Origin of the sequence: Oxalobacteraceae sp. CFBP 8761, from assembly GCA_014841595.1 — a bacterium.
In the GTDB taxonomy this organism is placed as follows: domain Bacteria; phylum Pseudomonadota; class Gammaproteobacteria; order Burkholderiales; family Burkholderiaceae_D; genus Telluria.
In genome coordinates, this window is record JACYUE010000005.1 from 1 (window position 1) to 230,686 (window position 230,686).

Genomic DNA, 230,686 nt, shown 5'->3' on the forward strand with positions numbered 1-230,686 from the left:
GACCGAAGTCTTTGGCACCTTCATCAAACGCCCACACTTATCGACTGTTAATTTTTAAAGAACTTTATTCGGTGCTTCATCTGCCGTTTGCTTCGAATCGTTTTGTTCGCTGCAGCAGAGGAATGAGATTATGCTCGACCTGCTGAGCTTCGTCAACAGCTTATTTTTCAGTTGTGTGACAAATTTGGCGCCATGTCTGCACGAAACTGCTTCGCTACTCCCGCAGCGTGACGGTGGTGTAGTTCGGGTCAGCTTTGATCTTCTCTTGTGTAAAGGGAAGGCTTGGCCAGCTCTTGCGCGAATACAGCAGCGTCTGGTCGGTATACCACGGCGACGTGGGATCGACTGACTGCCCATACGTCAGCATCGCCTGCGCCACAGGCCCCTGCTCGTCGAACGTCACGGTCTGCAAATAGCTCTGACCCCAGTGCGCGCCGACATAGCCTTGTGCCGTCAAGACACTGCGCATCGTCAGTGACCCATACGTACCTTCCTGGTTCCCATTGCCGCCATGCAGTGGAATACGCACGCCATTGCGTGGCTCGACCTGATAGTCACCCAAACGGCCATCAAGTGGCACGCCGAGCGACTGCAGCTTGTCCGCCGCCGTCCTGAGCGCTACCAGCATGGCGGGCATGGCCGCCGGCGCCACGCCGGCCGGCGTATTGACCGGATCCGCCGGATCGAACGGCCGTGCCCATTTGTTCGGGATCGCTGTTGCCAGCGCCCAGAATTCGCGGAACAGCACCGCGCCCCGGCTATCGAGATCGGCGCGCCGGTCCCACGCTTGCAGCGTCGTGCAGGCTTGATGCATCAGCGTGCTGCTCGCGCTGCTGCAGGCCGTCAACAACTCGGGCAACACCAGCTCAGCCGCATAGACGCGGTTCGAGAACGCCAGCGCCTGCATGTCAGCGAGGTTCAGCTTGTTGCGCTGGGCCAGCAGATCCTCGACCTGGCGGAACCCGATCCGCGTGCGCAGGCTTTGCTCGGCATTCACGCGCCCGTACAGCGGCGAATAGCCCAGCGGCGCCGGGCCAGTCAGCAGCGCCTTCGGATTGGTCAGCCAGTAACTATCGTTCGAATTGCCGACGTAATCGGTGCGCATCATCCACGGCGCCGTGGCCGGTGCGCAAATGCCGGCCGGCGCGCCCACATCCTGCCCCCAGCCGCAGCTGCTCTTTGATCCGTCGAACAGCAGCGCCGCCTGCAGCAACAGGCAACCGTTGACGAACTTGTCCGCATTCATGTGCGGCACGACACTGGCGTCCGCATACAGCGTATTGCCGTCACGGTCGGCCGCCACCGTGTTCACCCATGGCAATCCCACCACGTTGTCGAGCGAATCCTTCAGCGTGCGCACACTGGTGGCGGTGCCAATGCCCAGCCATTGCTCGAGCATCCGGGTATTGCTGCGATTAGGGTCTGCCAGCACATAGGCAGCCTGAGCAGTCCACGTCAGGCCCGCAGCCGGCCGGCTGATGACGGCACCCTGGTGGCTGAAATAAAAGGTTTTGGTACGCCGGCCGATCAGGCCATCGGGCAGCAGCGCCTCGACCGTCACCGTTTTCGACGTCATCGTGCGCCGCGCCCCGTCATACAGATAGGTGGTGCCGCTGGCGTCGCCGGGGTCCAGCGCCAGCCGGAACGTGGTGAAGTGATTGGCGAACGTAACCGTGTGACTCCAGGCGACGTCACGGTTGAAGCCGATGACGACGGCTGGCACGCCGCCGATGATCACACCCATCGCGTCGTAACGCCCCGGCACGGTCAGATGGGCCTGATAGAAGCGGTCGGTCGTGGTCCACGGATAGTGCGGGTTGCCAAGCAATAGCCCGCGCCCATTGGCGGACAAGTCCTTGCCCACCGCCAGCGCATTGCTGCCGAAGCCTTGCCGGTTGAGCAGATCGAGCTGCGCGACCAGCGACGACGCGTCGATCTTTCGCGGCGCCAGTTTGGCCAGCGTCACAGGTACGCCGGGAACCCGGCCAGCCGCAACGAAGTCGCGGGCAAAGGCCTGGCCCGATGCGTGCAGCGCCTTTTCCGCCACCACCAGCATCATGTCGTCGAGTGAAATCGGGCGCACCCATTTCGTGTTGGCACAGGCCGCCGGCAACTTGCTTCCCGCATCCTTCAGGTACCGGTTATAGCCTTCGACATAGCCTTCAAGCAGGTCGCGTGGCTCACGGGTGCCGCTGGCATACCCCGCGCGCAATTGCTCGATGTCGAGGTAACCCTTGAAGAAGAAGTCGCTGTCCTCGTTGTTCAGGTCCATGAACCCGCTGCCGCCGCCATACTCGTCCCCGGTACGCTGGCGTGGCCGTGCGTCGCCGCCAAAGAACAGCGAGCGCTCACCGCGCACGGTCAGCACCGCATCGGCGAACATACAGACATTGTCCTGGGCATAGGCATACGCCAGGCCATAGCCGAGGCTGCGGAAGTCGTCGGCCCGGACATGTGGCACGCCATACGTGGTGCGGGCGACGTCGACGTTGATGCGGGCGGCGGTGGCTGGGGGCGGCGGCTGAACGGCGGGGTCGTCATCATGATCCCGACCACAGGCGCCCAGCGCCAGCACGAGTGACATTGCAAGGAGGCGACGGGGCGCAGCAGGATGACGACGTTGCATGAGAGACGCTTTCTGCGGCAGGCGCCGCGCGATCGAACCATGACGAAGTAAAACTAATGCAATACTTTAATCCTAAAATAGTGCCGATGTGCTATTTCTCTCGCATGGACGCGGCATCAACGCGACAAAGCGGCACGCCAAAGCAAAAAAGCCCACCAGACACCTGGTGGGCTTTCTCTATATAACTAGCCTGACGATAAACTACTTTCACACTGGTTGCAGCACTATCATCGTCGCAAAATCGTTTCACGGTCCTGTTCGGGATGGGAAGGGGTGGGACCGATTTGCTATGGTCATCAGGCATAACTTGCTGGAAAACTGTTCCTCTACTGGGCAACAGGCTTCCTGAATTCCGGCTCGCATTCTAACAAGCAATTTCCAATACCGCCAGCTTTATCGCACACCCCATCAAAAACGCGGCAACGGCTGCACCGCACCAGCCTGCAAGCCGGCCTGGCGCATCGCCACCTGCACGGCCTCGATGCGCGCGGCCATCGACGGATGCGACGCCAGGTAATGCACCACGGCCGGCGTTGCCCCCTCCTCGCGCTGCAAGGTGGCAAACAATTCGGTGGCGCCGCCAGCATGCCCGTAGCGACATTGCAGGATAGCCAGTGCCTTTGCATCCGCAGCGGCTTCGCGGCCCCGCGAATACCCCGACTCACCCAGATGCTGCGCTGGGGCCAGCACGCCTGCCGTCCCGCTGCCGTCACCCGTGAGCACGGTGGCAGCAGCAATCAGCACCACGCGCCGGCCGACTGCGCGCAGGTGATCGCGGTTGGCCATGTGTGACAGCTCATGGGCCAGCACGAACGCCATGCCGTTTTCGGACTGCACACTGTCGAACAGCGCCGAGAACACGACCACCACGCCGCTCGGCGCGACCATCGCATTGGGCGTGTCCGAGCGGTTCACCCGCACCGTGACCGGCCCGCTGACGCCGGCGCATTGGCGCATGCCATCAACCAGGCCCTGGGCCCAGGCTTCGCGCGTGCGCATCGCCGGCTCGCTCGCGGGCGGTGTCCATGCCACCATCTGCGTCAGCTGTGCCTCGGTCTCTGGTCCCATCCGGTCCACCACCACATCGACCAGCCAGCCCAGCACCAGATAGCCCACCACCACCGCCGCCGACAGCCCGGCCAGAATCAACAGGAAATCCTTGAGCGGATGGCCGGGTGTGACGTTGTCGTTGTGCTCGGGCAGCGAAGCCTGGTATTTCATGGTGCGGCGCTCTGTTCTGCGTAATAGATGGCGGTGCCGTAGGCCAGGACCTCGACACCATTGATCTGCCGCTGGTTGCCCGTCAGCGGCATCGTTTCAAGGCGCACGTTGACGATCTCATGGGCGCCCGGACAGCTTTCCTTCAGCCGCAGCACCGCTTCACGCTTGGCGCGATCGAGCAGCGTTTCATACGACTGCACCGGCCCGCCCACCAGCGAGCGCAGCGCCGACGCCGCCTTCTTGAAGTGGTCGACTGCCACCACCACGCTACCCGTGACCAGTTCAGTGCGCGCCACCGGCCCAGACCCAAGCAGGGTTTTCAGCGACGTGGCCGGCAAGTGCAGCCACGTTTTTTCCCTGGCGATGATGGAGCGGTAATGCCTGGCTTCGGCCATGCGTCCGAAGACGTAGCCCAACCCGATCGGCACCGACCAGAAGACAATCAGGAAAATTAAGTCCATCAGCCCACCGTCACTGCAGTGCCGTAGACATAGATCTCGGCGGCGCCGGCTGCCACCGACGAGGTCGAGAAGCGCACATTGACGACGGCGTTCGCTCCCATCTGCGTGGCTTGCGCCTGCATGCGCTCGGTGGCCTGCACGCGCGATTCTTCCAGCAACTCGGTGTAGCCCTTGAGCTCGCCGCCAACCATGTTCTTCAGTCCCGCCATGATGTCGCGGCCCACGTGCTTGGAGCGCACCGAGCTGCCGGAGACAACGCCGTGGCACGCCGTGATGATCTTGCCCGGAACGGTTTCGATATTGGTCATGAACATGGAAGGCACTTTCTGAATAAGGGGTCGCCGATTGTAGGCGCCAATCTTTATTAGAAGCAATGCCGAATGCATAGTCACGCGATTGACTGCAGCATCACAGTAAAATACCGCCTTCAAACACCCTCAGCCTGCCGCCACCATGTCGATCCTGCTTACCACCCTGAACGCCCGCTACACGCACGCCTCGCTCGGACTGCGGTACCTGCTGGCCAATATGGGGCCACTGCAGGACCAGACCCGCATCCAGGAATTCGTCACCGGCGCCAAGACCGCCGATCTCGTCGAGCGCATCCTGGCGCATGCGCCGCGCATCGTCGGCTTTGGCGTGTATATCTGGAACGTCGAAGAAACCACGCGCCTGGTGGCAATGCTCAAGCGCGTTGCGCCTGCCGTCAAGATCATCCTGGGCGGCCCGGAAGTCTCGCACGAGACCGGCGAGCAGGAAATCGTCGGGTTGGCCGACTATGTCATTACCGGTTGGGGCGACGTCACGTTCCCCAAGCTGTGCGGCGAGATCCTCAACGGCCCGAAGCCTTTGATGAAGATCCACGCCGGCGTGCAGCCGCCAATGGACGCGATCGTCCTGCCCTATGCGCTGTACAACGACGACGACATCGCCAACCGCACCCTGTACGTGGAAGCCTCGCGCGGCTGCCCGTTCAAGTGCGAGTTCTGCCTGTCGTCGCTCGACAAGACAGCCTGGCCATTCCCGCTCGACGCGTTCCTGGCCGAGATGGAAGCGATGTACGTACGCGGCGCGCGCCTTTTCAAATTCGTCGACCGGACGTTCAACCTGAACGTCAAGACGAGCCTGCGCATCATGGATTTCTTCCTCGATAAAATCGCGCAGTATCCGGACGACCCGATCTACGCCCACTTCGAGCTGGTCCCCGACCACCTGCCCGATGCACTGAAGGACACCATCGCCAAGTTCCCGGCCGGCGCGCTGCAGTTCGAGATCGGCATCCAGAGCTTCAACCCCGAGGTGCAGGCGCTCGTGAGCCGCCGCCAGAACAACGAGAAGGCGGCCGAGAACATTCGTTGGCTCACGCAGCATGCCACCGCCCACCTGCACGTCGACCTGATTGCCGGCCTGCCCGGCGAAGACGTGGCCAGCTTCGCGCGCGGCTTCGACCAGCTGGTGGGCCTGGGCGCCGAGGAAATCCAGTTTGGCATCCTCAAGCGCCTGCGCGGTACGCCGATCATCCGCCACACCGAAGCCTTCGGCATGGTCTACGACCCGTACCCGCCGTACACCGTGCTGGCGACGGACAAGATCGACTTTGCGACCATGCAGCGACTGGTGCGCTTTGCGCGCTACTGGGATCTGGTGGCCAACTCCGGGCGCTTCGCCAACACCACGCCGGTGCTGCTGGGCGAGGCGCCGTTCGACAACTTCATGGCGTTCTCGGACTGGATCTACACGCGCACCGATGCGACGCACCGCATCGCGCTCGATCGCCTGGCCAAGCTGGTGGCCGAGTACTTACAGCTGCGCGGCATGGCGGCGCATGACGCGGCCAGCCTGCTCGCCAGCGACTACGCCGGCAAGGTCGACGCGCCGGCGCGCACGCCGCAACCAGTGGCGGATGCAGCACGCGCGGTGGCCCCGTCGCGACAGGCGCGCCACCTCGCGGCCTGATCGCGAAACCAACAATGTGGCAGCGGGCGCGATTCTCTTTTACACTGCCGCAATGCAGATTGAAAATGCGCCAACATTAACCATTCAACAGGCCGGCCAGGGGGCGGGCCAATCTGTCGTCGCCAGCGGGGTCTGGCAAGTCCACGGCCTGTCGCAGCACGGTGTATTGAAGGGCATCACGCGCCAGCTCGCGAGCCTCAAGGACAAATCAGCCTGCACCTGGGACCTGTCCGGCGTCGACAGCCTCGATCACATCGGCGCCCAGATGTTCTGGAATACCTGGAACAAACAGCGCCCGCCACGCCTCACGCTCGACCCGCGCCAGGAAGACCTGTTCAAGCGCATCGAAGCAGCCAGCAAGATCACGCTGCCGCGCCAGCGCGTCAGTCCCTTCGACTGGCTGATCAGGCTTGGCGCCGGCATGCTTGATTTCTTTGCGCACCTGCGCAGCTTCATTGGCCTGATCGGCATCGTGATCCAGGACCTGTGGCGCTTCGTGCGCCGCCCCGCTACCGGCCCGTGGCGCGAAATCTCGGCCAATATCTACCACTCGGGTTTCCAGGCGCTGGGCATCACGGCGATCGTGGGCTTCCTGATCGGGATCGTGCTGTCGTACCTGTCATCACAGCAGCTGCGCATGTTCGGCGGCGACGCCTATCTGGTCAACATTCTCGGCATGGCGGTGATCCGCGAACTGGGCCCGCTGCTGGCCGCAATCCTGGTCGCCGGCCGCTCCGGCTCGTCGATCACGGCGCAACTGGGCGTCATGCGCGTGACCGAGGAACTCGATGCGATGCTGGTGATGGGCGTCTCGCACGGCTACCGCCTGATCCTGCCGAAGGTGATCGCGCTGGCGATCTCGATGCCGCTGCTGGTGGTCTGGACCGATGCGATGGCCCTGCTGGGCGGCATGGTGTCGGCAAAAATCGAAATGGGCATGTCCTTCCGCTACTTCCTGCAAAAGCTGCCCGATGCGGTGCCGTTCGTGAACTACACCATTGGCTTGCTCAAGGGCGCGACCTTCGGCGTGCTGATCGCGCTGATCGCGTGCCACTTTGGCCTGCGCATCAAGGCCAATACCGAAAGCCTGGGCCGCGGCACCACGACCTCGGTCGTCACCGCGATCACGGTGGTGATCCTGGCCGACGCGGTCTACGCAATCATCTTCAGCAGCACGGGATTCTGATGGCCGACACCCAATCGCAATCTCCCCAGCGCCTGAACCTGCGGCCCGACGAAGACGTCGGCAAACCCGTCGTCGAGATCCGCAACCTGTGGACCCGCTTCGGCCGCACCGTCGTGCACCAGGACCTGAACCTCGAGATCTACGATGGCGAGATCCTTTCGATCGTCGGCGGCTCGGGCACCGGCAAGACCGTGCTGCTGCGCCAGATGCTGGGCCTGGAGCGCCCGTCACAGGGCAGCGTGCACGTATTCGGCGAAGACATCAGCGCGGCCAAGCCCGAGCAGCTGCAACGCATGCGCAACCATTGGGGTATGCTGTTCCAGCAGGGCGCGCTGTATTCGGCGCTGAACGTGTTCGACAATATCGCCCTGCCGATGCGCGAGCTGCATGCGCTGCCCGAAGACGTGATCCGCGACGCGGTGCTGCTCAAGATGGACATGGTGGGCCTGGGGCCGGAGCACGCGGCCAAGATGCCGGCCGACCTGTCCGGCGGCATGGTCAAGCGCGCAGCGCTGGCACGGGCACTGGCGCTCGAACCGCAGCTGCTGTTTCTCGACGAACCGACCGCAGGCCTGGACCCCGACCTGTCGGACGCCTTCGTCACGCTGATCCAGACGCTGCACCGCGAACTGAAACTCACGGTGGTGATGGTCACGCACGACCTGGACACGCTGTTCGCGCTGTCCTCGCGCATCGCGGTGCTGGCCGAAAAACACGTGCTGGCGGTGGGACCGTCGTGCGACGTGCTCAAGGTCGAGCACCCGTTCATCAAACACTTTTTCCTGGGCCCGCGCGGCCAGCGGGCACTGGAAGTGCTCGACGAGCGCCGGGCCCAGAACGAATCGGAGACACACTAGTATGGAAAACAGGTCACATGCGCTGATGACCGGCATCTTCACGATCGCCCTCTTGGTGGCGACGGTGCTGATCGGCCTCTGGTTCAACCGCGACAAGACCGAGCTGGTGCCGTACGAGATCGTCACCACCCAGTCGATTCCCGGCCTGAACCCGCAAGCGACGGTGCGCTATCGCGGCCTGGAAATCGGCCGCGTCGACACGATCATCTTCGATCCGCGCGTCACCGGCCAGATCCTGATTCGCCTGTCGGTCGATGAGGCCTCGCCCATCACCAGCACCACCTACGCCTCGCTGGGCTACCAGGGCGTGACGGGCATCGCGTTCATCCAGCTCAACGACGAGCGCACCGGGTCGCCGCGCCTGAAGACAGGCTCGGACGCGATCGCCCGCATCCCGCTGCGTCCGGGCCTGCTCGACCAGCTCGAGGACCGCGGCCTGGCCATCCTCGTCAAGGCCGAGCAGATCACGACCAGCCTCGACGAGCTGCTCAGCCCGGAAAACCGCGCCACGATGCTCGGTGCGTTCGAGAGCGTGGACCGCGCCGCCGACGCTTACGCAGCGATTCCGCAGCGGCTCGACCCGGTGCTCGACCGCTTGCCGTCACTGATCACCAAGGTCGACCGCAGCATGGACTCGATCGACACACTGGCCACCAGCGCCACCTCGATGACGCGCAACTACGACAACCTGGCCACGCGCCTGCAAGCGCCGGACGGCCCGATCGAACGCCTGAACAGCACCATCGGCGCGCTCGGCGCAGCCACCAGCGAGCTGGAACTGGAAACGCTGCCGCACGTGGTGCAGATGACCGACGAAGCACGCGCCTCGCTGCGCGCCGTGCGCCGTACCGCGAACTCGTTCTCCGACCGCCCGCAAAGCATCCTGTTCGGCACACCGGGCGACGCGCCCGGGCCGGGCGAGCCAGGCTTCGCGCCCCCGACCAAATGAGGACCACCGTGAATCTCCGCCCCTACCGCCTCGCCATTGCAGTTACCGTTGCTGGCGCCGCGCTGCTGGCCGGCTGCGCCAGCAACAAGGGCGCGCCCAATACCATCTATGACTTCGGCGCGCCGTCGGCCCAGGTGTCCACGCCCGTGCAACCGGCGTCGCTGCCCCCGATCGTGGTGATGGACGCCACCGGCGGCGCCGTCCTCGACAATGAGCGCATGGTGTACCGGCTGAATTACGCCGACCCATTGCAGGCCCGTACCTACGCCGGCAGCCGCTGGAGCGGCACGCCGCTCGACCTGGTCACGCGGCGCCTGAAGGTGCGCCTGGCGCAGGCTGGTGTCACGGTGCTGTCGGCCACCGACGCGGCCAACCGCGTGCCGATCCTGCGCATCGAAGTCGACGACTTCGTGCACGCGTTTTCCAGCACCAGCGCAAGCGAAGGGCAGATCCTGCTGCGCGCGTCGGTCCTGGCCGACCATCGCCTGGTGGCCCAGAAAAGCTTCGCGCACAATGCCCCTGCCCCGAGCCAGGACGCCGCCGGCGGCGTAGCCGCGCTGGCCGCCGGCACCGACCGGATCGCGCTCGATCTCAAGAACTGGCTGTCGACCCTCGACCTGCAGGGCAAATGAGCGACGGGGCCATCTCCGCCGAAGTCGCGGCCGGCCGCTCGCGCGGCTCGCCGATCGTGCGCGCCGCGCTGATGGCGTATCTGCTGCTGATCATCTACGCCAGCTGGTTTCCGTTCACCGGCTGGCGCGATACGGGCGTGGCGCCGCTGGCGTTCCTGAACCTGGTCAAGCAGCGCTACTTCACGGGCTTCGACGTCGGCGTCAATATCGCCGGCTACATCCCGTTCGGGATGCTGCTGGTGCTGTCGTTCTATCCCCGCGTGCGCGGCATCTGGGCGGTGCTGCTGGCCGCCCTGATCGGCATCTTCACCACGGGCGTCATGGAAACGGTGCAGAACTTCCTGCCCAGCCGCGTGCCGTCGAACCTCGACTTCGTCACCAATGCGGGCGGCGCGCTGCTCGGCGCCGTGCTGGGCGCCTTGTGGGCACCTGGCCTGCTCGATCGCAGCCGCCTGTTCAAGCTGCGCCAGCGCTGGTTCGCGCCCCATGCGAGCCAGGGGCTGGTGCTGGTGGCCATGTGGCCGCTGGCGCAGATCTACCCGCAAAGCTACCTGTTCGGCCATGGCCAGGTGCTGCCGATCGTCTCCGGCTGGCTGTCTTCGTGGTTCGATACCGACATTGACCTGGTGGCCATGCTGCGCCCCGGCGTGACGATGAGTGTCGAGCAGTACTGGCTGTCCGAGACCATCATCACCGCCTGCGGCATGACCGGCGCGGCGCTCACGCTGATGTGCCTCGTGCGGCGCGGCGCCCCGCGCTTCTGGCTGATGATTGCCCTGCTGGCGGCGGCGCTGGTGCTCAAGGCATTTGCCAGTTCGCTGCTGTTCCGGCCCGATAACGCGTTCGTCTGGGTCACGCCGGGCGCCGAAGGGGGCTTTTTGATCGGCATGATCATGCTCTCGGGCCTGGTCTTCGCGCCGCAGGTGGCGCAGCGGCGCCTGGCGGTGGTGACACTGGTGCTGGCGCTGGTGGTCGTCAACACGATTCCGGTGAACCCGTATTTCTCGTCGACGCTGCAAGGCTGGGTGCAGGGCAAATTCCTGAACTTCAATGGCGCGGCGTGGTTCCTGTCACTGAGCTGGCCCTTCTTCGCGCTCTGGTTCCTGGTGCTGCCGTCACATAAACTCAATCGCCAGTAAGATAATACTTCTGCCTTTTTCGACGAGAACGCCATGACCGACCAACCGTTTTACCAGCACCACGTCTTTTTCTGCATGAACGAGCGCGAAGGCAAGGATGCGCGCCAGAGCTGCGGCAAGTGCGGCTCTGAAAAAGCCCAGAAACACGCCAAGAAGCGCATCAAGGAACTGGGCCTGAGCGGCGAAGGCAAGGTCCGCATCAACCAGGCCGGTTGCCTCGACCGCTGCGAAGAAGGCCCCGTGCTCGTGGTGTACCCGGAAGGCGTCTGGTACACCTATGTCGATAACGAAGACATCGACGACATCATCGATACCCACCTGGTCGGCGGCAAGGTCGTCGACCGTCTCAAGATCTGACCATGAACATCCACTCGCAAAAATTCTATCTGGACGGCGACGCCGGCAAGATGCAATGCCTGCTTGACCTGCCCGATGCCGCTCCGCGCGGCATCGCGCTGGTCGCGCACCCGCACCCGCTGTACGGCGGCACCATGGAAAACAAGGTCGCGCAGACGCTGGCGCGCACCTTCGTCACGCTGGGCTACGCCGTGGCGCGCTTCAATTTCCGCGGTGTCGGTGAATCCGAAGGCGTGTACGACGACGGCAAGGGCGAAGTGGACGACATGGCCATCATGTACGAGCACATGCGTGCGCGCTACCCCGACCTGCCGGTCACGCTGGCCGGCTTTTCGTTCGGCACCTTCGTGCAGGCGCAGTTCGCGCTGCGCCTGGAAGCCGAAGGTCGCGCGCCCGAGCGCCTGGTGCTGGTGGGCACCGCGGCCGGCAAATGGCCGATGCCGCCTGTGCCGCAACACACGATCCTGATCCACGGCGAGCAGGACGACACGATCACGATGCAGCAGGTATTCGACTGGGCGCGCCCGCTCGATGTCCCGGTAATCATCATTCCGGGGGCCGATCACTTCTTCCATCGCAGGCTCGGCCATATTAAAAATCTGGTCGTTCAACTGTGGCGCCGTGACATTTAACGGTCACAGTCCCCTATAATCATTCCCTTCTCTTGAGGCAGTGCCCCCGGGCATTGCCTTGCGCTCTACCACCGCTCCACCTTTACAATGACGAACGTTTCCATGAAAAAACTGTTAGCGGCCTTTGCCGCCAGCCTGGTAATGATCTCGGCCAGTGCGCAAACCGTGCCGGCTCCATCCATCGCAGCCAAGTCGTGGTTGCTGCTCGACACCACGAGCGGCCAGGTCATCGCGTCGCAAGACCAGAACATGCGCATCGAACCGGCATCGCTGGCCAAGATCATGACCGCGTATGTCGCGTTTTCGGCAATCCGCGACAAGCGCCTGTCGATGAACCAGATGGTCAATGTGTCCGAGCGTGCCTGGAAAGTCGACAGCAGCAGCTCGAAAATGTTCATCGACCCGCGCGTGCCAGTCTCGATCAGCGACCTGCTGCATGGCCTGATGATTCAGTCGGGCAATGACGCCGCCGTCGCGATCGCGGAAGCCGTCGCCGGCGACGAAGCCACCTTCGTCACGCTGATGAACCGCGAAGCGCAGCGCCTGGGCCTGAAAAGCACACGGTTTGCCAATCCGCACGGCCTGCCGGACGCGAACAACTATTCGACCGCCGCCGACCTGGCCAACCTGGCCTCGCACGTGATTCGCGACTTCCCCGAGTTCTACAAGATCGACTCGATCAAGCAGTTCACGTACAACAAGATCACGCAGCAGAACCGCAACCGCCTGCTGTGGCTCGATCCGACCGTCGACGGCATGAAGACCGGCCACACCGATTCGTCGGGCTACAGCATGATCTCGTCGGCGCGCCGGCCGAACGGCAGCACGGGCGAACGTCGCCTGGTCGCCGTCGTGCTGGGCACCAGCTCAACCGAAGTGCGCACGCAAGAAAGCCAGAAGCTGCTGAACTGGGGCTTCCAGAACTTCGACACCGTCAAGCTGTACTCGAAAGGCCAGGCGATCCAGACCCCGCAGATCTGGAAGGGTTCGCAGCCGACCGTGAAGATCGGCTTCACGCGCGATATTCTGGTGACCGTGCCGAAGGGCGTCGCAGGTAAACTCAAGCCGGTGCTGGAGCGCCGCGATCCGCTGGTCGCGCCGCTGGCGCGCAATGGCGCGGTCGGCACGCTCAAGATGACGGTCGACGGCAAGCCGCTGCTGGTGCTGCCGGTGGTCGCGCTGGAAGAAGTCCAGGAAGCGAGCATCTTTGGCCGCGCCTGGGATTCGATGCGTCTCTGGATGCAGTAATCCTGTCATCAATGTCTGAAAAGCCCGCCCGCGCATCTGCGCCGGCGGGCTTTTTTCATGGGAGCCAGGCAAGGGGTTGGCGGTGGCAGGGCTATAATCGTGTAATCCTGTCATGACGAAAGAAACACGATGTCGCCTGCCCTGCCTGCCGATCTGCGCTGCCCCCGCACCCTCACGCGCGAAGGCGGCCCGACGCTCTCGCGCATCGTCGCCGGCATGTGGCGCATGACCGACTGGGCGATGCCGGTCGCGGCGCGCGTCGAGTTCATCGAACAATGCATCGCGCTGGGCGTGACCTCGTTCGACCATGCCGATATCTATGGCGACTACGGTGTCGAGATGCTGTTCGGCGAGGCGCTGCGCGCCCAGCCGTCGCTGCGCGCCCGCATCGAACTGGTGAGCAAGTGCGGCATCCGGCTCATGTCGGCCAAACATCCCGGGCACACGATCCAGCACTACGACACCGATGCGGCGCACATCATCGCATCGGCCGAAGAATCGCTGCGCCGCCTGCACACCGATCACCTCGACCTGCTGCTGATCCATCGGCCCGACCCGCTGATGAACTTCGACGAGATTGCCGAAGCGTTTACGCGGTTGCAGGCAGCCGGCAAGGTGCGGCACGTGGGCGTGTCGAATTTCACGCGCCACCAGTTCGAGTCGCTCAATCGCCGCGTGGCGCTGAGCACCAACCAGGTCGAGTTCTCGCCGCTCGTGACCACGCCACTGTTCGACGAAACCTTCGACGGCCTGCAAGACCTGGGCATCGCGCCGATGGTCTGGTCGCCGCTCGGTGGCGGGCGCCTGTTCGACCCGGCCAACGAGCGCGCCGCCGTGCTGCGCCAGACGATCCAGCATATTGCCGAGCGTTTGAACCAGCCGTTTGCCAGCGTGGTGTTCGCGTGGATCATGCGCCTGCCAAGCCGCCCGATTCCTCTGACCGGCACCGGCCGCATCGCGGCGATTGCCGACGCGGTGGCCGGCACCACGATTGAACTTACGCGCGAGGACTGGTTCCAGATCCTGCGCGCCGCGCGCGGCCACGAGGTCGCCTGATGCTCGAGGCCCACGTCAAGATCGTCGAAGGCAAGGCGCTGACGGCGCCGCAAAAGAAGGATCTGCTGAACCGGCTGGCGCGGATCGAGGGCCAACTGCGCGGCGTGCAGAAACTGATCGCGCTGGCCGACACGCCACTGGACTGCGACGCAGTGGCGCAGCAGATGGCGGCAGCGCGCAAGGCGCTCGACCGCTCGTTCGTGCAGTTGCTGACCGCATCGATCGTGACCCAGACCAGCGGCGCGGCCGACCTGCCCGAGGCCCGCGAACGGGCCGCACACCTGGCGGCGATGCTCGACAAGTTCGCCTGAACGAAAAAACGGCCCTTGTCAGGGCCGCCGGTTCATTCTTCGTCGTAGACTTTCGGCTGCGCCACCCCGCGCCAGCCCATCTTCCAGCCGATATTGAGCAGCAAGGTCAGGCTGATGTATACCAGGAAGAACAGCACGAAGAAGCGCGTCTGCAGCACGGCCAGCAAGGCCGCGCAGACGGCGACGATGATGATCATCAGCTTGCCGCTCGGGTGCTTGGAGCTGGGGAAGCGGATGGTCGAGACCATCAGCGCGCCAACCACCACCATCAGGCCAGCCACCATGAATGCCTGGGCCATCTGGGTGACCGGGTCGGGCCAGGCCACGACCACGGCCGACACGCAGGCCGCGCCGGCGGTGATCGGCATGCCGACGAAGTAGCGCGGGTCAGTGCGGCCCTGGCTGATATTGAAGCGCGCCAGGCGCAGCGCGCCGCAGGTGACGAACACGAAGCAGGCCAGGCCGCCCATGCGCACCAGCGTCGGATGCACATCGGTCAGTTGCGTGAAGCCGTAGCAGTACAGCAGCAGGCCCGGGGCACAGCCAAAGTTCATCACGTCGGCGATCGAGTCGAGCTGCATGCCGAAGCTGGACTGGGTATTGGTAGCGCGTGCCACGAAGCCATCGAGCGCATCGAACACGCCGGCCAGCACCAGCAGGATGGCGGCCAGGCGGAAGTCGCCCGGGTCGCCCACGCGCGCATTGTCGACCGAGATCACGATACTGGCGAAGCCGCAGGCAATCGACAGCAACGTGACGGAACTCGGCAGGGCGAACTTGGCGCGTGCGAGGCGTTGTTGGTTAATAGGCTTCAATGGACGACTCGACAAGATAAATGATGGCTTATTCTACAGCCTGCAAAACAAGGTGGTTGCGCGTTGACGTCACCACCCGCCATGACGTCAAAATTTGCCCTAGAATATCGAATTGAGCCCGTATTGACAGGAGTTGTAAAATGAGCTATGCGCTCCGTTGGCAGCTGATGGTCCCAGCCCTGGCCGCCGCCCTGGGCTTGGCTGGCTGCGGCAGCAGCGATAGCGACAGCCTGTCCGGCCAGGTCACTGGCGGCACCGCCGTCAATCCCGATTCGTCCGTGGCCCCCGACCCCACCGGTGCCACAGCGCCCACGCAAACCGGCAATATCGCCGTCGACGGGCGCAACTGGATCAACTACCGGCGCAGCCAGATCAAGGTGCCACAGGTACCCGAGAACGCGCAGATCAACAACGCCGCGCTCGGGCATTCCGAGTACCTGCGCGTCAATAACCTCATGAGCCACGACCAGGTCGCCGGGCGCCAGGGCTTTACCGGCGCCGACCTGGGCGCGCGCCTGAACGCGGCCGGCTACACGTTGCGCGCCGATCGTGGCTATGCCTACGGCGAAGTCATCGCGGGCAGCCGCAACGGCTCCGGCTTCTACATGGCCGAAGAACTGATCACCGCGATCTACCACCGCTTCGTGATCTTCGAGCCGATGTTCCGCGAAATCGGCACCGGCGCAGCCATCGCCAGCAGCGGCTACCGCTACTTCACGGCCGATTTCGCCAGCCGCGACGGCTACGGCCCCGGCATCGCACGCGGCACGCTCGTTACCTGGCCGTTCAATGGACAGACCCAGGTCGTGCCGAACTTCTTCAGCAATACCGAGCAGCCCGACCCAGTCCCCGACGCCAACGAAGTGGGCTATCCGATCAGCGTGCACACCAACCTCGATACCAACGTCACGGTCACCAGCTTTAGCGTACGCCCGCGCGGCGGCAGCGACCTGACCGTGCTGCGCATCGCGCCGCTGTCCGACAACAAGCCTGCTGCCGCCATCATCCCGCTGCAGCCGCTGCGCGAGGCCACCATCTACGACGTCAGCTTCGCTGGCACGGTCAATGGTGCGGCCGTCACGCGCACCTGGTCGTTCACTACACGGTGACGGGCGCCCCGAGCGGCGATGCCGCAGCTGTCATCAACCTGGAAACCGCCCTGGACCGGGTCATGGGCGACCGTGCGATGTTCCTGCGCCTGCTGGCGCGCTTTGCCGGCGACTACCGCGACCTGATCGCACGCCTGCAAGCGGCCATCGATGCCGGCGACGCCGTGCTGGCGCAGCGCATCGCCCACACGCTCAAGGGCGCGGCCGGCATGATGGAGGCACTCCCGCTGCGCTACCTGGCGCTCGACGTCGAACTGGCGCTCAAGAAGGACGGCGCGGCGCCGGCTGCGCTGATCGACGCGCTGGACGTTGCGCTGACACGGGTGCTGATGGAAGTGGATGCGCTGCTGGTGGCGCCGGATGCTGCGGCTTTGCCGGTGGTGTCGTCAACGGCATCGCCCGCGCTATCGGTCGATGCGCGCGACCTGACGCGGCTGCGCGCGATGCTCGACATCGGCGATGGCCGCGCGCCCGAGCTGGTGGCGCTGCTGCGGCCACGCCTGCTGGTCACGCTGGGCGCCGACCGCATGGCGGCGCTGGAGAAGTCCATCGAGCGTTTCGATTTCGAGCATGCGTTGCTGCTGCTGGCGCAGGCAGGCGCCGCAGCGCCGCCAGACCTCAACGCGTAAATTCGGCTTCTTCGTCGAAGGCGTCGGCGCAGGGCTTGCCACAGAACCGCCGCACGCTGTCGAGCGGCTTTTCGCAATACCAGCACGAGCCCTTGGCGGGCAGGTTGGCGCGGGTAGGCGCGGCGCTCACGGCAGCGGCAACCGAGACGGGCGGCGCCTGAAGCGGCCTGCTACCGGTCGGAAAACTTTCATAAGTCGTTTCCAAGATCCACCCCCTGATACGGCAACCTGAAGTCAGAGAAAGATTACTTCAGTGGAACTCCATGCCCATGAGAAAGCGCAAGCGGGAGCCCAACTGGCGAACCCATCACTGCGGTTCTTTGCGTATCAGTGTGCTCCCAATGCAATGTGGGTGCAATCCCTGACCTGCCATGCCGATGCAATTTGACGTAACTGCAACATGCGGATCGGGTTGCGTTACTTCGCCGGTTCGAGCGTGACGACAAGGCCCGTGCGGGTGGTCTGGATGCGCGTCGGAACGAACTGCACGCCGGCATAACGCAAGTCGCTCTGGTCGAACGCATACACCGGCATGTCGCGCGCGACAGTGTCGATCAGCGTATTGGCCACGCGCGCCAGCCGGCGCTCGGCCTCGGGATTGCCAAGCTGCAGACGGTCGACGCGCGGCTCGGCCATCATGACGGCGGCGCGCCCCGGATCGATGTACAGGCGGCCCGAGAACGCAACGTTGCCGGCCCAGGCGCGCGCAAATGGTGGCGCAACCGACGCATCGACGGCAAGCGCGACCCGGTCTTGGTCCGGCACCAGCGACAATTGCGGACGCGTGAGCTGGACGTCAAAAATGTCGAGCAGGCGTTCGTTGATCGGGAAGCGCTTGTCGAGGCTGGATTGCAGCTTGTGCAGCGGCAGCTCGACCTGGCGCGGGCCGAGGACGCTGGCGCAGGATGAGAGTAAGCAGGCGCCAACGAATGCGGCAGTCAGGCGCAGCGCCGTGCGGCGCGCGGGATGAAGCTTGGAAGAGGTAATGTGCTGGTCCATGTTCCAAGCCTAGCATGCCGGGCCGCGGCGCACGCGATGCTTACTTTCCGATACAGAATCGCCCGAAAATCACCCCCAGCAAATCATCCGGCGTGAACTGCCCGGTGATGCTGGACAGCTGATCCTGCGCCAGCCGCAGCTCTTCGGCAAACAGGTCCAGCGACTGGTCATCCTGCATTGCATGCTGGCGTGCCAGTTCCAGGTGCTCGCTTGCCGCGCGCAGTGCAATCAAATGCCGCTCGCGCGCCAGGAACAGCGACTCGCCCGTCTGCTGCCAGCCGGCGATGCGCAGCAGTTCGGCGCGCAGCAGGTCGATGCCGAGCTTTTCGTGCGCCGACAGATACAGGTGCACGGCGTCCGTGCTTTCATCTTTTGACGGCTTGTGGCCCGACAGGTCGATCTTGTTCCAGATGCGCACCACCGGCACATTGGCCGGGAAGGCCGCGACGATGGCTTCGTCGGCCGCGCTCGGGCCAAGGTTCGCGTCCAGCAGATGCAGGATCACGTCGGCCTTGCCCACTTCGCCCCAGGTGCGCTCGATGCCGATGCGCTCGACCACGTCGATCTCGTCACTGATCGCGCGGATGCCGGCGGTGTCGATGATGTTCAGCGGGATGCCCTCGATCTGGATCGTCTCGCTGACCTTGTCGCGCGTGGTGCCGGCAATCGGCGTGACGATCGCGACGTCGGCGCCGGCCAGTGCGTTCAGCAGTGACGACTTGCCCACGTTCGGCTGCCCGACCAGCACCACATTCAACCCTTCGCGCAGCAGCGCGCCTTGCGCCGCCTGACGGAACACGTGTTCCAGCGCCGTGATGATCCCGGCCAGCTGGCCGCGCGCGTTCGATTTTTCGAGGAAGTCGATTTCTTCTTCCGGGAAGTCGAGCGTGGCCTCGACCAGCATGCGCAGATTGGTCGTCTGATCCACCAGCGTGTGCACCACCTGCGAAAACGCGCCCGACAGCGACTGCGACGCCGACTTGGCGGCAGCTTCAGTGGAAGCGTCGATCAGGTCGGCCACCGCCTCGGCCTGGGCCAGGTCGAGCTTGTCGTTGAGGAACGCGCGGCGCGTGAATTCGCCCGGTTCTGCCAGGCGCAAATCCATGCTGCTGCCCGCCTCGAGCACGCGTCCCAGCAGCATCTGCAGCACGATCGGGCCGCCGTGACCCTGCAGCTCCAGCACGTCTTCGCCGGTGTACGAGTGCGGTCCCGGGAAGTACAGGGCCAGGCCTTCGTCGATGATGTCGCCGTTGGCGGCCTTGAACGGAATATAGGTTGCGTGGCGCGGCGCGAGCGTCGCACCGGGGAACAGCGCGGCGATCAGCGCGCCCAGTTCCTTGCCGGAGGCGCGCACGACGCCAATGCCGCCGCGGCCAGGGGCAGTGGCGATGGCGGCGATGGGTGAGGTATCGAGTTTCATGGGGCGATTGTAAGGGATGCGCGCGGCCGGGCCTATCGGCGGACCGCGAAAAACAAAAAAGCCCGCGCACAAGGCGCGGGCTTTTCTCGATGACGCCGGCAGCTTACTTCGCGGCGGCCGTCTCGAACTTGCGCGTGATGACCCACTGCTGCGCGATCGACAGGATGTTGTTGACCACCCAGTACAGCACGAGGCCGGACGGGAAGAAGAAGAACACCACCGAGAACGCGATCGGCATGAACAGCATCATCTTGGCCTGCACCGGATCGGTCGGCTGCGGATTGAGCTTGGTCGTGATGAACATCGACACCGCGTAGATGACCGGCAGGATGTAGAACGGGTCAGGCTGCGTCAGATCCTGGATCCAGCCGATCCATGGCGCGCCGCGCATCTCGACCGACGCCTGCAGCACCCAGTACAGGGCGAAGAACACCGGCATCTGCACCAGGATCGGCAGGCAGCCGCCCAGCGGATTGATTTTCTCGGTCTTGTACAGCTCCATCGTGGCTTGCTGCATCTTGACCGGATCGCTCTTGAAGCGTTCGCGGATCGCCTGCATTTTTGGCGTGACCACACGCATCTTGGCCATGCTGCGATAACCTGCCGCCGACAGCGGGAAGAACGCCAGCTTGATCAGGATGGTCAGGGCGACGATGGTCCAGCCCCAGTTGCCCAGCATCGCGTGCAGCTGCGTCATGACCCAGAAGATCGGCTTGGCGATCACGGTCAGCATGCCGTAGTCCTTCACCAGCTCCAGGCCCGGGGTGATGGTTTCCAGCGTGCGCTCGTCCTGCGGCCCCGAATACAGGCGCGAATCGACTGACACGGTGGCGCCAGGCGCCACGGTGCCCATCGACTGCACGGTACCGATCGCATACAGGTTGGTGGCGATCTTCTTGGTGAAGATGTCGCGCGGCGCCCGGTCGGCCGGAATGAAGGCCGAGACGAAGAAGTGCTGCGAGATCGCGACCCAGCCGTTGTCGGCTTTCAGCGCGTGATCCGCACTGCCCTTTTCGATCTGCTCGAAGGTCAGCTTCTGGTACTTGTCGGTGCTCGTGTACAGCGTCGGGCCGGTGTAGCTTGGCATGAACCACGAATCGGTGGCCGGCTTGGTGCCGTCATGCTGCAGCTGCAGGTACAGCGATGGCTGGACCGGCGCGGTGCCGATATTGGTCACGTCGTGACGCACGCCGATCAGGTAGTCGCCCTTGCGGAACGTCAGTGTCTTGGTCAGGCGCACGCCGGCCTGCTCTGCATCCATCACGACCTGCACCTGGCCATTCGCGCCCAGCGTACGCACGCCAGGACGCACGGTGAACGGCGTGGTGTGGTTCGGCAGCACGCCGGTGGCGGTGGTGCCGATCAGGCCAGTCTGGCCCAGATACACGTTCGGACCGTTCACGCTGAACAGGACCTGGTTCTTGGTCTTGTCGAAGTGATCGCGGTACTTCAGCATCTCGAGGCGCTTGATCACGCCGCCGACCGGGTCGATGTCGACCTTGACGACGTCGGTGGTGACGGTGACGAGCGGGCTCGCCACGGCCGCCACTGGCGCGCCGCCAGGAACAGCAGCTGCACCTGGCGTGGCCGGCACACCGGGCACGGCATTGCTGCCCGCTTGCGGTGCAGCCGGCACATCGGATGGCTTTTGCTGGGCAACCTGCGCCGGACGCGCCGGTGAGAACATCGACTGTTTGCCGTTAGCCACCATCCAATTGTTCCAAAGAACAATCAGGGAAATGGCGAACACGATCCACAGGACAGTACGTTTATTGAATTCCATTGGAGTCTTCAGGAGTGGTTGCAACCGCAAGCGGCTGAATGGGATTCCTTGGTGCCTGCAGGCGGCACCGGGTCGAGGCCGCCCGCATGCCACGGATGGCAGCGGCCCACGCGGCGCGCGGCCAGCCATGAGCCGCGTGCAGCGCCGTGGACGCGCAACGCTTCGATCGCATAATTGGAACAACTGGGATAGAAACGGCAGCGCGGCCCGAGCATCGGCGAGATCAGCAGTTGATAACCGCGCAAGATCCCGACAAACAGCGAGACGAGCAGCGTTTTCATGCCGCGTCCACCGGCGCCGGGCGCCGCAGCTGCGGCGCGAACAGGCGCGTCAGTTCCACCTTCAATGCGGCCTTCAGGGCCCGGTTCGTGGCCGGGCCATCCTTGCCGTTGACCGGCCGCGACAAGCGGACGATGCAATCGACAGGCGGCAGGCCGGTGGTGCGGAACAGTTCGCGCGTGATGCGCTTGATCGTGTTGCGCGTGACCGCGCGCGGCGCAAAGCGCTTGGCCGCAACGACGCCCAGCCGCGCATGCGGCAGTGCGTTCGGTCGCGTATAGAGCACGAAATGCGCCGTTTTTTGCGCTGGCCGCAAACGAAAAACGGATGAAAATTCATCCGTTTTAACGATGCGCCGAACGCGCGCGAAGTCGTGCGAACCTTCGCCTGTCATCACTGACCGCAACGTGCGGTGTGTGACTTAGACAGCCAGACGCTTGCGGCCTTTGGCGCGGCGAGCGTTCAGGACTTGACGGCCACCACGGGTAGCCATACGTGCGCGGAAGCCGTGCGTGCGCTTGCGACGGACGACGGAAGGTTGGTAAGTACGTTTCATGGTGGTCTCGCTTAAAGCAAAATAAGATGCAAAATCGGGTCTGACTTGAGTCAGATTCGGCGCCGATGACAATTTCGCAGATTAAGCTCGCGTCATGCCACAGGTCTCTCTTCGCCCGACTACCAGCCGCTGAAATTATCAGCCTGACACGGTGCACGGACGGGGAACCCTGAATTAGACTCTAATTCGCGCATCAGTGTCAAGGTTGATGTTGTTTCGCAGGCCGCCTCCACCGCCCTTCCCGGCCCGCCTGCCGGGCACCCCGACAGGCCGTTTCGGTGGAAAATATGTGTAGCGCCTGTGGATAACTTTGTCCGGTGCGGGTAAAATAGCGTGTTACGTATCAACAAGCGAAGTAATGGAAAATTTTTGGCAGACCTGTTCCGCGCAGCTAGAGCTCGAGCTCACGCCACAGCAATATAGCGCGTGGATCAAACCGCTGGTCGCCCTCGACTACGAAGACGGCAAGCTGCGCGTGGCCGCACCGAATCGCTTCAAGCTCGACTGGGTCAAGACACAGTTTGCCACCCGCATCACGGAGTTGGCAGCCCAGTACTGGGAAGCGCCGGTCGAGGTGCAGTTTGTGCTCGACCCCAAAACGCACCCATCGCGCAACACGGTCAGCGCCGGTGCGTCCGGTTCGACCGCAACCGTCGACTTCAACGCCCCGCGCCCGGCGCCCGGCGCTGAGCACCCGAGCCCGAACAGCGGCAACGGCCCGAGCCACAACCAGAACCTGAACATCGCCAACTCGCCGAAACGCGAGCAAAGCCGCATCAACACCGAGCTGACCTTCGACAGCTTCGTGACCGGTAAGGCCAACCAACTGGCGCGCGCCGCCGCGATCCAGGTGGCGAACAACCCGGGCGTGTCGTACAACCCGCTGTTCTTCTACGGCGGCGTGGGCCTGGGTAAGACTCACCTGATCCATGCGATCGGCAACCAGGTCATGGCCGACCAGCCGAACGCGCGCATCCGCTACATCCACGCCGAGCAGTACGTGCGCGACGTCGTCACCGCCTATCAACGCAAGGGCTTCGACGATTTCAAGCACTACTATCACTCGCTCGACATGCTGCTGATCGATGATATTCAGTTCTTCGGCGGCAAAAGCCGCACGCAGGAAGAGTTCTTCTATGCATTCGAGGCGCTGATCGCCGCGAAGAAACAGATCATCATCACGTCGGATACCTATCCGAAAGAGATCACGGGCATGGATGACCGCCTGATCTCGCGTTTCGATTCCGGCCTGACGGTGGCGATCGAGCCGCCGGAGCTGGAAATGCGCGTCGCGATTCTGCTGAAAAAAGCGCAATCCGAAGACGTGACGCTGTCGGACGACGTCGCCTTCTTCGTGGCAAAACACCTGCGCTCGAACGTGCGCGAACTCGAAGGTGCACTGCGCAAGATCCTGGCGTACTCGCGCTTCCACGGCAAGGACATCACGATCGACGTCGTCAAAGAAGCGCTGAAGGATCTGCTGTCGGTGCAGAACCGCCAGATCTCGGTGGAAAACATCCAGAAGACGGTGGCGGATTTCTTCAATATCAAGGTCGCGGACATGTACTCGAAGCGCCGGCCGGCCAACATCGCCCGCCCGCGCCAGATCGCCATGTACCTGGCCAAGGAACTGACGCAAAAGAGCTTGCCGGAAATCGGCGAACTGTTCGGCGGACGCGACCACACGACTGTGTTGCACGCGGTGCGCAAGATCGCGGGCGACCGCCAGAAGAATCCCGAATGCAATCACGAGTTGCACGTGCTGGAACAGACCCTGAAAGGGTAATCCGGCAGCAGCCGGGCAGACGCCTTGTGTTTGCCGCAGGCAATGGCACAATATCGTTTTAGTAATAATTAACCAATCAAACGTACTGAGGATAAAATGCAACTGGTCAAATCCACCCGAGATACGCTTCTCCGGCCACTGCAGATCGTGAGTGGTATTGTCGAGCGTCGGCACACTATGCCGATTCTGGCCAATATCCTCATTCGCAAAGATGGCCAGAACGTGTCGTTCCTGTCGACCGACACCGAAGTACAGATCACCACGCACGCCAATATCGGCGCTGGCGACGAAGTTGCCGGCACGACGGTCGCCGCGCGCAAGCTGCTCGACATCCTGCGCGCGCTGCCGGAATCGGGCGACGTCACGATGACGCTGCAAAACAAACGCCTGGCCGTGCAGAGCGGCAAGTCGCGCTTCGCGCTGCAGACGCTCGCGGCCGAAGAGTTCCCGACCGTCTCGATCGCCGACACCTACAACGCATCGGTCACGCTGCCGCAAAAGACACTCAAGCACCTGTTCAACATGGTGTACTTCTCGATGGCGCAGCAGGACATCCGCTACTACCTGAACGGTCTGCTGCTGGTGCTCGACGGCAGCAACATCATTGCCGTGGCGACTGACGGTCACCGCCTGGCCTTCTGCTCGGTGGAAACCGAACAGCAGTTCGAGCGTCAGGAAGTGATCATCCCGCGCAAGACCATCATCGAACTGCAGCGCCTGCTGGAAGAAAGCGATGAAACGGTCCGCCTGGACATCGCCGCGTCGCAAGTGAAACTGACCTTCGCCGACATCGAGCTGGTCTCGAAACTGGTTGAAGGCAAGTTCCCTGACTACACGCGCGTGATTCCAAAAGGTTACAAGAACGACTTCACGATCAGCCGCGATGAACTGCTGCGCTCGCTGCAGCGTGCCGCGATCATGACCAGTGACAAGTTCAAGGGCGTGCGCTGCATCATCGAGCCGGGCGTCATGAAGATCAGCTCGACCAATGCCGACCAGGAAGAAGCAGTCGAAGAACTCGAGATCGACTACGGTGGCGATTCGATCGACATCGGCTTTAACGTGACTTACCTGCTCGACGTGCTCAACAACCTGAAGTGCGACCAGGTCAACATCGCCCTGGGCGACTCGAACTCGTCGGCGCTGATCTCGATTCCCGAGGTCGGCGACTTCAAGTATGTCGTCATGCCGATGCGTATTTGATGCCTCGAACGGGCCGCTCCGGCGGCCCGGATGCAGCGTACCGCACGCTTCGCGTGCCGGTCTGAAATACTCAGTTTTAAAGAAAGTAGTCCATGTCCGAGAATACCCCAGCAGAAAATATCCCCGCCATCCCGGTGGATGATTATGGCGCCTCCTCGATCCAGATCCTGGAAGGCCTGGAAGCGGTGCGCAAGCGCCCGGGCATGTACATTGGCGACACGTCCGACGGCACCGGCCTGCACCACCTGGTCTTCGAAGTGCTGGACAACTCGATCGACGAATCGCTGGCCGGCCACTGCACCGAAATCCACGTCACGATCCACTCGGACAATTCGATCTCGATCACCGACAACGGCCGCGGCATCCCGGTCGGCCTGAAAATGGACGACAAGCACGAGCCGAAACGCTCGGCAGCCGAGATCGTCCTGACCGAATTGCACGCTGGCGGCAAGTTCGACCAGAACTCGTACAAAGTTTCCGGCGGCCTGCACGGCGTGGGTGTGTCGTGCGTGAATGCACTGTCAAAACTGCTGCGCGTGACGATCCGCCGCGACGGCAAAGTGCACCAGATGGAATTCGTGCGCGGCGTGCCGCAAAACCGCGAACTGGCGATGGTCAACGGCATCGAAGTCTCGCCCATCAAGGTCATCGGCGAAACCGACAAGCGCGGCACCGACGTGCACTTCTGGGCCGACGAGACCATCTTCAACCACGTCGAGTTCCACTACGAAATCCTGTCCAAGCGCATCCGCGAACTGTCGTTCCTGAACAATGGCGTGAGCATCAAGCTGACCGACCAGCGCTCGGGCAAGGAAGAAATTTATGCATTCGAGGGCGGCACGCGCGGCTTCGTCGAATACATCAACAAGACCAAGAACGTGCTGCACCCGACCGTCTTCCAGGCGACCGGCGAGCGCATGTCGGACCAGAACACGAACATCTCGGTCGACGTCTCGATGCAGTGGAACGACGCCTTCAACGAACAGGTCCTGTGCTTCACGAACAACATCCCGCAGCGCGACGGCGGCAGCCACCTGACGGGCCTGCGCGCTGCCATGACGCGCGTGATCAACAAGTACATCGACGAGCACGAGTTCGCCAAGAAGGCCAAGGTCGAAATCTCTGGCGACGACATGCGCGAAGGCTTGACCTGCGTGCTGTCAGTGAAAGTGCCGGAACCAAAATTCTCGTCGCAGACCAAGGATAAACTGGTGTCGTCCGAAGTGCGCGGCCCGGTCGAAGAGATCGTCGCCAAAACCCTGACCGACTTCCTGGCCGAAAAGCCGAACGACGCCAAGATCATCTGCGGCAAGATCGTCGAAGCCGCCCGCGCCCGCGAAGCCGCGCGCAAGGCACGCGACCTGACGCGCCGCAAAGGCGTCATGGACGGCCTGGGCCTGTCGTCGAAACTGGCCGACTGCCAGGAACGCGACCCGGCGCTGGCCGAACTGTACATCGTCGAGGGTGACTCGGCAGGCGGCTCGGCCAAGCAAGGCCGCGACCGCAAGTTCCAGGCCATCCTGCCGCTGCGCGGCAAGGTGCTGAACGTGGAAAAGGCGCGCTTCGAAAAGATGCTGTCGTCGGAGCAGATCACGACCCTGATCGCCACGCTCGGTACCTCGATCGGCCCGGACGAATTCAACGTCGAAAAACTGCGCTACCACCGCATCATCATCATGACCGATGCGGACGTCGACGGCGCCCACATCCGTACCCTGCTGCTGACGCTGTTCTATCGCCAGATGCCGCAACTGGTCGAGCGCGGCCACATCTACATCGCACAACCGCCGCTGTACAAGGTCAAGGCCGGCCGCGACGAACGCTATCTGAAGGACGACATCGAAGAAGCCAGCTACATGATGACGTTCGCGCTCAATACCGCGTCGCTCATCCCGCGCGATGGCGCCGAGCCGATCAGCGGCGAAGCGCTGGGCGAACTGGCACGCCAGTACAACCTGGCCAACACCATCATGATGCGCCTGACGCGCGTGATCGACCGGGCCGCACTGACCGCGATCTTCAGCGGCGGCGTGGCACTGGACCTGACCACGCTCGACAACGCCGAAGCATCGGCGCAGGCGATGGAAAAATCGATCAACGACCCAGCCGTCAAGGTCAAGGTGCGCTCAGACGACCTGTCCGAGAAGCACGCACTGCGCATCGAACGCATCTACCACGGCAACGTGCAGGTGACGTCGATCGACGCCGACTTCGTGGCGGGCGCCGATTACGCGGTGCTGGCCAACTCGGCAGCAACGTTCCAGGGCCTGATGGGCGAAGGCGCGATCGTGCGCCGCGGCGAAGGCGAGCGCATGAAGGAATTCGCCGTGCGCGACTTCCACGCAGCGATGCTGTGGCTGCGTGAAGAAGCCGAACGCGGCGTGTCGAAGCAGCGTTACAAAGGTCTGGGCGAGATGAACCCGTCGCAGCTGTGGGAAACCACGATGGATCCGACTGTGCGTCGTCTGCTGAAGGTGCAGATCGATGATGCAATCGCGGCGGATCAGATCTTTACGACGTTGATGGGGGATGACGTGGAGCCACGTCGGAACTTTATTGAGGCGAATGCGTTGAGGGCTGGCAATATTGACGTTTAAGATGTTTGTGTAGGATCTCAAAATTCATGAAATAAATCTCATAATTTGAAATGGCGGCGGCCCTAGAAAAAGGGCCGCTTTTTATTTTAAGATCCCTCGCCATTTAACGAATTTTATTTAATTATCTTTGGGAAATTTGGAATTTAAATTTACTCTCACCTCTCGCCTGTTCGTCTGCTCCAGGGGGCTGCCTGTTCGCAACTTCCACACATCCAAAAGGCAGGAACCGATTAATGACAACAAAAGAACACCAGATCGAACGGAACTTCATCGATAAACTCGGCGAGCTGAAATATGCCACCCGTCCAGACATCCGTGACCGGGCTACGCTCGAAGCCAACTTCCGTGATAAGTTCCAGCAGCTCAACCGTGTAAAGCTTACAGATGAGGAATTCGCGCGCCTACTCGAAGAGATTGTCACGCCCGACGTCTTCACCGCCGCTCAAACCCTGCGCACCCGTAACAGTTTCATTCGTGAAGACGGCACGCCACTAAATTACACACTAGTTAACATCGACGACTGGTGCAAAAACAGCTTTGAGGTAATTAATCAACTGCGCATCAGCAGCGACTACAGCCACCACCGTTTCGACGTCATCTTGCTTATCAATGGCGTGCCGGTGGTGCAAATCGAGCTAAAGACACTTGGCATCAATCCGCGCCGTGCCATCGAGCAGATCGTCGAATACAAGAACGACCCGGGCAATGGCTTCACGCGCACGCTGCTGTGCTTCATACAAGTGTTCATTGTTAGTAACCGCAATTCCACTTACTACTTCGCCAATAATAACGCGCGGCACTTTAGCTTCAACGCCGACGAGCGCTTCCTGCCCATCTATCAGTTTGCGGCACCGGACAATACGAAGATAAATGGGCTTGATGAATTTGCCGAATCATTTTTACCAAAGTGCACGCTGGGCCAGATAATCAGCCGCTATATGGTGCTTGTGGCCAGCGAGCAGAAGCTTCTCATGATGCGGCCTTATCAGATTTATGCCGTCAAGAACATCGTCAAATGCATTGAAGAACACAGCGGCAACGGCTTTATCTGGCACACCACAGGCAGTGGCAAGACACTGACGAGCTTCAAAGCCTCGACACTGTTGAAGGCCAACCCGGTCATCGAGAAATGCCTGTTCGTGGTCGACCGTAAAGACCTCGACCGCCAGACTCGCGAGGAATTCAACCGCTTCCAGGAAGGCTGCGTAGAGAGCAACACCAATACCGCCGAACTTGTTCGTCGCTTGCGTTCTGACGATGCTGCCGACAAGGTCATCGTCTGCACCATCCAGAAGCTGGGAATCGCGCTGAACGAGAACAGCAAGCGTAACAAGAGCCGTGAAAAGCGTGGCCTTGCCACCTATGCCAATCAGCTCGAAGCCTTGCGTGATAAGCGGGTCGTTTTCATCTTCGACGAATGCCATCGCTCGCAGTTCGGCGAGAACCACCAGACCATCAAGGAGTTCTTCCCCAAGGCCCAGCTCTTCGGCTTTACCGGCACACCCATCTTTCCGGAGAACGCGAGTTTTAAGCAGATCACGGGTGAAGAACAGACGATGAAGACCACAGAAGATCTCTTCCAGCAGTCCTTACACGAATACACCATTACCCATGCGATTGAAGACCGCAATGTCTTGAAGTTTCACGTCGACTACTTCATGCCAGACGGCAAGAACTCACTTAAACAAGGCGAGAAGATTGCTAAGCGCGCCATCATCGAAGCTATTCTTGCCAAACACAACGCTGCAACGGGCGAGCGCAAGTTCAACGCCATCTTCGCCACAGCGTCAATCAATGAGGCGATCGAATATCACCGCTTGTTTAAAGAGATACAAGCTGAGAAGCTGCGGGCAGATTCTGGTTTCCTGCCGCTCAACATCGCCGCTGTATTCTCACCGCCAGGCGACGTTAGTGCCGACGTGCGCCAGCTCCAGGAAGACCTGCCCAACGAGTTGGCGGATAACCAACAAGAGCCGGACGCCAAGAAGATAGCGCTGGCTGACATCATCGCCTGCTACAACGTGCGCTTCGGCACCAATCATCGCATTGAAGAGTTTGACCTCTACTACCAGGACGTGCAACAACGTATCAAAGACCAACAGTGGCCGGACGAAGACCTGCGCAAGGGCAATCCCGGCATCGAACAGCACAAGATCGACATCACCATCGTCGTTGATATGCTGCTCACCGGCTTCGACAGCAAGTACCTCAACACCCTCTACGTCGACAAAAATCTAAAGCAGCATGGCCTCATCCAAGCCTTCAGCCGCACCAACCGCGTGCTGAACGACACCAAGCCCTACGGCCACATCCTGGATTTCCGTGGTCAGCAGGATGCGGTAGACGCGGCCATAGCCCTTTTCTCCGGCGCGAAGGCAGACAAAGCTCGCGAAATCTGGCTGGTCGACAAGGCGCCTATTGTTATCGACAAGCTCAAGGAAGCGAAGCATGCCTTGCAGGACTTCATGCAATCACAAGGCCTTGCCGGAAAACCAGAAGACGTCGCAAAACTAATGGGCAACGAAGCACGTGTCGAATTCGTGCGGCAGTTCAAGGAAGTACAGAAACTGCAAACCCAGCTCGACCAGTACACAGACCTCACGTCCGAGCAGGCAGAGGCCATCCAAACCATCTTACCCGGCGACGAACTTAACGCCTTCCGCAGTCAGTACCTGGAAACCGCAAAGCGCCTACGCGATGAACGCGCGAGCCCTGGTAACCGATCCGTTGGCGATAAGCTCGAAGCGATGGAGCTGCTCGATTTCGAGTTCGTTCTGTTCGCGTCCGCGACGATTGATTACGACTACATCATGAAGCTCATTGCCGACTTCTCTACCAAGAAGCCCGGCAAGGCGAGGATGAGTCGCGAACAACTGGTCGGCCTGATCGGAGTCGATGCCAAGTTCCTCGATGAGCGCGAGGACATCACCGAATACGTGATGAGCCTCAAGGCGGGTGAGGGCCTGGACGAGCGCGCTATCCGTACGGGCTACGAAGAATTCAAGGCGGTGAAAGCCGCCCGCGAGCTGGCAGAGTTGGCAACCAAACATGGCGTGCCCACGGCAGACCTGCAAGGCTTTGTGGATGCGGTGCTGGAGCGCCGTATCTTCGATGGCGAGCAACTAACCGAACTCCTCGCCCCGTTGGAGCTGGGATGGAAGGCGCGCACACAGAAAGAGCTGGCCCTAATGGACGATCTGGTGCTGCTGTTAAAGCGGCGCGCTGGCGACCGCGATATTTCGGGCCTTCAGGCTTACGAGGATTGAATGATGATGAAGGACTTTAAGACCGGGCTGGTGCCTCAGCTTCGCTTTCCGGAGTTTAGAGATGCGCAAGCATGGGAAAAAACCACAATTGGCGAGATCGGTAATTTCCATTACGGAAAAAGTGCCCCTAAATGGTCTTTAGCGGCAGATGCACCTACGCCTTGTGTTCGATACGGCGAGCTATATACCAAATTCGGAGCAGTTATTACGGAAACTGCGTCACGAACTAACATCGACCCAAGCAATCTTCGATTTAGCAAAGGCGGAGAAATTCTCGTTCCTCGCGTTGGAGAGAAACCCGAAGACTTCGGAAAGTGCTGTTCCTATTTGCCTTTAGCAAATGTTGCAATCGGTGAAATGATCAGCGTGTTTCAAACCAAAGAAATACCGCTTTTCTATACCTACTATTTTCGGCATTTGTACAAGCAGTTTGCAAAGGTTGTTGAGGGCCAGAATGTCAAGAACCTCTACTACGCTGAACTAGAGCCTCTTACTATTTTCCGCCCGTCGCGCGCCGAGCAACAGAAGATTGCTGACTGCCTGGGCTCGCTAGACGAGCTGATCACCGTACAGCGGCATAAAGTTGATGCCTTGAAGACTTACAAACGTGGCCTAATGCAGCAGCTTCTTCCCCACGAAGGCGAGACTGTTCCTCGCCTCCGCTTCCCCGAGTTCACTGGTCTCAGCTCTTGGCATTCCAAGAAGATCGGCAGCTTAATGAGTAAAGCCTCATTCGCTGTAAGTGTCGAACCGGAAAAAATGTATCGAGAGATCGGCATCCGGTCTCATGGAAAGGGCATCTTCCACAAAGTGCCTGTTCTCGGGAAAGTCATTGGTGAAAAACGGGTGTTCAAGGTGGTGCAAGACGCGCTAGTATTAAACATTGTTTTCGCTTGGGAGCAAGCCGTGGCGACGACTTCTGAAAAGGAAACCGAAATGATCGCGTCTCATCGATTTCCCATGTATGTGGCAAAACCGGGGAAATGCGATGTCGAATACATCAAAAATTTTTTCGTCACCAAAGAAGGCAAGCGCCTTTTGGGCATGGCCTCACCCGGCGGCGCGGGTAGAAACAAGACGTTGGGTCAGAAGGAATTTGAGAAACTGGAGGTAGTCTTGCCCGTCTCAGTCAACGAGCAGGTCCAAATTGCGAACTGTCTGTCGTCACTTGACACCAAGATAACCTTCGAGGCTGATCAACTCGAAGCTCTGAAGGCTCACAGAATGGGCATTATGCAGCAACTCTTCCCTGCACCTGAAGAGGGCGAAGCGTGAGTGGCATCCGTAAATTTACTAGTCTGCGCAGATTGGTTCATCGTTTACGCGACGACTTAAACAATCCAACGAAGCCCACGCAACTAATACTAGTCTATGCATATAACCGAACTGGCAAGACACGCCTTTCGATGGAGTTTAAGGACGCAGGGAAGCGGAAAAACGGCGGGAACTCAGATACACTTTACTTCAACGCTTTTACGGAAGATTTGTTTACCTGGGAAAATGATCTTGATGAAGATACGTCCCGTTACCTACAGCTAAACCCAGACTCCAACTTTTTCAATGGGCTAAAAGACCTTTCGTTGGATGAAACCATCGCCGGCTACCTCAACCGATATGCAGACTTTGATTTTGATATTGACTATGATTCGTGGAAAGTCTCCTTCCGCAAAGACACTGCGGAGAACATCAAAATATCGCGCGGTGAGCAGAATATTTTCATCTGGTGCCTGTTTATGGCCATCTGTGAGCGCATGCTTGATGGCCACGTCTCCTATCAATCAAAGAAATATCTCTATATAGACGACCCGATTTCTTCGCTCGACGACAACAGTGCTATTTCTGTCGCTTGTGACTTGGCAAAGCTCCTTCGTCGCGCCGCGAGTAGAAAAGCCCAAAACGGAGAGGCGAATCCTATAAAAATCGTTTTTTCGTCGCACCATGCACTTTTTTTTAACGTGATGTGTAATGAGATCGGCAGATCTAAAGAGGCTCAGCCTAAGGTAGCCCTTAAACGGTATTTTCTTCATCGTCCTAATGGCGACGGTGTTTATACCCTTCGAGCGACCGACGACACGCCTTTTTATCATCACGTTGCAACCCTTGCTGAGCTTCAACTGGCTTCAGATCCGGCTAAAGGTAAGTTGTATACCTATCACTTTAATGCATTGCGTAGCATTATGGAAAAAACCGCGTCCTTCTTTGGTCATTCAGACATTTCTTTTTGCCTAAAGAAAATCAATAACGAAGAAGACAGAGCCCTCTACAACCGCGTAATCAATCTACTCAGCCACGGTGCATATGCCATCTACGATCCTACGGAAATGGGTGACGATAATAAGGAGCTGTTCCGCCGTATTCTCAAAGACTTCATAAATGAGTTTAAATTCAATCTACCGGGCATTTTGTAAGCACCGTGATAATTGAGGGTGCTTATACTACTACCAATATCATGAGCAAACCAAGCCGCGAGGCAACTATCGAGGAATTCTCGATGGCAACCATAAGACGGTGACGAGCTCAAGGTACTAGAAAACACAACATCAAGAACCGACCAAAAATATGACCGAACAAGATCAGAAACAACTGGGTAAGACCCTCTGGAACATCGCTGACCAGCTACGCGGCTCGATGAATGCGGACGACTTCCGCGACTATATGCTCTCTTTCCTGTTCCTGCGCTACCTTTCTGACAACTACGAGCAGGCGGCTAAAAAGGAATTAGGAGCGGACTATCCGAAGCGGGAATCGGACGAGGGAAGTAGCGATAACAAGATTCCTTCACGCCCGCCGCTAGCCCATTGGTACGAAGAAAACGCCGTCGACGTTAAAGATTTCGAAAAACAGATGCGCCGCAAGGTGCATTACGTCATTGAGCCAGATTTTCTTTGGGGTAGCATCGTTCGCCTCGCTAAGAAGCAGGACGACCGGCTCCTCGATACGCTGCAAAAAGGCTTTAAGTACATCGAGGAGAAATCCTTTCAAAGCAACTTCCAGGGGTTATTCTCGGAGATCAACCTTGCTTCGGACAAGCTGGGTCGCCAATACTCGGAACGCAATGCCAAGCTGTGCTCGGTTATCTCTGAGCTAGCACGTGGCATGTCATTGTTTTCGAGTGACACTGACACATTAGGCGATGCTTACGAGTACCTGATTGGGCAATTCGCAGCAGGTTCGGGCAAAAAGGCCGGCGAGTTTTACACTCCGCAACAGATATCGAACATTCTCTCGACCATCGTCACGCTCGATAGTCAGGAGCCCAAGGAAGGGCCGCGTAAGAAACTGGAGAGCGTATTCGACCTCGCCTGCGGGTCCGGCTCACTTTTGCTGAACATACGTCATCGCATGAAAGATGCTGGCGGCAGCATTGGCAAGATTTATGGCCAAGAATACAACGTCACCACTTACAACCTAGCACGTATGAATATGCTGCTGCATGGAGTGAAAGACACTGAGTTCGAGATTTACCACGGCGACACGCTGACCAATGCATGGGATTTCCTGCGCGAAACGAATCCAGCGAAGAAGCCGCAGTTCGACGCAGTGGTAGCGAATCCACCGTTCAGCTATCGTTGGGATCCAACCGATACGATCAGCGAAGATATGCGCTTCAAGAACCATGGTGTGGCACCCAGGAGCGCCGCTGACTTTGCTTTTCTGCTGCACGGGCTGCACTACCTGAAAGAGGATGGCGTCATGGCAATCATTTTGCCGCACGGCGTATTGTTCCGTGGCGGTGCGGAAGAACGTATCCGCCGCAAGCTGCTGCAGGATGGACATATCGATACCGTGATCGGGTTACCTGCGAACTTATTCTACTCGACAGGTATCCCAGTTTGCATTCTTGTATTAAAAAAATGCAAGAAAGCAGATGACGTGCTCTTTATCAACGCGGCCGAGCACTTTGATAAAGGCAAACGCCAAAACCAACTTGCCGAAACGCATATTGCGCGTATTGTAGAGACTTATAAATACCGCAACGAAGAAACGCGTTACTCTCGACGTGTCCGCATGGATGAAATCGAGAAGAACGATTTTAACCTCAACATCTCCCGCTATGTCAGTATAGCGGAAGCGGAGGAGGGAGTAGACCTCGAAGCGGTGCATGACCAACTCGTAAGTCTCGATCAAAAGATCAAGACCGCCACCGATCATCACAATAAATTTCTTAGCGAACTTGGGCTACCACTGCTTCCATATGGAAACGGGGTCGAAATGTAAGACATAGGGTAATCCCCCCACAAAAAGAGCACGATCAGAAGTAGAATTTTCTACTTAAGAAACAGAAACCTCGGCGTGAAGACCTCCCGCTTTACCGACAGCCAGATCATCGCCATTCTCAAGCAAGCCGAAGCCGGCAGCCTTGTATCAGAGCTGTGCCGCGAGCAGGGCATCAGCAACGCTAAGTTCTACAAGTGGAGCTCCAAGTTCGGCGGCATGGATGCCTCGCTGATGGCACGCATGAAGGAGCTAGAAGAGGAAAACCGTCGCCTCAAGAAGATGTATGTCGAGGAGCGCCTCAAGGCCGAGATTGTCGCGGAGGCACTGACAAAAAAATGATAGCACCATCTCAGCGGCGAGAGATGGCGCAATAGGCCGTGTTGGAGCGGTCCGCCACGGTCAGGCTGGCGTGCCAGGCATTTGGCATTAGCCAGACCTGCTACCGATACAAAGCGAAGCTAGACGTGGAAAACAACCTCATTGCCGACTGGCTGGTACGGCTGACGAACAACGAGCGCAACTGGGGCTTTGGCTTGTGCTTCCTGTACCTGCGCAACGTGAAAGGCTTCACATGGAACCACAAGCGCGTCTATAGAATCTACCGCGAACTCGAGCTGAACCTGCGGATCAAACCGCGTCATCGTCTGGTGCGGGAGAAACCGCTGCCGTTGGCAATGCCGAGTGCGATCAATCCAGAGCTGGTCGATGGACTTCATGCATGACCAGCTTGCCGATGGGCGCAGCATCCGTTTGTTCAATGTAATAGATGACTTCAACCGCGAGGGCTTGTGGATCGAGGTCGATTTCTTACCGCCGTCCGAGCGGATTTTACAGCCTTAGTGCGCAGCTACGTCTGTCAGGAATTCACACTGCCCACAATAAAAATGGAATGGTGGAGCGAAGGATCCGCACTTTGAAGGGGCAGTGTACGCATCGGCACCGCTTTGTGACATTGCAACATGCCAGCCGCGGATGGGCGACTGGAATCAGTTTACAACCACAAGCGCCCTCATCAGGAATTTTCTGAGCCAATACATGCACTGCTCATATCAGCGTTTTGCCCAACAAAGCCGTCTGACGTCCCAATTATTTTTAAATAGTTTTAAACAACTAGAATTTTGTTAAAATTCAGTATTGGCCGAACTGTTGCCAATTCAAATGGGAAGACAGATGAAAATTGCTTGGAGAAAATTGTTGGGCCGGCTAAAAATTTCGACTGGAGACGATTTTGAACGTACAGTGCTTCCATACCTGCGCGTGCTGTGGCCTGCCATTATTGCTTCTCCACGATTAATGCAGATGGATCGAAAAGGCATCGATCTTCTAGTTGAAACAGGGTCTACGAAGCACTTTGAAGTGGTCGTACAGGCGAAGGGATTTACAATTGAAGAAGAAATCCAGGAACAACAAGTAAGAAAACAGATCATTCCCTCCATAAGAAAATTCGCCAAATCAGGATTAACATGCGATACATATGTTTTATTGCACAACAGAAATGAAGCTAAAAAAGCCGAGGCTGATCTAATTCAAGTGGAGCTTGATCTTCTCATCGCGAACGGAAAAGCAAAGAATTTTAAAGTTTTTGGCAGGGAAGTTTTTGTCAGTGCCGTTGAGACTCACTTAACAGAAAAAATCAGGAATAAATTAAATGAACGCTCATTAGTTCTTTTGAAAAATCATTTAGATTATTTTCATTTTGGCAATCTTCTTGTGTCTGAAGTCCCTGTTACCCATAGTAGATGGGCGCCTTCAGCATTTACTGGCCCTTCTATATCGGTTGAAAGTTCTAAGACATGTAACGCAGCGGAGTTTGTTGCCCCGAATGCAAAATCAAGATACTCTTTGTTAATTGGAAGTTTCGGCATTGGAAAAACCACCACTGCCTTGCAATTGGCAAGTGCAGTTGGTTTTTCTGTGGTGTACATTCCAGCGGCTGCCATAACGGCCCACTTAGACGGACTGAATACGAATTTGCTTTTGCGACGGATTATTTCGGCTATTGAAGTTTTAGAAGACTTCGATGAGCAAGACGCTATTGTATTAACGAATGTTGCAGCAGTGGTCCTCAATAAATTGTTGACGCAACAGAATCATAGATTTCTTTTGGTAATTGATGGGTTAGATGAGCATAGATCTTACGGAACCGCAGCGGGTCTTAATGCATTAACAAAAGAGTTAACGGACATTCAATGTCCAATAATTTTGACTACTCGCAAAGAACATTTTGAAGCGTTAAGTGGAAATTACGCCTCGATCTTTGATGGGGTAAGTAAAATAAAAGACCCCAAGCGCCATATCGATGTTTTTGAGTTGGGCAATTGGACAACTGAGCAGGGGTTAAATTTATTGACTGCGGCTTTGTCTAGAGTGTCAGAGCAGAGCCAGAAGCATGCAATTAATGAGTTGATACTTAGCGTAAAAAGTTCTGATAGGGCTTTGTCTCGCGATCTGTTGAGCCATCCATTATTCATGCAAATGACATTGGACTTAATATTTGAAAATCAAGAATGGGATTTAGCCAATCAAAATATACTTATTGAGCATTGGTGCCGATCGAAGATCAATCGTGACCTCATGTTGCCTAGAGTGCCAATTGAGGGTGATTTTGACCGGAATGAATATGTTAGCAACATGCTTTCTGCTATGGCGCAAGTATCAAATTTTATGAAAGATGTCGAGTCAGGAGAAATGTTAGAATCTATCGATGTTAATTGTATTCTTCCAATCGTGACTGAGACTTTGAGAATGAATATAAATTCCAGCACTCTGGTTTTGACTTCATTACTTGTACCTTCACAGATGAGGCGTGGATCCATTATGAAGGTAAAATTCTTCCATCGGTCTATCCAGGAATATTTCCGTGATTATAAACCAATCGAAATATAATTTTTCCTAATGAGAGCCAAAGTCGACCGACTGAATTTCTTGATGCCTGCATCCTGCTTTTAAAGTACATCTTGAAATTTCCGCGGCTCAACGGTCGTTTCCCAGATGACCGCGTACGGTCTGAATATTTTTTCTGGGTTTATGACACGGCCGGGCGTCAATGTGCCCCGGGTATCCATGCGATTGTTTCTTGTTGTCGGCACTTGCCACTTTATCCCACGTAACGTAGCGCTGAAGCACCTTGACCGCTGCCTGCGGTTGTCGAGGGCGTTGGCGTACTCGACGCAAATCGCGCTGGCGCCGGCCAATGGGTTGGAACTGGATCTGACCGGTAGGAAAATTTCACCTATTGTGAGATTTCTTTAGGGAATTTTCACGTATTTTGAGACAGCCTTTGCCGCCAGTCTCAAATTACATGACTTAGCCCTGAATTTGTATAGGAACCGATTTCATTTATTTTGAGATCCTACAGTTTACTTGAACGATCGGCCAGAATGGCCAACCATTCGGTTGGCCCTTTTTCATTGGATACGCGCCAGGCACCGTTACATGGCGTGCAACTCGTGCTAGTATTGACGCTGGGCAGTGCAGGCGGCCCAGCTCTCGCGAAAGCCAACGCACCTGCTCAGGAAAATCCGTTTCAGGAGTCGTACCTGTTCAATCACAGTCGCCGTAGCGAGAGCGGCAACATCATGTGAATAGGATCAGGTATGCGCCCCCAAACTCAGCAACAAATCCCGCTCGACACAAACACCGACTTTTTGCGCCGCCACGCCCGTGGCATGTTGCGCAGCGCGCACTCGGACCAACCCAGCAAGGCGCTCCCTATCGTCCGCCGTGTCCACGCGGCGCGCGCGTTTTCGATGCCACGCCTGACCGAGCTTTACCATGCTCGCGCCAAACTACAACTCAAGCATATGTTTCGCACGCTGGCAGCGGAACTCGGCTATGCGAGTTGGGATGCCTGCAAACGCGACATCGATCGTCGCCCGAGCGAGATTCTGGATCGGTTCCGGCTCGACCTCGGCGCGTTCGGCGACCATGAGCATGTCTGGTTTGCAGACCAGCCTACCGCCGCTGCGTGGCAGCGCCAGCACGGCGGCCGGATGGTTGTGTATGGAAGTCAGGCTGTCATGATGCCGGCTTGAACGGTCAGTATTGGGATGGCCGGCCGTCTGAGCGGCCATCCTGGTTGGTTTTCTTTTAACGACCACGACGAGAATTCGCAAATGTTGTTGCTGAGATATTGAACAGTCGATAGACTGGGGAGAACGTTATGTTCTTCCCGTCATGTCCGAATCCGTCCACGAGTCACCCGTTATCAGTAACAGTCCATGGACGGACGATGAGTTGTTGCGTGCTATCGAAGCATACCTCGACATGCTGCGGGCCGAATTGAATGGCCAGCCATACAGCAAGGCCCAGATAAACCGTGATTTAAGGGCCGGTCCACTTGCGACGCGGACCAAGGGCTCCATTGAGTTCCGCATGCAGAATATATCGGCAGCGCTGTATGAGCTGAAAATGCCCTGGATCGTGGGCTATCTGCCTGCGAAAAATATTGGCACCACCGTCAAGGAAAAGATGATCACGCTGCTGCATACGAGCGGCGTCGAATTTCTTGAACCGTTCGTTGCAACAGCCGATCCGGCAAGATTGGCCAGGAACGTGACGGCATTGCGGCAGCAAAAGCTTGCTACGCGTCCACTCGGCAGCTTTCAACCAGCCATGGTATCGACGATTGCGACCTCTTACGTGCGAGACCCGGCGGTTAAAGCATGGGTGCTGCAAGTCGCAAACGGTCGCTGCGAAGGTTGTGATGCTCCCGCACCGTTCATGGGCGGAGACGGCCTGCCCTACCTCGAAGTCCATCACGTCATGCCACTGTCGAGCCACGGTTCCGACACTACAGCAAACGCGGCCGCCCTCTGTCCGAATTGCCATCGCCGATGTCACTCGTCGATCGACCGCGATGAATTCAAGCTCGCCTTGTATCAAAAAATTGCTCGGCTGATCGTCGAGGTGCCAGCGTTGGATTAACGTGCCCGCTAACGCTGATTGGTTCGCGGCTCGATCTGTTCGTCATACACGTTCAGCCGCTTTTTCACGTTGGCATCGCTGCCATATTTCTTTTTGAGCAAGCGAAGTCGCCGATCGGTACCGCGACAGCGTTTCTCGATCTGGCCAGTGACTTCTCGCATCCGCTCCGCCTCTTCAGGCTCGGGTAGCTCGCCACGAAAGTGATCGCACGCGTCGCGTTGCGCAATGAACTGTCTGACATCGTTTGGCAGTTTTTCCGCTGCGAAAACGGGCGAGAAGGAAAACAGAAGAAGAGCAGGAACGAGGGCAAGCGTCTTCATAAAATCTCCCTATCGCTGACGCCCCGCTTACCGCAGCCGAATCTTGACCACCGCATTTCCCGATGTCGCGTACAGCAACCCTTTTCCATCCGTAACGATGCCGCGAATGTCACCCAAGCTCCCCGGCAAATCACCAACCCGCAACGTCGTCGCCCGCGTCGTCCCCGCTACCGTCGTCACCACACCCGCCGGCGTAATCTTGCGCACCAGGTTATTCACCGCATCCGCTGCATACACATTGCCCTGCGGGTCCACCGTCAGCGCCACCACCTGCTCGAAGCGCGCCGCATTGCCAGTACCGTTGACCGCGCCGCGCACGTTCGGTGCACCAGCAATCGTGAACAGATTGTCCGACCCAAAATTGGCCGTCGGATTCCAGCGACTGATCTCGCGCTCGAGATCGAACAAGTACACGACATTGCTGCTATCGACCGCCACCCCGCGCGGTGCCAGCGTGCGCGTTCCGAACAGGTCGCCCACCGTGTTCTGCCCTTCCAGAATCCCCGTCCCGCCCGCGCCAATGGCGAACCGGCGCGTGCCGTAGTTATTAGTGATGTAGAGATTGTTATTGGCGTCGACGGCAATCGCCCCTGGCGTGACGTCAGGCCGGCTCGCTGTCGCGATGTTGCTGCCAACCGGGATCGTCGTCACCGTCGCGACCTGGCCACCGGTTGTGATGCTGCGGATGTTCACATCGTCCGCCACATACACCGTGCCGCCGCTCCCCACCGTCAACGCGACCGGATTGACGAAGCGCGCATTGGCGGCAGCGCCATTGGTCAGCCGGCTCTGCCCTGCGCCGCCGGCCAGCGTTGTCACCACACCGTCCGGCGTGATCTTGCGGATGACGTAGTTGCCGCGATCTGCCACGTAGACGTTGCCGCTGCTGTCGATCGCCAGCCCGTGCGGATTGTTGAAGCGCGCCGCCGTGCCGGTGCCGTCCATGGTCCCATCGGCAGTCGGATCGCCCGCGAACACCGACAGCGCCGCCGTTGGTGCCGGTGGCGGCTTGTCATCGTCCTTGTCCTTGTCCTTCGGGATGCCGTCGCCGCAACCGGCCAGCAGCGCCATCAAACCAAGGGCGCCAAGCAGATTCAAGCGCGAACGGGACACATAGTTAACAGGGCGGCGCATTGGCAAAACCTCCAGAAAGTATCGCCGTCGATGCTATCACGCGCCATCCTGCAAGCAGGTGCTCTCTTCCATGGCACCTGCATAAACGACAGCCTGAAAGCCGTATGCACCGCTCAGACTGCGGCAGAGAACCGGTCCGAATTCCCGTACTTTCTTTTCCACACGCGCCTATTGTCCGCTTGACATACGGCGCCGAGTTCCTTAAAGTCGAAATTATGTCTTTCACCCTGCATCTGTCGAACACTCTCCCAGCCGCTGGCGCGCTATCGCTAGCTGCACTGCTACTACGCGCCTGATCGTTCGGCCGTACGCCCGGCACACGCCGGTCTCCACAGCAGCAGGAAAGTCGCAGATGTCTACCACGCCAATTTTCGCTTCATCGTTTTTCCTCACCGGGTCCATCCTGGCGGCGAGCGCTTGCGTTCCATCCGCAGCGCTAAACCTACCGACCGGTTGCCGGGCCTCGCGTTTCGTGGCCCGTCCGGCAGCCTCCGCCACCCAAGGTTTCACCGCCGCCCAGTGACCAAACCAATCAGGAGCACCCGATCATGTTGACCAATCCCGCCGCCAAGTACCGTCCCTTCCCTGCCATCGACCTGGCAGACCGCCAGTGGCCAAGCCGCACCATCACCACACCGCCGATCTGGATGAGCACCGACCTGCGCGACGGTAACCAGGCATTGATCGAGCCGATGAGCCCGGAGAAGAAGCTGCGCTTCTTCAAGATGCTGGTCAAGATCGGCATCAAGGAGATCGAGGTGGGCTTCCCGTCCGCCTCGCAGACCGACTTCGATTTCGTGCGCATGCTGGTCGACGACAAGCATATCCCGGACGACGTCACGATCATCGTGCTGACCCAGTCGCGCGATGAGCTGATTCGCCGCACCGTCGAATCGGCCGTTGGCGCCAAGCGCGCGATCGTCCACGTCTACAACTCGGTCGCCCCGGTGTTCCGCCGCGTGGTGTTCAATATGGAGCGTGACGAGATCGTGCAGATCGCCGTCAAGGGTACGCAGCTGATCAAGGACCTGACGTCCCAGCATCCGCAGACCCAGTGGGGCCTCGAGTATTCGCCGGAATCGTTCTCGACGACCGAGCTGGACTTCTCGAAGCAGATCACCGATGCGGTCAGCGCCGTCTGGCAGCCCACTCCGCAGAACAAGATGATCGTCAACCTGCCATCGACCGTCGAAGCGGCCACGCCCAACGTCTACGCCGACCAGATCGAGTGGATGTGCCGTAACCTGAACAACCGCGAATCGCTCGTCATCAGCGTCCACCCGCACAACGACCGCGGCACCGCAGTTGCTGCCGCCGAACTGGCCGTGATGGCCGGTGCGGACCGCGTCGAGGGCTGCCTGTTTGGTAACGGCGAGCGCACCGGTAACGTCGATCTGGTCACGCTGGCGATGAACCTGTACACGCAGGGCGTGCACCCGGGCCTGGACTTCTCGGACATCGACGCCGTGCGCCAGCTGGTCGAGGATTGCAACCAGCTGCCGGTGCACCCGCGCCATCCGTATGCGGGCGATCTGGTGTTCACGGCGTTCTCGGGTTCGCACCAGGATGCGATCAAGAAGGGTTTTGCCAAGCAGCAGGCCGACGCGATCTGGGAAGTGCCCTACCTGCCGATCGATCCGGCCGACCTGGGGCGCAGCTACGATGCGGTCATCCGCGTCAACAGCCAGTCGGGCAAGGGCGGCATGGCCTACCTGCTCGAGCAGGAATACGGCCTGCAACTGCCGCGTCGTTTGCAGATCGAGTTCTCGCGCGTCGTGCAGCGCCAGGCCGACGAGAGCGGCCGCGAAATCAACCCGGCCGACTTGCACGCGCTGTTTGCGCGCGAGTACCTGGACCAGCAAGAGCCGTATCACTACATCGCGCACCGCATGACCGAAGACAGCGCGCATGACGTGCAGCTCGAAGTCGACGTGGCGCGCCACCATGCGCCGCAAGTGTTTTCCGGGCGCGGCAACGGCCCGATCGATGCGTTCGTCACGGCGATGGGCCTCGAGATTCGCCTGATGGATTACCACGAGCATGCGATCGGCTCGGGCGCCGATGCCCGTGCGGCGTGCTATGTCGAGCTGCGGGTGGGGAACGGCCCGACGTTGTTCGGTGTCGGCATCGACAGCAATATCGTGACGGCGTCGTTCAAGTCAGTGCTGTCGGCAGTGAACCGCCATGTGGTGAGTGCCGAGCCGAATTCGGACGCTCTGGCGGCATAACGACATCGCGTGGACGGGGCAATCCCGTCCATGTCACCGCCCGCTCATCCGATCCACGATCTGCAACGACGCGCGCTCGCTCATCACCAGCACGAGCTTGAGCCGCGCGCGCGTCATCCCCACGAACAGCTTGCGCAGCGTCTGCTCATCGAGCTCTTCGAAATCGATCTCCGTAAAAATCAGCGCCGGCGCTGACTGCCCCTTGAAGCGGTACACCGATTCGGCCAGCAGCCCGCCTTCGCGGAACACCGGCGTGCCGAACAAGTCATATGCCCCCGTGAACGAGCGCAGCGAGTGCGCGTCGCTCAGGCGATCGAGCTGCAAAATCGCCGACTTTTCGCGGCCGCGAAACGCGCAGATCGCGATGTCCTGGCGCCCGAAGCCGGCCGCCAGGCACGACGTCACGGCGCGCCGCGTCTGCGCCAGCATCGCTTCGACGTCGCCTTCGGGATAGGTCAGCTCTTCGATGTCGGCGCCCTTGAACGGACTGCCCGCCTCCACCGGCTGGTGCGATGCGCCGATGGACGTGAGCATGTCGACGATCTGGCGCGGGCTGCGATAGTTCACATGCGAATGCAGCGTCACCCAGCCCGGCAGCGGCACCATCCCGCGGCCGTACAGGTTCTGGTCCGGGTCTTCCATCCAGATCGCGCGCCCGCCTTCTTTCAGCATGCGCAGCACGATGTCGCGCCACGCCACCGAAAAATCCTGCCCTTCGTCGACGATGACGACGTCGAATTGCCAGGTTTCGGGCAACGTGGCGTCGGCCATCGATGCTTCGATCTTTTCCCACACATCCGCCGCCGCGTAATCGGGCGTGATGTCCTGCGCGCGCAGCCAGGCGTCCGACAGCATGTGAAAGGTCGCCACCCGCCCGCCGGCCGGCACCAGCCGTTCGATGTGGTCGGCCAGCGGCCGGTTGAAGCAGACGTACAGCGGACGCAGGCCAGCGTCGATGGCAGCGCTGTATTCGGCCAGCGCCAGCTGGGTCTTGCCGCTGCCGGCGGTGCCGATGACGTGCAGCCGGAATGGCGAGAAATCGAGCCGCCGCGCCCAGGTCGCCAGGCCGCCTGAGAGTTTGGTGACCATCGCCTCGGCATTGCCGATCATGGCGCTTGGATCGGGCCGCAGGTTCAGCGTGTCGCCCAGGAAGCGTGTGACCTTGTCGAAGTCGTCGGTGCGCTCGGTGATGGGCAGCGCCTCGCGGATCACGCGCGCCAGCTTGGGTTTGTTCGATGCGTCGATGATGTGGTCGGCGTCGATGCCGGCCAGCGGCTGATCGCGCACGATGTAATCGGGGCAGTACAGCAGATAGTCGATCGACAGCGTGCCCTGGAAACGCTTGGCCAGGCCCTCGATCGTGGCCAGGATCTGCGTGCGGACCTTGCGCGGCTTGCCCTGGTAGCTTTTGACCAGGCCGTCCGGCGTCTCGTTCAAAAAGCCGGCGACCTGCTCGATGACTACCATGCGGCCATTCGGCGCGAGCACGATGAAGTCGACGTCGCCATACACCGAATATCCCTGCTCGACATTCGTCCAGTGCACGCCGTGGTAGATCACGTAGGGCGTGTCGGCCAGGCGCTGCTCCAGGTAGGCGAGCGTCTCGATTTCGCGGGCGGCGGCGCCCGTGACGGACAGTTCGCGCCAGCCGCTTGGTTGGATATGGGCCATGGTGTCCGCTAACGTTAATAAGGTGGAAACTATTGTAAGACTGTTTGCATGATAGTCACACACCGTTGTCCATAGCACGCACTGGACGTGTGGAAAGCTGTCGAATGGTTGCCTGAGTGAAAAATCTATTGTGGCCGTACGGCAATCCAGTGCACACTTTCGTTCATCCCGTTTCGTGCAGGTTTCCTCGTGTATTTCACTTCCCCGTTCTCGCTGATCCTGCGCACGGCGCTGGTCCTGATCGGCCTGCTGCTCGCGGCCGGCGCCGCCCAAGCCGGCGCGACGTACCGCTTCGGCGGCGCGGCAGTACCGGGCTGCTCGCTGTCGGGCAAGGTGTACACCTGCCCCAGCAGTGCAGGTATCGCAGCGGACGACAAGATCGTCATCGAGACGGGCTACACCGTCAGCGTGCGGTCCGATTTCACGTTCGGCTACAACCAGGGCCTGACGATGTCAGGTACCGCGCGCCTGACCAGTACGGGCAATCTGAGCATTGCCGATCTTCCGCCCAGCAACCTCAATGTGTCCGGTGGTTCCTTCAGCTCAGCCAAAACCTTCACCGCAGGCAACCAGGTGCAGACCTTCAAGGCCGACATCAGCGCCGCGTCGCTGGTGCTGGGCAGTGGGTCAACCTTGCAGATCACCGGCACGCTGTTGTCCACCGGGCCAGTCACCATCGGATCGAAAACGACGATCACTGGCCCCGTCACCGGCACCACGGTCTCCATCGGCACACCGGTGAGCATTACGGGCGACGTCAAGGCGTCCACGAGCCTGTTCCTGGGCTCGGGCAGCACGATCGACGGCAACGTCGACACCGGTCAGATGACGCTGCAAGCCTCGGAGGCGCTCATCACGGGCAACGCAGCGGTCGACTTTGCAAAGCTGGACTGGCACGGCCGCGTGGCCAAGAAAATCATCTGCAAATCGGGCACGAGCCCTGGCGAGTGCGACTGCGTGAATAACCAGAGCGGCTATCCGGTCAACACCCCCGAAGGCCCGACCTGTGAGTCGGCCAAGCCGGCCACGGCCCCCTTGCACCATTTTCAGATCACCCATGACGGCAGCGGCCGCACCTGCGCGCCGGAAAGCGTGACCGTGACGGCCTGCGCCAACGAGTCTTGCAGCGCCTTGTACAAGGGCGGCGCACAAATCACGTTGTCGCCGGGTGCAGTGGCGGCCACCATCGACAGCTCCGGCACCACGCTGGCGCAGGTGTCGCGCAACACGGCCGGCGCGGACACCCTGCAACTGACGCAAAGTGGCGCCAAACCGGCCACCACCTGCTACAACAGCACGAGCAAGACCACCAGCTGCGCGATGACGTTCGCCAGCGGCGTGAGCTTCCGGATCGATGCGAACCACCACAAGGCTGGTCTCAGCGCAGGCGCAATCGTCACGGCACTCGCGCCCGACCCTGCCACCGGCCAGTGCGTGGCGGCCTTCAAGAAAACCAGCAAGGATATCGCGTACGCCTGCCAGCATGTCACGACCAGTGTCGACACCAAGGGTTTGCTGCTGACCGATACCACGACCAAACGCGCCGCCACGCTGGTGTGTTCCAACGGTGCGGCGCAAGCCGTCAGCAGCTATTTCGATGACTACGGCAAGGCAGCGCTGACGCTGGCCTACCAGGATGTGGGCACGCTCAAGCTTCTGGCGTCGTTCGACGACGCCCAGGGCGACACCACGGTGACCGTTGTGCCCAACAAATTCATCTTTTCAGCATTGCCTTCCTCACCCGTTCGCGCGGGCGACAATTTCCAGGTCACCGTCACGGCGGTCAACGAGGCCGGCGCCACCACGCCAAGTTTCAACCGCAGCACCCTGGCAGCTGGCGCCACCCTCACCGACATTGCGGTGTCCTGCGTGGGCAAGGGAAGCGCGAACCTGTTCACCGGCGCCAAAATGGAATTCAATAGCGGCGTCGGTGTGGCGACCCTGGCGTGGGGCGACGTCGGCATGCTGGACCTGAAAGCGACGTTGAGCGATTTTTTGGGTAGCAAGGTAGAAGTGCTGAGCACCAGTGGCAAGTCAGCGACATGCACGCCGACCGTCGGCCCCTTCATCCCCAAGTATTTCAAGGTCGATTATCCGACTGCAAGCACGACACGCACGTTCTACTATGCCGGCGAGCCCATCCCTGTCGAGGTGGCGGCGATGAATGCGCAAGGCGCCATGACCACGAACTATTCGGGCGACCTGGGCCTGAGCGAAACGGTGACGCTGACTGCGCTCAATCCGGCCGACTATGCTGCAATCAAGGACACCAGTGCCGAACTGAAGGACTTCACCGTGCCGGCGAGCGCCTTCAAGGCCGGGCTCGCACAGGCCAGGCCGGCCTATGGGCCGACAACCGCGGCGCCGATCGCTGCCAGCATTTTGCTCAGGGCCAGCAACAGCGGGGGTGTGGTGACATCGGGCGACGGCAAAGGTACTTATGAAAAAGCCCGGCCTGCAGTCCATAGTGGCCGCCTGCGTATCGCCAATGCATTCGGTCGCACCAACACGCCACTGCCGATGCGCATTGAAGCCTATTACTGGACCGGCAAAAGCTGGCTGTTCAATCAGAAGGATGACTTCACCGTGATTCCGGCCAGCGCGTTCGTGCAAGCGGCCCGGCCCAAAGTGACGGGCGGCGTGGCGCCGACAATTGGCGCCGTCAAGAGTGCCGTGGTACTGGCCAGCGGCCGCGGGCAAGTCGATCTGACGGGTGACCGGCCCGGCTGGATCGACCTGGCGATCAATCTGGGCAATGATACGCAGCCCCAGCCGTGCAACAAGGCCGTGTATCCCACGAACACCGGCGCCCGGCTGGCCTGGCTGCGCCTGCCCACGGGCTGCGCCGATCCATCGGCGCGCGCCACCTTTGGCGAGCAGTCGGCCGAAGAGCGTCGCATCATCCATGTGCGCCAGGTGTTCAATTGAGCCGCCAGCAGGGTTTCACGATGGTTGAACTGATCACGGTGATGGTGCTGATCGGCGTGCTGGCAGCCTTCGCTGTCCCGCGCCTGATGGGAGACAGCGCGACCGGCGCGGCCCTGTTTGGCGACCAGGTGGCCAGTGGACTGCGCATGGCCCAGAAAAGCGCGGTCGCGCGGCGCCGCACGGTATGCGTGACCATGACGGCAACCACGCTGACGCTGCGCGTGCGTACCGCTGTCGGCAACGGACTCTGCGGCAACGTGCAGCTGCAGGGCATCACCGATGGTCTGTACGACAGCAAGGAAGCAGGTATCGTCATGAGCGGCGCGCCCACGCTGCTGCTGTTCCGGCCCGACGGCACCATCGATGACGGCAACGGCGTACGCCTGGGCAGGGTCGACATCGCCATCAACGGTGCTGACGCCATCCGGCGCACCATCACGCTCGACGGAGGCACTGGCTATGTCCATTAAGCGCATGGCAGGCACCACGCTGATCGAACTGATCGTCGCAATCGTGATCGTGGGCACCGCCCTGGCAGGACTCGTGGCTGCCTACAACCGCGCCAATATCGCCTCGACCGATCCCTTGGTTACCCAGCAAATGCTGGCGATCGCCGAATCGATGATGGAAGAGGTCATGCAAAAGCCGTTCGTCGCCCAGCCGAATCAGGCGGGCCGCCTGTTTTTCAATGACCTCATGGACTACAACGGCTACGGGCCTGTCGCCGTCAGCAATGTCAACGGCGGCGCTGTCCCGGGCCTGGGCCGCTATACCGTGCAGGTGCAGGTCAACCAGCAGGGCATCACCGGCGTGGCCGCTGCCGACGCCATGCGCGTTCAGGTCATCGTGCGCGCGCCTGGCGCCCAGGATCTGCGTCTGGTCGGCTGGAGGACGCGTCCATGAGCCTTTCCATGCGCCATTCCATGCGCCGGGGCGTGCAGCGCGATGGCGGCTTCTCGCTGGTCGAGCTGATCCTGGTCATCGTCCTGATCGGCATCATCGGCGGCGTGCTCACGATGCAGCTGGCCCCGGCGATTCAGAGTTACCTCTTGATCAGCCAGCGCGCAGGCCTGACGAGTCAGGCTGACACCGCGCTGCGCAGGATCACCACCGAGGTGCGCGCCGCCGTGCCCAATTCGCTGCGCCTGAATAATCCGCAATGCCTGGACCTGGTGCCGACCCGCGATGGCGGCCGTTATCGAATGGGCCCTGACACGGTCAATCCCGACGACGCCCATATCAACGATGCCGAAACCGGTACCGCGTTCGATGTGCTCACGCCGCTCAACGCGATGCCGACGCCAGGCGATGCGATCGTGATCGGCAACCGCAGTCCGGACGATGTGTATAACGACTCAAATGTCGGCACGGTCAGCGCGCTGGCCGGGCCATCGCCGAATGCGCAGGCCGGCATCAGCCGCATCATGCTGAACGCGCCGATCCAGATTCCCCAAGGGTACGATGGCGGCCGCTTCCTGGTCGTGCCAGGAGGCGAGCGCGTCGTTACTTACGTCTGTACGCAGGGCGTCGACAAAGCAACCGGCAACGGCACAGGCTTCCTGACACGGTTTTCCCGCACCACGTCTGGCGCAACGACGTGCAATGCGCCGGCCGGCACACCGGCCATCGTGGCCACCCGGGTGTCGGCCTGCAGCTTCGTCGTCTACACCAACCAGGGCGCGACCCAGGACAGCGGCTTCGTACAACTCCAGCTCACGCTGACCGAGCGCGGTGAATCGGTCCCGCTCACGATCGGCACCCACGTCGACAACCTGCCATGAGCCGCTTCCCCATCCTTTCCCGGCGCCAGTCGGGCTTCGCCTATATTGCTGCCGTGATCTTCCTGGTGGTGATTGCCGGCATTGCGGTCGTGCTGTTGCGCCTGACCGAGACGCAGCAGAGCACCGTCAACCAGGCCTTGCTGGCTTCGCGTGCCAGCCTGGCGGCGCGCGGTGGCCTTGAATGGGTTTTCAACAACCCGGCGCAGCGCTGCTCCCAGGCCCCTCTGTCGACCAGCAATGCAGCGCCAGCGGGAACGGTCAACCATCTCAATGACTTCCGTGCCGAGTCCGGATTTCTGGTCAGTGTCAGCTGTTCGTTCCGCGCCTATAACGAGGGCGAAGCGATCGATGACAGCGGTAACTCGTCGCCGGTTGTCAAACGCATCTACCGGATCGAGGCCGTGGCCTGCAATGGCACTGCCACAACCTGCCCGGACCCCGGCAGCGTGCCACGGGCCGATTACGTCGAGCGCGCGCAAGTGGCCACCATCTGCCTGCTGACCAACGGCGCGCCTTGCGTGTGAGTGTTATCGTCGGAAGCGGAGGCCTTGCCGGAGGATCGTGCAATCTTCCCGGACCATCGCACGCCGCGCCGGTGGTCTAATGGCATGTTGTTCACCGACCCGAGAAACTGCCCATGCAAGCGATCCGCGACCTCGCCACCCAGATTGCGCAGCACGCCCCCGGCGACGGCATGCACCGGAGCCCGATCCCCGGCGTGTGGCTGATCCGCAGCGGCCAGACCACCGAACCGCTGCGTGTCGTGCACACGCCGGCGGTGTGCATCATCGCGCAGGGCGCCAAGCTGGTCTCGCTGGGCGGCACTGACTACCGGTACGATACGGCCAAGTTCCTGGTAGTGTCGGTCGATTTGCCGGTGACCGGCTGCGTGACGCTGGCGACCGAGGATGAACCCTATCTGTGCCTGCGGGTCGATCTCGACGCGCAGTTGCTCGCCGCGCTCGACCTCGAACTGCCAGCCCGGCCGGCCGCCCGCGGCACGCCCCCTGCGCGCGGGCTGTTCCTGAGCGAGACCACGCCCGCGCTGCTCGAGGTCGCCAACCGCCTCGTGCGCCTGCTCGATGCGCCCCACGACATCGCGGTGCTCGCGCCGCTGCTGCTGAAGGAATTTCATTATCGCCTGCTCACCGGCGAGCATGCCGACACCGTGCGCCATTGCGCGCGCGGCGATGGCCGCATCGCGCAGGTCACGCGGGCCATCTGCTGGATCAAGGATCATTACAACCGGCCACTGAGCGTCGAGCGCCTGGCTGGCGAGGTGGGCATGAGTTCGTCGACGCTGCACGAGCACTTCAAGACCGTGACCTCGATGAGTCCGCTGCAGTACCAGAAGCAGCTACGCCTGCAAGAAGCGCGGCGGCTGATGCTGGCCGGGTCGATCGACGCGGCGCGCGCAGGCCATGCGGTGGGCTACGAAAGCAGCTCGCAGTTTTCGCGCGAATACGCGCGCTTCTTCGGCCTGTCGCCAGGGCGCGATGCGACGCGGCTGCGCCAGTCGCTCCAGGCGGGCGGCCTGCAGGCGATGCGCTGACAGGGGCGTGCCGGCGACGTGCCGGCGCGGCGGTCTCTATAATCGTCGCATGACTTCGACTCCACTGACCCGCGCATGAGCTATCGCCTGGCGATCTTCGACTTCGACGGCACGCTGGCCGACTCGTGGCCTTTCTTCATGAGCGTGTTCAACGAGATCGCCGATCAGCACGGTTTTCGGCGCGTCGACGCGGCGCAGGCCGAGCAGCTGCGCCACTACGGCCCGCGCGACATCATGCGCCATGTCGGGATGCCGGCCTGGAAGCTGCCGATTGCCTCGCGCTCGTTCATCGACCGCATGCGCGGCGCCACCGGCCGCATCGCACTGTTCGACGGCATCGCCCACACGCTGCGCGAGCTCGACCGTAATGGCGTGCGGCTGGCGGTGGTCTCGTCCAATGCCGAAGACAATGTGCGCGACGTGCTGGGGCCGGAACTGGCAAGCCTGGTGGGGCAGTATGAATGCGGCATGTCGATCTTCGGCAAGGCGGCGCGCATCCGCAAGGTCGTGCGCCGTGCCACGGTGCCGGCGATCCAGGCGTTGTATGTCGGCGACCAGACGACCGATGGCGACGCCGCTCGCCGGGCCGGGATCGCGTTCGGGGCGGTCGGCTGGGGCTATGCGTCGATGGAAGCGCTGCGCCGGGTGGCGCCGGAGCGCGAGTTCGGGACGCCGGCGGATCTGCTGTCGCTCACAGGCCAGGCGTGCCCGCCACGGAATTGCCCGGACGCATAGGCCAGTTGCTATACTCGGCAGCAACTGCATCAATGAACAACGGACCTTTCATGCGCCTTCCACTCATCTTCCTGGCTCCGCTGCTGCTGAGCGGCTGCTTCATCGAGACGTCGACGTACGTGATCGACCTGAATACCGATCATGCGATCACGCTGAAGGTGGAAAAGGACAATTTCTGGACGAAAGAAGGCACGCTGCGCGTCGTCATGTCGCGCCTGCCGGATTGCCAGCGCCAGTATGAGCTGGGCTCGGTGTGGCTGGCCGACTTGCAGGTTGAGCTGTTCGGCAACGGCAACAACGTCTACACGCTGCGCGCAGACGACCAGGCATGGCAGATCGACACCACGACCTGTAGTGAACTGAAGGCGCCCGACCCCGACGCCGTCACCGGCCTGCCACTGGGGATCTTTACGCTGGACAGCGACAACAAGCTCAACTTCGAGAAGCCGGAAGCGGCCAGCGAATAATGCTCAGTAGCGCTGCGTCAGCGCGCGCAATCGGGTGAGCTCGACGTCACGACCTGATTTCTCGAGCACGCTTTCGAGCAGCGACTGGCCGTTTTCGCGTTGCATGGTCCACTGCGTGAAATACTCGTGCACCGTGCGCCACGGTGGAAAATCGGGTGGCATCGCGCGCCAGGTGGCGCCAGTGTGCAAAAAATACAACACGGCGCAAAACACGTCGTATAAATCGTGCTTGCGCGGGCGCGTCTTGCGGCGCGCCGCTTCAAGCATGGCGCGCACGACCTCGAAGTGTTCGCGGGGTATATCGCTGGGGTAGACAGCTCGGTCCATGGGTGACCTCCAAAACAGCTTGGAGGCCCGGATCTGGAACAGGTTCCCTAGCTGTATTTACAGTCTACCCAAAATAATTGAACCTAGCTAGTCCCGCGCTAGCGCCAGGAACTCGGTTCGCAGTGCCAGGTTCGGCTGCAGCTCGCCCAGCAGGGTCGAGGTAATGGTTTCTTCGCCAATGGCGCGGATGCCGCGGCTTTCCATGCACAGGTGGCGGCACTTGATGACCACGCCCACTGCTTTCGGTTCCAGCACTTCCATCAGCGCATTGGCGATCTGCATCGTCATGCGTTCCTGCACCTGCAGGCGCTTGGAAAAGATATCGACCAGGCGGGTCAGCTTCGACAGGCCGACGATTTTGCCGTTCGGCAGGTACCCAACGGTGGCTTTACCAAAGAACGGCGCCAGGTGGTGCTCGCAATGGCTGTAGACCGGGATGCCACGCACGACGATCAGCTCGTTGTATTCCTCGGCGCCGTCTTCGAACGCCTTGAGCACTTCCACCGGATTCTGGTCGTAACCCGAAGTCCAGTGCTTCCAGGCCTTGGTCACGCGCGCAGGCGTTTCGATCAGGCCGGGACGGTCCGGATTTTCGCCCAGCGTTTTCAATAGACGACGCCAGTCGTGTTCGGTGAAAGCTTCTTTGTCAGACATGGTGCACCCTAAAATAACGATTGCCGCCAGTATATAGAAAACGTCTGGCCCCGGTCGGGTGGCCTTATTCTTGCGCTAAATCATCCCCTGCATGCGACATATCTCATAACGTTGAGCACTGTCATGATTCAGGGAGAGCGTCATGTTCGGCAGCACGGTCATGGAAGTCGTCATCGGCATGGCATTCTGCTACGGCTCCCTGGCACTGACGGTCACTACCTTGCAAGAGGCGTTGTCAGCCGCGTTCAGCCTGCGCGCCGGCATGCTGCGCGCCGGCATCCAGCGCATGCTGCGCGACCCGCAGTTCACCGGCACTGCGCGCGCGGTCTACGCACACCTTTTGATCAGTGCGCATGACGACCTTACCGACCCGCACGCACCGCCGCATCCCGGCCCATCCTACATCGAACCGGCCAACTTCGCGATTGCCCTGATCGACGCCATCAGCGGGGGCGGCATAGCGCTCGACAGCGCCATCGCCGCCGTGCCCGATCCGCAATTGCGGCGCGTGCTGAACACGCTGTACGTGCAAACGGGCGGCGACGTGCAGCGCTTTCAGGCGGCGCTCGGCGGCTGGTTCGACAGCACTATGGCGCGCCTGTCAGGCGCCTATAAACGGCGCCAGTTGCTGGTGTCGTTCCTGCTGGCGCTGCTGCTGGCAATCCTGCTCAACATCGACAGTATCAATCTGTTCCAGACACTGTGGCGGCATCCGGCCCTGGCTGCCGGCATCGGCGCCGTGCCTGCCGCGCTCGACGCGAATCTGGTGAGCGATCTGGCGACGCTGCCGCTCGGCTGGGCCAGCTTTCCGCCGGTGCTCGACGCCGCGTTTGTGCTGCAGGTCGCCGGCTGGCTGATCACTGCCAGCACGACGCTGTTCGGCGCGCCGTTCTGGTTCGACATCCTGCAACGCGCGATCAACCTGCGCAGCACGGGCGCCAAGCCGGCCCGGGTACAGGTCGGGCAAACCATGGCGCACCACGCCGGTCCGGCAGCGCCGTAGCGCCACGTCAGGTATTACGTGCCGGGTGGCCGGTGCGCGTCGATCAGTACGCTCGAGATCGACATCTGCGGTATCCGCTCCGGCCACGCGTCATCCGGGCCGAACCAGCGCGCCTCGGCGATTTCGGCCGGGTCCACGCGGATCTCGCCGTCGAGATAATCGGCCGTGAAGGCCAGCATCAGCGAGTGCGGGAACGGCCACGACTGGCTGGCGAAATAGCGTGGATTGTGCACGCGCAGCCCTACTTCTTCGAACACTTCGCGCGTGATGCATTCTTCGATCGACTCGCCCGCTTCCAGGAAGCCCGCCAGCGGCACGAAGCGCTGCGTGGCATGCAGCACGTGTTTGGCCAGCAGTACCTGATCGCCCTTGCGGATCAACACCATCATGGCCGGCGAGATGCGCGGATAGGCCATGTGACCGCACTGCGGACACTTGAAGCAACGCTCGCCGGTGGCCAGCACCGTGCCGCTGCCGCACACGCCGCAGAAGCGATGGGTGCGTGCCCATTCCGCGACCTGGGCGGCGCGACCGGCCAGGCCCACCAGGGACTCGTCCATCACACCAAACAGCGCGCGCAGGCCACGCCAGGCATAGCCTGCCGGTAGCGCGGGTTCGGCATCGAGCCAGCCGGTCTGGCAATACCGGCCATCGAGCAAGCCAAGTGGCTGCAGGTGTTCGCGCACCGCGCCGACCTGTTCAAGCACGGCGACATCGGGCAGCGCAGGCCCGTCTTCACGCACCAGCAATTGGCCCTTGTGGAACAGGAAGTTCAGCGGCGCCGGATCGGGATGCGGCGCAAACAGTGGCGTGAAGGAAGCAGGCGTATGCAGCATGGTCGATGGGTGGTCAATGAGATCGTGAAATGATACTGCCTTTCACGGTTCGGGATTGGGTGTGGCTCCCGCCGCTTGCCGACGCCGCCAACGTGGTAGCCGCCGGCAAGCGCGCCTTTGAGGACGCGCCTTTCACGCTGAAGAAAGCGTGTAACCGGCATTGCCTGCATGCGACGGGCAAGTGTATTGAACTGCTCTTGAACCGATATTGATAATGAAATCGCCGTGCAAGTTGTCTAGTCAGGTTGTGTTGCAATTTGCCTACCCACGTACCGATATCTGACGGCTTGACTATTCCGTAAGTCATTAATTTATTAGGGAAAATAGTTGGGCGCTGGTATCCAGAAAGCGTTGTATTCGCGCTGAAATGTCACCAATTTCCACACAGAAATATCGCTTTTCGTCCAGAATAGGTGGCTATCTATCTAAATCGTACTGTCATGGACAAACTGTCATCGCTGGTCGGTCGCCATTCATTCAACGCCCGTATTTTCTATAACGGCGCGTTTTGCGACGCCAATCAATTCACCGAAAACGGTGTCTCCGGTCAGCTGCACGTGGTGCGCGAAGGGCCGGTCGATTTCATCCATGACGATGGCGAGGTCATCACCGTCACCGAACCGACGCTGCTGTTTTACCCACGCGGCGCCAGCCACCGTCTGCAGGTGCATCCCGGTCACACGGCCAACCTGCTGTGCGCCCATATCCAGTTCCAGGACGAGATGAGCAATCCGCTGTCGCGCGTGCTGCCCAATTGCCTCGTCATGCCGCTGAGCGAAATTGCCGGACTGCGCTCGACGCTCGACCTGCTGTTCAGCGAAGCCAGCCAGGCCGAGCCGGGCCGCGAAGTGATCCTGGATCGCCTGTGCGACGTGTTGCTGATCCAGGTGATCCGGCGCGAATTCGACAGCGGGCGCCTGTCGCTGGGCCTGCTGGCCGGCCTGTCGGACCGTCAGTTGTCGCTGGCACTCACAGCCATCCACGAGCGCCCGCATGAGCCGTGGAGCCTGCAATCGCTGGCCAAGGTGGCCTGCATGTCGCGCGCCGCATTCACCGAACGCTTTCGCGACGTGATGGGCATGCCGCCGGGCGAATACCTGACGCGCTGGCGCATCGGCGTCGGCAGCCGCCTGCTGCGCCAGGGCATGCCGGTCAAGCAGGTCAGCAGCCGCGCCGGCTATACCAGCCCGTCCACGTTCACGCGCGCCTTCACGACCATGATGGGCGCCTCACCGCGCGAGTGGCTCAAGCAAGCCGCCGGCTGATTTAGAAACGACAACGCAGACGGGCCTTGCGGCGCCGTCTGCGTTGTCGTTTGTATTTTTAGGTCAGGCATGCGGCCATCCAGGCCGCAGCGCACTCAACTCACTTCAGCATGCGGGTACGGCACGCCACCATCGCGATCACGATCGACAGGCCGCCGATGTAGGCAATGGCTGCCTGCATGCCGATGAAGTGCGCGACGGCGCCGATGGCTGGCGGGCCCATCAGGCTGCCGCTGTACGCCATGCTGGCCACCGCGGCCAGGGCTGCCGGGCCTTGCGCGCCGGCCGCGCTGAACACAAACGGGAACACCAGCGCCAGACCAACACCGGCAACAGCGAAACCGATCAGCGCCACATAGGCATTCGGGGCCAGCACAGCGAAGAACAGGCCGGCCGCTGCGATCATGGCGCCGGTGCTCACCAGGCGCTTGGCGCCATGGCGCTCCTTCAGCTTGTCGCCGAACATGCGCGAGATCAGCATCATCACCGAGAAGGCGGACAGCGACAGCGGCGCCAGACCATCGGATGCACCGAAGTGTTCTTTGAGGAACATGCCGCTCCAGTCAGCGATGCTGCCTTCAGCCATCGAACCGAAGAAGCCCAGCAGACCCAGCAGCACCAGCGGACCGCGTGGCAATGCAAACGATTTCTTCTCGACCTGGACGCCGACTTCATCCGCTTCCAGCACGCTGTAGGCCATCCACAACACGACGGCCAATGGACCAGCCAGCATCAGAAAGTGCGTTGCCGGTGCAATCTTAAGGCTGGCCATCAGGCTGCCCAGCGTGGCGCCGACCAGGCCACCGGCGCAGCACAAGCCATGCAGGCGCGACATTTCGGACTTGCCGCTGACTTTTTCGCGGCGCGCTGCCGCCGAATTCATTGCCACATCGAAGATGCTGGCGGTCACGCCCAGCATCAGCACCGACATCATCAGGCGCGGCACGGTCGGCGCCATGCCGATCGACACCAGCACGCTCAGCAGCGCCAGACCGGCGAGCAGAATGGTCTTGCGGGCGCCGAAGCGGCCCATCATGAACGACGAGACCGGATACGACAGCACGGCGCCTAAGCCGCCACAGACGAGCACCATCGACAGTGCCGCATGCGACACATTGACGCCGGCGGCCAGCGCAGGAATACGGCCAGCCCACGATCCCATGATCAGGCCGAACAATGCGAAGACGAGTGGCAGGGAATATTGCTGGGCTTGTACAAGGACAAACGACGAACGGCGCGGCGCAGAAACAGAGGTGTGCATGAAAGCGGTGAAATGTTAAATTTATTGAGGTGTCAAAGGATTGCCAAAGTGCTCTTCAGAAGCCAGCCGCGCGTGAAATATTTACTTCAGGCATCTGATGGACCGCAATTCTAAACACCTTTGTTCGCTGTGGTTTTCTAAGAGAAAAAATATTTGCTACCGTTGTTTTGCACTCACACATAAATGATGAAATCATTGACTTGGACACATCACCAGATAGTGATTAAACATCAGATATGATGGAAAAAGCTTATAAATCGCGGAATATGTAACGATTTATTGCGGCGCTTGCGGTGTTCGAAGGATTTCTATTCTCAATGCTTACTTGTTGCGACGCACCAAAATAGCGCGGATCCTAATGCGAAAGCAGCATCCCAACAACTTGCTGAAAGAAGAAAATGTTGTGACAAAGGTTTTGCTCAGGAAAGTACCTGGCCGCGACCAGAGCATCACCTGAAGCACACGCCAATTGTTAAATAACGAGTGAAAAACGACATTAGTTTTTAGTGCGTTGGCACGAAAAAAAGGCTGCCCTCAGGCAGCCTTTCTGGTCGTCGGCACGAACTTGGTTTCCCAGCGGCCTTGTCTTAAATCATTTGCAACACGTCAAAGCCGGGGTCACGTCAAAGCCGGGGTCAGGTCTGACATTCAGACACGACCTCAGCTTTGACGACTTCCAAAAGTGCCATGCCCAATCAGGCTGACCCGGTACCAGTCCGTTCCAACTACCCGACTGTCGAGACCGTGTCCGAATGTCAGACCTGACCCCGGCTTCGCGGCTTCGACTGTTGAGATCGTGTCCGAATGTCAGACCTGACCCCGGCTTTTTATCTTGGTTTCCCAGGCAGCCGTGCCTTACACCAGTTGCAGCGTCACATCGATATTGCCGCGGGTTGCGTTCGAATACGGGCACACGATGTGCGCGCGGTCGATCAGCGTTTGCGCTTCATCGGCTGGCACACCTGGCAGGCTGATCTTGAGCAGCACTTCGATGCCGAAGCCGGTCGGGATCGGGCCGATGCCGACCGTACCTTCCACTGCGACGTCTGGCGAAATCTTCAGCTTGTCGCGGTTGGCGACGAATTTCATCGCGCCCAGGAAGCAGGCTGAGTAGCCCGCAGCGAACAATTGCTCAGGGTTCGTGCCAGCCAGACCATTACCGCCGAGCTCTTTCGGGGTGGTCAGCTTCACATCCAGTGCGCTGTCGGACGACACGGCGCGACCCTCGCGGCCACCCGTTGCGGTGGCGTTGGCGCGGTAGAGAACGTTTTCGATTGCCATGATGAGACTCCTTGAAAGGGTGGCGGAAGACCGCCGAACTATTTAACGCTATTAGATAGCGCGCTATTTAAATGGGTTGTTGCCTTGGCCCGCCGACCCGATTACCTGTTGTTGAGTACGTTCGGCGCTGCCATGAACGACATATTACATAGCTCGCTATTTAATAGCAAGCGATTTTATTCAATCATGTTGCGCGAGCTTTCCAGCAATACGGAACCTACACCAGCCGCACCGACTCCCGCACCACCAGACTCAACCCCGGCACATCGGCCGCCGGCTGCTGATGCCCCAGCATCGCCAGCATGCGCCGCCCGATCCCGGTCCCGACTTCGTACAGCGGCTGGCGCACGGTGGTCAGTGGCGGCGTCGTGTACATCGAGCTTTCCAGATCGTCGAACCCGACCAGCGAGATGTCTTCGGGTACGCGGATGTTGCGCCGGTACAGCGCCAGGCGCGCGCCGTAGGCGGTCAGATCGTTGGCGGCAAAGATCGCGCTGAAACGCACATTGGCCACGAGCAGGCTGTTGAGTGCCAGCAGGCCGCTGGACTCGCTGAAATCGCCCGTCACGACCAGCCTCGGGTCGCTCGCGATGCCGTGCTTGGCCAGTGTGTCGTTGTAGCCCGCCAGGCGTTCGCGCGCATCGCGATGATCGGGCGGGCCGGCGATATGGGCAATGCGCCGGTGCCCCTGACTGATCAGGTATTCCACCGCTTCGCAGGCGCCGCCGTAGTTGTCCAGGCAAAAGGCCTGCGTGCGCTCGCCCTGCACTTCGCGTCCAAACGCGACGATCGGCACGCGGCGCGAAAAGTCGAGGATCTGCTTGTCGCTCATATTGCCGGTCAGGATCGCCACGCCATCCACACGGCGTCCGATCAACAGCTCGACCCGCTCGGCTTCTTCATCGGCATGCCAGTGGCCGCTCATGATCAGGAGCGCGTAGCCGGATGCCTTGACCGCATCCTCGATGCCGACCATGGCGCGGTTGAAGTAACCGCTCTCGAGCGACTGGGTCAGCACGCCGATGGTGTTGGTGCTGCCCATCTTGAGGCTTTGCGCCAGACGGTTGGGCTTGTAGTTGAGCTCGTCGATGACGCGCTCGATCGTGCGCCGCTTGTCGTCCGACACCTTGGCGGTCCCGTTCAGGAAACGCGAGACGGTCGCCGGCGACACGCCTGCCCTGCTGGCGACCTGGTACAGCGTGGTGATACCGCTCTCGATGTTTTTCATGAAGCGTTCTGGACAGGTCCGGGGCAATTTGTTGCTTGAAGTATATCACGCAGCTCTCAGATAAAACGGCGGCTGGAAGATGCTTATGAAACGCTTTCATAAACAATCCGTCGTTGACCTGCAACAAACCCGTTACTCCCTATCATAAATACTAATTGACATTTTTTTACCGTTGAAATTACTATGAAACCGTTTTCAAGATTGATGAAACCGATTTCTTATCAGTCCTAACGCAAGCAGCATCCATAAAACTATATCGGAGACAAGCATGACAACCATGACGCCCCAACTGGCAGGGGTCCGTACGCCCTCGTCCGCCCCTATCCGCCTGGCCATCCTGACGCTGCTCGCCAGCATCGGCACGGCTCACGCCCAATCGGCTGCCGATCCGGCGTCGCCTGCCGCCGCCACCCCGGCCGCAGTCGTCGACAATGGCCGCATCGCCGAAGTGGTCGTGACCGCCACCAAGCGCTCGACCTCGCTGCAGCGCACCCCGATCGCGGTCACCGCGCTGACCGCCGCCACGCTGGCCGACAACCATGTCCAGACCCTGCTCGACGTCGTCGCGCTGGTCCCGGGTTTCCAGGCCACGGCCCAGGGTGACCACGGCGTGACCACGATGACGCTGCGCGGCATCGGCAACGACAGCGCCAAGACCGAGTACGCCGATCCTGAAGTCGCGTCGTTCGTCGACAACGTGTATTCGCCGCGCGCCGAAGGCGCCACCGCCCTGCTGTTCGACGTCGAAGGCATCGAAGTGCTGCGCGGCCCGCAAGGCACGCTGTGGGGCCGCAACTCCACCGTCGGCGCCGTCAATATCCAGACCGTCAAGCCAGAGTTGAACAGCCGCTCGGGCTACGTTGAAGGCGGTATTGGCGACTACAACCGCATCGGCACGCGCGGCGCGGTCAATGTGCCGCTGTCCGAAACGGCAGCACTGCGCTTTGCCGTCGTGCACGAGCGTCATGATGGTTACGTCGATTACCAGCAATTCCCGAACCCGTCGGTCGCGCAACAGCGCGCTGCCTACCTGGCCGCCGGCGGCGCCGCTGCCGGCTTCCGCCCGATCAATCCGAACAACTACGTCTCTGGCGGCGACAAGTACAGCGCCCAGGACCAGACTGCAGCGCGCATGTCGCTGCTGTGGCACCTGGCGCCGAACCTGCGCTGGAACATCGCCTACGAAAAATTCATCGACCGCGGCACCCCAAGTGCCAACCTGATGCAGACGCCGCGTGCGGGCCAGGACCACTGGTCGACGCTGTCCGACTCGTCGCCATGGGTCAATCGTGACAGCGACAACGTGCGCAGCCGCCTGAGCTGGGACATCAGCCCCGACCTCGCGCTGCAATACGTGGCCGGCTGGTCCAAGTACAGCGGCGACATGCGCTTCGACCAGGACGGCGGCACGATCGTCCCGACCTCGATCATCTCGGGCGGCAAGTTCCAGGAACACACCACGACCGACTCCAACTACCGCAGCTACAGCCACGAAGTGCTGCTGCAGTCGGTCGGCACGCGCGCCATCGACTGGCAGGTCGGCGCCTACTACGGCAAGGAAAAGAACAATATCCGCTTCGACATCGGCGGCATGAACGGCACCGAAGACGGCACCGTGGCATGGCAGGGTTCGTTCATCCAGCCTGACCAGACCGTGGAAAACTCGGCCGTCTTCGGCCAGGCCACCTGGAACATCACCGACGCCTGGCACCTGACCGGCGGCGTGCGTTACACCCACGACAAGCGCGTCCACATTGGCGGCCGCGGCTACACCTGGGCGTACGACGCCAGCGCGCCGCAACTGCCGCTCAATCCGCAGATCGATCCGCGCGATCCGGTCAACGGCTACCAGTCCGGCGTGCCGAACGATGGCCGCTACAGTGACAACAAGGCCACCGGCCTGGTGCGCGTGAACTACGACATCGACCGCAGCAACATGGTGTATGCGAGCGTGTCGACCGGCTACAAGGCGGGCGGCGTGCAGGATCGCGGCTTGCCATACCAGCCAGAGACGCTGACCAACTTCGAGATCGGTTCGAAGAGCACCTTCATGGATGGCGCACTGCGTATCAACAACGCACTGTTTTACATGGACTTCAAGGACTTCCAGTTCAATTCGCCGGTCAGCTTCTCCGACGGCAGCCGTGGCCTGGCCATCGAGAACGCCGATGGCGCCAAGGTCATGGGTCTGGAAACCGAGATCGCCGCCCGTATCGCGAAAGACGGCCGCCTGTCGATCGCACTGGCCGTGCTCGACACCAAGCTCGGTCACCTGGTCGCCGGCTCGAACGACTATGCGCTGCCACCGTGCACGGTCGACACCCGCATCGAGACCTGCCTGGACGTGAGCGGCCACAAGCTGCCGCACGCACCGAAGTTCTCGACCACGGTGCAGTACCAGCACACGTTCCGCCTGGCCGATGGTGCTACCCTGGTGCCGCGCATCACGGCGCGCTACGAGGATGAAGTCAGCCTGAGCGTGTTCGACCTGGGTCCGGAAGACCGCCAGAAAGCCTACGCCAGCGCCGACCTCGGCCTGCGCTACGCGAAGGACAAATGGTGGGTCGACGCCTTCGTGCGCAACGTCGGCGACAAGAAGATCAAGACCAGCGCCTTCAACGGCTTCGGCCCGTGGCTGGCGCAGTACAAGCCACCACGTACGGTTGGCGTGAATACCGGCTTTGATTTCTAAAAGCTGAAGCATGGCAAGCGCGCCCGGTGGGCGCGCTGCTTTATTTGTTTGACCTGAATCTGCCCCTGCAGTGATCCGAGAGTTCCATGACCAACAGCCCCGACTTCGACTTCCGCAACAACTTTCCTTCCGACTTCACCTGGGGCGTGGCCACCAGTTCCTTCCAGATCGAGGGCGCTGCCGCCGTCGATGGCAAGGGGCCCTCGATCTGGGACACCTTCTGCCTGGACCAGAACAATATCAAGGATGGCAGCGACGGCATCATCGCCTGCGACCACTATCACCGCTACCAGGAAGACGTCGGCATCATGGCCTCGATCGGCGTGGACGCCTACCGCTTCTCGTTCGCCTGGGCGCGCGTGCAGCCGGATGGCAAGGGCGCCTGGAACGAAGCGGGCTTCGCTTTCTATGACCGCCTGCTGACCGAACTGGAAAGCAAGGGTATCCGCGCGCACGCGACCCTGTACCACTGGGACCTGCCGCAAGGCTTGCAGGACGATGGTGGCTGGCTCAATCGCGAGACCGCCTACCGCTTCGCCGATTACGCACGCGAAATCGCGCGCCGCTTCGGCAACCGGATCGAGGCCATCGCCACCCACAACGAGCCGTGGTGCACGGCCAACCTGGGTTACGGCAATGCGCAGTTCGCGCCCGGCGTGGCCGACCTGAAGCAATCGATCCAGGTCTCGCACCACCTGCTGCTGTCGCACGGCCTGGCCATGAGCGCCATGCGCGAAGTCGGCAGCAGCGCGCAACTGGGCATCGTATTGAACCAGTGGACCGCCGATGCGGCCACCGATTCGCAGGCCGACCGCGACATGGCCGAATTCGAGTACGCACGCTCGGTGCAGTGGTTCATGGACCCGATCTTCAAGGGCCGCTACCCGGAACTGGCGCTGCGCGGCCATGGCGAGAACGCCCCCGTCGTTGCTGACGGCGACCTGGCGATCATCCACCAGAAGATCGACTTCCTCGGCTCGAACTATTACTTCCGCTCGTGGTGCAGCGCCAGCACGCCGCCCGTACCGGCGCCGGCGCGCCACGGCGTGACCGACATGGGCTGGGAAATCTTCCCCGAAGGCCTGTCCGAACTGCTGCTCAAACTGAAGGCCGAGTATCCCGACCTGCCGCCGGTATACATTACCGAAAACGGCATGGCCAATCCGGACGTACTGGAAAACGGCCGCGTCCACGATACGGCGCGCATCGCCTACGTGCGCAGCCACCTGGCCGCGCTCAAGGATGCGATGGATGCAGGCGTCGACGTGCGCGGCTACTTTTTGTGGAGCCTGCTCGACAACTTCGAGTGGAATTCGGGCTACGCCAAGCGCTTCGGCATCGTGCACGTGGATTATGCGAACCAAGAACGCACGCTGAAAGACAGCGCGCTGTGGTACCGCGAATTCATCGCCAGCCGCATCAAGGCTTGATCAACGGGATCGATCATGCGCCCTGCCAAAACCGTATCACCGCTGCTGTGGGTCCCGACCGGCTACTTCACGATGGCGCTCGGCTACGTGATGCTCACCAGCGTCACCGCCATCATGTTCAAGAATCTGGGCATGGACAACGGCCGCGCGGCCCAGTATTCGAGCCTCCTGATCCTGGCCTATACGGTCAAGCCGCTGTTCGCGCCGTTCGTCGAGATGTACCGCACCAAGAAGTTCTTTGTCCTGTGCTCACAGCTCGCCATCGGCGCTGGCTTTGCCGGCGTGGCGCTGCTGATGGAACTGCCCGGCTACATGACGTTTTTGATGGCGATCTTCTTTGCGCTGTCGTTCATCGGCGCGACGCAGGACATCGCCAGCGACGGCGTGTATGTCACGTCGCTCGACGCGCGCGCGCAGTCGCTGTACTGCGGCATCCAGAGCCTGTCGTGGAATATCGGCCCGATCGTCGCCGCCGGCGGCATGGTCTACCTGAGCGGCTACCTGCACACCCACGTGTTCGGCCATGATCCGGGCGTGTTCGGCCCGGACTGGATCGACGCCTGGCGCATCATCTTCCTGCTCGTCGGTGGCCTGACGCTGCTGATGGCGCTGTGGCACTGGCGCTTCATGCCCGACGGTGCGCGCGCCGCCGATACGCCATCGAGCGCGAAGGACGCCGGCCGCATCCTGGTCGATGCCTTCGTCACGCTGTTCCAGAAGCGCGGCGTGTGGCGCATGATCGCGTTCGCATTCCTGTTTCGCTTCAGCGTCGGCCTGCTGGAAAAGATCGGCCCATTCTTCATGGTCGACCCGGCCTCGAAAGGCGGTCTTGGTCTGTCCAACGAGATGCTGGGCCTGATCTACGGCACCTATGGCCTGGCCGCGGTGCTGGTCGGCTCGCTGCTGGGCGGCCTGTATGTCGCCAAGCGCGGTCTGAAGTCGACGCTGTTCGTGCTGTGCTGCGCGATCAACATCCCGAACGTCGCGTTCCTGGTCATGAGCATCTACATGCCATCGAGCCTGGTGCTGATCACGCTGGGCGTGGCCATCGAAAAGTTCTTCTTCGGCTTCGGCGCGGTAGGCTTCATGATCTACCTGATGCAGCAGCTCGCACCGGGCAAGTACACGACCACCCACTACGCGTTCGGCACCGGCCTGATGGGCCTGTGCGGGATGGTCACGGGCGTCATCAGCGGCCACCTGCAGGAGATGATGGGCTACGTCGCCTACTTCGGCCTGGTGATGGTCGCGACCATCCCGTCGTTCATCGCCACCTGGTACGCGCCGTTCTATCACGATGACGGCAGCACGCCGGCGGCGGGCGTCGGCACGGATGGCAAGACGGTGCCGGCATGAAGCGCACGGTGCTCGCCACGGCGCTGCTGACGCTTGCTGCCGGCGCCGGATCTGCCGAGATCAAGGTCAATGCGGTGGGCTTCCTGCCGCAATCGCACAAGCTGGCCGTCATCCCGCAAACCGCTGGTGCGAACCGGTTCGAAGTCGTCGACGCTAACGGCAAGGTCGTGCTGGATGGCGCGCTGGGCGCGGCAAGCCGCTGGGCGCCGTCGGGCGAAACCGTGCGCGTGGCCGACTTCAGCGCGCTGACCCAGGCCGGCGCATACCGCGTCCGCGTGGGCAGCCTGCTGTCCGATCCGTTCACGGTCGCCCAGGATGGCTACCGCGCACTGGGCGACGCGGCCCTGAAGGCGTTCTACTTCAACCGCAGCGCGCTCGCCCTCACGCCGGAATATGCCGGCGCATGGGCGCGGCCCGCCGGCCATCCGGACGACAAGGTGCTCGTGCACGCGTCGGCGGCATCGACCGCCCGCCCGCAAGGCTCGGTCATCGCCAGTCCCAAGGGCTGGTACGACGCCGGCGACTACAACAAATACGTGGTCAACTCGGGCATCTCGACCTACACGCTGCTGGCCGCGCTCGAGCACTTCCCCGATCTCTTCAAGCGCGACATCGGCATTCCCGAATCCGGCAACGGCGTGCCCGACATCCTCGACGAGGCGTTGTGGAACCTCGACTGGCTGCTGACGATGCAGGACCCGGCCGATGGCGGCGTGTACCACAAGCTCACCAACCTGCGCTTCGACGCGATCGTGATGCCGCACGCGGCGTCCACCACCCCGCGCTACGTGGTGGCCAAGAGCACGGCGGCGGCGCTCGATTTCGCCGCCACGATGGCCACCGCCAGCCGCGTGCTCGCGCCCTACGACGCAAGGTGGCCCGGCCTGTCGCAGCGCATGCTGGCGGCGGCGCAGGCCGCGTGGCGCTGGGCCGAGGCGCACCCGAACGTCGTTTTCAAGAACCCGAAGGATGTCGTCACCGGCGAATACGGCGACGCGCAGCTGGCCGACGAATTCGCCTGGGCGGCGGCCGAACTGTTCATCGCGACCGGGCAGGATCGGTATGCGCAAGCATTCATGCGCCGTGATGCTGCATTGAGCACGCCGGCCTGGGGCGATGTGGCTGCGCTGGGCTGGATGTCGCTGGCGCACCACCGCGCCCGCCTGAAACCCGGCATCGACCGCGCCCTGATCGAACGTCGCATCGACGCGCTGGCCAGCCAGCTCGCGAAAAATGCCAATGGCGGCTATCAGGTGCCGCTGGCATCAAAAGACATCGTCTGGGGCAGCAATGCGGTGATCCTGAACCAGGGCATGATGCTGCTGCAGGCCTACCGCATCAACAGCACGCCGGCCTATCTGCAGGCGGCGCAGTCGAGCCTTGACTACGTACTGGGCCGCAATGCCACCGGCTACACGTTCGTGACCGGCTTCGGCGCTCGTCAGGTGATGCATCCACACCACCGGCCATCGATGGCCGATGGCGTGGCCGCACCGGTGCCGGGCTGGCTGGCCGGCGGCCCGAATCCGGGCCAGCAGGACGCCAAAGACTGCCCGCCGTATCCGAGCAAGCTGCCGGCACTGTCCTATCTCGACCACGCATGCAGCTACGCCGCCAACGAGGTCGCCATCAACTGGAACGCGCCGCTGGTGTACGTGACCGCGGCGCTCTCCGCGCTCACGCCCCATGCCATGACCGACACTGCCACCGTCTCGCTTGCCGCGCTGCTGCGCGAAGAACAGCAACTGCAATTCGACCGCTTCGACGATGCCACCGCGCGGGCCGTCGGCGCGCACCTGGTCGCGCGCGCCGAGCGCGAACGCAAGACGGTGACGATCCAGGTCACGCGTGGCGACACTGTACTGTTCAAACAGGCGATGCCGGGCGCGTCGCCCGATCACGCGGACTGGATCCGCCGCAAGAACAACCTGGTCGGGCGCACCGGCCACAGCTCGTTCTATACCCACAACGAAGTGCGCCAGGGCGGGGGCGACCATGATGCGCTGCCGGGCCTGGACATGCGCGACTATGCGGCCCACGGCGGGGCCTTCCCCGTGATCGTGCGCGGCCAGGGCGTGGTCGGCACGGTGACTGTGTCCGGGCTGCCGGGACCGGACGACCATGCGCTGGTGGTCGCGGCGCTGAAGGACTACCTGAAGCCCGCCGCGCCCTGACGGGCAGCCATCCCCGCCAGCAGTGACGTGAGCTGGCGCATGTCGGCCGGCTTGACCAGGTAGTGATCGAACCCGGCCTGGGCCGCCGCCTGGCGGTCGGCATCGCTGCCGTAACCCGTCAGCGCGATCAGCAACGGGGCAGCATCGCCCATGTCGGCCTTGATGCGGCGCGCCAGCTCGCGCCCATCCATCTCGGGCAGGCCGACGTCGAGGATGCAGGCGTCCGGCCGTGCTGCCAGAATCCAGTGCAGGGCCGCGCGCGACGCATGCTCGACCTGCACCCGGTGGCCATCGGCTTCGAGCAGCAGCGCCAGCGAGGTCGCGGCATCGGCATTGTCGTCCACCACCAGGACATGGCGGGCCGCACTGCGCTGCGCATGTTCAGCAGCTGGTGCTGGGGCGGGCGGCGCGGCCTGGTCGCTGCTGCGCGGCAGGATGACCGTGAACGTGCTGCCCCGGCCCGGCCCGGCGCTGTCGGCGCGCACCTGGCCGCCATGCAGCTCGACCAGGTTCTTCACCAGCGCCAGCCCGACGCCAAGACCGCCCTGGGCCCGGTCGGGCGTGCGCTGCGCCTGGGTGAACAGGCCAAACACGTCGGGCAGCAGCGCAGGCGGGATGCCCATGCCGTTGTCCTGCACCGTCAGCACGGCGACGGCGCCCGTCACGCGCAGCGACACCAACAGGCTGCCATGTTCGGGCGTGTATTTCGCCGCATTGTTGATCAGGTTTGCCAGCACCTGGATCAGGCGCTTGGCGTCGCCGTCGACCGGCACGGGCGTCGCGGGCAGCTCGGTGCGCAAGGCATGGCGTTTCAGCTCGATCAGCGGCTGCACCTGTTCCAGCGCCGCCGTCACCAGCTGGCGCAGGTCGAGCGGCGCGCGATCGAGTTCGATCATGCCGCGCGTGACGCGCGAGACGTCCAGCAGATCGTCCACCAGATGAACCATGTGCTCGACCTGGCGCGTGATGATTTCGCTGGTGCGCCGCACCTGCCCCGGATCGGTCGCATACACGCTCTTGAGCAGGCGGGCGGCGGTGCTGATCGGCGCCAGCGGATTGCGCAGCTCGTGCGCCAGCATCGCCAAAAATTCATTCTTGCGCTCGTCCGCCAGGTGCAGCGCCTGCAGCGCCTCGTTGCGTTCGCGCTCGGTCAGGCTGCGCGTGACTTCCTGGCGGTACAACTGCCAGGCAAAGCGCCACACCACCGCGATCAGGATCACCAGCTGGCCCCAGACGAACAGCCAGATCATCGTGGTCAGGTCGATGTCGCGATTGGCCGAGCGCACTGCGCCGGTGGCGATCATGCCCAGCACGACCGGCGCCAGCACCAGCGGCAGCACCAGCTGGCGCAGCGTGCGGCCGCCGGTGCTGGCGCCGGTCAGCGCGACGACCATGCCCTGGTCCGGGCGCAGCGACAGAATGGCGCCGCTGACAAGCACGAAGGCCAGCGCGGTGCGCAGCGAGGTGCCGCGCCCGGGCAGCAGCTGGTACAAAAAGGTGTCTTCGGCAGCGAAACCGGCCAGTGTCAGCAGCGAAAACAGGGCGACGCCGGCAGCGAGCGCCTGCGCCAGGCCAACGGTGCGGCGCCCGCCGATCAGGTTCAGGCTGATACCCAGTACAACGAACAGCCCCACCGTAAGCGGCGCCGGCAGGCTCCACGCGTTCCCCACGGCGCCCAGGCCGAGCGACAGCGGCGCCGGCGCCCAACCGGCAAGGCGCATCGTCACGCCAGCCAGGCCAAGCGCCAGGACCAGCAGCGCCGGCACGTGGCTTGCCCGCGCGGCAGCCGGCGCCGCTCGCAGCATCAGCAGCAGGCTGACAGCGGCGCATGCGAAGCCGAGCGCACTGTAAGGGTACATCTGCGGCTGGCCGGGCGCCGCGCCGATCAGGAATGGCGCGTGCCATGCCCAGCCTGCGAGCGTCGCAGCCGCAAGCAGCAGGCAGACAATGGCAGCGCCAGCCGGGATGGCGCGGGAAACGGGAAACGTCATCATGAATCGCATGGGTTGTTCGAAGCGCCCCCGAAGATAGTCACCGGGACGAGCCCGACATCGTACCAGCCCCCGCATCGAGCACGGACAACCACCTGCAAGCCGGCTTTACGCCGCTTTACATTTGCTCCCCTGTTGCATGCCAGGTGCGCGGCCGTTAAAAAGAGACGACTCGCCACAGGACAGACATCATGGTTTCCAGCATCAGCAGCAGCACCCCAACCCAGGCAACCCAGGCACCGGCCGCGCGGAACAGTCCGGACCCGACAGTTGCCACCACCGCCGTGGTCACCACGACCGACGATCAGGAGAACGCTCCCGCGCCGACCCAGAGCGCCGAATCGGCCGCCAGCGCGCGCCTGGGCGACCAGTTGAACGCCCAGGCCGATGCATCGCGCGTGCAGCGCGCCGTCGATGAAGCCACTACTGAAGCCAGTACCGACAGCGCCACGGCCACGGACAGCGAAGCAGTCACCGCAACTGCAGCTGCAGCGGCTGCCGCCCCGGCCAGCGGCGCACCCGCCGCCGCGTCATCGGCCACATCGGCCACCACCAACGACTACGTCGCCGAGGCCGACACCGATTCGGACAAGACCGTCAGCGACGACGAACAGGCTGCCTACGACACCAAGCTGCGCCAGCAGGCCGAAGCGGCTGCCGCGACGAAGGCAGCGGCGGCAAAAGAAGCCGCGCCACAGGACGCGCTGACCGCCGAAGTGCGCGCCACGTATGGCGTCGATGAAGCTGCAGAACCGGTGCTCAACATCACGGCTTGATCCCCGAATTTGTTGCGCTGCACCCGAAGTTACAAGCAGTAAAATCGAAATAAACGACGAAACGCGTTGTAGTCAGGTCGTCAACTACGGTAGAGTGTCGCATTCCGAGAAGTATTTTACGAGGCGGCGCATGCCAGAACTTAGCCCAACTACGCCCCCCGGATCGTTGATTGCCAACCATCTGCACGCCTGCTTTGCCAGGCTGCCGGATGCCATCTGGCGCCCAACCAACCAACAATCACCCTCGCTGGTGACCACGCCGGTACGCAACGTACCCGTGGCGCCGGCGACGCACGCCCATGGCGCGGCGCATGCAGTACGCATGCGCGCGCCGGAGAACACCATGAACCAGCACCAACCTGCCCTGCGCCTGTGCGCACGCCGTTACATGTCGCACTGCCCCGAAGGATGATGTCGATGACCTCACTGCCACTGATCCTCCTCGTCCTTCTCCCCTTCGCGGGCGCCATCATTTCCGCCTGCCTGCCCAACACCTCGCGCAACAGGCCCGCCGCCGCTGCCGGTGTGTTCACCCTGGCAGCGCTCATCATCGCCATCTCCAAATTCGACGAACTCGGCGCCGGCCAGGTGGTACTGGAGCGTTATGAGTGGCTGCCGCTGTTCGGCCTGGACTTCATCGTGCGCATGGACGGCCTGGCCTGGCTGTTCTCGATCATGGTGCTCGGCATTGGCCTCCTGGTGATCCTGTACGCGCGCTACTACATGTCCAAGCAGGATCCGGTGGCGCGCTTCTATGCCTACATGCTGGCATTCATGGGTTCGATGATGGGCGTGGTCCTGTCCGGCAACCTGATCCAGCTGGTGGTGTTCTGGGAACTCACGAGCCTCACGTCCTTCCTGTTGATCGGCTACTGGCAGGACAGCAACGACGCCCGCCGCGGCGCGCGCATGGCGTTCACCGTCACCACCGCCGGCGGCCTGTGCCTGCTGACCGGCGTGCTGATCCTCGGCCACATCGTCGGCAGCTACGAGCTCGATGCGGTGCTCGCCGCCGGCGACCAGATCCGCGCCCATTCGCTGTACCTGCCGGCCCTGATCCTGGTGGCGCTCGGTGCGCTGACCAAGAGCGCGCAGTTCCCGTTCCACTTCTGGCTGCCGCACGCGATGGCCGCGCCGACGCCCGTGTCGGCCTATCTGCACTCGGCCACGATGGTCAAGGCCGGCGTGTTCCTGCTGATTCGCCTGTGGCCGGCGCTGGGCGGCACGCCCGAATGGACCTGGCTGATCGGCGGGGCCGGCGTCATCACGCTGCTACTGGGTTCCCTGTTCGCGATCTTCCAGAACGACATGAAGGGGTTGCTGGCCTACTCGACCATCAGCCACCTGGGCCTGATCACGGTGTTGCTTGGCATCGGCACGCCGCTGTCGGTGGTGGCGGCAATCTTCCACGTGATGAACCACGCGATCTTCAAGGCCTCGCTGTTCATGGCTGTGGGCATCATCGACCACGAGACGGGCACCCGCGACATGCGCGTGCTGCGCGGCCTGCGCCGCGCGATGCCCGTCACCGCCGCGCTGGCGATCGTCGCGTCGGCCTCGATGGCCGGCGTACCGCTGATGAACGGCTTCCTGTCGAAAGAGATGTTCTTCGCCGAGACCGCACACGTGGGCGGCAGCGAAGACTGGACGATGTCGTATGCGGCAGTCGCGATGGGCATCTTCAGCGTGGCCTATTCGCTGCGCTTCATCAGCGTGTTCTTCGGCCAGCTGGCCAAGGACCTGCCGAAAGAGCCGCACGAGCCGGTGCGCTGGATGCGCTTCCCGGTCGAATGCCTGGTGGTGCTGTGCATCGCCGTGGGCGTGATGCCCGAGCGCGTGGTGGGCGACATCCTGGCCGTTGCCTCGAGCTCCGTGCTGGGCGCGGCCATGCCGGCCTACGACCTGGCGATCTGGCACGGCTTCAACCTGGCGCTCGGGATGAGCGGCGCGGCCCTGGTGCTGGGCGCCCTGCTGTACTGGGTGCTGCTGCGCCGCCACGACCTGCGCGAACGCACGCGGGTACCGGTGCTGCACCGCCTGAAAGGCGCCCAAGCCTACGAGAGCACGATGCTGGCGCTGTCGCTGGGCGCGACCTGGATCATCCGCCTGACCGGCACCCGGCGCCTGCAGCCGCAGCTGCTGGTGCTGATGTCGTTCATGATCGTCGTGCCGCTGCTGCTGGTCGATCCGTGGTTCAGCCTGCCGCCCGTGAACCTGCTGAATATCGAACCGCTGTTCGCCGTGCTGTGGCTGATCGGCGCCGCCTGCGCTGCCGGCGCGGCCTACAAGGCCAAGTACCACCGCCTGGCGGCACTGAGCATGGTTGGCGGCACCGGCATCGTCACCGCGATCACCTTCGTCTGGCTGTCGGCGCCCGACCTGGCGCTGACCCAGCTGATGGTCGAAACGGTGACCACGGTGCTGATCCTGCTCGGCCTGCGCTGGCTGCCGCCGCGCCTCGTGCCGAAGGTCCTCAAACTGACCAAGGCACCGCCAAGCACCTGGTTCCGGCGCTCGCGCGACAGCCTGATCGCCGTCGGCGGCGGCCTGGGTATCGCTGCGGCCAGCTACGCGGTGCTGATGCGTAGCCCGCCGCCGTCGATCGGCGAGTTTTTCGTGCTGCGCGCGCTCACCGAAGGCGGCGGCTCGAACGTGGTCAACGTGCTGCTGGTCGACTTCCGCGGGTTCGATACGCTGGGCGAAGTGACCGTGCTGTCGGCCGTGGCGCTGACCGTGTACGCGCTGCTGCGCCGCTTCCGCCCGGCCACCGAATCGATCGCGATTCCCGTCCAGCAGGCCAGCGACGTCGATCCGACCAAGGACCAGGCGCCGGCCGCGCAGGCACGCCATGGCTACCTGATGATCCCGGCCGTCTACCTGCGCCTGCTGCTGCCGGTGATGGGCGTGATGGCCGCCTACTTCTTCATGCGCGGCCACAATCTGCCGGGCGGCGGCTTCGTCGCCGGCCTGATTTTTGCCACCGCGCTGATCGTGCAGTACATGGTCGCCGGCACCGACTGGGTCGAATCGCACCTGCGCCTGCGCCCGCACCGCTGGATTTCGTGGGGCCTGTTCTGCGCCTGCTTCACCGGCATCGGCGCCTGGTTCCTCGGCTACCCGTTCCTGACCAGCCACACGGCCCACCTCGACCTGCCGCTGCTGGGTGAACTGCACGCGCCGAGCGCATTCATGTTCGACGTGGGCGTGTTCCTGGTCGTCGTCGGTTCGACCATGCTCACGCTCGTCGCGCTGGCCCACCAGTCGCTGCGCAGCCACCGCCTGGCCGCCGACGCCACGCGCGTCACCATTCCACCTGCCAAGGAAATCCTCTGATGGAGCTTGTTCTTTCGCTTGCCATCGGCATCGTGTTCGCCTCCGGCATCTGGCTTGTCCTGCGTCCGCGCAGCTTCCAGGTGCTGTGCGGCCTGATGCTGATGTCGTACGCCGTCAACCTGTTCATCTTCGCGATGGGCCGCCTGTGGGTCGATGCGCCGCCGCTTACCCCGGCCGGCACGCTGCCCAATCCGGCCATCCTGGCCGACCCGCTGCCACAGGCTTTGGTGTTGACCGCGATCGTGATCGGCTTTGCCACCACCGCCCTGTACCTGGTGGTGATGATCGGTTCACGCGGCCTGACCGGCACCGACCACGTTGACGGCCAGGAGCCCGATTTATGAGTCTGCACTGGACACAGCACCTGATCCTGGTGCCGGTAATACTGCCGCTGCTGGTCGGCGCCGCACTGGCCCCGCTCACGCAGGGCTGGCACCGCCTGAAGTTCTGGCTCAGCTACGCGTCGATCCTGGGCCTCGTGGCCAACGCGCTGGCACTGGTCCACCTGACCGACGGCGGCGCCTGGCAAGACGGCATGGGCATCTACCTGGCCGGCAACTGGAGTGCGCCGTTCGGCATCGCGCTGCTGGCCGATCGCCTGAGCAGCATCATGCTGCTGCTGACCGCCCTGCTGGGCCTGGCCTCGCTGCACTTCACCAAACAGCGCTGGGGCCGGATCGGCGTGCACTTCCACACGCTGTTCCAGTTCCTGCTGATGGGCATCAACGGCGCCTTCCTGACGCACGACCTGTTCAACCTGTTCGTGTTCTTCGAAGTGATGCTGGCTGCTTCATACGGCCTGGTGCTGCACGGGTATAACGCCGAGCGCATCCGCGCCAGCATGCAGTACATCGCGATCAACCTGGCCGCCGCCCTGCTGTTCCTGCTCGGCCTGGCGCTGATCTACGCGACCACGGGCACGCTGAACATGGCCGATGTGGCGGGCCGCGTGCCGCTGCTGGCGGGCGACGACCTGGCGCTGTTCAAGATCGGCGCGACGATGATGGCGCTGACCTTCCTGACCAAGAGCGCGATGTGGCCACTGGGCTTCTGGCTGCCGACCACCTACGCCGCCGCATCGCCGCCGGTCGCGGCCATGCTGGTGCTGATGACCAAGGTCGGCGCGTATGTCGTGCTGCGCCTGTGGCTGCTGATCTTCTCGGACGACGCCGGCGCCGCCGCCGGATTCGGCCAGGATGCGCTGCTGTATGGCGGCATGGCCACCATCGTGTTCGGCGCCGCCGGCATGCTCTCGACCGACACGGCCGGACGCATGGCGGGTTACGCGGCGATCATCTCGTCCGGCACGCTGCTGGCGGTGATCGGTTACGGCCAGCCGAATCTGGTCACCGCCGGCATCTACTACCTGATCGGCTCGACGCTCGCGGTGGCTGCGTTCCTGCTGTTGATCGAGCTGATCGACCGCATCCGCACGCCGCGCTCGGCGATGCTGGCGCTGACCATGGAAGCCTATGCGGTCGAAGACGCACCGGCCGAACCGGTCGGGCGCGGCGTGCCGGCCGTGATGGCGTTCCTGTCGCTGGCCTTTGCCGCGTGTGCGCTGATGATCGCCGGGCTCCCACCGCTGCCGGGCTTCATCGCTAAATTCGGCATGTTCCATGCGGTGCTCCATCCGCAGGTCGTGGCCACGGCCGCAAACGGCGTCATGACGGGGCCGACGACGATCCCGACCGCCGGCTGGGTGCTGATCGCGCTGATCGTGCTGTCGGGCCTGATCGCCGTGATCTCGATGATGCGCTTCGGTGTGCGCACCTTCTGGGCCAGCGGCGTGCTGGTGCCGCCCAAGCTGCACCGCACCGAAGTGATGCCGATTATCTTCCTGCTGGGACTGGCGATCGGGATGACGATCCAGGCCAACGCGCTGTTTGGCTACCTGGCACGCGCCAGCGACGCGATCCATCGCCCGGCAACCTATATCGGCCGCGTGCTGTCCGAACCGACCCTGCCCGGGCCGGCCTCATCGCCCGCGCCTACCCTCAACCTGACACCGGAGGCGCCATGAAGCGCTGGCTCCCCCACCCCGTCGTCTCGCTGCTGCTGTGCGGCCTGTGGCTGCTGCTGAACCAGACGTTCTACCCGGGCCATGTCCTGCTCGGCGCCCTGCTCGGCATCGCCGCGCCGATCCTGACGCGGCATCTCAACCCGCTCGGCTACCCGCGCATGCGCGCGCCCGTCGTGGCGCTGCGCCTGCTCGGCTTCGCCTCGGTCGAGGTCGTGCGCTCGTGCTTCAACGTCAGCCGCGTAATCCTGTTTGCCGATTACGCCAACCTGAAGTCGGAATTCATCCGCGTGCCGCTGACGATGCGCGACGAGTACGGCCTGGCCGCGCTGTCGTGCCTGATCAACATGACGCCGGGCACGGTATGGACCGAGATCCAGCCCGACACCCATGAACTGGTCCTGCACGTGTTCGACCTGCACGATGCGGCCTGGTGGATCGACACCATCCAGACCCGCTACGAGCAACCCCTGATTGAAATCTTCGAGAAGAAAGGCCCCCATGGCGACCCTGCTTGAACTGTCGATCGGCTACGCCCTCGTGTGCGCCATGGCGGCAATGCTGCTGTGCGCCATACGCCTGCTGATCGGGCCCTCGGCCCACGACCGCGTGCTGGCGCTCGATACCCTGTGGATGTGCGGCATGCTGCTCGCGCTGGTGCTCGGTATCCGCTTCGGCACGCAAATCTATTTTGAGGTGGCGATGCTCATCGTGCTGGTCGGCTTCGTTTCGACCATCGCAATCGCCAAGTTCCTGATGCGCGGGGAGATCATCGAATGAATGGCATCGAACACTTGCCCGACTGGGCTGCCCTCGTCGTCTCGCTGCTGTTGATCGTGGGCGCGAGCATCGTGCTGATCGGCGCGCTGGGCCTGCTGCGCCTGCGCACCTTCTACCAGCGCATCCACGGCCCGGCCATCACGGTCACGATCGGCGCCGGCAGCCTGCTGCTGGCCTCCATGCTGTACTTCACGGTCGCGCAATCCCGTCCCGTCGTGCATGAAGTGATCATCACGCTGTTCATCCTGCTCACGGCGCCCGTGGTGTCGATGATGATCATGCGCGCCGCCGTCTACCGCGATCTGCGGGCCCGCCGGCCCGATGCCGGCGCCACCGCCGGCGACGTCTACTCGATCGTCGACGAAGAATAAGTCATGGGCCGGGGCCGATATGCGCCCCAGCCTGCCTCTCCCGTAGAGTAAATACAACACTCCTGTCATGACGTTGGCGCATCGCAGCAATGATAGCGCTATCAAGTCACGCCCTCGCGCGTCGAGTCAGCGGCCCCGAGCGACCTCGAAATTTCCTGCGAGACACCCACGCTGCCCCGCCGGATTGCATTGCGTTGCAACATCGATATCTTGTATACAAATTTCATCACCTCGACAACACTGAAAAAAAGCGCGATGTTAGCGCTAACGAATTGAGGAGATACGATGTCGGCAAGCAGCACATCCCCCGCCCTGCGCTGGGTTGTCATGGGGGTCAGCGGATCGGGCAAGAGCACGGTGGGGGCCTTGCTGGCCGCCCATGACGGCGTCCCGTTCCTCGAAGGCGATGCCTATCATCCGCCCGCCAACGTCAGCAAGATGAGCGCCGGCATCCCGCTCGACGACGATGACCGCGCCGGCTGGCTCGCCAGCCTGGCCGGCGAAATCCGCACCGCGCGTGAACAGGGTCATGGCCTGGTGCTGTCCTGCTCATCGCTGAAACGACGCTACCGCGACCTGTTGCGCGACGCCGATCCGGCGCTGCGCTTCATCCACCTGGCCGGCCCGCGCGAGCTGATCGCCAAGCGCATGACAAGCCGCCCCGGCCACTACATGCCGCCGTCGCTGCTCGAGAGCCAGCTGCGGATCCTCGAGCCGCTGCAGCTAGATGAAGCCGGCCTGACCCTCGACATCACGCTGGCGCCGCAGGCGCTGGTCGAACGCATCACGGCCAGCGCCTGACCATCAGCGCAGCCTTTACCCATTTGCCAGCAGGCGCAGCCACCCACCCATAGAGGCGGCGCGCTTTCAACCAACGAGCATCGAGGAGACAACCATCATGCGCACACCCGTTCAACGCACTCTCATCAGCCTGGCCGTGGCCAGCGCCTGCTGGATGGTCGGCGCCGCCGCCCATGCCCAGCAGGCGCAAACCGAGCCTGCCATCGACACCACACCCGAGGCGACCGCGCCGGAGGCCACGCCGGCAGCGGCAGAACCGGCCTCCACGTCCGTGGTGCGCATCTCGGGCTCGCGCATCGCAGCCCGTGGCTTCTCGCAGCCGACGCCCACCACCAGCCTGAGCGCCGCCGACCTCGAAAAGGCGGCCAAGCCGAACCTGTTCAACACGCTGACCGAACTGCCGGCGCTGCAGGGCAGCACGGGCCGCACGACCAGCACCAACAGCACCAGCAGCGGCATCCAGGGCCTGAGCTCCCTGAGCCTGCGCGGCCTGGGCACGATCCGGACCCTGACGCTGCTGGACGGCCAGCGCGTCGTCGGCGCCAACGTCACGGGCGTGACCGATGTAAGCCAGTTCCCGCAACTGCTGGTCAAGCGCGTCGACGTGGTCACCGGTGGCGCCTCGGCGTCGTACGGCTCGGACGCCGTGGGCGGCGTGGTCAACTTCGTCACCGATAAAACCTTCACCGGCTTCAAGTCGAACGTCCAGCTGGGCCAGACCAAATACGACGACGACCGCGGCGCCACCGTGCAGGCAGCCTGGGGCCGGGCGTTCCTCGACAACCGCCTGCACGTGACGGCCAGCGGCGAGTTCACGAAAGAAAACGGGATCGAATCGCCCGGCATCGGCGGCGTGGGGCCGAACGGCCGCACCTGGTATCAGAACCCGGCCTATTCGGTGCGCCCGCTGAACCAGACCGGCGACGGCTTGCCGCAATATCGTGTGATCTCGAACGCGCAGCAGTACCAGTATTCGAAATATGGCCTGATCACGAACGGCCCGCTGCAGGGCACCGCATTCGGCGACGGCGGCGTGCCGTACCAGTTCCAGTATGGCTCCAACGGCCGGCCGACCGGCACGGGCGCGGTCACCAATTGCGTCAATCCTTTCTGCATCGGCGGCGACTTGAGCGGCAGCGTGGGCTCGGGCACCAATCTGGCGATGAATTTCAAGCGCCAGGTGGCCTACACCCGCGTTTCGTACGACCTCGATGCGGACAACCAGGTCTACTTCACTGCCAACTACGGCCAGGTCGCCTCGCGCTTCTCGCCCAACCCGGGCGCGGCCAAGAACGCCAACCTGACCATCCAGTGTTCGAACCCGTTCCTGCCGGCCTCGATCCTGGCCGCCTGCGCGCAGAACAACATCACGAGCTTCCAGTACGGCACGGCCAACGCGATCTTCCCCGAAAACATCGACGTGCAGCCAACCCGCACCCAGCGCCGCTTCGTCATCGGCGCCGAAGGCCGCTTCGACCTGTTCGGCAAGTCGTGGGCGTACGATGCGTATGTCACGCATGGCGAGAACAAGACCAATCTCGACGCCAACAACATGACGATCAACCGCCGCTACAACGCCGCGATCGACGCCGTGCGGGCGCCGAACGGGCAGATCGTCTGCCGCAATCCGGTGGCTGCCGCATCGGGCTGCGTGCCGCTCAATATCATCGGCAACAACGCCGTCGATCCGGCCGCCTGGGCCTATATCGCACCGGAAAACGGCCCGCGCCAGCGCACCACGCAAAGCCAGGACGTCGGCAGCTTCAACGTCAATGGTGAATTGTTCGACGGCTGGGCCGGCCCGGTCTCGGTGGCCACGGGCGCCGAATACCGGCGCGAGAAGTACCGCGTGCGCGGCGACGCCTACGGCAACGGCGTCACGCCCGCTTCGCCGAACAACGCCATGTATCCGGTCGACCCGCTGCTCGACACCACGGTCGGCAACAACTGGTATGCCGGTAACTTCCACAATGGCGACGGCAGCTACAACGTCCGTGAAGCCTACGTGGAGCTGAACATCCCGCTGCTGAAATCGGCCACCTGGGGCGAAGCGAACCTGAACCTGGCCGACCGCGAAACCAAGTACAGCACCGCCGGCAGCGTGGGCAGCTGGAAGATGGGCGCGACCTGGCAAACGCCGATCGACGGCCTGCGCCTGCGCGGCGTGACGTCGAAGGACGTGCGCGCACCGAACCTGAGCGAGCTGTATGCCGCGCCGGTCGTCGTCAACAACGTGGTGCAGTACCAGGGCAACACGATCAGCGTGCAGGAGCGCACCGTCGGCAACACGGCGCTGCGGCCCGAGATCGCGCGCAACAACTCGTTCGGCATCGTCCTGAGCCAGCCGACGTGGGCGCCCGGCTTCTCGGTGTCGCTCGACTACTTCGACATCAAGGTCAAGGGCGTGATTGCCGCGCTGACGATCCAGCAGGAAGTCGACCTGTGCGTGGCCGGCAACCAGGAAATCTGTGCGGCGATGGTGCTCAACAGCCCGGGCAACAACTACGTCACGCTGCAGAACTTCAACCTGGCTTCGCTGCAGACCAAGGGCTTCGATATCGAGACCTCGTACAGAACAGGACTCGAACGAGTGAACCTGCCGGGGCGCTTCACGTTCCGCGCGCTGGGCACGCGCAACCTGCACTTCATCACCGATACGGGCGTGGTCGGCACGATCCCGGTGGACGCAGCCGGCTCGAACATGAGCAACACGCCGAAGTGGAAGGTACTGGCGCAGCAAACCTGGGAGCACGACAAGCTCAGTCTGACGCTGACCGAACGCTGGGTCAGCGACGGCACCTACCGCAACGACTTCATCGAGTGCCAGACCGGTTGCCCGGTGTCGACGCTGATTCACCCGACCATCTACAACAACCGGATGAAGGGCGCGACCTACTTCGACCTTGGCGGCAGCTACAACGTGTCCAAGCAGTTGCAGCTGTACTTCAAGATCGACAACCTGGCCGACAAGGATCCGGAACCGGCGCCGCAGACCAATGCCAGCTACGGCATCAACCCGGCGCTGTATGACGTGGTCGGGCGCACGTACCGGGCCGGCCTGCGCTACGGCTTCTGACCGGCCGCCTGCATGCTCGATATCGTCTCGGTACTGCTGGCGGTGGGCCTGCTCACGCTGCTGATCGCGTGGGGCAAGGTCCAGCCCCTGCTGGCCTTCGTGGCGGCGTCGCTGCTGGCGGCGCTGCTGCTGGGGGTGCCGCTGGCGCGCATCCCCGGCGCCATCGAAAAAGGCATCGGCGACCTGCTTGGCTCCCTGGTGGTGATCATCTGCCTGGGCGCCGTGTTCGGCAAACTGATCGCCGACAGTGGCGCGGCGCGCCGCATCGCCACTTGCCTGGTCGATGCGCTGGGGCCGCGCCGCCTGCCGATCGCCTTGACGATCACCGGCTTCGTGGTCGGCATCCCGCTGTACTACAACGTCGGCTTCGTGCTGCTGGTACCGCTGATCTTCTCGCTCGTCTACAGCTCGGGACGGCCGGCCGTGGCGCTCGCAATCCCGCTGCTGGCGGGCCTGTCGATCGCGCACGGCTTCCTGCCGCCGCACCCGTCGCCGGTGGCGCTGGTGGCCGCGATCCACGCCGACATGGGCACCACGCTGCTGTACGGGATCCTGGTGGCGGTGCCGACGTTGATCATCGCCGGCCCGGTGTTCGCCATGACGCTCACGCGCATCCAGGCCAAACCGGCCGCCATCTTCCAGGAGAGCCAGCAGGCGCCGATTGCGCAGCTGCCCGGCGCGTTCAACAGCTTCGCCACCGCGCTGCTGCCGGTGCTGCTGCTGGGCGCGACGACGCTGCTGACGATGGCGCGGCCTGACCTCAATGGCGTGCTGGCGTTCTTTGCCAATCCGCTGGTCGTGATGCTCGTGTCGTATGTCGTGGCGATCGTCTCGCTCGGCCTGGCACAGGGCCGCTCGTTTGTCACCGTGATGCAGGGCCCGGCCGAAGCGATGCGCGAGATCGCGCCGATCCTCCTGATCATCGCCGGTGCCGGCGCGCTCAAGCAGGTGCTGGTCGAATCGGGCGTCAGCGCCGATCTCGGCGCGCTGCTCTCGGGCTTGCCGGTGTCTCCGCTGGTACTGGGCTGGCTGGTGGCGACCGTGATCCGCATCTGCCTGGGCTCGGCCACCGTGGCCGGCGTGACGGCCGGCGGCATCGTCGCGCCGCTCGTCCAGAGTTCGGGCGTCGACCCGAACCTGATGGTGCTGGCGATCGGCGCCGGGAGCCTGATGTGCAGCCACGTCAACGACTCCGGTTTCTGGATGTTCAAGGAATATTTTGGCCTGTCGCTGCAGGACACGTTCCGCTCCTGGACGCTGATGGAAACACTGGTCGGTGTCTTCGGCCTGCTGTTCGTCCTGCTGCTGTCCCAACTTCTATCGCTGTGATCCGTTTCAAGGAAACCACCATGATGACAAGGCTGTTTGTACTGTCGCGCGCCCTCGCGTTTTTGCTATTCTTCTCCGCCACCGCATCCGCCGCGTCGCTGTCGGCCTACCCCGCCATGCCGGTCGATCCGCGCGCGATCGTCGTGCGCGCCACCGGCGACGGGATCACCGACGACAGCGCCGCGCTGCAGGCGGCGATCAACAGCGCAGCCAACGGCGGCCAGGGCGGCGTGGTGTTCCTGCCGTCCGGACGCTATCGCGTCACGCGCTCGATCCTGATTCCGCTGGCGGTGCGCGTGTATGGCGTCGGGCCGACACGCCCCGTGTTCGTGCTGGCTGAGAACACGCCCGGTTTCCAGAAAGGCGTCGCGAACATGGTGATTTTCACCGGCGGCGACCAGTACAGCGTGGGCAAGGTGCCGATGCCGGTGCCGAGCGCCGTGCCGTTCAGTGCTGAAGATGGCAAGGCGGTGCGCAACGCCAATTCGTCAACCTTCTATTCGGCGCTGTCGAACGTCGACTTCGAGATCAAGGACGGCAACCCGGCGGCCGCTGCCGTGCGCATGCACACGGCGCAGCACTCGAACCTGAGCCACATCGATTTCCATATCGGCTCAGGTCTGGCAGGTGTTTACCAGGTAGGCAACGTGGCCTACAACCTGCGCTTTCACGGTGGCCGCTACGGCATCCTGAGCGAGAAGACCTCGCCCGCCTGGCAATTCACGCTGCTCGATTCGACCTTCGATGGCCAACGCGATGCCGCGATTCGCGAGCATGAAGCGAGCCTCACGCTGGTCAATGTCGACATCCGCAATACGCCGGTGGGCGTGGAGATCAACCGCGGCTATGGCGACTGGTTGTGGGGCAAGGACGTGCGCTTCGAGAACGTCAGCCGCGCTGCGCTCATCGTCAGCAATGAGAACAATGTGTACACGCAGGTCGGCATGGAAAACGCCAGCGCGCGCAACGTGCCGACGTTCGTACGCTTTCGCGACAGTGGCAAGACGCTGGCCGGCAAGGGCCGCGACTACCTCGTGAAAGAATTCAACTACGGCCTGTTCATCCGGCAGATGGGCGAGCCGGGCCAGTTCTCGACCAACTACAAGACGGCGGCGCTGCCGGCCAATGCGGCGCCCGCACGCGCACTGCGCGCACTGCCAGCGTCGAACGACTGGGCCAATGTGCTGGACTTTGGCGCGAAGGGCGACGGCAGCACCGACGATACGGCGGCGCTCCAGAAAGCCATCGACAGCAAGCGCACGGTGTACCTGCCGCTGGGCTTTTACGTCGTCAACGACACGATCCGCATGAAGCCGGACACGGTGCTCATCGCGCTGCATCCGGGCCTGACGCAACTCGTGATTCCGAATGGTTCGCCGCAGTACCAGGGCATCGGCAGCCCGAAGGCACTGTTAGAGAGCGCACGTGGCGGCGACGGCATCGTCTCGGGTCTGGGCCTGGCCACCGGCGAAGTCAACAACCGGGCCGTGGCGCTGCTGTGGCGCGCGGGTGAGCAGTCGCTGGTGGACGACGTGCGCATCCAGGGCGGCCATGGCACGCGCCTGTACGACGGCAGCCGCGCCGACCCCTACAAGAAGGACGCCAGATTCGACACGACTGCGCACTGGGACCGCCAGTATCCGAGCGTCTGGGTGACCGACGGCGGCGGCGGCACGTTCTCGGGCATCTGGTCGCCCAGCGGCTATGCGCAGGCCGGCTTCTACGTCACCAACACCGCGACGCCCGGCAAGGTCTACGAGCTCTCGGCCGAGCACCACATCCGCGCCGAGATCGTGCTGGACAAGGTGCAGAACTGGGAATTTCTGGCGCCGCAGACCGAGGAAGAAGTGCGCGACGGCGCCGACGCGGTGTCGGTCGAGATCCGCAACTCGAAGAACATCCTGTTTGCCAACTACCACGGCTACCGCGTGACGCGTTCATACAAGCCAATGCCGGCCGCGATCCTGGTCACCAATTCCAGCGACATCCGTTTTCGCAACGTGCACGTGAACGGCGAGAGCGGCTTTGCCAGCTGCGATGACGCCGGCTGCGCCACCTATCTGCGCGCCAGCAAGTTCGCCTACGAGAACGCGATCCGCGACGTGACCAACAAGCTCGATGTGCGCGAGCGCGAATTCGCCGTGTTCGACTACAGCGGCGCGCAGCGCAAGGCGCCTGCACCGCTGGGCAAGGTCGACAAGCTCGAAAGCGGCTTCTATTCGATCGCCGGCGGCGTTGTCGATGCAGAGGGCAAGCTGTACTTCGTCGACCGTCACTGGAAGCGCATCTTCAGCTGGACCAAGGATGAAGGCCTGGTCGTGGTGCGCGACGCGCCGCTCGATCCGGTCAACCTGGCGATCGACAACAGCGGCAACCTGATAGTGCTGTCGTCCTACGGCCCGCAGGCGAGCGTGTATGCGTTCGATCCGCGCAAGCCCGGCCTGGACATGACGATGATCCAGCCAACGCCCGTGGCGGCGGCCCGCAACAGTGGGCGCATCGCGGTGCCCGTCAACTTCTGGCAGAACGGCGAATTCAAGGACCAGCTCAATCCGGATACCTACGAGTTCACGACGCTCGCGGAGATGTTCGCGCGCGACGTGGCGCTCCCGAAAGCCAACCAATACGTCTCGCCCGACGGCAGCCTGGCACTGCCAGCCTATCGCGTGCTGCGCCAGGGCGCGGCGGACCACCTGGGCTGGCGCTGGGCGGACTCGCTGCAGACGCACGGTTTTGTTACCGCACCAATCGGCGGACGCGTTGTGTTCACCAACGGCTCGGAAAACCGCACCTTCAGCGGCGTGGTGGGCGCCGGCGGCGGGATCACCGACCTCAAGCTCGTGGCCAACCGCGGCGGTGAAGGCGCGGCAGTCGCGCCAAATGGTGACGTGTATGTGGCCAACGGTCAGGTCTTCATCTACGGCAAGGACGGCAAGCAAAAGGGGCGCATCGACGTGCCGGAGCGCCCGCTGCAACTGCTGTTTGGCGGCGCAAACAAACGCACGCTGTTTATCCTGACCCACCATGCGCTGTACGCAACGCAGATCAATTGAGGACACCACGATGAAACGCATCACCAGGGCGCTGGGCGCAGCGCTGCTGCTGGCAGCGGCAGCGGACGGCATGGCCGAGGACCAGTTCAAGTTGCTGGTACTGGCCATGCCCGGCAAATACCACTACGAGTACATCCCGATCGCGCGCGACAGCCTGGAGCGCATGGCCAGGCTGCACGCGTTCGAACTCACCTACACCAACAAGCCGCAGGTGTTCGAGGGCGACCTGACGCAGTACGCGGCCGTGATGTTCCTGAACACGCCGGGCGAAGAGCTGAACGCGGCGCAGCGCGCCAAGTTCGAGGCGTACATGCGCGGCGGGGGCAACGCGATCGTCGTGCACCGCGCGGCGATCACGCCGCCCAACGACTGGGTCTGGTACGAAAAGATGGTGGGCCGCTCGGTCGGCCCACACCCGAAACTGCAGACCGGCGTGGTCACGGTCGTCGACCAGAACTTCCCCGCCACCTTCGGCCTGCCTGCGCGCTGGATCTGGAGCGACGAGTTCTACGTCACGACCAATCCGTATCAGGTGAAGATCGACACGGTGCTGAGCGTGGACGAGTCAAGCTACGACACGACGAAGATCTGGCCGGGACAAACCGTCAAGGGCATGGGCAAAGACCACCCGATCGCCTGGCACCACCGGTACGAACAGGGGCGCGTGTTCGTTACCACGCTGGGCCACAACGGCGAGATGTACCGCGATCCGCAGTACCTGAATCATCTGCTGGGCGGGATTTACTGGAGCGCGACCGGGTTGGGGCAGAAGCGCTGATCACGCGGGCAAACCGAGCTCGCTTTTCGTGGTGCGGTAATGAACGTTGAACGCGTGGATAGCATAGCCATCCACGCGTTCAAACCAACCTCGCTTGGCGGCGCAACAACGAACGTCGGACATGTGCCCGATCATGGCGCTCACGTGCGCTTGCGCAGACGCTTCCACCCCAACACCAGCCCGGTCGACGTCAACGCAGCCCCCAGCGTGCACAGGACAATCACGGCCACATCCCACACCGGTCGGCGGCGCAGGAACGCGAAATCCATCTGGTGCATGCCGTTGAACAGCCAGCGGTTCCAGCGCGTATCGCGGTCGACGAAACCGGCCACGCGCCCGTGGACCGCGTCGATATAGAAGACCGGTGCATCGGGTAACGCGAAGCGTGTGCGCAGCACCGGGAACGTGGCTTCGCGATGGTGGCCGTAGTAATAGTCGTCGGCGTCGCTCAGCATCGTCGTCGTCATCGCCACGCCGGGCCGGATGGCCTGCGCGCTGCGCAGCAGCAGCGCTTGCGGCAGCACGCTGGACACGGCGCCATCCTGCGCGCGCAGCAGCGTGCGGACGGTGCGCCCCAGGGCGCTCAGGTACAGCGTGCCGCCCACGCGGCGCCATTCCAGTTCGAGCGTGCCGGGATGCGCACGCAGCAATGCGGCTGCATCGATCGCCAGGTCATCGCTGCCCAGCGCCCCGCCTGCGAACGCGAGGCGATCCTGCGCGGTCGCGCCCGGGTCGGATGGAAAGCCGAACGGGCCGACCGACAGCCAGCCGCTGAACAGCCAGGTGATGACGAGCACACCGCCGCTCAGGCCCAGCCAGTGGTGCCAGCCCTGCCAGCCTTTGTACGGCGACATGCGCCCGCCCGCGTAACGGCGTTGCACGCGTAGCCGCTGGATGCCCAGCACCATGCCGGTCACGGCCAGCAGCAGCGCCACGCCGGACGTCGACATCACGGCCAGGCGCCATGCTTCGTTGTGCTTGCGCAGCGGCGTCACGTAGATCCAGTGGACGACGGCGCCGACCCAGTTCCAGGCGCGCTCGCTGCGTATCGTGTCGCGCACCAGTTCGCCGGTGCGGCTCGAGACATACACCACGCTGCCAACGTCATCGTCGGCCGTGACGCGCAGCAGTGGCTGGTGCACGCGCACCGCGCCAAACGTCCACTGGTCCACGTCGATGGCTTCGAACGACAGCGCGCGCGCATCCGGCGCCGCGCTGCGCGCACTGCTCGAGGCTACCTGCTCGTCGACCACGAGCGCTGCGCCGTTGTCGGCCCACACCGAGTTCCAGGTGCCGTCATGGCCAAAATGCCAGGCCGGGCGGCCCGCGACCGTATTCAGGCGCACCGCATCGGGCATGCCCTGCAATGCCGTCTCGCGCCACGCCGCATCCGCGCTCACCTGGACGCGTGCCGGATCGAGCGGCGCAAGCCACGTCCGCCGCTCGGCCTCAGTGAGCTCGGGATACGGGACATACATCATCACGATGCCCGAGCCAAACCACAGCAGCACAAGCAAGCCGATACCGATCCCAAGCCAGCGATGCCACAGGTGCAGCTGGCGCTTCATCGAAGCCATCGCAATCCCGATCAGTAGCGCCAGTGGACCGTCAGCTCGGCATGCCGCTCGTCACCCAGCAGCGACTGGCTTGGACCGTAGCCGGTGATCGCATACAGGCGGTCGGTCAGGTTGCGCAGATTGAGCTGCACCTGCACGTTGCGGTTCACGGTCCAGCCGATCGTCGCGTCGAGTGTCGTGTACGCCGGCAGCGTCTGCGTATTGGCGTTGCTGATGAAGCGCTCGCCCACGTAACGCAGGCCAGCGCTCGTGCGCCAGCCTGCGGCGCGGTACGTCAGCCACAGGTTGGATGACAGCTTCGGCACATCGGCAGGCCGGTTGCCGGCGCGCGAGATGCTGCTTCCCGCTGCGCCCGCCTCAAGCAGCGCATCGAATTCGGCCTTCGTGTACGCCAGATTGCCCTCGATCCGCCAGGCCTGCGCCACGCGCACACTGGCGCTGACTTCCGCACCCTGCGACGTTTGCGAACCGCCCTGCCTGGAGATGGCAGCGTTGTCCGGGTCGCGCGTGATGATGTCATCCTTCTCGATGCGGTACAGCGCCGCGGTCCATTCGGCCACGCCGCCATCCAGCACCCCCTTGACGCCCGCCTCGACCTGGCGCGCGTCGGTGAGCTTGAAGCGGCTGTTGGCCAGGTTCATCGACAGGAGGCTCGTGACCGGGTCGCTGCCGGTGCTGAACTGGCCGTACAGCGACGTGGACGGATCCAGCTTCCAGCTTGCGCCCAGACGCACGGCGGTCGAGCGCAGCGTCGCGTTGTGATTGCCGCTTGCAGTCCGCAAGTCCTGATAATCGACCCGGTAGCGGTCATGGCGCGCACCGGCCGTGAGCAGAAGGCGCTCGTTCACGCGGTACGCGTCTTCCACGTAGAACGCGTGCGTCAGCGTGTCGGTGGCGAAGTTCGGTACGAACGCATCGGTCGCGTCGCTGAAGCTGCCCGGAGCGAAGCCGGTCGGCGCCACGGTCGACGCGCCGCCGTACGGCGCATTGTTCGTGTGCCGGAAGTTGATCGTCGAGACTTCCCAGCCTGCGACGATCTGGTTCGCGCCGTGCTGGTAACGCGCCTCCAGGCGATTTGCGGTCTGCTCCTGATTGTGGCGGATGCCGATGTAGTCGCTGCGATCGACCACATTGCGCACCGGGTCATAGGAGTACGATTCGATATTGCGCCAGTCGCGGCGCGCCTTGAAGTACGCCAGCTCGTTGCTGATGGCAAGGTTCGGAGCCGCCTGCCAGTCCAGACGCGCAACGGCCTTGTCGTCGACGTAGCGCAGCACGGCGTCGCCGGCGTTGTAGTTCTCGTCGCGCAGCGCTTTGGCCAGGCCACCGTTCACCAGCGGCGTACCGAAGTAGCGTACCGGTTCCTGCTCGGCGTGATCGAGTTGCGCCGACAGCGTCACACCTGGCGCCAGCGTCGTGGTCATGCTGGTCAGGATCTTGCCGTGGCGCGCTTCGCCGCGCTCGATGAAGCCGTCGCTGCGACCGGCATAGGCATCGATGCGGAATGCGCCCTGCTCGCCCAGCGCGCCGGTGGCGCCCACGCCCGCGCGCAGCGCCTGGCCACCGCCAACGCCGCCCATGACTTCAAGCGACGCTTCACGGCGCGGGGCCTTGCGCACGGCATTGATGATGGCGCCGGTCGTGCCGCTGCCATGCACCACCGACCCCGGGCCGCGCAGCACCTCGATGGTCTCGTAACCCCATGGATCGGACGGATAGGTGGCCGTGCCGGAACCGACCAGCAGGCGCTGGCCGTTTTCCAGCAGCGCGACCGAGTTGTTGCCATTGAAGCCGCGCGCCGAATAGCTGATGCCATTACCGGGCGAACTGCTGTCGGTCAGGCCGGTGGTGCGCGTTACGGCGTCCTTGACCGACAGGTCGCCGCGCGCCGCGATCGTCGCGGCGCTGAGGGTCTCGGCACTGGCCGGCAGGTCGAGCGTGCTGATATCCAGGCGGCTGCCGGTGCTGTTGGCACGGTCGAGCGCCAGGCCGTCGTCGCCCGCACCGGCGTGGATGGTGACGGTGGGGACGGCCTGGGCGAAGGCGCCGGTGGCGCACAGCAGGCCGATGGTGGCCGGCAGCGCGCGCAACAAGGTTGTTTTCATCATCTGCTTTATTTTTTTGCGGGGGGTTCCGTGGGCTCGATCAGCACCAGCTTGCCGGTCTTTGGATCGCGATAGACTTCGCCGACGCGGTCGTAACCGCTGCCGTCCTGCGTCACGCCGCTGGCGGGGCGCTCGATCTGCCGGCCTTTCTCGACCGGTTGCGGCGGTTTGATCGCCCCTTGCGAACCGGCGATTGCCGCGATCAGGCCGCAGGCAAAGACCAGCATCACGTCGACCAGATTGACCAGGCTCGCGCGCGGGTCTTCGTCGCTCTGGTCGAAGCGCGCGTCGAGATGGCGATACAGGCGCAGACGGCCACGTGCCGGGGCGCTCATGCCAGCGGCTCCATCGCGTCGAGCGTCTCTTCGTACCAGCGGCGGCGCAGCTTGCCGATCACCAGGCCGGCGATACCGGCAACGAGGCCCAGCACGGTCGCATCGAAGGCGACTGTCACGGCGCTGGCCAGCTTGGCCGGATCGCCTTCACCCAGCGCGGCCAGGCCAGGCCCGAGCGGAATGATCGTGGCCATCAGGCCGAGCATCGGCGGGATGCGCGCCAGCAGGTCGGCGCGCTCCAGGCGGTGACGGGCCAGCTTCTGCACATGCTCGACGTTGCCGGCTGCGCGCAGCCGGGCCAGCCCGTGAAAGCGCTCGCCGACGGCGATGCCCGATTCGACCAGCGCAATGGCGCAGCCGGCCAGCAGCGCCACCAGCGAAGGCGTGAGCAGCCAGCTGACGGCATCGTGCAGCCAGGCATAGGACAAGTGATCGATCATGAGGTACTCCTTACAGGTTGAGGGATGCTGCGGCCGCGCCACAGGCCGAGCGCAAACAGGGCAAAGCAGGCGGCGAGAATGATCAGGACCTGCACGATGCGCAGGCCAGGGAGCGGCGCGGGTTCGGGTGGTTGGTTGAGTTCATAGGCGCGCATGGCTGGCGGGGCCGCCGGTGCGGGAGCAGCAGGCGCCTGGCCCTGCTGCGCGTCAGTGCGTGGCGGCGCTTGCTGAGTCGCCGCCGCTGCCGGGGCGCCAGCAGGCGCCGGAACCGCAAGCGCCGGCAGCATCTCGCCGCGCGCCTTTGCCAGCGTGACGCCAAGCTGCTGCGCGTCACCGCGATCGAGTTGCGGCGCCAGCCAGCCCCACATCGGGTGATCGGGCGACGTGTGGCCGCTGCCAGGCAAGCCGTTGGCCGCCACCAGGCGCGCCAGCTCACCACCCATCGTGCGGATCGTTTCCGGGTCGGTCTTCCAGAAGCCTTTTTCGGCCGCCACCATGAACACGGCCAGCATGTGCGCCTTGACGTGCGCGTTGTGGCGCTGGCCCAGAAATTCGGGCAGTCCGAGCTTGTGCGCATCGTCGAAGTAGACGGCCTTGACTTCGTCCCAGGCCCAGTTCTTCACGAGGTCCGGCCGTGTGACCTGCCAGCCCCACAGGTTCTCGATGAATTCCTGGCCCATCGTGCGTGCGCCCGAGTAGCCGTTGTCCATCAATGGGCGCAGCCACGCGGGGTTCAAAAAGCGCCCGCGCAATTCGCCCAGCAGCGCAGTGGCCAGCGGCTCGACATCGGCCTGGCCCGGTCGTCCGTGCTGCAGGATCAATGCGTCCGGCACGCGGCCGGTGCGCGTCTCGACGGCCAGCGACAGGCCGCCCAGGTAGTCGAAGGCGTCATTGTTGTCGAGCAGGCCGTACAGATTGCTGGCGCGGCCGTGGTAGGTGCGGTGGATGCCGTCCAGCGCCACGTCGAACGCGCGGTGCTGCGCGTCGCCATCGGCATCCAGGCCGTATGCGTGCCCCATGCGGTTGCGGTAAGCGCGGCCGATTTCCTCGCGCTCGCGCCAGGCGCCCGAGCGTTCGGTCAGGCGGTTCACGCCCGTGCCGTACGCGCCCGGTGCATCGCCGAACACGCGCAGCGCGGCGCCCTGCCCCGCTTCGATGGTCGATGCACCGCCGGCAACCAGCGCGCGCTGGCGCACCAGCCATTCGCGCGCGACCCGGTTATCCTGCACGGCCTCAAGGCCCCAGGCGACGCCCTGGAGCGGCGCCAGAGCGGCTTGCAAGGCTTCGCGCAGGGTCGGGTCCTGGCGCGCCATCGTCTCGGCGGATGCCGCCAGCGCCAGCCGGCCGGCCCGGTCGATCAGGCGAATCAGGTTCGGGTACAGGTCGCGGAACAGCCCGGACGTGGTCACCAGCGCATCGCGCCGCACGGCGCCCGGCACCAGGCGCACATCGGTGACGATGCCGCGCGCATTCCAGACCGGTTCGGCGCCCATCATGGCCAGCGCGAAGCCGACCATCACGCCTTCATCGCGCACGGCGTCCGACGCCCACAGGATGATGCCTTCGCTGCCCCGCTCCCGCGCGGCGTCACCCTTGCTGCGTGCCATCGCCTTGGCCGCCATCTTTTGCGCCAGCCCGAAACCCAGGCGCGTGGGCAGGATGTCGCCATCGACCGCGTGGAAGTTGCGGCCCGTCGGCAGCGCCTCGGGCGAGCGCAGAGGATCGTTACCCTTGCCCGGCTCGATGTAGCGGCCATCCAGGCCAGCCAGCAAACCCGCCATTTCGCGTCGCGGCGAGTCGCGCAGCTTGTCGGCGATGGACGGATCATCGATGCCGCTCTTGGTCATCGAATCGAGCATCAGGTCGAGGGACTTCTGGTCCCACGGCCGGCCAAACACGTGCAGGCCGAACGGCATGAATTTTTCTTGCAGCTTGGTCAGGTAGTGGCCAACCTCGTGCGCCAGCAAATCGTCGTCGGCAGCGTCGAAGCCGATGCCGCGCACTTCGAGCACGTCGGACATCGACGCTTCGAGTTCGGCGCGCAGGTTCAGCGCCACGACGCGCTCGCGCATCAGTTGCGCGGCCTGCGTCTTGAGTGACTCGGACGACGCAGCTTCGAAACTCTCGACGATCTGGCGCAGCGACAGCAGCTCGTCGTACAGCGGCGTCGTCGCCAGCGGGGGCGTCAGGTGGTCGACGATGATCGCCAGGCCGCGGCGCTTGGCCTGCGTGCCCTCGCCCACGCCATCAACGATGTACGGGTAGATGCCCGGCAGGTCGCCCGCGATCAGGCTGGGATAATCGTCGCTCGACAGGCCCACGGCTTTACCGGGCAGGAATTCAAAGGTCGAGTGGCGCCCCACGTGCACGACGGCGTCAGCCTTGAAGCGGTCGCGTATCCAGTGGTAGAAGGCCAGGTACTGGTGCGGCGGCGTGATGCTGGTATTCGCGTGCAGCAGTTCTTCATCGACTTCCCAGCCGCGCGGCGGCTGCGGGCCAATAAACACATTGCCGAACCTAAGGCCCGGCACCAGCAGCTTGCCGCTGTCGACCATTACCTTGCCCGGCGCCGGGCCCCAGCCGCGCATGCCTTCGATGCCGTAGCCGATCAGGCGCCGGTACAGTGGCGCGAGCGCCTTGCACGGACTGGGTTTACTGTCATCGAGACAGGCGCGGTAGCCGTCTTCGAGCGCATTCAGGTCGCGCGTGGCCTGCACGCGCTGTGGATGGTCGACACCCTCGACCAGGTGCAGCAATTCCTTGATGATCGTCTCGGCCTGCTTGCGGCCCGGCGCACGCTCGCCCTGCGCTTCGGCGTCCAGCACGTCGGCATGCAGGCGGCCCAGCATGCCGTCCTTCATTTCGCCCTGCACGCGCGGTGCAAGCGTCGCGAACCAGCGCGCATAGTCGGCGGCGCTGACGCTATTGACGGTGGCGCTCATTTCGCGCAGCGCGGCGCGGTCTTCGGGCAGGTTCACACCGTGCGCCATGATCATGTCGAGCAGCGCTTCGGGCGTGGCCGGCAGATCGCCGACCGTGTAGCCAGCCGCCTTTAGTGCATGCAGCATGTCGAACAGCGACGCCGGCACGTTCAGGTTGTCGGCGCCGATATTCTGGCGGCCCGGCGGGTGGTTGTAATAGACCATCGCGATGCGCTTGTCGGCATTGCGCTTGGCACGCAGCGCCAGCCAGCGGCTCACGCGCGCCGTCATGCGATCGACTTCGGCCGGCAGCAGCACCGGCGGGCGGTTCTCGATGCCGGTCAGGCGGTCGCGCTGCGACTGGCCCAGCGCCGCCACCACCATCGGCTGACCGATGCCCTGCAGTTCGGGCAGCGCGACGCGGTACTGCACCGAATCCGGCGGCAGCCCATCGGGCGAAAGCTGCCACTGAATGGCAGTGCGGTCCGACAGGCGGATCGCCTTGAACACGGGGATATCGAGGCGTTTGAAGGCTTCGCTGACGACTTCGCGCCCTTCGGCGGCGCCGACGACGAAGTCCTGCAGCACCACCAGCGCTGCAGGCTTCGCTGGCGCGATCAGCTCCGGCAGGCGCACCAGCGCTTCGCGCGAAGCGCCGCCCCAGCGCGTGAGCAGCTGCACGCAGGCCTGGCCCTGTTCTTCGATGCGGCGGCACAGCGCGGCCGGCACCATGCCATCCATGTTCGCCAGGTCGAGCACGACGACGGTCGGGCGGTCCTTCAGGCCGAGTTTTGCGGCGTTGCCCCAGGCGGCAGCATCCTGCAGCTCGTTCTGGCCGACGCGCAGGCGCAGTGTTGGCTCGGGCAGCGGGGCGCCGAGCGCTGTCGATGGATGCAGCAGGTGGGCGATGAGAGCCGTGGTGTTGTCCACGCCGCCCGCTTGCCAGACGCGCCGCGCCGCGAGCCAGTGGCGCGCGGCGGGATTGGCCTCTGCCGCCTGCAGCGCGGCGGGCGCCGGCGCTTCGGCCGCCAGTTCGCGCAGCAGCTCGGGCGCGAAGCCGGCCAGGCTGCCTTGCGCCGCGCGCGTCATCAGGTTCAGGCTTGCTTCGCCATTGAAGGCCAGCACCGCGGTGCCTGGCTTGGCGTGGCGCGCCAGCGCATCCTTCATGCGGCGCGCCGGATCGCCGAACAGCGACACCGCCAGCACCGTGTCGGCGCCGGCGATCCATTGGCCCACCTCGCGTTCACTCGCGGCCATCAACTGGGCCGGCGTGCGTAACTGAATCCGGTCGCGCGGGTGGCTGGCCAGGTGGCGGTGGGCGGCCTCGATCGCGCCCGGCGCGGCGCGCTCGGTGACCACGGCAAACATGGTGGCGGCGTGGCTGTGGGCGCAGGCAAGCAGGGACGCGAGCAGAAGCACCAGCGCAGTACAGGCGCGGGCAAGCGAAGCAGTGTTCATGTGAACGTCGACCTTTCAGCTGCGCGCCAGGGCGCGCATGACAACGGGCAGACGTCTTCCTTCCACGCTGGACGCAGCAAGCCATGCGCACGCGCGCACGAACGCTGACGCGACCGCGATGGCAACAAAAAAGGAACGACGAACTACCAACAGGCACGCCCACACCCCGGGACGTACGCGATGCATCGTGACTGGCCGGTCTTCTGGCTTGCCGTCATCCTTCCCGGGTCCTGCCTTCCCGTGCACGGGGCACAGTGGCGTTCGACGAGGGTCGTCAGGCATACAGCAGCGGGGGCTGCGCCGGACTGGCGTGCGATGGATTCGCACACGTCACCGGCTTCCCGTTTCACCTTCCTGCAGACGAGCAGGACGGCACCATTCACTTGATTGGGCGCGATTCTACAGCCAGGGTGCGTCACTGTCACCGCATTCTTTGGCCTCTAGCCTAGAATGGCGGTATCGTCCGGCCAGGCCGGCACCCACTACTTCTTCGCGACCGTTCACATGATCACACGACAAGACTGCCTGGCCCTCGACGCGGCCGACCCGCTGGCGCCCCAGCGCAATGCCTTCGCGCTGCCGGACGGCGTGATTTACCTCGATGGCAATTCGCTCGGCGCCCGCCCCCGCGCGGCCCTGCAACGCGCGCAGGACGTGATCGCCGCCGAATGGGGCAATGACCTGATCCGCAGCTGGAACACGGCCGGCTGGTACGACCTGCCGCAGCGCCTGGGCACCCTGATCGCGCCGCTGATCGGCGCCGCGGCCGATGAAGTGGTGGTCACCGATTCCACCTCGGTGAACCTGTTCAAGGCGCTGGCCGCGTCGCTCAAGATGCAGGCCGACGCGCCGGCGCACGCCGCCCGCCGCATCATCCTCACCGAGCGCGACAACTTCCCGAGCGACATCTACATGGCCGAAGGCCTGATCGGCTGGCTCGAGCGCGGTTACGAGCTGCGCCTGCTCGACAGCTGGGCCGACCTGCCCGCTGCTCTGGAAGGCGACGCCGGCGCCCAGGTGGCGGTCGTGATGCTCACGCACGTGAACTACCGCACCGGGCGCATGCTCGACATGAAGACGATCACGGCGCAGATCCACGCCGCCGGCGCGCTGGCGATCTGGGACCTGGCCCATTCGGCCGGCGCCGTTGAGGTCGACCTGAATGGCGCGCAGGCCGACTTCGCGGTGGGCTGCACCTACAAATTCCTCAATGGCGGGCCGGGCGCACCAGCGTTCATCTGGGTGCCACAGCGCCATCACGCGCAGTTCACGCAGCCGCTCACCGGTTGGTGGGCGCACCGCCAGCCGTTCGCGATGCAGCCGGCGTTCGCGCCGGTGGCCGGCATCAAGCGCGCGATGTGCGGCACGCAGCCGGTGGTGGCGCTGGCGCTGATCGAATGCGGACTGGCCGTATTCCAGGACGTGACCATGGCGGCGCTGCGCAAGAAGTCGCTCGCGCTGTCGGACCTGTTCCTGGCGCTGCTCGAACAGGAATGCGCCGCGCATCCGCTGGAGCTGATCACGCCGCGCAATCACGCAGACCGTGGCAGCCAGGTGAGCGTGACGCATCCGCACGGCTACGCGGTGATGCAGGCCCTGATCGCGCGCGGCGTGATCGGCGACTACCGCGAGCCGCAGGTGATGCGCTTTGGTTTCACGCCGCTGTACACGGGGTATGACGATGTATGGCAGGCGGTGATGGTGCTCAAGGATATCCTGGACCGCAGCGACTATCAGGTCGATGCCAAGCGCACTGCGGTGACCTGAGCGATTCTCGGTCAATTCTCAAGAGAGGACACGATGCCCTGCCCTGTTACCCCGGATTCGTCCGCCAGCAATGCCGATGTGAGTGGCTGCCCGGTCTCGCAGCCCGGCTACCACGGCGCCAAGCTCGATTTCAGCAAGGACATGAGCTACGGCGACTACCTCTCGCTCGACACGATCCTCAATGCCCAGCATCCGCTGTCGCCCGAGCACAACGAGCTGCTGTTCATCGTCCAGCACCAGACCAGCGAATTGTGGATGAAGCTGATGCTGCACGAGCTGCACGGTGCGCGCGACAATATCGCGCGGGGCCAGTTGCCCGCGGCGATGAAGATGCTGGCGCGCGTGGCGGCGATCATGAATCAGCTCGTGCATGCGTGGGATGTGCTGGCGACGATGACGCCCCCCGAGTACACGGCGATCCGCCCGTACCTGGGCGCGTCGTCGGGGTTCCAGTCGCATCAGTATCGCGAGATCGAATTCATCCTGGGGAACAAGAACGTCACGCATTTGCAGGTGCATCAGCACAAGCCTGACGCGCATGCGGCGCTACAGGGCGTGCTGGATAAACCGTCGCTGTATGACGAAGCGATCCTGGTGATGGCGCGCAGCGGGTTGACCGTGGATGCGGCGCGGCTTGCGGGACCGTGGCATCAGGCGACGCGGTCGGATCCGTCGGTGAAGGCGGCGTGGATGGTCGTGTATCGCGACACTGACCAATATTGGCCGCTGTATGAGCTGGGTGAGAAGCTGGTGGATATTGAGACGGCGTTTCGCTTGTGGCGCTTCCGGCATGTGACGACAGTGCAGCGCGTGATTGGTTTCAAAACCGGCACGGGCGGCACGGACGGTGTGGGGTATCTGCGCAAGATGCTCGATGTCGTGCTGTTCCCGGAATTGTTCGAACTGCGTACCGAGCTGTAATCACCTTCATTCAAGGACCGCCTGCCATGATTTCCCATCTCGACCATTTGGTGCTGACCTGCACCGATCTCGATGCGACCAAGCATTTTTATACGGAGGTGATGGGCATGCGTCTGGAGACCTTCGGCGCGGGTCGCATCGCCTTCAAGTTCGGCAACCAGAAGATCAACCTGCACCAACGCGGCGCCGAGTTCGAGCCGAAGGCGCACCTGCCGGTGCCGGGGGCGCTGGATCTGTGTTTCATTGCCTCTACACCGCTTGATAAGGTGATTGCGCACCTGGGCAAGTGCGACTGGCCGATTGTCGAAGGGCCGGTCGAGCGGACTGGGGCGACCGGCAAGATCCGCTCGGTGTATGTGCGTGATCCGGATCTGAATCTGATCGAGATTTCAGAACTGATGGGCTGAAATGGTCGCGGCATGATGAGCTTGCAGTGGCACTAGTATGCAAGCCGTTTTTTACTTTCTTGATCAAACGCTCGATATGGCGGGGCACAAAAAAAGCGCCGTGAGTCACAGACCCACGGCGCTTGATCGCTTCAACAACATTCAGTCTTAAAACGGAATGTCGTCATCCATATCCGAGAAGTTCGGAGCCGGCTTCGGCTGCGGACGTGCTGCCGGTGCCGGTGGCGCCTGACGTGGCGCTTGCTGGCGTGGCTGCTGTGGCGCCGAGTAGTCGTCGTCCATGCCGCCACCGCCCATACCGCCACCCATGCCGCCGCCGTCGCCGCCCATGCCCTGGCGACCGCCCAGCATCTGCATGTTTTCAGCGATGACGTCGGTTGCGTAGCGCTCGATGCCATCCTTGTCGGTGTACTTGCGGGTCTGGAGGCGGCCTTCGACGTAGACCGACGAGCCTTTTTTCAGGTATTGCGCGACGATCTCAGCCAGGCGGCCGAAGAACGAAATACGGTGCCACTCGGTCAGCTCTTTTTGCTCGCCGGTGTTGCGGTCTTTGGATTTGTACGAGGTGGCGACCGCGATGTTCGCGATGGCGTCGCCGCTCGGCATGTAGCGCACTTCCGGATCGCGGCCGAGGTTGCCAACGATGATGACCTTGTTAACTGATGCCATTTGATTACTCCTGCTGGGTATGATCAGCCCTGACTCTGCATGCTTCTAGGCGTCAGGGAACGTGGTGGTACAGCCTACTATTATGAGGCCGGCGCCCGGATTTGCCACAACAATTTGTTGTCACCCGTCAGCCGTAACGCCACGTCATCCCGTCGATTTTATTGTCAATCCGACCTCATCCATAGCTCAGCAGGGAAATTTATTTTGCGATTCTAGATGCTTTGTCATTGAACCGTTCAGAGGGCAACCCACATACGGCGGACATGTCGTTGTCCAGGCCATCGCGCCATCCGGATGCGCTTGCCGAACCGGCAATGCGCACATTAGAACCACTGGACAAATATACAGCCGTAACAAAAACCAGCTACACTAACGGGTTCTCCCCGATTGGCCCGCTGACCCGGTCGCTTAGCGTTCGCGGCTCCGCCACGGTGGCCCACATAAACTAATAGAAAGTCTGCCCAACTTAATGGAAGAAATTCGCATTCGTGGTGCCCGCACGCACAATCTGAAGAACATCAACCTCGACCTGCCGCGCAACAAGCTGATCGTGATCACGGGTTTGTCGGGCTCGGGCAAGTCGTCGCTCGCTTTCGACACCTTGTACGCCGAAGGCCAGCGCCGCTATGTCGAGTCGCTGTCGGCCTACGCGCGCCAGTTCCTGCAGCTGATGGAAAAGCCCGATGTCGACTTGATCGAGGGCCTGTCCCCTGCCATTTCGATCGAGCAGAAGGCAACCTCGCACAATCCGCGCTCGACCGTCGGCACCGTCACCGAAATCCACGATTACCTGCGCCTGCTGTACGCGCGCGTCGGCACGCCGTATTGCCCGCAGCACCCGCACCATCCGCTGGCCGCGCAGACCGTGTCGCAGATGGTCGACTCGGTGCTGGCCATGCCGGAAGGCACCAAGCTGATGATCCTGGCGCCCGTTGTAGCGGGCCGCAAGGGCGAGCATGGCGACCTGTTCCTGGCAATGCAGGCCCAGGGTTTCGTGCGGTTCCGTATCGCCAGCGGCGTGGCTGCGGCCAAGATCTACGAGATCGACGAGCTGCCCAAGCTGAAGAAGACCGAGAAGCACACGATCGACGTCGTGATCGACCGCATCAAGGTCAATCCGGACATCAAGCAGCGTCTGGCCGAGAGTTTCGAGACCGCACTGCGCCTGGCCGATGGCCGCGCGGTCGCGTACGAAATGGACACCGAAAACATGACGGTGTTCTCGAACAAGTTCGCCTGTAATGTCTGCGGCTACTCATTGCAAGAGCTGGAACCGCGCCTGTTCTCGTTCAATAACCCAATGGGCGCCTGCCAGGAATGCGACGGCCTGGGCCACATCGAATTCTTCGATCCGAAACGGGTCGTGGCTTTCCCGCACCTGTCGCTGGCGTCCGGCGCCGTGAAGGGCTGGGACCGCCGCAACCAGTTCTACTTCCAGATGCTGCAGAACCTGGCGTCGCACTACGACTTCGACCTCGACATACCGTTCGACAAACTGCCGGCGGCATCGCAGGATGCGGTGCTGTTCGGCTCGGGCAAGACGGCAATCCCGTTCAGCTATGTGAACGAGCGCGGCCGCACCGTGATTCGCGAGCACACGTTTGAAGGCGTCGTCAACAACCTGCAGCGCCGCTATCGCGAAACCGATTCGATGGCGGTCAAGGAAGAGCTGGCGAAGTTCATCAACGAGAAGAAGTGCCCGTCGTGCGAAGGCGCGCGTCTGCGCACCGAAGCGCGCTACGTAAAAATCGGTCAGGGTGCCCAGCAGCGCGCGATCTATGAAGTATCCGATAAGCCGCTGCGCGATACGCTCGAGTTCTTCGAAACGCTGGAACTGACCGGCGCCAAGAGAGACATCGCCGAACGCGTGATCAAGGAAATCATTTCGCGCCTCAAGTTCCTGAACAACGTCGGCCTGGATTACCTGTCGCTCGACCGCAGCGCAGACACCTTGTCCGGCGGCGAAGCGCAGCGCATTCGCCTGGCGTCGCAGATCGGCTCGGGCCTGACGGGCGTCATGTACGTGCTCGACGAGCCGTCGATCGGCCTGCACCAGCGCGACAACGATCGCCTGATCGCGACGCTGAAACACCTGCGCGACATCGGCAACAGCGTGCTGGTGGTCGAGCACGACGAAGACGCGATCCGCACCGCCGACTACATCGTCGACATGGGACCGGGCGCGGGCGTACACGGCGGGCAGATCATCGCCGAAGGCACGCTCGAGCAGATCATGAAGAACGAGCATTCGGTCACGGCCCAGTATCTCGATGGCCGGCGCCGGATCGAAGTGCCGAAGAAGCGTACCAAGGCCGATCCGGCGCGCCAGCTGGTGATCACGGGCGCCAAGGGCAATAACCTGAAGGACGTGACGCTGACGCTGCCGGTGGGCTTGATGACCTGCATTTCGGGCGTCTCGGGTTCGGGCAAGTCGACCCTGATCAACGACACGCTGTATCCGGCGCTGTCGCGTCACCTGTACGGCTCGCAGACCGAGCCGGCCGAGCACACGTCGATCCACGGCCTGGAACACTTCGACAAGGTGATCTCGGTCGACCAGGCGCCGATCGGCCGCACGCCGCGCTCGAATCCGGCGACCTACACGGGCCTGTTCACGCCGATCCGCGATCTGTTCTCGACGGTGCCGACGGCCAAGGAACGAGGCTACAGCGCGGGCCGCTTCTCGTTCAACGTCAAGGGCGGGCGCTGCGAAGCGTGCCAGGGCGATGGCGTGATCAAGGTCGAGATGCACTTCCTGCCGGACGTGTATGTGCCGTGCGACGTCTGCCACGGCAAGCGCTACAACCGCGAAACGCTGGAAGTCAATTACAAGGGCAAGAACATCACGGAGGTGCTGGAACTGACCGTCGAGGATGCGCACGAGTTCTTCAAGCCGGTACCGGTGATTGCGCGCAAGCTGCAGACGCTGCTGGACGTGGGTCTCGGCTACATCAAGCTGGGGCAGAGTGCGACCACCTTGTCGGGCGGTGAAGCACAGCGCGTGAAACTGTCGCTCGAGCTGTCCAAGCGCGACACGGGCCGTACGCTGTATATCCTGGATGAACCGACGACCGGCCTGCACTTTGCCGACATCGACCTGCTGCTGAAGGTGATCCATCGCCTGCGCGACCAGGGCAATACGCTGGCGATCATCGAGCACAATCTGGACGTCATCAAGACGGCGGACTGGGTGGTCGACCTGGGGCCGGAAGGCGGCGCCGGCGGTGGTGTCATCGTGGCGACGGGTACACCGGAAGACGTGGCCAAGAACAAGGGCAGCGCCACCGGCAAGTATCTGAAGCCATTGTTGAAGGCGCCTGCAAAGGCGTAACACGCCGCTGCAGGCAGCACGATCAAACAGGGGCAACGCCAGCGGCGCTGCCCCTGTTTTTTTATGCGCGCAAGGCCTGCATTGCCGCGCTGATGAACGCGCGCATGCGCTCGTCGACCATCCCGGATTGCCGCAGTGCCGGCTCATTCTGCAAGGCTTGCCGGATCTTTTTCTGGGTTGCCGGCTGGTCGCCTGCAAACGAACGGAACAGATCGAACCACGCCAGCGCCAGCGCACGTGCCTGCGGCGAGTCGGGCGCATGGCCTTCGTCCATCGCCGTGCGGACTTGCGCCACCAGTGGCGGCCACTCGGCATCGCGCTTGCCAAAGTTGGCGCGCATGAAGGCAAACTCGTCGTCGTCGAGATAATTCCGGTAAATCGACAACTGGTGCGCTTTCGATGCCGCCAGGATGAACGCCATCATCTGCGGTGAAATGCCGGTGCGCTCCTGCACGCTGGGTTCGTGCTCGTGCATCGCGTTCAGCTTGGCAAACAGGATCGGATTGTTCCCCGTATCGCGCCTGACCATCGCCATCCACTGCGTTGCCAAAACCTGTGCCTGGGGATCACCAGGGTCGGTGCCGGCATCCATCAGCGCCTGCACTTGCGCCACTAGTGCCTGCCACTCGGGCTCGACATCATCGGCCTGGGTATAGATGGGTAATTGCGTGAGTTCTTCCTGCGAAAAATACTTGTCGTACATGGTCATGTGCTCCAGCGTTGTCAGCCAATCGGCCAGATCCGGTTCCTGTCCGTCGGCCAGCTGCCCCTGCAGTTGCGACAGGCGGCTGCGCAAGGCTTTGGCCTGCTGGATCTGCTCGGTCAGCAGGCCGATCTGGCGCGCGACAACCGTGGCCAGTGACAGGTCGGCTCTGGTGAGGGTGGTTCCGATGTCGGCCAGCGCCAGCCCGAACCTGCGCAATGCCAGAATGCGGTGCAGGCGGGCGATGTCGGCTTCGTTGTACAGCCGGTAGCCGGCGTCGGAACGCGCAGAAAGCGATAGCAACCCGATCGCGTCGTAGTGGTGCAAGGCACGGACCGTCAAGCCAGTGCGTTTTGCCAGTTCCCCAATTTTCAGCAGCATCGTCTCACCCTTTCTTCATGCGTGAAGACAGGATGGAACCTGACGCCACGTGAGGGTCAAGCCTACAATGAATCAGGGGCAGCGCCACCGGCGCTGCCCCTGTTCTTTTTTTTATATTTTCACCGCCATGAAGACGGCGCCTCCCCCACCAGGCAGTTCGAGCTTACGCTCAAGCAGCCAGTTGTTTCTCCAGCCGGTCACGCGTGGCCACCAGCTCTTGCGGCAGGTGGTAGGCCAGCTTCTCGAACAGCTCGGTATGCAGTTTCAGTTCTTCGCGCCAGGCATCCTTGTCGATCGACGTGATCTGCGCAAATTGCTGCTCGCTGAAGTCCACGCCTTCCCAATTCAGGTCGGTATAGTTCGGCGTGGTGCCGAACAGGTGCTCGGTGCCGCCGGTGGCGCCGGCGGTGCGGTCCAGGATCCATTTCAGGACGCGCATATTGTCACCGTAACCTGGCCACACGAAGTTGCCCTGCGCATCGGTGCGGAACCAGTTGACGCAGAAGATCTTTGGCAATGCCGCTGGATCAATTGCTTCGACCTTCTTGCCCAAATCGAGCCAGTGCTGGAAGTAGTCGCTCATGTTGTAGCCGATGAATGGCAGCATCGCGAATGGATCGCGGCGCACGACGCCCATCTGGCCGGCGGCGGCGGCGGTGGTTTCGGAACCCATCGCGGCGGCCATGTAGACGCCTTCCACCCAGTCGCGCGCTTCGGTCACCAGCGGCACGGTCGTCGAACGACGGCCACCGAAGATGAACGACGAAATCGGCACGCCGGCTGGATCGTCCCAGGCAGCATCGATCACCGGATTTTGCGTTGCGGCGACCGTGAAGCGTGCGTTCGGATGCGCCGCCTTGGTACCCGATGCCGGCGTCCAGTCCTTGCCCTGCCAGTCGATCAGGTGGGCCGGTGCTTCCTTGGTCATGCCTTCCCACCAGACGTCGCCGTCGTCGGTCAGCGCGACGTTGGTGAAGATGACGTTTTCACGTAGCGAGGCCATGCAGTTCGGATTGGTCTTGTCGTTGGTGCCCGGGGCCACGCCGAAGTAGCCGGCTTCCGGATTGATCGCGACCAGCTTGCCATCGGCGCCCGGCTTGATCCAGGCGATGTCGTCGCCAATGGTCGTGACTTTCCAGCCATTGAATGCCTGTGGCGGGATCAGCATTGCGAAGTTGGTCTTGCCGCAGGCCGACGGGAACGCGGCGGCGATGTATTTCTTGTCGCCCTGTGGCGATTCGACGCCCAGGATCAGCATGTGTTCGGCCAGCCAGCCGGTGCCGCCCTGCTGCGCTTCTTGATAGCCCATGTTCGACGCGATGCGCAGCGCGAAGCACTTCTTGCCCAGCAGCGCATTGCCGCCGTAGCCCGAGCCGAACGACCAGATTTCGCGGGTGTCCGGATAGTGGACGATGTACTTGGTGGCATTGCATGGCCATGCGACATCGGCCTGGCCATCGACCAGCGGCATGCCGACCGAGTGCACGCACGGCACGAAGTCACCGTCCTGGCCCAGCACGTCGTACACGGCGCGGCCCATGCGCGTCATGATGCGCATGTTGACGGCGACGTACGGCGAGTCGGACAGTTCGACGCCGATATGGGCGATTGGCGAACCGAGCGGGCCCATCGAGAACGGCACCACGTACAGCGTGCGGCCGGTCATGCAACCGTCGAACAGGCCGTGCAGCGTATTGCGCATTTCGGCCGGTTCCATCCAGTTGTTGGTCGGGCCGGCTTCTTCTTTCGTGGCCGAGCAGATGTAGGTGCGGTCTTCGACGCGCGCCACGTCCGACGGATCGGACCAGGCCAGGTAGGAATTTGGACGCTTGGCCGGGTTCAGCTTTTTCATCGTGCCAGCGGCAACCATTTCGGCGCACAGGCGGTCGTATTCGTCTTCCGAACCGTCGCACCAGTAGATGCTGTCAGGCTTGGTCAGCGCAGCAATCTCAGCCACCCAATTGATGAGTTTTTGATGTTTGATGTAAGCTGGGACGTTCAGTGCGGCGACGCCGCCCATCACGGGTTGGTTCATGGGGATACCTCCAAATGCCAATTAAGAATTCGGGTGGACCGTTACCTTGCATCGTCTTCAGCCGGGGCGCCCTGCGGTCGATCACGACGTTGGGCAGGCACTCTGCGGCAGAAGCAGGCGTCAACACTTGACGACACAGCGGGCAGGTCGGCAGCTTCGAATGAAGCTGTGCGGTGCGTCTCGTGAGCACCGTTGGATACGTGTCATTCGCTTAAGTTCTGCGCCGATTGTACACCCGCAAAACGGCGTTTCGACGGGTTTCACTACAAAAAAGTAGGAAAAATGCCCGACTAATGTAGTAGGCTATTTGGGCATTTGCCCTATCGTGTTATTTGTTTACAGGCAGATCATACAATTGTGACAACACCAATGAAAATCGCGATTCTTGACGACTATCAAGACGCTGCACGCCGTCTCGCGTGCTATCCCCTGCTCGATGGCCACGAGGTCAAAGTGTTCCAGAGCTCGACCCGCGGCCTGGGCCAGCTTGCTATCCGGCTGGCCCCGTTCGATGCGCTGGTGCTGATCCGCGAACGCACCGCCTTCTCTGCGGCCCTGCTCGCCAAGCTGCCCAACCTGAAACTGATTTCGCAAACCGGCAAGGTCAGTGGCCATATCGACGTCGCCGCTGCGACCGCACGCGGTATTGCAATTGCCGAGGGCGTCGGCTCACCGATTGCACCGGCAGAATTGACGTGGGCCCTGATCATGGCGGCCAGTCGCAAGATCGTGCCGTATGCCACCAATCTGAAAGAAGGACTGTGGCAGACGGCCTCGACCAATCCGGTACTGAACGGCGTGGGCCGCGTGCTGCACGGCCGCACGCTCGGGCTCTGGAGTTACGGCAAGATCGGCAAGCTGGTGGCTGGCTATGCGCGCGCGTTCGGGATGCGCGTGGTGGTATGGGGTAGCGAAGCGAGCCGGCAGGCCGCGATCGCCGATGGCATTGAGGCGGCGCCGTCGCGTGAGGCGCTGTTCGAGATGGCCGATGTGCTGAGCCTGCACCTGCGCCTGGCTGAATCGACCCGTGGCATCGTCACGGCAAGCGATCTGGCCCGCATGAAACCGGACGCGCTGTTCGTCAATACCAGCCGCGCCGAACTGGTGGCCGATGGCGCGCTGGAAAGCGCCTTGAAGAAAGGCCACCCTGGCATGGCGGCGCTGGACGTGTTTACCAGCGAGCCGCTGGGACCGGATTCACCATTGCTGCGCATTCCGACCGTGCTGGCGACACCGCACCTGGGGTATGTCGAGCAGGATAGTTACGAGTTGTATTTCAGCGCGGCGTTCGAGAATATCGTGCAGTTCGCGCAGGGTACGCCGACCAATATTCTCAATCCAGAGGCGTTGAACAAACGCTGAGCACAAGACGCCGCAAGCTCAGCGCAGTTCGGGCTCGCCTTTGATGTTGATCTTCGGCGCCGGCAGCACATGCGTGCCGGTCCAGAGGCCAGCCCAGCCTGGCGGCCAGCCGATGTCCGGCCCGGCATAGGGTTTGAGGCCCGCGCGCACCGGCACGATCGGCACCGGTGGCGCTTCGATCAGGCCGCCACCCGGTGGCCGCTCCATGTTCAGGCTATACATGTAGCCGGGCAGCAGCAGGTCGCATGCCTGCGCGAACCACGCGGTGTGGTCTTCGTCGCGGCCCAGTGCCTCAGCGAGTCCTTGCGGATCGAACTTGGCCAGTGCGTGGATCAGCTCATCGGTGCTCGCGCCCGGCACATCGTTCCAGCCCATGACCGGGTTGTTGTTGTACTCGGCGCCCGAGCCATACCAGCCTTCGCGCCAGGTGCGCTGCATCCAGTTGCGCGGCCCCGTGAACAGGTGCCAGCGCCAGTGCAGGCCGGACGGCTTGGGCCACGAGTACAGATAGAGTTTCTGGTAACCGGCCTCGTGCAGCGCACGCACGACGGCCATCAGGCGCGCGTGCGGCATGCGGTCAGGCGGGGCGCGCCGGAACAGGATCGGCTCGCCGTCGGCGTGCTGCACTTCGTCGTTCGACAGGTTCAGGTCTTGCGCTCGCGACTCGTTGCCGAAGCGCGCCGACACCCACCCGGTGAGCAGGTTGACATGCGTGATCACGCCATAGCCGCGATGGCGCTGGAAGATCACGGTTCCGGGGGCAACTGCTTTCATGGCAAATATAGAAATAGACTGTAGAAAAGGAAAATGGTGGGGGAAATACTCATCCGATCCGGACGATTCTAGCGCAGTCGCCTGGAGATCGCCGGTGGTTTGGCGATATCATGGGGACCTTTTTTCAGCGAGTGGATAAACCAACATGACTTTGCGACTCATCGCCACCGGCGGCACTTTCGACAAGCATTACAACGAACTCAATGGTGTGCTGGGCTTCGCCGAAAGCCATTTACCAGAGGTCATCAAGCGCAGCCGCATGACGGTGCCAGTGGCGCTGGACGTGCTGCCGCTGCTCGATTCGCTCGAGATGGGCGACGCCGACCGCGAGCGTGTGCTGACGACCTGCCGGGCTGCCTCCGAGAAAGCCATCGTGATCGTGCACGGTACCGACACGATGCGCGAGACGGCTGCTGTGCTGGGCGCGGCGGGCCTGGACCAGACCATCGTGCTGACCGGCGCCATGATCCCGTATGCGATCGCCAATTCCGATGCGCTGTTCAACCTGGGCTTTGCCTGCGGCGTCGCGCAGGTGCTGCCGGCCGGTGTATACGTGGCGATGAACGGTCAGGTGTTCCCTTGGGATAACGTGACCAAGAACCGCAGCGCCGGCGTGTTCCAGGGATTGTAAATAAAAATGGCCGGACACCAGGTCCGGCCGTTCGATGCACCGGCGCCTGATTCAGGCGCCGTGTGTCTGACGCCTGATTACGCCTTGGCTTCGCCGCCCAGCGCTTCGACGATATCAGCCAGCATCTTCGACAGCTCGCCCGTCATCAGGACGATATCGTTGTCGAAACGCTCGTCGTCGTTGTGGGTCGCGCTTTCGCCTTCCTTGATCACGTCCAGCGGCTTGATGCCCTTGATCGCCAGCGACTCGGTCAGCACGAAGCTGACGCGGTCGTTCCAGGTCATGGCCAGGCGCGTGCACTGCTTGCCGGCGGCGATGTGGCGGCGGATGTCGTCCGGCTCCAGCGTGTGCTTCACGTAGCGCACTGCGGCGCGGCTTTCGCCGGTGGCGCGCAGTTCGGTGTCCTGGTCGATCGTGAAGCCGTACGGCGCTTCATCGGCTTCGAGCCAGCCGGTCATCACGGCCACCGGCGAGCGCTGCACACGGAGCGACTCCAGCGGCATCTTGTCGACGGCCTTGAGCAGCAGCTTGACGACGTCGTCGGCCTTGGCCGGGCTGGCCGCATCGACCACGAGCCAGCCATTGACCGGGTCGATCCAGGTCCAGACATTGCTGCGCAGCGTAAAGGCGCGCGGCAGCAGTTCGTCGGCCACGCGCTCCTTCAGTTCCTTCATGGCTTTTTTGCCTGGCGGGAAGCCCTGCGCTTCTTCCATTTCGGCCGCCTTGGCCTTGGCCACCTGGTTGATGACCGATGCCGGCAGCAATTTCTTTTCGGTGCCCAGCATGATCAGCATCTGCTTGTTCACGACATGGACCAGGCCGCCGTTCGGGCGCGGCGCATCCCAGCCCTGGCGCAGCAATTCGTTGCTGTTGGCAGGCACAAAGCTGCCCGGCTCGAGGGCCTTTTCCAGCTGTTCAGGGGTGTAGGCCCAAGGGGCCGGCAGGCGATAGATCTGGAGATTCTTGAACCACATAGGTTTAATCCGCTTGTTTCGATATTTCTAGGGAACGACATTCTACGCTGCGCAGCAGCCACAGCGTCAAAAATGTCAGGGGGTTGTCGCGTCGTCCAGAGAATCGTCGAACAGCCGTAACTGCTCGACAATCTCGGTGTCGCCCAGGCGCACGCCGACGCCCAATAATCGCACCGGCCGGCTGGCGCGTGCCCAGCCGGTCTCCAGTAAACGTCCATAGGTCGGAATGTTGGGCGCATATCCCACACATTCGACCGTTGTCTGCTGGAAGTCCGAAAACTTGATCTTCACGAACAGCTTGTTGATGAATTTCTCAGCATTTGCCCGCTTGATCCGGCCCAGCAAATGCTCGTGCAGATCAGGCAGCAGCTTCAGGCAGGCGGCCAGGTCGGGCACGTCCGGCGTGTAGGTTTCCTCGGTGCTGATCGACTTGCGCTCGCGCGAGGTATTCACTTCGCGATGGTCGATCCCGCGGCTCAGGTCATACAGCCGCACGCCGAAGCTGCCCATATGTTCCTGCAACTTGTCCAGACTCCAGCCGCGCAGGTCGGCGCAGGTCTGGGCGCCGAGCCGGTTCAGTTTTTCAGCCGTGACCTTGCCCACGCCGTGCAGTTTCTTGACCGGCAGCGCCGCAACAAACGCGTCGACTTCTTCGGGCCGCACCAGGAACAGGCCGTCAGGCTTGTTCCAGTCGCTGGCGATCTTGGCGACGAACTTGTTCGGCCCCACGCCGGCCGAGGCCGTGATGCCCACCGTCTCGACGATGCGGCGCCGGATCTCCTGCGCGATCAGCGTCGCGCTGCCCTTGCAGTGCGGCGAATCGGTCACGTCCAGATAGGCTTCGTCGAGCGACAGCGGCTCGACGATCTCCGTGTAATCCTGGTAGATGGCCATGATCTGGCTGGACGCGATGCGGTACTTTTCCATTGCCGGCGGAATCACCACCAGCTCCGGACACAGCTTCATCGCCTGGGCCGTGGCCATCGCCGAATGGATGCCGAAGCGGCGCGCCTCGTAATTGCAGGTGGCAACCACGCCACGCTGGTCGGCGCGCCCGCCCACCGCCAGCGGCCGGCCGCGCAACGACGGATCGTCGCGCATCTCGACCGATGCATAAAAGCAGTCGCAATCGCAGTGGATGATTTTTCGGGCTGGGGCGTTCACGCTGGCGGGCCGCCCCATGCGGTCACAAACTGCCGGGGTCGCTTACTGTAATTGCATACAGTATCTTCTAAAAATCTTCCCCATGCAAATCTTGCTTATTTCTTGGCATTCTTCCCGGTAAAGCCGTTCTTCACCTTGCTGAAGTCGGCCTTGCGGATCATCCCGTGCACGCCCTTGGTGCCGTCGACCACCTGGCTGACCTGGAAGTCGCTGGCTGCGCTCAGATAGGCAAATGCGGTGGGACGGTCCATGCCCAGCATCTCGGTCAGGAAGCGGATCGATTCGCGCGTGGCATCCTTCATCGCTTCATCCAGATCGGGGTTCAGGCCGATCGTCACCCAGTGATCGGCCGTTTCGCCCAGCGGCCTGGCCAGGCTGCCCGAGCGCGATGGAATGCCGGGGTCGCCCTTTTTCAGCACCGTGATGCGGAAGGTCGGGCGCATCGAATGCTCGAGTGCGGTCAGCGCCACCTCGCCGTCACCCTGCGCCATATGCGGGTCGCCCGTGTAGAAATTGCCGCCCTTGACCAGCACCGGCAGGTAGACGGTCGAACCGACGCCCAGGTCGTTGATGTCCATATTGCCACCGTACAGGCCGGGCGGCACCGAGTGCACCGGCTTGGTCGTGTCAGCCGCGACTCCCATCACGCCCATGAACGGCGCGGTCGGGAACGTCACTTCGGTGCCGTCGGCGGTCTTCATCACGGCTTCCCACTTGCCCGCCTTGGTGCGCCGGATCGGGGTGAACACCGATACGTTGTTGTAGGCGCTCGGGTTGGCTGCCGAGGCATCTGCTGTCGGCTTCGGCGTTTCCGGGAATTCGCCGGGCAATGCCCCCTTGCCGTGGCGATTCGAAATCACGCCATACGGCACGCGCGGCACGGCCGACAGCAGCTCGACCTTGAGCACGTCGCCCGGCTCGGCGCCGTCGATCGCCACCGGCCCCGTCACGATGTGCGGCCCGTCCTTGGCAAAATCATGGGCCATCGACGAGCCCGTGATGGCGATGCCATCCTTGAGGACCATATTGGCAGGAATGCCCTTGCTGCCAAAATACGCCAGCGGATTGCGGCCCTGGTCCTCGACCAGGCCTTCATGCGACAGCGTGTCGAAGACAATCGTCGCACCGGACGGGATCGACAGCACCGGTTTCGTGGCCGCGTTCGGCAAATAGCCCCAGGTGACCGTTTCCACCGTCGAGGGCACGTAATACACCTCGTGCCTGGTGCCGGGGACGACGACCCGCCCCGGCTTGTCGGCCAGCGGTTGCAGCGGGAGCTTGTCGGCGGTCTGGGCGAACACCGCCGTTGCGGGTGCAAACACGGCCAGGGCAAGGGCGGTCGCGAGCGTAATGGTGCGCAGTTTCATGATGGACTCCGGTCGATGGCTGCTTGGCAGGGAACCCTGCATGCATGCAATCAACGTGCCATGTGAAATCAGGCAGATCACGCGGCAGCCCGGCCATATGCGCACCGGCGAGGTGCGCAGGCGCGGTCTACCGTGTCACTGACAGCGCATACCGGCCATTGCTGGTGCCGGTGCCGCCACTGGTAAAGAGCACGCGCAGATAGAGGACCGCCGTGCTGGTGCTGGTATTGGCGAAGGTGGCGGTGTCGGCCACGCCGGCGCGGTTCACGCTCGCGCTCAGTTGCTTGCCTGCGCTGTTGTACAGCTGCAGGTCATAGTTGGCCGTTGCCAGCACCGCGCTCAAGCTGGCCTTGAGCGTGTTGCCGGCCGGCAGATCGACCCGGAAGTAATCGGTATCGGTCGTCGTGCCCAGGTTGCCGGTAACGCTGGCATTGACAGGCGTGACGGGATCGGCCGTGGCGATGGTGTTGTTCGCTTCGGTCTCGGCAACCACGACAGGTGCAGCGCTGTTTTTGGCCCATGCGGCGGCGGCCGCCGCATTGACGATGCCGGCGCCGCATCCCGTGCAACTGGCCGGAAACGCGCGCGCCGTTGACTTCAGCTGCGCGGCGATCACGTCCGGCGTCAGGTTGGTGTTGGCCGCCAACATCAGCGCAGCCACGCCGGCCACATGCGGCGCAGCCATCGACGTGCCCTGGTAGAGCGCGTAGGTGTCCGCCAGCGGCCCGCTCCGGCCGCTGTTGAGCGTGGAAAGCACGCCTGAGGCGCCATCGCCGCCCGGCGCGGCCAGCGCGACCAGGGTGCCGAAATTGGAATAGCGTGCCCGCCCGCCGGTGCGGCCAGTAGCGGCCACCGCGATCACGCCGGTGCAGTTGGCCGGACTCGCGTTTCTGACGTCCATGGCCGAATTGCCCGCTGCGGCCACCACCACCGCGCCGCGCGAGCGTGCCCCGTTGACCGCGTTCTGCATCGTCGCGCTGCAGGCCCCGCCCCCGCCCAGCGACAGGTTCAGCACGCGCGCCTTGTTGGGATTGGCCGGCACGCCGGAAACGGTACCACCGGATGCCCAGGTGATCGCATCGGCGATATCGGAGGTGTAGCCACCGCACTTGCCCAGCACGCGTACCGGCAGGATCTTGGCGTTGTACGCCACGCCCGCCACGCCGGCGCCATTGTTGGTACGCGCTGCCACCGTGCCGGCCACATGCGTGCCGTGCCAGCTGGATGGCTGGTCGGAAAATGGCTGGCCGCCGCCGCAGGCGCCGGCCGTGATGCCGTCACCCGGGTCGCTGGCATCGTTGTCGCGCCCGTTGCCGTCATTGCCGATGGCGGCGGTGCTGATGAAGTCGTAGCCCGGCAGGATCTGCCCGCTCAGGTCGGCGTGCGGGCGGTAGCCGGTGTCGATCACGGCCACTACCACGCCGGTACCGGTCGAGATATCCCAGGCGGCCGGCAGGCGCAACCCGCCAACGGTATCGTAGTAATGCCACTGGTCGTTATAACGCGGGTCGGTCGGCGTGGCCGAGTGGGTCATGATGCGGTCTGGCTCGGCATATTCGATCGACGCATCGCGCATCATCATCTCGGTCGCCAGCGAGCGCACCTCGGCCAGATTGTGCCGGCGATCGAGCTTGAACACCTTTGCGCCGTTCGACAGCGCATGGCTCTCCCGGACCAGCACGCCAAATTGCTGACCGGCGCGATCAATCCTGGCCTTGCGCGCGCTGCTCCCACCTTCCACGATCACCGTCGATCCATTGGCGGCGGGTTGGGCGTCGCGGTACTTCACGATGACGCGGTCGGTTTCCAGAATGGATTGCGGCTCTTGGGAGCCTGCGGCGGCGGCGAACGCCGGGAGGGATGCCAGCGCCAGCCAGAGTGCAGCGCGCTGCGTCAACGCCATGGCGTGCATCGAATACGTTTGCTTCATGATTTTTCCCGTTCAAGTTCTGCATCAGGCATGTCGATGCGCCTGAGTCATGACAAGACCAGCTGCACCGGGTGCCGCACGATAGCGGCAGGTTCAAGAGTAGCCCCAAGGAAACATATTGTCGCGTGGAAAATTACACCCTTTCAGCATAGTTACAACACTTGCACTGGTCGTTTCCTCATTAACATTTTTTCTTTGGCGTAACTTTTTGAACGCGAAATATGTACCGGCTTATTTTTGTTGATTAATAATCATGAACAGAGAATCTTGAACCGAAAAAAAACACGCGCGAACGAATCGCGCGTGTCCTGGATCCAAAAAACGACCCTGGCCATGAAGATGGCGCAGGGTCACTGGCTTACCAATTCAGCTTCAGCGAATAGCGGCCGTTGGTCGTGCCCGTGCCGCCACTGTAATAGGTCACCCGGACGTAACGGATCGCCGTGCTGCTGGTGGTATTGGCCGAATTGACGGTATCGGTCGCGCCGGCGCCGTTCTGGCTGGTGCCCAACTGCGCACCGGTGCTGCTGTAGACGTACAGGTCGTAGTCGGCCGTCGTCGATGTCGCGGTCAAGCTCGCCGCCAGTGTCTTGCCGGCTGGCAGATCGACGCGGAAATAATCGGTGTCGGTCGTGCTGCCCAGGTTGCCGGTGACGGTCGTGTTGCTGGCCGCGACCGCATCTGCCGTGCCCGTCGTGTTGTTCGACTCGCTCTCGGCCAGCGTGGTGACCGGTGTGCCGCCACCGCCCCCTGTGGCCGACGCCACGGCAGCGGCGGCATCGACGATGCCGGTGCCGCAACCCGAGCAGCTGGCCGGGAACGCGCGCGCCGTCGACTTGAGTTTCGACTCGATCTCGTCCGGCGTCAGGTTGGTGTTGACCGCCAGCATTAGCGCCGCCACGCCGGCCACGTGCGGCGTGGCCATCGACGTGCCCTGGTAGGCTGCGTAGCTGTCCGCGGCCGGTGCGCCGGTGCCGCTGTTGAGCGTCGACAGCACGCCCGAGGCGCCATCGCCGCCAGGCGCTGCGACGTCCACCAGCGTGCCGAAGTTCGAGTACGACGCGCGCCCGCCGGTACGGCCGGTGGCCGCCACCGCGATCACGCCCGAGCAGTTGGCAGGACTGGCGTTGCTGACGTTGACGGCGTCGTTGCCGGCAGCGACCACCACCACCGCGCCGCGCGAGCGGGCACCGTTGATCGCGTTTTGCGTGGTTGCATCGCAGGCGCCGCCGCCGCCCAGCGACAGGTTCAGCACGCGCGCCTTGTTGGCATTGGCCGGTACGCCCGACACCGTGCCGCCGGACGACCAGGTGATGGCGTCGGCGATGTCGGACGTGTAGCCACCGCACTTGCCCAGCACGCGTACCGGCAGGACCTTGGCGTTGTAGGCCACGCCTGCGACGCCGGCGCCGTTGTTGGTGCGCGCTGCCACCGTGCCGGCCACGTGCGTGCCGTGCCAGCTCGATGGCTGGTCACGGGTTGGCTGGCCATTGCCGCAGGAACCGGCGGTGACGGCGTCGCCCGGGTCGCTCGCGTCGCTGTCGCGGCCGTTACCGTCGTTGCCGATGGCGGCGGTGCTGATGAAGTCGTAGCCGGCCAGTTGCTGGCCGCTCAGGTCGGCATGAGGCCGCGAGCCGGTGTCGATCACGGCCACGATCACGCCGGCGCCGGTCGAGACATCCCAGGCGGCCGGCAGGCGCAGGCCACCCGCCGTTTCGTAGTAATGCCACTGGTCGGTATAGCGCGGGTCGGTCGGCGTGGCCATGTGCGTCATGATGCGGTCCGGCTCGGCATATTCGATCGACGGATCGCGTGCCATCATCTCGGCGGCCAGGGACTTCACTTCGGCAAGATTGCGCTTGCGGTCGAGCTTGAACACTTTCGCGCCGGTGGAAATCGGGTGACTTTCCTGGACCACCATACCGAACTGCTGGCCGGCACGGTCGAGCTTGGCCTTGCGCTCGCTGCTGGTACTGGCCACGCGTGCAGCGATGCCATTGACGGCCGGTTGCGCGTCGCGGTACTTCACGATGATCCGGTCGGTTTCCACAATGAACTGTGGCCCCGGGGACGCCGCATCGCCCGCAGCCGCCAGGGCTGCGCTCGAGGTCAGCGCCAGGGATACCGCGGCGCACATCTTCAATACGACAGGACGAATCGAATGCGTTTGCTTCATTTTTCTTCCTTGTTCAAGGTTTTCCGTCGGGCGAAAGGGCTCGCCCGTATCGTTGTAAGTCCGGACATTGCCGGCGCCGCATCGAGGCGGCTCAGCCAGCGTAGCGCGAAAGAAAGATTTGACGGAACGCAAACCTGAAGAAGTGAAGCGTGCATACAACGGTTACATGCCTAAATTTTGCAAAACCATGTTTTGTTCGGCGAAACACAAATTTAACAGAATACTTGACACCTAAAATTTGTTGACGAAGATTTATCGCATAGTTCTCAGATGCAAAAAAGGGCCGCGCAATGCGCGGCCCTTTTCGTTCGTGACACGCCAGCCTCATGCGAGGCCGGTCAATTCTTAGAAATTACCCTTGAATTGCATGCCCCACTGGCGCGGCTCGTTGGTGAAGCCGGTCAGGTTGTTGAAGTCGATCGCACCGGTAATACGGCGCTGGTCGAGCACGTTGCGGCCGAAGGCTGCGACTTCATACTTGCCGTTGCCGAAGATGTAGCCGACGCGCACGCCGCCTTCGGTCAGTGGTGCACCGGTGAACTCGGTCGACTCGTACAGGAAGAAGTTGACCTTGCTGCGGTAAGACCAGTCGGTGTAGAAGTACAGCTCGCCGTCACGGAACGGCACGCCGTAGCGGGCCGTCGCGTTGAAGGTCCAGCGCGGTGCCTGTGGCAGTGCGTTGCCGTCGATCACGACACGGCCGGCGCCGTTGATCGGATCGGTTATCGTGCACTGCGCGCAGCGGTTGACCGACAGGCTGCCGTCACGGATCTGCGTGTAGTTGTAGCTCGCGCCGGCGCTCATGCGCAGGGCGGTGCTGATCGCTGCTTCGAAGTCGAACTCGGCGCCGCGGCCCTTGGTCTTGTCGGCGTTGATCAGGCGGTTGACGTTCGAATTGCCACCCACCACGGTCAGCTGCTGGTCGTCGATCGTGTAGTCATAGATCGAGAACGAGCCACGTGCGCGGCGCTCGAACAGGTCAGCCTTGATGCCCAGCTCGACCGACTTGATGGTCTCGGCATCGGCCACGGTGATTGGCACCGACGCCGACGCAGCAGCGATACTCGGGGCGCGGAAGCCCGTTGCGGCGCGGCCGTACACGTTCACGTCAGGCGTGAGCTTGTAGGTAGTCGACAGATCCCAGCTGACCTTCTTCTTGTCCGCTTCGACCGACGACGGGCCGATCTGGACGACGTTGGTCGCTTCGATGGTGCGGAACTCTTTCTCGTCCTTGGTGTAGCGCACGCCGCCGCGGATGGTCCAGTCAGGGGTCAGGTTGTACGTTGCCGAAGCGAACGCGGCCCAGGCCTTGTTCTTCTGGGTCGACACCAGGCGCGAAGTGCGCGCGTAGGTGGTGCTGTCGAAGTTGTCGCTGCCGCCGGTGACGTCTTCATCGAAGAAGTAGACGCCGGTCTGCCAGTTGAACGGGCCGGTGTTCTGCGATTCGACGCGGAATTCCTGGCTGTACTGGTCGAGGTTGTTGATGTAGCCGTTGGTCTCGACCTGGAACGGGATGAAGCCCGGGCCGGTCGGCGTGCCGCCGTCGATGTCGCCGCGGCTCGAGTAACCGATGATGTGCTCGTAACCGGTGATCGACGACAGCTTGTAGCCGCCCAGATCCCATTCCAGACGCAGGTTGATGCCGTTGGTTTTCAGGTCCTGGTCATTCATCGCGTTGGTGACGATCTGGTCCAGATCGGTACCGTCGGCGAAGGTGTTGCTGCCCTTCTTGATCAGGTTGGCGCGGAACAGACGCGCGCTGCCATTGGTCTGACGCTGGTGGAAGCCCAGCAGGCCGGTAACACCATCTTTGCTGTACAAGAACTGCACGCGCTCGGCGTGTTCGTTGTAGCCGTCGAGCTCACCGCGTTTGGTGGTCTTGGCCGGAGTGCTGTAGTTGTCGACGTAGTCGTCGCGGTGCTGGCCGACAGCCGACACGCGCATCGCCACGTTGCTCGACAGCGGCACGTTGACGGCGCCTTCGGCATTGAACGTGTAGTGCGATGCCGCCGACACGTTGTAGTAGCCTTCGGTGCTGTTCAGGCGTGGCTTTTCGGACTCGAACTTGACGACGCCGGCCGGGGTATTACGGCCGAACAGCGTGCCCTGCGGGCCGCGCAGCACTTCGACGCTGGCCAGGTCGAAGATCGGGAAGCCCTTGAGGATCGGGTTCTCTTGCACGATGTCGTCGTACACGAGCGAGACCGGCTGCGAGGCGAAGGTGTTGAAGTCGGTATTGCCGTAGCCGCGGATGTAAAAGCGCGGGAAGGTACGGCCGTTCGACGATTCCACGTTCAGGCTCGGCACTTTGCCGGCCAGCAGGCGGATGTCGTCGCCACCCGAGACCAGGACGTCCAGCTTGTCACCCTTGAGGGCCGTCACCGACACCGGCACGTCGCGGATGTTCTCGGTACGGCGCTGCGCGGTCACGGTGACCGATTGCAGCTGCAGGGACTCGGGCGCCGGTTCGGCCGGGGCCGCCGTCTGGGCTGCAGCCTGGGCGATCGGCAGCAGGACGAGGAACGCCAGCGCTGCGCCATGGGAGCAGGTGACGCGCTTGTGCATCTTGGACATCTTGGTCATGGAGTATTTTCCTGGTGATGATAAAAGAACCGGTGTCTCCGTTCTTCTTTTCCAACGCCCCCCCGCCGGGTGCGCGGGCGGTGCTACCCCGCCCTTGGCAACGCGCATCTGTGGCGCCCATCTTTGCGATGTTTTAAGGTTGCCGACTTGCTAAAGGCGGTATTGTCCGTGATGGTTATCAGTCGGGCAAGCAAATAACTCGTTGACGCCATGATTACAACACATGCAGATCGTTGGCTGCGGACGAGGCCAGCAACCAGAAAAAATAGCGCTTTCGATATTTTTTCGAAAAACCCCTTGCAGACCCTCAAACGCACCCTCTATAATTCGGTCCTCTTCGACGCAATGACAAGCGTCAGTAGACATCAACGAGATGGGCGCTTAGCTCAGTTGGTAGAGCGGATCCCTTACACGGATTAGGTCGGGAGTTCGAGCCTCTCAGCGCCCACCAAGCATCTCGACGATGGATCGAAGGCTGATCTTAGTAAAACGGAGTGGTAGTTCAGTTGGTTAGAATACCGGCCTGTCACGCCGGGGGTCGCGGGTTCGAGCCCCGTCCGCTCCGCCAGCATCACTGAAGAAGGGTCCGATTCGTCGGGCCCTTTTTCTTTTTCTGCGCGCGTTTGCGTGACGGCTTGCACACCGCTGCCACGTTACGCCCGCTTGCGCATCAACTCCCCGATTTCCACCCGATCCCGCCCCGCGCGCTTGGCCGCATACAGTGCATGGTCGGCACGCGCCATGGCCCCACCCAGATCTTCGTGCGGATCGAGCACCACGACGCCGATGCTGACCGTCATCCGGTAGGTCGGACCGCTGGTGATGACCGTCGCTTCGCGGATCGCCCGACGCAACCGCTCGGCAGCCTGCACCGCCGCATCGAGATCGGCCCCGGGCAGCAGCAGCGCGAATTCTTCGCCACCCACGCGGCCGATCGTTTCGTGTTCGCGCAGGAGTTGCCGTATGGTGCGTGCAAATACCACCAGCGCCTCGTCGCCGGAAGCATGGCCCCAGCGGTCATTGATTTGCTTGAAGTGGTCGATGTCGATCATCAGGAGGCCCAGGCCGGTACGCTGACGCTGGGCCAGCAGGCGCGCGCCGTCGGCCTGTTCAAGAAATGCGTGGCGGTTTGGCAATCCTGTCAGGGAATCGGTCGTGGCCAGCTTCGCCATCCGGCTGTCGTCCTTCTGCTTGCACAGCAACAAAAAGCCGAAGCCGTTGACGATCATGAGCACGTAGCCCGTCAGGTACGCCACCTGCTGGGCAGCGCTGTGGTCGAGCGGGCCCTTGTTCAGCCATCCCGAAACGACCCAGACGGCGACAGCCGTGGCGAACAGCGCGTCGTTGATGCCGATGATCCGCTGCAGCAGCGACGCGCTGCGCCGGCGCAGCAGCGCCCACGCCATGGCAGCGGCGAAGAACGCCACCACGACACCCACGAGTACACTGAGCTGAACGTGACTGGCCCCACGCACTGCGCCCGCCAGCACGATGGCAGAAGACAACAGCGTGATCGGCAGCAGCACCCGGCCCCAGCGTGCGAAGCCGAAGAACACGCAATACGCCGCCATTTCAAGGGACATGGCGAGAATCCAGACGAGGCCCTCCAGGCCGACGATCAGCGGCAGGCCCAGTACCGGACTGGCCCAACCGATCAGCTGGCTCACGCCCATGCCAAGCCGCGCCCACATCCACAGGCGCAGCCCGGCACTGGGCGCGGCGCCGTGGGTGTATCCCGCCATCAGAATCGCAAAGCCGACGTTGCCGATGCCGAGTGCAAGAAGAAAAGTCTGTATATCAATCACTGCCTGTCCTTGAAAAGGCACTTGCACCCGCCTCGCCTCACCGCGCGCGGCTTTACAAAAAAACCACTTATGTTGCATTATGGAATTATGTTACACGTTTTTTAATACAGGCGAGCGCACGCTTGACCTGCCTTATGGACGCGCCGCCACACCGCCGCGCGCACGCGACGCTTTTTGATGCGTGGCAGCATCCGATCGCGGATAATCAAACAGACAACAGACCGCACCACCCTGGAGCACGCCTTGATTTTTCGTTTTCTCAAACCCCCGCGCATGTCGCCGCGCCTGCATCGGCTCAAGAGCTCATCGCTGTTTGCGGCGCTCACGCCGCTGGAACTGAAGATCGTCGATGGCTTGCTGCACGAGCGCCGCTATTTAAAAGACGAAATCATGTTCGACGAGGGCGAAGAGGGCCAGGCGCTGTATCTGTTGATGAGCGGCCGGGTGCGCATCAGCCGCCTGCACGAGGGCATGACGCAGGTCGTGGCCGAGCTCGAGCCGGGCGGCTTTTTTGGCGACCTGGCGCTGCTCGACAATTCGCCCCGCAATGCCCAGGCACGCGCCCTCGAGCCATGCGAAGTGGCCGTGTTCTTCCGCGCCGACTTCCTGGGCCTGATGGAAACCGACGCCGTCATCGGCTACAAGATCTCGCTGGCACTGGCGCGCCACATTGGCCTGCGCCTGCGTGAATGGATGGGCACCGGCCGGCCACAGCTGGAAGCGTTGTGAGCACCCACCTCGACCCTGCCCACGGCCCCGAGCGCGCCGGCCCGGTCGTCTGGACCGGCATCATCGGCGGCACCTGCCTGCTGCTGCTCGTCGTCCAGAAGCTGCTGTGGCTGGCCCTGCCCTTCATCTTCGGCGCCGTCCTGTATTACATCCTGCTGGGCCCGATGCAGCGCATGGTGCGCGCGGGCTTTGGCCGCAACGCTGCCGCGCTGTGGGTCTGCACGCTGTTCTTTACACTGACCGCGCTGGCGCTGACGGCCGCCATGGCCTGGGGCGACGGCCCTGAAGAAGATTCATGGGAAGCGACGATCAGCCTGTACCTCGACGGTGGCGTCGCCTTCGTACGCAATTCGATGGGTTTGCTGGAAGCGAAATTCCCGCTGCTGGCCGAGATGCGCCTGACGTCGACCGTCAATCGCGCGTTCACCAACTACACCAGCGACTTCGCGCAGAACCACCTGGGCGACATCGTCGTGGGCATCGTGACCTGGGTGCCGTCGCTGTTCCTGGCGCCATTTCTCAGCTTCTTCCTGCTGCGCGACGGTGTGCGCTTCAAGAAGTTCCTGGCGCGCGCGGTGCCGAACGCCTACTTCGAACCGGCGCTGTACCTGCTGCACGAAGTCGACCAGACCGCGCGCCGCTACTTCGAAGGCCTGCTCAAGCTGACGGTGCTCGACACGATCGTGCTGGCGCTGGGCCTGTGGATCATCGGCGTGTCCTCGCCCCTGCTGCTGGGCCTGATCTCGGCGGTGCTGGCCTGGGTGCCGTTCGTCGGCTCGATCGCCGGCTGCGCGCTGGTCGTCATCGTCGCCTCGACCGATGCGCCGGGCAACCCGCTGATGGCCTATGGCGCCATTGGCGTGTTCGTGCTGGTGCGCCTGCTGGACGACTTCATCTTCATGCCGGCCACGCTGGGCCGCAGCCTGCACATCCATCCGCTGGTCACAGTGCTGATGATCTTTGTCGGCGGCATGCTGGCGGGCGTGGTGGGACTGATGCTGGTGCTGCCGCTGCTGGGCGTGGTGATGGTGATTGGCGAGACGCTGGGCGTCCTGGTCACGCACCCGCGCCTGCGGGCGCGGCACCGCTATGCCAATTCGCTGCGCACACGACAGGCCAGCATGGACCTGGACATCGCGCGCGAACGGCGCGGGGCGCCAACGCCGAATGCGAAACTGAAGACCAAACCGTAACGGACAACATTGCACCACCGAAAAAAAACCGGCGCCCCAGGCGCCGGTTTTTTTTATCCCGTCGATCGTGTTTATTTGCGCACGGTCTTTGGCTTGGCCTTGATGGTCGACAGGATCGACGGCTTGACCTTCGACGGCGGCGCCATGAACGGCGTCGTGGCCGGCGTGCGGTCGGTGCGGCCGCGTGGAGCGCCAGCGCCCATTGGACGCTTCTGCGCGCCATCGGCTGGCCGCCCTTTCGGCGCCATGCCCGGGCCGCGGCGCTCTTCGCGCAGCGAACCGCTGGACATCTCGCCGCCCGGGGCCGGGATCAGGTGCCGGTCGCTGTTACCGATCAGGTCGCCACGCCCCATGCGATACAGGCCTTCGCGCAGGATCGGCCAGTTCTCCGGGTCGTAATAACGCAGGAACGCCTTGTGGAGTTTGCGCGTCTTGCCGCTCTTTGCCGTCTCGACGATTTCCGAATCCTCGGTCACCTTGGCCAGCGGGTTGCGGCGCGAGTGGTACATCGTCGTGGCCATCGCCATTGGCGTCGGCGTGAACGTCTGCACCTGGTCGAGCTTGAAGTTGTTTTTCTTCAGCCACAGCGCCAGGTTCAGCATGTCTTCGTCAGTCGAACCCGGGTGGGCCGCGATGAAGTACGGGATCAGGTACTGCTTCTTGCCGGCTTCGAGCGAGTACTTGTCGAACATGCGCTTGAACTCGTCATAGGCGCCGATGCCCGGCTTCATCATCTTCGACAGCGTGCCCGCTTCGGTGTGCTCAGGTGCGATCTTCAAGAGGCCGCCCACGTGGTGGGTGACCAGCTCTTTGACGTACTCGGGCGAGCGCACGGCCAGGTCGTAGCGCAGGCCCGAACCGATCAGGATCTTCTTGATGCCGGGGATCGCGCGCGCTTTGCGGTACAGCGAGATCAGCTTGCTGTGGTCGGTGCCCAGGTTGCTGCAGATGGTCGGGTACACGCACGACAGGCGGCGGCAGCTTTCCTCGATCGTCTTTTCCTTGCACGCCAGGCGGTACATGTTGGCGGTGGGGCCACCGAGGTCGGTGATGGTGCCGGCAAAGTTCTTGGTCGTGTCGCGGATCAGTTCGATTTCGCGCAGGATCGACGGCTCGGAGCGGCTCTGGATGATGCGCCCTTCGTGCTCGGTGATCGAGCAGAAGGTGCAGCCGCCGAAGCAGCCGCGCATGATGTTGACCGAGTAGCGGATCATTTCCCAGGCCGGGATGTGCGCCTTGCCGTAGCTCGGGTGCGGCGCGCGGGCGTAGGCCATGTCGTAGACATTGTCCATCTCGTCCATCGCCAGCGGCAGCGGCGGCGGGTTCAGCCAGACGTCGCGGTCGCCGTGCGCCTGTACAAGCGCACGTGCATTGCCCGGGTTCGATTCGAGGTGGAACACGCGCGAGGTGTGCGCGTACATGACCGGGTCGACGCTGACGGTTTCAAAGCTCGGTAGGCGCACGACGGTCTTGGCCGCTTTTTCGCGGGCCGCGGCCTGGCGCTGCTCGCGCGTCATGATCATGATCGGCTTGACCTCGGGCTCGGGCGCGGCGTTGTCGAGCGCGCAGGCCTTCGGGTCTTCCAGTGCCATCGCGTACGGGTTCGGCTGCTTGTCGATGCGGCCCGGCACGTCCACGCGGGTGGAATTGTGCACGCTCCACTCTTCGTCCGGCAGCCAGCCCAGCGGGACCAGGAAGGCGGTGCCGCGCAAGTCGCGGATCGTCTTGATGCTTTCGCCCGCGGCGATACGGCGCGTCAGGTCGACCAGCGCGCGCTCGGCGTTGCCGAAGATGAGCAGGTCGGCCTTCGATTCGAACAGCACCGAGCGGCGCACTTTATCGGACCAGTAATCGTAGTGGGCGATGCGGCGCAGCGAGGCTTCGATGCTGCCGGCGATCACCGGCACGCCGGGGAATGCTTCACGGGCGCGCTGGCAATACACAGTCACGGCGCGGTCGGGGCGCTTGTTCGGCGCGCCTTCGGGCGTGTAGGCGTCGTCAGAGCGGATCTTGCGGTCGGCCGTGTAGCGGTTGACCATCGAGTCCATATTGCCGGCGGTGACGCCCCAGTACAGATTGGGTTTGCCCAGTGCGCGGAACGGCTCGACCGAGGTCCAGTCGGGCTGGCTGATGATGCCGACCCGGTACCCCTGCGCTTCGAGCAGCCGGCCGACCAGCGCCATGCCGAAGCTCGGGTGGTCGATGTAGGCGTCACCCGTGATCAGGATGATGTCGCACGAATCCCAGCCCAATGCGTCCATTTCGGCGCGGGACATCGGGAGGAAGGGTGCGGTCGGGGCGCGGCTGGAGCGCTTGGCGACCGTCGCAAAGAGATTGGCAGGGGAGTTCATTGCCCGGCATTGTACCGGAAAACCATTTACGGAGCATGGAAGGCCCCGAAAAATGGCTTAAAATCAATGACTTGTGGCTATTAGCCTACTATTTCAGCAGCGCAGGTCAAATGCCCATGTTCGACAGGATCTGACCCAGTTCGCGCAAGCCGTGCTCGACGCGCGGGTGGCGGGCGGCAAAACTGGCTGCCAGCTCCTGCGTGCGCGAGCCCAGGCCATAGGTATTTGCATCGAGCTGCTGCTCGGCGCGGCGTTCGAGGACTTTCTCGATGTCGCCATCGAGCTGGCGCAGCAGCGTTTCCAGTTCGACATCGGTGTCACCGGTTTCCTGCAGTTCGCGGTGCAGGGCTTTCAGGCGTGCCTTCAGGTCGGCATCGTGTTCGGGTTGCATCGTGGTCTCCGTGGATTGGTCGATTTCATTGTAAGGCATGGAGGGCGTAGGAGAGAACACGGCCGTGCGGGGAGCGAAATGAACAGGGGCCCCCGCCTGCGCGGGAGCCCCTGTTGTTCGGCAACGCGCGATGCCGTTAATTACCCGTCAACCCACGACGCTCCAGCAGCGGCTTGATATCCGCATCCTTGCCGCGGAAATTACGGTACATCTGCATCGCGTCCAGCGTGCCGCCACGCGACAGCAGCGTCTTGCGGAAATGGTCGCCGTTCTTGCGCGTCAGGCCGCCATTGGCCTTGAACCACTCGACCGTGTCGGCGTCGAGCTTTTCGGCCCACAGGTAGCCGTAGTAACCGGCCGAGTAACCGCCCGAGAACGTGTGCGAGAAGTACGTGCTGCGATAACGCGGCGGCACCAGGGCGAAGTCAACGCCGGCCTTCTTGAGTGCCTGCGCTTCGAACGCCAGCACATCGGTCGGGATCTGGTTCGGCGCCAGCTGGTGCCAGGCCTGGTCCAGCAGCGCAGCGGCCAGGTACTCGGTGGTGCGGAAGCCTTCGTTGAACTGCGACGATGCCTGCACCTTGTCCAGCAGTGCTTTCGGCATCGGCTCGCCAGTCTGGTAATGCTTGGCGTAGTTGGCCAGCACTTCCGGCCAGGCCATCCACATCTCGTTGACCTGCGACGGGAACTCGACGTAGTCACGCGGCACGCGCGAACCCGAGAAGCGCGGGTACTGCACATCAGAGAACATGCCGTGCAGCGCGTGGCCGAATTCGTGGAACGTGGTACGCACTTCGTCGTAGGTCAAGAGCGTCGGCTCGCCGGCGGCCGGCTTCGGGATGTTCAGGTTGTTGGCAATGACAGGTTTGGTGCCCAGCAGCTTGCTCTGGCCGACCCAGGCGTTGGCCCAGGCGCCGCCACGCTTGTTGGAGCGGGCGTACGGGTCGAACGTGAAGATCGCCAGTTGCTTGCCATCGACGTCGAACACGTCGAACACGCGCACGTCTTCGTTGTAGCCCGGCAGGTCCTTGCGTTCCTTGAACGTGATGCCGAATTCCTTGGTCGCGGCAAAGAACACGCCATCGACCAGCACGCGGTTCAGTTCGAAGTACGGACGCAGCTGGCTGGCGTCGAACGCGTAACGCTCGGCGCGTACCTTGTCGCTGTAGAAGCTCCAGTCATACGCGGCGGCCTTGAAACCACCCTTCTCCGCATCGATCACCTTCTGGATATCGGCCGCTTCCTTCTTCGCGTTGTTCACGGCAGGCGTGGCCAGTTCGGCCAGCAGGCTGTTGACGGCGTCGGTGGTCTTGGCAGTCTGCTCTTCCAGGTTGTAGGCGGCGTGGTTCGGGAAGCCCAGCAGCACGGCGCGTTCGGCGCGCAGCTTGGCGATCTGCAGCACGGTGTTGCGGGTGTCGAATTCACCGCCACGGCTGCCGCGCGCCATCGAGGCGGCCAGCAGTTTTTCGCGCGTGGCGCGGTTGGTCAGCACCGACAGCGATGCCTGCTGCGTGGTGTTCACGACCGGCAGGACGAACTTGCCATCCATGCCGCGCTTCTTGGCTTCGGCGGCGGCGGCGTCGATGGCCTTGTCGCTCATACCCGCCAGTTCGGCGCGCGAATCGACCACCAGTGCCGACGCGTTGGCTTCTTTCAGCGTGTCTTGTGCAAACTTGGTCTGCAGGGCGGCCAGCTGGCTGTTGAAGGCCTTCAGCTTTTCCTTGTCGGCGTCCGACAGCTTGGCGCCGGCGCGCTCGAAGTCATTGTTGTAGCGGTCCAGCAGGTAGGCCGATTCGCTGTCGAGCTTCAGGCTGGCGCGCTTGTCGTACAGCGCCTTGATGCGGGCGTACAGCTTGCCGTTCAGGCGGATCGCATCGCTGTGCTGCGACAGCTTGGGCGCGATATCGCGGCCCAGCGCGATCAGCGTGTCGTTGGTGTAAGAACCCGACAGCGTGCCGAAGGCGGTGCTGACGCGGTTCAGCATGCGGCCCGAGCGCTCCATCGCCACGATGGTGTTCTCGAAGGTTGGCGCAGCCTTGTTGTTGGCGATCTTCTCGATCTCCGCCGCGTGCTGGCGCATCGCTTCGGCGTAGGCCGGGGCGAAATGCTCGTCCTTGATCTTGTCCCAGGCCGGGTAGTTGTATTGCAGGCTGCTCTCTTTGGCGAACGGGTTGCTCGCGTCGAACGGCGCCGCGGCGGTCATGGGTGCGGCAGTCGCCGGCGCAGGCGCGGCCAACGCGACATTGGCAAAGGCAGCGCTGATGGCAGCGGCCAGGATGATATGGGTACGTTTCATGTTCTTGTGCTTTTCACGGTAAGGATAAGGACCTGCTGACAGCCGGCGCAGGCCGGCTGTCCCGGCATCAATTCAGGCCACGGCGTTCCAGCAGCGGCTCGATGACCGGATCGCGGCCACGGAAGGCGCGGTACATCTCGACCGCATCGACAGTGCCGCCCTTCGACAGGACCATATTGCGGAAGCGATCGCCGTTCTTGCGCTGCAGGCCGCCGTTTTCCTTGAACCATTCGCCGGCATCGGCGTCGAGGCGCTCGGCCCACAGGTAGCTGTAATAGCCAGCCGAATAACCACCGCCCATCGCGTGCGAGAAGTACGTGCTGCTGTAGCGCGGCGGGACCGGTGCGAAGTCCAGGCCCGCATCCTTCAGCGCTTGCTGCTCGAACGTCTTCACGTCGGTCGGGATGGCTTTCGAGCCAAGCTGGTGCCAGCGCTGGTCGAGCACCGCAGCAGCCAGGTACTCGGTGGTGCGGTAGCCTTCATTGAACTTCTGCGACGCGCGCAGCTTGTCGAGCAGTTCCTTCGGCATTACGGCGCCGGTCTGGTAATGCTTGGCATAGCTGGCCATCACTTCGGGCCAGGCCATCCACATCTCGTAGACCTGCGATGGCAGCTCGACGTAGTCGCGTGGCACGCTGGTGCCCGAGAAGCGCGGGTACTTGACCTTCGAGAACCAGCCGTGGGTTGCGTGGCCGAATTCATGGAACGTCGTGCGCACTTCGTCCCAGGTCAGCAGGGTCGGCTCGCCTGCGGCCGGCTTGGTCAGGTTCAGGTTGTTGGTGATGACGGGCTTCTTGTCGAGCAGGAAGCTCTGGTCGACCAGCGAACTCATCCATGCGCCGCCGCGCTTGTTCGGGCGCGCATACGGGTCGACCACGAAGATCGCCAGGTGGGCGCCGTTTTCTTCGAACACGTCATACACGCGCACGTCGGCGTCGTAGGTCGGCAGGTCGGTGCGGCGCTTGAAGGTGATGCCCCAGAGTTTGGTCGCAGCGAAAAACGTGCCTTTCTCCAGCACGTTGTCGAATTCGAAGTACGGCTTGAGCTGGTTGGCGTCGAACGCGTACTTGGCGGTGCGCACCTTGTCGCTGTAGATCGCCCAGTCCTGCGCGGCCAGCTTGAAGCCGCCCTTCTCTGCATCGATCACGGCCTGGATCTCGGCCGCTTCTTTCTTTGCGTTGCGCACGGCCGGCGCGGTCAGGTCGCCCAGCAGCTTGTTGACCGACGTGGTGTTCTTCGCGGTCTGGTCTTCGAGCGAGTAGGCGGCGTAGTTTTCATAGCCCAGCAGCTCGGCGCGTTCGGCGCGCAATTTCGCCAGTTGCAGCACGACGTCGCGGTTGTCGAATTCGCCGCCGCGGCTGCCGCGGATCATCGACGTGGTGAGCAGTTTTTCGCGCGTGGCGCGGTTGGTCAGCACGGCCAGCGGCGCTTGCTGCGTGGTGTTGACAACCGGGATGACGAACTTGCCATCCAGGCCGCGCTTTTTCGCTTCGGCGGCGGCCGCATCGATCGCCTTCTCGGGCAGGCCGGCCAGTTCGGCGCGGGTGTCGACGACGAAGGCCGAGGCGTTGACTTCCTTCAGCACGTTCTGGCTGAACTGGGTCTGCAGTGCGGCCAGCTTGCCGTTGTAGTCCTTGAGCTTGACCTTGTCGGCAGCGGACAGGTTGGCACCGGCGCGCACGAAGTCCTTGTAGTAGCGCTCGAGCAGGAATGCCGATTCGGCATCCAGGCCGAGCGTGGCGCGCTTGTCGTGCAGCGTCTTGATGCGGGCAAACAGGGCCGGGTTCAGGCGGATCGCGTCGCTGTGGGCGGCGAATTTCGGCGCCAGGTCCTTGTCCAGTGCCTGCAGCGTGTCGTTGGTGTACGAACCGGTCAGCGTGTAGAACACGGCGCGCACGCGGCCCAGCAGCTGGCCCGAGCGCTCCATCGCCACGATCGTGTTGTCGAACGTCGGCGCCGCCTTGTTGTTGGCGATCTTGGCGATTTCAGCAGCCTGCTCGCGCATGCCTTCGTCAAACGCCGGCGCGAAGTGCTCGTTCTTGATCTTGTCGAAGGCCGGGTAGCCGTACTGCAGGGTGCTCGGCTTGGCGAACGGATTCGAGGCTGGCAGCGCAGCGCTGGCAGACTTGGAAAACGCGAGGGTGGCAAGGGCAACGCCGGCTGCGATCAGCAGCAGTTTTGGACGGTTCATGGTATCTCTTGTGCGATGGGAGAAAAAGGGTAGGTCAATGGCGCAGCGCGCCACCTGCACCGCTCGTGACGGCGCAGGCAGCGTGCAGGCATCAGTCGTTCGACGGCGTCGCGGTCAGGCCGCGGCGTTCCAGCAGTGGGCCAATCACCGGATCGCGGCCACGGAAGTTGCGGAACAGGTCCATCGCTTCTTGCGTGCCGCCACGCGAGAGCAGCGTCTTGCGGAAATGGTCGCCGTTCTTGCGCGTCAGGCCACCGCTTTCGGTGAACCATTTGACCGTCTCGGCGTCCAGGCGCTCGCTCCACAGGTAGGCGTAGTAGCCGGCCGAATAGCCGCCGCCCATCGAGTGCGAGAAGTACGCGCTGCGGTAGCGCGGCGGCACCGGTGCATACGCCACGCCTGCATCGGCCAGCGCCTTCGCTTCGAAGCTCAGCACGTCGGTAGGCACCTGGTTTGGCGTGATCTGGTGCCAGCGCTGGTCGAGCAGCGCCGCCGCCAGGTACGCGGTGGTGGTGTAGCCCTGGCCGAACTTCTTCGACGCGACGACCTTGTCCAGCAAGTCCTTCGGCATCGGCGCGCCGGTCTTGTAATGCTTGGCGTAATTGGCCAGCACTTCAGGCCAGGTCACCCACATTTCGTTGACCTGCGACGGATACTCGACGAAGTCGCGCGGCACGTTCGTGCCCGAGAATTTTGGGTACTTCACGTCCGAGAACATGCCGTGCAGCGCGTGGCCGAATTCGTGGAACGTGGTGACCACTTCGTCGTACGTCAGCAGCGTCGGCTCGCCGGCTGGCGGCTTCGGAATGTTCAGGTGGTTGCCGATGACGGGCTTCTGACCCAGCAGGTGCGACTGGGAGACGTACTCGTTCATCCAGGCGCCGCCCTGCTTGTTGCTGCGTGCGTACGGATCGAAAATGAAGATCGTCAGCAGCTTGCCGTCGACGTCGTACACGTCGAAGGTGCGCACGTCGGGGTCATACGTCGGCAGGTCCTTGCGTTCCTTGAACGTGATGCCGTATTCCTTGGTCGCGGCGAAGAACACGCCATCGACCAGCACGCGGTTCAGTTCAAAATACGGGCGCAGCTGGCTGTCGTCGAAATTGAATTTCTCGGCGCGCACCTTGTCGGCGTACAGCGGCCAGTCCCAGCTTGCCACCTCGAATTTGCCGCCGTCTTTATTGATCGCGGCCTGGATCTCGACGGCTTCCTTCTTCGCGTTGTTGACGGCCGGCTTGGCCAGGTCGCCCAGCAGCTTGTTGACAGCGGCCGGATTGCGCGCGGTTTCCAGCTCTTGCGAGTAGGCCGCGAAGTTCGGGTAACCCAGCAGCACGGCGCGTTCGGCGCGCAGCTTGGCCAGGCGCAGCACCTGCTTGGTCGTGTCGAATTCGCCGCCCTTGGTGCCGCGCTCGAGCGAGGCTTTCATCAGGCGCTCGCGCGTGGCGCGGTGCGTCAGCACCGACAGGCCAGGCTGGATCGACGTGTTGACGATCGGGATCGCGAACTTGCCCTTCTGGCCGCGCTTGGTCGCTTCAGCAGCGGCGGCATTGATCTCGGCATCGGACAGGCCCGCCAGTTCAGCGCGGGTATTCACGATCAGGGCGGCGGCATTCGCGCCCTTGAGCACGCGCTGCTGGAAGTCCGACTGCAGCGAAGCGATCTCGCCGTTGTAGGCCTTCAGCTTGGCCTGGTTGGCCGCCGACAGGTTGGCGCCGGCGCGCACGAATTCCTTGTAGTAGCGCTCGAGCAGGTGCGTCGATTCGGCATCCAGGCCGAGCGAAGCACGTTTGTCGTGCAGCGCCTTGACGCGCGCGAACAGCTTCGCGTTCAGGTGGATTGCATCGGTGTGCGCCGCCAGCTTGGGCGACATCTCGCGATCGACTGCGTCGAGCGTGTCGTTGGTGTTGGCGCCGTGCAGATTGCCGAAGGTCGCGTTTACGCGTGCCAGCAACTGGCCGGATTTTTCCAGCGCCACGATCGTGTTGTCGAACGTCGGCGCCGCCTTGTCGTTGGCGATCGCCTCGACTTCGCGCAGTTCTTCGCGCATGCCGGCAGCGAACGCAGGCAGGTAGTGCGCATCCTTGATCTTGTCGAACGCCGGGTATTGCAGCGGCAGGCTGCTGGGCTTGGCGAACGGGTTGGATGCGTCGAGGGCGGGTGCGGCAGGCGCTGCGATGGCGGAACACGCCAGCGCGACGCCGGCTGCCACGATGAGCAGTTGAGGACGGATCATGAGGTCTTTCGCTAACACTGAGGAAGGGCGCTGTCGCCAGTGGCTCGACAGCAGTGCGCTGAAGATCATAGCAGGCTTGCATGGCGCTTGTAACAATTAAAAAGTACCGCAATGTATCAATCCGCGGGTGCTGTATTGACGAAGATTCGTGGCGACCGTGCTAGGATCGGGGCCCCTTTGCCGCCCCCTTTCCATGACCCTTTCTTCCTCTTCCTTCGACGCCATCGTGGTCGGCACCGGCCCGGGCGGGGCCAGCGTCGCGCGTGAACTGGCGCGCGCCGGCAGCCGGGTCCTGCTGCTCGAACAGGGCGGCGCGGCGCCCCTCGCCGGCACGGTCACGCAGATGGCATCGATGGCGGCCGTGCCCGGGCGCGGCGCCTTCATCCACCGCGATGCATCGCTGCTGGTAGCCGGCACGACGCTGGGCGGCAGCTCGGCCGTCAACTTCGCCACTGCGGCCGCGCCGCCGGCGGCCTACTTCGCCGCATTCGGTATCGACCTGGCCCCGAGCCTGGCCGAACTGCGCGCGGAATTGCCGCTCGCGCCCCTGCCCGATGCGCTGGTCGGCCCGATGGCCACGCGCATCATGACGGCGGCGCATGCGGCCGGCATTGACTGGAAAAAACTCGACAAGATGATCCGGCCGGCGCTGTGCCGCAGCGGTTGCTGGCGCTGCACCTACGGCTGCCCGTTCGGCGCCAAGTGGAGTGCCCGTGATTTCGTCGAACAGGCGGTCGGATTTGGCGCCGTGCTGCAAGCGGCCAGCCGCGTCACGCGCGTGCTGCTGGAGGGCGGCCGGGCGAGCGGTGTCGAGGTGCGGCATGGTGGCCAGCTGCAGACGATCCACGCGCCGCTGGTGATCCTCAGTGGCGGCGGGATCGGCAGTCCGCGCATCCTGCATGCATCAGGGCTGGGGCCGCGCGATGCGCCGTTCTTCAGCGATCCGGTGGTGGCCGTGATGGGCAGCGTGACCGACATCGATGGCGGCGCCGAAGTCCCGATGGCGGCCGGCTGGCACGACCCGGAGGCCGGCATCGCGCTGGCCGACCTGACCTTGCCGCGCCCGATGTACCAGGCCTTTGCAACGCAGGTCGGGCGCGTGGACCGCTTGTTCGCACACCGGCGCACCCTGAGCATCATGGTCAAGATTCGTGACGACATCAGCGGGCGCGTCGGACCGCGCTGGGCCGACAAGCGCCTGAGCGCTGGCGACCGCGCGCGCCTGCAAAAGGGCGAACAGATGGCGCGCACGATCCTGCAGGCAGCCGGTGCGCGGCACGTGTTCAAGAGCTGGCATTTCGCGGCGCACCCGGGCGGCAGCGTGCGGATCGGCGCCGGGGTCGACGCCGATCTGCGCACGCGTGCGCTGGGCTTATATGTGTGCGATGCGTCGGTGATCCCGCAGCCATGGGGCTTGCCGCCGACACTCACCCTGCTGTGCCTGGGCAAGCGCCTGGGGCAGCACCTGGCGCGAGTCGGATGACTCAATAGTGCGGGGGACGTTCGTTGAGTGGCGCCTGGCCGGCGTCGCGCAGGGAGCGCAGGTGGTCGGCCAGCTTGCCGACCATTGCCTCGAGCTCATCGATACGGCGTTCCTGGCGGTAGATGGTCTTGTTCAGCTCATCGAGCAGGTCTTCCTGCTGCGAGAGCTTGATTTCAAGATTGACGAAACGTTCTTCCTGGTCCACGGCGCACTCCGGTAAAGCCGGCATTATGCCAGCATGACCGGGTGCGCCGCGCGCCTGGCAGGTCAGGCGTAAGGAATGAAGTCCAGGCCCTTGCCGACCGTCTCGATGACGAGCGCCTGGTTTTCCGGGCTTTCGCTGAACTCGATCACCAGCTGTTCCCGGCCAAGGCGACCGATTTCCGCCGTCCAGTACAGCAGACCGCCGGCATCGGGCTCGCGATTGAGCACGTTGTCGTACAGCTTGTAGATGAATTCTTCGTTGCTTGGCGCGGCGCCATACAGCGTGTCGAATTCGGGCGCTTCCATGAAGCCGGCAGCGATCGTGGTCAGCAGCGTGCCGTTATCGAGGTGCTTGGTCCAGAAGCCCAGGCCACCTTCGTCCGACTCGCGGCCCATGATGGCCTGGTAGAGGCGGAAGATCTTGGCCGAATTGTCGTCGATCGCCTTCCAGCCATCGTTGAACTGGATGCGCTCGACGTTGAACAGGCCGTCGACTTCGCCATTGGCGCCCGTCACCGAGTAGCCCCAGGTTTCCTTCTTGACGGCGAAGTCGGCGCGTGCGCCGCCAAACACCACGGTATCGATGCCGACGCCCGCGTCCACGGCAGTGCTGCCCGCATTCATGACGATGGTGTCCGCGTTCGCGGTGCCGGCCTGGTAGCCTGGGTGCGAGATCGATACGGCAGCCGTGACCTGGCCGGCACGCGCATTGCCGGCCAGGTCCAGCGACGTCACGATCACGTTGTAGTTACCGTTTGGCAGCGGTTGCGACGTCAGCGACCATGCGCCATTCGCGCCGACCACGGCGGTGCCGATCTTGGTGAAGTCGCCGTCGCGGTACAGTTCGATCGTGGTGCCGGCTTCGCCGTTGCCGCTGAAGACCGGCTTGTTGCCGCCTGCTGCCATGGCAATATTCACGGTCGGGATCGTCGGCGGGGTGGCGTCGATGTGGAACGTGACGCCGCTGCTGCCCGTCGAGACGTTGCCGGCCGCATCGGTGGCGGTGGCATACGCGCGGTAGTTCAGGCCATCGGCCAGCGCCACGGTCGAACGGGCGCTCCACAGGCCATTCGCGTCCGCCGTGGCGGTGGCAATGACCTTCTCGTTGAGATAGACCTTAACCGTCGCATTCGCTTCCGCCGTGCCATTCATGCCCGGCTGGCTGCCACGCGCATACAGGTAGCCATTCTGCGTCACGGCCATCACTGGCGGCGGTGGCGCCACAGTATCGGTCGCCACGTTGGCGCGCTCGACACGCATGTCGGCAAACTGCAGCCATTCGACATTGCGCAGCGTATCGGTGCCATCGGCCCCCGTCACCGCCAGCGCGCCATCGGCCAGTGTGGAAAATGCATACCCACCGCGGTTGCCATTGAAAATTACCGTGTCCGTGCCTTCGCCGCCGTCAATCATGTCGTTCCCTCCGTTGCCCTGCAATGTGTCGTTGAATTGGGTGCCGGTCAGGACATCGTCCTTGTAGCTCCCCGTCAGATAGCGTGCGCCCGTCGTGCTGTTGATGCCGAGCTCGCCGCGCAGGCCATCGCCGCCATACAGCCAGTTCAGTGCCGCGATGTCGTAGGGCTGGTAAGTGCTGTGCCAACCGCCGGCGCTGGTGTACGACATGATCGTATTGCTCGTGTTGTCTTCGCTGTCGGGCAGCACGGCCAGGCTGTCATCACCGGGTTCCGGGAACGGGTGCTTCAGGCCAAGGGCATGGCCCAGTTCGTGCAGCAGGGTCTCGTAACCCTGGCCGCCGACCGTCAGGTCCTGGGTCATCGCGCGCCACTCGGTGTTGTCCAGGTAGACGTAGGCATTGGCGTTGTACGCGGTCAGCGTGGTCTCGGTGCCGCTACGCTGCGACAACCAGCTGTTCAGGCCCGTCGTGTAGGCGCCATCCAGGTTCAGATTGGCCAGATGAAACTGGGCGCTCGCGCCGGACATCGTTTCCTGAAACTGGATCCCCGTCACTTGCTGCAGATAATTGAACGCCGTCCGTGCATTGGCTTGCTGGGAGACGCTGAACGTTTCCTGGCCCGTCCGGCCGCTTTCATTGCCCGATGTGGTCGAGAACGTATAGAACAGCACGTTGGCGTTGTTATTGCTGAGGAAGTTCCAGTCGGGTCCCTTGTCCAGCAAGGCGTCGATATGGTTCAGTCCGGTAAGCGGGGTGACGGTAATGTCGGAAGGAGTTGCCATGAATCAGTCAATAATCGTTGCAGCAAGGTAAATGCCGTGGGAATTTAGATATCAAAATCTCGTTATTCCGGCAAGTATTTCTTGCTCGACACTTGAAGTCAAATAGCATTTCAATCGTGCGCACGACTTGCCGATCCATCAAGGCTTGCGCACAACGGTTTACTCCGGAACCGGCCTCGGCGTTGCCAACAAGGCTTTCAAACTTGCCAATCTTGCCTTTGGACTCAGGATTTCCGATTCCATCGGCGCGGCCTCGCCAACGTCCAGCGCCATTTCCTTGATGAAGCGCGACGGGTCGCAATTGACCAGCTCACCGGCGCGTTTGCGCCGCTTGCACCAGCTCACGTGCAGCGTGCGCTGGGCGCGCGTGATGCCCACGTACATCAGGCGCCGCTCTTCCTGGATACGCGCCGAGATCGTTTCGATGGAGGCATCCGGGTCGCCCTTGTGCGGCAGGATGCCCTCTTCCACGCCGACCAGGTACACGTGCGGATACTCCAGCCCTTTCGACGCGTGCAGCGTCGACATGCGCACGGCATCCTGCTCCTCGTCCTGGCCTTCGAGCATCGACATCAGCGCCACCATCTGCGTCAGTTCGAGCAGGTTCTTTTCTTCGCCATCGCGGTCGCGTCCGCCGCGGCCGCGGTCTTTGAGCCAGTTGGTAAATTCGAGCACGTTCTGCCATTTGGCCTGGGCTGCGCGGTCGTCGAAACCCTCGTACAGGTAATGCTCGTAATTCATTTCCTTCATCATGTCGTCGAGCACCTCGGCCGCATGGTCGCCGGCGCCCAGCGGGCCGGGCCGCGTCGCGCGGTCTTCCAGCTCGCTGATGAAATGGCAAAAGTTGCGCACCGACCCCAGTTGCCGTTCGGCCAGCTTGGCTTCGATGCCGCCCTTGCGCGCCGCCTCGAACAGCGAGCAATTCCACTGCTTCGAGAATTCGCCCAGCACTTCCAGCGTGGCCATGCCGACACCGCGCTTGGGCGTCGTGATGGCGCGGATGAAGGCCGGGTCGTCGTCCTGGTTGGCGATCAGGCGCAGGTAGGCAATGATGTCCTTGATCTCGGCCTTGTCGAAGAAACTCTGGCCACCCGACATCGTGTACGGGATGCGCTCCTTGCGCAGCGCCTGCTCCATCACGCGCGCCTGGTGGTTGCCGCGGTACAGGATGGCGAAATCGGACCAGTTGTTCTTGCGCTGAAAGTGCTCGGACGAAATCAGCATCGCGATCTGGTCGGCTTCCTGGTCGTCGTTCTGCATGCCCATCACCTTGATCGGCTCGCCCAGGCCGTGCTCGGACCAGAGCGACTTCTCGAAGATTTTCGGGTTGTTGCCGATCACGGCATTGGCTGCCTGCAGGATGCGGGTCGTGGAGCGGTAGTTCTGCTCGAGCTTGATCACGCGCAGGTCGGGGAAATCGACCTGCAGCGTTTTCAGGTTCTCGACCGAGGCGCCGCGCCAGGCATAGATCGCCTGGTCATCGTCGCCCACGGCGGTAAACATCGGCTTCTTGCCCAGGCCCGTCACCAGGAGCTTGACCAGCTCGTACTGGCAGGTATTCGTGTCCTGGTATTCGTCCATCAACAGGTAGCGCAGGCGGCGCTGCCAGCGGTCGCGGATCGGCTCGTTGTTGCGGAACAGTTCCACCGGCAGGCGGATCAGGTCGTCGAAGTCGACCGCCTGATAGGCCTGCAGCGTGGCCACATAGCTGCGGTACACGCGCCCGGCCTGGGCCTCGTCTTCATCGCGCGCGGCCTTGATCGCGTCTTCCGGGTCGACCAGGCCGTTCTTCCACAGCGAAATCGTGTTCTGGATGCGGCGGATTTCCTGTTTGTCGGTACTCAGCGCCAGGTCGGACACGATCGTGTAGCAGTCGTCGCTGTCCATGATCGAAAACTTGTCTTTCAGCCCCACGCCAGCCGCTTCCTGGCGCAGGATGCGCACCCCAAGCGAGTGGAAGGTCGACACGGTCAGTTGCTTGGCCTGCTTCGGCTGCTTGAGCAGCTTGGCGATACGCTCCTGCATCTCGAGCGCCGCCTTGTTGGTAAAGGTCAGGGCGGCAATCGTGCGTGGATCGTAGCCGCAGTGCTCGATCATGTAGGCGATCTTCTGCGTGATCACGCGCGTCTTGCCGGACCCGGCGCCAGCGAGCACCAGGCAAGGGCCGTCCAGATACAGCGCGGCTTCGCTCTGCGGCCCGTTGAGGCCGAACTTTGGTGCGTTTGACATGGGGAAGTTTTCGGTGGAACAGAGAGCGATTGTAACAATCTGGCGGGCGCAGCGGGCGATGGCGCGTTGCAGGCCAGGCCGGATTGCAACAAGCCGCAGTCCGGCTTTGCTGCCCGGCATCCTCCTGCGAGTCAGCCGGGGATCGGGTACCATGCGACCTTTGCCAGCGAGACGCCAAACGCGACGCTGCAGCCCCATTTTTCTGGAAATCTGCCACATGAAATTCGAACATCTCGTCGAAATCAACGATCCGATGAACCCGCTGCTCGACACGCTCACCCGCGAGCAGTTGTGGCACGGCCTGGTGCTGCGCGCCGAGCAGCCAAAACTGTTCATTCCGCACCTGGACGCCTGCGACATTCTCGAGCGCGACGCCGGCGTCATGCGTCGCCGCCTGACCTTCGGTCCGCTGGTAATCGAAGACAAGGTCACCCTGACCCCGCTGCAGGAAGTGCATTACGACGTGCCGGCCCAGGGCGACATCGCCGCCTCGACGCTGCGCATGGTGATCGAGGCGCCCACCAGCGCCATGCTGCTGGTGCGCTTCTGCTACGACGACGGCATGGGCGAACACGTCGACCAGGCCAATGCGATGTACGACGAATTCAAGAAGTCGGCGTACGAAGAAGCCGACATCGACACCGTGCGTGTCCTGCGCCAGCTGGCCGGCCAGGGCAAGCTGGCCACCACGCTGCTCAACTGATCCGGCGGTCCGGCGATTCGGCGGCGCGGTCTACAGACCCGGCTGGGAGTCGGCTGCGAGGGTGCTGCTCTCGCCCTGCGCCAGGTTGGTGGCCAGGTCGCGCAGTGCAGTGCGTACGCCTTCTTCGATGACCGGATGGTAGAACGGCATCTCCAGCATCTGGTCGACCGTCATGCGCATCTGGCATGCCCATGACAGCAGGTGGGCCAGGTGTTCGGCACGCGGCGCGATCATCTCGGCGCCCAGGAACAGGCGCGAGCCGTACTCGGCATACACCCGCAGCATCCCCTTGTTCTGCAACATAACGCGGCTGCGGCCCTGGTTCTCGAACGACACGCTGCCCACGGCGAACTTGGGTTGGCCGCTCGCGCACAGGGCCCGGTAACTCTTGCCCAGCGTGGCAATATTCGGCTCGGTGAACGCCACCGCGATCGGCGTGCGGCGCAGGCCCGGGCGCACGTCGGGGTAACGGCCCGCATTGTCGCCGGCGATCTTGCCGTGATCGGCCGCGTCGTGCAGCAGCGGGCGCTCATTGTTGGCGTCGCCCGCGATGAAAATCGGGCTGGTGCCGCACTGCATGGTGCGCACGTCGAAGGTCGGGATGCCGTCGGCGCCCCGCTCCAGGCCGGTCAGCTCGAGGCCCAAGTCATGCACGTTCGGCGTGCGCCCGGCCGCCATCAGCACGTACTGGAAGCGTTCGGTGCTTTCCTTGCCCAGCGCGTCGCGCACGCGCAGGACGACCTCGTCGCCCTCCTGCACCGCACCCATGATTTCGCTCTGGAACGCGATGTCGACTTCCTCGCCCAGCACGCGCGCAGCGCAGCGCAGTACTTCGGGGTCGCTGATGTTGGCGATGGAGCCGCCGCGCGCGTAGAAACGCACACGCACGCCGAGGCGGCTCAGCGCCTGACCCAGTTCGAGGCCGATCACGCCGGTGCCGATCACGGCCACCGAAGCGGGCAGGTCGTTCCAGTAGAACACGTCGTCGCTGGTGACGATGCCAGGACCGACGTTCTCGAGCTGCGGCAGGCGCAGCGGCGTCGAACCGGTGGCGATGACGACGCGCCCGGCGTGGATCTCGGTATGGTCGTCGACTTGCAGCGTGCACGGGCCGGTAAACCGCGCGTGGCCTTGCAGGCGGTCCTGGACGGGGATGGCTTCCACGGCCTCGAGCACGAAACCGACGAAACGGTCGCGTTCGCGCTGGACGCGCGCCATGACGGCCGGGCCATCGATCCGCACCTCGCCGGCATGCACGCCGAACGGACCGGACGTGTGCAGCGCATGCGCCGCCTCTGCCGCGGCAATCAGGAGCTTGCTTGGCATGCAGCCGACCCGGGCGCAGGTGGTGCCGTAATGCGCACCCTCGATGACTACGGTGCGCGCGCCCTGCGCCCTGGCGGCACGATAGGCCGTCATGCCGGCGGTGCCCGTGCCGATGACGGCAACATCCACGTTCAGTTGTTTCATGGTGCTCTTTCGCTGTTGACAGGCAAAACCATACGCTATTTCACGCCACTGGGGGCAGCACGAACCGATTCAGGATGCCATTGAGCACCAGGGTTTTTCACATCCATGCCGAGTGTATGTCGATAAATATTACATACTTTAAGTTAACAATTTTACTTCGGAAATTTTAGGTATAAGAATCAACTACCTACGACGATCTGTAAATACGGCACGATACTTGCTGCTCTTTCAGGTTCACCCACCAAGGAGATCCCATGTCACTTGCTTCCTTCAGCAAACTGCTTGTTAGCCTGTCGCTGTTCGCTTGCGCTTCCGTATTCGCCGCGCCGCTGGTTGTCAATGTTGCCGGAATCCAGAGCCAGGGTGAGATCGGCGATTCCGGCAATACCGTATTGACGTATAACGTTGGCGCCAATTCGGTCATTACCAGCGTCGCCTACTCGTTCAATCTGACGGCGTTCTCGCCGAGCTGGCTGACCGAAATCGGCCTGGCGTTCACCGACTCGGACAGCCTTGACGGCGTCGCCTTCAACCCGGGTCTCGGCAATAACAGTCCTGGCACTGCGAGCTACGCCGGCTTTGGCGATCTGGTCGACCTTGGCCTGGATTTCGCGGTCGGCGCCGACGGCATCCTGCGCCTGGAATTCTATGAAGACTTTGATGACTTCGCCGGCGTCGATGGCGTCTGGAACTTCGGCACCATCACGTTTGGCATCGAACCCGTCAACGTGGAAGTGCCGGAACCGGCCAGCGGCCTGCTGCTGGGCGCAGGCCTGGCCATGATGGGCTACGCAAACCGTCGCCGCCAGGCGGCGCGCAAGGCTGCCAGCGCGGCTTAAATATCGAGCGGGTCGACTTCAAGCGACCACTTCACGCGGGCCTTCATGGCCCGCAGCGCTTCCATCCACTCGCGCAGGAACGCCTGCAGGGCCGGGCGCGAGCTGGACTCCACCAGCAGCTGGGCGCGGTCCATATTGTGCACGCGCGTCATCGTCATCGGGATCGGGTCGTTGATCAGGATCCCGTCGTGCGCCAGGCAGTCGCGCGCGTTTTCCAGAAACGCAATCGCGATCGGCAGCTCGCGCGCTTCGGCCCGCAGCAAGGCCTGGTACATGTACGGCGGCAGGCCCGCTTCGCGCCGTTCATCGAGCAACTGGCCGGCAAAGCGCTCGTAGTCGTGGCGCATCACCGCGCCGTACAGCGGATGCTGCACGTAGCGCGTCTGCACCAGCACCTCGGACGGCGCGCCGGCCCGCCCTGCCCGCCCCGCCACCTGCATCAGCTGCGCGAACAGGCGCTCGCTGGCGCGGTAGTCCTGCGAGAACAGCGCCGTATCCGGGTTCAGGATGCCCACCAGCGTGAGCTTCTTGAAGTCGTGGCCCTTGGCGACCATCTGGGTGCCGATCAGGATATCGACCTCGCCCCGGTGCACGCTGTCGAACGCCGCCTGCGCGCTGCCCTTCAGGCGCGTGGAGTCGGCATCGATGCGCAGGATGCGCGCCTCGGGGAACATCGCCCGCAAACCTTCTTCGACACGCTGCGTGCCGCGTCCCAGCGGCTGGATGTCGACGTTGCCGCAGGTGGGGCACGAACGCGGGATGCGCAGCTCCAGGCTGCAGTGGTGGCAGCGCAGCCGGTTCTCGGGCTTGTGCAGCACCATGAAGGCGGTGCAGCGCGTGCAATCGCTGATCCAGCCGCAGGCGTCGCAGGAGATCACCGGGGCGTAGCCGCGCCGGTTCAAAAACAGCAGTGATTGCTCACCGCGCTCCAGACGCAGGCGCAGCGCAGCGACCATCTCGGCGGTGAGGCCGTCGCGCCCGCGGTCGCGCTCCATGTCGATCAGGCGCACGCGCGGCAGCACCGCATCCCGGACGGCGCGCTCGCGCAGGTCGAGCCTTGTATAGCGTCCCGAGCGCGCGTGGTGCCACGATTCGAGCGACGGCGTGGCCGAGCCCAGCACGATCGGAATGCCCAGCTGGTGCGCGCGCCAGACGGCCAGGTCGCGCGCCGAATAGCGCAAGCCTTCCTGCTGCTTGTACGACGGGTCGTGCTCTTCGTCGATCACGATCAGTTGCAAGTGCGGCAGCGACGCCAGCAGCGACAGCCGCGTGCCGAGCACGATGCGCGCCTGGCCCAGGTGCGCCGCCAGCCAGTGCAGCATGCGCTCGCCTTCGGACAGGCTGCTGTGCAGCGTGGCGAGCATCATGCCCGGGAAGCGCGCCCGGATATTGCCTTCGAGCTGCGGCGTGAGGTTGATCTCGGGAACCATGATCAGGATCTGCGCCTGCGGATCGCGCGCCAGGACTTGGGCGCAGGCTTGCAGATAGACCTCGGTCTTGCCGCTGCCGGTGACGCCCCACAACAGGAACGGTTTGAAACCGGTGGCGCCGCCGATGGCGTCGGCCGCCTCCTGCTGCGCCGTGTTCAGCACCGGCATGCCCACGGCAGTGGCGTCCTGCCCGGCGTCGAGCTTGGCCAGCTTTTTCAGCGAGCGCCCCAGCGCCACCGTTTTCGGCACCCGCAGGTTCTTCGGCAAGCCGGGCAACGCGACTTCGCCGAGCGGGCGCTGGTAGTACTCGGCGGCAAACCGCGCCAGCGCGAGCCAGCGCGCGGACAGCGGCGCCAGCTCGCTGCGCACGGCCAGCGCATCCTTGAGTTTTTCGGGCGGCACGTCGCTGGTGAACTTGACCGCGACGATCAGGGCCATCACCTCGCGCCGCGCAAACGACACCAGCGCCAGCTGGCCGGGCAGCGGCTCGTCGCCCGGCTGGCAGGGCCAGCGGTAGTCGAAACTGCTGTTGAGCGGCGTATCGATCACGACTTCGAGGAAACAGTGCGGTGTGACCGGTGCTTGGTTGCTGGTTGACAATCTGGACCCTGTGCAAATCTGTGGAGAACTTTGTGAATAGCCGGGGACTTGACCCCATCAAAGGTTTACGTTAGATCAAGTCTGGAACGATAATTCCCCAACTCAAGACAATTTTAGTCTTTGTAATCAATGACTTGAAAAATCCGCCAAAAACCTGTTAACAACCTTGACCGCATTCGGCTGCTTGTGCATAACTCTGCAATTTTCCGTGGAAAACTCGCTGCGTTGCGTCATACAGTTAAGGCAATACATGAAGTTTCACGCTAAGTCCCGGTAAACCAAGTACTTTTCCCCACGCTGGCAGCGCCTGTTGATAACTTTGTGAACAAGGCCCCGAATGGCGCCGAATTCTCTTGAACAACGTTCATGGGCAAGACAGCCAGATTGCATAACGTCGGTAAAAAACGCTTATGAATCATTTACTTACGAGTAAACGCGAAAAGCCGAGATGTCCACAGGAAGGTTTATCGGATTTGCGGAAGTTGTGAACAAGTGATGATGTCGGCTTGCAATCGTGCTCTCGCGAAACGAGTGCAAGCCGTGACGGGATTACTGAGCGCGCTGCTTGCGGCTGAAGCTGTGCACCGCCTCGACCATCGCAGTGACCGATTCCGGCGGGGTAAATTGCGAGATGCCATGGCCCAGGTTGAACACGTGACCGTGGCCATTCGATGGCGTGCCATAGGCCGTCAGCGAGCGCTCGACTTCCGCTGCGATCTGCTCCGGGGCGGCAAACAGGATCGCCGGGTCGAGGTTGCCCTGCAGCGCCACGCGGTCGCCGACCAGCGCACGGGCCGTGCCCAGATTCACGGTCCAGTCCAGCCCCAGCGCATCGGCGCCGATATCGGCCATCTGGTCGAGCCAGATGCCGCCACCCTTGGTGAACACGACGGCCGGGATGCGCACGCCATCCTTTTCGCGCTGCAGGCCGGCCAGGATCTGCTGCATGTAGTGCAGCGAGAAGGTCTGGTAGGCGCCATCGGCCAGCGCCCCGCCCCACGAATCGAAGATCATCACGGCTTGCGCGCCGGCGTCGATCTGCGCGTTCAGGTACGCCGTGACCGCCTTGGCATTGATGTCGAGGATGCGGTGCATCAGGTCCGGCCGGCTGTACAGCATCTTCTTGACCGTGTGGAACTCGCGCGAACCGGCGCCTTCGACCATATAGCAGGCCAGCGTCCACGGGCTGCCCGAGAAACCGATCAGCGGCACGCGGCCGTTGATGGCGCCGCGGATCTGCGTGACGGCCTTGAACACGTAGTCGAGCGAGGCCATGTCGGGCACTTCCAGCGCGTGGACCTGCTCTTCGGTACGCAGTGGACGCTCGAACTTCGGCCCCTCGCCATCGGCGAAATACAGGCCCAGGCCCATCGCGTCCGGCACGGTCAGGATGTCCGAGAACAGGATCGACGCGTCCAGCGGGAAGCGGTCGAGCGGCTGCAGCGTGACTTCGGTAGCGTAATCGGGATTTTTTGCCAGGCCCAGGAACGAGCCGGCGCGCGCGCGGGTGGCGCGGTATTCCGGCAGATAGCGGCCCGCCTGGCGCATCAGCCAGACCGGGGTGTAGTCGGTCGGCTGGCGCAGCAGCGCACGCAGGAAGGTGTCGTTCTGGAGCGGGGCAAATTGTGGCATGGGAGGCATCGGTTTGATAGGCAGACGCCTATTATCGCATTCTTGGGGGCGCACTATAATGCTCGTCCACCCTTCGAAAAAGCCCCTCTATGACCGTTGCCACCAGCAAACAAGCCACGCCATGCGGCGCCTGGACTTCCCCGATCACTGCTGCCGTCGTTGCTGCCGGCGCCGTGCCACTGGCGCAGCCGATGCCCGACGGCGCCGCCATCGGCTGGCTCGAGGGGCGCACCAGCGAAGGCGGGCGCATGACGCTGATGGTGCACGACGCCGACGGCACGCGCGAGCTGACGCCGGCGCCGTTCAACGTGCGCAGCCGCGTGCATGAATACGGTGGCGGCGCGTACCTGCTGAGCGGCGGCGGCGCCTGGTTCTCGCACCATGCGGACAACCGCCTGTACCGGGTCGAGAACGATGGCCAGCCGGTCGCCGTCACGGGTGCCGACACCGGCCACCGCTTCGCCGACTTCGTGCTCGACGCCGGGCGACGTCGCCTGGTGGCGGTGCGCGAAGACCATTCGCTGGGCGCGACCTACCCCGTCAACACGCTGTGCGCGGTGGGCTTTGACGGCGCCGAGACCGTGCTGGTCGACGGCAGCGACTTCTACGCCGCGCCGCGCCTGTCGCCCGATGGCCGCCAGCTGGCCTGGCTGTGCTGGGAGCTGCCGCACATGCCGTGGGAAGGCACCGCGCTGTGGCTGGGCGACGTGGCCGCCGACGGCGCGATCGTCAACCGGCGCCTGATCGCCGGCGGGGCGGATGAAGCGATCTGCCAGCCCGAATGGTCGCCAGGCGGCGTGCTGCACTTCGTGTCCGATCGCAGCGGCTGGTGGAATCTGTACCGTTACGCCGCTGACGTTGTCGACGCCCTGTGCGAACGCGCGGCCGAATTCGGCGTCCCGCAGTGGAACTTTGGCGGGTCGCAGTACGCTTTCCGCTCGGAAGAACAGATCGTCTGCGCGTATATCGAGGCGGGCGTGAGCCACCTGGGCATCGTCTCCACCCACGACGGCAGCCTGACGCCGCTGGAAACGCCGTATGAAGACATCCGCGACGTGAAAATCAGCGGCGACATCGTCACGCTGCTGGGCGGCGCGCCGACCATCGCACCCGAACTGGCCCGCATCGACCTGGCCGGCGCACCGCTTGAAGTGCTGGCGCACTCGATCCCGCAACTGCCGGCCACGTCGTACCTGGCGGTGCCGCTGGCGATCAGCTATCCAAGCGCGAACGGCCGCACCGCGTACGCGTTCTACTATGCGCCGGCCAATCCGGATGACGCACCACTGCCGGACGAGCTGCCACCGCTGATCGTGATCGGCCACGGCGGCCCGACCAGCATGGCGACCAGCACGCTCAAGCTCTCCACCCAATACTGGACCAGCCGCGGTTTCGCGGTGCTGGACGTGAACTACGGCGGCAGCACGGGCTTCGGGCGCGATTACCGCAACCTGCTCCAGCACCAGTGGGGCGTGGTCGATGTCGAGGATTGCGTGGCCGGTGCGCGCCACCTGGCGGCCATCGGCGCAGTCGACCCGGAACGCCTGCTGATTCGCGGCAGCAGCGCCGGCGGCCTGACGGTACTGTCGGCACTGGCCTTCCACGACGTGTTCAAGGCCGGCGCCAGCTATTACGGCGTGTCCGACCTGGCCGGGCTGGATGCGGATTCGCACAAGTTCGAGTCGCGCTACAACGCCTACCTGACCGCGCCTCCCGAGCGCGCCCAGGCCGTGTACCGCGAACGCTCGCCGATCCACCACAGCGACAAATTGCGCAGCCCGATGATCTTCTTCCAGGGCCTGGACGACAAGGTCGTGCCGCCGCAGCAGTCCGAAAGCATGGTCGACGCCCTGCGCGCGCAAAAGCTGCCGGTGGCCTACCTGACGCTCGAAGGCGAAGGCCATGGCTTCCGCAAGGCCGACAGCGTGGTGCGCACGCTCGAAGCCGAGCTGTATTTCTACCTGCGCGTGTTCGGTATTGCCGTGCCGGCCGACCTGCCCGCCATCGAGATCGAGAATCTCGCCGCATGAAGGGTGGCCCACTGCTTGACGACATCCGGGCGCAGCTGGCCGCCTGCAGCGCCGAAGAACACGCGATCCTGACGCTGCTGGCGATCGCCGGCGAGCCGATGGGCCGCCAGCGCATCCTCGAGCACATGCGGGCGCTGCATGCCCCGTTGCCGGCCGCGCAGTGGGCCGACGAACTGGCGCGCCTGAAGGCCGAAGGCTTGCTGGTCGACGCCAACGAACGCGGGTTGGGGCTGGCCCCGGCGGCCAGCTGGCCCGTGCTCGACTTCGCCCTCGACAGCGGCCTGTTCGACGTCGTCGCCGGGGCGTATGGCGCGGTATCGACCGTACGCCGCGACTGGCAGGGCCACCTGATGCTGCGCAGCTACCGCCAGGGCCTGGCCCTGCTGCGCATCGCGCTGCTGACGCGGCAAGACATCGACGTCGTCACGCCGCTGCTCGATGCCTGCCTGGCCTGCCATGAAGCGAGCTACCTGCATCCGCTGGTCGACGTCTGCGCGCGCCCGTTCACGCCGGCGCTGATCGAGCGCATCCACCCACGCCTGCTTGAGACCGTCCTGCACGTGCTGGTCGTGCATGTGCGCAGCGAGCCGGCGCTGGCGCCGGCGGTGCGCGCCTGCGCCGAGGGCTACATCACGCGCAGCAGCCCGGAAAGCCTGCTGCGCCGCGCGCTGGGCGAGCACTACATCCTGTGCGGCCGCCTGGACGATGCGCTTGAGCTGGTGGCCGACATGACCGATTCACCGGGCCTGTTCCTGCGCAGCGTCGTGCAGCTCTTGCGCGACGATGTGGACGGCGGCCTGGCGGGCGTCGAAGCAGCCCTGAAGCAGCTGCGGCGCGAGACCGGCAAGCGCAAGGCCACCTTCGGCGGCCATTGCGCGCACATCGCGGTGGCCGCCCTGCTGCGCAGCACCGAACCCGCGCACCGCAAGCTGGCCGACGCCTGGCTCGAGATCGAAACACGCGCCGTGCAGCGGCCCGACAATGCGGTCTGGTTCCAGCTTGGCATGCTGCACGAAATCCGGCGCGGCACTGTCGACGCGGGCCTGTTCGCCACCCGCAGCTGGGAACTGTCGCTGGAACCGACCGTATTCCGCGCGCTGATCCACTACTGGCTGGCACTGCCCGCGTTGAACAGCCAGCGGGCGCGCCTGGAAGACATGCTGGCGCAATCCGAGCTGGCCGGGTTCGACCTGTGGTCGGCGCAGCTGGCCGGCGTGCTGGCGCAGATGGGCCAGGCCGGTTATCTGATTCACGAGGCGCGCGCGGGCGAACTGCGCCAGCGCCACCGCTTGCCCGACATGGCGCTCTGGTTCACGCGCGAAGAGCCGTGGGAGCGCCAGCTCAATGCGCTGATCAACCTGCAGCCCGCCCTCACGGTGGAGCAGGTCAAGGAGTCGCGCCTGGTCTGGCTGATCCGCCACGACCAGCACCTGGGCGTGCAGGAGATCGAGCCGCGCGAACAGAAGCGCGATGCGCAAGGCGCCTGGAGCCGCGGCCGCGCGCTGGGCCTGAAACGCCTGGCCGAAGAAGGCGCGCAGCTCGAGTTCCTCACCGCGCAGGACCTGCAGGCGATCAATGCGATTGCCGGGCGCCGTTACTACGCCGGCAGCGGCATCCGCTTCGAGCTCGAAGTGCACAAGGCGCTGGCCGCGCTGGTCGGGCATCCGCTGCTGTTCTGGATGGCCTCGCCCGGCACGCGCGTCGAACTGCTGCCGGGCGAGCCGGAACTGCTCGTCAAAAAACAGGGCGACAAGGTGTCGATTGCGCTGCACCCGCCGATCGACAACGAAGACGGCGACGTGGTCATCACGCTCGAGACGCCCACGCGCCTGCGCCTGGTGCGCATCAACGACGAACACCGCCGCATCGCCGCCATCGTCGGCGCCGGACTGGACGTGCCGCTGTCGGCCGAGCGGCGCGTGCTGCGCGCCATCGGCGCGGTGGCGTCCAGCGTCACCGTGCAGTCGGACATTGGCGCGAGCAGCGCCGACATCGACACCGTGCCGGCCGACGCGCGCATGCACATTCACCTGCGGCCCTACCAGCAGGGCTTGCGCATGCAGTTGCTGGTGCGCCCGCTGCCCGGCGGTGCCTACTACGGCCCCGGAGAAGGCGCGGCCAGCGTGATCGCCGATGTCGACGGCATCCGCACCGAAGCGCAGCGCGACATGAACGCCGAGCGCGAGGCCGAACGTCAGCTCGTCGGCGCCTGCTTCGTGCTCGAACAGGGCGAGCAGGAACACGGCGAATGGCTGCTCGGCCAGCCGGTGCTGGCACTCGAACTGGTTGAAGAACTCAGGGCATTGGACCCGGCCTCGATCGTCGTGGCCTGGCCCGAGGGCGAATCGTTCCGCGTCACCAAAAAAGCGACCTCCAAATCGGTGCGGGTCCAGATCCGGCGCGAGCGCGACTGGTTCGCCGCCAGCGGCGACATCGTCATCGACGAAGGCCGCGTGATGAGCCTGCGCACGCTGCTGGAAAAGCTGCGCGAGAGCGGCAGCCGGTTTGTCGCCCTGGGCGAGAACGATTACCTGGCCCTGTCCGACGAACTGCACCGGCGCCTGATGGAGCTGGGCGCGTATGGCGAACTGCATGGCGACGGCATCCGCACCCACGCGCTGGCCAGCTTCGCGCTGGGCGAACTGGCGGGTGAGGCAGGCAGCGTTGACGGGGACAAGGCCTGGCAGGCGCACCTGACGCGCATGGCCGATAGCGCCGCCTTCACGCCCACGCTGCCCTCGACCTTGCAGGCCGAGTTGCGCGACTATCAAGTCGACGGCTTCGAGTGGCTGGCGCGCCTGGCCCACTGGGGGGTGGGCGCTTGCCTCGCCGACGATATGGGCCTGGGTAAAACGCTGCAGGCGCTGGCGCTGCTGCTCACGCGCGCCAAGGACGGCCCCGCGCTGGTGGTCGCGCCGACGACCGTCTGCCTGAACTGGATCGACGAAGCGGCGCGCTTTGCGCCGACCCTGAACCTGAAACTGTTCGGCCCGGGCGAGCGCGCCGCAACCGTGGACGATGCCGGGCCGTTCGACGTCGTCATCGTCAGCTACGGCCTGCTGCAGCAGGAGGCAGCGCGCTTCAAGGGCCGCCGCTGGCACAGCATCGTGCTGGACGAGGCACAGGCGATCAAGAACATGCACACCAAGCGCTCGCAGGCCGTGATGGCGCTGCAGGGCGACTTCCGGATGGCCGCCACCGGCACGCCGCTGGAAAACCACCTGGGCGAGTTGTGGAACCTGTTCCGCTTCATCAATCCGGGTTTGTTGGGCAGCGCCGAGCAGTTCCAGCTGCGCTTTGCCGGCCCCATTGAAAAAGCCCAGTCCGAGAAAGTGAAGGACCGGCGGGCCGAAGTCGCCGCCCGCGCGCGCCTGCGGCGCCTGACCGCGCCGTTCATCCTGCGCCGTACCAAGGCGCAGGTGCTGGCCGAACTGCCGCCGCGCACCGAGATCGTGATCCCGGTCGAACTGAGCGCCGAGGAAAGCGCGCTGTACGAATCGCTGCGGCGCCAGGCGCTCGACAAGCTGGCTGCACTGGAAGCGCCAGAAGGCCAGAAGTCGATCGAGATCCTGGCCGAGATGATGCGGCTGCGCCGTGCCTGCTGCAATCCCGAGCTGGTCGCGCCCGGCGCCGGCATCATCAGCAGCAAGCTGGCTGCATTCGCGCGCCTCACGGCCGACCTGATCGAAAACCGCCACAAGGTGCTGGTGTTCAGCCAGTTCGTCGATCACCTGAGCCTGATCCGCCAGCACCTCGACGCGCAGGGCGTGCGCTACCAGTACCTCGACGGGTCCACGCCGATGCAGGAACGCAAGAAGCGGGTCGACGCGTTCCAGGCGGGCGATGGCGACATGTTCCTGATCAGCCTGAAGGCGGGCGGCGTGGGCATCAACCTGACGGCGGCCGACTACGTGATCCACATGGACCCGTGGTGGAACCCGGCGGTGGAAGACCAGGCCTCGGACCGCGCGCACCGGATGGGGCAGCAGCGCCCGGTGACGATCTACCGGCTGGTCGCGCGCGGCACGATCGAAGAAGGCATCGTCGACCTGCACCGCCACAAGCGCGACCTGGCCGACAGCCTGCTCGAAGGCACCGAGATGGCCGCGCGCATGTCACCAGCGGATATGCTCGACATGCTGCGCACGGGACTGGGCAGATAGCGCTGCCTTGATAGAACAGTAATATTGCACTTTGTCCCGTTCGTGTCGGAATGTTTCATCCGTCCGCAAACGGCGGGTTTGGTGCTAACCTGCACGCGATTCGCGCCGTTGCGGATCACGAATTCACACTTGTTACAGGGCCGAATACGATGATAAAAACGAAAATCGCGCTGGCAGCCGTGCTGGCCTGCTTCGCACTGGCGCCGGCCAGCGCCGTCGCTGCCAAGCCAGCCAAGAGCAAGGCCAAATCGACCAAGGTCGTCAAGAAGTCGACCAAGGCCAAGAAGGCCGTCGTCGGCGCCGCCGCCATTGGTGCGACTGCCGCTGTTGCCAGCAAGAGTGCAAGCGCCAGTGACAGCGCCGCGCCGGCGAAGGCCAGCGAAGGCCGCCTCGATCGCCGCATGGCCACGCTGAGCATGCAGTACCTGACCGCGCTGTGGCGCGTCGACCCGGAAGGCGGCATCTATGTCGGCAAGTTCGACCAGGCCGCCAACCTGACGCTGCCCGATCCTGCCACCCGCGCCAGCAAGCTGGCCTTTGCCAACGAGTGGCTGGAAAAATTCGGCAAGCTCGATCCGAAGCAGCTCTCGCCGCGCTACCGCACCGACCTGGTGCTGTTGCTCAACAAGCTGGAAAAGGACCGCTGGGCGTTGACCACCTGGCGCGAGTTCGAGTGGAACCCGTCGGCCTACAACATCGCCGCGCCGCTCGACCTGATCCTCAATACCGAGTACGCGGCCAAGCCGCAGCGCCTGCGCACGATCCTCAAGCGCCTGACCGACGTGCCGGCCTATTACGCGGCCGCGCAGGCGTCGATCAAGACGCCGACCCGCGAGCATACCCAGCTGGCGATCAGCCAGGCGCCGGGCACACTGGCGGTGCTGGCCGACCTGGGCAAGGCGGCCCAGGAATCGATCCTGACCACGCAGGAAAAGACCATCTTCGCGCAGCGCATCGCCAACGCCGGCACCGCGGTGCTGGGCTACGTCGACTTCTTGACCGACATGGAAAAGCGCCAGGCTGCCAATGGCCAGGCCCGACCGTTCCGCATCGGCAAGGCGCTGTACGAGCAGAAGTTCGCGCTCGACATCCAGTCGTCCAGCAGCGCCGAGCAGACCTACCGCAAGGCCCTTGCCACGCGCGAAGAGCTGCTCACGCACATGGACAAGATCTCGGATGAACTCTGGCCGCGCTACATGGCCGGCGTGACCAAGCCAGCGGAGCGCTTCCAGAAGATCGGCATGATGATCGACAAGCTGTCCGCCCGGCACGTCAAGCGCCAGGACTTCTTTACCGAGATCCGGCGCCAGATTCCACTGCTGCAGGACTGGGTCATCAAGCATGACCTGCTGACGCTCGACCCGAGCAAACCCCTCGAAGTGCGCGAAACGCCGATGTACCAGCGTGGCGTGGCCGGCGCGAGCATCGATGCACCGGGCCCGTACCGCTCGAAGGACAAGACGTACTACAACGTCACGCCGATGGACAGCCTGACAGATGCCCAGGCCGAGAGCAGCCTGCGCGAGTACAACGAATGGATCCTGCAGATCCTGAACATCCACGAAGCGATTCCGGGCCACTATGCGCAGCTGGTGCACGCGAACCGCTCGCCGTCGCTGATCAAGTCACTGTTCGGCAATGGCGCAATGGTCGAAGGCTGGGCGGTCTACGGCGAGCGCATGATGCTCGAATCGGGCTATGGCGACAACGCGCCCGAGATGTGGCTGATGTACTCGAAGTGGAACCTGCGCAGCGTGACCAACACGATCCTCGACTACAGCGTGCACGTGAACGGCATGAACCAGGCGCAGGCGATCGACCTGCTGACGCGCCAGGCCTTCCAGACGCGCCAGGAAGCCGATGAAAAATGGCGCCGCGCCACGCTGACATCGGTCCAGCTGACCAGCTACTACAGCGGCTACGAGCAGATCATGGAACTGCGCGAGCGTCGCAAGGCGCAACTGGGCGAGCGTTTCAACCTGAAGGCGTTCCACGATCAGTTCTTGAGCTACGGCAATGCGCCGGTCAAGATGATTTCGGAACTGATGCAGTAAAAGTACGAAGGGGGCGGCACCTCAAGGTGCCGCCCCCCGGATCGGAACGGGCGTTTGTTACGCCGTTTCTTCGGGTGCGCGCGTGGCGCGGGCGAACATCGGTGCCACCATCAGGCCCAGCTCATAGAGCAGGCACATCGGGATGGCCAGCGCCAGCTGGCTGACCACGTCCGGCGGCGTCACGATCGCCGAGATGACGAACGCGCCGACGATGACATACGAGCGCACTTCGCGCAGCTTCTCGATCGGCACGATGCCCATGCGCACCAGGATCACGACGACCACCGGCACTTCGAACGAGGCGCCGAACGCCAGGCACATCGACATCACGAAATCGAGGTAGTTTTCAATATCCGGTGTGACGGCAATCGACGTCGGCGCAAACGCGCTGATGAAGTGGAACACGCGGCCAAACACGAAGAAGTAACAGAACGCCACGCCGCCGATGAACAGCAGCGACGACGAAATCACGAGCGGCATCACGAGGCGCTTTTCGTGGGCGTACAGGCCGGGCGCAATGAAGGCCCAGGCCTGGTAGAACACCCAGGGCAGCGCCAGGATGAAGGACAGCAGCAGCGTGACCTTCATCGGCACGAGAAACGGCGAAATCACGCCGGTGGCGATCATGGTCGAGCCTGGCGGCAGCGACGCGATCATTGGCGCGGCGATCAGGTCATAGATGTGCGACGGGCCAGGCCACGCCATCAGTGCGGCGCACACGATCGCAATGCCGATCGAGGCCTTGACCAGGCGGTCACGCAGCTCGACAAGGTGCGAGATGAAGGTATCTTCGCCGGCGGCTTGGTCAGTCATCAGCTAGGCGATCAGAAAAAAGAGGAAGTGGAGTTCGCGCCGGCACCGGGACGGTACTTGCGCACGCGGGCCGCGCCCGACATCACATGGCGCTTGGTGCCATGGCGGTTCTTGTACCAGGCCGGCACGCTCGAAGTGCGCACCAGCTTCTTGCGGCGAAAGTCCTTGGCCTTGCGGTCGATGTCGGCCACGGTAGGCATGATCACGTGCGCAGTCGCATCCGAGCCGCGCTCGTCCCACAATGCCTCGACTTCATCGACGTGGCTGGTCACGGACGAACCGAATTCGCTCGTTGCCGATTCGACGTCGTTCTTGAACGACTGCGCGCGGTCCTGCACTTCCTTGTGCAGGTTGCGCAGTTCGTCGAGTTCGATTTCACGGCTGACCTCGGACTTGATGTCATGCAGGTAACGCTGGGCACGCCCATAGAGCGTGCCAGCCATGCGCGCCACCTTGGGCAGCTTTTGCGGCCCGATCACGATCAGCGCGACAACGCCGATGATCGCGATTTTCGACAGTCCAAGATCGATCATGAGGACGCCGGATTACAGGCGGGTCTTGTCGCGGGCTTCCACGTCGATGGTCGACTTGTCGGCCACCTGCTGCGTTGCCTGGACACGGGCGGCTTCTGCTTCGGCAGCGCGCTCTTCGTCACCCTTGACGCCATCCTTGAAGCCCTTGACGGCCTTGCCCAGATCGGAACCCATATTGCTGATCTTCTTGGTGCCGAAAATCAGCATCACGACCACCAGCACGATGACCCAGTGCCAAATACTCAATCCACCCATGTTGTTCTCCTGATGGCGCCTGGCGCCTGAAAAATTAGTGATGCGCAAACTGCATATACACCGAGTATATGCGATGCGGGAGCCCATTGCTCCCAATCGAACTTAGGCCAAACTTAGACGCATCTTACAGCCCCAGCCCGCGCCATGGACGCGGCCCGCCGTACATGTGCAGATGCAGGTGATACACCTCTTGCCCGCCATCCGGACCGGCATTGATCAGCGTCTTGAAGCCGCCAACAGGCTTGCCAGCGGCGTCCATCTTGACCGCAATACCATTTTGCTCGGCAAGTTTCGGCGCCAGCGCCAGCATCTTGCCCAGCAACGCCGCATGCTCGTCGGTGCAATCGGACAACGTGGCCACGTGCACCTTCGGAATCACCAGCAAGTGCACGGGCGCTGCCGGATTGATGTCCTTGAACGCCAGCACGTCATCATCTTCATAGACGATGGCAGCCGGAATCTGCCTGGCAACGATCTTGCAAAAAATGCAGTTATCCATTCGGTCTCCAGATGATTACATTGCATGACACGCAAGCGAGCACGGGCATCCTACCAAGGCTCCATGACATCGGCATGACGATGAGGGACTGATTATGACACCGGTTCGATCGGTTGGCACGCCAGCCATGCACGCGGGCCGGCGTGCAGGCTCAGGCGTCGGTGCGCGCGGCTTTCTCGTCCAGCCCCGACACGCCTTCGCGCCGCGCCAGCTCGTCGAGCACCTGCTGCGGCGTGAGGTCGAACCTGGCCAGCAGCACCAGCGAGTGGAACCACAGGTCGGCGCATTCATACAGCACCTTGGCGGCATCGCCATCGACGCGGGCGTCCTTGGCGGCCATCACCAGTTCGGTGGCTTCCTCGCCGATCTTTTTCAGGATGGCGTCGTCGCCCTTGGTGAACAGCTTGGCGACATACGATGCGGCCGGGTCGCCGCCATTGGCGGGTTTGCGCGATTCGATCACGGCCGCGACGCGGGCCAGGGTAACGCTCATGGGGTCTTCTTGTCTTTTGAATAAATCGTGTCGGGATCCTGCAGCACCGGCTCGACGCTGTGCCAGTCGCCGTTGTCGTATTTCTGGAAGAAGCACGAGTGGCGTCCGGTATGGCAGGCAATCCCGCCGATCTGCTCGATCTTGAGCAGGACGACGTCTTCGTCGCAGTCCAGGCGGATCTCGCTCACCTTCTGGATGTGGCCTGACTCTTCACCCTTGTGCCACAGCTTCTTGCGCGAGCGGCTCCAGTACACCGCTTCGCCCGATTCGACGGTGCGGGTCAGCGCTTCGCGGTTCATCCAGGCGAACATCAGCACGTCGCCGCTGGTCGCCTCTTGTGCGATGACGGGCACCAGGCCCTGTTCATCCCAGCGTACCTTGTTGAGCCATTTGGCATTCGTTGTCATTGTGTTACTCCAGGCGCATCGGGATACCGCGGTCATGCATGAAGCGCTTGGCTTCCCCGACCGTGTGCTGCCCATAGTGGAAAATGCTGGCCGCCAGCACCGCGTCGGCGTGGCCCTGCAGGATGCCGTTGGCCAGGTCTTCCAGGCCACCGACGCCGCCCGAGGCAATCACGGGGATGCCCACGGCGTCGGACACGGCGCGCGTCAAACCCAGATCGAAGCCCGACTTGGTGCCGTCGCGGTCCATCGACGTGAGCAGCAGCTCGCCGGCGCCCAGGCTTTCCATCTTGCGTGCCCATTCGACAGCATCCAGCCCCGTCGCATTGCGCCCGCCGTGGGTGAAGACTTCCCAGCGGCCGGGTGCGATCTGCTTGGCGTCGATCGCCACCACGATGCACTGCGAACCGTGCTTGTGGGCGCAGTCGAACACCAGTTGCGGGTTGGTGACGGCCGACGTGTTCATGCTGACCTTGTCGGCGCCGGCATTGAGCAGCCGGCGCACGTCTTCGACCTTGCGCACGCCGCCACCGACGGTGAGGGGAATGAACACGGTCGAGGCGACGGCTTCGATGATCGGCAGGATCAGGTCGCGGCCATCGCTCGAGGCGGTAATGTCGAGGAAAGTGATTTCGTCGGCGCCTTGCGCGTCATAGCGGCGCGCGATTTCGACCGGGTCGCCGGCGTCGCGCAACTCGTTGAAGTTGACGCCCTTGACGACCCGGCCGCCGGTGACGTCCAGGCAGGGGATGATGCGTTTTGCGAGCATGGAATCAGGCGCCAGCGCCTTCGGTCAGTTCATCGGCGCGATCCTGGGCCGAGGCCAGGTCGAGCGTGCCTTCGTAGATCGAGCGGCCGCAGATCACGCCCTCGATGCCTTCGTCCTGCACCGCGCACAGCGCTTCCACGTCGGCCAGCACGTGCACGCCGCCCGAAGCGATCACGGGGATCTTCACCGCGCGCGCCAGCTTGACGGTCGCGTCGATGTTCACGCCGCCCATCATGCCGTCGCGGCCGATGTCGGTGTAGACGATCGATTCAACGCCGTAGCCTTCGAATTTCTTGGCCAGGTCGATCACTTCGTGGCCCGACATTTTGCTCCAGCCGTCGGTGGCGACCTTGCCGTCGCGCGCGTCCAGACCCACGATGATGTGGCCAGGGAAAGCGCCGCAGGCGTCGTGCAGGAAGCCCGGGTTTTTCACGGCGGCGGTGCCGACGATGATGTAGCTGATGCCGTCATCCAGGTAGCGCTCGATCGTGTCGAGGTCGCGGATGCCGCCGCCCAGCTGGACCGGGATCTCGTCGATGCCGTTGTCTTCAGCGTATTCCTGCACGATCTGCAGGATCGACTTGATGGCCGATTCGTTCTTTGGTTTGCCCGCGAATGCGCCGTTCAGGTCGACCAGGTGCAGGCGCCGCGCGCCTTGCTTGAGCCAATGCAGCGCCATTTCGGCAGGATCTTCGGAAAACACGGTGGCGAGTTCCATATCGCCTTGTTGGAGGCGAACGCAGTGACCGTCTTTCAGGTCGATGGCGGGGATCAGCAGCATGGTCGTTGTCGGTAGAGTTAACGGGGGGTTGAACAGAACGAATTTAACGCAAATGCGTCAAGGATTCCAGTGAATGAAATTACGGTACAGGCGCAAGCCTGCTGCCGCACTTTTCTCCGGGTGGAACTGGGTGGCGACGATATTATCGCGGCCGACAGCGCAGCAGAACGGGCCGCCGTAATCGGCTTCGCCGATCACATCATGCGCGTTTTCGGGCGCTGCGTAATAACTGTGCACGAAATAGAAGTAGCTGTTGTCGTCGACGCCGTCCCACAGCGGGTGGGCGCGCGACTGGCGCACGCGGTTCCAGCCCATTTGCGGGACCTTGAAGCGCGAACCGTCGTTCTGCAGCTTCCCATCCAACTGGAAGCGAACGACCTTGCCCGGCAACAGGCCCAGGCCCGGCGTGCCGCCGTTTTCTTCGCTGGCGTCGAACAGCATCTGCTCGCCCACGCACACGCCCATGATCGGGCGCGTCCTGGCGGCGCGCAGCAGTGCATCCTCCAGACCCGATTCACGCAGGCTGCTCATGCAGTCGCGCATGGCGCCCTGCCCCGGCAGTACGATGCGGTCGGCCGCATCGAGGTCGGCGGCCGAGCTGGAAACGAGCACGTCGGCTTCTGGCGCGGCGGCGCGCAGCGCCTGGACCACCGAGCGCAGGTTGCCCAGTCCGTCGACCACAACAATTTTATTGGCCATGTCGCGTCACGCCTTACAGGCTGCCCTTGGTCGACGGGATGATGCCGGCGGCGCGTTCGTCGAGCTCGCTGGCCATGCGCAGCGCGCGGCCAAATGCCTTGAACACGGTTTCGCACTGGTGGTGCGCGTTCACGCCGCGCAGGTTATCGATGTGCAGGGTCACGCCGGCGTGGTTGACGAAACCGCGGAAGAATTCGCCGGTCAGGTCGACGTCGAAGGTGCCGATCATGGCGCGCGTGAACGGGATGTGCATTTCCAGACCCGGGCGGCCCGAGAAGTCGATCACGACGCGCGACAGCGCTTCGTCCAGCGGCACGTAGGCGTGGCCATAGCGGCGGATGCCCTTGCGGTCGCCAATGGCCTTGGCCACGGCCATGCCGAGCGTGATGCCGGTGTCTTCGACCGTGTGGTGCGCGTCGATGTGCAGGTCGCCCACGGCCTCGACTTCGAGGTCGAACATGCCGTGACGTGCGATCTGGTCGAGCATGTGGTCGAGGAACGGCACGCCCGTGTTGAGCTTCTGGCGGCCGGTGCCGTCCAGGTTGATCGAGACGCGGATCTGCGTTTCGTTGGTATTGCGGGTAATGTCGGCGGTACGGGTCATTGCTCGGGCGCTTTTCAAGGTACGTAACTACGGGACGCTACTACAGGGAAGCCTTCAGGGCGGTCAGGAACTGGTCGTTTTCTTGCGGCGTGCTGACCGTGACGCGGATGCAGTTGGCCAGCAATGTATGCATTTTACTCAAATTTTTGATCAGGACCTTCTCGCCGTGGAGAAGCTTGCAGGCGCGCTCGGCATCGGGCACGCGCAGCGCGATGAAATTGGCGGCCGACGGGAACACTTCCACGCCCGGCAGGCCAGCCAGTTCCGTGGCCAGACGGGTACGCTCGACGTTGAGCAGCTCGGCCTGGCGGTCCAGCACATCCAGATGCTCGAGGGCGAATTCGGCCGCCACCTGGGTCAGGATATTCACGTTGTACGGTGGACGCACCTTCTCGAATTCGGCCAGCAGCGGCGCTGCCGCCGTCATGTAGCCGAGGCGGATGCCGGCCAGGCCGAGCTTTGACAGCGTGCGCATCACGACCAGGTTCGGGTGCTGCGGCAGGCGGTCCATGAAGCTGACCTTGGCGAACGGCTGGTAGGCTTCGTCGACCACGACCACGCCATGCTCACCGAGCGCCGTGATGATCGCTTCCATGTCTGCCGCGTCGTACAGGTTGCCGGTCGGGTTGTTCGGGTACGCGAGGAAGACCAGCGACGGCTTGTGCTCGTCGATGGCCGCCAGCATGGCCGGCAGGTCCAGCGAAAAGTCGGGCTTGATCGGCACGCCGACAAAATCGGCGCCGGCAAACTGCGCCGAACGCGAAAACATCACGAACGCCGGCACCGGCGCCATGACCACGGCACGCTTCGAACCGTCGCGTTCCTGACGCGCGATGGTGGTCGCCAGGATCGTGATCAGCTCATCCGAGCCATTGCCGAGCAGGACGTCGTAGCCGGCCGGGATGCCCAGCTTGGCGCAGATGGCGTCCTTCAGCGTGCGGTACGACGGCACCGGATAACGGTTCAGCGCCGCGTCGGCCAGGCGCGCGCCGAGTTGCGTGCGCAGCTCGTCCGGCAGCTGGTACGGGTTTTCCATCGCATCGAGCTTGACGTAGCCGATCGAGTCCGGCACGTGGTACCCCCCCACGGCGCGCACGTCGGCGCGGATGGTGTTCTCGATCAGTTTGGCGATGTCGGTCATGAAGTTTCTTCCGTGGAGAGTGTGGCCATGGCGGCCTTGGCCGCCTTGCGTTTTTTTGCCCCGGTCAGCGGTACGTCGGGCGCCGCCAGGCGCTCGTGGATGATGGCGCAATACGCGGGATTGAGTTCGAAGCCGGTGAACTGGCGCCCCAGGCGCTTGGCGGCGATGGCCGTCGTGCCGCTGCCCATGAACGGGTCGAGCACGATGCCGCCCGGCGGGCACGAGGCCTTGACCATGCGCTCGATGATCTCGAGGGGCTTTTGCGTCGGGTGGTCGGCGCGCTCCGGATGCTCGCGGTGCAGGCGCGACACGCTCCAGACGTCCTTCGGGTTGTAGCCCACTTCGAGCCACTTGGCGCCGATGAAGATCGAGCGCGAGCGGGCCTTCTTGGTCGCGGCGTCATACGGGATGCGCACGGCGTCCAGGTCGAAGTAGTAGTCCTTGCGATTGGCGAAAAAGCCGATCGTGTCGTGCACCGACGAGAAGCTGCGCACGCTGCCGCCCATCGACGGCACGCGGCGGTCCCAGATGATCTCGTTCATCATCGTCATGCGTTTTTTCAGCATCACGAAGATCTCGGGCGTGAAGCGCCACGTCAGAAAAATGTACAGGCTGCCGTTGGGCTTGAGCTTCGGCACCGCCGCGTCGATCCACTGCTCGGTCCAGGCCAGGTAGGCCTCGACGCTTTGCTGGTCCGACGCGTTGCCGTAGTCCTTGCCCAGGTTGTACGGCGGGTCAGTCAGGATCAGATCGATGGACCCGTCCGGGATGCGCGCCAATCCTGACAGCGCATCCTCGCAGAATACCTGGTTGACCCAGTCGCTCATGATGCCTGGGGTGGGACTGGATCGAGCCGTAGTTCCGCGCTGCGCGCGTGCGCCTGCAGGCCTTCGCCATACGCCAGCGTGGCCGCGACCTTGCCCAGCGTTTGCGCACCCGCTGCGCTGACCTGGATGATCGACGAGCGTTTCTGGAAATCGTACACGCCCAGCGGCGACGAGAAGCGCGCCGTGCGCGAGGTCGGCAGCACGTGGTTCGGGCCGCAGCAATAGTCGCCCAACGACTCGGACGAGTAGCGGCCCAGGAACATCGCGCCAGCGTGGCGGATTTTATCGGCCCATTCCTGCGGGTTCTCGGCCGAGATCTCGAGGTGTTCGGCCGCGATGCTGCTGGCGATCTCGCACGCTTCGTCCATACTGCGCACCTTGATCAACGCGCCACGGTCGCCCAGCGACGTGGTGATGGTGGCCGCGCGCGGCATCGTTGGCAGCAGCTTGTGGATGCTGGCTTCGACCTGCGCGATGTAGTCGGCGTCAGGGCACAGCAAAATGGCTTGCGCCAGTTCGTCGTGTTCGGCCTGCGAAAACAGGTCCATCGCGACCCAGTCCGGATCGGTGGTGCCATCGCACAGCACGAGGATTTCGGACGGGCCCGCGATCATGTCGATGCCGACCGTGCCGAACACGCGGCGCTTGGCGGCGGCGACATACGCGTTGCCAGGGCCGACGATCTTGTCGACGGCCTGGATGGTCTCGGTGCCATACGCCAGCGCGCCGACGGCCTGCGCGCCGCCAATGGTGATCACGCGCGTGACGCCGGCGATTGCCGCCGCGGCCAGCACCATCTGGTTCTTCACGCCGTCCGGGGTCGGCACGACCATGATGATTTCCTTGACGCCCGCCACGTGGGCTGGAATCGCGTTCATCAGGACCGACGACGGATACGCCGCCTTGCCGCCCGGGACATAGATGCCGACCCGGTCCAGGGGCGTCACGCGCTGGCCCAGCACTGTGCCGTCAGGCTCGGTGAAGGTGAAGCCCGTCGACGATTCCTTCTGGCGCTCGTGGTACACGCGCACGCGGTCGGCCGCTACCTGCAGCGCAGCGCGCTGGTCGTCGGGCAGCGCAGCCAGCGCTGCTTCGAGCTCGGCCTGGCCAATGTCGAACTGCGCCATCGAGGTCGCGCCGCCGTTCGGGATGCGGTCGAATTTGTTCGTGTATTCCAGCACGGCGGCGTCGCCCCGCGCTTTTACATCGCGCAGGATGCCGGCCACGGCTAGTTCGATGGCATCGTCGGTTTCGGCTTCAAACGCGAGCAGCGCGCTCAGCGTGGTGGCGAAGTCGGGTGCGGTCGAATCGAGCTTGCGGATTTGTACTGCCATTTTGCGTCTAGCCTTTTGCTTTGGAGGCGCGTTCGAACGCGTCCAGGATCGGTTGCAGGCGCTCGCGCTTGAGCTTGAGCGCAGCCTGGTTGACCACCAGGCGCGAGGAGATGTCCATGATTTTTTCGACTTCGACCAAGTTGTTGGCGCGCAGCGTGCCGCCGGTCGAGACCACGTCGACGATGGCGTCGGACAGGCCCACCAGCGGCGCCAGTTCCATCGAGCCATACAGCTTGATCAGGTCGACGTGCACGCCCTTGCGGGCAAAGTGCTCGCGCGCCGTATTGACGAACTTGGTCGCCACGCGCAGGCGTGCGCCCTGGCGCACCGCGCTGTCGTAGTCGAAGCCCGCGTTGACGGCCACCGACATGCGGCATTCGGCGATACGCAGGTCGATCGGCTGGTACAGCCCTTCGCCGCCATGCTCGAGCAGCACGTCCTTGCCGGCCACGCCGAAATCGGCGGCGCCGTACTGGACGTAGGTCGGCACGTCGGAGGCGCGCACGATCAGCACGCGCACGCCCGGGTCATTGGTCGGCAGGATCAGCTTGCGCGAGGTCTCGGGGTTTTCCAGCACCTCGATCCCGGCCGCCGACAACAGCGGCAGGGTGTCTTCGAAGATGCGGCCCTTGGACAGCGCCAGGATCAGCTGGGTCTCGTCCGTATTGCTGGTAAAAGTCATGGTGATTCGATGTGATTACTTGATGCGGACGATATCGGCGCCCACCGCCGACAGCTTCACTTCCATGCGGTCGTAGCCGCGATCGAGGTGGTAGATGCGGTCGATCAGCGTGGTGCCTTCGGCGGCCATGCCGGCAATGACGAGCGAAGCCGAGGCGCGCAGGTCGGTTGCCATGACCGGTGCACCGATCAGGCGCGTGACGCCGTCGATGAACGCGGTATTGCCGTCGGTCGTGATCTGCGCGCCCAGGCGGTTCATCTCTTGCACGTGCATGAAGCGGTTCTCGAAGATCGTCTCGGTCACGCGCGAGGCGCCGCCGGCGATCGTGTTCACAGCCATGAACTGCGCCTGCATGTCGGTCGGGAAGCCCGGATACTCGGTCGTGCGGAACGACACCGGCTGCGGGCGACCATCCATCTTCGCGCGGATGGTATCCGCGCCGACGGTCAGTTGCAGGCCGATTTCGCGCAGTTTGTCGAGCGCCACGTCGAAGATGTCGGTGCGGGTGTTGGTCAGCTGGATATCGCCGCCGGTGGCCGCGACGGCGCACAGGAAGGTCGCCGCTTCGATACGGTCCGAGATGACGGCGTGGCTGGCGCCATGCAGTTCCGGCACGCCCTGGATCACCAGGCGGTCGGTGCCGATGCCCTCGATCTTGGCGCCCATGGCCACCAGCAGGTTGGCCAGGTCGGTCACTTCCGGCTCGCGCGCGGCGTTTTCGAGCACCGTCTCGCCGTCGGCCAGCGTTGCGGCCATGAGCAGATTCTCGGTGCCGGTCACGGTGATCATGTCGGTGCGGATGCGCGCGCCCTTGAGCTTCGTGGCCCTGGCGTGGATGTAGCCGCCTTCGATCGTGATCTCGGCGCCCATCGCGCGCAGGCCCTGGATGTGCTGATCGACCGGGCGCGAGCCGATGGCGCAGCCGCCCGGCAGCGAGACCTTGGCTTCGCCGAAGCGCGCCAGCAGAGGGCCCAGCACCAGGATCGAGGCGCGCATGGTTTTCACCAGTTCGTACGGCGCGACCAGATTGTCGATCGCGCTGCCGTTCATGGTGACGTGTTCGTCGTCCAGATCGATTTTCAGGCCCGTGGTTTCCAGCAGCTTGAGCATCGTGCGCACGTCATGCAGGCGCGGCACGTTGGACAGGTGCAGGTCACCTGCGGTGAGCAGGCCAGCGCACAGGATGGGCAGCGCCGCATTCTTGGCGCCGGAAATCGCGATGTCACCTTGCAGGCGTTTGCCGCCGACGATCTGGAGCTTGTCCATGATTAGCCTTTGAATTCTTCAGGGGTCAGTGTTTTCATCGACAGCGCGTGGATTTCCTCGCGCATGCGGTCGCCCAGCGCGGCGTACACGATCTGGTGGCGCTGGATCGAGCGCTTGCCGACAAACGCCGGCGAGACGATCACCGCCTCGAAGTGCTGGCCGTCGCCATTGACGGTCAGGTGGGTGCATTCAAGGCCGGCGCTGAGATAGCCGTGTATCAGTTCGGGTGTGGTGGCCACGATAACTCCAAAAATTTTTAGTGGCGCAGCTTGTAGCCGCGCTTGAGCAGGTTGATCGCCATGGCCGTCAGCACCGCGAAGAACACGGACACGATGGTCAGGCTGGTCCACGGCGACACGTCGGACTGGCCGAAGAACCCGTAACGGAACCCGTCAATCATATAAAAGAACGGGTTGAAATGCGAGACGGCCAGCCAGAATGGCGGCAGTTTTTGTACCGAATAGAACACCCCGGCCAGGAACGTGGCCGGCATGATCAGGAAGTTCTGGAACGCGGCCAGCTGGTCGAATTTTTCGGCCCAGATGCCGGCGATGACGCCCATCGTGCCGAGAATGGCCGCGCCCAGGATCGCGAACACGACGATCCACACGGGCGCGACAAACGTCAGGTGCGCGAACCAGGCGGTAATCGCAAACACGCCGGCGCCAACGGCGATCCCGCGCAGCACCGCCGCGCCGACATACGCCGCCAGGATCTCGGCGTGCGACAGCGGCGCGAGCAGAATGAAGACCAGGTTGCCACTGATCTTGGACTGGATCAGCGACGACGACGAATTGGCGAACGCGTTTTGCAGCACGCTCATCATGACCAGGCCGGGAATCAGGAACGACGTGTAGGCCACGCCTTCGAGCATCTCGACCCGGCCGTCGAGCACGTGGCCGAAGATGACGAGGTACAGCATGGCGGTGACGACCGGCGCGGCGACGGTCTGCGTGGCCACCTTCCAGAAGCGCAGCGACTCTTTGTAGAACAGGGTGCGGAACCCGATGGAGAACAGATTCATTGCTTACCCTCTTCCATGATCTGGATGAAGATGTCTTCCAGGTCGGCCTGCTGCAGCTGCATCTCGTCGATCACGGCGCCCGCTTCGCGCAGGCGCGCCAGGATCGGTTCGACGTCGGCGTAGTCGTTCACGCGCAGCGTGTATTTGTTGTTGTTGGCAGGTTCGTCGTGCGACACGAGCGGGCGCAGTTCGGCCGGCAGTGCGCCGGACTTCAGATGCACGACCAGCTGCGAGCCCGAGACGCGGCGCAGCAGAGTGCTCATCGTGTCGAGCGCCACCACATTGCCCTGCTTGAGCATCGCCACGCGCTGGCACATGGCCTGCGCTTCTTCGAGATAGTGGGTGGTGAGCACCACCGTGTGGCCGCCTTCGCGGTTCAGGCGCGCGATGAACTTCCACAGCGTCTGGCGCAGTTCGACGTCGACGCCGGCGGTCGGTTCGTCCAGTACGATCACCGGCGGACGGTGCACGAGGGCCTGCGCCACCAGCACGCGCCGCTTCATGCCGCCCGACAGCGCGCGCATGTTCACGTCGGCCTTGTCGGTCAGGTCGAGGTTGTGCATCACTTCATCGATCCAGCCATCGTTGTTGCGGATGTCGAAGTAGCCCGACTGCAGGCGCAGCGTTTCGCGCACCGTGAAGAACGGATCGAACACCAGCTCCTGCGGCACGACGCCCAGGCGCTTGCGCGCTTCGCGAAAATCGGTGACGACATCGTGGCCGTGGATTTTCACGCTGCCGGCGTCGGGCCGGATCAGGCCCGCGATGGTGGAAATGAGGGTGGTCTTGCCGGCGCCATTCGGGCCCAGCAGGCCAAAGAACTCGCCCTCTTCGATGGAAAGGGACACGCCCTTGAGCGCCTTGAAGCCTTTGTAGCTCTTCTCGACACGGTCAATCTGGATTGCAGTCATGCGAAATGGGAGGCGCGACGCGCGATAGTCAAAACAAAACGGAGGCCGGCTGGGGAACGCACCAGGACCGTGCAGGGAAACAGTCCATTATAGGTGAAATTGCCATGTCAAGCGGGCCAGGCGGAGAAACCCGGCGGACGCCGTAGGAGCAGATGTGAAACGCGGAAGAAAAAAAACGGGCAGCCGAAGCTGCCCGTATTCATGCTGGTGCGACCAGCGTGTCGACCCCGTACAGGGCCGCCAGCTTGCGCACGTTGTCCGGCACGTTGATGAACGTGAGCCGGTGCCCGGCGCTCAGCGCACGGCGCTGCCAGGCCAGCAGCAGGGCCACACCCGACGAATCGGCCGACTTCACGCCGGCCAGGTCGAACACGGTCTCACCAAGACCGATCGCTGCCTCACCCTGCGCCAGCGCCAGGCGGGCGCTGTCGAAGGTCATGGCGTCGATCGTCAGCATGGGATTTGCCTCAGCCATTACTTGCCCGGCGCTGCCAGCGGCTTGGACGCCAGTTGCGCATTGCGGTCGGCCAGGCGCTTGATCAGGCCATCGACGCCGCTCTTGCTGATCTCGCTGTTGAAGGTGCTCTTGTAGGTCTCGACCAGCCAGGCGCCCAGGATGTTCACGTCATAGATCTTCCAGCCGTTGCCGTTCTTGGCCAGGCGGTAGTTCAGCGTGATCGGCTCACCGCGCGCAACGTTGACCTGCGAGCGCACTTCGACATCGGTATCGGTGGCGGCTGCGCGCATCGGCTTGAACTCGACGGTTTCGTTCTTGATGGTCGACAGCGCACCGGAGTACGTGTAGACCAGCAGATTACGGAACTCGGTGGTCAGGCGTTTTTGCTGATCCGGCGTGGCGGTGCGCCAGTGACGGCCAGCGGCTTGCTGGGTCATTTTCTCGGCATCGACATACGGCAGGATCTTGGTATTGACCAGACCCATGATCTTGCTGCGGTCGCCCGACTGGATCGCCGTGTCGTTCTTGACGCTGTCGATCACTTCGGCGCTGATGCGCTTGACCAGCACGTCCGGCGCTTCGGCGCTGGCGGCTGGCTGAGCGATCACGCTCGTGGAAAAGGCAGCGGTGACTGCGGCGGCGGCGATCAGGTGCATGAATGGCTTCATCGTATTCCTTTCAACTTACTTCGTTTCGGAAGGTGCTGGCTCGGCGACGTCATCGGCCTGGCGCGGCACATTGCCGTCGTAGACCTGGCTCTGGCGGCGCTGCAGATAGCCGTCGCGCAGGAACTCATAGCGGTCCAGTGCGGCGTCTTCCATCAGGCCCGAGGCGTCGAGCAGCGTGGCGCGCTTGTCGATCAGGTTGACACCGGTGCCGACATTGCGCCAGTTGACCGGCGTCTTGTAGCGCCAGATGTTGCCGGCACTGTCGGCCGGCAGCGCTGCGGTGTCACGCACCGTAGATGGGCCCAGCAGCGGCAACATCAAGTACGGACCGCTCGGTACGCCCCATTTGCCCAGCGTCTGGCCGAAATCTTCGTTGTGCTTCTGCATGCCGGCTTCGGATGCGATGTCCAGCAGACCGAAAATGCCGAAGGTCGAATTGACCGCCACGCGGCCGAAATCGGTCGCGCCGGCTTCGCCCTTGCCCTGCAGGAAGTTATTGATCGAGCTCCAGGCATCCGACAGGTTGCCAAAGAAATTGTTCACGCCCGTTTGGGCAAAGCCCGGTACGACCTTCTTGTAGGCGGTCGCGGTGGGCTTGAGCACGGTGCGGTCAACGGCATCGTTGAACGAATAGACGGCGCGGTTATAGCCTTCGAGCGGATCCTGCGGATTGTTCGCGGTCGTCGCGCAACCGGTCAGGACCAGGACAGCAGCGGCGGCGGCACAGAGACGCACGTGCGAAAGCGAGTTGGTGTAGTTCATTAACTACCTTCCTTTCCATCAGCAGCCTTGCTGTAGATAAATTGATTGATCAAGTCTTCGAGGACTGTCGCCGACTGGGTGCGAATGATGCGATCACCCTCGGCCAGATTGTTCGTGTCGCCACCGGCTTCAATGCCGATGTATTGCTCGCCAAGCAGGCCCGCGGTCAGGATCTTCAACGAACTATCTTTTGGGAATTTATAGTCGGTGTCCAAATCGAGGCGCACAGATGCCTGGAAACTCTTGTCATCAAAGGCAATCTCGCCCACGCGGCCGACCACCACACCGGCGCTCTTGACGGGTGCCTGCGGCTTGAGGCCGCCGATATTGTCAAAGCGGCCGCTGACGGAATACGTCTGCCCGAACGACATGGACTTCAAATTGCCGGCCTGGAAAGCCAGGAACAGCAGTGCAGCCAAGCCCAGCAGCACGAACAGGCCAACCCAGACGTCGATAGTTTTGCGATGCATTTTATTACCCTAAAACCGTGTTAGTTATTTATTGAACATCAGGGCGGTCATGACGAAGTTCAGCCCCCAGACCAGCAGCGATGCAATCACGACAGTACGCGTGGTCGCACGCGAGACGTCTTCCGGCGTCGGCTGGGCCTGGTACCCCTGGAACAGGGCAGTAAAGGTCACGGCGATGCCAAAGATAAAGCTTTTAATCACGCCGTTCAGTACGTCAGCGCGCACATCGACGCCAGATTGCATCTGGGCCCAGAAAGAACCTTCGTCCACGCCAATCAATTTCACGCCGACAAGGTAGCCGCCCATCACGCCAACGGCCGAAAACACCGTCGCCAGCACTGGCATGGCGATCACGCCTGCCCAAAAACGCGGCGCCAGCACCCGTTGGACCGGATTAATCGCCATCATTTCCATGGCCGACAATTGCTCGCCTGCTTTCATGAGGCCGATCTGCGCCGTCAGCGACGTACCGGCGCGGCCAGCAAACAGCAGCGCGGTGACGACCGGACCCAGTTCGCGCACGAGCGACAGCGCAACGACCTGGCCCAGCATCTGCTCGGCGCCGTACTGGTTCAGCGTGTAATAGCCCTGCAGGCCCAGCACCATGCCGACGAACAGGCCGGACACGGCAATGATCACCAGCGAGTAGTTACCGATGAAGTGGATCTGCTCGGAAATCAAACCCGGGCGGCGGAATGCGCCTGGCGACACGCGCAGGATGCTGAGGAACGAGCGGATGGCAAAGCCGAGACCGGCCAGCCCTTCGCGCACGGTACAACCGATGTAACCGAGGAAACGGGCGATCATGTGCGCGCTCCCAGGCCCAGGTCGTCGGCCAGCGTCTTGCCGGGATAATGGAACGGCACCGGACCGTCCGGTTCGGCGTTGACGAACTGGCGCACGTACGGGTCGGTCGACACGCGCAGTTCGGTCGGCGTGCCTTCTGCAACGATCTTGCCAGCGGACATGAAGTAGACGTAATCGGCAATCGCGAAGCACTCTTTCACATCGTGCGAGACGAGGATCGAGGTCGAGCCGAGGGCGTCGTTCAGGTTGCGGATCAGATTGGCGGTCACGCCCATCGAGATCGGGTCAAGGCCGGCGAACGGCTCGTCGTACATGATCAGTTCAGGGTCGAGCGCCACCGCGCGCGCCACGGCCACGCGACGCGCCATGCCGCCCGAAATCTCGGCCGGCTTGAGGCGGTGCGCATTGCGCAGGCCCACGGCGTTGAGCTTCATGAGCACGAGGTCGCGGATGAGTTCTTCGGGCAGGTCGGTGTGCTCGCGCAGCGGAAACGCCACGTTATCGAACACCGACAGGTCGGTAAACAGTGCGCCAAACTGGAACAGCATGCCCATGCGCCGGCGCAGGCGGTACAGCCCCTGCGTATCGAGGCTGTGCACGACTTCGCCGCCAATGCGGACTTCGCCACGCTGGGGGCGAATCTGGCCACCGATGAGGCGCAACACCGTCGTCTTGCCGCAACCGGACCCGCCCATGACAGCAATGAGCTTGCCACGTGGGAAATCCATGCGCAGATTCGACAGAATGGAACGCTCACCGTAAGCAAAATGCAGATCGCGGATTTCGACTAGGTTCGACACAGCATCATTTGAGGTTAGAGAATCCGGTATTGTAGTGCAGAAAGCTATTTACCCGCTTGAGGGACCCGATTTTACCCCCGGCTGGCGACGTGACATTACAACACTAATAACTGTTCAGTCAGCTATTTAACGTTGTAAGCAATTGTTTTCATTGGATTATGCATACATGACAATATTGCGATTCCTTGTTAGGAATCAATATAATTGAAACATATTTACATAAACCGTACGATGCAGCCCGCTTCATCTGGCAACAGCGTGCCAGGCTATTTTGCATCGCAGCATCAATTGGGGCTGGCTTTGCGAATTAGCAAGTGACAGTTTATAAATAGTTTGTCATGCATTTGTCGCCAGGCTATTTGCAAGCTGGCGAACATGGCGGTCGCATTGCACGACCGCCATTCAACCTATGTCTTAGCGCGGCAAGACAGACGAGCCCATCAGGAACTCATCGACCGCGCGCGCGCATTGACGGCCTTCGCGGATCGCCCACACCACCAGCGACTGGCCACGCCGCATGTCGCCCGCCGTAAATACTTTCGGGTTCGACGTCTGGTAAGCCAGGTCCCCCTCGGTGGTGGCGCGGGCATTGCCGCGCGGGTCTTTCTGCACGCCGAACGCATCGAGCACCTGCTGCACCGGCGAAACAAAGCCCATCGCCAGCAGCACCAGGTCGGCTTTCAGTTCGAATTCCGAATCCGGCACTTCCGTCATCTTGCCGTCCTTCCATTCGACGCGGCAGGCGATCAGCTTCTCGACTTTGCCGCCCTTGCCTTCCAGGCGCTTGGTCGCCACCGCCCAGTCGCGCTCACAACCTTCTTCGTGCGACGACGAGGTGCGCAGGCGCGTCGGCCAGTAAGGCCAGACCAGTGGCTTGTTTTCGTGCTCCGGTGGTTGTGGCAGCAGTTCGAATTGCGTCACCGACGCCGCGCCGTGGCGATTGGAGGTGCCGACGCAGTCCGAGCCGGTGTCGCCGCCGCCGATGACGATCACGTGCTTGCCGGTGGCTTTCAGCTGGTCCTTCAGCTTGTCGCCGGCATTGACGCGGTTTTGTTGCGGCAGGAAGTCCATCGCGAAGTGCACGCCCTTGAGCTGGCGGCCCGGCACCGGCAGGTCGCGTGGCTGCTCGGCGCCGCCGGCCATGATGACGGCGTCGAATTCTTTTTCCAGGTCTTCCGGGAAGATGGTGTCGCGCGCCATATTGCTCACACTGGCCGGGAAGTCCTTGCCGATCAGGACGCCGGTACGGAACGTGACACCCTCGGCCTGCATCTGTTCGACGCGGCGGTCGATCAGGTCCTTCTCCATCTTGAAGTCGGGGATCCCGTAGCGCAGCAGGCCGCCCAGGCGATCGCTCTTTTCAAACACCGTCACATCGTGGCCGACGCGCGCCAGTTGCTGGGCCGCGGCCAGGCCGGCAGGCCCGGAACCGACGACGGCGACCTTGCGGCCCGTGCGCTGTTCGGGCGGCTGCGGCACCACCCAGCCGTGCTCCCAGCCCGTATCGATGATCTTGCGCTCGATCGACTTGATGCCGACCGGGTCGTCGTTGATCCCGAGCGTGCAGGCCGACTCGCACGGCGCCGGGCAGATGCGACCGGTGAACTCGGGGAAGTTGTTCGTCGAGTGCAGGTTTTCCAGCGCGTGGCGGTAATCGCCATGGAAGACCAGGTCGTTCCAGTCCGGGATGATGTTGTTGACCGGGCAGCCCGTATTACAGAACGGGATGCCGCAATCCATGCAGCGCGCGCCCTGCACTTTCGCCTGCGCGTCGGTCAGCGTGATGACGAATTCCTTGTAGTTCTTCAGACGCGCGACCGGTTCGAGATGATCCTCTTCCTGCCGTTCGAATTCCATGAAACCGGTAATTTTGCCCACAATATTTTCCTTGGTCGTTGGTCCGCGGCTGCTTACGCGGCCTGATCGATCTTGTCGTTCGCTTCTTCCATGCTCGAGAAGTGCATCTCTTCGAGCGCGCGCTTGTAGTCGGTCGGGAACACCTTGACGAACTTGCTGCGGCTGTTGGCCCAGTCGTCGAGCAGGTTGCGCGCACGCGTGCTGCCGGTGTACTTGAAGTGGCGCTCGATCAGGCGGCGCAGGATCGCTTCGTCCGACTCGCGCTCGCTGGTGCGCGACTGGCTGTGCCAGGCTGCCGGGTCGGTCTGGTCTTTCGACGCCAGCACGCGCTCGAGGTTGACCATCGTCGTGTTGCAGCGCGCTTCAAATTCGCCCTTCGGGTCGTACACGAAGGCCACACCGCCCGACATGCCGGCGGCGAAGTTGCGGCCGGTGTCGCCCAGCACCGCCACCGTCCCGCCGGTCATGTATTCGCAACCGTGGTCACCGCAGCCTTCGACGACGGCCGTGGCGCCTGAATTACGCACCGCGAAGCGCTCGCCGGCCACGCCGTTGAAAAAGGCTTCGCCCGAGATCGCGCCATACAGCACGGTGTTACCGACGATGATGTTGTCGACCGCCCAGCCACGGAACTCGGTGTTCGGCCGCACGATGATGCGTCCGCCCGACAGGCCCTTGCCGACGTAATCGTTGCCTTCGCCAACCAGGTCCATCGTGATGCCGCCGGCCAGGAAGGCAGCAGCGGACTGGCCCGCCGTGCCTTGCAGCTGGATGTGGATCGTGTCGTCCGGCAGGCCGGCATGGCCGTAGCGCGTGGCGACTTCGCCCGACAGCATGGCGCCGACGGTGCGGTTCAGGTTCTTGACCGGCGAGATGAACGAGACGCGCTCGCCCTTTTCCAGTGCCGCCTTGGCTTGCGCGATCAGCTTGTGATCGAGCGCTTTATCCAGGCCATGGTCCTGGCCTTCGGTGTGGAACAGGGCGCGCTGGCTCTCGACTTTCGGCTGGTAGAAGATGTTCGAGAAGTCCAGGCCCTGCGCCTTCCAGTGGCCGATCGCCCTGGATTTGTCGAGCAGGTCGGCGCGGCCAATCAGTTCGTCATAGGTGCGGATGCCCAGCTGCGCCATGATCTGACGGGCTTCTTCGGCGACGAAGAAGAAGTAGTTCACCACGTGCTCTGGTTTGCCCTGGAATTTCGCGCGCAGCACCGGGTCTTGCGTGGCCACGCCCACCGGGCAGGTATTCAGGTGGCACTTGCGCATCATGATGCAACCTTCGACCACCAGCGGCGCGGTGGCAAAGCCCACTTCGTCGGCACCCAGCATCGCCGCAATGACGACGTCGCGGCCGGTGCGCATCTGGCCGTCCGCTTGCAGGCGGATGCGGCTACGCAGGCCATTGAGCACCAGCGTCTGCTGGGTCTCGGCCAGGCCCAGTTCCCACGGCGTGCCGGCGTGTTTGACCGACGACAGGGGCGAAGCGCCCGTGCCGCCATCGTGGCCGGCGACGACGATGTGATCCGCCTTGGCTTTCGAGACGCCGGCAGCGACCGTGCCGATGCCCACTTCCGAGACCAGCTTGACCGAGATCGAGGCGCGCGGGTTCACGTTTTTGAGGTCGTGAATCAGCTGGGCCAGGTCTTCGATCGAATAGATGTCGTGGTGCGGCGGCGGCGAAATCAGGCCGACACCCGGCACCGAGAAGCGCAGGGACGCGATGTACTCGGACACCTTATGGCCCGGCAGCTGGCCGCCTTCGCCCGGCTTGGCGCCCTGCGCCATCTTGATCTGGATCTGATCGGCCGAGTTCAGGTATTCGGCGGTGACGCCAAAGCGGCCCGACGCCACCTGCTTGATTTTGGAGCGCAGCGAGTCGCCGTCTTCGAGCGGGATGTCGACCACGACACGGCCATCGCCCAGGCGCGACGCCAGCGACTCGCCCTTCTTGATCGCAATGCCCTTGAATTCGTTCATGTAGCGCGCCGGATCTTCGCCGCCCTCGCCCGTGTTGCTCTTGCCGCCGATGCGGTTCATCGCGATGGCCAGCGTGGCGTGGGCTTCGGTGCTGATCGAGCCGAGCGACATGGCGCCGGTGGCAAAGCGCTTGACGATGTCCTTGGCGGATTCGACTTCTTCGATCGGGATCGCCTTGTCGCGGTCGATCTTGAATTCGAACAGGCCGCGCAGCGTCAGGTGACGGCGCGTCTGGTCGTTGATCAGCTGCGCGTATTCCTTATAGGTCGAGAAGTTGTTGGCGCGCGTCGCGTGCTGCAGCTTGGCGATCGTGTCCGGCGTCCACAGGTGGTCTTCGCCGCGCACGCGGAAGGCGTACTCGCCGCCGACGTCCAGCGCATTGGCCAGCACCGGATCGGCGCCGAAGGCCAGCGCGTGCAGGAGCAGCGCTTCTTCGGCCACTTCGAACAGGCCAATGCCTTCGATATTCGACGAGGTGCCCTTGAAGTACTTGTCGACCAGCGACTTGTTCAGGCCCACGGCCTCGAAGATCTGCGCGCCGCAGTACGACATGTAGGTGGAGATGCCCATTTTGGACATCACCTTCATCAGGCCCTTGCCGACAGCCTTGATGTAGTTGTAGCTGACCGTCTCGGCCGACAGTTCCTGCGGCATGCCATGCGCCAATTCGGCCAGCGTTTCGAGGGCCAGGTACGGGTGTACGGCTTCGGCGCCGTAGCCGGCCAGCAGCGCAAAGTGGTGCGTCTCGCGCGCCGAGCCGGTTTCGATCACGAGGCCGGCGGAGGCGCGCAGGCCGCGCGCCACCAGGTGCTGGTGCACGCTGGAAGTGGCCAGCAGCGCAGGAATCGCGACCAGGTCGGGCGACATGCGGCGATCCGACACGATCAGGATGTTGTGGCCCGACTTGACCGCATCGACCGCTTCGGCGCACAGCGAGGCCAGCGACGCTTCGATGCCTTCCTTGCCCCAGGCGACCGGGTAGCAGATGTTCAGCTCATAGGCCTTGAACTTGCCGCCGGTATGCTGGCCGATATTGCGCAGGCGCGCCATGTCGTCGAAGTTCAGGATCGGCTGCGCGACCTCGAGGCGCATCGGCGGGTTGACGTTGTTGGTGTCGAGGATGTTCGGCTTGGGGCCAATGAACGAGACCAGCGACATGACCATGCTTTCGCGGATCGGATCGATCGGCGGATTGGTCACTTGCGCGAACAGCTGCTTGAAGTAGTTATACAGCGGCTTGAGTTTGTTGGACGTGACGGCCAGCGGCGAGTCGTTGCCCATCGAGCCGGTGGCTTCTTCGCCCAGCACGGCCATCGGCGCCATCAGGAACTTCAGGTCTTCCTGCGTGTAGCCGAACGCCTGCTGGCGGTCGAGCAGCGTGAGCGCCGGCTTTTCGCCCTGCGCATCCTTCGCGCGGCCGGCGGCCAGCTGCGACTCGGTCAGCTTGATTTCATTGAGTTTGATGCGCACCGACTTGATCCACGCCTTGTACGGCTTGGCGTTGGCGTAGGTGTCCTTCAGTTCCTTGTCGTCGATGATGCGACCCGCTTCGAGGTCGATCAGGAACATCTTGCCCGGCTGGAGGCGCCACTTCTTGACGATGCGCGATTCGGGAATCGGCAGCACGCCCGATTCGGACGCCATGACGACCAGGTCGTCCTCGGTAATGACGTAGCGCGCCGGGCGCAGGCCGTTGCGGTCGAGCGTACCGCCGATGTGGCGGCCATCGGTGAAGGCCATCGCGGCCGGGCCGTCCCACGGCTCCATCATCGCGGCGTGGTATTCGTAGAAGGCGCGGCGGTTGTCGTCCATCGACGCGTGATTTTCCCAGGCTTCCGGGATCATCATCATCATCGCCTGGGCGATCGGGTAGCCGGCCATGATCAGCAGTTCGAGCGCGTTGTCGAAGCAGGCGGTATCCGACTGGCCTTCATAGATCAGCGGGAACAGCTTGTTCAGATCGTCGCCCAGGACAGCCGACTTGAGGATGCCTTCGCGCGCGCGGGTCCAGTTGAAGTTGCCCTTGACGGTATTGATCTCGCCGTTGTGGGCGATCAGGCGGTACGGGTGGGCCAGCGGCCACTCGGGGAAGGTGTTGGTCGAGAAGCGCTGGTGGACCAGGGCCAGGGCCGAGATGCAGCGCGGATCCTGCAGATCCTTGTAGAACACGCCTACCTGGTCGGCCAGCAGCAGACCTTTATAGACGACGGTGCGCGCCGACATCGACGGCACGAAGAATTCCTTGCCGTGCAGGAGTTTGAGGGCCTGGATCGCGTGGCCGGACGATTTGCGGATGACGTACAGCTTGCGTTCGAGTGCATCGGTGACCATGATGTCCGGGCCGCGGCCGATGAAGATCTGGCGGATCACCGGCTCCTTGGCGCGCACGAACGGCGACATCGGCATCGTTGCATCGACCGGCACGTTGCGCCAGCCAAGAACGACCTGGCCTTCGATGCGCACGGCGCGTTCAATCTCCTGCTCGCAGGCGATGCGCGACGCATGCTCTTTCGGCAAGAACACCATGCCGACGCCGTACTCGCCAGGCGGCGGCAACTCGACGCCCTGACGCGCCATCTCGTCGCGGTAGTACTGGTCCGGGATCTGGATCAGAATCCCCGCCCCGTCGCCCATCAGCGCATCGGCGCCCACAGCGCCCCGGTGGTCGAGGTTCTTCAGAATCAACAGACCCTGTTCAACAATGGAATGACTCTTGTTGCCCTTGATATGGGCGATGAAGCCAACACCGCAAGCATCGTGTTCATTGGCGGGATCATACAAACCTTGGGCAATCATGCGACATTCTCCACATCTTTACGGGATCGAATGCCGAGAATAGTGCAATGCAAAATCCCCCGTCAACCTCAATAATTAGGGTCAGAGTCGAATTGTTTGACAACTTTTTGAGAAAGACGATAATTGGGGACAGAGTCATTCTAGTTTGTAGGGGTGCTCGTCGCTGCAACCTAAGCTATTGATTTTAAATAGGTTTTCGCAATAAAAAACGGCACGAATAACCGTGCCGTTGTGTCGGGAATTGCGCTGTTTCAGGCTTGTGCGAACGGTGGAAGCGGTGGATTAAAAGGTCGGCCACGCTTGGCTGGCAAGATCTGGCGTTGTGTTTTTTGCTCGAGCTGGCTTTTGAACGAGTCCGATCCCAATGGCTTGTTTCGCAGAATCGAGGTGGTGATGAAATCTACCTCCTCGGATGACAAGCCTTGCTGCACCATGTCGATATACGCGGCCTCGCGCTGGAATGGCGTGTTGCCCAATGCCCAGAACAGGCTGTGGTCGCTGACGAGCGTATCCAGACGCGCACCGGCATGGTGGGCATAGCTCGACCATGGATAGTCGCCGGGGCTGACGGAAAGTTGCGCGCGCACCGGATTGAGCTCGATGTAGCGGCTGCAGGTCATGAAATACCGGTCCGAGTCGATCAGCGAGGTGCGGAAACGTCCCTCGAACAAGCCACCGCTGCGCTCGTACTTGTGGTTAAACCATGGAACATAGAGTCGGCCAACCTTCTGCATCATCAGTGCCAGGCCGGTGGCGTCGCTCGGTGTTGCCAGCAGGTGAACATGGTTCGGCATCAAGACGTATGAATGGATTGCCACGTCATAAAACCGCGCGCCTTCCTTGAGCCAGACGAGAAATCGCTGGTAGTCCGCCTCGTCCCTGTAAATGATCTGGCGGTTATTGCCGCGCTGAATTACGTGGTGCGGTTGCTCGGGAACGATGAGTCGAGGTTGGCGTGCCATGGCGTCGGATGTGCGTGAGGAATCCGAATTCTACAATGGAAAATGACTCTGTCCCTAATTAAACGCAAGAGCTCGCGAAATACTGCCGACTCTGTCCCCAATTATTTGAGAATAAGTACAGACGCAATTTATCGCCCGACTTTTCAGCCGCAATTGTGTAATCCAGCCAATTTCCCAAAGAAAATTGGCCAATAATTCGACTCTGACCCTAATTGTCTGAGTGGAAATTGGCCAATAATTCGACTCTGACCCTCATTGGGAGAGGGTTGAGGCGGGTCAGGAGAGGGTGAAGCCGGCGGAGAGGCTGTAGCCTTCGCCGTAGGCGCTGCGCAGGGGGAGATCCTGGCCGAGGCCGGAGCGGGCTTTCTTGCGCAGGCGGTAGACCAGCATGTCGACGCGGCGGCTGGCGTCGGGGTCGTCGCCCCCCATGCCGGCGACGATCACGTGGCGCGGCACCGGGCGCGTGTTGATCGTCAACAGGTGCAGGAAGTTGCACTCTTTTTCGGTCAGGTCGACCACCTTGCCCATCAGCTCGAGCTGGCGCGCGCTCACGCGCAGCATCCACTTGCTCGGGGCGGGCGCCGGATCCTGCGGGCGTACCCGGCGGTCCAGTGCCTCGATGTGCGCGGCCAGTTCCGGGAACTTGATCGGCTTGGTCAGGTAATGGTCGGCGCCCAGGCGAAGGCCCAGGATGCGGTGGTCGAACGCCACCCGGCCTGTGAGTACCAGTAACCCGATTTCCGGGTACAGCTGGCGCATGCGCGGGATGACATTGAAGCCATCTTCGTCTGGCAGCCCGAGGTCGAGCACCACGACCGCAGCCGGCGTGCGCGTCAGCGCCGCCCACATTTCGCTGGCGGTCCGGGCGATCGTGACGTCGTGGTCCAGCTCCTTCAGGAACTCGGCCATGTCGTCGGCGTATTCGCCATTGTCTTCAACAATCAGTATCTGCGTCATGCCCTTGCCATATTAGTCACCTGCCCGTCGTTGATACCGATGGTAGCGTTATCCACGCCGAAGCGCGGTCCCGATTATCACTGCTGAGGCTACCTGAAGCAAGGAGTTATTCCTCTATAACCTCTATAAGACCAGCGCCGGCATCCAGAGCCGGAACTCGGCGCCGGCGCCCTGTTGCCCTGGTGCCAGACTCAGCACGCCACCATGGACTTCGATGATCGAGCGCGCCATATACAGCCCCAGACCGCTGCCTGGCAGGCCAGCGGCGTTGCGGCCGCGATACCCTTTGTCGAAAACGCGCGACGCATCGTCCGGTGGCACGCCGGCACCGCCATCCAGTACGGCGATCTCGACGCCGCCACCGCTGCGCCGCACGCGCACCGTCACATCGGCAGCGGGCGGCGAAAACGCGAGCGCATTGTCGATCATGACCTTCAGCGCCAGCCGCAGGCCTTCCGGTTCGCCGCGCAGGATCGAGGCGACATCGTCAAGCTGCAGTACGGCAGCGCGCCCGGCGCTGCGGATCTGGGCAGCACCCGTCTCGACCAGTTCCCCGACGGTGATGGTGTTGGGCTGGCGGGTGCGCCCGAGCGTGGCCATGCGATCCGGCGACAGGTATTCATCGAGCATCCCGATCAGGCGGTCGACCGCGGCGCCGATCTTGCGATAGCGAACGCGCACCGATTCCTCGGCATGCGTGGATGTGGCTTCCAGCCGCTGGATTGCGCCATCGATCGTCGCCAGCGGCGTACGGAACTCGTGATTGAGCATGCTGGCAAACCGTTTGTATTCGCTGTCGTGGCCGCGTCGCGCCGACAGGTCGCGCAGCAGGCCGACCAGGGCCGATTTGTCATCGGCCGGCACGATGGCCAGGGCTTCCAGCGCCAGCGGGCGCCGCTCGGCATCGAACAAGTCGAATTCGCGCCGGTTGCGCACCCCCGGCTTGCCAGTGGCCATCGCGCGCAACCACGCTGCCAGCGGCGCCAGCGGCGAGGCGCTGTCGCCATCGAGCGCGTTCTGCAGCGTGGCGGCGTCATAGCCGCTCAGGGCCGCAAATGCCGGACTCAGATAACGCACGCTCCCCACAGGCAGTGCAATGGCAAAGGCCACGTCGTCTCCCAGTTCGGCGATCGTGCGCAGTTGCCGGCCGGTGAGCATCTCGGCATCGCCGGCGGGAACCGGAATGGCAGACGCGGTGGCGGCAATCGGACTGGACTTCATTGGACCTCTTTCTTCACCAACAGTTACGGGCAATGTATCGACCAGCTAGTATACCGCGACCATCACTTGTCTGTGACATATTGCTTTGCAAAATGCAAAATATGGTTTCATGAGGGAATGAAAGAAGGCAATCCAGCATGGAATCCACGTGGCAAACGAAACAATTGCGCCATACCGGCAGGGTTTGGGCGATAATTTCACCACTATGAACGATACCGCTACCCGCCCCCCGCTCCCAGACCGGCTCTCGATCGATCCGAGCAGCCCATTTCACAACCGTGACGTCTTCCAGCACGACGTCGGCATCCGCTTCAACGACAAGGACCGTACCGACGTCGAAGAGTATTGCATCAGCGAAGGCTGGATCAAGGTCGCCGCCGGCAAGACCCTCGACCGCAAAGGCCGCCCGATGCTGATCAAGCTGAAAGGCAAGGTCGAAGCGTATTACGCGTAAAACTTTGGTCGATACAACAATGGCGGGCTCGCGAGCCCGCCATTTTTCTATATATATACCAGCGCCAGCTTGCGCGGCGCTTACTAGCCCTCCCGAATCGATTACTCTGCCAGCGGTGCGAAGATCGCCTGCAGGTCTTCCTGCGTCAGCGCCATCTTCTGCGACTCGCCTTCGGACAGGATCGAGTGCGCCAGCTCCGACTTCTTCTGCTGCAGCAGCTGGATCTTTTCTTCCAGCGTGCCCTTGGCAATCAGTTTGTAGACGAACACCGGCTTGTCCTGTCCGATGCGCCAGGCGCGGTCGGTTGCCTGATTCTCGGCCGCCGGATTCCACCACGGATCGTAGTGGATCACGGTATCGGCCGCCGTCAGGTTCAACCCGACGCCGCCCGCTTTCAGGCTGATCAAAAAGATCGGCACTGCGCCCTGCTGGAATGCCGCCACTTGCGCCGAGCGGTCGCGCGTCTCGCCGGTGAGCAGCGCATACGGGATCTTGCGCAGCGTGAGTTCTTCTTCGATCAGCGCCAGCATGCTGGTGAACTGCGAGAAGACGAGAATCTTGCGGCCTTCGCCCAGCAGGTCTTCGACCATCTGCATCAGGTCGGTCAGTTTGGCCGACACCGCCGCCGTGTTCTTTTTGGATGGCATCGACTTGACCAGGCGCGGATCGCAGCACACCTGGCGCAGCTTGAGCAGCGCCTCGAGGATCACGATCTGGCTGCGCGCCACGCCCTTGCGGTCGATCTCGTCGCGCACTTTCTTGTCCATCGCCAGGCGCACCGTTTCGTACAGGTCGCGCTGCGGGCCGGAGAGCTCGATGCGACGCACCATTTCGGTCTTTTGCGGCAGCTCTTTGGCCACGTTGTCCTTCGTGCGGCGCAGCAGGAACGGCCGGATGCGGCGATTGAGCAGCGTGCGGCGCACCGGATCGTCCTGGCGCTCGATCGGATGACGGAACTGGGTATTGAAGGTTTTCTCGTCGCCCAGCAGGCCCGGAATCAGGAAGTGGAACTGCGACCACAGCTCGCCCAGGTGATTCTCGAGCGGCGTACCGGACAGGCACAGGCGGTGGCTGGCGTCGAGCGAGCCGGCCGTCTGCGCTGCCTTGGAGCGGGTGTTCTTGATGTAGTGCGATTCGTCCAGGATCACCAAGTGATAGTGGTGCTTGCGCAGTTCTTCCTCGTCACGCGGCAGCAGCGCGTAGGTGGTCAGCACGATGTCGGCGCCGTCGATCTGGTCGAACGACTCCATGCGCTCCTTGCCCTGCAAGAGCAGCACTTTGAGGCTCGGGGCAAAGCGCGCGGCTTCGTCGAACCAGTTGGCCATCAGGCTCGTTGGCGCGATCACCAGCGCCGGGCTGGTCAAGCGGCCCGCTTCTTTTTCGACCAGGATGTGCGCCAGCGTCTGCACCGTCTTGCCCAGACCCATATCGTCGGCCAGGATGCCGCCCAGGTCATACTCGCGCAGGAACTGCATCCACGCCAGGCCATCGAGCTGGTAGTCGCGCAAGGTGGCTTGCAAGCCGGCTGGCGCCTCGACTTTTTTCACGGCGCCGAACTGGCTCAGTTTGCGGCCGGTCTCGCGCAGGCGCTCGCCGCCGGTCCATTGCAGCTCGACGCCGCGCGCCAGCTCTTCGAGCCGCGCTGCATCGAGCGTCGACAGGCGCAGGCGCGCCTTGATCTTGTCATTGAAATACAGCTCGCCCAGCGTGGCCAGGATGGGCTTGAGGCGCCCCCACGGCAGCGCCACGCGCTCGCCATCGGGCAGCACGGCCAGCATCTGGTCGGACTCGGCGTGCGCGGCCAGCACGCTCGGATCGAATTCGAGCGGCGCGCTGCGAATCAGCTGCACCAGCACCGGCAGCAGCGGCACGCGCTTCTTGGCCACCACGATGCCCAGCTCCAGTTCGAACCAGGCATTGCCTGCTTCCGCTGGTTCGTCGATGTCGGCGTACCAGTCTTCGACCGGCACCACGTCATAGCGGTACTTGGGCGATTTTTGCAGGTGCCAGCCAGCGTCGGACAGCGCATCGACCGACTGCTCGGCAAAGCGCAGCCAGTGCGCCTGGCTCTCGAGCTGCAGCGCGCCGGCCATCACGTTCAGCGGCGCCGTCGCCGGCTTGCGGAAACCGATCTCGCCCAGCTTGTCGAGCGCATCGCTTTCAAGCTTGGGGTCGCGCTCGATGATTTCGGTGAGGTCGCCCACCTGGCGCACGACGCGCTGGGACGGGTCGAACGAGACGCGCTGACCGTCGTAATCAAACGCCAGCACGGCGAAGTCCTGCCAGCGCGCGGCGCTGCCGTCAGCCAGCTGCACCGCATCGAGCAGCAGGTGCGGGATCGGTTTGACGTCATTGCGCAGGCGCTGCGTGAGCGGCTGCGGCAGCGGCATCAGCTGCTGCAGGCCGTGCGCGAGCAGCAGTTGCGAGACGCGTTTCTTGTCGGTGCCGGTGAGCGTCGGCGCCTGCGCCACCAGCGCCTGCAGTTCGGCCAGCGAGATGTCGATGCCGCCGCGATTGAGCTCGAGCGGCCCGCACGACAGATTGTCGATGTACCACGGCGGATCGGTCGGCAGCATGTAGTCGATCTGGTCGGCGGCGCTGTGCGCGGCTGCGCCGCCCACGGGTTCGACTGACCAGCCGAGCTTTGCGACGCGGCCTTCGTCGCGCCATGCCAGGCTGGCCAGGCGGGTCGGGCCGCCCTGCAGCGGGTAGACCAGACCACCGGCCATGTCGGCCCATGAGTTCGCCCACAGCAGCTTGCCCTGTTCGAGCAGCATCTGCAGCAGGATCGCGCCGACCTTGCCTTTCGGTTCAGTGGCGCTGGTGCCTTGCGCCGACCCGCTGCGCATGGCGATGAAAAAGCGCACCAAGTCGATGTCGTCGCCTTCGAGATACGCCGGCGGCGCCGACAGGAGCGAAAAGACTTCGCTGACGGGACTGGCCACGGCGACGTCGCCGTTCGGCCGCAGGCGCGCCTTGCACAGGCACAGCGCCACGTGGCGCCCGCCGCTGGTGGGCGCCATCACGTAGACGAACTTGTACTGCGCGGCCTTGGGGTCGACCACTTCGTCGGTCAGCTTCGGCTGCGGATGCGCCGCTGCCTCGACCCGCTGCAACCAGCTCACGACCGGCGCCGGCAAGGCCGGAGAACGTGCGGGCGTGCGGGCTGCGGGTGCGTCGCTGGCTTTATCGCGAAGATAATCGACTGTTGTCATTGGGTCTCGTGGCAGGGTATTAAAAACGGCAATAACGACTATTATCTCGCATACGAACACTTCCGATTTGTTCGGAATCGCACCTTGCAGACAAATGGTGCGCGCACGCAACGCGTGTGTCTTTTGCCAACCGACTGTTCTCTCATGTTCGTCTGACGCTGTCAAGACTGGCGTATCGGCGCTGTTTGCGTATCATTGGCCGCTTGGTCCACGATCCTCGCTTCATCACTGCCTATGCTGCCCTCCATCGAACAACGCCTCGCCAAAGAACTCGCCGCCAGGCCAGCCCAGGTGGCTGCCGCCATCGCCCTGCTCGACGAAGGCGCCACCGTGCCGTTCATCGCGCGCTACCGCAAGGAAGCCACCGGCGGCCTGGACGACATCCAGCTGCGCCTTCTCGAAGAGCGCCTGCGCTATCTGCGCGAGCTGGAAGACCGGCGCGCATCGATCATCGCGTCGATCACGGAGCAGAACAAGATGACGCCGGCGCTGCTGGAATCGATCGCACTGGCCGAAGATAAAACGCGTCTCGAAGACCTGTATCTGCCGTACAAGCAGAAGCGCCGCACGAAGGCGCAGATCGCGATCGAGGCGGGCCTGGCCCCGCTTGCCGAGACCCTGCTGGCCGACCCGCAGCAGGATCCCGAGGCCATTGCGAAGGACTATCTGCGCGATGCATTCACCAATGCCGACGGCGGTGCCAACCCCGGCGTGCTTGATACCAAAGCGGCGCTCGATGGCGCGCGCCAGATCCTGATGGAGCGTTTCGCCGAAGACGCCGCGCTGCTGCAGACGCTGCGCGAGTACGTGCAGGAACACGGCGTCGTCGAATCGAAGGTCGTCGCCGGCAAACAGGACGAAGGCGAAAAATTCGCCGACTATTTCGACTACAGCGAGCCACTGGCCGCGGTACCGTCACACCGCGCACTGGCGCTCCTGCGCGGCCGCCGCGAAGGCATGCTGGACGTGGCGCTGCGCCTGGATTCCGAGCCCGAAAAACCGAAGTGGGACGCGCCGCTCAATCCGTGCGAAGGCCGCATCGCGGCGCGCTTCGGCATCAAGGCGCAGGGCCGCCCGGCCGACAAATGGCTGCTCGATACGGCGCGCTGGACCTGGCGCGTGAAAAGCTTCATGCACCTGGATACCGAGTTGATGGGCGCGCTGCGCGACAAGGCCGAACTCGATGCGATCGGCGTCTTTGCGCGCAACCTGAAGGCGCTGCTGCTGGCCGCGCCGGCCGGTCCGCGCGCGACGATGGGCCTGGACCCTGGCCTGCGCACCGGCGTGAAGGTCGCGGTGGTCGACGCCACCGGCAAGGTGGTCGATACCGCCACGGTCTACCCGCACCAGCCGCGCAACGACTGGGATGGCGCGCTGCACACGCTGGGTCTCCTGGCTGCGAAACACAATGTGTCGCTGGTCTCGATCGGCAATGGCACCGGCTCGCGCGAGACCGACAAGCTGGCGCAGGATCTGATCAAGCAGCAGCCCGACCTGAAGCTGACGAAAATCGTCGTCTCGGAAGCCGGCGCATCGGTCTATTCGGCGTCCGAATTCGCGTCACGCGAGCTGCCCGACATGGACGTATCGCTGCGCGGCGCCGTCTCGATCGCGCGCCGCCTGCAAGACCCGCTGGCCGAACTGGTCAAGATCGATCCGAAGTCGATCGGCGTGGGCCAGTACCAGCACGACGTGTCGCAAAGCCAGCTGGCGCGCTCGCTCGACGCCGTGGTCGAGGATTGCGTGAATGCCGTCGGCGTGGACGTGAACACCGCGTCGGCGCCGCTGCTGGCGCGCGTGTCCGGCCTGTCGTCCACGGTCGCGCAGGGCATCGTGGCATACCGCGACACGCATGGTGCATTCGCCTCGCGTGCGGCGCTGAAAAAAGTGCCGCGCCTGGGCGAGAAAACCTTCGAGCAGGCAGCGGGCTTTTTGCGCGTGATGAACAGCGCCAACCCGCTGGATGCATCGGCCGTGCACCCGGAGTCGTACCCGCTCGTCGAAAAAATCCTGCTCGACGTCAAGCGCGACATGAAAGCCGTGATCGGCGACGGTGCGCTCATTAAAAGCCTGAACCCGGCCAGGTATGCGGACGACAAGTTCGGCGTGCCGACCATCACTGACATCCTGAAAGAGCTGGAAAAACCGGGCCGCGATCCACGGCCCGAGTTCACCACGGCCACCTTCAAGGATGGCGTCGAGCAGATCTCGGACCTGCGCCCCGACATGATCCTGGAAGGCGTGGTCACCAACGTCGCCGCGTTCGGCGCATTCGTCGACATCGGCGTGCACCAGGACGGCCTGGTGCACATCTCGGCGCTGTCGAACACGTTCGTCAAAGACCCGCACACGGTCGTCAAGGCCGGCCAGGTGGTGAAGGTCAAGGTGCTGGAAGTGGACCCGAAGCGCAAGCGCATCGCGCTGACGATGCGCCTGACGGACAGCGCGCCGCAGCCGGGCGCGCAGCCTGCACAGCGCCCCGACCGCAACGACGCCAGACGCGTGCAGCAGCACCAGCGCCAGGAACGCACGGCGGCGCCGGCCGGCGGCGCGATGGCCGATGCGTTTGCCAAGCTGCGCAAATAACAGGCAGCCGATGCTGCGCCTCGCCCACGTCGATCCCGGCCACGCCGATGCCCTGCGCGTTGTTGCAGAACTCGATGCGGCGCTGGCGGCGATCACGGGCGAAACCGGCGCGGCCTCGTTCGATCCACAGGATTGTCGGGGCGCGGGCGTCTGCTTCGTGCTGGCCTACGACGCCGATGGCAGCGCAGTCGGCTGCGGCGCCGTGCGCGCGCTCGCGGGCGATATCGGGGAACTCAAGCGGATGTATGCGCGGCCCGGCAGCGGGGCCGGCGCGCACGTGCTGGCAGAACTCGAGCGGCACGCCGCGGCATGCGGCTACCGCCAGTTGTGGCTGTCGACGCGGCGCGTGAATGCGCGCGCGGTGGCGTTCTACGAACGGCACGGTTATGTGCAGGTGGCGCCCTACGGCCGGTATGTCGGCCGCGCGGCATCGGTTTGTCTCGGCCGGCGCCTGCCCTGACGCCGTTGCTTCAGCTGTGCTTGATCAGGATGCCGATCAGGTACACGCCCAGGCAGCCAAACCCGATCAGCAGCATCTTGTGCTGCGGGATCGCCGGCGCGCCCGTCTTCTTGATGTGCATTGCATCGCGCACCAGCAGCAGCGCGTAGATCAGCGCGGCGAGTCCCGACAGGATGTCGCCCGGACTCGGGCGCGTGAACCCCGTGTAGATATTCAGGATGCCGGGAATGCCCAGCAGGGCGGCGATCACGAGGTTCGCGTTCGGCGATGGTACGCGGCGGCGGGGTTGCTGCATCGGGTGCTCCGGTGGATGGTGACAAACGGCGCGATCATACCGCAATGCCGGGCGCAGGCACTGACGCATGCCTTGACGCAGCGGTCAGGGGCTCAGGCGAACAGGGTCGTGTTGCGCAGCACGAGCTTGATCAGGAAGCACCCGGCGAAGGCGCCAAAACAGATGAAGCCGATCAGCGTGACGCGTGGCGAGGTCAGCAGCGCCAGCCTGCCGGCGCGCCGCTGCAGCGCGCACCAGGCCAGGAACAGCGCCATCATCAACGGGCCGATCTGGACGAAGACGTCGACCGCGCGGCCGCTTCTCAAGGCATTGGCGCCGTCATACAGTGCCGGCAAGCCCAGCAGCGCGGCAAAAACCCACAGGGCCGCGATGGGCAAGGTAGCAAACGTGTTCTTCATCGTGTTTCCCGTCATCTTGAACCGGGCATGATACCGCAGCGCCGTGATGGTCACCGATGCCGTCCACGTCGAATTCTTATAGAATGGCGCCATCTACCCATTCCTCTCCAAAAGGCACACATCAAATGAGCGACGTTCAAACCTGGATCAAAGACACCGTGACCTCGACCCCGGTCGTGCTGTTCATGAAAGGCACCGCCCAGTTCCCGCAGTGCGGCTTTTCCGGCCGTGCCATCCAGCTGCTGAAAGCGTGTGGCGTCGACAACGTCGCCACCGTGAACGTGCTGGACGACGCTGAAGTGCGTCAGGGCATCAAGGACTACTCGAACTGGCCAACCGTGCCGCAGCTGTACGTGAACGGCGAGTTCATCGGCGGCACCGACATCATGAACGAGATGTACGAATCGGGCGAACTGCAGACCCTGCTGAAAAACGGCTGATTGCATGACTGAGCGCCCGCGCCGCATTGTTGTCGCCCTCACCGGCGCGACCGGCGCAACCTATGGCGTGCAGCTGCTCAAGCGGCTGCACGCAACGCCAGGTATCGAAAGCCACCTGATCATTTCCGACGCCGCCACGCTGACGCTGCACCAGGAACTCGGCCTGCAGCGCAGGGACGTCGAAGCGCTGGCCCACGTCGTGCACCGCAACCGCGATATTGGCGCGTCCATTGCCAGCGGGTCGTACCAGGTCGACGCCATGGTCGTCGCGCCCTGCTCGATGAAAACCCTGGCCGCCGTGGCCCACGGTTTCTCGGACAACCTCGTCACCCGCGCTGCCGACGTCATCCTCAAGGAACGCCGGCGCCTGGTGCTGATGGTGCGCGAGACCCCGTTCAACCTGGCCCACTTGCGCAATATGACGTCGGTGACCGAAATGGGCGGCATCATCTTCCCGCCCTTGCCGAGTTTTTACCACCGGCCTGCGACGATCGCGGACATGGTCGAGCACACGGTGGACCGTGTCGTGGACTTGCTGGGGATAGAAAATTCCCATGCCGCGCGCTGGGGCGGCATGAAAGCAGAACAGAACGACATGGCAGGATGAACCGGCATGCCGGCTTGCGCCGGCATGGGTTGTCTCAGCGTTTGTCGTCGTAACGGTTGTCTTCGGACTTTTTCAAGTCACGCGCTTCTTCGAGCATTCGCCGCCGGGCGTTGCGTTCTCGCATCAGTTCAGCATGACGCGCTGCCGTCATCGGCGGCACCGTCATCAAATCCTTGAGCTGGGCGGTATTGGCGTAGTTGTTTCGCATGCGTCAGCTGCTCCTGGGTGAACCTGAAACGGTGGCGGAAACTGCTACCACCTGATCAGATTATGGACCAGACCAGCCCATTTGTACTGTTCTGCACGACAAAAGTGCAAACCAGCAATAACGCTACTGCGATCGACGTTTACTTCGCGTCCGGCTTCGTATGATTCACACGCACCAGCATGCGAATGAATTCGCGCGCCAGCTGGCGGTGGTGCTCATCGAGGCGCTGCAGGTCGGCGATCAGCTTGACGTCGGCCGATTCAAAGCGCGCGCTGGCAGCACCAGCCTCGCCGGCAGCCTGCTCGGCGCCGCCAAAACGCAACCAGTCGGCAGGCACGCCCAGCCACTGGGCGATCATGCGCAATTTTTCCTGTGTTGGAATGGCTTCACCGACCAGCCACTTGCGGGCGGCATGGACCGTGATCGGGCGGCCTTCAAAGCGGATATTAAATTCTCGCGCCAGACGCGTAGGGCTGTCAGGGGAGTAGTGAGCGTTCTTCAGAGCATGCTGGAGGCGTTCGCTGAAGCTCTCCCGTTCGTTGGTTGAATTCATTGCGGTACTTGTTGTTGGACAAAGGAAGGCTCTTCCAGACGAGAAACCTCATGTTTACACTATACAACTAAAAAGTAACAAACATGTGGTTTTTCAATAGTTTTTACATGCGATTTGCCGTATTCCCCACAGCAATCCTCACAAGAATGCCTGGCATGTAAAATCGTCTGATCGGGAATGAAACAACTACGTACCATTACTTAGAACAGTCCTGGAGAATGCCTGTCCTGTTCAAAATGTATCCGATGGTGACATATCGGATGTTAATTTCGCGTGAAAACTAACACCCCATCGGCATTTGTCGCCCGGGTCAATTGACCGTCATACCAGAGCTTGTGCAAGTGCGCGAGCGCTTCACCCAGTGCAAAACTGAGCTGGTGCGCATCAAGGGGGCGGCGGAACATGATGGGCACGATCTCGGCGGCCGAGCGGGGAACGGCGCAGGCCGCGAGCACCTCGGCCAGCCGTTCCACGTGGTGCTCGCGCAACTGCCGGATGCGCGTGTGCAGCCCGCGAAACGGCTTGCCGTGGGATGGCAGCACCAGTACATCGTCGGGCAGGTCGGCGAACTTGCCCAGCGAGTCCAGATACAGTTGCAACGGGTTGCCATCAGGCTCCACGGCAAACACCGAGACGTTCGTCGAAATACGCGGCAAGACCATGTCGCCCGACACCAGGATGTTGCGGCTCTCACAGTACAACGCGGCGTGTTCGGGCGAGTGACCGAAGCCGGTGATCACGCGCCACAATTGCCCCCCAACTGTGACATCTTGCTTGTCTTGCAACCGGGTATAGGCCAGCGGCACGCTCGGCACCAGTGACGGATAGTAGTTGCGACGGCTGCCCATCTGATCCAGCATCGCGGCGTCGCGCAGGCCGTGGCGCGCGAAATGCGGGATGGCGGAGGGGCCATCCACACCCGGCAGCGCCGCTGCCATCATGCGCATGAAACCGAATTCGCCGGTCGTGGTCCAGAACGGCGCAGCGAAGCGCTCGCACAGCCAGCCCGCGAGTCCCACATGATCGGGGTGGCAGTGCGTGGCGATGACCCGTACCAGCGGCTGCCCGGCCAGCCCGTCGGCCAGCAGCTGTTCCCAGGCGGCGCGGGTAGCGTCGGTTCCGGCGCCGGTGTCGATCAGGCTCCAGCCAGTGCGCAGCGCCCCGCCCTCTTCCACGTCGTCCTGCAGCAGCCACAGATTGACGTGGTCCAGCGCAAATGGCAGCGGCATGCGGGCCCAGCGCAGGCCGGGGACGATGTCGACCACGGCCCCCGGTGCAGGGATCGTCTCACCAAACGCATACGACAGTTGGGACTCAAGCGCATTCATGCAAATCTTTCCTTTTCAGGCGGAACGGCGGGCGCGCTACAATACGACGCAACGACAATTTACGTTAACGGAAGTTACTGCTTGTTTCGATTTTACGCGATTTTTGGTCGTTTCCCAACCGCTACAGAACCTCATGCCGACTACCTATACCATCGCCGAACTGGCGCGCGAATTCGATATCACTGCACGGGCCATCCGTTTCTATGAAGACCAGGGCCTGCTCAGCCCGAAACGCGAAGGCGTGGGCGGCCGCAACCGTGTGTACACGCCACGCGACAGAACCCGCCTGAAACTGACCCTGCGCGGCAAGCGTCTGGGTTTGACGCTGTCCGAGATCAAGAGCATCGTCGACATGTACGAGTCGCCAAAAGACACGCAGGCGCAGATCGACCGCTTCCTTGCCGTGCTGGGCCAGCAGCGCGTGACGCTCGAACAGCAGCGCGCCGATATCGAGATGGCGCTGGAAGAAATCGTCGCCCACGAAGAAGAATGCCGTCGCCTGCTCGGCGGCAATCGTGCCGACGGTGAAGCCGGCCGCGACGCTGCCTGAGTCCAGGTGAACCGGGCGCTGACAATTGTCGGCGCCTTTTTTTTGCCTGCTGTTTGACGTTTACGTTAACGTAACACGCGAGTATGATTGTCGCGCACCCTTTCTCAATTCATCACTCACCACTGTTCACCGCGAGGACGACATGCTGCACCTTCCAGGCCTGACTTTTGACCATGGCGACGATATCGCCGCGCTGCGCGAAGCCGTCCAGCAATTCGCCGCCAGCGAAATCGCGCCGCGCGCGGCCGAGATCGACCGCAGCGACCAGTTCCCGATGGATTTGTGGAAGAAGATGGGCGAACTCGGCCTGCTGGGCATCACAGTGAGCGAGGAATACGGCGGCGCAAACATGGGCTACCTGGCCCACATCGTGGCGATGGAAGAAATCTCGCGTGCTTCGGCCTCGGTCGGCCTGTCCTACGGCGCCCACTCGAACCTGTGCGTCAATCAGATCAAGCGCAACGGCACCGAAGCGCAAAAGCAGCACTACCTGCCCAAGCTGATTTCGGGCGAGCACATCGGCGCACTGGCGATGTCAGAGCCGAACGCCGGGTCGGACGTGGTCAGCATGCGCCTGCGCGCCGAACTCAAGGGCGACCGCTACGTGCTCAATGGCACCAAGATGTGGATTACCAACGGCCCCGATGCCGAGACGCTGGTCGTCTACGCCAAGACCGATCCCGAAGCAGGCGCGCGCGGCATGACCGCCTTCCTGATCGAAAAAGGTTTCAAAGGTTTCTCGATCGCGCAAAAGCTCGACAAGCTGGGCATGCGCGGCTCGCACACGGGCGAACTGGTGTTCCAGGATTGCGAGGTACCCGTCGAGAACGTGCTGGGCGGCGTCGGCAAGGGCGTCAATGTCCTGATGTCGGGCCTGGACTTCGAGCGCACCGTGCTGTCAGGCGGCCCGCTGGGCATCATGTCGGCCTGCATGGACGTGGTGGTGCCGTACATCCACGACCGCAAGCAGTTCGGCCAGGCCATTGGCGAATTCCAGCTCATGCAGGGCAAGATCGCCGACATGTACTCGACCATGATGGCTTGCCGCGCCTATGTGTACGCGGTCGGCCAGGCCTGCGACCGCGCCACGGGCCCGGAGCAGATCCGCGCCCTGCGCAAGGACGCCGCCGGCGCCATCCTGTACAGCGCCGAAAAAGCCACGTGGATGGCCGGCGAAGCGATCCAGACGCTGGGCGGCAACGGCTACATCAATGAATACCCGGTCGGCCGCCTGTGGCGCGACGCCAAGCTGTACGAAATCGGCGCCGGCACCAGCGAGATCCGCCGCATGCTGATCGGCCGCGAGCTGTTCGGCGAGACCATGTAATCCCTTCAGATCCGGAGACCCACACCATGAACGATCCAGTCGTTATCGTCGGCGCCGCGCGCACCCCGATGGGCGCCTTCCAGGGCGATTTTTCCAGCAAAACCGCCAGTGACCTGGGCGCCGTCGCGATCCAGGCCGCCGTGCAGCGCGCCGGCGTCGATCCTGCCGCCGTCGAACACGTCTACTTCGGCAACTGCCTGATGGCGGGCCAGGGCCAGGCCCCGGCGCGCCAGGCGCTGATCAAGGCCGGCCTGCCGATGTCCACCGGCGCCGTGACGCTCTCCAAGATGTGCGGCTCGGCGATGCAGGCGGCGATCTTCGCGCACGACCAGCTGGTGGCCGGCAGCGCCGACGTCGTCGTCGCCGGCGGCATGGAATCGATGACCGGCGCGCCCTACCTGATCCCCAAGGCGCGCGGCGGCTACCGCATCGGCCACGCGCCGATGTTCGACCACATGATGCTCGATGGCCTCGAAGACGCCTACTCGCGCAACGAGAAAACCGGTGAAGGCCGCTCGATGGGCACCTTCGCCGAAGAGTGCGTCGCGAGCTACGGCTTCACGCGCGAAGAGCAGGACAACTTCGCAATTGCCTCGGTCAAGCGCGCGCAGGCGGCCGCTACCGACGGCGGCTTCGATTGGGAAATCGCGCCCGTCACCGTCACCAGCCGCGCTGGCGACACCGTCATCGACAAGGACGAAGGCCCGCTCAAGGCCAAGGTCGACAAGATCCCGTCTTTGAAGCCAGCGTTCAAGAAGGATGGCACCGTCACGGCCGCTTCGTCGTCGTCGATCAACGACGGCGCCGCCGCTCTCGTGATGATGCGCGAATCGACCGCCAAAGAACTGGGCCTGACGCCGATCGCGCGCGTGCTCGGTCACGCCACGCATGCGCAGGAACCGAACCTGTTTACCACCGCCCCGATCGGCGCGATGCAAAAGCTGTTCAAAAAAACCGGCTGGACGGCGGGCGACGTCGACCTGTACGAGATCAACGAAGCCTTTGCTGCGGTGCCGATGGCGGCGATGCGCGACCTGGCCATCCCGCACGAGAAGGTCAATGTGCACGGCGGCGCCTGCGCGCTGGGCCACCCGATCGGCGCCTCGGGCGCGCGCATCGTCGTCACGCTGCTCGGCGCGCTCAAGCGCACCGGAGGCAAGCGCGGTGTGGCGGCGCTGTGCATCGGCGGCGGCGAGGCCACGGCGATGGCGATCGAGCTGGTGTAAGCCCGCCCGCGATGCGCTGCAACGATGAACAAAGCATGCGACTATTGAAGGTCTATCGTTACCAACCCTTCACAAGGAGTACCGCATGCCCACCGTATTGATCGTCGGCGCCTCGCGCGGCATTGGCCATGAAATGGCCGCCCAATATCGCCAGGACGGCTGGCGCGTCATCGCCACCGCACGCAAGCAGGAAGACTGCGATGGCCTCGTCGCGCTGGGCGCCGAAGCGCACCAGCTCGAAGTGCTCGATGCCGCATCGATCGCCGCGCTGGCCTGGCGCCTGGACGACGAAAAGATCGACAGCGCCTGGCTGGTGGCCGGCGTGTATGGCCCGAGTCAGGGGAGCTTTCCGACCGGCCCTGAGTTCGACACCGTCATGCACACCAATGTGCTCTCGGCGATGCGCCTGATCCCGGTGGTCGCGCCCCTGCTGGCCGACTCGAAGGGCAAGCTGGCAGTGCTGTCGTCGCGCATGGGCTCCATCGGCGAGCGCTCGGGCGCCAACGGCACGCTGTACCGCGCCAGCAAGGCTGCGCTCAATTCGGTGCTCAAGGATGCGGCGATCACCTACGGCGCGCAAGGCGTGACCTGCATCGCCTTCCATCCGGGCTGGGTCCAGACCGACATGGGTGGCAGCGGCGCAGCGCTCACCGTGCAGGACAGCGTACGCGATCTGCGCGCCACGCTGGACAAGGTGGACGCGGGCGCCAACGGCAGTTTCCTGAACCACGACGGCGAGCCGATCGCCTGGTAACACACGATAACGAGACCCCATGATCCTGTCCGACGAACACCAGATGATCCGCGACGCCCTGCGCAGCTTTGCCCAGGAGCGCCTGGCCCCCAACGCTGCGCGCTGGGACCGTGAGCACCATTTCCCGCGCGAAGAGCTGGACGAACTGGCGGCGCTGGGGGCCTTCGGCGTGGCGGTGCCGGAGCAGTATGGCGGCGCTGGCCTGGATTATGTGGCGCTCGCGCTGGTACTCGAAGAAATCGCGGCCGGTGATGGCGGCATCTCCACCATCATCTCGGTCAACAACTGCCCCGTGTGCAGCATCGCGATGATGTATGCGAGCGAAGCGCAGAAACAGCAGTGGCTGCGGCCCCTGGCGCAGGGTGAGCTGCTGGGCGCATTCGCGCTGACCGAGCCGCACACCGGCAGCGACGCTGCGGCGCTGCGCACGACCGCAGTGCGCGATGGCGCGCATTACGTCATCAACGGCACCAAGCAGTTCATCACCAGCGGCAAGTACGGCGACGTGGCAATCGTCATGGCCGTCACCGACAAGGCGGCCGGCAAGAAGGGCATCAGCGCGTTCTGGGTGCCCACCAACACGCCCGGCTACATCGTGGCCGGCGTTGAACACAAGATGGGCCAGCACTCGTCGGACACGGCGCAGATCGTGTTCGAGAATTGCCGCATTCCGCTGGAGAACCTGATCGGCGAAGAAGGCATGGGCTACAAGATCGCGCTGTCGGGCCTGGAGGGCGGGCGCATCGGCATCGCGTCCCAGGCGGTCGGCATGGCGCGCGCCGCATACGAGGCCGCGCTGGCGTATGCGAAGGAGCGTGAGAGCTTCGGCAAGGCGATCTTCGAGCACCAGGCGGTGCAGTTCCGCCTGGCCGAGATGGCCATGAAGATCGAGGCTGCGCGCCAGCTGATCCTGCATGCGGCGTCGATGAAGGATGCCGGCCTGCCCTGCCTGAAGGAAGCCGCGATGGCCAAGCTGTTCGCGTCCGAAATGGCCGAGCGCGTGGTGTCCGATGCGATGCAGGTGTTCGGCGGCTACGGCTACGTGGCTGATTTCCCGGTCGAGCGCATCTACCGCGATGTGCGCGTGTGCCAGATCTACGAAGGCACCAGCGACATCCAGAAGATCCTGATCGCCCGCGCGTTGTGAACGGGCCGTTGACCCTGCAGGCGTTGGTGCCGGAACAGCTGCCGCAGCTGTTCATGTACCTCGACGACCAGTTGCAGGAAAACGGCCGCGGCGCCGTGCCGCTGTTCCAGCCCATCTCGCGCGGGCAATCGCGCCTTCCACCCGACAAGGCGGCGTCGTTTGCCGCCAGTTTTACGGTGCCGTTCGGCCAGCCGCGCTGGCGCCGCATGTGGCTCGCGCTCGACGCCCGGGGCGCGATCGCCGGCCACGTCGACCTGCGCGCGCGGCCTGAAATTGCGGCCTACCACCGCGCGCTGCTGGGCATGGGCGTGCACCGCGATCACCGCGGGGCAGGACTGGGCCGCCAGCTGGTCGAGCACGCGCTGGCATGGGCCAGCGTCACGCCGCCACTCGAATGGGTCGATCTGGATGTCCTGTCGGGCAATCTGGCGGCGCGCCGGCTGTACGAGCGCGCCGGGTTCGTCGTCACCGGTGAGGTGCACGACTTGTACCGGATCGATGGCGAGTCGCACGGCTCGGTGACGATGAGCCGGCGCCTTGCGCCACACCCGAGGTAGGGTGGGTAGGTTTCCCGCCCACGCGTTCAACCCACCTGTCACAAGCCCGCACGCTCAACAGCATTACCAGAACATTCTCAGGACACCGCCGCTTCCAGCAGCGTGATCGTCTGCGCCTGCGTATCGAGCCTCGCCCGCACACCCATGGGCAGCGTGAACTGGTTGCGGATATGTCCAATGGAATAGCCGCTCACTGCCGGAATGACCAGCGGATGCAGGTGCAATGCCAGCGTGCGCTCGAGCGTCAGCGATACGTCTTCGTGTTCCGGCCCGCAGTTCTGGCAAATCCCCACCACCAGCGCCGCCGCATTGGCAAAGCCTCCGGCCAGGTCCAATTGCGTCATCCAGCGGTCGATCCGGTACGGCGCCTCGTTGACGTCTTCCAGGAACAGGATACTGTTCTTGATATCGGCCGCATACGGCGTGCCGGCCAGCGCCGCGACCATCGACAGGTTGCCGCCCATGAGCGGCCCCGTGGCCACGCCATGCGTGAAGGTATGGATGCCGAAGTGCGGCGCCTGCGCGGCGCGTTCGGCGTTTTCAGGCGACATCGCAATCGTGTAGGTCGCCTGAGGTTCGGTCAGCACTGCCATCATGTGCTGCGTCGCATAGTCGGTCAGCGTCGACGAGGCCACTGGCCCATGGAACGTCACGAGGCCGGTCTGCTTGAAGATCGCCAGGTGCAGCGCCGTAATGTCCGAATACCCGATCAGGACTTTCGGATTGCGGCGGATCAGCGCGACATCCAGCCCGGACAACAGCGAGATACAGCCCGAGCCACCGCGGATCGGCCAGATCGCCTTGACCTCGGGATCGGCGAACATCGCATGCAGGTCGGCCAGGCGCTGCTGGCTTGATCCCGCGTAGTTGCCGAACACCTCGCGCAGATAGGCGCCAGGTTTAACCCTGAAACCCAGCCCCTCGATATTGCGCACGGCTTTCTCGATGGCGGCATCGTTCGTGTAGCCGCCTGGCGCGATCAGGCCGACGACGTCGCCCCGGCGCAGGCGTGGAGGTTTGATCAGCTTGGGCATGGAACGCGAAGGCACGCGCGCAGCGGCAGCGCCGGACGCGATAGTGGACATGGCAGCGGCGATGGCACCAAAACTGCGGCGGTTGATCTTCATGCGCGGTAGGCAATCCTGAATGAAAAAGGCCCGGGCACAGCTGGGGTCAGGTCTGACATTCAGACACGACCTCAGCCTTAGCCACTTCCAAGGCACAGCTGGGGTCAGGTCTGACATTCAGACACGACCTCAGCCTTAGCCACTTCCAATGGTGTCTTGCACAGTATTAGCTTGGCCCGGTTCCAGCTGGTGCTGACTACCCGATTGTCGAGCTCGTGTCCGAATGTCAGACCTGACCCCCGCTTTTCGCTCAGAAGAATTTGTAGGTTGCCATCATCGTGAATGAACGGCCGCGCGGGTCGGCTACACGCGGCTCCCAGCTGCTGCCGGCGCCCGTGTTGCTGTCGTAGGTGATCGCGAACGGTGGATCTTCGTCCAGGATGTTCTTGATGCCGGCGGTGAGCGTCAGGTTCTTGAAGCCCGTGTAATTTGCGGTCAGGTGGAAGATCGAATAGTCGTCCACCTTGCTGTTGTACTCGGACGGCTTGATGCGGCCGCTGGCCACGCCTGGCAGCACCTGGTCGGTGTAACCCGAGCGGAAGATATTCTGCAGCATGCCGCTCCAGTTGCCGTATTTGTAGGTCACGTAGGCGCTGTGCTTCCACTTCAGGCCCAGGTCGCCGGTGAACAGGAAGCGGCCGATTTCGCTCTCGCCGAATTCGGCGTTCTTCGTGGCGCGCGACTTCTTCTCGAGCAGGCGCGAACCGTCGATGCCGATGCCCCAGATCGAACCGGTGCTGAACTTGCCGGTCATGCGGGCGCCGACTTCGAGGCCGCGCGTGATGCGTTCGCCCGCATTGAGCCAGCGCTGATCGATCTCGGTCAGGTTGCCGGCGGCGTCGCGGATGAACTGGTCCTGGAACAGGCTGTAGTTCGCGATCATGGTCACCGCGTTGAACGAGTCGATCGTGTTTTCCTTGCGGATTTCCCACAGGTCGGCATTGGCCGAGAAGCCGCCGGCCGGCTCGAACACGACGCCCAGGCTGGCCTGCTTGGCTGTCTCCGGGCCCAGCGTGGGCTTGCCGCCGGTGAGAACAACCGGATTGACGGCCTGGCAACCGGCGACTGCGGTGTCGACACGGCCGCTTGGGCAGGTAGCCGGATCGGCCAGGTCCTTGCCGACATACTGGCTCTCGGTCACGCCGTTGAACAGCTGGTTGAACGACGGCGCGCGGAAGCCCTCGTTGTACGAACCGCGGAACATCAGTTGCGGGATCGGCTGGTAGCGGAACGAGACCTTCGGATTGGTCGTCGCGCCAAAGCCCGTGTAATCGTCGCGGCGGATGGCGAACGTCAGCTCCAGCGCCTGCGTGACCGGCACCAGCATCTCGGCATACACGGCCTTGATGTCGCGGCTCACCTTCGGCAGCGCATTGACGTCATCGAACGGCGCATTCAGGATCGCCGGGCGCGCACTGACGGCGCGCAGGTCGCCATTGAACTTGTATTCTTCGCGGCGCAGGTCGGTGCCCAGCGCCATCATCACGGCGCCGGCCGGCAGCTTGAAGATTTCGCCCGACAGCGCGGCGTCGAACTGGGTCAGCGTCGTTTTACCGCCGTACATGACGACACCGGCAGCCGAGGTAGCGCGGATCGCGTCGATCGCGGCCTGACTCTGGGTCTGGCCCGGCAGCAGGAACGGGTTGACGATGCCCGAACCGAGCACATCGCGCAGCGCCACCGTGTAGTTGTAGCCGGTGCCCAGCAGCGATTCCGATTCGCTGTAGGCGCGCGACAGGCCGACGCGGTAATCGTAGCGGTTGCCGAACAGGGTCAGCGGCCCATCGGCGCCCACCAGCACGCGGCTGGCCTTGGTCTCGGTGGTGATCTCGCGGTTGCCGCACTCCATGCAGCGCCAGCGGTACGCGATCGGCAAGCCGTAGTTGGCCGAGATGCCGGGGAAGGTCTTGACCAGTGCGTTGTAGACGTCGTTGTAAGCCGCGCCCGTGCTTGGGTAGAACGAGCTCGGACCGAAGGTCGACGCCGATGGCGAAATCTGGTTCGGCGAGAAGCGCTTGGAGACTTCGACGCGCGACGCGACGCCTTCGGCGAACAGCTCGTGCTCACCGATGCGGAAGGTGGCGCGGCCCAGCGCGTTGGTGTTCTTGACCGGCTGCTGCAGCACCGCTGCGCGGCCCGTATCCCAGGCGCAGCCATAGGCGGCGCCCGGCGTGTCCCACAGTTTTTCGTCGTACGCGCCCATGCCGTCGATGCTGTCGCACCCGGCGCCGCCTGGCAGGTCGAGCAGGCTGATGCCGTTGTAGGCAACGCTGCTGCCCGGCAGGGTCGGGCCAGTGCCGGTACGCGAGAGCAGCGTTGGCGCCAGCGTCGTGGCGAAGATATTGCCGCTCGGCGTACCGCGCGTATCGACCGACACGCCGCGGTTCGGCTGGAAGGTGTTGACGAAATCGCGCTGGTTGCCGCGCAGCGCCTTGTTCTCGCTGTGGGACAGCGTCGCCAGCACGTTCCAGCCCTGCGTATCGAGGTCGCCCCAGCCGCCGGTGAGGCTGGCGCGGCCGATTTCGCCGCCGCTTGCCTCGGCCACGTCGGTGAAGGCTTGCGCTTCCAGGCCCTTGTAGTTCTTGCGCAGGATGAAGTTGATCACGCCGCCGATGGCGTCGGTGCCGTACACGGCCGACGCGCCATCCTTGAGCACTTCGACGCGCTCGACCGCCGCCATCGGGATCGAATTCAGGTCGACCGCCGAGCCTTTCATGCCGTGCGTGGCGACGCGCCGGCCATTGAGCAGCACCAGCGTCGAATCGGAACCCTGGCCGCGCAGGTTGGCGCTGGACGCGCCGTTGTTGCCGCGCTGGGCGCCCGACGTGACGTCGGCATTCGAGGCCAGATTGTCCGAGCCATTGCCATTGATGTTCAGCGTGGCGATGAGTTGCTCGGCCGTCACGATGCCCTGGTCTTCGATCTGCTTGCGCGAAATGATTTCAACCGGCAGCGCGCCCTCCTTGGCGATACGCTTGATGCTCGAGCCGGTGATTTCCACCCGCTGCATCGACGTGTCGGTTTGCGCTTGCGCCACGAGCGGCATGGCAGCAGGGGCGACCGCCCCCATCAAGGCGATCAGCTGGGCCAGTTTCTTCAATTTCACGATGTTTCTCCTTGCGTTCCGGGGCGGTCGTCGGCCGGCGCGTGCATTGCATCGCGCCGGCCTGCGTGTCGCATGCCAAGTTGATTCTTGGCATTACGTTATGTTTTCAATTCAGAGTACGCTCACAATTTTGTGACAAGCCAATGAATTATCCGGAGGGGAGTATAACCAGCGGGAATATTTTCTTGCGGAAAAATTAACGGAATCTATCGCGTGCCCCTGACCGAGCGTGCCCTTTGCGCAACATCGATATCGAGGTAGCGCCAGTTCGTGAATTCGACGGGATGGCGTTTGTAGTTTTTCAACCACGGATGCCGCAAATCGCCCGATAAAACATGGGTCAAAGGCACCCATGGGTTGTACGCGTGGAGCAGCTGGTTCATCTCAAAATAGAGTGTGTTCCGCTCTGCACCATCCTGCAGCAAGCGTGCTTTTTCATAGCGCACATTGTATTGAGGCAGGTTGAAACGCGCGTAGTTCGCGCGGCCTGCATTCGGCCCGTACAACAGCTGATAAAAGTTGTCGCCGTCGGGGAAATCGGCGATCCAGTTACTCTCGAACATTTGCACCGTTCCGAGGCGCGAGGCCTTGATGATCTCCGTTTTCTTGTCGGACTTGAACACGACGCGCACACCGATGGCATTCAGGCATTTTCGCCACAGTTCATCGCGCAGGCGCCCGCCCACGGTCGCTTCGCTGTGCATCGTCAAGGTCAGCGGTTTGCCATCGGGCGCGCGCCGAAAACCGTCCGGGTCGCGCCCGTCGTAGCCATGGCGGTCGAGCAAGGCATTGGCCAGCGCCGGGTTGTACGGCACCGGACTGCGGTAGCGCGGATCGTAACCGCGCACATTCGGCGGCAGCGGCGACTCGGCCTTGATCGCAAACCCTTTTTTCAGTAGCGCAATGTCTTCGGCGCTGTTGTACGCCATCGAGATTGCACGCCGCAATGCAATGCGGTCCTTGCTGTAGCCGCCCACGACCGGGTCGGTCATGTTCATCCACATATAGTAGGTCTGCAATACCGGAAAGCGCGACAGCACGATCCCGCGCGCCGCCAGGTCGGGCTTCAAGGCGCCGTCCTGCACGACCATCTCGGTCATCGATTCGGGAATCTGCTCCAGGTAATCGTAGTCGGCATTCAAAAAGCCCAGCATGCGGCCCTGGAATTCCTCGGCGATGCGCACCTCGACCCGGTCTACGCGCGGCAGGCGCTTGCCTTCCAGTGCGGCGGCAATCGCCCGGTCTTGCGGGTCGTCGCCCGGCGTGGCCGCGAACACGGCGGTGGAATCCGGATTGGCCAGCAGCACGATACGGTCGCTGCGCTTCCACTGCCCCAGCATGAACGGCCCGGTGCCGATCGGGTGATTGCCCGCCTGGCCCGGATACGCTTCGATCACTTCGCGCGCCACCACGCTGCTGGCCGCCGTCGCCAGATAGAACAGGAAGTTGTTGTCAGGCGCGGCCAGCTGGATACGCAGCGTGTAGCGGTCCGGCGCCTGCAGGCCGGCCACCGGCACATCCGGGCCGAAGCGCGCGCGCAGCGCGGCGTCGCCTGCGATCTTGCCTTCGAACATATAGGCCCAGGGCGACTTGAGCGCCGGATCATATAAACGCTTGAGGCTGTAGACATAGTCGGCCGCCGTGACTTCGCGCTTGCGGCCCTTGAACGCGGGGTCGGGCGTGAAGTGGATGCCGGGGCGGATGCGGAAGGTGTAGGTCAGGCCGTCGCTGCTGACGGTCGGCATGGCCGTGGCCGTGTTGGGGCGCAGCGTGGCCGGGCGCGCCAGGTAGTCGTAGCGCAGCAGCGGATCGAACAGGTTTTCCAGCAGCGACAGCGTGGCGTTGTCGGACGCGACCGCCGGGTCGAGTCCGGTCTCGCTCGTGGAGAGGAACATGTGCAGGACCTTGTCCTGCTCCTGTGCCTGCGCCTGCACGACCGGGCATGACAGGAGCAATGACAGCGACAGCAGCGCAGCAGCGGCGGAGCGAAATTTCATGACGGCAGATCCTTTGGGGCATCTCATACAGCGTGCCGTATCATAGGCGCGCCGCGCCCTGGCAAGCAACGCTCATAACTTTTGCGCATGGCGCGGCTGCATTCTTTCATCCAAGCAGCTTGCCCTTGGCCCCTGGGCGCTGCACAATCGTCCGAACCCGGCGGCAACGCTTCGATCAGCACCGATCAGCACCTCTCAGCATTTACTGGTTATCGATGGCACTCAATTACATCTGGACAGGCTTCTTCCTCGTCGGCTTCCTCGCAGCAATGGCGCAGTGGCTCTTCCTCGGCGACACCGAAATCTTCAAGCGCATCATCGACGGCACCTTCGATTCAGCCAAGATGGCCGTGATGGACATCGCCCTGCCGCTGGCCGGTGTCATGACGTTCTGGCTCGGGATCATGAATGTCGGTGAAAAGGCGGGCGCGATCAACCTGTTCGCGCGCGTGATCGGCCCGTTCTTTTCGCGCATCTTCCCCGGTGTGCCGCGCAACCACCCGGCCAACGGCCACATGGTGATGAACTTCTCGGCCAATATGCTGGGCCTCGACAACGCTGCCACGCCGTTCGGCCTGAAGGCCATGGAAAGCCTGCAGTCGCTCAACCCCAACAAGGATGAAGCGACCGATGCGCAGCTGATGTTCCTGGTGATCCAGACCTCGGGCCTGACGATTATTCCGCTGGCAGTGATGGCCCAGCGCGCGGTGCTGGGCGCGGCCAACCCGGCCGACATCTTCATCCCGACCCTGATCGCGACCTACACCGCCACCATCTTCAGCATCATCATGGTCGGCCTGCGCCAGCGCATCAACCTGTTCGACCCGGTGATCTTCGCCTGGATCGGCGGTACCGCGGCGCTGATCGCGTCGATGGTCCTCTCCTTCACCTACTTCCTCGACAAGACGCAGATCCAGCTGGTGTCGTCGGTTGCCGCCAACCTGGTGCTGTTCGGCGTCATTGCGGCCTTCATGACCGGGGCGCTGCGCAAGAAGGTCAATGTGTTCGAAGCCTTCATCGAAGGCGCCAAGGGCGGCGTCGAAACGTCCATCAAGATCATCCCCTACCTGGTCGGCATGATCGTGGCGATCAGCGTGGTGCGCAACTCGGGCATCCTGGGCATGGTCACGAGCGGCTTCGCGTGGGTGTTTGCCGCGCTGGGCCTGCAGACCGATTTCGTCGGCGCGCTGCCGACCGCGCTCATGAAATCGCTCTCGGGCAGCGGCGCGCGCGCCATGATGATCGATGCGATCAAGACCTATGGCGTGGATTCGTTCGTCGGCCGCCTGGCCAGCATCATGCAGGGCGCGTCGGACACCACGTTCTACATCATCGCGCTGTATTTCGGCTCGGTCGGCATCCGCAAGACGCGCTATGCAGTCAGCTATGGCCTGCTGGCCGATCTGGTCGGCATCATCGCCGCGATCTTCGTCGCCTATCTCTTCTTCGGTTAAGGATTCACGCATGTTCAAACGCGCCACCCTCGTCCTGTCGCTGCTGTGCGCCACGTCGCTCGCCCAGGCCCAGCTACCGGCGCCGGTGGCGCAGCTGATGCAGCAAAGCGGCATCGCAGCCAGCGAAGTGGGCCTGCTCGTGCTGCGCGGCGACGCGGCCGTGCTGTCGCACCAGGCAGCGCTGCCGATGCAGCCGGCGTCCACGATCAAGCTGGTGACGACGCTGATCGGCCTCGAGCGGCTTGGCCCCACGTTCCGCGGCCGCACCGAACTGCGGACGACCGGGGATGTGAAAGACGGTGTGCTGCGCGGCAGCCTGTACGTCAAGGGCGGCGCCGATGCGGACCTGGCTGGCGAACACCTCGAAGCCATGCTGCGCGCGCTGCGCTACCAGGGCATCGAGCGCATCGAGGGCGACCTGGTGCTCGATCGCAGCCTGTTCCAGCCGGCGCGGCCGGATGTCGGCCTGCCGCCGTTCGACGAGTCGCCCGACGCGTATTACAACGTGATTCCCGACGCCCTCCTCCTCAACAAGAACATGCTGCAGCTCGACATGCGCGCGACCGGCGCCACCCTGCAACTGCGCATGTACCCGGAGCTCGAACGTGTCTCGGTCACGTCGGCGATGACGCTGGTCGAGCGCGATTGCGCGAAGTGGGAAGACGGCTGGCAGCTGCCCGAGACGCGGCGCGCGCCGGATGGCCGCATCGAGGTGGTCTTGCGCGGCACCTTCCCAAAGAACTGCAACCGCAGCTACAGCGTCAATGTGCTCGACCGCGACGATTACGTGGGCCGCTTCGTGCGCCGCGCCTGGACCGATCTGGGCGGCACGCTCAGCGGCCGCACGATCACCGGCGCCACGCCACTCGATGCGCGCGTGCTGGCCGCGCACGCCGCGCGCGCCTTGCCGGAACTGGTCCGCGACATCAACAAAACATCCGACAACACGCTGGCACGCCTGCTGTTTCTGAGCCTGGGCAGTCTGCAGGGCGATCCGGTCGACGGCAGCCTGGCGCTGCCGTCCGGCGAGGTCACCACCTTCGCACGCGCCGATGCCGCGGTGCGCGACTGGCTGCGCGCGCAGCGCATCGACGACACCGGGTTCGTGATCGACAACGGCTCGGGCCTGTCGCGCACCGAGCGCATCAGCGCGCAGCAGATGGGCAGCCTGCTGCAGGCGGGCTTGAAGAGTCCATGGGCGCCCGAATTTCAGGCCAGCCTGCCGATCGGCGCGGTCGATGGCACCATGCGCCGGCGCTTGGCCGGCACGCCGGCCGCCGGGCGCGCGCGCCTGAAAACGGGCACGCTGCGCAACGTCACGGCAGTGGCGGGCTACGTACCGGATGCGAATGGCAATCTGTGCGTGGTGGTGGCGATGGTCAACAGCGAACGGGCCAGCGACGGGCGCGGGCGAGCGGTACTGGATGCACTGGTCGACTGGGTCGCGCGATCGGGAACGACCCAGGCAGTAGCGACGCAACGTTGATATAAACTGACACGGGATTGAACCGGGTTACCTTGCAAAACCAACAAAGTAATTAATGAACTGATACATTTTGTTAGTTTCAAGTAAGAAAACCTTGTCACAATAGTCATTTGTCCGACGCCGTTACCGGTGATCGGTCCGGCCGGCGCCGACGCCGGATCATCCCGTCCTGTCCGACTACCGCCGAATGATGAATCGTGTGTCGCAGGCATCATCACCTGCCGCACTGTTCATCGCATGCACATCCATTACCTGACCGGCGAATTCGCGCGCAGCGCCAGCGAAACTGCGTTCCTTTCCAGCCAGATCGAACGCACACGGGGCATGCTCGGCTTCACGCTGGTGTTCTGCGTCGTGTTCTTCCTGTGCTTTTTCGTGACGGATATCGCGGTGCTGGGCCTGGATGCAGCAGTGCGCGACACGCTGCCGGCACGCCTGCTGGTCGCGGCCAGCGCCGGCACCTGCGCCTGGCTGGCCTACCGCCGCCCCCTGTCGATCCGGGCCATGCGCCTGGCGGCGTCGCTGTCCGAAGGCATTGCGCTGTGCTGCTTCATGGTGGTGGCGCTGGCGCGGCCGTACGAGGTGCACTGGCATGCGATGTCGATGCTGATCATCCTGGTGGTGATCTACCTGTACATCCCGAACCGCCTTGTCTACTCGACCGCGCTCGGTACCGGCGCCACGATCGTCTTTCTGGCGCTGGTCACGTTCGTGCTGCCGCCAAGGCCCGTGTCGGACCTGCTCACGATGGGCATGCTGCTCACGATGATCAACACGTTCGGCATTCTGGCGGCGCGCCGCTACAACCGGGTGGCGCGCGAACAGTTCCGGCTGGAGCTGACACTCAAGCAGATCGCCCAGCGCGACCAGCTCACCTGCTGCTACAACCGCCACTACCTGCACGATCATCTGCTGGGGCATGAGCTGCAAAGCGCCCGCCATCACCGGCATCCGGTGTCGGTCATCCTGTGCGACATCGATCACTTCAAGCGCATCAACGATACCTTCGGCCACCACGAGGGCGATGTCGTGATCCGCACCTTTGCCGGCCTGCTGCACAAGATGGCGCGCAGCGGCGTCGATGCCGTGGTGCGCTACGGCGGCGAGGAATTCCTGCTGGTCTTGCCCGCCACCGACCTGGCGCAAGGGGCGAAGCTGGCCGAGGACCTGCGCGCGGCGTTTGCGGCCAACCGGGTCGCGCCGGATGCCGATGGCCCCGGGTTGCAGACCACCGCCAGCTTCGGCCTGGCCACGTACGATTTCGCCCGCGACGACGGCCACATCACCTTGCCCGACCTGATCCTGACCGCCGACAAGCTGCTGTACGCGGCCAAGCACAATGGCCGCAACCGGGTCGAAGCGATTGCGATGAACTGACGGCTACAGCACGCGCTGGAAGGTGCGCCGCACCCGATCGCGGTCGCCGCAATCGAAGTGCCACCATTCGGTTTTGATGCCCAAAAAGCCTGCCGCCAGCATCGCCTTGCGCAGCAGGCGCCGGTTGGCCACCTGCGCTTCGGTGAGGCGACCGGCCAGCACAAACCCTTCTTCGAGCGCCGGATGCGACAGCTCGGTCATGTCGTCGAAACCGGTGCCCATGTCCAGCTCATGGCCGGCCGCGTCCACCAGCGTCAGGTCCAGCGCCATGCCGTACGAATGGATCGAGCCGCGCGCCGGATCGGCCAGGTACAGGCGCAGATCGGTGCCCTCGAGCGCATCCCACAACTGCTGCTGGACGCGCTGCGGCCGCAGTGCATCGAGCACCAGCACCGTCAGGTCGGGCCGGCGTTCAGCCAGCCACGCCACCACGCGCTCGAGCGCTGCGGCTGCCTGCACATGCAGCCAGGCGCAATCGAACGGCGAATACAGATCGCGCCCGACGAAGTTGTTGGTGGTGGCGTAGCGCAGGTCGACCCGGATGCCGGCAATGCTGTCCAGATGCCGGAACGCCGGGCTGGCGGCAATGTCTTCGCTGGCGATGAACGCGTGCATGGTGCTGAAGAATCCTAGGCTGGTTCGAGACAGGCGCGCGCGGTCGCGCCGATGCAGTTGGCCAGCTCGCGCGCGCCGTGCGACAGCGGCGCGTGGCTGGCCGTGAGCAGGTACAGGTGCACGGGAATCGACGGCGACCACTGGCGGCACTGCACCTGGTTCGCCGCGGCCGATGCGGCCGTGAACGGATCGACCACCGCAGTGCCGGCGCCGGCTTCAACCAGCGAGCGGGCGATCTGGTACGTCTGCACCACGGTGCGAAACACCGGTTGCACGCCCTGCGCTTCGCAGGCTGCCATCACCATCTCACCCAGCGGATCGCGGTCGGCCATGCCGATCAGTTCACCCGTCAAGCCGTCGGCCGCGATCGGCGTGCGGCATTCGGCGTCACTCCAGGTGCCGCGCGGCGCCATCACCGTCAGCAGGCCATGCGCGATCGGCTCGGCCACGATGCCGGGATGGCGCGGATCCTGCAACGACAGGCCCACATCGGCTTCGCCCAGGCGCAGTGCATTGACGATTTCGCTCGTGTGGTGCGTTGCCAGCTCGCACCGTGTTTCAGGGAACGCGCGGCGCCAGGCGGTCATCCCGGCCGGCAGCACGCTGACCGCAATGGTCGGCGTGGACACCAGGCGCACGGTTTCCACCGCCCGGCCCTTCAGGCTCGCGGCCAGACGGCGGATGCCCTGCAGGTCGCGATGAAGCTTTTCCGTTTCGATGAACAGGCGGTGCGCTTCCGGCTTGGGATACAGCTTGCCGCGCACGCGCTCGAACAGCGGCATGCCCAGTTGCAGCTCGGCGTGCTGCAGCACCTTGGTCACGGCCGGCTGCGAGATATGCAGCACCTGGGCGGCGCCACTGATGGTGCCGACCTGCATGATGGCGTGGAATACTTCGATATGGCGCAGACGCATCGCTTATCCCCCAATTGCCGCCATCATGGCGTAGTGATGACTGGCGTGGCCGGGGCCGGAGCGGTTTCCGGCGTCGGTTCGACCGGCAGCACCGGCGTCGGCTCGGGCAAGGTCGGCGTCGGCGTCGGCGTCGGCGTCGGCATCGGCGCTGGAGCTGGTGCTGGTGCTGGCATCGGCATCGTGGTCGGCGCCATGGGCGCCAGTGCTGCTGGCACTACCGGCGGCGGCGTGTTCGCCGGCGTGGTCAGCACTTCCAGCAGCGCGGCTGTTTCGGCATCGGCAACGCCCGAGATATCGCGCGGACGGTACTTCATCTGAAACGCCGCCAGCGTGGTGCGGGTCGCTTCATCGTACGTGCCGCTCTGCACCAGGCCAAAGCCGTGCGTGGCCAGCTTGCGCTGGAACCAGGCGACGTCCGGCAGCAGGGCTTCGAAGGCCGGGCGCACGGCGGCGACGCGGTTCGCGTCCGGCCACAGCACCAGGCCTTCCTGCGCCAGGCGCTGCCACGGGAACTGCGGCCCCGGATCTTGCTTCCTCAGCGGCGCGATATCGCTGTGACCGAGCACGTTCTCGGGCGCGATGCCGTGGCGCGCGACGATGTCCTTCACCAGCGGCAGCAGCGCATCCATCTGCGCCTGCGGGAACGGCGCGTAGACGCGGCCCTGCGGCGTGTCCTTCCAGCCGGCGTTGACGATCTCGATACCGATCGAGCTGTTGTTCAGTTGCGTGAAGTTCTTCCAGCTCGAATTGCCCGCATGCCAGGCGGCGCGGTTCTCGTCGACCAGGCGGTAGATCTTCGGCTGCGCTTCGTCGGTCAACAGGTAGTGCGAGCTGACCTGCTGCTGCGTCAGGATCTTGATCGAGGCAGGCGTGTTGGCCACCGTGTAGTGCAGCACCAGAAAGCGCGCGCGGCTCGACTGGCCAACCGCATCGTAGGTGGTGTCGTATTTCGGCGTGGTCGGGGCGGTGGTGGTACAACCTGCCAGCACGGCCAGGGCGAGAGCGGCAAAGATCGATTTCATGGGGATTCCTCGTTGATGTTCTTGTTGGTTGCACGCGCCGGTGGCGTGGCGGCCGGTTGCAATGCCAGCCGCGCGGCGCCGTGATGGGCGCGCAGGCCGGTCTGCGTGAGCTCCAGCCCGGCCGGCAGCGCGGCGCGCATCGTCTCGATGATCAGGGGGTGCAGTTCGCTGGCACGGCCGGCCAGCACCACCGGGCGCGGACCGAAACGGCGCGTGAGCGCCAGCGCCAGGCGCGCCAGTTCCAGGCCGGCTTCGCTCAGGATCGTGGCGGCGGCCGGATCGCGCTCAGCGCTGGCGGCAACGGCCAGCGCCAGCTTGCCGATCGCGCCGCGCTCGCCGTGATAGATGAACTGGCGCGATACATTCCAGTCGGCGCCGCCGATGTGCTCGAACACGGCCTGCGCCAGCGGCGAATCGCGCCAGCAGCCGGGCTGCTCGTCTTCGTTGCGCCAGATGTGGCGCAGCGCTTCGCGCGCGATCCAGAAGCCCCCGCCGCCATCGTCGAGCAGCACGCCGCGCCCACCGGCGCGGTGGAACACGTGATCGGCGTCGATGTAAGCGCCGATCGAGCCGGTGCCCGCGTAGACGAGGTAGCCGGCGCCGGGCACGAAGTTGGCGCGATACGCCAGTTCGATATCGTTGGACAGCGTGACCGCGCTGGGCGCGACGCCCAGCAACTGGGCCAGCCAGGCTTGCAGCAGTTCGTCGTCACCGCCAAACCCCGTCAGGCCGGCCTGGATGCGCAGCGGACTGGCATGTGCAAGCACGGCCGCCGCCAGTTCTTCCAGGCTCGCGCGCACCGCTGCGCGCCCGTCCGATGTGGCCATCTGCAGCGCCGACAGGCCTGCGACCACGCCGTCGGCCAGGATGGCGCCGCCGGGGGCCGCCAGCGCCCAGCGCGTCTCGGTGCCGCCAGCGTCGATCCCCAGGCCAAACCCGCTCACGTTGTCACGATCAGATGACATCACAAAATCCACCTCTAAAACCCGATGCTACCTGCATTACGCTTTGCCCCATACCCGCACCCGTGCGCCCTCGTTGCCCAGGCGGTCGACGGCGCTGACCACCACGATCTCGGCTGCGCCCAGCGTCGCGTCATCCGGCACCGACCAGGCCACGCGCACCGCCGGGACCACGGCGAAGCGCCATTGCCCGCCGTGGCGCGACCAGACCGCATACAGCGCGTTGGCCTTGCCCGCCTTGAGCGTCAGGTCGACCGAGCGCGCGCGGCGCGATGCCCCCACCAGCGGCGTACCGGGCCGCTCGTTGCCCAGCCACGTCGTGGCCGGCACCAGCGCCTGCCCGGCGTAGCGGGTCGTGCGCAGCTGGTCGGCGATGCCTTTGCGGTTCTGCATCAGGGCCACCATGCTGAAGTGGACGTGGCCGGTGGCCAGCGGCCGCGTACGGGTCACGTCGACCTGGGCCAGCACCTCCTGCGGCTCGTAGCCCTTGGTCGCCGCGCCGATGCGGCTGGTGAACAGGCCCGGCCAGATGTGGCGGCGCTGCGGATTTTGCCTGATCCAGTAATCGAGCAGCACGTCGTAGGCCTGGCCCGGCGGCTTGATCGGCCAGTACAGCTGCGGCACGAAGTAATCGACCCAGCCTTTTTCGAGCCACAGCTCGGCGTCGGCATACAGCTTGTCGTACTGCGAAAAACCAACGATGCCGGGCGGGCGACGGTCCGGGCGGCCCAGGCCGAAGGGGCTGATGCCAAAGCGCACCCAGCTCTTTTCGGCGTGGATCCCCTTGTACATCGCTTCGATCAGGCGGTTGACGTTGTCGCGGCGCCAGTTGGCGCGATCGAGCTGGCCGCCGCCGGCCAGGTAGCGGTGCCAGGCCGGATCGTCCGGGAAGTCCAGTTCGCGGCTGCCGGCACGGCCGTCGAGGGCCGCCGCGTTGCCGGCCATCTGCGGCGCGGCATCGATCGGGTACGGATAAAAGTAATCGTCGATGTGCACGCCGTCGATGTCGTAGCGGCGCACGACGTCGAGGATCACGTCGAGCGTCTGCTTGACGGCGGCCGGCTCGCCCGGGTCCATCCACATGAATTTGCCGTAGCGTTTGACGACGGCCGGGTTGGTGTTGGTGATGTGGTTTGGCGCCGACTGGCCGCGCGACGCGTCCATGCGCGCGCGGTAGGGATTGAACCAGGCGTGCAGCTCGATGCCGCGCGCATGCGCCTCGGTGATCCAGTACGCGAGCGGATCGTAGAACGGTTGCGGCGCCTTGCCCTGGATCCCGCTCAGGTATTCGGTCCAGGGCTCGAGGTTCGACGGATAGATGGTGTCGGCGGCCGGGCGCACCTGCAGCACGATCGCGTTCAGGTTCATGGCCTGGGCGCGGTCGAGGATGGCCAGGACTTCCTGCTGCTGCTTGGCGGCGCTCAGGTTCGGTCGGCTGGGCCAGTCGATATTGGCGACCGTGGACACCCAGGCGGCGCGAAACTCGCGCGGCGCGGCCGGCGGCTCATTGCCGCCGATGAAAGTCGTGGCGCCAGGCTTGGTGGGCTTGGTGCCGCAGGCCGCCAGGCCCAGGGCGACGGCGCTGGCCATGCCGAGCGTGAAAGTGCGTTTGTTCAGGTTGGGAAGCAAAAAAGAACTCCTTGATGTTGCTGTACCGGAGGTTGACGCTTCGCGCCGGCGCCACGTCGGGCGCGGCAGCGCGGGCGTCAGCCGTCCGCTTATTTTTTTCCGAATTCCGGATCGATCTTGACGAGCGCCGCCACGATGAAGGCGGGAATGGTCGCAAGACAGGTCCAGATGAAGAAGTGCTGGTAGCCGAGGTATTCCTGCAGGTCGCCGCTCCACATGCCGGGCACCATCATCCCGAGCGCCATCAGGCCCGTGCAGATCGCGTAATGCGCGGTCTTGTTCGGGCCATCGGCCACCATGATCATGTACATCATCATTGCCGTAAAGCCGAAACCGTAGCCGAACTGCTCGAGCGCGAGGAAGGCGGACACGATCATCAGATCGGTCGGCTGGGTTTGCGACAGGTAGACGAAGACCAGGTCAGGCACGTGGATCGCGAACACCATGACCCACAGGCAGCGCTTGAGGCCCACGCGTGAAATCAGCCAGCCGCCGGCCAGGCCGCCCAGCGTCAGGGCGATGATGCCGACCGTGCCATAGGCGATGCCGTATTCGGCGGTCGTCAAACCCAGACCGCCGGCGCTGATGGGGTCCTTCAAAAATGGCGCGACGAGTTTGAGCAGCTGCGCTTCACCGAGGCGGAACGTGAGGATGAACGCAACGATCATCCAGATATCGCGCTTCTTGAAAAAGGCGACGAAGGTGCCGATGAAGTCGCGCAGCGGATTGTCGCTCTTGGCGACGGCGTGGTCATCCTCCGGCACCGGCAGCGCCCACTGGTGCCACGCAAAGGCGGCGAAGAACAGGCCGGCCAGCACGTAGAACACGATCGACCAGGCCTGGCGCACGTCGCCCAGGCTCACGGCCAGATAACCGGCCAGCACCACGAGCGGGCCCTGTCCGAACAACGTGGCCAGGCGATAAAAGGTGCTGCGCACGCCGACGAACGCGGCCTGCTGCTTCTGGCGCAGGCCCAGCATGTAGAAGCCGTCAGCGGAGATGTCGTGGGTGGCGGAGCTGAATGCCATGATCCACAGCACGGCCAGGCTGACGACGAAGAAGGTGGGCAGGTGCAGCACGGTGCCCACCGCAATGAGCGAGCCGCCGACGGCCAGTTGCAGCAGCACGGTCCAGCGGCGCTTGGTGCCGAACATGTCAACGATCGGGGACCACAGCGGCTTGATCACCCACGGCAGGTACAGCAGGCTCGTATAGAAGGCGATGTCGGAATTGGAAATCCCCATGTCCTTGTACATGATGACCGACAGGCTCATCACGACGACATACGGAATCGCCTGGGCAAAATACAGGGACGGCACCCACAGCCACGGGCTGTTCGCTTGCGGTTTTTGCATGACTCTTTCGTGCGTCGTGCAGGCCGGTGCTGCTGAAAGGGCGCGTGCTTACGCGAGCGCCTGGCGCACGCTGCCGTGCGCCGCTTCCAGCAGCGCTTGCGCCTGCTCGACACTGGTTTGTTTGGACAAGGCCACGATCGCGGTCTTGACGTGGAAGCCGCATTGTTCCAGCACCGCCTGCGCGGCCGCCTCGTCGGCGCCGGTGGCAAAGCTCGTCAGGCGGATTGCACGTCGTACCAGTTTGGCATTGGTGGCCTTCAAGTCTACCATCAGGTTGCCGTAAACCTTGTTCAAACGCACCATCAGGGCGCTGGAAAAGGTGTTCAGCGCGATCTTTTGCGAGGTGCCCGCTTTCAGGCGCGTGCTGCCCGAAATGACTTCGGCGCCCGTGTCGAGCGTGATGCCGATCTCGGCCTGCGTGGTCACCGGTGCGTCCGGGTTGTTGGCAAAGCCCACCGTCAGCGCGCCGGCAGCGCGCGCAGCGCGAAGCGCGCCCAGCACGTACGGCGTGGCGCCCGACGCCGCCAGCGCCAGCACGACGTCGTTCGGGCCCACGTTCACACCCTGGATATCTGCTGCGCCCTGCTCCAGATCGTCTTCGGCGCCTTCGACCGCAGCGAACATTGCGCCGTGGCCGCCGGCCAGCAGCGCCACCGCGCGTTCGGCGGGCCAGGAAAAGGTCGGGTACAGCTCGACGCTGTCGAGCACGCCGAGGCGGCCCGAGGTGCCGGCGCCGACATAGACCAGGCGCCCGCCCGCTTCCATGCGCGGCACTGCGGCTGCCACGGCGGCGGCGATGCGCGGCCCGGCCTTGCGTACGGCGTCCACCGCATGGAACTGGTCATCAACGAGGGCATTGACCAGTTCCGTCGTCGGGTACTGGTCGAGCGCGGTGTGCGCCAGGGAAGGGGTTTCGGTATTGAGCATCGCTGTCTCGCACCTGCACAGTTTGGTTAAAACCAGTGTAATACCACTTTGACAAGCGCTTCCATGAAAGGATCGGGCGCCGTCATGCCGCCAGGTTATGCGTTCAGGCTTGCCGGCGCAGCTCGGCCACGAAATCGTAATGGTCGCTGCGGCAGTAGGAATGGGTCAGTTCAACCGGTTGGCCCGATTCGAGATACCCCACGCGAGTGATGAACAGCACCGCGCGGCCTTCGGGCACCTCGAGCCGCGTGGCCAGTTCCAGGTCGGCATTCATCGCGCGGATGTGCTGCAGCGCGCGCACCGGCAGGTGGCCCGACTTGGACAGGTGCGCATACAGCGACGCTGCTACCAGCTCGGGGCGCGGCAGCACGGCGGCCGGAATCACGCTTACTTCATAGGCCATGACGATGTCGTCGGCAAAGCGCAGGCGCTCGAGGCGGGCGATGCGCGCACCGGGCGACAGGCCGAGCGAGAGCTGTTCGTCGGCGTCGGCCAGCATCGTGTCCCGCCGCAGCCATTGCGAGCGTGGCGTATAGCCGCGCTGCTGCAGTTGCTCGGAAAAGCTCGACAGCGTCGACAGCGGCTGCTCGATGCGCGGCGCAATGTAGTTGCCCGAACCGCGCCGGCGCACCACCAGGCCCTGGTCGACCAGCTGGTCGATCGCCTTGCGCGCAGTGACGCGCGAGACGTCGAGCTGCTCGGACAGCATGCGCTCGGACGGCAGCGCCTGATCGGCCTGATAACGGCCATCGCGCACGTCCTGCGCCAGCTTGCGCGCAAGCTGCTTGTAGAGCGGCGAATTGTCGTCGTGGTCGACCTGGAATCCGGGGCTGGGGCTGTTCATGGCGTCGTGGCGAAGGGGGCTGGCATACGATCGAAGCATACCACTTGCGACCAATACAAAACGGTTATGCCCTGCGCACGGGTATTCATTGGTCAAGGGTTTCGCGCAGTCCGTATGCTGGACCGATAGTCACAATCACGCAACGCCAAGGGACGAACATGAATCACGGCAGGCGCACCCTCCTCGGCATGGCCATGCTGGGGACGATGGGACCATTATTTGCAGCGATGCCGGCCGGCGGTGGCGCGGCGGGCACGGGCGGCGCCCTGCAGCGCCAGCTCGACGCCGAACTGGCGGCCATCGCCGACGATCCGGCCTGCCCGCTGGCCAGCCTGTCGGTGCTGGCACTGCGCGCCGGACAGCCGGTGTACGAAGGCGCGTTCGGGCGGCGCACGATCGGCAACGGCCTGTTCCCCGACCGCCCGGCCACGCCAGCGACGCTGTACCGGATCGCCTCGATCTCGAAACTCGTCACCACGCTCGGGCTGATGCGGCTGCTGGAAACCGGCCGCGTCGACCTGGACGCCGACGTCTCGGGCTACCTCGGCTTCACGCTGCGTAATCCCCATTTTCCGACCCAGGCCATCACGCTGCGACAGCTGCTCGTGCACACGTCGTCGCTGCGCGACGATGCCGGCTACTTCTGGCCGGCCACGACCGCGCTGAAGGCCGTCGTCACGCCGGCGGCGCAGCCGATGTGGTCAAGCCTGGCCGGACCGGGCGCTTATTACACCTACTGCAACCTGGGGTTCGGCATCATCGGCACGATCATGGAGCGCGTCACCGGCGAACGGTTCGACCTGCTGATGACGCGCCTGGTGCTGCAGCCACTCGGACTGCAGGCCGGCTACAACCCGGCCGGATTGCCAAAGGCCGCGCAGGACAATATCGCGACCATCTACCGCAAGCGTGCCGTCGACAGCGAGGTCTGGGCGCCAAACGGGCCGTGGATCGCCCAGGTCGACGATGTCGGCGCGCGGCCACCGGCGCCGCCCCCTGGCCTGGATGGCTACGTCCCGGGTACCAACGCGACGCCCTTCAGCCCGACCGGCGGCTTGCGCATCGCCGCGCGCGACCTGGGCGTCATCATGCGCATGCTGATGGCCGGCGGCGTGCATGACAGCGCGCGCTTGCTGCAAGGCGCAACGCTCGAGCGCATGTTCGCGCGCCACTGGTCGTACGACGGCGTGGGCGGCAACGGCAATCCGCTGGGCAGCATCCTCAGTCCGCGCGGATTCGGCAACGCCCACTATCCGGACCGCCCCGGCCTGCGGCTGGCGCCCGGCTTCGATGCGGTGGGCCACCTGGGCGACGCCTACGGGCTGCGCTCCGTGTTCGCCATGGACCGCGCACGGGGCCATGGCGTGGTCGTGCTGGCCGGCGGCACGGGAACCGACCCGGTCGCCACGCCGGGCCGCGAGACGGCACTGGCGCGTTATGAAGAGCGCATCGTGGCCGCCTTGCACCGCCGCGCGATCCTCGGCCTGGCCGATTGACCGGCATGCGGGCGCGTACATATATCCCGGTTATGAGCGCGCGCGCTAGATTCATTGGCAGTGCGTGCCGGCTGCGCCTAAGCTCCCTGTCCCCACCCGAAAAAAAGAGTCTGGCATGCAGCACATAATCGTCATCGGCGGCGGCGTCGTCGGCCTGGCCTCCGCCTGGTGGCTGCTGGAAGCAGGGCACGAGGTCACGCTGCTCGAGCGCGCGCCGGACGTGGGCAGTGGCGCCAGCTACGGCAATGGCGGACAGCTCAGCTACCGGTACGTGGCGCCGCTGGCCGACGCCGGCATCCCGCTCAAGGCCTTCAAATGGCTGTTTCAGGCCGACGGCCCGCTGCGCTTCCGGCCGGAAGCCGACCTGCGCCAGTACCGCTGGCTGGCCAGCTTTCTGGCCCACTGCCGCGCCGACGTCAACCGCCGCACCACGGCCAAGCTGCTCGAGCTGGGCGAGCTATCGCGCCGGGCGATGGCCTCGCTCTCGCTGGTCGTGCCGCCCGAACGCTTCGGCTGGCGCGACGCTGGCAAACTGGTGGTGTTTCGCACGCGCGCCGCGTTCGATGTCGCCGCATCCAAACCGGGCGCCGGCCAGATCTGGTCGCCCGAAGAATGCACGGCGCACGAACCCGCGCTGGGCGCGGCCCAGCACCTGCTGGCCGGCGGCATCTACAACCCGGGCGAAGCGGTGGCCGACTGCCACGCCTTCTGCGTGGCGCTGGCCGAGCGGCTGGGCGAGCATCCGCGCTTTCGCGGGGTCGTCAACAGCACCGCGCTGGGACTGCGTGCAGAGCGGGGCCGCATCACCGGCATCGACACCGTTGGTGGCCTGGTCACGGCCGACGCGTATGTGCTGGCCGCCGGCATCCAGAGCCGCACGCTGGCCGACACGGTGGGCATCTACCTGCCGCTGTACCCGCTCAAGGGCTACAGCCTGAGCGCCCCGATCCGCCAGGACGACATCGCGCCGGAGATCAGCGTGACCGACTTCGAGCGCAAGGTGCTGTATGCGCGCATCGGCGACCGCTTAAGGGTGGCGGCAATGGTCGACATGGTGGGCGAGGATGTCTCGCTCGATGCCAAACGCGTCGCGGGCCTGACGCGCCTGGTGCGCGAGACGATGCCGCGCGCGGCCGATTATTCGCAGGTGTCGGAGTGGGCCGGATTGCGGCCAGCGACGCCGGGCAGCGCGCCGATCATCGGGGCCACGCGCTACGACAATCTGTGGCTCAACGTCGGACACGGGCCGCTGGGCTTCACGTTTGCCTGCGGCAGCGCGGCCGTGCTGGCGGATCTGGTGCAGGGGAAGGCGCCGCCATTTGCGCTTGATGGCTTGACGCTGCGCCGCTAGTACTATATTTAGTACGCAATTTAGACCTGTAGTGCTATGATCAGCGATCGACCAGCGGAGGCACCATGAACTTTTCCAATATCCAACCCATCAGTTATTTGAAAACGAATACCAGCGATGTGGTCAAGTTGGTTCAGGAAACCCATGATCCCGTGGCCATTACTGTCAATGGCCGGGTGCAGGCAATCGTCCAGGATCCGGTGAGCTATCAGAAGACGCAGGATCAATTGACGATGCTACGGCTGCTTGCCCATGGCAGGAAGCAAATTGAAGACGGCAAGGTTACCGGTCATGATGATTTTTTTGCGCAACTGGATGCACAAGACAACGCGCCCGAATAGATCATGAAGATCATCTGGACCGAATCTGCCCAGGACGACCTGCTCACGATCCGCCAATACCTGAAGCAGTCCGAATCACCGGACTACGCCAGAAAGGTGACGCAGCAAATCCGCGATGAAGTGGCATCCCTGATGCCATGGCACAATAAAGGGACGCTCGTAGGCGAGCTGGAAGAGCTCAACCTCCCCCGGTACCGTCAGCTTCTGGCCGGTCAACACCGCATCATTGTTGAGCGTGGCGATCGTGAATGCTTTTATATTTATATCGTTTGCCATACGAGCCGCGATCTGGCAGCACTGTTACGTCGACGAATCCTGTCGAGTTAGCCGGCTGGTCTGGCGAGGGCTTCGCGAAGCACCCATCTGACCATCGTTGGTGAAATCGCGGATAATTGCCGCCATGCCTCCCCGCCCCACCTCCCCCTGCCCCTGCGGCGGCCCCTCGTTCGACAGCTGCTGCGGCCCGTTCCTGGCCGGCGTGTCCCTGCCGCCCACGGCCGAACAGTTGATGCGCTCGCGCTATACCGCCTTCACGCTGGGCGACGAGGCGTACCTGCGCACCACCTGGCACCCCAGCACCCGGCCGCAGGAACCGATCGTCGACAACGAGCCCGTCCGCTGGCTAGGCCTGGAGATAAAAACTGCTTTACGTTTACGTCAACGTAAAGCAGAATTGCCGGACGTTCCAGGCGACCAGGACCACCCGCGCGACGAAGACCACGTCGAATTCGTCGCCCGCTTCAAGGTGGGCGCGCGCGCGCACCGTCTCCATGAGCGCAGCCGCTTCGTGCGCGAAGCCGGCCCCGATGGCGCGCCACGCTGGTTTTACCTGGACGGCAGTTTCCCCGACAAGAAGTAAAGCGCTGCCAGACACCCAGGGCGGCGACAGACCAGAGGACGGCACATGCCCCAGATCGAAAGCAAACTGAACCCGCGCAGCGAGGATTTCAAGGCCAATGCCACCGCCATGCAGGCCGTGGTGGACGACTTGCGCGCGCGCGTGGCGCAACTGGCGCAAGGCGGCGGCGCCGAAGCCAGTGCGCGTCACCTCGCGCGCGGCAAGCTGCTGCCGCGCGAGCGTGTCGAACATCTGCTCGATCCGGGTACGCCCTTCCTCGAATTTTCGCAACTGGCCGCGTATGAGATGTATGACGGCGCCGCGCCCAGCGCCGGCATCATCACCGGCATCGGCCGGGTAAGCGGCCACGAATGCGTGATCGTCTGCAATGACGCCACCGTCAAGGGCGGCACCTATTACCCGATGACGGTCAAGAAGCACCTGCGCGCGCAGGAGATCGCCGAGCAGAACAACCTCCCCTGCATCTATCTGGTCGACTCGGGCGGCGCCAATCTGCCGAACCAGGACGACGTGTTCCCCGACCGCGACCACTTCGGCCGCATCTTCTACAACCAGGCGAATCTGTCGGCCAAGGGTGTGCCGCAGATCGCCGTCGTGATGGGCTCGTGCACCGCCGGCGGCGCCTACGTGCCCGCGATGAGCGACGAGTCGATCATCGTCAAGGACCAGGGCACGATTTTCCTCGGCGGCCCGCCGCTGGTGAAAGCGGCGACCGGTGAAGTCGTCAGCGCCGAAGACCTGGGCGGCGGCGACGTGCACACACGCCTGTCGGGCGTGGCCGACCATCTGGCGCAGAACGATCCGCATGCGCTGTCGCTGGCGCGCACGATCGTGTCGAATCTGAACCGCGTCAAGCCGCAGCAGGGCGAACGGCGCGCAAGCGTCGAGCCGCACTATCCGGCGTCGGAACTGTACGGCGTCATCCCGGTCGATACGCGCAAGCCGTTCGACGTGCGCGAAGTGATCGCGCGCGTGGTCGACGGCAGCGTGTTCGACGAATTCAAGGCGCGCTACGGCACGACGCTCGTGTGCGGCTTCGCCCACATCTTCGGCATGAAGGTCGGCATCATCGCCAACAACGGCATCCTGTTTTCCGAGTCAGCGTTGAAGGGCGCGCACTTCATCGAGCTGTGCTGCCAGCGCAAGATTCCGCTCGTGTTCTTGCAGAACATCACCGGCTTCATGGTCGGGCGCAAATACGAGAACGAGGGCATCGCGCGCAATGGCGCCAAGATGGTCACCGCCGTGGCCACCGCTGCCGTGCCGAAGTTCACCGTCATCATCGGCGGCTCGTTCGGCGCCGGCAACTACGGCATGTGCGGCCGCGCGTTTTCGCCACGCTTCCTGTGGATGTGGCCCAATGCGCGCATCTCGGTGATGGGCGGCGACCAGGCCGCATCGGTGCTGGCCACCGTCAAGCGCGACGGCATCGAAGGCCGCGGGGGCCAGTGGTCGCCGGAAGAAGAAGCCGCGTTCAAGCAGCCGATCCGCGACCAGTACGAGCACCAGGGCCACCCGTATTACGCGTCGGCGCGCCTGTGGGACGACGGCGTGATCGACCCGGCCGACACCCGCACGGTGCTGGGCCTGGGCTTGTCCGCCGCCATGAACCAGCCGATCGGCGACACGACGTTCGGCGTGTTCCGCATGTAAGGGGATGACCATGACCTATGACACCCTGCTTGTGACCGTCGCCGACAAGGTCGCCACCGTCACGCTGAACCGCCCCGACCTGCGCAACGCCTTCAACGAAGGGGCAATTGCCGAACTGGCGCGCGTGTTCGATGAACTCGGCCGCAACGACGCCGTGCGCGCGATCGTGCTGGCCGCCAACGGCCCGTCGTTCTGCGCCGGTGCGGACCTGAACTGGATGAAAAAGATGGCCGGCTACTCGCATGACGAGAACGAGGCCGATGCGATGCGCCTGGCCGACATGCTGCGCACGATCTACCTGTGCCCCAAGCCGGTGGTCGCGCGCGTGCAGGGCGATTGCTACGCCGGCGGCATGGGCCTGGTGGCGGCCTGCGACATCGTCGTCGCGAGCGAGACGGCCGGTTTTTGCCTGTCCGAAGTGAAGCTCGGGCTGATTCCGGCTACCATCTCGCCTTACGTGATCAAGGCGATGGGTGAACAGGCGGCGCGCCGCTACTTCTTGACGGCCGAGCGCTTCGACGCAGCCGAGGCGCAGCGCATCGGTGTTGCGCATGCCGTCGTGGCGCCGGAAGCGCTCGACACCACCATCGCCGGGATCGTCAAGGCGCTGGTGAACAACAGCCCGCACGCCGTCCGGCAGGCCAAGACGCTGGTGCGCGAGATCGTCGGCCAGCCGGTCGACGACGCGCTGCTGCGTGACACGGCGAGCCGCATCGCCGCGATCCGCGCATCGACCGAAGGCCGCGAAGGCGTGGCCTCGTTCCTTGAAAAGCGCAAGCCCGCATGGATTAACTAGTATTGGAACTTTATCGTGAAGCAGCAAACCACCTCCTCCGACTGGATCGCGCGCAGCCTGCGCAGCGTCTGGCATCCCTGCACCCAGATGCAGCATCACGAAGAGGTGCCGCTGATCGCGGTCAGCCACGGCAAGGGGCCGTGGCTGTACGACTATGACGGCAAGCGCTACCTGGACGGCATCAGCTCGTGGTGGGTCAACCTGTTTGGCCACGCGAACCCGCGCATCAATGCCGCGCTGAAGGACCAGCTGGACAAGCTCGAACACGCGATGCTGGCCGGCTTCACGCACGCACCGGTAGTCGAGCTGGCCGAACGGCTGGCCGCGCTCACCGGCCATGCGCTGGGTCACGCCACGTTCGCCTCCGACGGCGCATCGGCCGTGGAAATCGCGATGAAGATGAGCTTTCACGCGTGGCGCAATGCGGACCAGTCGTCCAAACAGGAATTCGTCTGCCTGCAGGGCAGCTACCACGGCGAGACGATCGGCGCGCTGTCGGTCACCGATGTGCCGCTGTTCAAGGACGCCTACGGCCCGCTGCTGCGTGCGTCACACGTGGTGAGCGCCCCCGATGCCCGCAACGCCTTCGAGGGCGAGACGGCGCAGGACGTCGCGCGGCGCGCGATCCTCGAAGTGAAAGCGCTGTTCGAAGAACGGGGCGACAAGATCGCCGCCATCATCGTCGAGCCGCTGGTGCAGTGCGCCACCGGCATGGCGATGTACGACCCGCTCTATCTCAAGCTGTTGCGCGACCTGTGCGACCAGCACCGCGTGCACCTGATCGCCGACGAGATTGCGGTTGGCTGCGGGCGCACCGGCACCTTCTTCGCCTGCGAGCAGGCCGGCATCTGGCCGGACTTCCTGTGCCTGTCCAAAGGCATCAGCGGCGGCTACCTGCCGCTCTCGCTCGTGCTCACGCGCGACGACATCTACCAGGCCTTCTACAGCACCGACATCACGCGCGGCTTCCTGCACTCGCACTCGTACACCGGCAATCCGCTGGCCTGCCGCGCAGCGCTGGCCACGCTCGACATCTTCGACCAAGACGATGTGCTGAACCGCAACCGCGAGCTGGCCACCAGGATGACGGTGGCGCTGGCGCCGCTGGCCGACCATCCGCGCACGCGCCACTTCCGCCAGCGCGGCATGATCTTCGCGTTCGACGCCATCGAACCGGATACCGATCTTGCATCGACCTTCGCGCGCCGCTTCTTTTCGACGGCGGCCGAGAACGAACTGCTGCTGCGCCCCATCGGCCGCACCGTGTACCTGATGCCGCCGTACGTGCTGGACGAAGAAGAAGTCGCGGGCCTGGCAGCGCGCACGATCAAGACGTTCGAATCCGTCATCGCGGGATGATGTGATGGATCTCATCGCCACCATCGACCGCCAGCTGGACACGCTGGCCGCGCGCAGCCTGACGCGCCGCCGCCGCATCACCGATGGCGCCTGCGCGCCGCGCCAGCTGGTCGACGGCCGTGACCTGCTGGCTTTTTGCAGCAACGATTACCTGGGCCTGGCCGCGCATCCACAAGTCATCGAAGCGCTGCGCGAAGGCGCGCAGCTGTATGGCGCCGGCAGCGGCGCCTCGCACCTGGTGTCGGGCCACAGCCGCGCACACCATCTTCTCGAGGAGCGTTTGGCCGAGTGGATGGCGCCGCACCTCGAGCAGGCGCGCGCGCTGACGCTGTGCACCGGCTACATGGCCAACCTCGCGATCCTCAGCGCTTTGGGTCTAGATGCCGATGCGATGATCTTTTCCGAGGCGCTGAACCACGCCTCGCTGATCGACGGCGCCCGGCTTGCGAAAGCGGGCGTCACGGTCTATCCGCATGGCGACGTCGAAACGCTGACACAACTCCTGGCAGCCAGCAGCGCCAGCACGAAGATCGTCGTCACCGACAGCGTGTTCAGCATGGATGGCGACCTGGCGCCGCTGCCGGCACTGCTGGCCGCGTGCGAGCGCCACGGCGCCTGGCTGGTGGTCGACGATGCCCACGGCTTCGGCGTGCTGGGCCAGAACGGGCGCGGCGCACTGGAGCATTTCAGCCTGCGCTCGAGCAACCTGATCTACATGGGCACGCTGGGCAAGGCCGCCGGCGTCGGCGGCGCGTTCGTCGCCGCGCATGCCAGCGTGATCGAATTGCTTATCCAGCGCGCGCGCCCGTATATCTACACGACGGCCTGCCCGCCGGCGCTTGCACACGCCTTGCTCGCCAGCCTTGCTATCATGGGCGGTGACGAAGGCGCAGAACGACGTACGCACCTGGCACGACTGGTCGAGCAACTGCGCGGTGCACTGCGTCTGGAACGCTGGGAACTGGCGGCGTCGACCACCCCGATCCAGCCCGTCATCATCGGCAGCAACGACGCTGCGCTGCACGCCGCCAGCCGCCTGCATGACCAGGGCTTGTGGGTGCCGGCGATCCGCCCACCGACCGTGGCGCCCGGTACCGCGCGTCTGCGCGTGACCTTGTCCGCCGCCCATGCCACGGATGACGTGGCGCGGCTGGCGCAGGCGCTCAACGAACTGGAAAAGGCCGCACCATGAACAATCTGAATGACACCGATGCACCGGTCATCGCGCAACCCGCGCTGGACCCCGAGGTCGACCTGACCGAGTTCGATGAACCCGTGCTGGAACCCGAACTCGAACTGCGCGCCGACGACCTGCCAATGCGCTTTGCGTGCTTTGTCACCGGCACCGATACCGAGATCGGCAAGACGCTGATCTCGGCTGCGATCCTGCACAAACTGGTGGCCACAGGCCAGCGCGCCTGCGGCATGAAGCCGGTCGCGGCCGGCGCTGAAGAGAAGGATGGCGTGCTGCACAACGACGACGCCGACCAGCTGATCGCGGCCGGCAACGTGCACCTGCCAGCGTCGCTGACCACGCCCTACCTGCTGCGCGAACCGGCCGCGCCCCACATCGCCGCCGCCCTTGAGGGCGTCACGATCGAGCTGGTGCCAATCCTGGCCGCCTTTGCCGAGGTCCAGGCCGCGTCCGACGCGGTCGTGGTCGAAGGCGTGGGGGGCTTTCGCGTGCCCTTCAACGACGACTTCGACAGCGCCGACCTGGCCGCACAACTGAACCTGCCCGTGATCCTCGTCGTCGGCATGCGCCTGGGCTGCATCAGCCATGCGCTGCTGACGGTCGAAGCGATCGTGGCGCGCGGCCTGGTGCTGGCCGGCTGGGTCGCCAACACGGTCGACACGGACATGCGCTTTGCGCAAGAGAACATCGCGGCGCTGACCCAGCGTATCCCGGCGCCACTGCTGGGGCACGTGCCGCGCCTGAACGAACCGACGGCTGCTGCGGCAGCCGAATTTATCGACCTCGCCGGACTGCCAGGCTGGCCGTCCACGCGGGTCTAGTTTTTGAAGGAACCGAAATGACCAATATGAACACTGTCGCCCTGCACCGCCCAACGGCAGCCATCAAGCCGCCCGAGAATGCAACCTGGCCGCTGGCCGACGTGCTCGCGCTGTTCGACCTGCCGTTCACCGAACTGATGCACCGCGCGTCGACCGCGCACCGCCTGAACTTCCCGGATGGCGACGTCGAACTGGCGACGCTGCTGTCGATCAAGACCGGCGGCTGCGAAGAAGACTGCGGCTACTGCCCACAGGCGGCGCGCTACGACACGGGCGTGGAAGCCAAGAAGCTGCTCGACATCGACACGGTGCTCGACGCGGCGCGCGCGGCCAAGGCCAGCGGCGCGACGCGCTTCTGCATGGGCGCGGCCTGGCGCAGCCCGAAAGAGCGCGACATGGACAAAGTCGAAACGATGGTGCGTGAAGTGAAAGCACTGGGCATGGAAACCTGCGCCACGCTGGGCATGCTCGAAGCCGGCCAGGCCGAACAGCTCAAGCGCGCTGGCCTGGACTACTACAACCACAATATCGACACGGCGCCGGACTTCTACAACAACGTCATTTCAACCCGCGAATACCAGGACCGCCTGGACACGCTGGGCCGCGTGCGCGAAGCAGGCCTGAAGGTCTGCTGCGGCGGCATCGTCGGCATGGGCGAGACGCGCGAACAGCGCGCCGGCCTGATCGCGCAGCTGGCGAACCTGAACCCGTATCCGGAATCGGTGCCGGTCAACCACCTGGTGCAGGTGGCGGGCACGCCGCTGCACGGCATGGACAAGCTCGACCCGATCGAATTCGTGCGCACCATTGCAGTGGCGCGCATCACGATGCCACAAGCGCGCGTGCGCCTGTCGGCGGGCCGCCGCGAAATGGGCGAAGCCGTGCAGGCGATGTGCTTCATGGCCGGCGCCAACTCGATCTTCTACGGCGACAAGCTGCTGACTACGGAAAATCCCGAGGCCGATGACGACCGCGTGCTGCTGGAAAAACTGGGTCTGAAAACCCGCGCCGCGACGCTGGACTCGGCGCCGAAGGAAGCCTGCAGCTGCTAAAGGTCGTAGCAAGTGCAGTACTAAGCGCAGTATCCGCGCGGCCGGGGAGACACGGCCGCGCAAGCACCACCCGAACAACCATAAGCGAAAGATAACGCGCATGTTCACCAAACTCCTCATCGCCAATCGTGGCGAGATCGCCTGCCGTGTGGCCGCCACCGCGCGCCGCATGGGTATTCGCACCGTGGCCGTGTATTCCGAAGCCGACGCCGGCGCCAAGCACGTCGCGGTCTGCGATGAGGCCATCCTGATCGGCCCCGCCGCCGCGCGCGACAGTTATCTGCGCGGCCAGAAAATCATCGAGGTCGCCAAGGCCACCGGCGCGCAGGCGATCCACCCCGGCTACGGCTTCCTGTCCGAAAACGCGGAGTTTGCCGAGGCCGTGCACGCCGCCGGCCTCGTGTTCGTCGGCCCACCCGCGGCATCGATGCGCGCGATGGGTTCGAAGTCGGCCGCCAAGCAGCTGATGGAAAGCGCCAATGTGCCGCTCGTGCCGGGCTACCACGGCGACGCGCAGGATCCCGCCTTCCTGCGTGAGCAGGCCGACCGCATCGGCTACCCGGTGCTGCTCAAGGCCAGTGCCGGCGGCGGTGGCAAGGGCATGCGCGTGGTCGAGCGTTCCGAAGATTTCGAAGGCGCGCTGGCCTCGTGCAAGCGCGAAGCGATTTCCAGTTTCGGCGACGACAAGGTGCTGGTCGAGAAGTACCTGATCCGCCCGCGCCACATCGAGATCCAGGTGTTTGCCGACAGCCTGGGCAACTGCGTCTACCTGCACGAGCGCGATTGCTCGGTGCAGCGCCGGCACCAGAAGGTGCTGGAAGAAGCGCCCGCCCCCGGCATGCCGCCGGAGCGCCGCGCCGCGATGGGTGAAGCCGCCGTGAACGCTGCGCGCGCCGTCGGCTATGTCGGCGCCGGCACCGTCGAATTCATTGCCAACCAGGACGGCTCGTTCTACTTCATGGAGATGAACACGCGCCTGCAGGTCGAGCATCCGGTGACCGAAATGATCACCGGGACCGACCTGGTCGAATGGCAATTGCGGGTCGCCTTTGGCGAAGCGCTGCCGAAACAGCAGCATGAACTGGGCATCCACGGCCACGCGATCGAAGCGCGCGTGTATGCCGAAAATCCCGAGAAGGGTTTCCTGCCGTCGATCGGCACCTTGCGCCATATGGACGTGCCGCGTGCGGTCGCGTTCGAGCTGGGCAGCGACGGCGCCAATCCGGCCGCCGTGCGTGTCGATTCCGGCGTGCGCGAAGGCGATGCGATTTCGCCGTTCTACGATCCGATGATCGCCAAGCTGATCGTCTGGGGCGCGGACCGCACCCAGGCGCTGGCGCGCATGTCGCAAGCGCTGAGCGAGTTCCGCATCGTCGGGCTGGCCACCAATATCGCGTTCCTGAAACGCCTGGTCGAGGGCGAGGCGTTTGCCACGGCCGACCTGGACACGGGCCTGATCGAGCGCCATGGCGCGACGCTGTTCCCGCCAGCCGCGCCGGCGCCACTGGGCGCACTGGCGCTGGCCGTGTTCGCGCTGCGCGAGGGCGCCGCCAACGCGGCCAACGACGCCGATCCATGGAGCCAGGCCAGCGGCTGGCGCATGAACGGCGACTACCGCCGCGTGCTGTCGTGGTCCGACGAATTTGGCGCCTACCGCGTTGGCCTGACCTACCGCCGCGACGGGCTCGAAATCGACCTCGATGGCCAGGCGCAGCGCGTGGAGCGTGTCGGTCACACTGGCGACGAACTGGCGCTGCGCCTCGGCGAGACGGCCGTCCAGGGTGTCGTGCGCCGCGACGGCGATGTGTTCCACGTATTTACCGGCGGTCAGCATTTCACGCTGACGTACAATGATCCGATGGCCCACGCCGGCGAAGTCGAAACGCTCGGTGGCCGCCTGACGGCGCCGATGCCGGGCAAGGTGGTTGCAGTGCTCGTCCAGGCCGGCGCCACGGTGGTGAAGGGCGAACCGCTCGTCATCATGGAAGCGATGAAGATGGAACACACCATTGCCGCGCCGGGTGATGGCGTGGTCGAGGATGTGCTGTACGAGGTCGGCGACCAGGTTGCCGACGGCGCACCGCTGCTGGCCTTCAAGGCGGCGTAAGCAACACCCATAAAAACCACCCTACACGATGAGGGGGAGACATGCGGATTGTCCTGTACCGGGGCGATGGCGTCAGCGAGCCTTGGGAACACGCGTTTGCCAGCGTGCTGCCAGGCGCCCAGACCGTCATCTGGAAAGAAGGCGAGCAACTGGCGCACTGCGATTACGCGGTGCTGTGGAATCCGGCGCCGGCCCTGCTGGCCCAGTTGGGGAGCGTCAAGGCGATCTTCCTGATGGGCGCCGGCGTCGACGCGCTGCTCAAGTTTGGCGATGCCTTGCCCGACGTGCCGCTGGTGCGCCTGGGCGACGCCGGCATGGGCGTGCAGATGGCCGAGTATGTGGCGCATGCAGTGCTGCGCTACTTCCGCCGCTTCGACGAATATGAACAGCAGGCCAGGCACGGCGCCTGGAATCCCCTGCCCCAGCATCCGAAAGAATCGTTCACGATCGGCGTCATGGGCCTGGGCCGGCTGGGCATGCCGGTGGTCGAGGCGATGCGCCATTTCGGCTTTCCCGTGCGCGGCTGGAGCCGCAGCCCGAAAGACATCCCGGGCGTGCCAACCTATGCCGGCATGGCGCAATTCGGCGACTTCTTGCACGGCACGCGCGTGCTGGTCTGCCTGCTGCCGCTGACGCCGGACACCGCCAACCTGCTCGACCGCCACAACCTGGGCAAGCTGGCGCCTGGCGCGTACCTGATCAACGTCTCGCGCGGCGCGATCCTGGCCGAGCCCGACCTGATGACGCTGATCCGTTCCGGGCACATTGCCGGCGCCACGCTCGACGTGTTCCGCCACGAGCCGCTGCCGGCCCAGCACCCGTTCTGGAACGAGCCGCGCATTGCCCTCACTCCGCATATTTCGGCGCTCACCATGCGCCAGGACGCCGTGCGCCAGATCGTCGACAAGATCGACGCCCTGGAACGCGGCCAACCGGTCGACGACCTCGTCGACCGCCAACGTGGATATTAAGAAATGACACCCCTGCCAACGAAGGTCAAGATTGTCGAAGTCGGCCCCCGCGACGGCCTGCAGAACGAAAAAGAAGCGCTCGGCGCTGACGTGAAAATCGAACTGGTCGAGCGCCTGGCGCGCGCCGGGTTCGTCAATGTCGAGGCGGCCGCATTTGTCTCCCCCAAGTGGGTGCCGCAGATGGCAACCTCCGCCGAAGTGCTGGCCCGCATCGAACGCCGGCCCGGCACGATCTATTCGGCGCTGGTGCCGAACATGCAGGGCTTCGAGGCCGCGCTGGCCGGCAAGGCCGACGAGGTCGTGGTGTTCGGCGCAGCGTCCGAGGCGTTCTCGCAAAAGAACATCAACTGTTCGATTGCCGAGTCGATCGCGCGCTTCGAGCCGGTCGCGCGCGCGGCCAAGGAACACGGCCTGCGCCTGCGCGGCTCGATCAGCACGGCATTCGGCTGCCCGTACCAGGGCGCCGTGTCGCTCGATGCCGTGGGCGACGTAGTGGCGCGCATGCGTGACCTGGGCTGTGACGAGATCGATATCGCCGACACGATCGGCGTGGCAACCGCGCGCCAGACGCAGGCCGTGATGCTGCGCGCAGCGCAAGAATTCCCGATGGGCCAGCTCGCTGGCCACTTCCACGACACGTATGGTCAGGCGCTGGCGAACATCTACGCGGCGCTGGAAGTGGGCGTGGCGATTTTCCACTCGTCAGTGGCGGGCCTGGGCGGCTGCCCGTATGCCAAAGGCGCAACCGGCAATGTGGCAACCGAGGACGTGCTGTATCTGATGCAGGGGTTGGGCATTGAAACGGGCGTGGATCTCGACCAGGTGGTCGATGCCGGTTTGTTCATCTCGGCACAGCTGGGCCGCAAGAGCATCAGCCGCGCCGGCAACGCGCTGGCGGCCAAACGGGCCGGGTAACGCGCAGGCCCCGGCGATGCCGGGGCTTTTGCCATAAACAGGCCGCACAACGAAAAAAGCCGACAACTCACGTTGTCGGCTTTTCTCTTAATGCTGGTCGGAGTACAAGGATTCGAACCTTGGACCCCCTGGTCCCAAACCAGGTGCGCTACCGGGCTGCGCTACACTCCGAAGAAGCAAGATAATACCGGCTTGCCGTCACTTGGTCAAGGATTTCATGCCAAAATCCTTACTCGCCCCGGATCTGCAGCGCCCGCTCATACAAGGCATTCTTCTTGCGCCCCGTGATCTGCGCCGCCAGATTGGCTGCCTGCTTGACGCTGCATTCGGTCAGCAGGATCTGCAGCACGCGCTCGGCCTCGATGTCTTCGGCGTCGCTCGCTTCCACTGCCCCCTCGACCAGCACGACAAATTCGCCCTTCTCGCGGTGCGCGTCGGCCTTGACCCAGGCCAGCGCCTCGCCCAGCGTGCAGCGGTGGATTTCCTCGAACATCTTGCTCAGTTCGCGGGCAAACACGACCTGGCGGGTCGGCTCGAACGCGGCCACCAGGGCTTCGACGCAATCGACGATCCGGTGCGGCGCTTCGTAGAACACGAGCGTCGACGTTTCGCGCGTCAGGGGCGCCAGCGCCGTTTCGCGCCCCTTGGCCTTGGCTGGCAGAAAGCCGACAAAGTGGAAGCGATCATTGACCAGGCCGCTGGCCGACAGCGCCGTGATCGCCGCCGACGGGCCCGGCAGCGGCACGACGTTCAGGCCGGCGGCGCGGACGGCGTCGACGATGCGCGCGCCCGGATCGGACACGCCCGGCGTGCCGGCGTCGGACACCAGCGCCACCCGCTGGCCGGCGCGCAGGCGCTCGACAATCTTGTCGGCCACCTCGCGCTCGTTGTGCTGATGCGCGGCGATCGTGCTCTTGGAGAGACCAAAGCGTTGCAATAACGCGCCAGTCTTGCGCGTGTCTTCACAGGCGACGACGTCGGCCAGGGCCAGCAGGTGTAAAGCA

Annotated in this window: 191 protein-coding genes, 3 tRNA genes, 1 rRNA gene, 1 pseudogene and 1 riboswitch (1 of these 197 cut by a window edge); of the genes and pseudogenes, 98 read left to right on the forward strand and 98 right to left on the reverse strand. The window is 63.6% G+C overall.

The window, feature by feature from the left end:
• Window positions 1-214: 214 nt before the first annotated feature.
• The 5 genes from IFU00_21150 to IFU00_21170 form a co-directional block, all read right to left on the reverse strand.
• Window positions 215-2,584 (reverse strand): penicillin acylase family protein, encoded by a 2,370-nt coding sequence (locus IFU00_21150; GenBank protein ID MBD8544789.1) that lies wholly within the window; start codon window positions 2,582-2,584, stop codon window positions 215-217.
• 230 nt (window positions 2,585-2,814) lie between these two features.
• Window positions 2,815-2,927, reverse strand: a 5S ribosomal RNA gene (gene rrf / locus IFU00_21155).
• A gap of 107 nt (window positions 2,928-3,034) precedes the next feature.
• The gene (locus IFU00_21160) at window positions 3,035-3,847 is read right to left on the reverse strand and encodes a M48 family metallopeptidase (GenBank protein ID MBD8544790.1); all 813 of its coding nucleotides are present in this window, start codon (window positions 3,845-3,847) and stop codon (window positions 3,035-3,037) included.
• Window positions 3,844-4,308: a heavy metal-binding domain-containing protein gene (locus IFU00_21165; protein ID MBD8544791.1), complete on the reverse strand. Its 465-nt coding sequence runs from the start codon at window positions 4,306-4,308 to the stop codon at window positions 3,844-3,846. Before IFU00_21165 ends, IFU00_21160 begins: the two co-directional genes overlap by 4 nt.
• On the reverse strand, window positions 4,308-4,622 hold the full coding sequence (locus tag IFU00_21170) for a YbjQ family protein (protein MBD8544792.1): 315 nt from the start codon (window positions 4,620-4,622) through the stop codon (window positions 4,308-4,310). Before IFU00_21170 ends, IFU00_21165 begins: the two co-directional genes overlap by 1 nt.
• A 139-nt stretch (window positions 4,623-4,761) precedes the next feature.
• Between IFU00_21170 and IFU00_21175 the strand changes: the two genes are divergently transcribed.
• From IFU00_21175 to IFU00_21225, 11 genes are all read left to right on the forward strand, one after another.
• The gene (locus tag IFU00_21175) at window positions 4,762-6,264 is read left to right on the forward strand and encodes a DUF4080 domain-containing protein (GenBank protein ID MBD8544793.1); all 1,503 of its coding nucleotides are present in this window, start codon (window positions 4,762-4,764) and stop codon (window positions 6,262-6,264) included.
• 52 nt (window positions 6,265-6,316) lie between these two features.
• Window positions 6,317-7,450: an ABC transporter permease gene (locus IFU00_21180; protein MBD8544794.1), complete on the forward strand. Its 1,134-nt coding sequence runs from the start codon at window positions 6,317-6,319 to the stop codon at window positions 7,448-7,450.
• Window positions 7,450-8,307, forward strand: coding sequence for an ATP-binding cassette domain-containing protein (locus IFU00_21185; GenBank protein MBD8544795.1), 858 nt, complete (start codon window positions 7,450-7,452; stop codon window positions 8,305-8,307). The genes IFU00_21180 and IFU00_21185 overlap by 1 nt, the downstream gene beginning before the upstream one ends.
• A gap of 1 nt (window position 8,308) precedes the next feature.
• Complete coding sequence (locus IFU00_21190; GenBank protein MBD8544796.1) at window positions 8,309-9,256, forward strand: MCE family protein; 948 nt, start codon at window positions 8,309-8,311, stop codon at window positions 9,254-9,256.
• A complete protein-coding gene (locus IFU00_21195) occupies window positions 9,253-9,888 on the forward strand; it encodes a membrane integrity-associated transporter subunit PqiC (GenBank protein MBD8544797.1) in 636 nt (211 codons plus the stop codon). Before IFU00_21190 ends, IFU00_21195 begins: the two co-directional genes overlap by 4 nt.
• Window positions 9,885-11,027 carry a VanZ family protein gene (locus IFU00_21200; GenBank protein ID MBD8544798.1) on the forward strand — a complete coding sequence of 381 codons (1,143 nt, stop codon included), beginning with the start codon at window positions 9,885-9,887 and terminating at the stop codon, window positions 11,025-11,027. The genes IFU00_21195 and IFU00_21200 overlap by 4 nt, the downstream gene beginning before the upstream one ends.
• A 33-nt stretch (window positions 11,028-11,060) precedes the next feature.
• Window positions 11,061-11,384, forward strand: coding sequence for an NAD(P)H-dependent oxidoreductase subunit E (locus IFU00_21205; GenBank protein MBD8544799.1), 324 nt, complete (start codon window positions 11,061-11,063; stop codon window positions 11,382-11,384).
• Between the two features lie 2 nt (window positions 11,385-11,386).
• Complete coding sequence (locus IFU00_21210; GenBank protein ID MBD8544800.1) at window positions 11,387-12,016, forward strand: alpha/beta fold hydrolase; 630 nt, start codon at window positions 11,387-11,389, stop codon at window positions 12,014-12,016.
• A gap of 102 nt (window positions 12,017-12,118) precedes the next feature.
• A complete protein-coding gene (locus IFU00_21215) occupies window positions 12,119-13,264 on the forward strand; it encodes a D-alanyl-D-alanine carboxypeptidase (GenBank protein ID MBD8544801.1) in 1,146 nt (381 codons plus the stop codon).
• Window positions 13,265-13,393: 129 nt separating this feature from the next.
• On the forward strand, window positions 13,394-14,320 hold the full coding sequence (locus IFU00_21220; protein ID MBD8544802.1) for an aldo/keto reductase: 927 nt from the start codon (window positions 13,394-13,396) through the stop codon (window positions 14,318-14,320).
• Entirely contained in the window at window positions 14,320-14,631 is a 312-nt protein-coding gene (locus tag IFU00_21225; GenBank protein ID MBD8544803.1) for a metal-sensing transcriptional repressor, read from the forward strand. The genes IFU00_21220 and IFU00_21225 overlap by 1 nt, the downstream gene beginning before the upstream one ends.
• 32 nt (window positions 14,632-14,663) lie before the next feature.
• On the opposite strand, the gene pssA is transcribed toward IFU00_21225, so the two are convergent.
• Window positions 14,664-15,446, reverse strand: coding sequence for a CDP-diacylglycerol--serine O-phosphatidyltransferase (pssA, locus tag IFU00_21230; protein ID MBD8544804.1), 783 nt, complete (start codon window positions 15,444-15,446; stop codon window positions 14,664-14,666).
• 140 nt (window positions 15,447-15,586) lie between these two features.
• Between pssA and IFU00_21235 the strand changes: the two genes are divergently transcribed.
• Complete coding sequence (locus IFU00_21235; GenBank protein MBD8544805.1) at window positions 15,587-16,555, forward strand: CAP domain-containing protein; 969 nt, start codon at window positions 15,587-15,589, stop codon at window positions 16,553-16,555.
• 62 nt (window positions 16,556-16,617) lie between these two features.
• Window positions 16,618-17,184 (forward strand): Hpt domain-containing protein, encoded by a 567-nt coding sequence (locus IFU00_21240; GenBank protein ID MBD8544806.1) that lies wholly within the window; start codon window positions 16,618-16,620, stop codon window positions 17,182-17,184.
• Here the strand turns inward: IFU00_21240 and IFU00_21245 are convergent.
• The 7 genes from IFU00_21245 to rpmH all read right to left on the reverse strand — a co-directional run bounded on the left by IFU00_21245 (window position 17,174) and on the right by rpmH (window position 22,221).
• Window positions 17,174-17,389 (reverse strand): hypothetical protein, encoded by a 216-nt coding sequence (locus tag IFU00_21245; GenBank protein MBD8544807.1) that lies wholly within the window; start codon window positions 17,387-17,389, stop codon window positions 17,174-17,176. The two genes, IFU00_21240 and IFU00_21245, sit on opposite strands and share 11 nt — an antisense overlap.
• A 212-nt stretch (window positions 17,390-17,601) precedes the next feature.
• Window positions 17,602-18,183 (reverse strand): DUF1439 domain-containing protein, encoded by a 582-nt coding sequence (locus tag IFU00_21250; protein MBD8544808.1) that lies wholly within the window; start codon window positions 18,181-18,183, stop codon window positions 17,602-17,604.
• A gap of 40 nt (window positions 18,184-18,223) precedes the next feature.
• Window positions 18,224-19,603, reverse strand: coding sequence for a tRNA uridine-5-carboxymethylaminomethyl(34) synthesis GTPase MnmE (gene mnmE, locus IFU00_21255; GenBank protein MBD8544809.1), 1,380 nt, complete (start codon window positions 19,601-19,603; stop codon window positions 18,224-18,226).
• Between the two features lie 103 nt (window positions 19,604-19,706).
• Window positions 19,707-21,386 (reverse strand): membrane protein insertase YidC, encoded by a 1,680-nt coding sequence (gene yidC / locus IFU00_21260; protein ID MBD8544810.1) that lies wholly within the window; start codon window positions 21,384-21,386, stop codon window positions 19,707-19,709.
• Window positions 21,387-21,394: 8 nt separating this feature from the next.
• Window positions 21,395-21,667, reverse strand: coding sequence for a membrane protein insertion efficiency factor YidD (gene yidD / locus IFU00_21265; GenBank protein MBD8544811.1), 273 nt, complete (start codon window positions 21,665-21,667; stop codon window positions 21,395-21,397).
• Window positions 21,664-22,059 (reverse strand): ribonuclease P protein component, encoded by a 396-nt coding sequence (rnpA, locus tag IFU00_21270; GenBank protein ID MBD8544812.1) that lies wholly within the window; start codon window positions 22,057-22,059, stop codon window positions 21,664-21,666. Before rnpA ends, yidD begins: the two co-directional genes overlap by 4 nt.
• 27 nt (window positions 22,060-22,086) lie before the next feature.
• Entirely contained in the window at window positions 22,087-22,221 is a 135-nt protein-coding gene (rpmH, locus tag IFU00_21275) for a 50S ribosomal protein L34 (protein ID MBD8544813.1), read from the reverse strand.
• A gap of 358 nt (window positions 22,222-22,579) precedes the next feature.
• Here rpmH and dnaA point away from each other — a divergent pair, with 358 nt between their 5' ends.
• The 12 genes and pseudogenes from dnaA (at window position 22,580) to IFU00_21335 (ending at window position 40,217) form a co-directional block, all read left to right on the forward strand.
• Entirely contained in the window at window positions 22,580-24,007 is a 1,428-nt protein-coding gene (gene dnaA, locus IFU00_21280) for a chromosomal replication initiator protein DnaA (protein MBD8544814.1), read from the forward strand.
• A 96-nt stretch (window positions 24,008-24,103) separates the two neighbouring features.
• Complete coding sequence (locus IFU00_21285; protein ID MBD8544815.1) at window positions 24,104-25,210, forward strand: DNA polymerase III subunit beta; 1,107 nt, start codon at window positions 24,104-24,106, stop codon at window positions 25,208-25,210.
• A gap of 92 nt (window positions 25,211-25,302) precedes the next feature.
• Window positions 25,303-27,807, forward strand: a complete 2,505-nt coding sequence (gyrB, locus tag IFU00_21290) for a DNA topoisomerase (ATP-hydrolyzing) subunit B (protein MBD8544816.1) — start codon at window positions 25,303-25,305, stop codon at window positions 27,805-27,807.
• A gap of 233 nt (window positions 27,808-28,040) precedes the next feature.
• On the forward strand, window positions 28,041-31,073 hold the full coding sequence (locus IFU00_21295) for a type I restriction endonuclease subunit R (GenBank protein ID MBD8544817.1): 3,033 nt from the start codon (window positions 28,041-28,043) through the stop codon (window positions 31,071-31,073).
• Entirely contained in the window at window positions 31,074-32,348 is a 1,275-nt protein-coding gene (locus tag IFU00_21300; protein ID MBD8544818.1) for a restriction endonuclease subunit S, read from the forward strand.
• Window positions 32,345-33,481 carry an AAA family ATPase gene (locus tag IFU00_21305; protein MBD8544819.1) on the forward strand — a complete coding sequence of 379 codons (1,137 nt, stop codon included), beginning with the start codon at window positions 32,345-32,347 and terminating at the stop codon, window positions 33,479-33,481. Before IFU00_21300 ends, IFU00_21305 begins: the two co-directional genes overlap by 4 nt.
• A 151-nt stretch (window positions 33,482-33,632) precedes the next feature.
• A complete protein-coding gene (locus IFU00_21310; protein ID MBD8544820.1) occupies window positions 33,633-35,291 on the forward strand; it encodes a type I restriction-modification system subunit M in 1,659 nt (552 codons plus the stop codon).
• A 75-nt stretch (window positions 35,292-35,366) separates the two neighbouring features.
• A pseudogene (locus IFU00_21315) lies at window positions 35,367-36,119 on the forward strand (transposase).
• A 306-nt stretch (window positions 36,120-36,425) separates the two neighbouring features.
• Entirely contained in the window at window positions 36,426-38,177 is a 1,752-nt protein-coding gene (locus IFU00_21320) for a hypothetical protein (GenBank protein MBD8544821.1), read from the forward strand.
• Between the two features lie 494 nt (window positions 38,178-38,671).
• Window positions 38,672-38,875 carry a hypothetical protein gene (locus IFU00_21325; GenBank protein MBD8544822.1) on the forward strand — a complete coding sequence of 68 codons (204 nt, stop codon included), beginning with the start codon at window positions 38,672-38,674 and terminating at the stop codon, window positions 38,873-38,875.
• 12 nt (window positions 38,876-38,887) lie between these two features.
• A complete protein-coding gene (locus tag IFU00_21330) occupies window positions 38,888-39,325 on the forward strand; it encodes a hypothetical protein (GenBank protein MBD8544823.1) in 438 nt (145 codons plus the stop codon).
• Between the two features lie 142 nt (window positions 39,326-39,467).
• On the forward strand, window positions 39,468-40,217 hold the full coding sequence (locus IFU00_21335) for an HNH endonuclease (protein ID MBD8544824.1): 750 nt from the start codon (window positions 39,468-39,470) through the stop codon (window positions 40,215-40,217).
• An 8-nt stretch (window positions 40,218-40,225) separates the two neighbouring features.
• Here IFU00_21335 and IFU00_21340 read toward each other — a convergent pair whose 3' ends face one another.
• Both IFU00_21340 and IFU00_21345 read right to left on the reverse strand, forming a co-directional pair.
• Window positions 40,226-40,537, reverse strand: coding sequence for a hypothetical protein (locus tag IFU00_21340; GenBank protein ID MBD8544825.1), 312 nt, complete (start codon window positions 40,535-40,537; stop codon window positions 40,226-40,228).
• Window positions 40,538-40,564: 27 nt separating this feature from the next.
• Entirely contained in the window at window positions 40,565-41,671 is a 1,107-nt protein-coding gene (locus IFU00_21345) for a DUF839 domain-containing protein (protein ID MBD8544826.1), read from the reverse strand.
• Between the two features lie 545 nt (window positions 41,672-42,216).
• Between IFU00_21345 and leuA the strand changes: the two genes are divergently transcribed.
• Entirely contained in the window at window positions 42,217-43,899 is a 1,683-nt protein-coding gene (gene leuA, locus IFU00_21350) for a 2-isopropylmalate synthase (protein MBD8544827.1), read from the forward strand.
• A 33-nt stretch (window positions 43,900-43,932) separates the two neighbouring features.
• Here leuA and IFU00_21355 read toward each other — a convergent pair whose 3' ends face one another.
• Window positions 43,933-45,570 (reverse strand): ATP-dependent helicase, encoded by a 1,638-nt coding sequence (locus IFU00_21355; GenBank protein ID MBD8544828.1) that lies wholly within the window; start codon window positions 45,568-45,570, stop codon window positions 43,933-43,935.
• A 189-nt stretch (window positions 45,571-45,759) separates the two neighbouring features.
• On the opposite strand from IFU00_21355, the gene IFU00_21360 reads away from it, so the two are divergent.
• The 8 genes from IFU00_21360 (at window position 45,760) to IFU00_21395 (ending at window position 53,033) form a co-directional block, all read left to right on the forward strand.
• On the forward strand, window positions 45,760-48,498 hold the full coding sequence (locus IFU00_21360) for a polymer-forming cytoskeletal protein (GenBank protein MBD8544829.1): 2,739 nt from the start codon (window positions 45,760-45,762) through the stop codon (window positions 48,496-48,498).
• A 20-nt stretch (window positions 48,499-48,518) separates the two neighbouring features.
• Window positions 48,519-48,968 (forward strand): hypothetical protein, encoded by a 450-nt coding sequence (locus IFU00_21365; GenBank protein MBD8544830.1) that lies wholly within the window; start codon window positions 48,519-48,521, stop codon window positions 48,966-48,968.
• On the forward strand, window positions 48,958-49,401 hold the full coding sequence (locus IFU00_21370) for a prepilin-type cleavage/methylation domain-containing protein (protein MBD8544831.1): 444 nt from the start codon (window positions 48,958-48,960) through the stop codon (window positions 49,399-49,401). The genes IFU00_21365 and IFU00_21370 overlap by 11 nt, the downstream gene beginning before the upstream one ends.
• Window positions 49,402-49,421: 20 nt before the next feature.
• Window positions 49,422-50,279, forward strand: a complete 858-nt coding sequence (locus IFU00_21375; protein MBD8544832.1) for a prepilin-type N-terminal cleavage/methylation domain-containing protein — start codon at window positions 49,422-49,424, stop codon at window positions 50,277-50,279.
• Entirely contained in the window at window positions 50,276-50,803 is a 528-nt protein-coding gene (locus IFU00_21380; GenBank protein MBD8544833.1) for a hypothetical protein, read from the forward strand. Before IFU00_21375 ends, IFU00_21380 begins: the two co-directional genes overlap by 4 nt.
• Before the next feature lie 113 nt (window positions 50,804-50,916).
• Window positions 50,917-51,831, forward strand: a complete 915-nt coding sequence (locus IFU00_21385) for an AraC family transcriptional regulator (protein MBD8544834.1) — start codon at window positions 50,917-50,919, stop codon at window positions 51,829-51,831.
• A gap of 75 nt (window positions 51,832-51,906) precedes the next feature.
• Window positions 51,907-52,566, forward strand: coding sequence for an HAD hydrolase-like protein (locus IFU00_21390; protein MBD8544835.1), 660 nt, complete (start codon window positions 51,907-51,909; stop codon window positions 52,564-52,566).
• Window positions 52,567-52,616: 50 nt separating this feature from the next.
• Window positions 52,617-53,033, forward strand: a complete 417-nt coding sequence (locus tag IFU00_21395) for a hypothetical protein (GenBank protein MBD8544836.1) — start codon at window positions 52,617-52,619, stop codon at window positions 53,031-53,033.
• Window positions 53,034-53,036: 3 nt separating this feature from the next.
• Here IFU00_21395 and IFU00_21400 read toward each other — a convergent pair whose 3' ends face one another.
• Together IFU00_21400 and folE are read right to left on the reverse strand one after the other, a co-directional pair.
• Window positions 53,037-53,360, reverse strand: coding sequence for a transposase (locus IFU00_21400; protein MBD8544837.1), 324 nt, complete (start codon window positions 53,358-53,360; stop codon window positions 53,037-53,039).
• Window positions 53,361-53,447: 87 nt separating this feature from the next.
• Complete coding sequence (folE, locus tag IFU00_21405; protein ID MBD8544838.1) at window positions 53,448-54,014, reverse strand: GTP cyclohydrolase I FolE; 567 nt, start codon at window positions 54,012-54,014, stop codon at window positions 53,448-53,450.
• Between the two features lie 142 nt (window positions 54,015-54,156).
• Here folE and IFU00_21410 point away from each other — a divergent pair, with 142 nt between their 5' ends.
• Entirely contained in the window at window positions 54,157-55,017 is an 861-nt protein-coding gene (locus IFU00_21410; protein MBD8544839.1) for a hypothetical protein, read from the forward strand.
• Window positions 55,018-55,031: 14 nt separating this feature from the next.
• Here IFU00_21410 and nudC read toward each other — a convergent pair whose 3' ends face one another.
• On the reverse strand, window positions 55,032-55,853 hold the full coding sequence (gene nudC, locus IFU00_21415; protein ID MBD8544840.1) for an NAD(+) diphosphatase: 822 nt from the start codon (window positions 55,851-55,853) through the stop codon (window positions 55,032-55,034).
• Window positions 55,854-55,882: 29 nt separating this feature from the next.
• Here nudC and IFU00_21420 point away from each other — a divergent pair, with 29 nt between their 5' ends.
• Window positions 55,883-56,065: a hypothetical protein gene (locus tag IFU00_21420; GenBank protein MBD8544841.1), complete on the forward strand. Its 183-nt coding sequence runs from the start codon at window positions 55,883-55,885 to the stop codon at window positions 56,063-56,065.
• A gap of 228 nt (window positions 56,066-56,293) precedes the next feature.
• Window positions 56,294-57,118 (forward strand): AraC family transcriptional regulator, encoded by an 825-nt coding sequence (locus tag IFU00_21425; protein MBD8544842.1) that lies wholly within the window; start codon window positions 56,294-56,296, stop codon window positions 57,116-57,118.
• A 100-nt stretch (window positions 57,119-57,218) separates the two neighbouring features.
• On the opposite strand, the gene IFU00_21430 is transcribed toward IFU00_21425, so the two are convergent.
• From IFU00_21430 to IFU00_21440, 3 genes are all read right to left on the reverse strand, one after another.
• Window positions 57,219-58,379 carry an MFS transporter gene (locus tag IFU00_21430; GenBank protein MBD8544843.1) on the reverse strand — a complete coding sequence of 387 codons (1,161 nt, stop codon included), beginning with the start codon at window positions 58,377-58,379 and terminating at the stop codon, window positions 57,219-57,221.
• Window positions 58,380-59,234: 855 nt separating this feature from the next.
• Window positions 59,235-59,660, reverse strand: coding sequence for an organic hydroperoxide resistance protein (locus tag IFU00_21435; GenBank protein ID MBD8544844.1), 426 nt, complete (start codon window positions 59,658-59,660; stop codon window positions 59,235-59,237).
• Window positions 59,661-59,877: 217 nt separating this feature from the next.
• Complete coding sequence (locus tag IFU00_21440) at window positions 59,878-60,888, reverse strand: LacI family DNA-binding transcriptional regulator (protein ID MBD8544845.1); 1,011 nt, start codon at window positions 60,886-60,888, stop codon at window positions 59,878-59,880.
• 268 nt (window positions 60,889-61,156) lie between these two features.
• On the opposite strand from IFU00_21440, the gene IFU00_21445 reads away from it, so the two are divergent.
• The 4 genes from IFU00_21445 (at window position 61,157) to IFU00_21460 (ending at window position 68,540) form a co-directional block, all read left to right on the forward strand.
• Entirely contained in the window at window positions 61,157-63,580 is a 2,424-nt protein-coding gene (locus IFU00_21445) for a TonB-dependent receptor (protein ID MBD8544846.1), read from the forward strand.
• Window positions 63,581-63,666: 86 nt separating this feature from the next.
• On the forward strand, window positions 63,667-65,010 hold the full coding sequence (locus IFU00_21450; GenBank protein ID MBD8544847.1) for a beta-glucosidase: 1,344 nt from the start codon (window positions 63,667-63,669) through the stop codon (window positions 65,008-65,010).
• A 15-nt stretch (window positions 65,011-65,025) separates the two neighbouring features.
• Entirely contained in the window at window positions 65,026-66,366 is a 1,341-nt protein-coding gene (locus IFU00_21455) for an MFS transporter (protein MBD8544848.1), read from the forward strand.
• The gene (locus tag IFU00_21460) at window positions 66,363-68,540 is read left to right on the forward strand and encodes a heme-degrading domain-containing protein (GenBank protein ID MBD8544849.1); all 2,178 of its coding nucleotides are present in this window, start codon (window positions 66,363-66,365) and stop codon (window positions 68,538-68,540) included. The genes IFU00_21455 and IFU00_21460 overlap by 4 nt, the downstream gene beginning before the upstream one ends.
• On the opposite strand, the gene IFU00_21465 is transcribed toward IFU00_21460, so the two are convergent.
• Window positions 68,516-70,543, reverse strand: coding sequence for a hybrid sensor histidine kinase/response regulator (locus IFU00_21465; protein MBD8544850.1), 2,028 nt, complete (start codon window positions 70,541-70,543; stop codon window positions 68,516-68,518). The two genes, IFU00_21460 and IFU00_21465, sit on opposite strands and share 25 nt — an antisense overlap.
• Before the next feature lie 179 nt (window positions 70,544-70,722).
• On the opposite strand from IFU00_21465, the gene IFU00_21470 reads away from it, so the two are divergent.
• The 13 genes from IFU00_21470 to IFU00_21530 all read left to right on the forward strand — a co-directional run bounded on the left by IFU00_21470 (window position 70,723) and on the right by IFU00_21530 (window position 86,848).
• On the forward strand, window positions 70,723-71,307 hold the full coding sequence (locus IFU00_21470; protein MBD8544851.1) for a hypothetical protein: 585 nt from the start codon (window positions 70,723-70,725) through the stop codon (window positions 71,305-71,307).
• Between the two features lie 130 nt (window positions 71,308-71,437).
• Complete coding sequence (locus IFU00_21475) at window positions 71,438-71,719, forward strand: hypothetical protein (protein ID MBD8544852.1); 282 nt, start codon at window positions 71,438-71,440, stop codon at window positions 71,717-71,719.
• Between the two features lie 5 nt (window positions 71,720-71,724).
• Window positions 71,725-74,640 (forward strand): monovalent cation/H+ antiporter subunit A, encoded by a 2,916-nt coding sequence (locus IFU00_21480; GenBank protein ID MBD8544853.1) that lies wholly within the window; start codon window positions 71,725-71,727, stop codon window positions 74,638-74,640.
• Window positions 74,640-74,984 carry a Na+/H+ antiporter subunit C gene (locus IFU00_21485; GenBank protein ID MBD8544854.1) on the forward strand — a complete coding sequence of 115 codons (345 nt, stop codon included), beginning with the start codon at window positions 74,640-74,642 and terminating at the stop codon, window positions 74,982-74,984. Before IFU00_21480 ends, IFU00_21485 begins: the two co-directional genes overlap by 1 nt.
• A complete protein-coding gene (locus IFU00_21490; GenBank protein ID MBD8544855.1) occupies window positions 74,981-76,663 on the forward strand; it encodes a monovalent cation/H+ antiporter subunit D in 1,683 nt (560 codons plus the stop codon). Before IFU00_21485 ends, IFU00_21490 begins: the two co-directional genes overlap by 4 nt.
• The gene (locus tag IFU00_21495) at window positions 76,660-77,178 is read left to right on the forward strand and encodes a Na+/H+ antiporter subunit E (GenBank protein MBD8544856.1); all 519 of its coding nucleotides are present in this window, start codon (window positions 76,660-76,662) and stop codon (window positions 77,176-77,178) included. Before IFU00_21490 ends, IFU00_21495 begins: the two co-directional genes overlap by 4 nt.
• Entirely contained in the window at window positions 77,162-77,440 is a 279-nt protein-coding gene (locus IFU00_21500) for a K+/H+ antiporter subunit F (protein ID MBD8544857.1), read from the forward strand. The genes IFU00_21495 and IFU00_21500 overlap by 17 nt, the downstream gene beginning before the upstream one ends.
• Window positions 77,437-77,811, forward strand: coding sequence for a cation:proton antiporter (locus IFU00_21505; GenBank protein MBD8544858.1), 375 nt, complete (start codon window positions 77,437-77,439; stop codon window positions 77,809-77,811). The genes IFU00_21500 and IFU00_21505 overlap by 4 nt, the downstream gene beginning before the upstream one ends.
• Window positions 77,812-78,138: 327 nt before the next feature.
• Complete coding sequence (locus tag IFU00_21510) at window positions 78,139-78,612, forward strand: gluconokinase (GenBank protein ID MBD8544859.1); 474 nt, start codon at window positions 78,139-78,141, stop codon at window positions 78,610-78,612.
• A 97-nt stretch (window positions 78,613-78,709) separates the two neighbouring features.
• A complete protein-coding gene (locus IFU00_21515) occupies window positions 78,710-81,688 on the forward strand; it encodes a TonB-dependent receptor (GenBank protein ID MBD8544860.1) in 2,979 nt (992 codons plus the stop codon).
• Window positions 81,689-81,700: 12 nt separating this feature from the next.
• Window positions 81,701-83,017 (forward strand): gluconate transporter, encoded by a 1,317-nt coding sequence (locus IFU00_21520; protein MBD8544861.1) that lies wholly within the window; start codon window positions 81,701-81,703, stop codon window positions 83,015-83,017.
• A 20-nt stretch (window positions 83,018-83,037) separates the two neighbouring features.
• Window positions 83,038-86,070: an SMP-30/gluconolactonase/LRE family protein gene (locus IFU00_21525; GenBank protein MBD8544862.1), complete on the forward strand. Its 3,033-nt coding sequence runs from the start codon at window positions 83,038-83,040 to the stop codon at window positions 86,068-86,070.
• A 10-nt stretch (window positions 86,071-86,080) separates the two neighbouring features.
• On the forward strand, window positions 86,081-86,848 hold the full coding sequence (locus IFU00_21530; GenBank protein MBD8544863.1) for a ThuA domain-containing protein: 768 nt from the start codon (window positions 86,081-86,083) through the stop codon (window positions 86,846-86,848).
• Window positions 86,849-86,988: 140 nt separating this feature from the next.
• Here IFU00_21530 and IFU00_21535 read toward each other — a convergent pair whose 3' ends face one another.
• Genes IFU00_21535 through IFU00_21555 form a run of 5 tightly spaced genes read right to left on the reverse strand, consistent with a single transcriptional unit; the run spans window position 86,989 to window position 95,684 of the window.
• A complete protein-coding gene (locus IFU00_21535; GenBank protein MBD8544864.1) occupies window positions 86,989-88,425 on the reverse strand; it encodes a PepSY domain-containing protein in 1,437 nt (478 codons plus the stop codon).
• Between the two features lie 11 nt (window positions 88,426-88,436).
• A complete protein-coding gene (locus IFU00_21540; protein MBD8544865.1) occupies window positions 88,437-90,530 on the reverse strand; it encodes a TonB-dependent siderophore receptor in 2,094 nt (697 codons plus the stop codon).
• A gap of 8 nt (window positions 90,531-90,538) precedes the next feature.
• Complete coding sequence (locus IFU00_21545; GenBank protein MBD8544866.1) at window positions 90,539-90,865, reverse strand: DUF2149 domain-containing protein; 327 nt, start codon at window positions 90,863-90,865, stop codon at window positions 90,539-90,541.
• Window positions 90,862-91,305 carry a MotA/TolQ/ExbB proton channel family protein gene (locus IFU00_21550; GenBank protein MBD8544867.1) on the reverse strand — a complete coding sequence of 148 codons (444 nt, stop codon included), beginning with the start codon at window positions 91,303-91,305 and terminating at the stop codon, window positions 90,862-90,864. The genes IFU00_21545 and IFU00_21550 overlap by 4 nt, the downstream gene beginning before the upstream one ends.
• Complete coding sequence (locus IFU00_21555) at window positions 91,302-95,684, reverse strand: cobaltochelatase subunit CobN (GenBank protein ID MBD8544868.1); 4,383 nt, start codon at window positions 95,682-95,684, stop codon at window positions 91,302-91,304. The genes IFU00_21550 and IFU00_21555 overlap by 4 nt, the downstream gene beginning before the upstream one ends.
• Before the next feature lie 175 nt (window positions 95,685-95,859).
• Window positions 95,860-96,079, reverse strand: a riboswitch (cobalamin riboswitch).
• Between the two features lie 109 nt (window positions 96,080-96,188).
• On the opposite strand from IFU00_21555, the gene kynU reads away from it, so the two are divergent.
• From kynU to IFU00_21570, 3 genes are read left to right on the forward strand one after another with little or no spacing between them, the layout of a single operon-like run.
• Window positions 96,189-97,451 (forward strand): kynureninase, encoded by a 1,263-nt coding sequence (gene kynU / locus IFU00_21560; protein MBD8544869.1) that lies wholly within the window; start codon window positions 96,189-96,191, stop codon window positions 97,449-97,451.
• A gap of 33 nt (window positions 97,452-97,484) precedes the next feature.
• Complete coding sequence (gene kynA / locus IFU00_21565) at window positions 97,485-98,372, forward strand: tryptophan 2,3-dioxygenase (GenBank protein ID MBD8544870.1); 888 nt, start codon at window positions 97,485-97,487, stop codon at window positions 98,370-98,372.
• 26 nt (window positions 98,373-98,398) lie between these two features.
• A complete protein-coding gene (locus IFU00_21570; GenBank protein MBD8544871.1) occupies window positions 98,399-98,779 on the forward strand; it encodes a VOC family protein in 381 nt (126 codons plus the stop codon).
• A gap of 147 nt (window positions 98,780-98,926) precedes the next feature.
• Here the strand turns inward: IFU00_21570 and ssb are convergent, their stop codons facing one another.
• Window positions 98,927-99,448 (reverse strand): single-stranded DNA-binding protein, encoded by a 522-nt coding sequence (gene ssb / locus IFU00_21575; protein MBD8544872.1) that lies wholly within the window; start codon window positions 99,446-99,448, stop codon window positions 98,927-98,929.
• A gap of 469 nt (window positions 99,449-99,917) precedes the next feature.
• On the opposite strand from ssb, the gene uvrA reads away from it, so the two are divergent.
• Window positions 99,918-102,779: an excinuclease ABC subunit UvrA gene (gene uvrA / locus IFU00_21580; protein MBD8544873.1), complete on the forward strand. Its 2,862-nt coding sequence runs from the start codon at window positions 99,918-99,920 to the stop codon at window positions 102,777-102,779.
• Window positions 102,780-102,840: 61 nt separating this feature from the next.
• Here uvrA and IFU00_21585 read toward each other — a convergent pair whose 3' ends face one another.
• On the reverse strand, window positions 102,841-103,863 hold the full coding sequence (locus tag IFU00_21585) for a TipAS antibiotic-recognition domain-containing protein (protein MBD8544874.1): 1,023 nt from the start codon (window positions 103,861-103,863) through the stop codon (window positions 102,841-102,843).
• Between the two features lie 169 nt (window positions 103,864-104,032).
• Window positions 104,033-105,898 (reverse strand): phosphoenolpyruvate carboxykinase (GTP), encoded by a 1,866-nt coding sequence (locus tag IFU00_21590; protein ID MBD8544875.1) that lies wholly within the window; start codon window positions 105,896-105,898, stop codon window positions 104,033-104,035.
• A gap of 369 nt (window positions 105,899-106,267) precedes the next feature.
• Here IFU00_21590 and IFU00_21595 point away from each other — a divergent pair, with 369 nt between their 5' ends.
• Window positions 106,268-107,260, forward strand: a complete 993-nt coding sequence (locus IFU00_21595) for a D-2-hydroxyacid dehydrogenase family protein (protein MBD8544876.1) — start codon at window positions 106,268-106,270, stop codon at window positions 107,258-107,260.
• Between the two features lie 18 nt (window positions 107,261-107,278).
• Here the strand turns inward: IFU00_21595 and IFU00_21600 are convergent, their stop codons facing one another.
• On the reverse strand, window positions 107,279-108,034 hold the full coding sequence (locus tag IFU00_21600; protein MBD8544877.1) for an L-asparaginase: 756 nt from the start codon (window positions 108,032-108,034) through the stop codon (window positions 107,279-107,281).
• A gap of 145 nt (window positions 108,035-108,179) precedes the next feature.
• Between IFU00_21600 and IFU00_21605 the strand changes: the two genes are divergently transcribed.
• Window positions 108,180-108,665 (forward strand): asparaginase, encoded by a 486-nt coding sequence (locus tag IFU00_21605; protein MBD8544878.1) that lies wholly within the window; start codon window positions 108,180-108,182, stop codon window positions 108,663-108,665.
• A gap of 77 nt (window positions 108,666-108,742) precedes the next feature.
• Here IFU00_21605 and IFU00_21610 read toward each other — a convergent pair whose 3' ends face one another.
• The 6 genes from IFU00_21610 to IFU00_21635 form a co-directional block, all read right to left on the reverse strand.
• The gene (locus IFU00_21610) at window positions 108,743-109,639 is read right to left on the reverse strand and encodes a recombination-associated protein RdgC (GenBank protein MBD8544879.1); all 897 of its coding nucleotides are present in this window, start codon (window positions 109,637-109,639) and stop codon (window positions 108,743-108,745) included.
• A 75-nt stretch (window positions 109,640-109,714) separates the two neighbouring features.
• A complete protein-coding gene (dinB, locus tag IFU00_21615; GenBank protein ID MBD8544880.1) occupies window positions 109,715-110,821 on the reverse strand; it encodes a DNA polymerase IV in 1,107 nt (368 codons plus the stop codon).
• A gap of 77 nt (window positions 110,822-110,898) precedes the next feature.
• On the reverse strand, window positions 110,899-112,170 hold the full coding sequence (locus IFU00_21620) for an acetamidase/formamidase family protein (protein MBD8544881.1): 1,272 nt from the start codon (window positions 112,168-112,170) through the stop codon (window positions 110,899-110,901).
• 127 nt (window positions 112,171-112,297) lie between these two features.
• Window positions 112,298-114,100 (reverse strand): S8 family serine peptidase, encoded by a 1,803-nt coding sequence (locus IFU00_21625; protein MBD8544882.1) that lies wholly within the window; start codon window positions 114,098-114,100, stop codon window positions 112,298-112,300.
• A gap of 358 nt (window positions 114,101-114,458) precedes the next feature.
• A complete protein-coding gene (locus IFU00_21630; GenBank protein MBD8544883.1) occupies window positions 114,459-116,276 on the reverse strand; it encodes a S8 family serine peptidase in 1,818 nt (605 codons plus the stop codon).
• A gap of 345 nt (window positions 116,277-116,621) precedes the next feature.
• Window positions 116,622-118,859, reverse strand: coding sequence for a TonB-dependent receptor (locus IFU00_21635; protein ID MBD8544884.1), 2,238 nt, complete (start codon window positions 118,857-118,859; stop codon window positions 116,622-116,624).
• 375 nt (window positions 118,860-119,234) lie between these two features.
• On the opposite strand from IFU00_21635, the gene IFU00_21640 reads away from it, so the two are divergent.
• A tRNA-Val gene (locus tag IFU00_21640) sits at window positions 119,235-119,310 on the forward strand.
• 40 nt (window positions 119,311-119,350) lie between these two features.
• Window positions 119,351-119,427, forward strand: a tRNA-Asp gene (locus IFU00_21645).
• Window positions 119,428-119,512: 85 nt separating this feature from the next.
• On the opposite strand, the gene IFU00_21650 is transcribed toward IFU00_21645, so the two are convergent.
• Window positions 119,513-120,742, reverse strand: a complete 1,230-nt coding sequence (locus IFU00_21650) for a GGDEF domain-containing protein (GenBank protein MBD8544885.1) — start codon at window positions 120,740-120,742, stop codon at window positions 119,513-119,515.
• 195 nt (window positions 120,743-120,937) lie between these two features.
• Here IFU00_21650 and IFU00_21655 point away from each other — a divergent pair, with 195 nt between their 5' ends.
• Together IFU00_21655 and IFU00_21660 are read left to right on the forward strand one after the other, a co-directional pair.
• Complete coding sequence (locus tag IFU00_21655) at window positions 120,938-121,393, forward strand: cyclic nucleotide-binding domain-containing protein (GenBank protein ID MBD8544886.1); 456 nt, start codon at window positions 120,938-120,940, stop codon at window positions 121,391-121,393.
• The gene (locus tag IFU00_21660) at window positions 121,354-122,586 is read left to right on the forward strand and encodes an AI-2E family transporter (protein ID MBD8544887.1); all 1,233 of its coding nucleotides are present in this window, start codon (window positions 121,354-121,356) and stop codon (window positions 122,584-122,586) included. The genes IFU00_21655 and IFU00_21660 overlap by 40 nt, the downstream gene beginning before the upstream one ends.
• 71 nt (window positions 122,587-122,657) lie before the next feature.
• Here the strand turns inward: IFU00_21660 and IFU00_21665 are convergent, their stop codons facing one another.
• From IFU00_21665 to IFU00_21685, 5 genes are all read right to left on the reverse strand, one after another.
• A complete protein-coding gene (locus IFU00_21665; GenBank protein ID MBD8544888.1) occupies window positions 122,658-124,937 on the reverse strand; it encodes a YgiQ family radical SAM protein in 2,280 nt (759 codons plus the stop codon).
• A 106-nt stretch (window positions 124,938-125,043) separates the two neighbouring features.
• Window positions 125,044-125,328, reverse strand: coding sequence for a DUF4404 family protein (locus IFU00_21670; GenBank protein MBD8544889.1), 285 nt, complete (start codon window positions 125,326-125,328; stop codon window positions 125,044-125,046).
• A gap of 136 nt (window positions 125,329-125,464) precedes the next feature.
• The gene (locus IFU00_21675; protein MBD8544890.1) at window positions 125,465-127,624 is read right to left on the reverse strand and encodes a M3 family metallopeptidase; all 2,160 of its coding nucleotides are present in this window, start codon (window positions 127,622-127,624) and stop codon (window positions 125,465-125,467) included.
• Window positions 127,625-127,691: 67 nt separating this feature from the next.
• Window positions 127,692-129,815, reverse strand: coding sequence for a M3 family metallopeptidase (locus IFU00_21680; protein MBD8544891.1), 2,124 nt, complete (start codon window positions 129,813-129,815; stop codon window positions 127,692-127,694).
• Between the two features lie 91 nt (window positions 129,816-129,906).
• Window positions 129,907-132,048, reverse strand: coding sequence for a M3 family metallopeptidase (locus IFU00_21685; GenBank protein ID MBD8544892.1), 2,142 nt, complete (start codon window positions 132,046-132,048; stop codon window positions 129,907-129,909).
• A gap of 193 nt (window positions 132,049-132,241) precedes the next feature.
• Between IFU00_21685 and IFU00_21690 the strand changes: the two genes are divergently transcribed.
• Window positions 132,242-133,531: a GMC family oxidoreductase gene (locus tag IFU00_21690; protein MBD8544893.1), complete on the forward strand. Its 1,290-nt coding sequence runs from the start codon at window positions 132,242-132,244 to the stop codon at window positions 133,529-133,531.
• Window position 133,532: 1 nt separating this feature from the next.
• Here IFU00_21690 and IFU00_21695 read toward each other — a convergent pair whose 3' ends face one another.
• The 3 genes from IFU00_21695 to IFU00_21705 form a co-directional block, all read right to left on the reverse strand.
• Window positions 133,533-133,736, reverse strand: a complete 204-nt coding sequence (locus IFU00_21695) for a SlyX family protein (GenBank protein ID MBD8544894.1) — start codon at window positions 133,734-133,736, stop codon at window positions 133,533-133,535.
• A 62-nt stretch (window positions 133,737-133,798) separates the two neighbouring features.
• Window positions 133,799-135,931 carry a DUF4214 domain-containing protein gene (locus IFU00_21700; GenBank protein MBD8544895.1) on the reverse strand — a complete coding sequence of 711 codons (2,133 nt, stop codon included), beginning with the start codon at window positions 135,929-135,931 and terminating at the stop codon, window positions 133,799-133,801.
• 159 nt (window positions 135,932-136,090) lie between these two features.
• The gene (locus tag IFU00_21705) at window positions 136,091-138,160 is read right to left on the reverse strand and encodes a UvrD-helicase domain-containing protein (protein MBD8544896.1); all 2,070 of its coding nucleotides are present in this window, start codon (window positions 138,158-138,160) and stop codon (window positions 136,091-136,093) included.
• A 217-nt stretch (window positions 138,161-138,377) separates the two neighbouring features.
• Here IFU00_21705 and IFU00_21710 point away from each other — a divergent pair, with 217 nt between their 5' ends.
• Entirely contained in the window at window positions 138,378-138,863 is a 486-nt protein-coding gene (locus IFU00_21710) for a DUF1857 family protein (GenBank protein MBD8544897.1), read from the forward strand.
• 30 nt (window positions 138,864-138,893) lie between these two features.
• Here IFU00_21710 and IFU00_21715 read toward each other — a convergent pair whose 3' ends face one another.
• Window positions 138,894-140,333: a dihydrolipoyl dehydrogenase gene (locus tag IFU00_21715; GenBank protein MBD8544898.1), complete on the reverse strand. Its 1,440-nt coding sequence runs from the start codon at window positions 140,331-140,333 to the stop codon at window positions 138,894-138,896.
• 254 nt (window positions 140,334-140,587) lie between these two features.
• On the opposite strand from IFU00_21715, the gene IFU00_21720 reads away from it, so the two are divergent.
• Window positions 140,588-141,172 carry a PEP-CTERM sorting domain-containing protein gene (locus tag IFU00_21720; GenBank protein MBD8544899.1) on the forward strand — a complete coding sequence of 195 codons (585 nt, stop codon included), beginning with the start codon at window positions 140,588-140,590 and terminating at the stop codon, window positions 141,170-141,172.
• On the opposite strand, the gene IFU00_21725 is transcribed toward IFU00_21720, so the two are convergent.
• Window positions 141,169-143,202 carry a primosomal protein N' gene (locus IFU00_21725; protein MBD8544900.1) on the reverse strand — a complete coding sequence of 678 codons (2,034 nt, stop codon included), beginning with the start codon at window positions 143,200-143,202 and terminating at the stop codon, window positions 141,169-141,171. The two genes, IFU00_21720 and IFU00_21725, sit on opposite strands and share 4 nt — an antisense overlap.
• A 549-nt stretch (window positions 143,203-143,751) precedes the next feature.
• Window positions 143,752-144,834: a uroporphyrinogen decarboxylase gene (locus tag IFU00_21730; GenBank protein ID MBD8544901.1), complete on the reverse strand. Its 1,083-nt coding sequence runs from the start codon at window positions 144,832-144,834 to the stop codon at window positions 143,752-143,754.
• Window positions 144,835-144,923: 89 nt separating this feature from the next.
• Between IFU00_21730 and IFU00_21735 the strand changes: the two genes are divergently transcribed.
• From IFU00_21735 to IFU00_21745, 3 genes are all read left to right on the forward strand, one after another.
• On the forward strand, window positions 144,924-146,864 hold the full coding sequence (locus IFU00_21735; GenBank protein ID MBD8544902.1) for a S9 family peptidase: 1,941 nt from the start codon (window positions 144,924-144,926) through the stop codon (window positions 146,862-146,864).
• The gene (locus IFU00_21740; GenBank protein ID MBD8544903.1) at window positions 146,861-151,027 is read left to right on the forward strand and encodes a DEAD/DEAH box helicase; all 4,167 of its coding nucleotides are present in this window, start codon (window positions 146,861-146,863) and stop codon (window positions 151,025-151,027) included. Before IFU00_21735 ends, IFU00_21740 begins: the two co-directional genes overlap by 4 nt.
• A gap of 149 nt (window positions 151,028-151,176) precedes the next feature.
• A complete protein-coding gene (locus IFU00_21745) occupies window positions 151,177-153,081 on the forward strand; it encodes a DUF885 domain-containing protein (GenBank protein MBD8544904.1) in 1,905 nt (634 codons plus the stop codon).
• A 57-nt stretch (window positions 153,082-153,138) separates the two neighbouring features.
• On the opposite strand, the gene tatC is transcribed toward IFU00_21745, so the two are convergent.
• The 29 genes from tatC to IFU00_21890 all read right to left on the reverse strand — a co-directional run bounded on the left by tatC (window position 153,139) and on the right by IFU00_21890 (window position 179,846).
• On the reverse strand, window positions 153,139-153,894 hold the full coding sequence (tatC, locus tag IFU00_21750; GenBank protein MBD8544905.1) for a twin-arginine translocase subunit TatC: 756 nt from the start codon (window positions 153,892-153,894) through the stop codon (window positions 153,139-153,141).
• A gap of 11 nt (window positions 153,895-153,905) precedes the next feature.
• On the reverse strand, window positions 153,906-154,427 hold the full coding sequence (tatB, locus tag IFU00_21755; GenBank protein ID MBD8544906.1) for a Sec-independent protein translocase subunit TatB: 522 nt from the start codon (window positions 154,425-154,427) through the stop codon (window positions 153,906-153,908).
• A 12-nt stretch (window positions 154,428-154,439) separates the two neighbouring features.
• Window positions 154,440-154,682, reverse strand: a complete 243-nt coding sequence (gene tatA / locus IFU00_21760; protein ID MBD8544907.1) for a Sec-independent protein translocase subunit TatA — start codon at window positions 154,680-154,682, stop codon at window positions 154,440-154,442.
• A 124-nt stretch (window positions 154,683-154,806) separates the two neighbouring features.
• Complete coding sequence (locus IFU00_21765) at window positions 154,807-155,181, reverse strand: histidine triad nucleotide-binding protein (protein MBD8544908.1); 375 nt, start codon at window positions 155,179-155,181, stop codon at window positions 154,807-154,809.
• Between the two features lie 151 nt (window positions 155,182-155,332).
• Entirely contained in the window at window positions 155,333-155,674 is a 342-nt protein-coding gene (locus tag IFU00_21770) for a phosphoribosyl-ATP diphosphatase (GenBank protein ID MBD8544909.1), read from the reverse strand.
• Complete coding sequence (gene hisI / locus IFU00_21775) at window positions 155,671-156,081, reverse strand: phosphoribosyl-AMP cyclohydrolase (GenBank protein MBD8544910.1); 411 nt, start codon at window positions 156,079-156,081, stop codon at window positions 155,671-155,673. The genes IFU00_21770 and hisI overlap by 4 nt, the downstream gene beginning before the upstream one ends.
• A gap of 4 nt (window positions 156,082-156,085) precedes the next feature.
• The gene (gene hisF, locus IFU00_21780; GenBank protein ID MBD8544911.1) at window positions 156,086-156,847 is read right to left on the reverse strand and encodes an imidazole glycerol phosphate synthase subunit HisF; all 762 of its coding nucleotides are present in this window, start codon (window positions 156,845-156,847) and stop codon (window positions 156,086-156,088) included.
• Between the two features lie 4 nt (window positions 156,848-156,851).
• Window positions 156,852-157,628, reverse strand: a complete 777-nt coding sequence (gene hisA, locus IFU00_21785; protein ID MBD8544912.1) for a 1-(5-phosphoribosyl)-5-[(5-phosphoribosylamino)methylideneamino]imidazole-4-carboxamide isomerase — start codon at window positions 157,626-157,628, stop codon at window positions 156,852-156,854.
• 57 nt (window positions 157,629-157,685) lie between these two features.
• On the reverse strand, window positions 157,686-158,327 hold the full coding sequence (gene hisH, locus IFU00_21790) for an imidazole glycerol phosphate synthase subunit HisH (GenBank protein ID MBD8544913.1): 642 nt from the start codon (window positions 158,325-158,327) through the stop codon (window positions 157,686-157,688).
• Between the two features lie 13 nt (window positions 158,328-158,340).
• Complete coding sequence (hisB, locus tag IFU00_21795) at window positions 158,341-158,931, reverse strand: imidazoleglycerol-phosphate dehydratase HisB (GenBank protein MBD8544914.1); 591 nt, start codon at window positions 158,929-158,931, stop codon at window positions 158,341-158,343.
• 40 nt (window positions 158,932-158,971) lie between these two features.
• Window positions 158,972-160,072: a histidinol-phosphate transaminase gene (locus IFU00_21800; GenBank protein MBD8544915.1), complete on the reverse strand. Its 1,101-nt coding sequence runs from the start codon at window positions 160,070-160,072 to the stop codon at window positions 158,972-158,974.
• A complete protein-coding gene (locus IFU00_21805; GenBank protein MBD8544916.1) occupies window positions 160,069-160,899 on the reverse strand; it encodes a site-specific DNA-methyltransferase in 831 nt (276 codons plus the stop codon). The genes IFU00_21800 and IFU00_21805 overlap by 4 nt, the downstream gene beginning before the upstream one ends.
• Window positions 160,896-162,233: a histidinol dehydrogenase gene (gene hisD / locus IFU00_21810; GenBank protein MBD8544917.1), complete on the reverse strand. Its 1,338-nt coding sequence runs from the start codon at window positions 162,231-162,233 to the stop codon at window positions 160,896-160,898. The genes IFU00_21805 and hisD overlap by 4 nt, the downstream gene beginning before the upstream one ends.
• 7 nt (window positions 162,234-162,240) lie before the next feature.
• The gene (locus IFU00_21815; GenBank protein ID MBD8544918.1) at window positions 162,241-162,915 is read right to left on the reverse strand and encodes an ATP phosphoribosyltransferase; all 675 of its coding nucleotides are present in this window, start codon (window positions 162,913-162,915) and stop codon (window positions 162,241-162,243) included.
• 15 nt (window positions 162,916-162,930) lie between these two features.
• Entirely contained in the window at window positions 162,931-164,181 is a 1,251-nt protein-coding gene (gene murA, locus IFU00_21820; GenBank protein MBD8544919.1) for a UDP-N-acetylglucosamine 1-carboxyvinyltransferase, read from the reverse strand.
• Window positions 164,182-164,183: 2 nt separating this feature from the next.
• Entirely contained in the window at window positions 164,184-164,420 is a 237-nt protein-coding gene (locus tag IFU00_21825; protein MBD8544920.1) for a BolA/IbaG family iron-sulfur metabolism protein, read from the reverse strand.
• A gap of 17 nt (window positions 164,421-164,437) precedes the next feature.
• Window positions 164,438-165,205 carry an ABC transporter permease gene (locus IFU00_21830; protein MBD8544921.1) on the reverse strand — a complete coding sequence of 256 codons (768 nt, stop codon included), beginning with the start codon at window positions 165,203-165,205 and terminating at the stop codon, window positions 164,438-164,440.
• A complete protein-coding gene (locus IFU00_21835; GenBank protein ID MBD8544922.1) occupies window positions 165,202-166,116 on the reverse strand; it encodes an ABC transporter ATP-binding protein in 915 nt (304 codons plus the stop codon). Before IFU00_21835 ends, IFU00_21830 begins: the two co-directional genes overlap by 4 nt.
• Window positions 166,117-166,315: 199 nt before the next feature.
• Window positions 166,316-166,591 carry an STAS domain-containing protein gene (locus IFU00_21840; protein ID MBD8544923.1) on the reverse strand — a complete coding sequence of 92 codons (276 nt, stop codon included), beginning with the start codon at window positions 166,589-166,591 and terminating at the stop codon, window positions 166,316-166,318.
• Window positions 166,591-167,241, reverse strand: a complete 651-nt coding sequence (locus IFU00_21845; GenBank protein MBD8544924.1) for an ABC transporter substrate-binding protein — start codon at window positions 167,239-167,241, stop codon at window positions 166,591-166,593. Before IFU00_21845 ends, IFU00_21840 begins: the two co-directional genes overlap by 1 nt.
• Window positions 167,242-167,256: 15 nt before the next feature.
• On the reverse strand, window positions 167,257-168,003 hold the full coding sequence (locus IFU00_21850; GenBank protein MBD8544925.1) for a VacJ family lipoprotein: 747 nt from the start codon (window positions 168,001-168,003) through the stop codon (window positions 167,257-167,259).
• The gene (gene mlaD, locus IFU00_21855) at window positions 168,003-168,473 is read right to left on the reverse strand and encodes an outer membrane lipid asymmetry maintenance protein MlaD (GenBank protein ID MBD8544926.1); all 471 of its coding nucleotides are present in this window, start codon (window positions 168,471-168,473) and stop codon (window positions 168,003-168,005) included. The genes IFU00_21850 and mlaD overlap by 1 nt, the downstream gene beginning before the upstream one ends.
• Window positions 168,474-168,497: 24 nt before the next feature.
• Complete coding sequence (mlaE, locus tag IFU00_21860; protein ID MBD8544927.1) at window positions 168,498-169,280, reverse strand: lipid asymmetry maintenance ABC transporter permease subunit MlaE; 783 nt, start codon at window positions 169,278-169,280, stop codon at window positions 168,498-168,500.
• Window positions 169,277-170,080, reverse strand: a complete 804-nt coding sequence (locus tag IFU00_21865; GenBank protein ID MBD8544928.1) for an ABC transporter ATP-binding protein — start codon at window positions 170,078-170,080, stop codon at window positions 169,277-169,279. The genes mlaE and IFU00_21865 overlap by 4 nt, the downstream gene beginning before the upstream one ends.
• 414 nt (window positions 170,081-170,494) lie before the next feature.
• Complete coding sequence (locus tag IFU00_21870) at window positions 170,495-171,958, reverse strand: glutamate synthase subunit beta (GenBank protein MBD8544929.1); 1,464 nt, start codon at window positions 171,956-171,958, stop codon at window positions 170,495-170,497.
• 32 nt (window positions 171,959-171,990) lie between these two features.
• Window positions 171,991-176,706, reverse strand: coding sequence for a glutamate synthase subunit alpha (locus IFU00_21875; GenBank protein MBD8544930.1), 4,716 nt, complete (start codon window positions 176,704-176,706; stop codon window positions 171,991-171,993).
• A gap of 251 nt (window positions 176,707-176,957) precedes the next feature.
• Window positions 176,958-177,668 carry a transposase gene (locus tag IFU00_21880; protein ID MBD8544931.1) on the reverse strand — a complete coding sequence of 237 codons (711 nt, stop codon included), beginning with the start codon at window positions 177,666-177,668 and terminating at the stop codon, window positions 176,958-176,960.
• A 276-nt stretch (window positions 177,669-177,944) separates the two neighbouring features.
• Window positions 177,945-178,625, reverse strand: a complete 681-nt coding sequence (locus IFU00_21885; protein MBD8544932.1) for a response regulator transcription factor — start codon at window positions 178,623-178,625, stop codon at window positions 177,945-177,947.
• A gap of 123 nt (window positions 178,626-178,748) precedes the next feature.
• Window positions 178,749-179,846: a HAMP domain-containing histidine kinase gene (locus IFU00_21890; GenBank protein ID MBD8544933.1), complete on the reverse strand. Its 1,098-nt coding sequence runs from the start codon at window positions 179,844-179,846 to the stop codon at window positions 178,749-178,751.
• A gap of 205 nt (window positions 179,847-180,051) precedes the next feature.
• Here IFU00_21890 and IFU00_21895 point away from each other — a divergent pair, with 205 nt between their 5' ends.
• Window positions 180,052-180,300, forward strand: a complete 249-nt coding sequence (locus tag IFU00_21895) for a DUF3297 family protein (protein ID MBD8544934.1) — start codon at window positions 180,052-180,054, stop codon at window positions 180,298-180,300.
• 101 nt (window positions 180,301-180,401) lie between these two features.
• Here the strand turns inward: IFU00_21895 and IFU00_21900 are convergent, their stop codons facing one another.
• On the reverse strand, window positions 180,402-183,515 hold the full coding sequence (locus tag IFU00_21900) for a DEAD/DEAH box helicase (GenBank protein MBD8544935.1): 3,114 nt from the start codon (window positions 183,513-183,515) through the stop codon (window positions 180,402-180,404).
• A gap of 234 nt (window positions 183,516-183,749) precedes the next feature.
• Here IFU00_21900 and IFU00_21905 point away from each other — a divergent pair, with 234 nt between their 5' ends.
• Together IFU00_21905 and IFU00_21910 are read left to right on the forward strand one after the other, a co-directional pair.
• On the forward strand, window positions 183,750-186,101 hold the full coding sequence (locus tag IFU00_21905) for an RNA-binding transcriptional accessory protein (protein MBD8544936.1): 2,352 nt from the start codon (window positions 183,750-183,752) through the stop codon (window positions 186,099-186,101).
• A 10-nt stretch (window positions 186,102-186,111) separates the two neighbouring features.
• Complete coding sequence (locus IFU00_21910) at window positions 186,112-186,561, forward strand: GNAT family N-acetyltransferase (protein MBD8544937.1); 450 nt, start codon at window positions 186,112-186,114, stop codon at window positions 186,559-186,561.
• A 10-nt stretch (window positions 186,562-186,571) separates the two neighbouring features.
• Here IFU00_21910 and IFU00_21915 read toward each other — a convergent pair whose 3' ends face one another.
• Both IFU00_21915 and IFU00_21920 read right to left on the reverse strand, forming a co-directional pair.
• Entirely contained in the window at window positions 186,572-186,856 is a 285-nt protein-coding gene (locus tag IFU00_21915) for a hypothetical protein (protein MBD8544938.1), read from the reverse strand.
• A gap of 92 nt (window positions 186,857-186,948) precedes the next feature.
• On the reverse strand, window positions 186,949-187,347 hold the full coding sequence (locus tag IFU00_21920) for a hypothetical protein (GenBank protein MBD8544939.1): 399 nt from the start codon (window positions 187,345-187,347) through the stop codon (window positions 186,949-186,951).
• Between the two features lie 32 nt (window positions 187,348-187,379).
• Between IFU00_21920 and grxD the strand changes: the two genes are divergently transcribed.
• Window positions 187,380-187,694: a Grx4 family monothiol glutaredoxin gene (grxD, locus tag IFU00_21925; GenBank protein ID MBD8544940.1), complete on the forward strand. Its 315-nt coding sequence runs from the start codon at window positions 187,380-187,382 to the stop codon at window positions 187,692-187,694.
• Between the two features lie 4 nt (window positions 187,695-187,698).
• On the forward strand, window positions 187,699-188,301 hold the full coding sequence (locus IFU00_21930; protein ID MBD8544941.1) for a UbiX family flavin prenyltransferase: 603 nt from the start codon (window positions 187,699-187,701) through the stop codon (window positions 188,299-188,301).
• Between the two features lie 34 nt (window positions 188,302-188,335).
• Here the strand turns inward: IFU00_21930 and IFU00_21935 are convergent, their stop codons facing one another.
• The 3 genes from IFU00_21935 to IFU00_21945 form a co-directional block, all read right to left on the reverse strand.
• Window positions 188,336-188,509: a hypothetical protein gene (locus tag IFU00_21935; GenBank protein ID MBD8544942.1), complete on the reverse strand. Its 174-nt coding sequence runs from the start codon at window positions 188,507-188,509 to the stop codon at window positions 188,336-188,338.
• Between the two features lie 139 nt (window positions 188,510-188,648).
• A complete protein-coding gene (locus IFU00_21940; protein MBD8544943.1) occupies window positions 188,649-189,062 on the reverse strand; it encodes a hypothetical protein in 414 nt (137 codons plus the stop codon).
• Window positions 189,063-189,325: 263 nt separating this feature from the next.
• A complete protein-coding gene (locus IFU00_21945; GenBank protein ID MBD8544944.1) occupies window positions 189,326-190,390 on the reverse strand; it encodes an MBL fold metallo-hydrolase in 1,065 nt (354 codons plus the stop codon).
• 133 nt (window positions 190,391-190,523) lie between these two features.
• Here IFU00_21945 and IFU00_21950 point away from each other — a divergent pair, with 133 nt between their 5' ends.
• The 6 genes from IFU00_21950 (at window position 190,524) to IFU00_21975 (ending at window position 195,951) form a co-directional block, all read left to right on the forward strand.
• Entirely contained in the window at window positions 190,524-190,940 is a 417-nt protein-coding gene (locus IFU00_21950) for a MerR family DNA-binding transcriptional regulator (GenBank protein MBD8544945.1), read from the forward strand.
• A gap of 142 nt (window positions 190,941-191,082) precedes the next feature.
• Window positions 191,083-192,267 carry an isovaleryl-CoA dehydrogenase gene (locus IFU00_21955; GenBank protein MBD8544946.1) on the forward strand — a complete coding sequence of 395 codons (1,185 nt, stop codon included), beginning with the start codon at window positions 191,083-191,085 and terminating at the stop codon, window positions 192,265-192,267.
• Window positions 192,268-192,293: 26 nt separating this feature from the next.
• A complete protein-coding gene (locus IFU00_21960) occupies window positions 192,294-193,493 on the forward strand; it encodes an acetyl-CoA C-acyltransferase (GenBank protein MBD8544947.1) in 1,200 nt (399 codons plus the stop codon).
• A gap of 85 nt (window positions 193,494-193,578) precedes the next feature.
• A complete protein-coding gene (locus IFU00_21965; protein ID MBD8544948.1) occupies window positions 193,579-194,247 on the forward strand; it encodes an SDR family oxidoreductase in 669 nt (222 codons plus the stop codon).
• A 19-nt stretch (window positions 194,248-194,266) separates the two neighbouring features.
• Window positions 194,267-195,394 (forward strand): acyl-CoA dehydrogenase family protein, encoded by a 1,128-nt coding sequence (locus tag IFU00_21970; protein ID MBD8544949.1) that lies wholly within the window; start codon window positions 194,267-194,269, stop codon window positions 195,392-195,394.
• Window positions 195,391-195,951, forward strand: a complete 561-nt coding sequence (locus IFU00_21975) for a GNAT family N-acetyltransferase (protein ID MBD8544950.1) — start codon at window positions 195,391-195,393, stop codon at window positions 195,949-195,951. Before IFU00_21970 ends, IFU00_21975 begins: the two co-directional genes overlap by 4 nt.
• Window positions 195,952-196,028: 77 nt before the next feature.
• Here IFU00_21975 and IFU00_21980 read toward each other — a convergent pair whose 3' ends face one another.
• The 3 genes from IFU00_21980 to IFU00_21990 form a co-directional block, all read right to left on the reverse strand.
• A complete protein-coding gene (locus IFU00_21980; GenBank protein ID MBD8544951.1) occupies window positions 196,029-197,078 on the reverse strand; it encodes an LD-carboxypeptidase in 1,050 nt (349 codons plus the stop codon).
• A 250-nt stretch (window positions 197,079-197,328) separates the two neighbouring features.
• Window positions 197,329-200,184 carry a TonB-dependent receptor gene (locus IFU00_21985; GenBank protein MBD8544952.1) on the reverse strand — a complete coding sequence of 952 codons (2,856 nt, stop codon included), beginning with the start codon at window positions 200,182-200,184 and terminating at the stop codon, window positions 197,329-197,331.
• Window positions 200,185-200,390: 206 nt separating this feature from the next.
• Window positions 200,391-202,181, reverse strand: a complete 1,791-nt coding sequence (locus IFU00_21990) for a heme-binding protein (GenBank protein MBD8544953.1) — start codon at window positions 202,179-202,181, stop codon at window positions 200,391-200,393.
• 215 nt (window positions 202,182-202,396) lie between these two features.
• Between IFU00_21990 and IFU00_21995 the strand changes: the two genes are divergently transcribed.
• The 3 genes from IFU00_21995 to IFU00_22005 all read left to right on the forward strand — a co-directional run bounded on the left by IFU00_21995 (window position 202,397) and on the right by IFU00_22005 (window position 206,498).
• Window positions 202,397-203,635: a hypothetical protein gene (locus tag IFU00_21995; GenBank protein ID MBD8544954.1), complete on the forward strand. Its 1,239-nt coding sequence runs from the start codon at window positions 202,397-202,399 to the stop codon at window positions 203,633-203,635.
• A gap of 10 nt (window positions 203,636-203,645) precedes the next feature.
• Window positions 203,646-205,121 carry a D-alanyl-D-alanine carboxypeptidase/D-alanyl-D-alanine-endopeptidase gene (gene dacB / locus IFU00_22000; protein MBD8544955.1) on the forward strand — a complete coding sequence of 492 codons (1,476 nt, stop codon included), beginning with the start codon at window positions 203,646-203,648 and terminating at the stop codon, window positions 205,119-205,121.
• 237 nt (window positions 205,122-205,358) lie between these two features.
• Window positions 205,359-206,498: a GGDEF domain-containing protein gene (locus IFU00_22005; GenBank protein ID MBD8544956.1), complete on the forward strand. Its 1,140-nt coding sequence runs from the start codon at window positions 205,359-205,361 to the stop codon at window positions 206,496-206,498.
• A 3-nt stretch (window positions 206,499-206,501) separates the two neighbouring features.
• Here the strand turns inward: IFU00_22005 and IFU00_22010 are convergent, their stop codons facing one another.
• From IFU00_22010 to IFU00_22045, 8 genes are all read right to left on the reverse strand, one after another.
• Window positions 206,502-207,113, reverse strand: a complete 612-nt coding sequence (locus IFU00_22010; GenBank protein MBD8544957.1) for a M15 family metallopeptidase — start codon at window positions 207,111-207,113, stop codon at window positions 206,502-206,504.
• 14 nt (window positions 207,114-207,127) lie between these two features.
• Window positions 207,128-208,027: a LysR family transcriptional regulator gene (locus IFU00_22015; protein ID MBD8544958.1), complete on the reverse strand. Its 900-nt coding sequence runs from the start codon at window positions 208,025-208,027 to the stop codon at window positions 207,128-207,130.
• Window positions 208,028-208,050: 23 nt separating this feature from the next.
• Window positions 208,051-209,049, reverse strand: coding sequence for an N-acetylmuramoyl-L-alanine amidase (locus IFU00_22020; protein ID MBD8544959.1), 999 nt, complete (start codon window positions 209,047-209,049; stop codon window positions 208,051-208,053).
• Window positions 209,046-210,014 carry an ATPase gene (locus tag IFU00_22025; GenBank protein MBD8544960.1) on the reverse strand — a complete coding sequence of 323 codons (969 nt, stop codon included), beginning with the start codon at window positions 210,012-210,014 and terminating at the stop codon, window positions 209,046-209,048. Before IFU00_22025 ends, IFU00_22020 begins: the two co-directional genes overlap by 4 nt.
• A gap of 36 nt (window positions 210,015-210,050) precedes the next feature.
• On the reverse strand, window positions 210,051-211,601 hold the full coding sequence (locus IFU00_22030) for a family 10 glycosylhydrolase (GenBank protein ID MBD8544961.1): 1,551 nt from the start codon (window positions 211,599-211,601) through the stop codon (window positions 210,051-210,053).
• Window positions 211,602-211,729: 128 nt separating this feature from the next.
• The gene (locus IFU00_22035) at window positions 211,730-212,995 is read right to left on the reverse strand and encodes an MFS transporter (protein MBD8544962.1); all 1,266 of its coding nucleotides are present in this window, start codon (window positions 212,993-212,995) and stop codon (window positions 211,730-211,732) included.
• A gap of 48 nt (window positions 212,996-213,043) precedes the next feature.
• On the reverse strand, window positions 213,044-213,922 hold the full coding sequence (gene murQ / locus IFU00_22040; protein ID MBD8544963.1) for an N-acetylmuramic acid 6-phosphate etherase: 879 nt from the start codon (window positions 213,920-213,922) through the stop codon (window positions 213,044-213,046).
• 103 nt (window positions 213,923-214,025) lie between these two features.
• Window positions 214,026-214,766 carry a GntR family transcriptional regulator gene (locus tag IFU00_22045; protein ID MBD8544964.1) on the reverse strand — a complete coding sequence of 247 codons (741 nt, stop codon included), beginning with the start codon at window positions 214,764-214,766 and terminating at the stop codon, window positions 214,026-214,028.
• A 158-nt stretch (window positions 214,767-214,924) separates the two neighbouring features.
• Between IFU00_22045 and IFU00_22050 the strand changes: the two genes are divergently transcribed.
• From IFU00_22050 to IFU00_22115, 14 genes are all read left to right on the forward strand, one after another.
• Entirely contained in the window at window positions 214,925-216,262 is a 1,338-nt protein-coding gene (locus IFU00_22050; protein ID MBD8544965.1) for a beta-lactamase family protein, read from the forward strand.
• Between the two features lie 115 nt (window positions 216,263-216,377).
• Window positions 216,378-217,613, forward strand: a complete 1,236-nt coding sequence (locus IFU00_22055; protein ID MBD8544966.1) for a D-amino acid dehydrogenase — start codon at window positions 216,378-216,380, stop codon at window positions 217,611-217,613.
• Window positions 217,614-217,678: 65 nt separating this feature from the next.
• Window positions 217,679-217,954 carry a type II toxin-antitoxin system Phd/YefM family antitoxin gene (locus IFU00_22060; GenBank protein MBD8544967.1) on the forward strand — a complete coding sequence of 92 codons (276 nt, stop codon included), beginning with the start codon at window positions 217,679-217,681 and terminating at the stop codon, window positions 217,952-217,954.
• A gap of 3 nt (window positions 217,955-217,957) precedes the next feature.
• Complete coding sequence (locus tag IFU00_22065; protein MBD8544968.1) at window positions 217,958-218,281, forward strand: type II toxin-antitoxin system RelE/ParE family toxin; 324 nt, start codon at window positions 217,958-217,960, stop codon at window positions 218,279-218,281.
• Window positions 218,282-218,354: 73 nt separating this feature from the next.
• Entirely contained in the window at window positions 218,355-218,813 is a 459-nt protein-coding gene (locus IFU00_22070) for a hypothetical protein (protein MBD8544969.1), read from the forward strand.
• 45 nt (window positions 218,814-218,858) lie between these two features.
• Window positions 218,859-220,466, forward strand: coding sequence for a methylcrotonoyl-CoA carboxylase (locus IFU00_22075; protein MBD8544970.1), 1,608 nt, complete (start codon window positions 218,859-218,861; stop codon window positions 220,464-220,466).
• A 10-nt stretch (window positions 220,467-220,476) separates the two neighbouring features.
• Entirely contained in the window at window positions 220,477-221,262 is a 786-nt protein-coding gene (locus IFU00_22080) for an enoyl-CoA hydratase/isomerase family protein (GenBank protein ID MBD8544971.1), read from the forward strand.
• Between the two features lie 15 nt (window positions 221,263-221,277).
• Window positions 221,278-222,621, forward strand: a complete 1,344-nt coding sequence (locus tag IFU00_22085) for an adenosylmethionine--8-amino-7-oxononanoate transaminase (protein ID MBD8544972.1) — start codon at window positions 221,278-221,280, stop codon at window positions 222,619-222,621.
• 4 nt (window positions 222,622-222,625) lie between these two features.
• Window positions 222,626-223,813, forward strand: coding sequence for an 8-amino-7-oxononanoate synthase (gene bioF / locus IFU00_22090; GenBank protein ID MBD8544973.1), 1,188 nt, complete (start codon window positions 222,626-222,628; stop codon window positions 223,811-223,813).
• Entirely contained in the window at window positions 223,810-224,637 is an 828-nt protein-coding gene (gene bioD, locus IFU00_22095; GenBank protein MBD8544974.1) for a dethiobiotin synthase, read from the forward strand. Before bioF ends, bioD begins: the two co-directional genes overlap by 4 nt.
• A gap of 26 nt (window positions 224,638-224,663) precedes the next feature.
• On the forward strand, window positions 224,664-225,689 hold the full coding sequence (gene bioB / locus IFU00_22100) for a biotin synthase BioB (protein ID MBD8544975.1): 1,026 nt from the start codon (window positions 224,664-224,666) through the stop codon (window positions 225,687-225,689).
• A gap of 100 nt (window positions 225,690-225,789) precedes the next feature.
• Complete coding sequence (locus IFU00_22105) at window positions 225,790-227,796, forward strand: acetyl/propionyl/methylcrotonyl-CoA carboxylase subunit alpha (GenBank protein ID MBD8544976.1); 2,007 nt, start codon at window positions 225,790-225,792, stop codon at window positions 227,794-227,796.
• A gap of 41 nt (window positions 227,797-227,837) precedes the next feature.
• A complete protein-coding gene (locus IFU00_22110; GenBank protein MBD8544977.1) occupies window positions 227,838-228,767 on the forward strand; it encodes a glyoxylate/hydroxypyruvate reductase A in 930 nt (309 codons plus the stop codon).
• 3 nt (window positions 228,768-228,770) lie between these two features.
• A complete protein-coding gene (locus IFU00_22115; GenBank protein MBD8544978.1) occupies window positions 228,771-229,682 on the forward strand; it encodes a hydroxymethylglutaryl-CoA lyase in 912 nt (303 codons plus the stop codon).
• A gap of 94 nt (window positions 229,683-229,776) precedes the next feature.
• Here the strand turns inward: IFU00_22115 and IFU00_22120 are convergent.
• Both IFU00_22120 and rsmI read right to left on the reverse strand, forming a co-directional pair.
• Window positions 229,777-229,853 (reverse strand) — tRNA-Pro (locus IFU00_22120).
• Between the two features lie 58 nt (window positions 229,854-229,911).
• Window positions 229,912-230,686: the 3' portion of a 16S rRNA (cytidine(1402)-2'-O)-methyltransferase gene (gene rsmI, locus IFU00_22125; GenBank protein ID MBD8544979.1), read on the reverse strand. Its footprint extends 131 nt past the window's final position; only the last 775 of its 906 coding nucleotides appear in the window; its start codon lies off the right edge, out of view; it ends in the stop codon at window positions 229,912-229,914.

What these genes read in the sequence shown, in the direction of transcription:
- IFU00_21150 (MBD8544789.1), bottom strand. Translation starts at nt 2,584, where the DNA reads ATGTCACTCGTGCTGGCGCTGGGCGCCTGTGGTCGGGATCATGATGAC.
- IFU00_21160 (MBD8544790.1), bottom strand. Translation starts at nt 3,847, where the DNA reads ATGAAATACCAGGCTTCGCTGCCCGAGCACAACGACAACGTCACACCC.
- IFU00_21165 (MBD8544791.1), bottom strand. Translation starts at nt 4,308, where the DNA reads ATGGACTTAATTTTCCTGATTGTCTTCTGGTCGGTGCCGATCGGGTTG.
- IFU00_21170 (MBD8544792.1), bottom strand. Translation starts at nt 4,622, where the DNA reads ATGTTCATGACCAATATCGAAACCGTTCCGGGCAAGATCATCACGGCG.
- IFU00_21175 (MBD8544793.1), top strand. Translation starts at nt 4,762, where the DNA reads ATGTCGATCCTGCTTACCACCCTGAACGCCCGCTACACGCACGCCTCG.
- IFU00_21180 (MBD8544794.1), top strand. Translation starts at nt 6,317, where the DNA reads ATGCAGATTGAAAATGCGCCAACATTAACCATTCAACAGGCCGGCCAG.
- IFU00_21185 (MBD8544795.1), top strand. Translation starts at nt 7,450, where the DNA reads ATGGCCGACACCCAATCGCAATCTCCCCAGCGCCTGAACCTGCGGCCC.
- IFU00_21190 (MBD8544796.1), top strand. Translation starts at nt 8,309, where the DNA reads ATGGAAAACAGGTCACATGCGCTGATGACCGGCATCTTCACGATCGCC.
- IFU00_21195 (MBD8544797.1), top strand. Translation starts at nt 9,253, where the DNA reads ATGAGGACCACCGTGAATCTCCGCCCCTACCGCCTCGCCATTGCAGTT.
- IFU00_21200 (MBD8544798.1), top strand. Translation starts at nt 9,885, where the DNA reads ATGAGCGACGGGGCCATCTCCGCCGAAGTCGCGGCCGGCCGCTCGCGC.
- IFU00_21205 (MBD8544799.1), top strand. Translation starts at nt 11,061, where the DNA reads ATGACCGACCAACCGTTTTACCAGCACCACGTCTTTTTCTGCATGAAC.
- IFU00_21210 (MBD8544800.1), top strand. Translation starts at nt 11,387, where the DNA reads ATGAACATCCACTCGCAAAAATTCTATCTGGACGGCGACGCCGGCAAG.
- IFU00_21215 (MBD8544801.1), top strand. Translation starts at nt 12,119, where the DNA reads ATGAAAAAACTGTTAGCGGCCTTTGCCGCCAGCCTGGTAATGATCTCG.
- IFU00_21220 (MBD8544802.1), top strand. Translation starts at nt 13,394, where the DNA reads ATGTCGCCTGCCCTGCCTGCCGATCTGCGCTGCCCCCGCACCCTCACG.
- IFU00_21225 (MBD8544803.1), top strand. Translation starts at nt 14,320, where the DNA reads ATGCTCGAGGCCCACGTCAAGATCGTCGAAGGCAAGGCGCTGACGGCG.
- IFU00_21235 (MBD8544805.1), top strand. Translation starts at nt 15,587, where the DNA reads ATGAGCTATGCGCTCCGTTGGCAGCTGATGGTCCCAGCCCTGGCCGCC.
- IFU00_21240 (MBD8544806.1), top strand. Translation starts at nt 16,618, where the DNA reads ATGGGCGACCGTGCGATGTTCCTGCGCCTGCTGGCGCGCTTTGCCGGC.
- IFU00_21250 (MBD8544808.1), bottom strand. Translation starts at nt 18,183, where the DNA reads ATGGACCAGCACATTACCTCTTCCAAGCTTCATCCCGCGCGCCGCACG.
- mnmE (MBD8544809.1), bottom strand. Translation starts at nt 19,603, where the DNA reads ATGAAACTCGATACCTCACCCATCGCCGCCATCGCCACTGCCCCTGGC.
- yidC (MBD8544810.1), bottom strand. Translation starts at nt 21,386, where the DNA reads ATGGAATTCAATAAACGTACTGTCCTGTGGATCGTGTTCGCCATTTCC.
- yidD (MBD8544811.1), bottom strand. Translation starts at nt 21,667, where the DNA reads ATGAAAACGCTGCTCGTCTCGCTGTTTGTCGGGATCTTGCGCGGTTAT.
- rnpA (MBD8544812.1), bottom strand. Translation starts at nt 22,059, where the DNA reads ATGACAGGCGAAGGTTCGCACGACTTCGCGCGCGTTCGGCGCATCGTT.
- rpmH (MBD8544813.1), bottom strand. Translation starts at nt 22,221, where the DNA reads ATGAAACGTACTTACCAACCTTCCGTCGTCCGTCGCAAGCGCACGCAC.
- dnaA (MBD8544814.1), top strand. Translation starts at nt 22,580, where the DNA reads ATGGAAAATTTTTGGCAGACCTGTTCCGCGCAGCTAGAGCTCGAGCTC.
- IFU00_21285 (MBD8544815.1), top strand. Translation starts at nt 24,104, where the DNA reads ATGCAACTGGTCAAATCCACCCGAGATACGCTTCTCCGGCCACTGCAG.
- gyrB (MBD8544816.1), top strand. Translation starts at nt 25,303, where the DNA reads ATGTCCGAGAATACCCCAGCAGAAAATATCCCCGCCATCCCGGTGGAT.
- IFU00_21295 (MBD8544817.1), top strand. Translation starts at nt 28,041, where the DNA reads ATGACAACAAAAGAACACCAGATCGAACGGAACTTCATCGATAAACTC.
- IFU00_21300 (MBD8544818.1), top strand. Translation starts at nt 31,074, where the DNA reads ATGATGATGAAGGACTTTAAGACCGGGCTGGTGCCTCAGCTTCGCTTT.
- IFU00_21310 (MBD8544820.1), top strand. Translation starts at nt 33,633, where the DNA reads ATGACCGAACAAGATCAGAAACAACTGGGTAAGACCCTCTGGAACATC.
- IFU00_21325 (MBD8544822.1), top strand. Translation starts at nt 38,672, where the DNA reads ATGGCCAACCATTCGGTTGGCCCTTTTTCATTGGATACGCGCCAGGCA.
- IFU00_21330 (MBD8544823.1), top strand. Translation starts at nt 38,888, where the DNA reads ATGCGCCCCCAAACTCAGCAACAAATCCCGCTCGACACAAACACCGAC.
- IFU00_21335 (MBD8544824.1), top strand. Translation starts at nt 39,468, where the DNA reads ATGTCCGAATCCGTCCACGAGTCACCCGTTATCAGTAACAGTCCATGG.
- IFU00_21340 (MBD8544825.1), bottom strand. Translation starts at nt 40,537, where the DNA reads ATGAAGACGCTTGCCCTCGTTCCTGCTCTTCTTCTGTTTTCCTTCTCG.
- IFU00_21345 (MBD8544826.1), bottom strand. Translation starts at nt 41,671, where the DNA reads ATGCGCCGCCCTGTTAACTATGTGTCCCGTTCGCGCTTGAATCTGCTT.
- IFU00_21355 (MBD8544828.1), bottom strand. Translation starts at nt 45,570, where the DNA reads ATGGCCCATATCCAACCAAGCGGCTGGCGCGAACTGTCCGTCACGGGC.
- IFU00_21365 (MBD8544830.1), top strand. Translation starts at nt 48,519, where the DNA reads ATGGTTGAACTGATCACGGTGATGGTGCTGATCGGCGTGCTGGCAGCC.
- IFU00_21370 (MBD8544831.1), top strand. Translation starts at nt 48,958, where the DNA reads ATGTCCATTAAGCGCATGGCAGGCACCACGCTGATCGAACTGATCGTC.
- IFU00_21375 (MBD8544832.1), top strand. Translation starts at nt 49,422, where the DNA reads ATGCGCCGGGGCGTGCAGCGCGATGGCGGCTTCTCGCTGGTCGAGCTG.
- IFU00_21380 (MBD8544833.1), top strand. Translation starts at nt 50,276, where the DNA reads ATGAGCCGCTTCCCCATCCTTTCCCGGCGCCAGTCGGGCTTCGCCTAT.
- IFU00_21385 (MBD8544834.1), top strand. Translation starts at nt 50,917, where the DNA reads ATGCAAGCGATCCGCGACCTCGCCACCCAGATTGCGCAGCACGCCCCC.
- IFU00_21390 (MBD8544835.1), top strand. Translation starts at nt 51,907, where the DNA reads ATGAGCTATCGCCTGGCGATCTTCGACTTCGACGGCACGCTGGCCGAC.
- IFU00_21395 (MBD8544836.1), top strand. Translation starts at nt 52,617, where the DNA reads ATGCGCCTTCCACTCATCTTCCTGGCTCCGCTGCTGCTGAGCGGCTGC.
- IFU00_21400 (MBD8544837.1), bottom strand. Translation starts at nt 53,360, where the DNA reads ATGGACCGAGCTGTCTACCCCAGCGATATACCCCGCGAACACTTCGAG.
- folE (MBD8544838.1), bottom strand. Translation starts at nt 54,014, where the DNA reads ATGTCTGACAAAGAAGCTTTCACCGAACACGACTGGCGTCGTCTATTG.
- IFU00_21410 (MBD8544839.1), top strand. Translation starts at nt 54,157, where the DNA reads ATGTTCGGCAGCACGGTCATGGAAGTCGTCATCGGCATGGCATTCTGC.
- nudC (MBD8544840.1), bottom strand. Translation starts at nt 55,853, where the DNA reads ATGCTGCATACGCCTGCTTCCTTCACGCCACTGTTTGCGCCGCATCCC.
- IFU00_21420 (MBD8544841.1), top strand. Translation starts at nt 55,883, where the DNA reads ATGATACTGCCTTTCACGGTTCGGGATTGGGTGTGGCTCCCGCCGCTT.
- IFU00_21425 (MBD8544842.1), top strand. Translation starts at nt 56,294, where the DNA reads ATGGACAAACTGTCATCGCTGGTCGGTCGCCATTCATTCAACGCCCGT.
- IFU00_21430 (MBD8544843.1), bottom strand. Translation starts at nt 58,379, where the DNA reads ATGCACACCTCTGTTTCTGCGCCGCGCCGTTCGTCGTTTGTCCTTGTA.
- IFU00_21435 (MBD8544844.1), bottom strand. Translation starts at nt 59,660, where the DNA reads ATGGCAATCGAAAACGTTCTCTACCGCGCCAACGCCACCGCAACGGGT.
- IFU00_21440 (MBD8544845.1), bottom strand. Translation starts at nt 60,888, where the DNA reads ATGAAAAACATCGAGAGCGGTATCACCACGCTGTACCAGGTCGCCAGC.
- IFU00_21445 (MBD8544846.1), top strand. Translation starts at nt 61,157, where the DNA reads ATGACAACCATGACGCCCCAACTGGCAGGGGTCCGTACGCCCTCGTCC.
- IFU00_21450 (MBD8544847.1), top strand. Translation starts at nt 63,667, where the DNA reads ATGACCAACAGCCCCGACTTCGACTTCCGCAACAACTTTCCTTCCGAC.
- IFU00_21455 (MBD8544848.1), top strand. Translation starts at nt 65,026, where the DNA reads ATGCGCCCTGCCAAAACCGTATCACCGCTGCTGTGGGTCCCGACCGGC.
- IFU00_21460 (MBD8544849.1), top strand. Translation starts at nt 66,363, where the DNA reads ATGAAGCGCACGGTGCTCGCCACGGCGCTGCTGACGCTTGCTGCCGGC.
- IFU00_21465 (MBD8544850.1), bottom strand. Translation starts at nt 70,543, where the DNA reads ATGCGATTCATGATGACGTTTCCCGTTTCCCGCGCCATCCCGGCTGGC.
- IFU00_21470 (MBD8544851.1), top strand. Translation starts at nt 70,723, where the DNA reads ATGGTTTCCAGCATCAGCAGCAGCACCCCAACCCAGGCAACCCAGGCA.
- IFU00_21475 (MBD8544852.1), top strand. Translation starts at nt 71,438, where the DNA reads ATGCCAGAACTTAGCCCAACTACGCCCCCCGGATCGTTGATTGCCAAC.
- IFU00_21480 (MBD8544853.1), top strand. Translation starts at nt 71,725, where the DNA reads ATGACCTCACTGCCACTGATCCTCCTCGTCCTTCTCCCCTTCGCGGGC.
- IFU00_21485 (MBD8544854.1), top strand. Translation starts at nt 74,640, where the DNA reads ATGGAGCTTGTTCTTTCGCTTGCCATCGGCATCGTGTTCGCCTCCGGC.
- IFU00_21490 (MBD8544855.1), top strand. Translation starts at nt 74,981, where the DNA reads ATGAGTCTGCACTGGACACAGCACCTGATCCTGGTGCCGGTAATACTG.
- IFU00_21495 (MBD8544856.1), top strand. Translation starts at nt 76,660, where the DNA reads ATGAAGCGCTGGCTCCCCCACCCCGTCGTCTCGCTGCTGCTGTGCGGC.
- IFU00_21500 (MBD8544857.1), top strand. Translation starts at nt 77,162, where the DNA reads ATGGCGACCCTGCTTGAACTGTCGATCGGCTACGCCCTCGTGTGCGCC.
- IFU00_21505 (MBD8544858.1), top strand. Translation starts at nt 77,437, where the DNA reads ATGAATGGCATCGAACACTTGCCCGACTGGGCTGCCCTCGTCGTCTCG.
- IFU00_21510 (MBD8544859.1), top strand. Translation starts at nt 78,139, where the DNA reads ATGGGGGTCAGCGGATCGGGCAAGAGCACGGTGGGGGCCTTGCTGGCC.
- IFU00_21515 (MBD8544860.1), top strand. Translation starts at nt 78,710, where the DNA reads ATGCGCACACCCGTTCAACGCACTCTCATCAGCCTGGCCGTGGCCAGC.
- IFU00_21520 (MBD8544861.1), top strand. Translation starts at nt 81,701, where the DNA reads ATGCTCGATATCGTCTCGGTACTGCTGGCGGTGGGCCTGCTCACGCTG.
- IFU00_21525 (MBD8544862.1), top strand. Translation starts at nt 83,038, where the DNA reads ATGATGACAAGGCTGTTTGTACTGTCGCGCGCCCTCGCGTTTTTGCTA.
- IFU00_21530 (MBD8544863.1), top strand. Translation starts at nt 86,081, where the DNA reads ATGAAACGCATCACCAGGGCGCTGGGCGCAGCGCTGCTGCTGGCAGCG.
- IFU00_21535 (MBD8544864.1), bottom strand. Translation starts at nt 88,425, where the DNA reads ATGGCTTCGATGAAGCGCCAGCTGCACCTGTGGCATCGCTGGCTTGGG.
- IFU00_21540 (MBD8544865.1), bottom strand. Translation starts at nt 90,530, where the DNA reads ATGAAAACAACCTTGTTGCGCGCGCTGCCGGCCACCATCGGCCTGCTG.
- IFU00_21545 (MBD8544866.1), bottom strand. Translation starts at nt 90,865, where the DNA reads ATGAGCGCCCCGGCACGTGGCCGTCTGCGCCTGTATCGCCATCTCGAC.
- IFU00_21550 (MBD8544867.1), bottom strand. Translation starts at nt 91,305, where the DNA reads ATGATCGATCACTTGTCCTATGCCTGGCTGCACGATGCCGTCAGCTGG.
- IFU00_21555 (MBD8544868.1), bottom strand. Translation starts at nt 95,684, where the DNA reads ATGAACACTGCTTCGCTTGCCCGCGCCTGTACTGCGCTGGTGCTTCTG.
- kynU (MBD8544869.1), top strand. Translation starts at nt 96,189, where the DNA reads ATGATCACACGACAAGACTGCCTGGCCCTCGACGCGGCCGACCCGCTG.
- kynA (MBD8544870.1), top strand. Translation starts at nt 97,485, where the DNA reads ATGCCCTGCCCTGTTACCCCGGATTCGTCCGCCAGCAATGCCGATGTG.
- IFU00_21570 (MBD8544871.1), top strand. Translation starts at nt 98,399, where the DNA reads ATGATTTCCCATCTCGACCATTTGGTGCTGACCTGCACCGATCTCGAT.
- ssb (MBD8544872.1), bottom strand. Translation starts at nt 99,448, where the DNA reads ATGGCATCAGTTAACAAGGTCATCATCGTTGGCAACCTCGGCCGCGAT.
- uvrA (MBD8544873.1), top strand. Translation starts at nt 99,918, where the DNA reads ATGGAAGAAATTCGCATTCGTGGTGCCCGCACGCACAATCTGAAGAAC.
- IFU00_21585 (MBD8544874.1), bottom strand. Translation starts at nt 103,863, where the DNA reads ATGCTGCTGAAAATTGGGGAACTGGCAAAACGCACTGGCTTGACGGTC.
- IFU00_21590 (MBD8544875.1), bottom strand. Translation starts at nt 105,898, where the DNA reads ATGAACCAACCCGTGATGGGCGGCGTCGCCGCACTGAACGTCCCAGCT.
- IFU00_21595 (MBD8544876.1), top strand. Translation starts at nt 106,268, where the DNA reads ATGAAAATCGCGATTCTTGACGACTATCAAGACGCTGCACGCCGTCTC.
- IFU00_21600 (MBD8544877.1), bottom strand. Translation starts at nt 108,034, where the DNA reads ATGAAAGCAGTTGCCCCCGGAACCGTGATCTTCCAGCGCCATCGCGGC.
- IFU00_21605 (MBD8544878.1), top strand. Translation starts at nt 108,180, where the DNA reads ATGACTTTGCGACTCATCGCCACCGGCGGCACTTTCGACAAGCATTAC.
- IFU00_21610 (MBD8544879.1), bottom strand. Translation starts at nt 109,639, where the DNA reads ATGTGGTTCAAGAATCTCCAGATCTATCGCCTGCCGGCCCCTTGGGCC.
- dinB (MBD8544880.1), bottom strand. Translation starts at nt 110,821, where the DNA reads ATGGGGCGGCCCGCCAGCGTGAACGCCCCAGCCCGAAAAATCATCCAC.
- IFU00_21620 (MBD8544881.1), bottom strand. Translation starts at nt 112,170, where the DNA reads ATGAAACTGCGCACCATTACGCTCGCGACCGCCCTTGCCCTGGCCGTG.
- IFU00_21625 (MBD8544882.1), bottom strand. Translation starts at nt 114,100, where the DNA reads ATGAAGCAAACGTATTCGATGCACGCCATGGCGTTGACGCAGCGCGCT.
- IFU00_21630 (MBD8544883.1), bottom strand. Translation starts at nt 116,276, where the DNA reads ATGAAGCAAACGCATTCGATTCGTCCTGTCGTATTGAAGATGTGCGCC.
- IFU00_21635 (MBD8544884.1), bottom strand. Translation starts at nt 118,859, where the DNA reads ATGACCAAGATGTCCAAGATGCACAAGCGCGTCACCTGCTCCCATGGC.
- IFU00_21650 (MBD8544885.1), bottom strand. Translation starts at nt 120,742, where the DNA reads ATGCAACATAAGTGGTTTTTTTGTAAAGCCGCGCGCGGTGAGGCGAGG.
- IFU00_21655 (MBD8544886.1), top strand. Translation starts at nt 120,938, where the DNA reads ATGTCGCCGCGCCTGCATCGGCTCAAGAGCTCATCGCTGTTTGCGGCG.
- IFU00_21660 (MBD8544887.1), top strand. Translation starts at nt 121,354, where the DNA reads ATGGATGGGCACCGGCCGGCCACAGCTGGAAGCGTTGTGAGCACCCAC.
- IFU00_21665 (MBD8544888.1), bottom strand. Translation starts at nt 124,937, where the DNA reads ATGAACTCCCCTGCCAATCTCTTTGCGACGGTCGCCAAGCGCTCCAGC.
- IFU00_21670 (MBD8544889.1), bottom strand. Translation starts at nt 125,328, where the DNA reads ATGCAACCCGAACACGATGCCGACCTGAAGGCACGCCTGAAAGCCCTG.
- IFU00_21675 (MBD8544890.1), bottom strand. Translation starts at nt 127,624, where the DNA reads ATGAAACGTACCCATATCATCCTGGCCGCTGCCATCAGCGCTGCCTTT.
- IFU00_21680 (MBD8544891.1), bottom strand. Translation starts at nt 129,815, where the DNA reads ATGAACCGTCCAAAACTGCTGCTGATCGCAGCCGGCGTTGCCCTTGCC.
- IFU00_21685 (MBD8544892.1), bottom strand. Translation starts at nt 132,048, where the DNA reads ATGATCCGTCCTCAACTGCTCATCGTGGCAGCCGGCGTCGCGCTGGCG.
- IFU00_21690 (MBD8544893.1), top strand. Translation starts at nt 132,242, where the DNA reads ATGACCCTTTCTTCCTCTTCCTTCGACGCCATCGTGGTCGGCACCGGC.
- IFU00_21700 (MBD8544895.1), bottom strand. Translation starts at nt 135,931, where the DNA reads ATGGCAACTCCTTCCGACATTACCGTCACCCCGCTTACCGGACTGAAC.
- IFU00_21705 (MBD8544896.1), bottom strand. Translation starts at nt 138,160, where the DNA reads ATGTCAAACGCACCAAAGTTCGGCCTCAACGGGCCGCAGAGCGAAGCC.
- IFU00_21710 (MBD8544897.1), top strand. Translation starts at nt 138,378, where the DNA reads ATGAAATTCGAACATCTCGTCGAAATCAACGATCCGATGAACCCGCTG.
- IFU00_21715 (MBD8544898.1), bottom strand. Translation starts at nt 140,333, where the DNA reads ATGAAACAACTGAACGTGGATGTTGCCGTCATCGGCACGGGCACCGCC.
- IFU00_21720 (MBD8544899.1), top strand. Translation starts at nt 140,588, where the DNA reads ATGTCACTTGCTTCCTTCAGCAAACTGCTTGTTAGCCTGTCGCTGTTC.
- IFU00_21730 (MBD8544901.1), bottom strand. Translation starts at nt 144,834, where the DNA reads ATGCCACAATTTGCCCCGCTCCAGAACGACACCTTCCTGCGTGCGCTG.
- IFU00_21735 (MBD8544902.1), top strand. Translation starts at nt 144,924, where the DNA reads ATGACCGTTGCCACCAGCAAACAAGCCACGCCATGCGGCGCCTGGACT.
- IFU00_21740 (MBD8544903.1), top strand. Translation starts at nt 146,861, where the DNA reads ATGAAGGGTGGCCCACTGCTTGACGACATCCGGGCGCAGCTGGCCGCC.
- IFU00_21745 (MBD8544904.1), top strand. Translation starts at nt 151,177, where the DNA reads ATGATAAAAACGAAAATCGCGCTGGCAGCCGTGCTGGCCTGCTTCGCA.
- tatC (MBD8544905.1), bottom strand. Translation starts at nt 153,894, where the DNA reads ATGACTGACCAAGCCGCCGGCGAAGATACCTTCATCTCGCACCTTGTC.
- tatB (MBD8544906.1), bottom strand. Translation starts at nt 154,427, where the DNA reads ATGATCGATCTTGGACTGTCGAAAATCGCGATCATCGGCGTTGTCGCG.
- tatA (MBD8544907.1), bottom strand. Translation starts at nt 154,682, where the DNA reads ATGGGTGGATTGAGTATTTGGCACTGGGTCATCGTGCTGGTGGTCGTG.
- IFU00_21765 (MBD8544908.1), bottom strand. Translation starts at nt 155,181, where the DNA reads ATGGATAACTGCATTTTTTGCAAGATCGTTGCCAGGCAGATTCCGGCT.
- IFU00_21770 (MBD8544909.1), bottom strand. Translation starts at nt 155,674, where the DNA reads ATGAGCGTTACCCTGGCCCGCGTCGCGGCCGTGATCGAATCGCGCAAA.
- hisI (MBD8544910.1), bottom strand. Translation starts at nt 156,081, where the DNA reads ATGACAACGAATGCCAAATGGCTCAACAAGGTACGCTGGGATGAACAG.
- hisF (MBD8544911.1), bottom strand. Translation starts at nt 156,847, where the DNA reads ATGCTCGCAAAACGCATCATCCCCTGCCTGGACGTCACCGGCGGCCGG.
- hisA (MBD8544912.1), bottom strand. Translation starts at nt 157,628, where the DNA reads ATGCTGCTGATCCCCGCCATCGACCTGAAAGACGGTCACTGCGTTCGC.
- hisH (MBD8544913.1), bottom strand. Translation starts at nt 158,327, where the DNA reads ATGGCCAATAAAATTGTTGTGGTCGACGGACTGGGCAACCTGCGCTCG.
- hisB (MBD8544914.1), bottom strand. Translation starts at nt 158,931, where the DNA reads ATGACCCGTACCGCCGACATTACCCGCAATACCAACGAAACGCAGATC.
- IFU00_21800 (MBD8544915.1), bottom strand. Translation starts at nt 160,072, where the DNA reads ATGACCGACATCGCCAAACTGATCGAGAACACCATCCGCGCCGACGTG.
- IFU00_21805 (MBD8544916.1), bottom strand. Translation starts at nt 160,899, where the DNA reads ATGAGCGACTGGGTCAACCAGGTATTCTGCGAGGATGCGCTGTCAGGA.
- hisD (MBD8544917.1), bottom strand. Translation starts at nt 162,233, where the DNA reads ATGGCAGTACAAATCCGCAAGCTCGATTCGACCGCACCCGACTTCGCC.
- IFU00_21815 (MBD8544918.1), bottom strand. Translation starts at nt 162,915, where the DNA reads ATGACTTTTACCAGCAATACGGACGAGACCCAGCTGATCCTGGCGCTG.
- murA (MBD8544919.1), bottom strand. Translation starts at nt 164,181, where the DNA reads ATGGACAAGCTCCAGATCGTCGGCGGCAAACGCCTGCAAGGTGACATC.
- IFU00_21830 (MBD8544921.1), bottom strand. Translation starts at nt 165,205, where the DNA reads ATGAATCTGTTCTCCATCGGGTTCCGCACCCTGTTCTACAAAGAGTCG.
- IFU00_21835 (MBD8544922.1), bottom strand. Translation starts at nt 166,116, where the DNA reads ATGACTGCAATCCAGATTGACCGTGTCGAGAAGAGCTACAAAGGCTTC.
- IFU00_21840 (MBD8544923.1), bottom strand. Translation starts at nt 166,591, where the DNA reads ATGGCTGAGGCAAATCCCATGCTGACGATCGACGCCATGACCTTCGAC.
- IFU00_21845 (MBD8544924.1), bottom strand. Translation starts at nt 167,241, where the DNA reads ATGAAGCCATTCATGCACCTGATCGCCGCCGCCGCAGTCACCGCTGCC.
- IFU00_21850 (MBD8544925.1), bottom strand. Translation starts at nt 168,003, where the DNA reads ATGAACTACACCAACTCGCTTTCGCACGTGCGTCTCTGTGCCGCCGCC.
- mlaD (MBD8544926.1), bottom strand. Translation starts at nt 168,473, where the DNA reads ATGCATCGCAAAACTATCGACGTCTGGGTTGGCCTGTTCGTGCTGCTG.
- mlaE (MBD8544927.1), bottom strand. Translation starts at nt 169,280, where the DNA reads ATGATCGCCCGTTTCCTCGGTTACATCGGTTGTACCGTGCGCGAAGGG.
- IFU00_21875 (MBD8544930.1), bottom strand. Translation starts at nt 176,706, where the DNA reads ATGATTGCCCAAGGTTTGTATGATCCCGCCAATGAACACGATGCTTGC.
- IFU00_21880 (MBD8544931.1), bottom strand. Translation starts at nt 177,668, where the DNA reads ATGGCACGCCAACCTCGACTCATCGTTCCCGAGCAACCGCACCACGTA.
- IFU00_21885 (MBD8544932.1), bottom strand. Translation starts at nt 178,625, where the DNA reads ATGACGCAGATACTGATTGTTGAAGACAATGGCGAATACGCCGACGAC.
- IFU00_21890 (MBD8544933.1), bottom strand. Translation starts at nt 179,846, where the DNA reads ATGAAGTCCAGTCCGATTGCCGCCACCGCGTCTGCCATTCCGGTTCCC.
- IFU00_21895 (MBD8544934.1), top strand. Translation starts at nt 180,052, where the DNA reads ATGAACGATACCGCTACCCGCCCCCCGCTCCCAGACCGGCTCTCGATC.
- IFU00_21900 (MBD8544935.1), bottom strand. Translation starts at nt 183,515, where the DNA reads ATGACAACAGTCGATTATCTTCGCGATAAAGCCAGCGACGCACCCGCA.
- IFU00_21905 (MBD8544936.1), top strand. Translation starts at nt 183,750, where the DNA reads ATGCTGCCCTCCATCGAACAACGCCTCGCCAAAGAACTCGCCGCCAGG.
- IFU00_21910 (MBD8544937.1), top strand. Translation starts at nt 186,112, where the DNA reads ATGCTGCGCCTCGCCCACGTCGATCCCGGCCACGCCGATGCCCTGCGC.
- IFU00_21915 (MBD8544938.1), bottom strand. Translation starts at nt 186,856, where the DNA reads ATGCAGCAACCCCGCCGCCGCGTACCATCGCCGAACGCGAACCTCGTG.
- IFU00_21920 (MBD8544939.1), bottom strand. Translation starts at nt 187,347, where the DNA reads ATGGCGCCATTCTATAAGAATTCGACGTGGACGGCATCGGTGACCATC.
- grxD (MBD8544940.1), top strand. Translation starts at nt 187,380, where the DNA reads ATGAGCGACGTTCAAACCTGGATCAAAGACACCGTGACCTCGACCCCG.
- IFU00_21930 (MBD8544941.1), top strand. Translation starts at nt 187,699, where the DNA reads ATGACTGAGCGCCCGCGCCGCATTGTTGTCGCCCTCACCGGCGCGACC.
- IFU00_21935 (MBD8544942.1), bottom strand. Translation starts at nt 188,509, where the DNA reads ATGCGAAACAACTACGCCAATACCGCCCAGCTCAAGGATTTGATGACG.
- IFU00_21940 (MBD8544943.1), bottom strand. Translation starts at nt 189,062, where the DNA reads ATGAATTCAACCAACGAACGGGAGAGCTTCAGCGAACGCCTCCAGCAT.
- IFU00_21945 (MBD8544944.1), bottom strand. Translation starts at nt 190,390, where the DNA reads ATGAATGCGCTTGAGTCCCAACTGTCGTATGCGTTTGGTGAGACGATC.
- IFU00_21950 (MBD8544945.1), top strand. Translation starts at nt 190,524, where the DNA reads ATGCCGACTACCTATACCATCGCCGAACTGGCGCGCGAATTCGATATC.
- IFU00_21955 (MBD8544946.1), top strand. Translation starts at nt 191,083, where the DNA reads ATGCTGCACCTTCCAGGCCTGACTTTTGACCATGGCGACGATATCGCC.
- IFU00_21960 (MBD8544947.1), top strand. Translation starts at nt 192,294, where the DNA reads ATGAACGATCCAGTCGTTATCGTCGGCGCCGCGCGCACCCCGATGGGC.
- IFU00_21965 (MBD8544948.1), top strand. Translation starts at nt 193,579, where the DNA reads ATGCCCACCGTATTGATCGTCGGCGCCTCGCGCGGCATTGGCCATGAA.
- IFU00_21970 (MBD8544949.1), top strand. Translation starts at nt 194,267, where the DNA reads ATGATCCTGTCCGACGAACACCAGATGATCCGCGACGCCCTGCGCAGC.
- IFU00_21980 (MBD8544951.1), bottom strand. Translation starts at nt 197,078, where the DNA reads ATGAAGATCAACCGCCGCAGTTTTGGTGCCATCGCCGCTGCCATGTCC.
- IFU00_21990 (MBD8544953.1), bottom strand. Translation starts at nt 202,181, where the DNA reads ATGAAATTTCGCTCCGCCGCTGCTGCGCTGCTGTCGCTGTCATTGCTC.
- IFU00_21995 (MBD8544954.1), top strand. Translation starts at nt 202,397, where the DNA reads ATGGCACTCAATTACATCTGGACAGGCTTCTTCCTCGTCGGCTTCCTC.
- dacB (MBD8544955.1), top strand. Translation starts at nt 203,646, where the DNA reads ATGTTCAAACGCGCCACCCTCGTCCTGTCGCTGCTGTGCGCCACGTCG.
- IFU00_22005 (MBD8544956.1), top strand. Translation starts at nt 205,359, where the DNA reads ATGCACATCCATTACCTGACCGGCGAATTCGCGCGCAGCGCCAGCGAA.
- IFU00_22010 (MBD8544957.1), bottom strand. Translation starts at nt 207,113, where the DNA reads ATGCACGCGTTCATCGCCAGCGAAGACATTGCCGCCAGCCCGGCGTTC.
- IFU00_22015 (MBD8544958.1), bottom strand. Translation starts at nt 208,027, where the DNA reads ATGCGTCTGCGCCATATCGAAGTATTCCACGCCATCATGCAGGTCGGC.
- IFU00_22020 (MBD8544959.1), bottom strand. Translation starts at nt 209,049, where the DNA reads ATGAAATCGATCTTTGCCGCTCTCGCCCTGGCCGTGCTGGCAGGTTGT.
- IFU00_22025 (MBD8544960.1), bottom strand. Translation starts at nt 210,014, where the DNA reads ATGTCATCTGATCGTGACAACGTGAGCGGGTTTGGCCTGGGGATCGAC.
- IFU00_22030 (MBD8544961.1), bottom strand. Translation starts at nt 211,601, where the DNA reads ATGGCCAGCGCCGTCGCCCTGGGCCTGGCGGCCTGCGGCACCAAGCCC.
- IFU00_22035 (MBD8544962.1), bottom strand. Translation starts at nt 212,995, where the DNA reads ATGCAAAAACCGCAAGCGAACAGCCCGTGGCTGTGGGTGCCGTCCCTG.
- murQ (MBD8544963.1), bottom strand. Translation starts at nt 213,922, where the DNA reads ATGCTCAATACCGAAACCCCTTCCCTGGCGCACACCGCGCTCGACCAG.
- IFU00_22045 (MBD8544964.1), bottom strand. Translation starts at nt 214,766, where the DNA reads ATGAACAGCCCCAGCCCCGGATTCCAGGTCGACCACGACGACAATTCG.
- IFU00_22050 (MBD8544965.1), top strand. Translation starts at nt 214,925, where the DNA reads ATGAATCACGGCAGGCGCACCCTCCTCGGCATGGCCATGCTGGGGACG.
- IFU00_22055 (MBD8544966.1), top strand. Translation starts at nt 216,378, where the DNA reads ATGCAGCACATAATCGTCATCGGCGGCGGCGTCGTCGGCCTGGCCTCC.
- IFU00_22060 (MBD8544967.1), top strand. Translation starts at nt 217,679, where the DNA reads ATGAACTTTTCCAATATCCAACCCATCAGTTATTTGAAAACGAATACC.
- IFU00_22065 (MBD8544968.1), top strand. Translation starts at nt 217,958, where the DNA reads ATGAAGATCATCTGGACCGAATCTGCCCAGGACGACCTGCTCACGATC.
- IFU00_22070 (MBD8544969.1), top strand. Translation starts at nt 218,355, where the DNA reads ATGCCTCCCCGCCCCACCTCCCCCTGCCCCTGCGGCGGCCCCTCGTTC.
- IFU00_22075 (MBD8544970.1), top strand. Translation starts at nt 218,859, where the DNA reads ATGCCCCAGATCGAAAGCAAACTGAACCCGCGCAGCGAGGATTTCAAG.
- IFU00_22080 (MBD8544971.1), top strand. Translation starts at nt 220,477, where the DNA reads ATGACCTATGACACCCTGCTTGTGACCGTCGCCGACAAGGTCGCCACC.
- bioF (MBD8544973.1), top strand. Translation starts at nt 222,626, where the DNA reads ATGGATCTCATCGCCACCATCGACCGCCAGCTGGACACGCTGGCCGCG.
- bioD (MBD8544974.1), top strand. Translation starts at nt 223,810, where the DNA reads ATGAACAATCTGAATGACACCGATGCACCGGTCATCGCGCAACCCGCG.
- bioB (MBD8544975.1), top strand. Translation starts at nt 224,664, where the DNA reads ATGAACACTGTCGCCCTGCACCGCCCAACGGCAGCCATCAAGCCGCCC.
- IFU00_22105 (MBD8544976.1), top strand. Translation starts at nt 225,790, where the DNA reads ATGTTCACCAAACTCCTCATCGCCAATCGTGGCGAGATCGCCTGCCGT.
- IFU00_22110 (MBD8544977.1), top strand. Translation starts at nt 227,838, where the DNA reads ATGCGGATTGTCCTGTACCGGGGCGATGGCGTCAGCGAGCCTTGGGAA.
- IFU00_22115 (MBD8544978.1), top strand. Translation starts at nt 228,771, where the DNA reads ATGACACCCCTGCCAACGAAGGTCAAGATTGTCGAAGTCGGCCCCCGC.